The following is a 211,723-nucleotide window of genomic DNA, read 5'->3' as shown; positions in this document are numbered from 1 at the left end:
GGGCGCCGCCGGCCAGCGCTGCATGGCGATCTCGGTGGCGGTGCTGGTGGGCGAGGCCAGGGAATGGATCCCGGAGCTGAAAGACGCCATGGCCCGGGTGCGGCCCGGCGCCTGGGACGATCCCGACGCCGGCTACGGCCCGCTGATCAGCAAAGCGGCCCGGGAGCGGGTGCTGCGGCTGATCGCCGGGGGCCAGGCCGAGGGGGCCGAGTGCCTGCTCGACGGCAGCCACTGCACGGTGGACGGCTACCCCCACGGCAACTGGGTGGGGCCCACCCTGTTCCGTGGCGTGACTCCTGAGATGGCGCTCTACCGGGAGGAGATCTTCGGCCCGGTGCTGTTGCTGATGGAGGCGGATAGCCTGGACCAGGCCATCAATCTGGTTAACGCCAACCCCTACGGCAATGGCACCTCCATCTTCACCGCCTCGGGTGCGGCGGCGCGCAAGTACCAGCACGAGATCAAGGTGGGCCAGGTGGGCATCAACGTGCCCATACCGGTGCCGCTGCCCTTTTTCTCCTTCACCGGCTGGCGCCGCTCCTTCTACGGCGACCTGCACGCCTACGGCAAGCAGGCGGTGCGTTTTTACACCGAAACCAAGACCATCACCGCCCGCTGGTTCGAGGACGAGGCGGTGGCCGGACCCAATATGTCGATTCATCTGAAATAAAGGCTATCAGCTATCAGCTATCAGCTATCAGGGCAGTGGGGGGGCTGGATGGAAGCAGAGAGTGAGGGAAAACCGTTAATCTCTGGCAGCTTCCAGCTTCCAGCCTTTAGCCGCGACCGGAGGGAGCTTGCATGGACTTTGAACTGAGCGACGAACAGCGGGCCTTTGCGGCCCTGGCCGATGACTTTGCCCGCAACGAGCTGGAGCCTCATGCCGCCGATTGGGACCGGGACCACCACTTCCCGGTCGAGACCTTGCACAAGGCGGGCGGGCTGGGGCTCTGCGCCCTCTATACCCCCGAGTCCGCCGGCGGCCTGGGGCTGAGCCGGCTCGACGCCAGCATCATCTTCGAGCGCCTGGCCATGGGCTGCACCTCCACCACCGCTTTCCTCACCATCCACAACATGGTGACCTGGATGGTGGCGAGCGCCGGCAGTGAAGAGACCTGGGCGCGCTGGGGCGAGGGGCTGGTCAGTGGACGGCTGCTCGGTTCCTACTGCCTGACCGAGCCCAACGCCGGCTCCGACGCCGCCTCCCTCAGGACCAGCGCCCGCCGCGACGGCGACCAGTATGAACTGAACGGCAGCAAGATGTTCATCTCCGGCGCCGGCAGCACCCAGGTGCTGGTGGTGATGGCCCGCACCGGCGGCGAGGGCGCGGGCGGCATCTCCGCCTTCGCCCTGGACGCCGACAGCCCCGGCATCGTCTACGGCCGGCCCGAGGACAAGATGGGCTGGAACAGCCAGCCCACCCGCACCGTCACCTTCGAGCGGGTGCGGGTGCCCGCCGGCCAGCGGCTGGGGGCGGAGGGCGAGGGCTTCAAGCTGGCGATGAAGGGGCTGGACGGAGGCCGTATCAATATCGCCAGCTGCTCGGTGGGCACCGCCCAGCAGGCGCTCAACAAGGCGCGCCAGTACCTGCAGGAGCGCAGCCAGTTCGGCCGCAAGCTGGCCGAGTTCCAGGCGCTGCAGTTCAGCATCGCCGACATGGCCACCGAGCTGGTGGCGGCGCGCCAGCTGGTGCGGCTGGCGGCGAGCCGACTCGATGCGGGCCATCCGGACGCCACCACCTACTGCGCCATGGCCAAGCGCTTTGCCACCGATGCCGGCTTCAAGGTGTGCGATCAGGCGCTGCAGCTGTACGGCGGCTACGGCTATATCCGCGAATACCCGCTCGAGCGTTACCTGAGGGATACCCGGGTGCACCGCATCCTGGAGGGCACCAACGAGATCATGCGGCTGCTGATCGCCCGTCGGGTACTGGCGGAAGGCAGCGGGGAGCTGTGATGGGTTCGCATAGGGAGCTTGAGTTGATGTCAGTACCTGTGTGCCAGTTCGGTGATGCCGTCCGTGAGATGGGCGGAGGAGACCAAAGGGGGCCGCTACGCCGACACGCTACAAGCACGTCCATGTGGGCTCGGACATGCCATCCCTGGCATGTCACGGTCGGCTCCTCGGTCCCCTTTGTTCTCCTTTTGGGCATGGGCGGCGTCTGTGTCATAGCTGTTCCCGGCGCTCTATCACCACTGGCCATAGTCATAGAGAGGTGCCCCCATGACCACCGCTATTCGTTTTGAACAACAAGGCCATACCGCCATCCTGACCATGGACAACCCGCCCGCCAATACCTGGACGGCGGCAAGCCTCTCGGCCCTGGCCGAGCGGGTGGCGCAACTGAACGCCGACCGGGAGATCTGGAGCCTGGTGCTGACCGGGGCGGGGGACAGGTTCTTTTCCGCCGGGGCCGATCTCAAGCTGTTCGCCGACGGCGACCGGGCGGTGGCGCGGGAGATGGCGCGGCGCTTCGGCGAGGCCTTCGAGGCCCTGAGCCGGTTTCGCGGCCTGTCCATCGCCGCCATCGACGGCTACGCCATGGGCGGCGGCCTGGAGGCGGCCCTGGCCTGCGATCTGCGCGTGGCCGGCCGGCAGGCGGTGATGGCCCTGCCCGAGGCCAAGGTGGGGTTGCTGCCCTGCGCCGGCGGCACCCAGAACCTGACCTGGCTGGTGGGCGAGGGCTGGGCCAAGCGCCTTATCCTCTGCGGCGAGCGGCTGGATGCCGAGCGGGCCCTGGCCATCGGCCTGGTGGAGGAGGTGGTGCCGCCAGGGCAGGCCCTCAACCGGGCCCTGGAGCTGGCCCGCCAGGCGGAGCAGCAGAGCCCCTCGTCGCTGGCCGCCTGCAAGCGGCTGATCCAGTCGGCCCGCAGCCGGCCCCTGGCGCAGGGCTATATCCGGGAGCGGGAGGAGTTTGTGGATTTGTTCGACACCGAGGATCAGCGGGAAGGGGTCAACGCCTTCCTGGAAAAACGCCCGCCCCAATGGCGCAACCGCTAAGGAGAGCCCATGAGCCTGATAGTCGAAGAGCATGCCACGGGCGGCGGCCGGCGTATCGGCCGGCTGGTGCTCGACAACGCGCGCAGCCTCAACGCCCTGAGCCTGGAGATGATAGAAGGGATGCTGCCCCAGCTGGCCGCCTGGCGGCAGGATGAGGGGCTGGTGGCGGTGCTGCTCGAAGGCGCCGGTGACCGGGCCTTCTGCGCCGGCGGCGACGTGGTGGGGCTGTACCGGGCCATCACCTCGGCCCGGGAGGCTGGCCCCCTCGATGAGCTGGGCATGGGGCCTATCCCTGAGCCGGCGGCGCGTTTTTTCGAGCGGGAATACCGGCTGGATTACTTGCTGCATGACTACCCCAAGCCGGTGATCTGCTGGGGCGGCGGCATCGTCATGGGCGGCGGCCTGGGGCTGTTCAGCGCCAGCCGGCAGCGCATCGTCACCGAAAGCAGCCGGCTGGCGATGCCGGAGGTGACCATCGCCCTCTATCCGGACGTGGGCGGCAGCTGGTTCCTCAACCGCCTGCCGCCGGGGCTGGGGGAGTTCATCGCCCTCACCGGCTGCCAGTTGAACGCCAACGACAGCCTCTGGCTGGGGCTGGCCAGCAGGGCCATCGCCGCGAGCCAGCGGGCCGAGTGGCTGCCCCGTCTGCAGGAAGTGGCCGACTGGCGGGATCCCGCCGTGGCCGTCGGCCGGGTGCTGCGGCAATTGGAAGCGGCGTCGCTTGAGGTGTTCGCCGAGCAGCCCTCGCCCCTGCGGGAACACCAGGACGGCATCCGCCGGCTGATGGACCGGGAGCGCCTGACGGACAGGGTGGCGGCCATCCTCGACGCGGATTTCGACTCTCCCTGGTTCGAGCGGGCCCGGCAGGGCCTGGCGGCGGGCAGTCCGCTGGCCATCCGGGTGATAGACGAACAACTGCGCCGCTGCCGGCATTGCTCCCTGGCCGAGGTATTCCGCCGGGAGCTGGCGCTGTCGGTGCAGCTGTGCCGGTATCGGGAGTTCGCCGAAGGAGTGCGGGCCCGGCTTATCGACAAGGACAACCACCCCGACTGGAGCTTCGGGACCCTGGAGCAGGTGGACGAGGCGCTGCTGGCCGCCCTGTTCACCCCGCCCTGGCCCCGGAGCCCATTGCAGGATCTGTAACGGAGGCAAGCACCATGGCAACCATCGCATTTATCGGTTTAGGCAATATGGGCGGCCCCATGGCCGCCAACCTGGTCAAGGCCGGGCACAGGGTTCAGGTGTTCGATCTGCAGCCCGAGGCGGTCAGCCGGGCCGCCGGCACCGGCTGCATCCCGGAAACCAGCGCCACCGAGGTGGTCAAGCACGCCCAGGTGGTGATCTCCATGCTGCAGAGTGGCCGCCAGGTGGAAGGGCTCTATATGACGGGCCCGGAGCCCCTGTTCGAGCGGATGGCGCCGGGCACCCTGGTGATCGATTGCTCCACCATAGATGCGGCCACCGCCAAGGCCACGGCCCAGCGGGCCACGGCCCATGGCCTGGACTTTATCGATGCCCCCGTGTCCGGCGGTGTGGCCGGGGCCCAGGCCGGCACCCTCACCTTTATCGTCGGCGGCAGCGGGGATCAGTTTGTCCGGGCCGAGCCGGTGCTGCGCCAGATAGGCAAGAACGTGTTCCACGCCGGTCCCCATGGCGCCGGCCAGATGGCCAAGGCCTGCAATAACATGCTGCTGGCGGTGCTGATGGCGGGTACCTGCGAGGCGCTCAACATGGGCATCAACAACGGCCTGGATCCCAAGGTGCTGTCGGAGATCATCAAGCAGAGTTCGGGCAGCAACTGGGCGCTGCAGCTCTACAACCCGGTGCCGGGGGTGATGGAAAATGTGCCCGCCGCCCGCGGCTACCGGGGCGGCTTCCAGGTCAACCTGATGTGTAAGGATCTGAATATCGCCATGGAGCTCAGCCGGGACAGCGGTTCGCCGGTGCCCATGGGGGCCGCCGCCAAGGCCCTGTTCAACCTGCATCAGGTGGCGGGTCATGGCGAACTCGACTTCTCCAGCCTGTTTCGGATGTTCCGGCAAGGGGGCGAATAGCCATGGATATCAGGGGCAAGGTGGTGGTGATCACCGGCGCCGGCCGGGGCCTGGGGCAGGCCATGGCCCGGCAGCTGGCACGCCAGGGCGCCAGTCTGGCGCTGCTCGACAACAACGAACCGGATCTGGCCAAAAGCGGCGAAATGGTGGCCGCCACCGGGGCCCGGGTGGCGGTGCACCTGTGTGATATCGCCGACGAGCGACAGGTGGCGGACAGCTTCGGCCACATAGTACGGGAGCTGGGCGGGCTGGATGTGCTGGTCAACAACGCCGGCCTGATGCGCGACGCCTTGCTGATCAAGCTTGTGGAGGGCAAGCCTGCCGGCAGGATGAGCCTGCAGCAGTGGCAGCAGGTGGTGGACGTCAACCTCACCGGCACCTTCCTGTGCGGCCGGGAGGCGGCGGCCATCATGGCCGAGCGGGGCCGGGGCGGCCTTATCGTCAATATCTCCTCGGTGGCCCGGGCCGGCAACCGGGGCCAGAGCAACTACTCGGCCACCAAGGCCGGGGTGGCGGCCCTGGTGGTGTGCTGGGCCGGCGAACTCAGCCGCTACGGCATCCGGGTGGCGGGCATCGCCCCCGGGGTGATCGCCACCGCCATGACCGCCCAGATGAAGCCCGAGGCGATGGAGCGCATCACCCGCGATATTCCCCTGGGGCGCCTGGCGCAGGTGGAAGAGCTGGTGCACAGCCTGCAGTACATCATCGAGAACGACTACTTCCATGGCCGCATGCTGGAAATGGACGGCGGCCTGCGGCTGTAGGACTAAAGTCTAGCTTGTCTGAATGCCCGCACGGGGGTAAGGTTTTTTGCAACGCACAGCAACGGACGTGCCTGCCTGCGTTAACAGAGCGAACAATAAAACGATAATAATCACTGCCATATCCCTGAACGCACTGGTTCCCTTCGGTCATGGAATCACTGCCTTCAGGGTTTTTTTATGGCTACATATTGGGGTAGTTGGGACCACTTCCCCCTTCCGGTGGCACCCAGCGGATATTCTGGGCCGGATCCTTGATGTCGCAGGTTTTGCAGTGCACACAGTTGGCGGCATTGATCTGGAAACGGGACTCACCTTCCTGCTCCACCACCTCGTAGACCCCCGCCGGGCAATAGCGCTGGGCCGGCTCCTGGTAGCGGGGCAGGTTGTCCCGCAGCGGGATCTCCGGATCCAGCAGCTGCAGGTGGCAGGGCTGGTCCTCGTCGTGGCCGGTGTTGGCCAGGTAGACCGACGACAGCCTGTCGAAGGAGAGTTGGCCGTCCGGTTTCGGGTAGTCCGGCTTGCGGCTCTTCGCCGCCGGGGCCAGGGTGGCGTGATCCGGCGTTCTGTCGTGCAGGGTGAAGGGCAGCCGGCCCCCCAGCCCGTTGTGGTTGAGGGTGTTGAAGGCGCCGCCCAGCCAGGGTCCCAGCCTGTGCAGGGCGGGCACGAAGTTGCGGCTTTGGTGCAGTTCCTGGTGCAGCCAGGACGAGCGCAAGGCGTTGTCGAAGGCGGTGAGGCTATTGCCGCCCTGGTCCCCCGCCGCCAGGGCCTGCACCACCGTCTCGGCGGCCAGCATGCCGGATTTCATGGCGGTATGGATGCCCTTGATCTTGGCGCCGTTGAGGGTGCCGGCATCGCAGCCTAGCAGCAGGGCGCCGGGCATCGTCATGCGCGGCAAGGAGTTCAGGCCGCCCTTGGTGATGGCCCGGGCGCCGTAGGCCAGCCGCTTGCCGTCGTACAGGTGACGGGCCAGCAGCGGGTGGTGCTTGAGCCGCTGGAATTCGTCGAAAGGACTGAGATGGGGGTTGCGGTAGTTGAGATCCACGATAAGCCCCACCGCCGCCTGGCCGTCGTCGCCGTGGTAGAGGAAGAAGCCGCCGCCGCTGTCTTCCTCGAGCGGCCAGCCGGCACCGTGCAGCACCAGGCCCGGCCGGTGGCGTTCGGGGGCGAGCTGCCACAGCTCCTTGATGCCGATGGCGTAGTGCTGGGGATCCCGGCCCTGGTCCAGGCCGAAGCGGGCGATCAGCTCCTTGCCGATATGGCCGCGGCAGCCCTCGGCGAACAAGGTATAGCGGGCGCGCAGTTCCAGGCCCGGCACGTGATTGGCCTTGGGGCTACCGTCCGCCGCCAGTCCCATATCGCCGGTGAGCACTCCGGTCACCCGGCCCTGGTCGTCGTAGAGGGGCGCCTGGGCGGCGAAGCCGGGAAAGACGGCCACCCCCAGTTGCTCGGCCTGGGTGGCCAGCCAGCGGCACAGGTTGCCGAGGCTTATTATGTAGTTGCCCTCGTTGTGCAGGGGGGAGGGCACCAGGGCGGGAGGCAGCTCCAGGCCGCCCCGCTCGCTGCTCAGCATATAGAAGCGATCCTCGGTAACCGGGGTATGTACCGGGGCGCCCCGCGCCCGCCAGTCGGGAAACAGCTCGTCCAGGGCCCGGGTCTCCAGCAGGGCGCCGGAGAGGATATGGGCGCCCACCTCGGCGCCCTTTTCCACCAGGCAAACGTTCAAGGACAAATTCCGGGACGCCGCCTCCTGCATCAGCCGGCAGGCGGCGCTCAGGCCGGCCGGGCCGGCGCCCACTATGACCACGTCAAATTCCATCGACTCCCTTTCCATATTCCGGCTCCGAACCTGGGCACATGGCTAAAGTATTGTATTGGTTGCGGTATTTAACAAACTCCCGGGCGGCAGGATCGGCGGGGATGGATTAGTATTAACTCGAATCCCACAGAGCCGGGGGCGGGCATGAAGGTACTGGTCACGATAAAGCGGGTGATTGACTACCACGTCAAGGTCAGGGTCAAGGCGGATCAGAGCGAGGTGGATCTGGCCAACGTCAAGATGGCGGCCAACCCCTTCTGCGACATCGCGGTGGAAGAGGCGGTGCGCATGAAGGAAAAGGGCTGGGTGTCGGAAATCGTCGCCGTCTCCGTCGGCCCCGCCGCGGCCCAGGAGCAACTGCGGGCGGCGCTGGCGCTGGGGGCGGACCGGGCGGTGCTGGTGCAGAGCGCCGAGGTCGCCGAGCCGCTCACCGTGGCCAGGCTGCTGGCCGCCTTGTGCGAGCGGGAGCAGCCCGGGCTGGTGCTGCTCGGCAAGCAGTCCATCGATACCGACAACAACCAGGTGGGGCAGATGCTGGCGGCGCTCAAGGGCTGGCCCCAGGGCACCTTCGCCTCGCGCATCGAGCTCGAAGGCGACGAGCTCCTGGTCACCCGGGAGGTGGACGGCGGCCTGCAGACCCTGGCGCTGGCCCTGCCGGCGGTGGTGACCACGGATCTCCGGCTCAACGAGCCGCGCTATGCCTCCCTGCCCAATATCATGAAGGCCAAACAGAAACCCCTGGAGACCCTGACCCCGGACGACCTCGGGATCACGCCCAGGGCCCATTCCCGGGTGCTCAGGGTGACGCCGCCGCCGGTGCGCAAGGCCGGCATCAAGGTGGCCGATGTGGCCGAGCTGGTGGACAAGCTCAAGCACGAGGCGAAGGTGATCTGATGACGACTCTGGTGATAGCGGAACACGACAACGAGTCCCTGAAGCCGGCTACCCTGCATGTACTGGGGGCCGCCACCCGGCTGGGGACGGACATCGAGCTGCTGGTGATGGGCAAGGGCTGCCGGGCGGTGGCCGAGGCCGCCGCCCGTCTCGGAGTACGCAAGGTGTTGCTGGCGGAGCACGCCGGCCATGAGCACCAGTTGGCGGAGGCGGGTGCGGCCCAGGTGGCGGCCCTGGCGGGCGGCTACTGCCACCTGCTGGCGCCGGCCACCACCTTCGGCAAGAACCTGATGCCGAGGGTGGCGGCCCTGCTCGACCTGGGCATGGTGTCCGAGGTGATCGCCATCGAGGCGCCGGATACCTTCGTCCGACCCATCTATGCGGGCAACGCCATCGCCACCGTGCAGTCCCTCGATGCCATCAAGGTGCTGACGGTGCGCGCCATCGCCTTCGAGGCGGTCATGCCGGGCGAGCAGGCGGCACCGATAGAGGTGCTGGCGCCCGTCGCCGGCCCGGCTGGCAGCCGGTTCCTGGGCGAGGAACTGAGCCCGAGCGAGCGGCCCGAGCTCACCTCGGCGCGGGTGGTGATCTCCGGCGGCCGGGGCCTGGGCTCGAAGGACAACTTCGCCTTGCTGGAACGGCTGGCGGACCGGCTGGGCGCCGCCGTCGGCGCCAGCCGGGCGGCGGTGGACGCGGGCTTTGCCGCCAACGACATGCAGGTGGGCCAGACCGGCAAGATAGTGGCGCCCGAACTCTATATCGCCGTGGGCCTGTCCGGCGCCATCCAGCACCTGGCGGGGATGAAGGACTCCAGGGTGATAGTGGCCATCAACAAGGATGCGGAGGCGCCCATCTTCCAGGTGGCGGATTACGGCCTGGTGGCGGACTTGTTCGATGTGCTGCCCGAGCTGGAAAGGCAACTGGCGCCAGGATCGTAAACAGGTTCTTAGAGCCTGTTCAAAGTCGTTGCGCAGCTTGTCTGTAACGACTCGGCAAAGAGGCAATCCTTGTCGCCTCTTTCAAGCTCCGCCTTGGCCTGATAGTGGTATCAGAAAGCGATACCGCGTTTGGCCGAGTACAGCAGATCGCAAACAGGCTCTCGGGTGAATGTCGTTTTATCTGATCTGCATCAAGCTTTGGGTGTTACATTTTGTTGTAATAAAACTACATAAAACGTTATAGTGCCGTTCAGTCTTCCGCCGGCAGCAGGTTCGAATGCGGAACAGGACGGCTTTAAGCGCCTTAGCCCGGACATTGTTTCATTGTCGTTATCGGGCATCTTGCGTATACTATGACCCCGTCTTGAATTCCACATTTCATTCGTTCCCTAGCTTTCTTCAGGTTCAGCATGACGACTAAATATATTTTTGTTACTGGTGGGGTAGTGTCCTCCTTGGGTAAAGGCATTGCGGCCGGCTCCCTGGCGGCCATCCTCGAGGCTCGCGGTCTTAATGTGACCATTATGAAGCTGGATCCCTATATCAACGTGGATCCGGGAACCATGAGCCCGACCCAGCACGGTGAAGTTTTCGTGACTGACGACGGTGCCGAAACCGACCTGGACCTCGGCCATTACGAGCGTTTCATCCGTACCAAGATGACCCGCCGCAACAATTTCACCACCGGTCGTATCTATGCGGACGTGCTGCGTAAGGAACGGCGCGGCGACTACCTGGGCGCGACCATACAGGTGATCCCCCATATCACCAACGCCATCAAGGACAGGGTGATTGCCGGCGCCGAAGGGCATCAGGTGGCCATTGTGGAAGTCGGCGGCACCGTGGGCGATATCGAATCGTTGCCGTTCCTCGAGGCGCTGCGTCAGCTGGCGGTGGAAGTGGGCCGGGAAAATACCCTCTTCATGCACCTGACCCTGGTGCCCTATATGGCGGCCGCCGGCGAGGTGAAGACCAAGCCGACCCAGCATTCGGTCAAGGAGCTGCTGTCTATCGGCATCCAGCCCGATATCCTGATCTGCCGCAGCGACCGGGCCATTCCGCCCAACGAGCGCGCCAAGATTGCCCTGTTCTGCAATGTGTCCGAAAAGGCCGTGATTTCCCTGAAAGACGTGGACTCCATCTACAAGATCCCGGCGTTGCTGCGTTCCCAGGGGCTGGATGAGCTGGTGGTCCGCCGCTTTGCCCTGGATTGTCCGCCCTCGGATCTGTCCGAATGGGAACAGGTGATTTACGAAGAAGCCAATCCGGTGGGGGAAGTAACCATTGGTATGGTGGGCAAGTACGTCGAGCTGCCCGATGCCTACAAGTCGGTCAACGAGGCACTCAAGCACGGCGGCCTGAAGAACCGGCTCACCGTCAACATCAAGTACATCGACTCCCAGGATCTGGAAAGCAAGGGCCTGGGGTTGCTCGAGGGGTTGGACGCCATCCTGGTGCCCGGCGGCTTCGGCGAGCGTGGGGTCGAGGGCAAGATCATGGCGGCCCGCTATGCCCGGGAGCACCGCGTGCCCTACCTCGGCATCTGTTTGGGGATGCAGGTGGCACTGATCGAATACGCCCGCAACGTGGCCGGCCTGGAAGGCGCCCACTCCACCGAGTTCGACAAGCAAAGCCCCTACCCGGTAGTGGGGCTGATCACCGAATGGGTGGATGAAGAAGGCAAGGTGGAAGTACGTGACGAACAGTCGGATCTGGGCGGCACCATGCGCCTGGGGGCCCAGCTGTGCCACCTGGAACCGGGTTCCAAGGTGCATGCCCTGTATGGCTCCGATACCATCTACGAGCGTCACCGCCACCGTTATGAAGTCAACAACCGGCTGCTGCCCAAGATTGAAGCGGCGGGCCTGAAAGTGACCGGCCGTTCCGCCGACAAGAAACTGGTGGAGATCATCGAGAACCCGGATCACCCCTGGTTCGTGGCGGCCCAGTTCCACCCCGAGTTCACCTCCACGCCCCGCGACGGCCACGGCCTGTTCGCCGGTTTTGTGAAGGCGGCGGGCCAACACCAGCAGGGTGAACTGGAATAACCTGATCCTACGGCTGAGCCACCTGGCTTGGCCGTATTTTTATAGTGCTTTGTTTCGTTTTACTTTTTAACTCAAGAGGAAAGAGAGAATGGCAAAGATTGTTAAAGTGATCGGTCGCGAAATCATCGACTCCCGCGGTAACCCCACAGTTGAAGCCGACGTCTACCTGGAAGGTGGTTTCATGGGCCGCGCCGCGGCGCCGTCCGGTGCCTCCACCGGCTCCCGCGAAGCGCTGGAACTGCGTGACGGCGACAAGTCCCGCTTCCTGGGCAAAGGGGTACAGGTTGCCGTGGCCAACATCAACGACAAGATCGCCGCCGCCCTCGCCGGCAAGGACGCCACCCAGCAGGCCGAGATCGACCAGATCATGATCGACCTGGACGGCACCGAGAACAAGGCCAGCCTGGGCGCCAACGCCATCCTGGCCGTGTCCCTGGCCACCGCCAAGGCCGCCGCCGCCGCCAAGGGCCTGCCCCTGTACGCCTGGATTGCCGAGCTGAACGGCACCGCCGGCCAGTTCTCCATGCCGCTGCCGATGATGAACATCATCAACGGCGGTGAGCATGCCGACAACAACGTCGACATCCAGGAGTTCATGATCCAGCCGGTCGGCGCCAAGAACATCAAGGAAGCCCTGCGCATCGGCGCCGAGGTGTTCCACAACCTGGCCAAGGTGCTGAAGGCCAAGGGCCTGTCCACCGCCGTGGGTGACGAGGGTGGTTTCGCTCCCGATCTGGAGTCCAACGCCGCCGCCCTGGCCGCCATCAAGGAAGCCGTGGAGCAAGCCGGTTACGTGCTGGGCCAGGACGTGACCCTGGCCATGGACTGTGCCGCTTCCGAGTTCTTCGACAAGGAAAAGGGCAACTACAACCTGAAGGGCGAAGGCAAGGTGTTCTCTTCCCAGGAATTCACCCATTACCTGGAAGAGCTGACCAAGCAGTACCCGATCGTCTCCATCGAAGACGGCCTGGACGAGTCCGACTGGGATGGCTTCGCCTACCAGACCAAGGTGCTGGGCGACAAGATCCAGCTGGTGGGTGACGATCTGTTCGTGACCAACACCAAGATCCTGAAAGAAGGCATCGACAAGGGCATCGCCAACTCCATCCTGATCAAGTTCAACCAGATCGGTTCCCTGACCGAGACCCTGAACGCCATCAAGATGGCCAAGGACGCCGGCTACACCGCCGTCATCTCCCACCGCTCCGGCGAGACCGAAGACGCCACCATCGCCGACCTGGCGGTAGGCACCTGTGCCGGTCAGATCAAGACCGGCTCCATGAGCCGCTCCGACCGTATCGCCAAGTACAACCAGCTGATCCGTATCGAGGAAGAGCTGGGTGCCAAGGCCCCCTACCGCGGTCTGGCCGAGGTGAAAGGCCAGGCCTGAGCCCTGACGTTCATCCTGTCGTGATATCGAAACCCCGCATCAGCGGGGTTTCTTTTGTTCGGCGCATGAATATGGGAAACTAGCGCGCAACTTAGGAGGATGGATGCGCACCCTGACGCTGATACTGCTCGCCCTGCTGGGCGCCTTGCAGCACCACCTTTGGTGGGGAAAGAACGGCCTGGCCGAATATAACGAAGCCAGGGCCAACGTGGCCCGTCAACTGGAAGATAACGAGCAGCTGGTGGCGCGCAATGGCCTGCTCTACCGGGAGATCGAAGATCTCAACAACGGCCTGGCCGCGGTGGAAGAACTGGCGCGCAATGATCTGGGCATGATCAAGCCGGGAGAAACCTTCTACCGGCTGTTGCCGGCACAAGATACGCCACAACCATGAAGCCGCCGTCATCCTTTACCGCGGTCGTACCGGCGGCCGGGGTCGGCAAGCGCATGGCCGCGGGCCTGCCCAAACAGTATCTGCCGCTGCTCGGCAGTACCGTGCTGGAACATACCCTGAACCGCCTGCTGGAACATCCCGCCATAGGGCGAGTCATTGTTGCCACGGCGGAGCATGACCATTGGTTTCCGGCCCTGGCCATCGCCCGGGATCCCCGGGTGTTGCGGGTGAACGGTGGCAAGGAAAGGGCCGACTCGGTGCTCAACGCCCTGGCCCGGGTCGAGACCGACTGGGTGCTGGTACATGACGCGGCCCGGCCTTGTCTGCACCCGGCTGATCTGGAGGCGGTGTTGGCGGCGGGGCGGCAGCATGAAGGCGCCATACTGGCGTGCCGGGTGCGGGACAGCATGAAACGGGGGGATGGCCATGGGGCCATCAGCGGCAGTGTGTCCAGGGATGAACTCTGGCATGCGCTTACCCCCCAGTGTTTTGCCACCCGTCCGTTGCGGGAGGCGTTGGCCGCCGCCCTGGCCGCCGGTTGCGACATTACCGACGAAGCCTCGGCCATGGAATGGGCCGGCTTCCGTCCCCGCCTGGTCGAGGGACGGGCCGACAATATCAAGATCACCCGGCCGGAAGACCTGGGACTGGCGGGCTTTTTTCTGCAGCAGATGATAGAGAGCGAACAATGATGCGAATCGGGCACGGTTTCGACGTGCATAAATTCGGTGGCGAAGGCCCTTGTATCCTGGCCGGGGTAGCGGTGCCCTACCAGCAGGGTCTGCTGGCCCATTCCGACGGTGACGTTATCCTGCACGCCCTGAGCGATGCCCTGCTCGGGGCTATTGGTGCCGGTGATATCGGCCGGCACTTTCCGGATACCGATGCCGCCTTCGCCGGCATCGACAGCCGCATCCTGCTGCGCGACGTGTTCAACCGGGTCAGGCAGGCCGGCTTTGTGCTCGGCAACGCCGATATTACCGTACTGGCCCAGGCGCCCAAGCTGGCGCCTTTTATCGATGCCATGGTCGCCAATATTGCTGCCGACCTGCAGGCTGACACTACCCTGATTAACGTCAAGGCCACGACCACCGAACAGCTCGGTTTCGTCGGCCGTAAAGAGGGCATCGCGGCCGAAGCCGTGGTGTTACTGGTAAAACGATGAGCAACAACTGGCATTATCTGCACGGACAACCGCAGTTCCATGGCCGCCTGAAGGCGGTGCCCGAAGATTTTATTGTACGCGAGGATCTGGGCTTTGAACCCGGCGGCGAGGGCGAGCATATCCTGCTGCATGTACGCAAACGGGGTCAGAATACCCAGTGGGTGGCGCGCGAGCTGGCCCGGTTGGCCGGGGTCGCGCAACGGGATGTGACCTGGGCCGGGCTGAAGGATCGCCATGCGGTGACCGAGCAATGGTTCGGGGTCCATCTGCCGGGCAAGGAGATGCCCGATTTTTCGCCGCTGGAGAACGACGATGTCCAGATCCTGGCCATCGCCCGGCACCATAAAAAGCTGAAAACCGGTGCCCTCAAGGGCAACTGGTTTGAACTCAGGATCAGCGGGCTGGAAGGCGAAGGCGAGCTGGACGCCCGCCTGGCCGCCATCGCCGCTCGGGGGGTGCCCAACTACTATGGCGACCAGCGCTTCGGCCGGGATTTCGGTAACCTGGAACAGGCCAGGGCCATGTTCGCCGGCCGGCGCATCAAGGATCGCAACAAGCGTTCGCTGTTCCTGTCCTCGGCGCGCAGCTACCTGTTCAACCTGGCGGCCAGTCATCGTCTGGCGCAAGGGCTGGGCGAGCAGTTGCTGGACGGCGACTGCGTGATGCTGGCCGGCAGCCAGTCTTTCTTTACCCTGGGCGAAGGCAACCCCCTGGATGAGGCGATGCAGGTGCGTTTTGCCGAGGGTGATATCCGCCTGAGTGCGCCCCTGTGGGGGCGTGGCCGGCTGCCGAGCCAGGGGGGGGCGGCCGAGTTGGAACAGGCCGCGTTGACGGGGCAGGAAGCGCTGTGCGCCGGGCTCGAGGCCAACGGCCTCAAGCAGGAGCGGCGGGCGCTGCTGCTCAAGCCGGAACAGCTGCAATGGCAGCGGCAGGGCGACGCCCTGCGGCTGTCGTTCTGGCTGCCGGCGGGCAGTTATGCCACCAGCCTGGTGCGTGAATTGATCAAGGACAGCGGAAGCCATGAAGATACTGGTGAGTAACGATGACGGGGTCAATGCCCTGGGGATCCGGACCCTGAGCCGGGTACTGGCGGAATTTGCCGAAGTGGTGACGGTGGCACCGGATCGCAATCGCAGTGGGGCCAGCCACTCGCTGACCCTGGAGGTGCCGCTGCGGGCCGACAAACTCGACGATACCGGCTTCTATTCGGTCAAGGGCACCCCGACCGACTGTGTGCACTGGGCGGTGAACAGCCTGCTGGATCCGGACCCGGACATGGTGGTGGCCGGCATCAACCACGGCGCCAACCTGGGCGACGACGTGCTCTATTCCGGCACAGTGGCGGCGGCCACCGAAGGTCGCCACCTGGGGCTGCCGGCGGTGGCGGTGTCCTTGTGCGGTGACCGCCACTTCGACACCGCCGCCCACTACGCTGCCCTGTTGGTGCAGGGGGTGCTGCGGGCCCCCTTGTCGGCCAACCAGATCCTCAACGTCAACATACCCGACTTGCCCCTGGCAGAGATTCAGGGTATCAAAGTGACTCGTTTGGGAAATCGGCACAGATCCGAGGCGGTGCTGAAGGAATTCGATCCCCGAGGCCGGCCCATTTACTGGATAGGACCTCCCGGCGCCAAGCAGGATGCGGGCGAAGGCACCGATTTCGATGCGGTGGAGCGGGGCTTCGTCTCCATTACCCCGCTGACCATCGACATGACGGCTTACAGCCAGATGGCGGCGTTGGCCAGTTGGATCAAAGAAGTGGAGTAACGGGTGCTAACGTTAGCGGGACAACAACTCTATCGTTTGCTGCAGCAGCAGGGTATCAAGGATGAACGGGTATTGCGGGCCGTGGCCTGTCTGCCCCGGGCCCAGTTTGTCGACGAGGCCATGGCGCATAAAGCCTGGGAAAACAGTGCCCTGCCCATCGGTTTTGGCCAGACCATCTCCCAACCCTATATAGTGGCACGGATGACCGAAGTGCTGCTGGCCCAGCAGCCCCGGCGGGTACTGGAAATCGGTACCGGCTCCGGCTTCCAGACCGCGGTGCTGGCGCAACTGGTCGAGCAGGTGTTTACCATAGAGCGGATCAAGGCCTTGCAATACCAGGCCCGACGCCGGTTGCAGCGGCTCGATTTGCACAATGTGTCCACCAAGCATGGTGATGGTTGGCAGGGCTGGGCCAGCAAGGCCCCTTTCGATGCCATTCTGGTCACGGCGGCGGCCGAAGAAACGCCACAGGCCTTGCTGTCGCAACTGGCCGATGGCGGCTGCATGGTGATTCCGGTTGGCGAACATCAGCAGTCACTGTGGCGCTACGAGCGCCGGGGCGACAGTTTCTCGCGTACCGAGCTGGGGTCGGTACGCTTCGTTCCTTTAGTGAAGGGTGATGTTGAGTGAAGATATTCTCGCGGTTGTATCGACAAGTGATGATGTGGGCGGTACACCGGCATGCGCCGCTGTACTTGTCCATGACCAGTTTCGTCGAGTCTATTTTCTGGCCGGTACCGGTAGACGTGATGCTGGCGCCCATGGCCCTGGCCAAACCGGAACGGGCCTGGCGTTATGCCGCCATGGCCACGGTGTTTTCGGTGCTGGGGGCGGCCTTCGGTTACCTGCTGGGCTATGCCCTGTGGGAACCCCTGGTAGAGCCTTTTATCAACACCATGGGCTACCAGGACAAGATGCAGGTCGCTCAGCAGTGGTTCAGCGAGTGGGGAGTCTGGGTTATTTTTATCGCCAGTTTTACGCCCATTCCCTATAAGGTCTTTACCGTGACGGCCGGCCTGCTACAGATGGCGTTTCTGCCTTTCCTGCTGATCTCCCTGGTGGGACGGGGCTTGCGCTTTTTCCTGGTTTCGGGATTGATGGTATGGGGCGGGGTTCGCATGGAGCGCAAGCTTATCCAGTACATCGATATCCTCGGCTGGATATGCATAGCGGCGGCCGTGGTGGCCTATTTGTTGCTGAGAAACTGATGCGGAGGCGGAGCGGCTCTATTCGGCTGTTGTGTGTCAACCTGGCGTTGCTGGCCCTGTTGACCGCCTGCTCCGCCTCCCGCCCGGCCCCCGTGACGGGGGTTGGAGTCCGTGCCCAGGTACAGGCCGACGGTCGTACCCATAGGGTGGTGCGGGGCGATACCCTCTACTCCATCGCCTGGCAGGCGGGCACCGATGTGCCGACCCTGGCCCGCCACAATGGGATTCAGCCGCCTTATCATATCTTTCCCGGACAGGTATTGCGGCTGGATGTGCCCGGTGGTGTTCGCGCGTTTTATCGTGTGCGTCGGGGGGATACCCTTAACGCCATCGCTCGTCAAACCGGCCATTCGGTGGCGGATCTGGCCACCCTGAATAACCTCAAGCCGCCTTATCGTATTTACGTGGGGCAGCAGCTGACCCTGCGCCCCACCCAGGACCCGCCCGTGACGGTGCAAACCACGCTACCCACGTCACCCACGCCCGTGTTGCCTCGAACCCAGGAGACTCGCCCGACTTCCGTCACCACGGCCGGTGCCGGCGCAAAAACGGCTGGTACGAGCACTCCGTCAAAAGCAGCGAAGCCTCTTGCACCCGCGCAAGGAAAAGCATACGCTGAACCCAAAGTACAAAAAAACACCGCTGTCAATACCGCTGTCGCCTGGCAATGGCCGGCTCAGGGACCCGTTATTTCCGGGTTCTCGCTGGCAGAAACCGGCAACAAAGGCATTGATATCCGGGGCAGCAGGGGCCAGGCCATCAAGGCGGCCGCTGCGGGTAAGGTAGTTTACGCAGGGAATGCGCTACGTGGTTACGGCAATCTGATCATCATCAAACACAATGATGATTATTTGTCCGCCTATGCTCACAACGAAGTGCTCCGGGTCAAGGAGCAGGAAGCGGTGAGTGCAGGTCAGCACATAGCGGATATGGGTAGCAGTGACACCTCTGATGTTCGGTTGCATTTCGAAATCCGGTATCAGGGGACATCGGTCGATCCGATGCGATATCTGCCGAAGCGATAGACTCCGGGAGTTGGGTAGTACCCGGATTTAGGGAGAACTGCCATGAGCCATAGCAAAGAAGTGGTCCACGACGAAGACGTGGATTTTGATGCCGATGTTGAACTGGAGGCGATCGCGGCCAGCGATGACCAGGAGAGTATTCAGGAAGAAGAAATCCTCAACGTCCCCAGCCAACGTACTCTAGATGTGACCCAGCTGTATCTGGGGGAAATCGGATTTTCTCCGCTGCTCACCGCAGAGGAAGAAGTCCACTATGCCCGGCGCGCCCTGCGCGGCGATTTGGCCGCCCGCAAGCGGATGATCGAGTCCAACCTGCGGCTGGTGGTCAAGATTTCCCGCCGTTACAACAACCGGGGCCTGGCCCTGTTGGATCTGATTGAAGAGGGCAACCTCGGCCTTATCCGGGCGGTGGAGAAATTCGACCCCGAACGGGGGTTCCGTTTTTCCACCTACGCCACCTGGTGGATCCGCCAGACCATAGAGCGGGCCATCATGAACCAGACCCGCACCATCCGCCTGCCTATCCATGTGGTCAAAGAACTCAATGTCTACCTGCGCACCGCCCGGGAACTGGCGCACCGGTTGGATCATGAGCCCACCGCCGAGGAAATCGCCGATGCCCTCGACAAGCCGGTGGAAGACGTGTCCCGCATGCTCAAGCTGAACGAGAAAATCAGTTCGGTCGATACGCCTATCGGCGGTGACGGCGACAAGGCGCTGCTGGATGTGATCACCGACGAGCGCGACACGGATCCGGAGACCGAAACCCAGGAAGACGACATGCGCCTGAGCCTGGTGCATTGGCTGGAAGAGCTCAATCCCAAGCAACGGGAAGTGCTGGCCCGACGCTTCGGCCTGCTCGGCTACGAAGCCTCGACCCTGGAAGACGTGGGCCGGGAAATCGGCCTGACCCGGGAACGGGTACGGCAAATTCAGGTGGAAGCCCTGCGCCGGCTGAAGGAAATCCTCACCCAGCAGGGCTTGTCCATCGACACCCTGTTCCATAGCGACTGATAAACCACCAAGGCATCACCTCAAAGAAACGGCGGCAGAAACCTTGTTTCTGCCGCTGTTTCTTTATGCGTTTGACGCCTTGCGCCGCGCCTGCTTCAGCTGGTATAGCCGCTCCAGGGCCTGGCGCGGGCTCAGCTCGTCCGGCTGCAATTCGTCGAGCAGTGTCAGGGCCGGATCCGGCTCGGCATCGAACAGGGGCAGAGAGGGCTGGGCTTGTCCGGAAGGCTCGGCCTTGCCTGCCGGTGATTGATGGCTTTGCTCCAGCTCGGCCAGCTTCTGCTTGGCCAGCACCAGCACCGGCTTGGGCACCCCGGCCAGGGCGGCCACCTGCAGGCCGTAGGAGCGGCTGGCGGCGCCTTCCTGTACCGCATGCATAAAGGCGATGCTGTCCTGGTGCTCCACCGCATCCAGATGCACATTGGCGACACCGGGCCAGAGTCCGGCCAGCTCGGTCAGTTCGAAGTAATGGGTGGCGAACAGGGTATAGGCATGCAGCCGGTTGGCCAGCGCGTCGGCGCAGGCCCAGGCCAGGGCCAGGCCGTCATAGGTGCTGGTGCCGCGGCCGATCTCGTCCATCAGTACCAGGCTGTGGCGGCTGGCATTGTTGAGGATATTGGCCGTCTCGGTCATCTCCACCATAAAGGTGGAACGCCCCGAAGCCAGGTCGTCGGAGGCGCCGATGCGGGTGAAGATGCGGTCCACCCGCCCGATGCGGGCCCGTTGTGCCGGCACGAAGGAGCCCATGCAGGCCATCAGCACGATCAGTGCCGTTTGCCGCATATAGGTGGATTTTCCGCCCATGTTAGGGCCTGTTATCACCAGCATCTTGCGGTGTTCCGAGAGGCTGAGCGGGTTGGCGATAAAGGGCTCGTTCATCACCTGTTCCACCACCGGATGGCGTCCTTCCTCTATGTCGATGATCTCGTCATCGGTCAGGGTGGGGCGGCAGTAATTCAGGCTGTCGGCCCGTTCGGCCAGGTTGGCGAATACATCGGCCCGGGCCAACGCCGATGCGCTCTGTTGCAGCGGCCCCAACTGCTCCAGCAGCCGGTCGAGCAGGGCTTCATAGAGTTTCTTTTCCAGTGCCAGCCCCTTGCTCTGGGCATTGAGCACCTTGTCCTCGTACTCCTTGAGTTCGGGGATGATGTAGCGTTCATTGTTCTTCAGGGTCTGCCGGCGCACATAGTACACCGGCACCAGGTGGGCGCTGGCGCGGCTGACTTCGATATAGAAACCGTGCACCCTGTTGTAGGCCACCTTGAGGGTATGGATGCCGGTGGCGGCCTTTTCCCGGGCTTCCAGCTCTTCCAGGTAGCGGTGGGCGCCGGCGGCCAGCTCCCGCAGTTCGTCCAGCTCGGGGCTGAAACCGTCGCGGATCACACCGCCGTCGCGGATCACCACCGGCGGGTTGTCGACCACGGCCTGCTCCAGCAGTTCGGCCAGTTCCGGAAATTGACCTATGTGTTCGGCCAGGGGATCCAGGCAGGAGGGAGAGACCTCGCTCAGCACCGCCTGGATGTCGGGCAAGGCCTGCAGGGCGGCACGCAGCCGGCTCAGGTCCCGGGGGCGAGCCGAACGCAGGGCCAGGCGAGCCAGCACTCGCTCCAGATCGCCCACCTGTCGCAGCGGCGGGCGCAGCATTTCATGGCGCCCCTGCGCCATCAGGATGGCGATGAGGTCCTGGCGTTGGTGCAGTTCGCTGATATGGCGGCTGGGCTGGTGGATCCAGCGTTTCAGCAGGCGGCTGCCCATGGGCGTCGCGGTATTGTCCAGCACTTCCGCCAGGGTATTTTCCACCGAGCCCGACAGGTTCAGGGTCAGCTCCAGGTTGCGGCGGGTGGCGGCGTCCATGATCACCATGTCCTGACTGCGCTCGAGGCGGATGCCGTTGATATGGGGCAGGGCGGTGCGCTGGGTATCTTTCACGTACTGCAGCAGGCAGCCGGCGGCACAGAGCGCGGTGGCGGACTGTTCCACCCCGAAGCCGATCAGATCCCGGGTGCCGAACTGCTGGCACAGCAGGTGGCGGGCGGTGCCCAGGTCGAACTCCCATTCCGGCCGGCGCCTTAGCCCCTTGCGCTGTTCGATAAGATGAAACCAGCCGAAACCTTCCGGATAAAGCAGCTCGGCGGGCTGGGTGCGCTGCAGTTCGGCCACCAGCGCCTCTTCTTCCTTGAACTGGTTGATCACGAAGCGGCCGGTACTGACGTCGACGATACCGAAACCGAATTGCTGGCCGTCGTGATATACCGCCGCCACGCAGTTGTCCTGGCGTTCGTTCAGCAGGGCCTCGTCGGACAGGGTCCCGGGGGTGACGATGCGTACCACCTGCCGTTCCACCGGCCCCTTGCTGGTGGCCGGATCCCCGATTTGTTCACAGATGGCCACCGATTCGCCCATTTGCACCAGCCGGGCCAGATAGTTCTCCGCTGCGTGGTAGGGCACGCCCGCCATGGGAATGGGGGTGCCGGCCGACTGGCCGCGTTTGGTCAGGGAGATGTCCAGCAGCCGGGAGGCTTTCTTGGCATCGTCATAAAACAGCTCATAAAAATCCCCCATGCGGTAGAACAGCAGTATGTCCGGATGCTGGGCCTTGAGGGCGAGATATTGCTGCATCATGGGGGTGTGTGGGGTCTTGTCTTGATTCATAAGCTAAATCAATACCTTATATTTTTATGAGACGTTTTTTGGTGCCCTGGTCGGGCGATGGGCATTGGCGCTGCCGGCCCGGGTCGGCATAATAACAGCATATTGGCCGAAGCACATGACCGGGGAGGCGGCTTTGCGGAGCGGAATACTGGCCCAACAATTGGGTGAAACCCTGTTGAGTCGGGGACTGATGATGACGACGGCCGAGTCCTGTACCGGTGGTGGCATCGCCTATGCCATTACCGATGTGGCCGGCAGTTCGGCCTGGTTCGACCGGGGTTTCGTCACTTACTCCAATGCGGCCAAGAGCGAAATGCTGGGCGTGGATCCGGCACTGATCGCGCAGCATGGCGCCGTCAGCGAGGCCGTGGTGGAAGCCATGGCCAAAGGCGCCTGCGCCGCCGCCGGGGTCGCGCTCGGGGTCGCGGTCAGCGGTGTGGCCGGTCCGGATGGCGGCACCCCGGAAAAGCCGGTGGGCACCGTCTGGCTGGCTTGTTATCTGGCGCCTGCCGACCGCCTGAGCTGTCGCCGGCTGCAGCTCGAGGGTGATCGCATCGCCGTACGGCAGCAGACCGTCGCCGCCGCTTTGGCGGATTGCCTGGCGCTGTTGGCGGCAACCCGGACTTGATACTGTACGAATAACCAGTATACTCAACCCTATATCTCAAGACGCAGTTAGCTTACTTCAGCGGAGCACCACATGGATCAGAACAAAGAAAAAGCCTTGGCCGCCGCCCTGGGCCAGATTGAAAAGCAGTTTGGCAAAGGTTCCATCATGCGGTTGGGCGACAACAAGGCTTTGAATGTCGAAGCCATTTCCACCGGCTCCCTGTCGCTGGACATCGCCCTCGGCATCGGCGGCCTGCCCACCGGCCGTATCGTCGAGATCTATGGTCCCGAGTCCTCCGGTAAGACCACCCTCACCCTGCAGGTGATCGCCGAGGCCCAGCGCCAGGGCAAGGTCTGTGCCTTCGTGGACGCCGAGCACGCGCTGGATCCGGTTTATGCCGGCAAGCTGGGGGTGAACGTCGACGATCTGCTGGTATCCCAGCCGGATACCGGTGAGCAGGCGCTGGAGATCTGCGACATGCTGGTCCGCTCCGGTGCCGTTGATGTCATCATCGTCGACTCGGTGGCGGCCCTGACTCCCCGCGCCGAAATCGAAGGCGAAATGGGCGACTCCCACGTCGGCCTGCAGGCCAGGTTGATGTCCCAGGCCTTGCGCAAGTTGACCGGCAATATCAAGAGTGCCAACTGCCTGTGTATCTTCATCAACCAGATCCGGATGAAAATCGGCGTCATGTTCGGCAGCCCGGAAACCACCACCGGGGGCAACGCGCTCAAGTTCTATGCCTCGGTGCGCCTCGATATCCGTCGCATCGGCGCGATCAAGGAAGGTGACGAGGTGGTCGGCAACGAAACCCGGGTCAAGGTGGTGAAGAACAAGGTGGCGCCTCCCTTCAAGCAGGCCGAGTTCCAGATTATGTACGGAGCCGGCATTTCCAAGGAAGGGGAGCTGATCGAGTTGGGTGTCAAGCACAAGCTGATTGAAAAATCCGGTGCCTGGTACAGCTACAAGGGCGACAAGATAGGCCAGGGCAAGGCGAATTCCATCAAATTCCTGCTGGAGAACAAGTCGATCTCCGGCGAAATCGAACAGCAACTCCGTCAGTTGCTTTTGACTCCGGCCGCCAAGGAAGACAAGGGCGACAAGGATTATGAAACCGTCGCCGAGCTGGACGGCCCGGACGGCAGCAGCGACGAGTTTTAACCGACAGGCCGGGATATTCCCGGCCTTTGTTTTAGCAGAGTACCATGGAATCCAACCTTACCCCGCAACAGCTATGGGACTGTGCCCTGCGACTGTTGTCCCGCCGGGAGCACAGTCGACGGGAGCTGGCGCAAAAGCTGCGGCAGCGCCAGTTTGAGGCCGGGCTGATCGAACAGGCGCTGGATCGCCTGGAACAGCAACACTGGCTGGCGGATGGCCGCTTTGCTACCGTGCAGGTGCGCCAGCATATCCTTAAAAAGCATGGACCCATGCGAATTCGTGCTGAGCTGCAGCGCAAGGGTATCGCCCAAGCCGATATAGAGCAGGCGCTGGCGGCGGAAGCGCCCGACTGGTTTGCACTGGCAGAGTGCTGCTACCGGGCCAGGTTTACCCCCAGCAGGCGGCTGGACATCAAGGAAAGAGCCCGGCGTATACGTTACCTGCAGGGGCGGGGTTTTGCTCCCGAGCATATCCGTCATGCCCTGGAGGCCGATCCGGAGTAGCAGTTTCTTCCCCTCGGTGACAAGGCGCGTTTTACATTGGCCCGGATACCTTTTAAATTATCCGGGTTAACGCCTATGAACCCCAGCAATAGAACAGGATTTTCCATGCAGATGACCACATCGGAGTTACGCACCGCGTTTCTCGAGTATTTCCGCCAGCAGGGCCACCAGGTGGTGGCGTCCAGCTCGTTGGTGCCCCACAACGATCCCACCCTGCTGTTCACCAATGCCGGTATGAACCAGTTCAAAGACCTGTTCCTGGGGCTCGAACAACGGGCTTACAACAGGGCGGTCAGCTCCCAGCGTTGCGTGCGAGCCGGCGGCAAGCACAACGACCTGGAAAATGTGGGTTATACCGCGCGTCACCATACCTTCTTCGAAATGCTGGGCAACTTCAGTTTTGGTGACTATTTCAAGCAGGACGCCATTCGTTTTGCCTGGGAGTTCCTGACCACAGTGGTCAAGCTGCCGACGGACAAGCTGTGGGTGACCGTCTACGCCACCGACGACGAGGCGTTCGATATCTGGTCCAAGGACATGGGCGTGCCCGTCGAACGCATCGTTCGCATCGGTGACAACAAGGGAGCCCAGTACGCGTCCGATAACTTCTGGACCATGGGCGATACCGGCCCCTGCGGTCCCTGCACCGAGATTTTCTATGATCACGGCCCCGAGATCTGGGGCGGCCCTCCCGGCAGCCCGGAAGAAGACGGCGATCGTTATATCGAGATCTGGAACCTGGTGTTCATGCAGTTCAACCGGCATGCGGACGGCACCATGGAACCCTTGCCCAAACCGTCGGTGGATACCGGCATGGGCCTGGAGCGTATCGCCACCATCTTGCAGGGCGTGCATTCCAACTACGAGATCGACCTGTTCCAGGCGCTGATCAGGGCGGCCGCCAAGGCGGTGGGCACCGAGGATCTCGACAACAAGTCCCTGCGGGTGATCGCCGACCATATCCGTTCCTGCTCCTTCCTGATCGCCGACGGCGTCATGCCGTCCAACGAAGGGCGGGGCTATGTGCTGCGCCGTATCATCCGCCGTGCCGTGCGCCATGGCCGTAAGCTGGGCGCCGAGCAGGCCTTCTTCTACACCCTGGTCGGGGCCCTGTGCGAGCAGATGTCCGACGCCTACCCCGAACTCAACAGCCAGCGCGCCATTATCGAAAAGGTGCTGCGACTGGAAGAGGCCCAGTTCGCCCGCACCCTGGATCGGGGTCTGCAGCTGCTGGAAGACGCCATTGCCGAGCTGGGCGATGGCAAGGTGTTGCCCGGTGAGGTGGTGTTCAAGCTGTACGACACCTACGGTTTCCCGGCGGATCTGACCGCCGACGTGCTGCGGGATCGCGACCTTAGTATCGATGAAGCCGGTTTCGAGACCCTGATGCAGCAGCAACGGGAACGGGCCAAGGAAGCCTCCAACTTCGGGGTGGACTATTCCAGGGTGATCAGGGTGGACGGCCAGACCGACTTCACCGGTTACCAGCACCTGGCCGAACCGGCCCGGGTGACAGCCCTGTTCAAGGACGGCGAACCGGTGCCGGCCCTGATCGCCGGCGAGGAAGCCGCCGTGGTGCTGGACAAGACCCCCTTCTACGCCGAGTCCGGCGGCCAGGTGGGGGACAGTGGCGTGATCAAGATGGACGACGGCCTGTTCGTGGTCAAGGACACCCAGAAAGCCGGTAACGGCATACTGCACCTGGGCTACCTGGAACTGGGCACCCTGGAAGTGGATGAAGAAGTCACCGCCGCCGTCGACAGCTATCGTCGCCAGGCCACCGCCCTGAACCACTCGGTCACCCACCTGATGCATGCCTGCCTGCGCAAGCTGCTGGGCGAGCACGTCATCCAGAAAGGCTCCCTGGTGGGGCCGGACCGGCTGCGCTTCGATTTCTCCCACCTGGAAGCGATGACGCCCCAGGAGATCCGGGAGGTCGAGGACATGGTCAACAAGGAGATCCGGGCCAACCATGCGGTGTCTACCGAGCTGATGGATCTGGACGCGGCCAAGGGCGCGGGCGCCATGGCCCTGTTCGGCGAGAAATACGATGACGAGGTGCGGGTGGTGACCATGGGGGAGGTGTCCACCGAGCTGTGTGGCGGTACCCATGTGCGGCGCACCGGCGACATCGGCCTGTTCAAGATCCTGTCGGAAAGCGGCATCGCCGCCGGTATTCGTCGCATCGAGGCGGTCACCGGTGATGCGGCCCTGGCCTATCTGCACCAGCTGGATCATGAAATTGCTCAAGCCGCCAGCCTGGTCAAGGGTGATCTGTTCTCGGTGTCGGCGAAGGTTCGGCAGATGCTGGATCGCAGCCGCCAGCTCGAGAAGGAAATAGAACAGCTCAAAGCCAAGCTGACTGCCCATGCGGGGGCTTCCCTGCTGGAGCAGGTCATCGAGGTAAACGGCACCAAGGTGCTGGTGGCCAACCTTGAGGGGATCGATGCCAAGTCCCTGCGCGGCTCCCTGGACGACCTCAAGGTCAAGCTGCAGTCCGGCGTGGTGGTGCTGGCCACCGTGGCCGACGGCAAAGTCAGCCTGATTGCCGGGGTCACCAAGGATCTGACCGACAGGGTCAAGGCCGGCGAGCTGGTCAACCTGGTGGCCCAGCAGGTGGGCGGCAAGGGCGGTGGCCGGCCGGACATGGCCCAGGCCGGTGGTACCGAGCCGGCACAGCTGCCGGCGGCCCTGGCTTCGGTCACGCCCTGGTTGACAGAGCGGCTATAATTTTTAGGCAGCAATGAGATAGCGCTGTTGAAACTTAAAGAGGCCTGTCGATGACAGGCCTCTTGATTTAGGGATAAAGCTACCCCATCTGTAAGGAGGGGAAAGGCTAGGTTTTTTAGCACCTTTATCGGATAATAAATAACATTTTTAACTATTACACAGAATAGACAGGAGCTGGCAGATGCTGATTTTGACTCGTAGAGTAGGGGAAACCCTGATGATTGGTGATGAAGTCACCGTGACCGTGCTGGGTGTAAAAGGCAATCAGGTGCGTATCGGCGTTAATGCGCCGAAAGAAGTCTCTGTACACCGCGAAGAGATTTACATGCGTATACAGGCCGAGAAAGGGACCGGTCAGGACAGCCAGTACTAATCGATTTGGGGCGTTTTTTGTTCGCATTGCCTTCTTTTAACTCATTGTGTTTAAAGAATGTTCGAACAAAAAACTGGGTTGGAAAAAGTGTTTGACTTATTTTGGCCCGGCGTTAATATACGCCCCGCAAACACGGTGAGGTGGCCGAGAGGCTGAAGGCGCTCCCCTGCTAAGGGAGTATGCGGCTTATACCCGCATCGAGGGTTCGAATCCCTCCTTCACCGCCATTTACGCATCCGTAGCTCAGCTGGATAGAGTACTCGGCTACGAACCGAGCGGTCGGAGGTTCGAATCCTCCCGGATGCGCCATATTAGCAAGTCAGTCAGTTTTTAGATAAGCATCCGTAGCTCAGCTGGATAGAGTACTCGGCTACGAACCGAGCGGTCGGAGGTTCGAATCCTCCCGGATGCGCCATCTAAATACCAGGTTTTAAAAATTGCATCCGTAGCTCAGCTGGATAGAGTACTCGGCTACGAACCGAGCGGTCGGAGGTTCGAATCCTCCCGGATGCGCCACTATCGAAGAACCGGCCCAGTGCCGGTTTTTTTGTGTCCGAACATTTATCCCTTCTTGTACCTGCATTGTTGATATCTCGTTGCTTTTCTGTATACAAATCACCTTTTTACCGAAAATTATGAATATTTATTCTTATTTTTTGGCTTTAAATGTGTAAGTTGCGACTTGACTCGTATTTTTTTTGTAATATTTACAACATTTTTTAAAATGTAACATTGCCAAGGCATCCTCAAGCTGGGTATGCTCTTGGCCGGATAGTAGACAGCAAGGAGTATGCTGATGGAACACGTCTCTTCTCAACTGCTTGATGCCGCCAGCCTGATGGGCCTGGGGATGGCGTTTGTGTTCGCCTTCCTCTCGCTTACCATTTTGGCCATCAAGGTATTGTCGCTGGTGGCCGCCGAGCCGGCACCCTCGCCGGCCGGTGTCACGGCCACACCGACGGCCCCGGGCCTGAGCCCGCAGAAAATGGCAGCGATCAGCGCCGCCATTACCCAATACAAAAACAATAAGAAAGGCTGAGCCTGGCTCAGAGATGGACTAACTCGAAACGGAACTTAACGGAGCTTCGTCATATGACTAAACCACTTGCCATCACCGATGTGGTACTGCGTGATGCCCACCAATCCATCCTGGCCACCCGGTTGCGCCTGGAAGACATGCTGCCCATCGCCGAAAAGCTGGACGACATCGGCTACTGGTCCCTGGAGACCTGGGGCGGCGCCACTTTTGATGCCTGTATCCGTTACCTGGGTGAGGATCCCTGGGAACGCCTGCGTGCCCTGAAAAAGGCCATGCCGAAAACCAGGCAGCAAATGCTGCTGCGCGGCCAGAACCTGCTGGGCTACCGCCACTATGCCGACGATCTGGTGTACAAGTTCGTCGAGCGGGCGCGTAGCAACGGTATGGACGTGTTCCGTATCTTCGATGCCATGAACGACGTGCGCAACCTGGAAACCGCCATCAAGGCGACCGTGGCGGTAGAAGGCCATGCCCAGGGCACCATCTCCTACACCACCTCGCCGGTACATACCCTGGAGATGTGGGTCGATATGGCGAAGAAGCTGGAAGACATGGGCTGTCACTCCATCTGTATCAAGGACATGTCCGGCCTGCTCAAGCCTTATGAAGCCGAGAAACTGATCAAGAGCATCAAGGCCGCGGTCAAACTGCCGTTGGCACTGCACTGCCATGCCACCACCGGCCTGAGTCTGCCGACCCACATGAAGGCCATCGATGCCGGCATCGATATGCTGGATACGGCTATCTCCTCCATGAGCATGACCTACGGCCATTCCCCCACCGAGACCCTGGTGGCCATGGTGGAAGGCACCGAACGGGATACCGGCCTGGATCTGACCAAGCTGGAAGAGATTGCCGCCTATTTCCGCGATGTACGCAAGAAATACGCCCAGTTCGAAGGCAGCCTCAAGGGGGTGGATTCCCGCATCCTGCTGGCCCAGGTACCCGGCGGCATGCTCACCAACATGGAGAGCCAGCTGAAAGAGCAGGGCGCGGCCGACAAGATGGACGAAGTGCTGAAAGAGATCCCGCGGGTGCGGGAAGACCTGGGCTTCATCCCCCTGGTGACCCCTACCTCCCAGATCGTGGGCACCCAGGCGGTGATCAACGTGCTCACCGGCGAGCGCTACAAGAGCATCACCAAGGAAACCGCCGGTGTGCTCAAGGGCGAGTACGGTGCGGCCCCGGCGCCGGTCAATGCCGAGCTGCAGAAACGGGTGCTGGATGGCGCCGAGCCCATTACCTGCCGCCCCGCGGATCTGCTGAGCGACGAGCTGGACAAGCTGACCGGCGAGTTCACCGAACTGGTCAAGACCGAGCAACTGCGGGTCGCCACCGAGGTGGTGGACGACGTGCTCACCTACGCCCTGTTCCCGCAGATCGGTCTCAAATTCATCCGTAACCGCGACAACCCCGCCGCTTTCGAGCCGGCCCCCGGCACCGAGCCGGAGCCGATCGCTGCCCCTGCAGCCGCCAAGGCCGCCACTGGCGCGCCCGAAGTCTACGCGGTCAAGGTGGACGGCCAGGTATTCGAGGTGGAAGTGGGCCCGGCAGGCAGCATCAGCGCCGTGCGTGCAAACGGTGCTGCGGCGCCCGTTGCGGCAGCGGCCCCCGCAGCGGCGGCGGGTAGTGGCGAGCCGGTGCCCGCCCCCCTGGCCGGCAACATCTTCAAGGTGGTGGCCAAGAAGGGTGCCCAGGTGGCCGAAGGCGAACTGCTGATGATCATGGAAGCCATGAAGATGGAAACCGAGGTGCGTGCCGCCCGGGCCGGCCAGATCGTGGATGTGCTGGTCAAGGAAGGGGACGCGGTATCCGTGGGCGACCCCCTGGTCAGCCTGGCCTAAGGAGCGGTGATGGAGTCTTTACTAACCCTGTGGCAGGAAACCGGCCTGGCCAATTTCCACTGGAAACAGCTGGTGATGATAACGGTCTGTCTGGGCCTGGTGTATCTCGCCATCGCCAGGGGCTTCGAGCCCCTGCTGTTGCTGCCCATCGGCTTCGGCGGCGTGCTGGCCAACATCCCCAACGCGGGCATGGCCGAGCCGGGGGGCCTGCTGTACTACGTGTACGAGGTGGGTATCGGCAGCGGCATCTTCCCTCTGCTGATCTTCATGGGCGTGGGCGCCATGACCGACTTCGGTGCATTGATCGCCAACCCCAAGACCCTGTTGCTGGGGGCGGCGGCCCAGTTCGGTATCTTCGCCACCCTGTTCGGTGCCATTGCCCTGAACTTCCTGCCCGGGTTCAATTTCACCCTGGCGGATGCCTCGGCCATCGCCATCATCGGGGGGGCTGATGGGCCCACCGCCATCTTCCTGGCCTCCAAGCTGGCCCCGGATCTGCTCGGTGCCATCGCCGTGGCGGCTTATTCCTATATGGCGCTGGTACCCATCATACAGCCGCCGATCATGAAGCTGCTGACCACCAAGGCCGAGCGTGCGATCAAGATGGAGCAGCTGCGCCACGTGAGCAAACGGGAGAAGGTCTTGTTTCCGCTGATGGTGCTGGCCCTGACCATACTGTTCCTGCCGTCGGCGGCGCCGCTGATCGGTATGTTCTGCCTGGGCAACCTGATGAAGGAGTCCGGGGTGGTGGACCGGTTGTCCAAGACCGCCCAGAACGAGCTTATCAACATCGTCACCATCTTCCTGGGGTTGGCGGTGGGCTCCAAGCTGTCGGCGGAGCAGTTCCTGACCCTGGATACCCTGGGCATACTCGGCCTGGGGGCCGTGGCCTTCGCCATCGGCACCGCCGGTGGCGTGCTGATGGCCAAGCTGATGTGCAAGCTGACCGGCGGCAAGGTCAACCCCCTGATCGGGGCGGCCGGGGTGTCGGCGGTGCCGATGGCGGCCCGGGTGGTCAACAAGGTGGGTCTGGAGGCCAACAACCAGAACTTCCTGCTGATGCATGCCATGGGCCCCAACGTGGCCGGGGTTATCGGCTCGGCGGTGGCCGCCGGTGTGCTGCTGGCCCTGGTTGGCTGAGTCGAACGCTTATCCTGAATAGACAAGGCGCCTGCGGGCGCCTTTTGCATTATGGGCCTGGCGACGGGGCCGGCTGCCGGCGGTAGGGCCGGGGGCGGTATTGTTGCAGCCAGTGCTCGAACGCCCCGGCGGCCATGGGACGGGCGATGCCGAAGCCCTGGCCCCGGGCGCAGCCCAGGGCGAGCAGCATGTCGCCGTGCGCCACCGACTCCACGCCTTCCGCCACCACCTCGCGTTCGAAGGCCCGCGCCAGGCCGATGATGGCCTGCACTATGGCCCTGTCCTCGGGGTTGTCCAGCATGTCGATGACGAAGCTCTTGTCTATCTTCAGCACATCGGCCGGCAACTGCTTCAGGTAGGTGAGGGAGGAATAGCCGGTACCGAAGTCGTCCAGGGCGATGCGCAGCCCCAGCCGATGGCAGCGGTGGATGATGGCGGTGATCTGCTCCAGGTTGCTGATCGCCGCGGTTTCGAGAATTTCCAGCTCCAGCCGGGCCGCCACCGTTCCGCTGTCGCCCTCCAGCAGCCGCTCCAGGTAAGGCACGAAATCGGGATCCTGCAACTGGCAGGGGGAGATATTGACGCTGAGGCGGAAGTCGGTGCCCTGCCGTTGCCAGCGGCGGAGCTGGCCGACGGCTTCCGCCAGTACCCAGTTGCCCAGCCGGATGTCGAGCGGGGTATTCTCAATCTGGGGCAGGAATTGCGGCGGGGTAAGCAGCCGGCCGTCCGGCTGCTGCCAGCGCAGCAAGGCTTCGGCCCCGATCACATGGCCGCTGTGCAGCTCGATTTTGGGCTGGTAGTGCAGCAGGAAGCGGCCTTCGGCCAGGGATTGCGCCACCTCTTGCTGCCGCTGCCGGCGCAGCCGGTCCTGGCGCTCGAGTTCGCCGTCGAAGCGACAGTAGCGGTTGCGGCCGGCCTGCTTGGCCCGGTACATGGCCTGATCGGCCTGGCGGATCAGGCCGTCGGCATCTTCGCCGTCTTCCGGATACAGCACGACGCCGATGCTGGCGGACAGCTGGGCCCGCTGCTCCGCCAGCGGGAAGGGGTCGCAGAGCAGTTGCAGCACCCGTTCGATGGCTGGCTGCCAGCCCCGGCACTCGTCCAGCTCGAGCAGCAGGATGAATTCGTCGCCGCCGAGCCGTGCCAGGCTGTCCCGGCCGGACAACTGCTGCCTGAGCCGTTCGGCCACCATTACCAGCAGGCGATCGCCGGCGGCATGGCCGAACCTGTCGTTGATCGGTTTGAAGCCGTCCAGATCCAGGTAACAGATGGCCAGCCATCGATGGCGCCGGTGCACGTCGGCCATGGCCTGGTCCATGAGCAGGCGCAACCGGGTGCGATTGGGCAGGCCGGTCAGGCTGTCGTAGTGGGCCAGGTGCTCCAGGGCCTGCTGCTGCTCTCGCAACTGGGTCACGTCGGAAGAGATGGCGACATAATGGCTGGCGGTACCGGCGGCCGACAGCACGACGGAGACGGTGACCTGCTCGGTATAGCGACTGCCGTCCCTGCGCCTGTTGTCGATTTCTCCTCGCCAGTAGCCGTTCCTCTTCAGCTGCGGCCAGAGAGCCGTATAAAGACTCTCCGCCGCCGGTTGCAGGCTGTCGGGGTGGCGGCCCAGCACTTCCTGCCTGGGATAGCCGGTCAGGTGGGTGAAAGCGTCGTTGGTGTCCAGGATGCGGAAATCGGCATCGGTGATCATGATGGCCTCCCGGGCATGGGCGAAGACGCTGGCAGAGAGCCGCAGGCGTTCTTCGTCCTGCTTGCGGGGGGTGATGTCGGCCAGCATGCCGGCCATGCGGGTCGGCCGCTGCCGGTTGTCCCGGTTGAACAGGCTGCCCTTGGCCATGATCCAGCGCCATTGCCGGAGCGGACGGCGCAGGCGGAACTCGCAGTAGAAGGTGGGCTGGCCGGCGTCCAGGTGCTGCTCCAGGGCGCTCGTCAGCCGGCGCCGGTCATCCGGATGGACCAGCTGGTACAACTGGCCCAGGCTGAGGATCCGGCGCCGTTCCTGCCAGGGCAGGCGCAGCTGCAGGCGATCCTGCAGCAGATCCCACTCCCAGGTACCCTGATCGGCGCCGCTGACCGCCAGCTCCAGGTGCTGTCGGCTGGTGGTCAGCTCGTTGAGCAGCACGGTGATCACCATGGTGATCACCGACAGGGTTGCCATGTAGCTCCACAGCATCAGCAGGTTCTGGTGGGGGCTGCCCAGGCTGAAGCCACCCAGGCCATCCAGGGTGCCGATGGCGGCGATGACCGAGACCAGGAGGGCCGCCAGGGAGGCGGGGCCCAGGCCAGCGCGAATGGCGATCCAGCTGAGCAGCAGGAAAGGGAGGAACAGCAGGGGGGAGGCGGTCAGGGGCAGGGCTATCCGGCGCTCGGAAAAGAACAGCAGGAAGGCCAGGGCCAGCAGCAGGGACAGCAGGACGCCGGTTTCCAGCAGGCGCCAGCCTTTCAGGGCCGGCAGGTCGCGGCGCCAGGAGAAGGTGAGCAGGGGCACGGCGACGATCAGGGTGCCGATGGCATCGCCCAGCCACCAGTACAGCCAGCCATTGAGCCAGCGCTCGGCGGGGAGCTTGCCGGCCAGCCAGAGATGGCCGGCCCCGTTCAGGGCGGTCAGCGAGCTGGTCGCCACCACGGCGATCGCCAGGAAGGCCAGCAGATCCTGGCGCCGGTCCAGGCGGCAGTGCATCCCGCAGCGGTGCAGCAGCCGGCTCCCCAGCCAGGGGAAGAAGGTGTTGCCGCAGGCGATGCCAACGGCCATGGGGGCGGACAGATCGGCCAGGAAGTTGACGGCGAAGGCGCCCAGCCAGAGCCCGGGGCACAGCCGTGGCCCCCAGTGCAACAGCGCGGCGAAGGCCAGCCCCGCCGGCGCCCAGATCAGGCTGATGTGGGTGCCGGCAAAGGGGTGGCTGAGGCAGAGGAAGCCGAGGCCGGCATAGCCGCCGGCCAGCAGCAGGTTCTGAACGGCCGCCTGGCCGGTGGTGAGCGAAGAGCAGGATGCAGACACGGAATAGCCACAACATGATGTTTACAGTCTGGCTACACAGTAATTTATTTTCACATAAAGATAAATGGCGATTTATTCGACGCCGACAACATGGATCGAAAAGGGCCGCTTTTGGCGGCCCTTCGGGGGTGTTATCTGGTCACTCAGTCCTGGTCTTCCAGACCGACCACCAGCCAGGGGGCGTTGGCCTGGGTAAGGTCGCGCTCCAGGTGCCAGATTTCGCGGATATCCTGTTCCACGCCTTCCTGGCTGTCCCGGTAGCGGCCGCTGAACTTGATACTGACCTGGGCCAGGCCGGCGCTGTGATCCGCCCGTACCAGCTCGGCATCGACAAACATCACTTCGGTGTACTGATCGCCGTTCAGCCTGGCGCGCTCCTGGCTCAGTTCGGCGAACAGCTCGGGGGAGACATATTCGCGGATTTTATCCAGATCGTTCTGGTTCCAGGCCTGTTGCAGGGTGCGGTAGTGCTCGCGGGCACCCTGCAGGAAAGCCTGCATCTCGAAGCCCGGGGGCAGGTTGAAGGGCACCTCGCTGGCGGCAAAGCCGGAAGCGGAGCCGGCACTGGCCACAGGTGCCGGTTGCGGTGCTTCAAACTGTTGCGGGCCGTTGTAGGCCGGGCGGGGCGCCGGTGCCTTGCTCTGGCGCAGCATGCGGAAAATCATGATGGCGGCGAAGGCCAGGCCCGCGATCAGCAGGAAATCCATGAACTGGAAGCCTTCGAAGGCACCGGAACCCAGCAGCCAGGCGAACAGGCCGCCGGCCAGCAGGCCGCCGAGCAGACCGCCCATCAGGCCGGATTTCTTGGGCTGTTGCTGCTGGCTCTGGTTGGTGGCGTTGCGGTTGACGTTTTGCTGGGCCGGCTGGCTGGGGGCGGTTTGGAACGATTTACCGGCCGAGCGGCTACCGCCGCCGAGCTTGCGGGCTTCGGCGTCGAAGGCGGTGGCGGTGAGGCCGACCGCGAAGATCAGGGTAAACAGGGTCAGAAGTTTACGCATACAGGGTTTCCTTGGGTTACAGACAAGCCACATCCTAAAGCAGGGACATGTTATGTCAACTGGTGATTATGGCAGCAGCTCGGCTTTGCAGGGCGGCACGCCGTGATATCCCTTGCGGCACGGGGGGCGCTCCGGCCTCCGGACGCTTGCCGCCGCTCCCTGTCCTGCCCGATTCCGGTTTCGCTCGGGACCGGCTTCGGCGGGGCGGCCGCGGCTCGGCGTCAAGGGGCTTTCGGAGCCCACCGAAAATCCCGATAATGGCCTTTTGGCAAACCGAGAGAATACCGATGACCGAAAAGACCGTCGCCAAGACCGACAAGGCCGTGGCCCAGCTCAAGATGCCGCCCCATTCCTTTGAAGCGGAGCAATCCGTGCTGGGCGGCCTGCTGCTGGACAACAACGCCTGGGATCGGGTGGCGGAAAAGGTGTCGGAGCCGGACTTCTACAGCCGGCCGCACCGGTTGATCTTCCAGGCCATGCAGCGGCTGAGCCGGGTCGGCCAGCCCATCGATCTCATTACGGTACAGGAAGAGCTGGAGCGGCACGAAGCGCTGGAGACGGTGGGCGGCTTCTCCTACCTGGTGGAGATCGCCAAGAACACCCCCAGCGCCGCCAATATCGGCGCCTATGCGGATATAGTGCGCGAGCGGGCCGTGGTGCGGGAAATGATCGCCGTGGCCAACGAGATTGCCGAGGCCGGCTTCGATCCCCAGGGGCGCAGCTCCGCCGATCTGCTGGACCTGGCAGAAACCAAGGTATTCAAGATTGCCGAGAGCCGCACTAATGCCAACGACGGCCCCCAGCCGCTGCGGGTGCTGCTCGAGAAGACCATAGATCGCATCGAAGATCTCTATAAAAATCCTCATCAGGGCATCACCGGGGTGTCCAGCGGATACACGGATCTGGATAAAAAAACTGCCGGACTGCAGTCTTCGGACCTGATTATAGTGGCGGCCCGACCTTCCATGGGCAAAACGACTTTTGCAATGAATCTTTGCGAGCACGCTGCACTAACAAATGATAAACCAGTGCTCATTTTCTCCTTGGAGATGCCTTCAGAGCAGATTATTATGCGGATGCTTGCCTCCCTGGGGCGTATCGATCAGACCCGCATACGCACCGGGCAGCTGGATGATGAAGACTGGGCCAGATTGTCCTCGACCATGGGCATGCTGCTGGAAAAAGGGCAGCTCTATATCGACGACTCCTCCGGCCTGACGCCGACCGAAGTTCGCTCCCGCGCCCGCCGGGTGGCGCGCGAACACGGCGGCATCAGCATGATCATGGTGGATTACCTGCAACTGATGACGGTGCCCAGCCTGTCCGACAACCGGACCCTCGAAATCGCCGAGATTTCCCGCTCGCTCAAGGCCCTGGCCAAGGAGCTGCAGGTGCCGGTGGTGGCCCTGTCCCAGCTCAACCGCAGCCTGGAGCAGCGCGCCGACAAGCGGCCGGTGAACTCGGATCTGCGGGAGTCGGGCTCCATCGAGCAGGACGCCGACCTTATCATGTTTATCTACCGGGACGAGGTCTACCACGACGACAGCCCGGACAAGGGCATCGCGGAAATCATCATCGGCAAGCAGCGTAACGGACCCATAGGCAAGGTGCGGCTGACGTTCCAGGGGCAGTTTTCCCGCTTCGACAACTACGCCGGACCGGATTTCGATGATGATTATTAAGGAGCAAAGATGGATGCAAGAGGGGCCGTGGCCCGCATCAATCTGGAGGCGGTCAGGCACAATCTGCGGGTAGCCAAACAGCTGGCCCCGGGTGCCAGGGCCATCGCCGTGGTCAAGGCCAATGCCTACGGCCATGGCGACCTGACGGTGGCCGCCGCCCTCAAGGACGAGGCCGAGCTGTTCGCGGTGGCCCGCTTCGAGGAAGCGCAAAAGCTGCGGGCCGGCGGTATCCGCCAGCCGATACTGCTGCTGGAGGGCTTTTTCAACGTTGCCCAGCTGGCATACGCGGCCCGGCACGACTTTCACATCTGCATTCACCAGTTCGCCCAGCTCGAGGCGCTGGAGCGCACCCCCCTGGCCTCGCCGGTCACCGTCTGGGTGAAGATAGACTCGGGCATGCACCGGGTGGGCTTCGCCCCCGAGCAGGCCGACGAGGTGTTTGCCCGCCTGGCGCAGGTGGCCGCCGTGGTGCAGCCGGTCAATGCCATGACCCACTTCGCCCGGGCCGACGAGCCGGAGCAGCGCGCCGTGACCCTGGCCCAGATCGCCTGCTTCCGGCAGGTGACCAAGGGCCGGGTGAAGGCCACCGCCCTGTGCAACTCCGCCGGCGTCATCGCCTTTCCCGAGGCCCATGCCGACTATATCCGCCCGGGCATCATGCTGTACGGCATTACCCCCTTCGGCGACCGGCAGGGCAGCGACGTCGGCCTGCGTCCGGCGATGGACTTCACCACCAGCCTGATCGCGGTGCGCGAGCACAAGGCCGGCGAGCCGGTGGGCTATGCCGGCTCCTGGGTCAGCCCCAGGGATACCCGCATCGGGGTCATCGCGGTGGGCTACGGCGACGGCTACCCGCGCATGGCGCCTCCCGGCACCCCGGTGCTGGTGAACGGCCGGCGGGTGCCCCTGGCGGGCCGGGTGTCCATGGACATGGCCACCATCGATCTGGGGCCGGACGCCACCGACAAGGTGGGCGACGAGGTACTGCTGTGGGGCGAGGGCCTGGCGGCGGAAGAGGTGGCCCGCCATGTGGGCACCATCGCCTACGAGCTGGTCACCCGCATGACCGCCCGGCCCAGGCTGGAATATATCGGTTGATAATGGACGGCCAGCCCATGCCTGTGGCACAGACGACGTTGTCATCAAGCTGAGACAAGGCCGGTCCCGCAAGGGACCGGCCTTGTCGTTTATCGTGCGCTCAGCACCGCCATCCGTCCCCGGCGGCGGAACCAGGCCAGCAGCGCCAGGGCGGGGATGTTCATCAGTATGCCGTAGAGCAGGGCCAGCATCGCCAGGGCGTCCGAGCCGAGCTGGGTGTAGGCCACCAGTATGGCGGTGGCGCCGTTCTGGATGCCCACCTCGAACGCCAGGCTGCGGCAGCTCGCCTCCGGGCATTTGGCCAGGCGGGCGGCCAGGTAGCCGCAGGCCAGGGCCAGAGTGCACAACAGCAGCATGGCCAGGGCCGCGGTGCTGAACAGGGAGGGCAGTTGCTTGAGGTTGCGCGCCACCAGCGCCAGCAGCACCAGCATAAATAAAAAGCTCACCCCCTGCTTCAGCCTCGGTTGGTGGCGCTCCACCCAGGCCCGGCGGCGCTGTCGGATACCCATGCCGACCAGCACCGGCACTATGCAGATCAGCGCCAGCTGGGCCATGGTGCTGCCCAGGGGCAGGGCCAGCTCACTGCCGTCCTGGCCCAGCCAGTGCAGTTGGGTGGCCACCGCCAGCGGCATCCAGAAAGGCGCCAGCAGGCCGACGAAGGCGGTGAGGCTGACCGACAGGGCGGTGTCGCCCTCGGCCAGGAAGCTGAACAGGTTGGAGGTGGCGCCGCCGGGGGCGGCGGCCACCAGGATGACGGCGGCGGCGATAAGCGGCGGTAGCGCCAGGGCCCAGATCAGCAGCCAGGCCAGCAGCGGCAGCAGCAGCCATTGCATCCCCAGGCCCAGCAGCAGCGGGGTCGGCATGCGCAACAGGCGGGTGAAGTGGCGGGGTTCCAGGGTCATGCCCATCACCAGCGTCATCAAGGCCAGCATCAAGGGCAGGAACAGGGTGGTCAGCAGCTCGGCCATGGTGGGTACCCGGAAATAAAGAATGGGGGGATACTACCATAGTGGTATCCCCCCATGCTGATCCCGATCAGCTTTCCGGGCCGCGGCGGTGGATGACTTCTCCCTCTGCCGGGTTCCATTTCAGGTAATACCAGGGGTCTTCGGCCCGCCAGCTGGGAAAGGTGATTTCAATCTGGTTGTCCTCGTACCTGTACAGCGAGGTATTCAGCTTCACCTCGCTCAACAACAGGACGGCGATCAGCAGGACCAACAACCATTTGAACAATGTTCCCATGATCCATCCTTGAACGGGCCAGGATGCACCTAACTATATCAGCAGTTGGGCGTTTCTGCCCGGCATGAGCGGCAGCGGCCATGGGCCTCGATGGACTGGCTGGTGATGGCGAAGCCGTGCAACTCGGCCTGTTGCTTGAACGCCTGGTTGATGGCTTCGTCGTGCAGCTCGATCACCAGGCCGCAATGATTGCAGATCAGCAACTGCATGGGATGGTGCTCGGCGAAGTGATCGCAGAACAGGAAGGCGTTGAGCGATTCCACCTTGTGCACGAAGCCCTGGGACAGTAGAAAATCCAGGGCCCGGTAAACGGTGGGGGGCTTGGCGCTGGGCTCCAGCTCCTTGAGCCGATCCAGCAGTTCATAGGCGCTGACTGCGCCCTTGTGTTCGGCCATCAGGGTAAACACATGGCGGCGGGTGGGGGTAAAGCGGACCCCGCGTTGCTCGCATAAACGTTCGGCTTGCTCCAACTGGCGTTGCACGGTCATATAAAACGGATATCCTGAAGTTCTTTGCGGGCATATTAGCACAGGCACAGCCGCCTTGGCTGCGACCGAGCGCAAAGTCAGCGAGGAGCCATATGACCGGGGATCTGTTCAAACGTCTCTACGCCGCCCTGTCGCCGGAGCCCAATCCGGCGTTGAGCCCGGCCTTCCGGGCCCGCCAGGCGCAGTTGCCCACTCTCTGGCTGCTGGGCAAGACGGGGGCGGGCAAGTCTTCCCTGATCCGGGCCCTGACCGGCGATAGCAAGGTCGAGGTCGGCAACGGCTTTCGCCCCTGCACCCGCACCGCCGCCGGCTACGACTTCCCCGCCGCCCGGCCGGTGCTGCGTTTCCTCGACACCCGTGGCCTGGGCGAGGCGGGTTACGATCCGGCGGAGGATATCCGTGCCTGCCAGGACCGCAGCCATGCCCTGCTGGTGCTGGTGCGCGCCGACGATCCTGAGCAGGGCGGCCTGCTCAAGGCGCTGGTGGACATCCGCCGCCAGGGGGGGATAGCGCAAGTGCTGGCGGTGCACACCGGCCTGGGGCTGGTGGGCGATCCCCGCCAGCGCGGGCAGGCGCTGGCCCGGCATCAGCAACAGCTGGAGCAGGCCTGGGGGCAGCCTCTGGCCCGGGCCGAGCTGGATTTGCCGCCGGCGGGCGAGGCGCAGGGCCTGGACGCCTTGCTGGCGCAACTGGCCGACTTGCTGCCCATAGCGCGGCAACTGCTCGACCACAGCCGGCACCGGGATCGGGAGCAGCACAACTTCGCCCTGCTGCGCCGGGAGCTGCTCTGGTACGCGGGGGCCGCCGGTGCCTGCGATGCCCTGCCGGCGGTGGGCCTGGTGGCGGTGCCCGGCATCCAGGGCAAGCTGCTGCACAGCCTGGCCGCCCATTACGGCCTGGAGTGGGACAGGCGGCGCTTCGCCGAGTTCGCCGCCGCCCTGGGCGGCGGCTTCGCGCTCCATTACCTGTCCCGCCTGGGCGCGCGCCAACTGGTCAAGTTTATTCCCCTTTACGGCCAGACCCTGGGTGCGGCCACCGCCGCCGCCATGAGTTTCGCCACCACCTACGCCCTGGGCCGGGCCGCCTGCAAATACCTCTATCACCTGAGCCGGGGGGAAGAGGTCGTGGCCGGCGACATCAGGGCCAGCTTCGAGCAGGCGCTGCACGACATCAGGAGCACCGCAGAACATGAAACCCATCGCCGATAACCTCCGGCTGCTGCGCCGACGGCTGCCCGCCTTCCCTCTGGTACTGCTGCTCGGCGGTGCCCTGCCGGTGCTGTTGCTCAGCCTGCTGGGCGCGCTCTACCTGTTCGAGCGCGGTGCCTGGGGCTGGTTCTTGCTGTTGCTGCTGCTGGCCTGCCTGCCGTTGCCCTGGCTGCGCCGACGGCAGGCCCCGGCCATCCCGGATTGGCAGCCGGAGCCGGACGGCCAGTGGTCGGCCTTCGAGCGGGAGATCTGGCAGCGGGCCCTGGCGACGGGGCGGGAGCGGCTGGCCCGGGAGCCGGAGTGGGCTCGGCTGCGGGAACACAGCCTGGCCCTGTTCCGTCAGGTGGCGGCCGATTACCACCCCGGGGGCCGGGAAGCCGAGCTGGCCTTCACCCTGCCCGAGCTGCTGCTGCTGACCGAGGAGGTGAGCCGGCGCTATCGCCGTTTCCTGCTGGAACATGTGCCCTATGTGGAGCAGTTGCGGCTGGACCGACTGCATGGCCTTTACCGGCAGCGGGACCGGCTGCGCGCCGCCAAGCGCTGGTACGACGCCTATCGCTGGTTGCGGCTGCTGACCCCCGAGGGCTGGGTGGCGGCGGGCCGGGATCGGATACTGGGCGAGTTGTTCGAGGGCATGAGCGAGCAGCTGCAACTGCAGCTCAAGCAGGCCCTGCTGGCGGAGGTGGCGGCGGTGGCCATCGATCTCTACGGCGGGCGCTTCCGGCTGGCGCAGCGGGAGCTGCCGCCGGATCCCCGCCTGGCGGAAGACCAACAGGATCTGGCACCAGACCCGGCCCCGCTGCGGGTGCTGCTGGTGGGCCAGCCCAACGCGGGCAAGTCGTCCCTGATCAACGCCCTGCTCGGACGCACGGTGGCGGAGGTGAGCGCCCTGCCCAGCACCGAGCGCAAGCGGGTGTACCGCTATCAACTGGAGGGGATTCCTCTGCTGCACCTGGTCGACACCCCCGGCATCGCCACCCCGGAGGCGGCCGAAGACTGGCTGGTGCGGCAGATGGCGGACAGCGATCTGGTGCTCTGGCTGCTGAAGGCCAACCAGTCGGCCCGGCAGGCGGATCTGTCCCTGAAGCAGGCGTTCGACGCCTACCTAGCCCGGCCCGAGCAGCGTGGCCGTCGGGCGCCGCCCCTGCTGGCCCTGGTCAACCAGGTGGAGCTGCTGCCCCCGGTCTCGGCCCCGCCCGGGGACCCGGCCAAGATCGCGACCATCCGGGAGGCGCTGGACTACAACCGCACGCTGTTGGGTGCCGACCAGGCCCTGGCCCTGAGCCTGGCGCCGGGACAACCGCAGCAAGGGCTGGAGGAACTGCTCGAACGGCTGGCCGCCGCCCACGACGACGCCATCCAGACCCAGCTCGCCCGCCGCCGGCAAGGGGCCCAAAGTCCGGCGCTCAAGGCACAGCTGGCCCGGCTGCGCCGCCTGGGCCGGCAGATGTGGGGCCTGTACCGGGACGGCTGAGGCCTCCCCATGGGGGCGGTTTTGGGGTATACTCCGCCGCTTGATTTTTGTACTGACGACCGGTGCCCATGACGCAAGACTCCCCGACCCGAACCTCCTCCTTCGCCAGCGGCCGCTTCTCCGTCGCCCCCATGCTCGATGGGGCGGATTTTTAAATAAGCTATTGTTTTTATTGTGGTGATAAATTCCTTGGGATACTTATGGATCACCAAGGGTCTGACTAAACGCACTTTCTGGCACCTGCCACCGCTATACTCTCCACCCGTTCCCGGGCTTCCTACCGCAGGCTGAGCCGGGTGTTTGATATACCTACCCACAGCCAAAAGCATTCTACTTGGCATCTTTCGGCAAAAGCCCGGTTTGGCAGGGCGCGAAAAAGCCTTGTATCGCCTGATGCATCAGTGATCGCGTAGCGGACTTGTCCCGGCCTGCAGTTTCGCGGGGTCTTCATGGGCTCCGCCCATACCCGCCAGGGCGGAGCCCTGGACCCTCACATTGAATCCAGGGTTTGGTAGCCGGCAATATCACGTCGAGCTGAAGGGGCCCTCGGTGATCCCAGAGCATTAATTCCAGCCTGGCTCAGTAGCGGCCGGGGCTCTATGCTGCACACCGGGGCTCTTCTTCCATTCGGCGGCCTGTAACGTCATAATGCAAAAGCTTCATACGATGCCAATCGACTGGCAGAGAGCAACCTCAATAGGGACGAGGAGAGGCAAGGTCGCCCGCAAGACCCGGGCGGTAGCGTGCCCATTGCAGGAAATTATGCTGATTTCGTTTGTTTAAAGGCCTCTTACAGCACTGTTCGCATACACTATATAATTTACTTTTCTCGGCTGGGATACTTAGATTGTCGCAGTCTGATACGCATATACAACCAAAAGTTTGATTAAACCATTAATTATCAAGTCGTGGTCTCCAGTGGAATCGCTGACGATCACTGTTTAGCCTAGCGTTATAGATTGGAGGGGAAGTGGAAAAACCAACAATTTTCTTTAGTCACTCATCTGCGGATAAGGACTATATTTCATACTTACACAAAAAGGTATCAGCAACCACAGCAAAAACGGTTGAAATATTTCAATCTAGCGATGGTCAAAGTATCCCTTTTGGTAATAACTGGGTTCATAAGATTGAAGAAAATTTACACAAGGCAAAGGTGATGTTTGTATTTGTTTCACCGACTTCACTTTCTTCAAGTTGGATCTATTTTGAATCGGGGTTTGCTTATTCTAGGGGGGTTAAGGTTATTCCCATTGGTATTAAAGGTGTGGATGTGGGTGGTTTAAGGCCACCGCTAAACTTACTGCAAGGGTTTAATATTAATTCAGAAAATGGAATGAATAATATTATAACGGTGCTAAACCGTGAGTTTGGATGCGAATATTCCGAGTCCTATACTGAATATGACTTTGTGGAATTGTCAGGCTTTGATGAAACCATATCTTCAGAAGAGTCAAAGTTAATAGAGAAAGTGGATTACATAAGCTTCACTTTTCCGGAGAGGTTTTCTAAGACGAATGAGCCAGGTAAAACAGTTTCTATTTGCGATGAACCATTGCGTGTAATTTCCAATAGGTTAAATGAGTTAGGGATTCAGGCTGGCTTTGGTGGAGAGCGAACTCTTTATTCTCATGGTTTAATTGCTACGCACTCAAGTCGTGAAGATATCGGAATAAGAATAAAAATCGATCCTTTTATATTATCCAACTATAGTGAATTTTTAAATATTATCTCTGATGACCTTTATGGAAAGGGTAACCTTGTTAAAATTTGGTGTAACCTCGTTCTTAATGATGATGTATCAATGGAAACGGCTGATTTTAAAGTTTCTTCGAGACTATATAAAGTTGGGGTCGGGCAATCAATCCTTAATGGGGGCTACTTTAGATATGAAGATGTTGATTTCACTGTTCAGCCTAAAGAAGCTGGGAAAATTAGCTATAGAGAAGTAATTGATGAAAATGTCAGGGTTATTTTTGATCAGGGTGGCTTTAGTGTAAATGCGATAGTTAGATTGATTTCTATGCTGATTGACTCGCAGGTTATTGAATGAAGATGAATTGATAACAAAGAGTTTGAGAGTGACTTCCAATGCTCGGTACTTTCAGTTCAAGGTTGGGTTTCGTGTTTATGGTGTAATTTTTTAGGTTAGGTGGTGGAGTCTATTACACACTTTATACGGTGTTGTATTTTAATTTTATACGTGTCATAGGAATATGGTTGCATGGAAAGAAATAGTTACAAATATATCCAAATGAATACAAGTACCTATTTGCTGAAAGCATGCGATGAAGTTGCTCTTCAAATAAGGAAAAAAGCAAAATTTTCAGGTGAAGGATATCCTGATTATATTTTTACTGAAAAGTATTCAGATATAAAGTTAAGCCCTGTGCTCATAGGTCTTAACTTAATCTATATTAATCAATTGGCTGCTGTTCTTGAAGGGTCGTTACGAGCACTTCTTTGCGAGGTTATGCAGATTGATGCAGGTAGAATTGGCGAGCTATCAATATCTAGAAAGGTTGAAGATGATTATACTGCAATATGTCGAGCATATTCAATTACTGCTAAGTATAGAGATGATGTTGAGTTTAAAGGTGGATGGGATAATTTAAAGAGGCAGTATAAAGAAGTCTTTGGGAAAAACATTGATTCAGTTTTAGATAAAGAGAAATCGTCAGGGTTGAACTCAATTTTCACTTTAAGAAATGTCGCTGCTCATGGTACGTCAATCGTTACTCCAAAAGAAAAGCTGGAGGATGGAGGTGAATCTGATTATCTATTCAAATGGCAACGTAAACTTCAAGGTTTAAGCATATATATAAAAAAAGAATTTGATCTTGAATTGTTAGATGCTTTGCAACATCCAAGTTTATCTTATCACTTTACTGAATTAGTGAAAGAGTTTGTTAAAGGATTTAGAGGTTCATCTAAACTACCAACGAACTCTCAAGTGCTGTTTAATAATATAGAGAACTATAGCTTTGGGTACCGAAATAATTTTGAATCATCCATGGTTGGATGAAAACTAATTAAAGGTATCTAAAAAGCCCAATGTTGGCATTTTAGTTCAATATGCCAGGGTAAAGACATCACAAGGATAGTATCAAGATCGTAGTCATTTTCTGGCGGTGGCCAGCCGTCACGAACTGGAAGAACACACGCTTTAACTTCTTTTGCCGGGGCATTGTGTGTCCCGGCCTTGCCAGCGTCATACTGTGGCCCTCACTTTTCTATATTTTGCAGTAGTATAGCTCGAACGTGTGACATGTCACCTTGACCGCCTGATGATCCTGGGGCCGTTCGGTTTGACCTCCATAACAGGTGGTAACTCTTTTTTCAGTTGCTCCACCAACTCTTCCCGTTCTGCCGGGGCCATGCTGCTGATCAGCCTGAACACCTTGCTATCCTTAATGGGTAACTGAGAGGGTGCCAGTTCGTGTTTGTACCCCACGGATTCAACCCAGCGGTGCCCACACAGAACCTCGCTGCAACTGATATAAAGCTCGGCGTAATCGGCGGAAATCCGGTGGTTTTTCGTGACGGTAGCCTTTGCCCCACAGGCGCGGCAGGTAAAGCGCATATTGCCCCCTAATAATTTCAAAAGTGAAATTTTCCAGCCCGTCATAAAAACGGGCCAACCCCTTTCCCTGCCTCGGTTTCTGTCATGTTTATTGTTGGCCAGATAAAACACTGGCAGGCGTACTTTCGCCACGTAAACGGCCGGAGAGGCAGAGCCGGCGCGGCTTTGCGATCCTTGCCGGATCCAGCGCGCCCCCGCCGTAATTTCATTTTTCTTCAAAAAAGATCATTCGTTGAAATTCCGCTTTCCCGGCCAGAACCCCAGTCACGGCGCGGCTTGGCGGGGTGTATTGCACACCCGCAGAATTTCATATTTTTTATGACGTAAAGAGCGAAGGCGGGCGCGGAGGAGCGCGGTTTCCGTGGCGTGTTCGTTTACGTCGTGGCTGCCTCCTGGTGGCCCTCTCCGCCATCACTGCAGCCCGGCCGCCACCAGTGGGTTCATCTTCACGGCGTCCTCGAGGTGGTCGGGGGCGAAGTGGGCATAGCGCATGGTCATGTTGATGGTGGAGTGGCCCAGTATCTTCTGCAGCACCAGGATATTGCCGCCGTTCATCATGAAGTGGCTGGCAAAGGTGTGGCGCAGAACGTGGGTGCACTGGCCCTCGGGCAAGGTGATCTCCGCCTTGTCCAGGGCCACCTCGAACGCCCGGTAGCAGTCGCCGAACAGCCGGCCCCTTCGCCTGGGGAGCTGGGCGAACAGCTCCCGGCTGATCGGAATGGTGCGGTTCTTGTTGCTCTTGGTGCGGGTGAAGGTGACCCGGTGCGGGGAGATCTGGGACTGCTGCAGCTTCTCGACCTCTGACCAACGGGCACCGGTGGCCAGGCACAGCTTGACCACCAGCAGCAGATCCGGGTTGCTGCTCTCGGCACAGCTACACAGCAGGCGCTTGAGCTCAACCTCGTACAGGAACGCCAGCTCACTTTCAGCGACCTTGAAGGCCCGCACGCCGTCCAGCGGGTTGTCTTCCTGCCATTCCCCCAGGCGTTTCAGCTCATTGAATACCGCCCTCAGGTAGGAGTGCTCACGGTTGACGGTGGTCGGGCTGACCCCTTTCCCTTCCTGCTGGGTTGCACGAAGGTTAGGCTGTTGCCCGGAAAGCCTGGCTTCGCGGTAGGCGGCAAAATCCCGGGCGGTGAAATCGGTGGCCACCGGATTCCCCAGGGCCTCGCACAAGTTGAGCAGTTTGGTCCTTCGCCGCTCGCCATCGCTCAGGCTTTGCCCGTGCAGGTTAAACCAGGTCTCCACCAGATCCAGCAAACGGCGATTGTCGCCATCATTCTGCCCGTCATCCATCCATGGCCGTTCTTGGTTTGGTTCCAGCAGAAACCGCTCGAAGGCCATGGCCTCGCTTTTAGTGGTGAACTGGCGGCGCACCCGCCGGCCGGCTCTTCCTTCTGGAAACACTTGAGCCAGCCACTTGCCGGTGGGCAATTTACGTACGCTCATAGCTCCCCCCAGCCTTGGAAAGAGGCGACGAACCCGGACAGCATGATCAGATACTGATCTTGGCGGAATGACACCGGGGCTTCCCGGTATTCCTTGTCCAACTGGTTGTCGAGGGCCTGCATGGCCTTGGTGGTATCCGGGGCGGCCTCTATGTATTCATCGAGCGGCAGATCGCCAGCCAGCACGGCCATAGCCTGGTGGTTCAGCCGGTGTTGCTGCAGCTGCTCCAGATCCCGGTCTTCCGCCCATCCTTTCCTGCCGTTCTTCGCCGGCGACCGGCCAAACTGGGGGCGGTGGCGGGACTGGTAAAGCCGGCCGTCACGGATCCAGTGATAGAGGCCATCCACTACGACTACGGCGCCGGCCTCCATCCTGCCCCGGTCCACGGCGTCGAGCCCGGCGCCGGCCAGTTCGACGGCCAGGGACGGGAGTTCTATCCGCCCCGTACAGTTATTGTCAGAGCTCCAAGGGGCGCGGCTGCCGCCGCTTAAGGGCAACTCGCTGCGCTCGCCACAGCCCCGCGCCGGTGACTTCTTGACCACGGCCCAACCATCCAGGCGGGTCCGCATAGAGCAGCCCCCGGCCGACGTTACGCCGACCAGGCGCCGCAGATCCTCGCCGTATTTGCTGGCACAGGGTGTAACCAGGTGAGCCAGCTTGATCGGCCTGTCCTGCCTGGGCAGTGAGACCCCTCCCATGGAGCCGATAAACTCCGCCCAGTTGCCGGCGTCGGCGGCGACCCTGGCCGGCTCAATCAGCGGATCCTTGACCGCCTCCCGCAGCCTCCGCAGCTCCCGCCAAACCGTCACGGACGGGCCGCCGATCTGCTGGAACTGACGAATGCCCCACAGGCTGGCCCAGGCGGCCACGTTGGTGGCGGTTTCGTTGGCCTGGGCCTCGGCCTCGTAGTCGTCCCCCACCCGGTGGCCATCGATATTCTTGGCGATGTACTTGGCAATGTAGCCCGTGGCGCTGCCATACGCCGGATCGATGGCCAGCACGTCGAACCGGGCCGAACGGTGGTTCTTGATCTCGTCCTGGTCGTGCTCGCAGGCGTAGCGGCCGAGAATGTCCCGCAACTGGTCGCGTTGTGCCGGCTCGACGAAAAACAGCATATGCCAGTGCGGTGTGCCGTCGTGGTGCGGCTCCACTACCCGGAAGCCGTACACGGTAATGCCTGCCCGGGCCATGGCAGCGCGGGCCTTAGCCCACTGCCGGCACAGGTAGGCCTGGGCGTCTCGCGGGCTGGTACCGCGGTAACGCTTATTGCGGACCGAACGGCCGCGGTCTTCCTTTACGGTGTTCCAGGCATGGAACCGGCTGGGCGTGGTCCAGGTGTAGAACTCGGCGGCGTGGCCCTGCTCCCAGGCCAGATCCTCGAAGCCCCGCATTCTCACCATCAGTTCCACCCGGCGAATCTCCGGGTTGGAGACGCTGGCGGCGTGGGCCTCGGCCAGCGACAGCTCCAGCCCCTTATCCTCGTTGACCACCAGCATATCGGCCAGCCAGCGGGCCTGGGCGACCTTGTTGGAACGGTAATCCATAAAGGCCCGGTGCGATACATAGGGGCTGACGCCCCGGCGCACGTCGCCGGCCATGATGGCCACCAGTTCCCGGTGCCGCTGGTAGGCGCGGCGGATCTGCCGCAACCACCAGTCTTCATCCTGCAGCCGGGCCACGGCACTGGCGGCATGGTCCAGGTGTTTGTCGGTCACTTCGCCGCTCAGGTCGGGCAGCACCGGGGAAAAGCCCCACTGGCGGGCCGGCGCCATGGCGGCCGCCAGGAGTTCGGCGGCCGGCTGGGGAACGGTAAAGCCCTGGGTCAGGTGGCTGACGATGGCGTTAACCTGGGTGGCCCATTCGCGGGCCACTGCTTCACGCCGTGCCTCTTCGTTGATGCGCCGGATCGGCACCGGGAAGCGGTCTTGCTGCGCCTGGGCGGTGTCGGCCGCCATCCGCAGCCACAGGTTTGCCGACTTCGCTTGGTACTGCTGCCGGCGGCGTTGGTACTCGCCGAACAGCTTGCCGGCGGTGACCTGCTCCAGCCGGGCCAGCTTGCGATCGATAAACGTCAGATCTTCCGGGCCGGTGGGGCCGGCAAACAGTGCCTTGTTCACTTTGACCCCGGCGATATAGTCGGGGATAGCGATGCAAGGGGCGCGGCGGGCCAGGGTAGGAGCCAGCTCAGTGCTCACGGGACCCCCTTAGCTTCTTCAAGCCTTCCTCAAGGTCGATCCGGTTGTTTTCGTCCAGCTTCTGGGCCATGGTCTTGCCCACTTCGTGGATCAGGTAGCCCAGGCCCCGCAAGGTCTTTTCCGACATGCCGGCGGCCGGGTCCAGGCTGGAGAGCAGATCGCCCAGGGCGGTTACGCCCAGGGCCAGGCTATGGACGCTTTCTTCGTTCTCGGCGATGCGCTGCTTGGTGGGGTTGGTCATGCTGTTTTACCCCCAACGCTAAGACGCTGCATCCGCTCGGCGGCGGCCTGTCGCTGAGCGTCTATGTACTCGGCCAGGTCGACCAGGTGGATCAGATAGGGGGATTTTTGGGAGGCGCGAAAGGCCGGTACGGGGAGCTGGCCGGCGGTGGCTTTGGCCTTGGCCGTTTGTGGCGCCATGCCGAAATAGAGATCGGACACGTCATCCAGGCGCACGGCGGTAACGCTGCCATAGGTAGCCATTAACAGGAACAGGGTGGGGGAGAATACCTGGCTCATGCGGCACCCCCTTTACGGGCCGGGGTACGGCTCAGAAAGATCAGGCGCGGGCCGGCCAGATGGGCGCGGGCCTCGGCTTCGGTACGACCGAAGGCGGAAACGATACGGATACGGGAAAGCTCGGCCAGTTTACGGCCGGGAGATGCGATCAGGAATTGATAGATCATCTTGGGGAGTCCTTTGTGTTTTGGCACAAAGGCGGTTCGGGCAGCCGCAAGACGAAGGGCACAAAGGAACCCTTGCTGGAGGCTTTGCAGTCGAGCTGCTTGGCTCCCGAACCCCTCCTCCAGAGCTGTTGCAGCGTAGCCGCCCATGGGGGCCGCTAACTTGGAATGAGGGATGGTGCATTGTCCTTTGTGTCTTTCTGCCTGCGGGTGTCTAATCCGCCTGCTGTTTTGTTGCTGGGTGTCTAGGCCAGCAACTGGGATGATACGCAGCCCGACCAGGAAGTGCAACAGGGCGGTTTTTTCAGCAGGGGCTTTACACGCAGGATCGGTGATTGCATAATCATCAGTGTTCTTGCCAAGGTGGTTTATAAACGACACGTTATTTGCCTCTGGTTTGAATATGCAGTAATGAGATTCCATTGGCGTGGGTGATCTCAGTCAAAGCCGGGCCCTCTGCCCGGCTTTTGCTTTTACTGGGTGCGGTTCATCATCTTGAGCTTGTGGCGGCCTGCAGGACTGCCCAGCAGGTTGATTTCTTCGTGGCTTAAAGAGGCCGGCTGAAAGCCTTGGAACACCACTTCTTCGGCACCAGGCAGCAAGACCACGTCGCTGATAGCGCTACTCCTGGAGAGTTCCGACAGGGTAGCGATGATGAATCGCTCCATCCCTGACTCGAAAAAACTACGCTCGATGCTTTCAAACACGTTGTTTCCAAGGATCTTTTTTCCCACCTTGATAAAACCCGCCGCCGGTTTCAGGGCTTCGGCCAGTCCGGTCTGAATAGTTCGCATCGCCTCGCTCTTAAGCCATTCCATATAGAGGGAATTGAAGCTGTCGCGGGCGCTTTTGGTGGCCAGGTAGGCGTCGGCCAGTTGGGATTTGAGATACCCGATTTTGTTATCGATGGCGGTCACCCTGTCATCTAGGATCAGTAGGGCGGCTCTTAGCTGGCCGGTTTCCTTCAGTGTTTTGCTGTCACCGTATATCAGACTATCTGCGTCAGCAGAAAGCAGGGTGTTGACCCGCTGTTCCTTCTCTCCCCGTTCTTGGAGTAGCTTGTTTCTTAATTCGCCCAGGGAAATAATTTCTTTGTCCAGTTCGACCTGTAATTGTTTCGTTTTTCTGAAATTTTCCAGAGCCAAATTAATAGCGTCGTTCATGGTGTTATCCTTTTGCTGTGTTCTTCTTCATGTTCTGCTTTTCCACACCCCAGCCGTAATTAATTCCCTTTAATACCTTGCGAATTATCTTTATTCGCCTGGTCTCGTTCGCGGCCAAGGAAAGGCCGTGCCGGTAAATTTATCTCCCAGCTCCGTTTTGCCTTTTCCCTCTAAGTAGGCTTGAGGTGATCCCGCTGGTGGAAGCCGGCAGTACCGGCCGCCCTGCGTTATGGTGTTGCCCTTATGTCAGGTAGAAGCCCCGCGCCTGGTCGGCGGCGTGATATAGCTTCCGCTCCATTTCCATCTGGCTCTTGGCAATGCGCTTCACTTCATCGATCAGCTTCTGGAGTTCATCAGGGCCGACCTGCTTGGCCTGGGAGAACCGCAAGGGCTCTGATTTCGCTATCATCCTCTGGCCATGGCTGAACTGCATATGGGTGGTGCCGGTGCTGGCCGGCTGGTTGGTCACGCCCAGGCCTATCAGGTAGTGCTTGCCGGTGCCGGCAAAGTCGGGCCAGGGCTCGATGCTGCAGAACTGATACTGTCCCATGGAGTTGAGCAGCTGCAGCTGGCGGCTTGGCTTGAGCACGGCGAACAGCTTGGTTTTCCCAGCCACCTTTTCGGCTTTCAAGGCAATGACATGGCCCATGGCATCCTCGGTGCGCTTATGGTCCGGCCATATTATGGCGGTGTAAAAATCCGGGTTATAGGCGCTGGCCATTTCGTTCAACCATTGGGCTGAAATATGGCGGTTGTCCACGGTATCGCCTTCGGTGGCAATACATATCCAGCCGGTGCGAATGCTTGAATCTGACATTATTGGTTTCCTGTAGTTGGTCGTTGCTGCCTGTCTCCACACCGCCTCATCGACCCATCGGATCACACCAGGTAAAAGCCGCCGGCATTGAATCCAAGCTCTGAAAACAGCGCCTGCTGCTTTCTTTCCAGGCGTTCAACAGCGGCTATCAAACTTTGTCCCGGACTGTCCGGATAGTTTCTGAACAGTTCCGCCGCCCGCCTCAGCTCGGTGATTTCCTGTTTAAGCTCGGCTACCTGGCGTTCTACTTGTTCGTTCACACTGGTATGGAAGGTCACGCTTTCACCTCTTCAGGCCTGCAGCCGGTTTTGCAGCTATGAAGAAACGCTTCAACGTCTTCACGCTTGAACTTGAGTTCTCGTCCAACCCGGTAGCAAACCAGACCGGGCTTTTTATTGCGCACCCACTTACTCAAAGTAACGGCATGCACGTTCAGAATTTTTGCAGCCTCATTGGTGTTTAACATCTGCATTTTCACCCCCCTTTCGGATGCTTTCTTTGTTCTTGTATCGCCTGCATTTTCCTTTAATCGCTTGCGGCGGCAACCTCCCGAGTTCTGCAAAATTCCGATCTTTCAAAGCCCGGAATGTCTCGGAACTTTTTACAGCTTACTGTGTGGATGGACAGTATCAACCCCATGAAATAGGGTGCATATACGGTCACCCTTCAAATAAATAGTGTGTTTAAGTCTTGATTTTTAGATATGACAAACCATGGCATTACATGTCATTTATTGGCATAAATAAGGACCCATACGCCGACTCTCTACCATGAGAAAAACTCATGCGAATTTTTTCTGTTAAGAGAGAAACTTGGTCTTTTCTCACTCATTTATCTGGTGTTGGGCTGACCGGGAGAGGTCAGTTCAGGCGGTAAGAGCGATACCTGCAGTGGCCAAAAGGCGGAGAGGCGCTACTACCAGCCAACTGGTATGCCTACAGATTGCCTGATACAACAGATGCTAATGAAAGAGCCGGAAGGGAGATGGTGGGCCCCATCTTTGCTGTCTCCTGTTTTTGATTTCGTGTGTATTCGTGTGTATATTGATGGCACTTGATTAGGAGGTTCTATGACGTCAGGCGACCTGATCAAGGAATTGAAGGCTGCCGGCTGCGAACTCAAACGGCAGGGGAAGGGGAGCCACGAGATCTGGTATTCGCCAATCACGGGCAAAACGTTTCCAGTCCCCCACCCGAAGAAATCGTTGCCGGTCGGAACCATCAAGTCCATTAAGAAAGCGGCGGGGATCTAATCCCCCCGCTCCTTGGGCCTGACACGGATTTAGCGGAGGTGCTTATGTTGTTTTCAGTCGGTGTTGAATATCCGTCGCATGACGGGGAGGCGCTCGGCCTGGTGGTGCCTGCGCTCTGCAATGATGATTATGCCTGCTTCAGCGCTGCCGACAGTGAAGAACAGGTGAAGTCCATGGCCACCGAGGCGATTGCCATGGTGATCGAGGAAATGGTCAGTAATGGGGCTGGCATCGATAGCATCAAGGATCTGGGCCCGCGCCACTATCGACAGCTGGAGGACTATAACCACTGCGATGGCTGGTTGCTGCTGGACGTGGATCTGACCGAGTTTATGGGCAAGCCCAAGCGTATCAACGTCAGCCTGCCGGACGGCCTGATTCAGCTGATTGACTCTCGGGTGAAGGCTTCACAGGGACAATACCGGGACCGTAGCCACTTCCTGGCCGTGGCCAGTCGCCACGAACTGGAAGAGCGCAGCATCTGACAAACACCAAGTCCCTGTTGATTCCCACTAGGTAGGGGCTCAGTTCTTGAGGAGTCACATCCAATCCAGGTAGATGTGTATTCCCCATTCCTCTACCAATTTATCGAACTGTTGTTGTGCCTCTTCCCAAGAGTTGAAAGGGCCAGCAACGGCGTTACATCCTACGAATGCCCAGACCCGTTCATCTTCTATTTCATCCCGCTCTCGGGGATTTTGGTGTTCTCCTGACGTACCGTTTGACCTTGCCAGTTTTCAACTCCTGGCTGGCTGCGATGGCATCCTTGATAAAGCTGAAGGGGAGGTCGGGGTTATCTTCGGTAGTCCTGCCAATGGCCACCCAATGTCGGATCTGCTCTGACACTGTGCGGTTTTCAGTGGCAGCATGAGCTTTCACATTGGACAGAAATGCATCCCCAAACCTTACCGACTGGCTCATAGCACTATTCCCAACTGTTGACCCTGCCCCAGCATACCCCAGTTTCGGTGTTCTTTCCTGATCTGCCCAGTGTGACCGGTCACAGCGCCAAGCTTTCGGTTTGCTTGGTGTGCCAGCAGCGGAGCTTGTGGTAGCGATGCCCTCGATATACCGGCGCCGGCACAAGATCGGGGACTTTGTGCTGTTCAACTGATGAAGGCTCTGGCACCGGACACACAACAGGATCTACTGAAAGCACTGGACGCGGTAAGCGCCCTTTTTTATTCCTGCACCTTCATCTTGGCATGAAGCCGCCCCGGGAATAGCTCCGTGTACACCTGCCAGAGCAGGTTCAGGCTTCTGTGACCGGTCACTTGCGCCACCTCTTCGATCCCGAATCCGGCTTCAAACAAGCGGCTTGCTCCCTCTCGGCGCAAGTCGTGGTAACGCAGATCCTCTATACCCAAGTCGTTGCGTACCCGCTGGAATGCGGCGGTGACGCTGCGGGAGTTGTAGGGGAAGATCAGATCGCCATCCCTGGGCTGTCGCTGCACTATGCTCCAGGCTTCGCCCAGCAGCGGCACCCACATATGGTTGCCGGCTTTCTTCCTGGGATCCTTGCGGTTGCGGACCATGACGGCACGGGCTTCGTCATCGATGTCGTCCCAACGTATGCCGCACACTTCGCTGATCCGCATGCAGCTTAATACCGAAAAATCCAGGATATCGGTCAGCGGGATCTTGCTGCCCCGGTGGTTCATACGCTTGGCCAGGCCCTCGCGCAACCTGTCGATCTCGTCGCTGGTCGGCCGCCGGCTACGCCGTTCCGAGCGCCCAATCAGGCCCATGCTGTGCAGTACGGGGATCACCTCGCGGATCACCTCGTCGTTGACCGGTATCCCAAACACCGGCTTGGCGGACGTGTAGACCGATTTCAGGTAGCTGATGTCCTGGGCGACGGTTTGCGGCTTGGCGCCGGCGGCGTTGCGGTCGCGGCAGTGGTTGATGATGGCCATGGTGGTCAGCTTGTCGGCCTGCAGCTTCGATATATCGCTGTCGGCCAGCAGGTCGAGCACATAGCCCTTGGTGCGGCCGATCTTCTTGGCAATGTCCGGGTCTTGCTGATACATGGCGATCAGCTCCCGAATGGTCGGCACCTCCGGCGCCTGCCCGGGGATCCCCTGGGTCTCGATATGGGACACCATCGCCTTGCCCCAGGTGCGGGCATCGGTCAATTTCCCGAAGGTACGGGACTCCTGATACACTATCGCCTTATCTTTTTTGACGCGCACTATGCAGCGGTAACGTATGACGCCCGCCGCCGTTTTGCGCTTTTCCACTGTAAAACTGGCCATGCTCCCTCCATTGGATATCCCATATGCGTGGGATACTCAGTGGGATACCGTAGCCTGAAAAACATTAGAGAACAATGTGAAATGACCGAGATTGTAAGAGATTCAAATTCAAGGAAAAACCAGAGCGAAGCCGCTACGGCTGGCGGTTTCAGCTCTGGCAGGTTTTCTGTTGCCCCCATGCTGGACTGGACCGACCGCCACTGCCGCTATTTCCACCGGCTGATGAGCCGCCACGCCCAGCTCTATACCGAGATGGTCACCACCGGCGCCATACTGCACGGCAAGGGCGACTACCTGGCGTTCAGCCCCGAGGAGCAGCCCCTGGTGCTGCAGCTGGGTGGCAGCGATCCGGCGGCCCTGGCCCAGTGCGCCGTGCTGGCCGAGCAGCGCGGCTACGATGAGCTCAACCTCAACGTGGGCTGCCCCTCGGATCGGGTGCAGAACGGCATGTTCGGTGCCTGCCTGATGGCGGAGCCGGCCCTGGTGGCCGAGTGCGTGGCGGCGATGAAGGCCGAGGTGGCCATACCGGTGACGGTAAAGACCCGTATCGGCATCGACGAGCAGGACAGCTACGCCTTTCTCTGCACCCTGGTGGAACGGCTGATCGAGGCGGGCACCGACAGCCTGATAGTGCATGCGCGCAAGGCCTGGCTGAAGGGGCTGAGCCCGCGGGAAAACCGGGAGATCCCCCCCCTCGACTACGAGCGGGTCTACCGGCTCAAGCGGGATTACCCGGGCCTGACCATCGCCATCAATGGCGGCATCAAGAGCTTGGACGAGGCCAGGGGGCACCTCCAGCACCTGGACGGCGTCATGCTCGGCCGCGAGGTGTACCAGAATCCCTATCTGCTGGCGCAGGTGGACGCGGCCCTGTTCAACGACGGGCACGAGGTGCCCGGACGCCATCAGGTGATCCGCAATCTCTTGCCCTACATCGAACGGGAGCTGGGCCGGGGCACCTATCTCGGCAACATCACCCGCCATACCCTGGGCATTTTCCAGGGGCTGCCGGGCGCCCGGGCCTGGCGCCGCCACCTGAGCGAGAACGCCCACAAAGTCGGCGCCGGCGTCGAGGTGGTGGAGGCGGCCCTGGCCAAGGTACCGGAGGCCGTGCTCGACTATAGTTAAGGCATCCTCAGCCAACAAAGGAGCCAAGCCCATGGGAAGCCACGCCTTGACCATAGAGTTTCCTGAATACGTGGACAAGATAGCCGAGCTGAAACAGCTGGATGCCGACTTCGCGCGGATGGCGAACGAGTATCACAAGCTGGATCACCAGATAGCGGGGCTGGAGTCCCGGGACATGCCGGTGTCGGACCAGCATTTCGAAGAGCTGAAGATGCAGCGCCTGCAACTGAAGGACCAAATCTATAAGCGTCTGCTGAACGGCCAGGGGTAAACGAAAGCGGAAAGGTGCCGGTGCAGGCTTCTTTCCGCTTTTTAATAGATTTAACCTATCAATTTGATGTTCGTAAACTGTTTCAATAATCAAATCTTTGGCGGCATACTGGTCTACAAATGAGACACAACTCCAGATGAGGACGACAGTATGCTGCACGACAAGACCGGACAGAGAGTCCCCCAGGTGACCTTTCGCACCCGCCAGGGCGAGCAGTGGCAGGACGTCACCAGCGACGATATCTTCAATGGCAGGACTGTGGTGGTGTTTTCCCTGCCCGGCGCCTTCACCCCGACCTGTTCCGCCACCCACCTGCCGCGTTACAACGAGCTGGCGCCGGTGTTGTTCGAGAATGGGGTGGACGACATCGTCTGCATCAGTGTCAACGACACCTTCGTGATGAACGCCTGGCTCAAGGAGCAGGAAGCGGAACACATCCGGGTGATCCCGGACGGCAACGGCGAATTCACCGAGGGTATGGGCATGCTGGTGGACAAGCAGGAGCTGGGCTTCGGCCAGCGTTCCTGGCGTTACTCCATGCTGGTGAAAGACGGCATTATCGCCAAGATGTTCATCGAGCCGAACAAGCCGGGGGATCCCTTCGAAGTGTCCGATGCCGATACCATGCTGGCCCATATCAATCCTCTGGCGGCCAAACCCTCGGCCATTACCCTGTTCAGCAAGCCGGGCTGCCCCTTCTGTGCCCGGGCCAAGCAGATGCTGCTCGACCAGGGCCTGCGCTATGAAGAAGTGATCCTGGGTCAGGACGCCACCAGCATCAGCCTGAAAGCGGTATCGGGCCGCAGTACTGTGCCGCAGATCTTTATCGACGGTCGCCATATCGGCGGCAGCGACGAACTGGCGGAGTATCTGGCGTAACAGCATGGGCCGGTGAGGGAAGGGGCGCAAGCCCCTTTTTCTTTCTGGGCTCGCTGCAGCGGACCTTCCTATTTGTCACCTAATCGGTGACTATTGGCCTCAAAAGCGAAGAAAGAACGGTGAAAGCGTGAATTTAAGGGATCTCGAATATCTGGTGGCCCTGGCGGAGGAACGGCATTTTCGCAAGGCGGCGGAGAAATGCTTCGTCAGCCAGCCCACCCTGAGCGGCCAGTTGCGCAAGCTGGAGGATGAACTGGGGGTGTTGCTGATGGAGCGTACCTCCCGCAAGGTACTCTTTACTCCGGCGGGAGAGGCCATTACCGCCCAGGCCCGGCGGGTGCTGGCGGCCACCAAGGAACTCAGGGACATCGCCCGTACCTTTACCGAACCCATGTCGGGTGAGCTGCATATCGGTCTTATCCCGACGGTGGGGCCCTACCTGCTGCCCCATATCATTCCGGCGCTCAAGCAGCACTTCCCCGAACTGCATATCTACTTATACGAAGCCCAGACCCAGGTATTGCTGAAACAGCTGGCCGACGGCGAGCTGGATTGCCTGATCCTGGCTCAGTTGGACAATATGGACAGCTTCGGTGCCCTGCCGCTGTATGAAGAGTCGCTGCTGCTGGCGTTGCCGGCGGAGCATGCCTGGGCCGGGCGTGAGCGGATCAGCCTGGAAGAGCTGAAAGGTGAAAAACTGCTGATGCTGGAAGACGGCCATTGCCTGCGGGATCAAGCCATGGGGTTTTGCTTCGCCGCCGGCATCGGCGAGGATACCCACTTCCAGGCCACCAGCCTGGAAACCCTGCGCAACATGGTGGCGGCGGGCTCGGGCCTGACCCTGATCCCCCGGCTCGCCATCGGCCTCCATAACGGCAGCCTGGGCATCAGCTACCTGCCGGTGACGGATCCCGAGCCCAGCCGTACCATAGCCCTGCTGTATCGTATCCATTCGGTGCGCCGGCCCTGCTTCAATGAGATGGCCAAGGTGATCGGCAAGTTGGTCAAGGAGCGGCTGTAGGCGGGCATCAAAAAGGGGCCGGAGGAAAACTCCAGCCCCTTTGCTGTTCGCGCCGTGGATGGTTCAGAACAGCTCGTCGGTAATGCTGGTGCCGCCGAACTGCTGGCTGTTGCCGGCCCGGCCATAGCGCCTGGGCTCGGTGCCCTGCACGAAGTACTCCGCCACCCCCTGGCCATCGGTACGCAGGCCGCTGCCGCTGTCGATGGTCACGGTCACCAGGTTTTCCGGCATCCGGCGTGGCTGCTCCGGGTAATCCTTGAGTGCGACCTTCATATAGTCTATCCAGATAGGCAGGGCGGCACTGCCGCCGAACTCGCCCCCTGTCACCTGATCCGCACCCAGGTTGGGGTTGTGGGCGGTTCGTCCCAGGGGGCGGCCGAAGTCGTCGAAGCCGACCCAGGCGGTGGCCACCCGGGCGGGGGCATAACCGGAGAACCAGGCGTCACGGGAGTCGTTGGTGGTGCCGGTCTTGCCGGCGATGTCCTTGCGTTCCAGTGCCCGGCCGGCGCGCCAGCCGGTGCCGTTCCAGCGGCGACCGTCGCTCACACCACCCCAGATGGCGGAGTTCAGGGCCTCGGTGATCAGGAAGGCGTTTTCCGCGCTGATCACCTGCTGAGTCACCGGTTGTGCCTGGTACAGTACCTGGCCCTGGGCATCTTCGATGCGTTCCACCACGAAGGGGGTGATCTTGTGGCCGCCGTTGGCGAAGGTGGCGTAACCGGTCACCATCTCCAGCGGGGTGGCGGAAGGGGAACCCAGCGCCAGGCTCTCGGTGGCCGGAATGCTGGCGGTATTGAAGCCGAAGTCGTTCAGCCGCTGCATGGTTGCCGGGATACCGGTGTCGCGCAGCAGGCGGATGGAGACCACGTTCTTGGACCGGGCCAGGGCCTCGCGCACCCGGATGGGGCCGTCGTAGACGTTGGGAGAGTTGCGCGGCCGCCAGGAGCTGCCGCTGCCGGCATCCCAGTGGTTGATGGGGGCGTCGTTGACCATGCTGGCCAGGGTGAAGCCGTTGTCCAGGGCGGCGGAGTAGACGAAGGGCTTGATGTTGGAGCCCATCTGTCGCGCCGCCTGCTCGGAGCGGTTGAACTTGTTGAGGGTGAAGTTGAAGCCACCGACCAGGGCGGTGACGGCACCGCTGGCGGGCTCGAGCGCCACCAGGGCGCCGTTGATTTCCGGCAACTGAGCCAGCAGCCAACCTTCGCCCTGGGGACGTACCCAGATTTGCTCGCCGGTCTTGAGGATGTCCCCGGCCTGGCGCGGGGCATTGCCCTGGCGGCTGTCGGAAATATAACGACGAGCCCATTTGAGGCTATCCCAGTCGAGCCGGACTTCGCCCTTGCCCTTGATGAGCAGGGTGGCGCCGCGCTCGGCCACGGCGGTGACCACGGCAGGCTCCAGCGGCCAGTAGGAGGGCTGTTCGTCGAGATGCTGCAGGATCTGGTCGGCACTCCAGGGGCTGCCTTGCCACAAGGTGGCTTCGGGGCCGCGATAACCATGGCGCAGGTCATAAGCCAGTAGCCCGTTGATCAGGGCGGCGTTGGCGGCACGCTGTTCGTCGGCCTGTACCGTGGTGTAGACGCTCAGCCCTTGGGTGTAGGCTTCCGCTCCGAACATCGAAAGCGCAAACTGGTGGGCCATTTCCGCCAGATAGGGGGCGCTGAGGGTGATTTCGGCACCGTGATAACGGGCCGCCACCGGGCTGGCCATGGCGTCATCATACTCTGAACGGCTGATCTTGCCGGTTTCCAGCATCCGGCCCAGCACTATGGCCCGCCGCTCTGCGGCGCGGCGGGGGTTGCTGATCGGGTTGAGTACCGAAGGGGCCTGGGGCAGGCCGGCGATCATCGCCATTTCCGCCAGGCTCAGTTCATTGACGTTTTTGCCGTAATACACCTGGGCCGCGGCGGCAACGCCATGGGAGCGATGCCCCAGCGGGATCTTGTTGAGATACAGCTCGAGGATTTCGTCCTTGGTCAGCAGGGTTTCGATATGCAGGGCGAGGAAAATCTCCTTGACCTTGCGGATCACGGTCTTTTCCCGGCTGAGGAAAAAGTTACGGGCGACCTGCTGGGTGATGGTGCTGGCGCCCTGGCGTTTTTCGCCTGTGCTCAGCCAGACTATCGCCGCCCGGCTGATGCCGATGGGGTCTATGCCCGGGTGCTCGTAGAAACGGGCATCCTCGGTGGCCAGGAAGGCATCGATCAGCAGCGGTGGCATCTCGGCGACGGAAATGGGGGTACGCCGCTGTTCACCGTATTGGGAAATAAGCTCGCCGTCCTGGCTGAAGACGCGCATGGGGGTTTCCAGGCGTACGTCCTTGAGAGTGGAAACATCCGGCAGTTCCGTTTTGACCTGCTGATACAGCACAAAGATCGCGGTCAGGCCGCACAGAATCAGAAAAACACCGAATAAAAACAGGCGAGTGAGCCATTTGAGCATGGAGTGATAACCCGATAAATCATTTTTTAACCAACAGCGTCCAAGTATATCCTGTGTCGGCGGTGTTGTTCGAGCGCTTTATTTTTGTACCGCAATAATTTCATCGCCCTGACAGAGTCCGTCTATCCTTACCCAAACCAATAAAAACAAGAGCACGGATACCTATGCTGAGCTTTAGCCGCGGCAGGCGTTTCCCATGGTTGGTAGGAATAGATTTCGGAACCAGCAGCATTAAGGCGGTGGCCTTAAGAGGAACGCCGGGCCACTATTCGCTCGACGCCGTGGCCAGTATTCCCACCCCCAAGAGCAGTATTATCGATCACCAGCTACTGGATGTGGGCCAGGTGGTGATGGCGCTGCGGCAGTTGCGGCGTCAGCTCCATTGCCGTTGTGACCACGCCGCCACCGCCGTGACCGGCAACAGTGTCATTACCAAGATGATACTGGTTCCCCGCAACCTGTCGGCGGAAGAGCTGGAAAATCAGGTGCTGCTCGAGGCCGAGCAGCACATTCCTTATCCGCTGGATGAAATCAGCCTGGATTATGAAAGCCTGGGCATCAATGCCCACCATCCGGAGCGGGAAAATATCCTGCTCAGCGCCGCCCGCACCGAAAGCATCAGCACCCGGTTGAGCGCCTTGCAGCAGGCGGGGTGGCATACCAGGGTGGTGGATATCGGCGTGCATGCCCTGGCCCGGGCGGTCAATGCCTGCCTGGCGGCAGACAATACCCATGCCGGTATGCTGTCGCTGGTGGATATCGGTGCCGAATGCCTGACCTTTGCAGTGATTGAAGAGGGAGAAGTGATCCACAGCCGGCTGCAGCACTTCGGCGGTGCCCAGTTGACCCGGGAATTGTGCAAATTGACCGACATGGCGGAAGACAGCGTCGAGCAGGCGAAGATCGATGGCACCCTTCCCCCGGCTCTGAGACAGGATACCGAGCAGCAGTATATCACGGCGGTACTCCAGCATGTCCGTCGTAACGTGCAGTTGTTCTGCAGCAGTTCGGGTAACAAGCCGCCCGCCGCCTTGTTTCTCAGCGGCGGTGGCAGTCTGCTGCCGGAACTGGCCCCGGTACTCGAACAGGAGTTGAGCATTCCCGTGCTGCAACCGGATTTTGGCCGCTTGTTCGAACAGGGGCCGAGGGAGGGCACCGATGCCGCCTACATGACGGCGCTGGGACTGGCATTGCGGGGAGGGACCCCATGTCCAATATAAACCTGCTGCCCTGGCGGGACGGGGTCCGGGCCGGGCAGCAGAAGCAGTTTCTGGCCTGGCTGGGAGGGGCTGCACTGGCCACGTTGGCGGCGATGCTGGTGATCAACCTGTGGGTGCATCAGCACATCGCCCGCCAGCAGGAGCGTAATCAGCTGCTGCAGACCGAAACGGCCCGGCTCGACCTGGTGCTGGGCGAAATCCGCCATATCCAGGAGCAGCGGGCTCGGTTGATGGAGCTGATGCTGCTGATCGACAGTTTCCAGCAGCGGCGCAATTTTTCGGTGCGGCTGTTCAATCAGTTGCCCGAACTGGTGCCGCCCGGTGTGTACCTGAGCTCCGTCAATGTGGCCGATAACAGGGTCGATGTGGTGGGCAAGGCCGAAGCTTACGCCCGGGTGGCCGCCATGATCCGCCATATAGAAGGCAGCGGCTGGCTGATGGAGCCCAGGATCAGCTCCATTTTCGCCAGCGATGCCGAACCTGTCGCACTCAGTCAGTTTTCCATGCTGTTCAGGGTCAATGAAACCATAGCGGGAGCGATGCGATGAACTGGCAACAGCTCGAGGAGCTGGATTTCGATAATATCGGCCAGTGGCCCAAGTCCGCCAAAATCGTCGCCATTGCCCTGGTGTGTGTCCTGCTGGCCGCTGTCGTCGGCTACCTCTTTATCAAGGACAGCCTGGCACAGCTGGACAGAACCCAGGCCGAGGAAGTGCGGCTGAGGATGGCTTTTGAGGACATGGCCCGGCAGGCGGCGGGGCTGGGCGAATACCAGGAACAGCTGGCCGAGCTGCAGATCCTGCTGGAAAATCAGTTGCGCAAATTGCCCAACAACCTGGAGATTGCCGGCCTGCTGGACGATATCAGTTTTATTGCCACCAACAACGGCCTGCAGCTGGAACGTATCAACTGGGAAGCGGAAAAGCCCAACCAGTTTTCCACCGAGTTGCCGATGCGTATCATCGTCAGTGGCGAGTATCACCAGTTGGGGCACTTTGTCGCCGACGTCGCCGCCCTGCCCCGTATTGTCATTATCGACAGCTTCAGCCTGTCCCGTACCGGCGACGACCAACTGAACATGAGCATGCTGGCCAAGACCTACAAGTACAGCAGGCCGGTGGCGCCATGAGAGGGCTCTGCTGGCTGGGGATGTTGCTGGCCTTGACCGCCTGTATCGAAGGCAGCGACTTGCAGCCGTATGTCGCCGAGGTGAAGGCCCGGCCGGCCACGCCGCCCGAACCTTTGCCCGAGATGAACGAATATGTGCCCGAAGCGTACCGGCCAGGCGCGGAACGCAGCCCTTTTGCCGAGCCCCGGCCGGAAAGCCTCGCCTCGCCCGCCTCGGTGAGTGTTGCCTGTGCCCAGCCGGAGATCCGGGCCTCCCGATCGGCACTGGAACAATACTCGCTCGACAACCTGTCGCTGCGGGGCACCTTGGGGGATGGCCGGGGCCTGTGGGCATTGGTTCTTACCCAGGACGGCGTGGCGCACCGGGTCGGCATGGGACAGCGCATGGGGCTCTATCACGGCGAGGTGATCGGCATTACCGACAGCGACCTGCTCCTGAAAGAATACATTCCCGACGAAAAAGGCTGTTGGGAACCCCGGAAAACCCGATTGACGTTATCCAGGACACAATAATAACAGCGGCGGGAGTGCGTTATGGCAATGGGGATGGCAGTGAAGCTGATGCCTTGGCTAGCGTTCAGCCTGGTACTGACTGGGCAGGGGCGGGCCGCCGTCAGCCTGGAGAGCATCAGGGTCAATCCGCTGACGGGGGATCAACTGGTACTCGAGCTGGAGTTCGATGGCCCGCCGCCGGCGATTACCGAGATCATGCGCCACCAGCCGGATCGTCTGGTCCTGCAAATTCCGGGCGGCGATTCCGCATTGCAGGAAAACCTGATCCCGATTGAGCGCCAGGGGATCAACGCGGTGGACGTACGCCGCGTCGGCGCCAACCTGGAAGTGGCGTTGGGCATGGACAGGATACAGCCCTACCGGCTGCAGGCCGAGGGTCGTCGTCTGCAACTGCTGCTGGGGGCGGGCGTCAGCGGTACCGGCAGCGACGGGGCTACCTTGCCGTCGGGCGCCACCAACGCCATCACCGGCATCGATTTTCGTCGTGGCCGCGATGGCCAGGGCCTGGTGCTGGTTAATCTGGACAGAGCTTCGGCTGCCGTGGACATGCAGGTTAGTGGCCAGCGGCTGTTCGCCAAGTTCCTCAATACCCATATCGCCGATGCCTTGCTGCAGGTGCTGGACGTCAATGACTTCGCCACCGTCGTCAGCCGCATCGGCAGTACCCGGGAGGCCGGCCACAGCCTGCTGACGGTCGAGACCTCCGGCGCCTTCGACTATCGCTATGATCAGTCCGAGCGGCTGTTCGTACTGGAAGTCGCCAGGCCGGCTGCAGCGGCTCCCAGCGATGCGCGACAGCCATACGGCGGTAAGCCTATTTCCATGAACTTCCAGGATATTCCGGTGCGGAGCGTGCTGCAGCTGATCGCCGACTTCAACAATTTCAATCTGGTCACCAGCGACGCGGTGCAGGGCAATATCACCCTGCGCCTGGACGGCGTACCCTGGGAGCAGGCGCTGGACACCATATTGCAGGTTCGTGGCCTCGACAAGCGGCTGGATGGCAATATCCTGCTGGTGGCGCCGGCGGCCGAGCTGGCGCGGCAGGAGCAACAGCAGCTGGAGAATCGCCAGGCCAAGGAAGTGCTGGCACCGCTGGTCACCGAGTTGCTGCAAGTGAGTTATGCCAAGGCGGTAGAGGTGGTGGCCCTGCTGACCAACGAAAGCACCCGCCTGCTCACCGAACGGGGTGCCATCGCGGTGGACGACAGGACCAATACCCTGGTGATCCGGGATACCCGGGAAAGCATCGACCATATTCGCCGTATGCTGGAGCTGTTGGATGTTCCCATCAAGCAGGTGGTGATCGAGGCCCGCATGGTGACCATCGATGACGGTTTCGAAGAGGCTTTCGGGGTGCGCTGGGGCTACAGCAACGACAGCAGCGGGGGCAGCAACCGGCAAAGGGTCAGCGGAACCCTGGAGGGGGTCCGCGCCGGTGACAACGATACCTCCCTCAACGTCAATCTGCCGGTGGCCGGCGCGGCGGGCAGTATCGCCTTCCAGATCGCCAAGCTGGGCGGCGGCCGTATTCTCGATCTGGAACTGTCGGCGCTGGAGCGGGAAAACCGGGCCGAGATCATCGCCAGCCCCAGGGTCACCACCTCCAATCAACGGCCGGCCCTGATCGAGCAGGGCACCCAGATCCCCTTCTCCAGCTCCAGCGACGGCGGTACCGAGGTGCAGTTCAGGAACGCGGTGCTCAGCCTTATGGTCACACCACAGATCACCCCGGACAACAGGGTGGTGCTCGATTTGACCGTCACCCAGGACACCATAGGCGAGCGCATTCCCCAGGCCACCGGAGGGGAGGCGGTAGCCATCAATACCCAGTCGATCACCACCCAGGTGCTGGTCAACGATGGCGAAACCCTGGTACTGGGGGGGATTTTCCAGCAGAACATCAGCCGCAACGTAACCAAGGTGCCGGTACTGGGGGATATTCCGGTCGTCGGGAATCTGTTCAAGACCATCCGGGACAACAACAGCAAGCGCGAGTTGATTATCTTCGTCACCCCCCGTATCGTGCACGACAGTATCTGAGTACATGCCGGCCCATGGCATGGGCGGCTTGAAGAACGACAGGAAAATGATGGGCTTGCGCGCAAGGCAACGGGATGTCGATATCATCGCTGTGCGGGTATCTTTGACTCCTTGAGCGGCGTTACCCTTGCCAGCGACCGACGCAGTTGCGATAATCCGGCGTCCTATTTCAGAAAGTTAAGGTTAGGTTCATCGTCGACCCTGCGGTGTTCGTGGGGCGCATTTGTTTGTGAGAATTTCGTGTAACATGGCTGAGAAACGCAATATCTTCCTAGTGGGGCCTATGGGTGCGGGCAAGAGCACCATCGGCAAATACCTGGCACAGCAACTGCATATGGATTTCTACGACTCCGATCATGAGATTGAGCGTCGAACCGGTGCCGATATCAGCTGGGTGTTTGATGTAGAAGGCGAAGAAGGCTTCCGCCAACGCGAAGAAAAGGTGATTAACGACCTGAGCGAGCTGCAGGGCATTGTACTGGCCACAGGTGGCGGCTCGGTCAAGAGTAAAGAAAGTCGCAACCGGTTGTCGGCCAGGGGCATCGTGGTCTACCTGGAAACGCCGGTGGAAAAGCAGCTGGCCCGGGTGCAGAAAGACAAGCGGCGTCCGCTGCTGCAAACCGAAGAGCCGCCCCAGGAAGTACTGGAACGGCTGGCAACCGAGCGCAACGAACTGTATCTGGAAATTGCCGACTATGTGGTGCGCACCGACGAACAGAGTGCCAAGCTGGTCGCCAATCAGATTGCCGAATTGATCGGCCTGTAAGGGGCAGGAGATCCATGGAAAGGTTAACCGTCAACCTGGGGGAGCGCAGCTACCCCATCATCATCGCCGAAGGGGCCCTGACCCAGGCTACGCTGCTGCGTGATGCCGTCAAGGGCAAGAAAGTACTGGTGGTCACCAATGAGGTGGTTGCCCCCCTTTATCTCGAGGCGCTGGTATCGTTGCTGGCTCCTCTGCAGGTGGACAGCCTGGTCCTGCCCGATGGTGAGCAGTACAAGACGCTGGACACTTTCAACGAGGTGATGAGCAAGCTGCTGGCGGCCAACCATGGCCGGGATACCACCCTGATCGCCCTGGGGGGCGGCGTGGTCGGCGACCTGACCGGTTTTGCCGCCGCCTGTTATCAGCGCGGCGTGCCTTTTATCCAGGTTCCCACCACCCTGCTGGCCCAGGTCGATTCTTCCGTCGGCGGTAAAACGGCGGTCAACCATCCCCTGGGCAAGAACATGATCGGGGCTTTCTATCAGCCAGAACTGGTGCTGATCGATACCCTGTGCCTGCAAACCCTGCCCGAGCGCGAGTTTGCCGCCGGCCTGGCCGAGGTGATCAAATACGGTATCATCTGGGATGCGGCCTTTTTCGCCTGGCTGGAGCAGAATATCCAGCGCCTGCAGCGGCTGGAGGCGGATGCCCTGGCCTACGCCATTCGCCGTTGCTGTGAAATCAAGGCGGAGATGGTGGCCACGGATGAGCGGGAACACGGGGTGCGGGCCTTGCTCAACCTCGGCCATACCTTCGGCCATGCCATTGAAGCGGAAATGGGCTACGGCAACTGGCTGCACGGTGAGGCCGTGGCGGCCGGCACCATGCAGGCCTGCCTGACCGCCCAGCTGCGTGGTGAGATGAGCGCGGCCGAGGTCGCCCGGGTGGAAGCCCTGCTGATCAAGGCGCATCTGCCGATCCAGGGCCCTGCCGAGATGGGCATCGCTCATTACCTGCCGCATATGCTGCGGGACAAGAAGGTACTGGCCGGCAAGCTGCGCCTGGTGTTGCCGCTCGGCATCGGCCGGGCCCAGGTGGTGGATGACGTGACCGAACAGCAGCTGGCCCGGGTGGTGGTGCCGGAACGGACGCCGTGACCATCCAGGTTCCTTTCTCCTCTCAGCAGCAGCTGCTGGCGCGGCTGCTGCACCTTTCCCGTCTCGATACCGATTTTATCCTGCTGACCGGACCCGAAGGCGCCGGTAAATCCTACCTGGCCCAGCGGCTGGCCGATGAAACCGAATTGCTGTTGCCGCTCGTCCTCGATGCCGAGGAGTTTGAGACCAATGCCGGCTTCCGGGAGGCCCTGCTCGGCAGCTGGTTTCCCGGTGGTATTTTCGATGCCGATGATCATCTGCAGGATTCGATACAACGGCTGCTGCCGGCCAGCCCCGGCAAGCGGCTGCTGATCGTCGATAATGCCGAGTGGCTGACGGAGATCCTGCTGCTGGAGCTGGTGCAGTTGTATCGGGAACTGCCGGCACCGCTGCGGCCCTTTATGGTCTTGCTGGGGGCGGTCAACTGGGCCGGCCAGGCTCGGCAGCAGCTCGGCGGCTCTGCCGGCGGCAAGATCCTGGAAGTGGAAGTGCCGCCACTGACGGAAGAAGATAAACAAGATTTATGGCAAGCTCTGGGGTATAAAAAGATACCTGAAGCATCACACGATATCCGTTATCCCGGTGATGTGATTGGCATGATGGAGCCGCAGATGAGAAAAAACGGTTATCAGCAGCTGTTGGAACAAAAAACGATCAAGATACTGCTTACCGCCCTGATATTGGTGCTGCTGCTGATCGTGATCGTCAGCCTGTTGGGGGGCGAGCGTGACGATGCGGCTCCCGCATTGAGCCCGCCCTTTGAGCAGGAAGCCGTGCCCAGCACCCCCATCAGCCTGGCCCCCGAACCACCGGAGCCGGGGGTATCTGCCGTTGATGGCGAGGGCCGGGTCCTGGTGCGCGAGTGGCCGGCCGAACCGCTGCCCGATACTCCCGATATCAGTACCAAGGTGGCACAAACCCCGGATGACAGCGACAAAGAGCGGGTGGTCATCGCCGATGAGGTGGTCAGCCGCCTGATGCAGCGAGGCCAGGGGGACGATAGCCCATCGGCGACGGCTGCGCCACAGACGGCGGCACCGGCTGCGCCACAGACGGCGGCACCGGCTGCGCCACAAGCGGCGGCACCGGCTGCGCCACAAGCGGCGGCACCGGCTCCCGTTGCCGTTTCCGGGTTGAGCCCGCTGTCGGTGTTGATGCAAAAGCCCGCTTCCCGCTACACCCTGCAACTGATGGCCGGACGCGACCGTGCGGTGCTGGAACGGCTGGTGGCCCGGCATCCCCTGACACCGGTCTGGGTGTATCCGCGTACCATCAACGACCAGCCCTGGTTTGTGCTGGTATACGGTGATTTCGAGGTACCCGAGCAGGCGAGGCGGGCCATCGCCGGCCTGCCCGCCGAGTTGCAGGCGGCCAAACCCTGGCCCAAGCCCTTCGGGCAGGTGCAAAAAGAAGTCAAACCATAGTCATGGCATCGGCTTGCGGTTACAATGCGCGCCCTCTGAGCGGTGCGGCAATGACGACGACTATGACTAAAACTCGGGCATTCCTGAAATGGGCCGGCGGCAAATACGGCCTGGTAGAGAGCATCAACCGCCGCCTGCCGGAAGGCCGGGTATTGGTTGAACCCTTCGTCGGCGCCGGCTCGGTGTTCCTTAACTCCGAATTCGATGCCTACCTGCTGGCCGACATCAATGCCGATCTGATCAACCTCTATCAGTTGCTCAAGACCCGCCCGGATGCCTTTATTCGCGACGCTGCCGGTCTCTTTACCGCCGCCAATAACGACAGGAACGCCTATTACGGCTTTCGCACCGACTTTAATCGGGAGCAGGATGCCTACCGGCGTGCCCTGCTGTTTTTATACCTGAATCGCCATGGCTACAACGGCCTGTGCCGCTACAACCAGAAGGGCGGCTTCAACGTGCCTTTCGGCGCCTATAAAAAACCCTATTTTCCCGAGCGAGAGCTGTGGTTCTTTGCCGAAAAGGCGCAAAAGGCCACCTTCGTGTGCCAGAGCTACAAAGAAGTGTTTGCCACGGCCCGGGAGGATCAGGTGTTCTATTGCGATCCGCCCTATGCGCCCTTGTCTTCCACCGCCAGTTTCACCACCTATGCGGCCAACGGTTTTACCCTGGACGATCAGGCCATACTGGCCCGGCTGGCCCGGGAGACCGCGGCCTTAGGCGTACCTGTCTTGATCAGCAACCACGACATTCCCCTGACCCGGGAGCTGTACCGGGACGCGGAGCTGGATGTGGTGGCGGTCAAGCGCACCATCAGCCGCCATGGCCACAACCGCAAGAAGGTCGACGAATTGCTGGCGCTCTTTACTCCCGGCGCAAGCGAGGCGTGAGGGGGATAGGGCGTTGCGTTTATAGTGGCGACGGCACATGCTGTTCGCCTCACGCCAGCACCAGCCGTACCACCAGTACCAGCAGCAGGACAAAACCCAGTATGGCAAGGGCGCCGGCGCCGATATAGGGCCAGGGGCTGCCCTGGAACTGCTGCTGCCGATTCTTTTCCGACTGTACCCCGAACAGGGCGGCCACCACCGCCTGCAGCCTGTGTTTCCAGCCCATAACTCACCTTTTTCGCCAACTTCAGCCAAGCATAGACGCCTCGCTAGAGAATCACCGGACGCTGGGGTAGAATTGGGACGTTTTTTGCGCTTAAGGGAACCCCGATGAAAGACTACCTGATTGCCCCCTCCATACTGTCCGCCGATTTTGCCCGCCTGGGCGAAGACGTGACCCGGGTACTGGAGGCGGGAGCCGACGTGGTGCACTTTGATGTGATGGACAATCACTATGTGCCCAACCTGACCATAGGCCCCATGGTCTGCAAGGCCCTGCGCGACTACGGCATTCAGGCTCCCATCGACGTGCATCTGATGGTCAAGCCGGTGGACAGCCTGGTGCCCGAGTTCGCCAAGGCTGGGGCCTCCATCATCACCTTCCACCCGGAAGCCTCCGAGCACATCGATCGCACCCTGGGGCTGATCAAGGAGCAGGGCTGTCAGGCCGGCCTGGTATTCAACCCCTCGACGCCGCTCAGCCACCTGGACTACGTGATGGACAAGGTGGACGTGATCCTGCTGATGTCGGTCAACCCCGGTTTCGGTGGCCAGTCCTTTATCTCCGCCACCCTCGACAAGCTGCGCCAGGCCCGTCGTCGCATCGACGAGAGCGGCCGCCACATCCGCCTGGAGATCGATGGCGGCGTCAAGGTCGACAACATCCGTGATATCGCCGAGGCCGGTGCCGACATGTTCGTGGCCGGCTCCGCCATCTTCGGCCAGCCCGACTACAAGACGGTGATCGACCAGATGCGCAGCGAACTGGCCAGAGCCCATGGCTGATTTCGACCTGATCCAGTTCGATCTGGACGGCACCCTGATCGACAGCGTGCCCCAGCTGCAGTTGGCGGTGAACCAGATGCTGGCGCAGCTGGGCCATGCCCCCGCCGCCGAACCGGCGGTGCGCCACTGGGTGGGCAACGGCGCCGACATGCTGGTACGCCGGGCCCTGACCGCCGCCCTCGGCGCCGAACCCGACGCCGGGGCGCAGCAGGCGGCGCGCGCCGCCTTCGACGCGGCCTATGACAAGGTGGCCGACCAGGGCTTGGTGTTCTACCCCGGGGTGCTCGACACCCTGGCGGCGTTGCGCCGGGCGGGCAAGCGGCTGGCCATCGTCACCAACAAGCCCTATCGTTTCGTCCCCGCCATACTGGCGGCCTCGGGGCTGAGCGAGCAGTTCGAGCTGGTGCTGGGCGGCGACAGCCTGCCGGAGAAGAAGCCGAGCCCCGCGCCCCTGCTGCACGTATGCCGCACCCTGGACATGGACCCGGCCCGCACCCTGATGGTGGGTGATTCCGAAAACGACGTGCTGGCGGCCCAGGCGGCCGGCATGGCGGTGGTGGGCCTGACCTACGGTTACAACTACGGCCGGGATATCGCGGACAGCGGCCCCGACTGGGTGTTGAGCGACTTTGCCGCCCTCGCCGACCTATTGCTAACAGATTGACAGAGAACAGATGACCATGGCTAAACCGATAGTACTCAGCGGTGCCCAGCCTTCGGGCCAGTTGACCATAGGCAACTACATGGGCGCCCTGCGCCAGTGGGTGAAGATGCAGCAGGACTACGACTGCCTGTACTGCATCGTCGACATGCACGCCATCACGGTGCGCCAAGAGCCCCAGGCCCTGCGTTCCGCCTGCCTGGATGCGGCCGCCCTCTACCTGGCCATCGGCCTGGATCCGGAGCAGAGCACCATCTTCATCCAGTCCCACGTGCCGGAGCACGCGGAGCTGGGCTGGATCCTCAACTGCTACACCCAGTTCGGCGAACTGTCGCGCATGACCCAGTTCAAGGACAAGTCCAGCCGCTACGCCGAAAACATCAACGCCGGCCTGTTCACCTACCCGGTGCTGATGGCGGCCGATATCCTGCTGTACCAGGCCAACCAGGTGCCGGTGGGCCATGATCAGAAGCAGCACCTGGAGCTGACCCGGGATATCGCCTACCGCTTCAACCAGCTCTACGGCGAGGTGTTCACCGTGCCCGAGCCCTTTATCCCGGAAGAGGGCGCCCGCATCATGAGCCTGCAGGAGCCCACCAAGAAGATGTCCAAGTCGGACGACAACAGCAACAACTTCATCGGCCTGCTGGAAGATCCCAAGAGCATCGCCAAGAAGCTGAAGCGGGCGGTCACCGATTCGGAAGATCCGCCCGTGGTGCGTTTCGACCAGCAGCAGAAACCCGGCGTGTCCAACCTGCTGACCCTGATGTCCGGTGCCAGCGGCCGCGCCATTCCCGAGCTGGAACAGCACTTCGAAGGCAAGATGTACGGCCACCTCAAGACCGAAACCGCCGAGGCGGTGCTGGCCATGCTGGAGCCCATCCAGCGTCGCTTTCACGAGTTGCGGGAAGACGAGACCGAGCTCAGGAAGGTACTGACCATGGGGGCCGACAAGGCCCGGGTGAAGGCTGTACAGACCCTGGAAAAGGTATATGATGTAATCGGCTTCGTTCCGAAAAGCCGTTGACTGAGAAGGAGCCATATTGGCTCCTTTTTCGATTTTGCCTGATTGGATTTACTCCCACCTATGACCGAGCAACAACCTCTTGATCGGGAACTGACCGACAAGCTGTACTGGCTGCGTAAATTCCGCATGGCCAAGAACGAAAAGACCCTGGAACTGATGGTATCCAAGGCGGTGGATGATCATCATCAGTACGCCGCCGTGATCGCCGCCATCTATCTGGCCGAATGCCAGCGCGAGCGGGAAATGGCCCAGGGGCGTTTTCTCCAACAGTAGCCGCCGCCATATCCGGGGTGGCAGAGTAAGCGGTTACTCTTACTACACCTCTTGTCACAGCCTGACGCAGCGTTGTTCCCGGTGCTGTTGCTATCGTCCATTCCGATCCATGCTTAGATTATCCTCTCCACTCCGGAGTGTCGGCGACCACAGGAGGATCGGGTATGAACGGTTCTGTATTAAGGCGCGGTGCCTTGCTGCTGCCCCTGCTGGGGGTCTTCGCTCTGGGGGCGGCGGTACCCGAGGCCCAGGCCCGCTGGGATGATCACCGCTATGAGCGGCATGCCAAGCACTATAAGCACCACCCCCACAAGCATATGAAGCAGCGTCAGCACTATTACCGCCATGCGCCGAAACAACGGGTAGTGGTGGTGGAGCGGCATCATTACCACCGGCCGCCGGCTTACTACGCGGTGCCCGGCCCCGGCACCCATATTTCGGTGAGCCTGCCCCTGGGCACCATAGTGTCCTCCCTGCCCGGCGGCTTTATCAGCTTCAGCTATAGCGACGGGCCCTATTACTACCATGGCGGCAATTACTTCCGTCCTTACGATCGGGGCTACCGGGTTGTCTCCGCACCGCCCGGGCACAGATGGTAACGGTTTTTGCAGTGGCATTTATGAACAAGGCCGGGTAACCGGCCTTGTTGTCAGGTATGCGGGTGCTACAGCATCACCATAGTGGAGCCGCTGATGACAGTGTCACCTTGCTTATTGGTAGGTAGGGTCGGGATCTTTACCGAAAAGAATTCCAATATGGGAATAATGGCTCGGTCCGAGTCAGGCCCATCCTTGTTATATTTTCGCTGCAGACAGATGTGTACAAGCAGGCGTGTTTCTCCTGCAACATCGCTTTTGCTCCAGTGGCCATAGCTGGGATGTCCTGAGCCGGCAGGCAAGAGCTGCCAGTTTCCCTCCTGCGGCGCTGCACAGTTTCCATCTCGCCAGCTGGCGGGAAGAAAGGAAAAGTTATCCACTGTGATACCTATCTGCTCATTGATTTTTGCTATATAGGTTGTCTCTTCCTGTGCCGGATCCACCTTTAGAATGGCTCGGCCGGCATCGGCCGAGATTTGCTGGAAAACAATGCCCAGCAGCAGGGGCAGGCTATAGGCCAGTATGGCGTAGACCAAGGTAAAAAAAATTAGAAACAGGGCCGCAAACTCGATGGCCACGGCTCCCTTCTCTTTTTTTTGTAAGGAATGTCTCATGCTTTATTCCTTTTTTAATTTATCAGTATGGGAGGAGCTCCACAGCTTATGGAATGCAGCACTACATCCGTGGTGGAGAGATCTATACCGAGACCTTCAAGTATTGAACTCAGCACATTTCCTACCAGATCAAGCAATGGCGAAACCAGCGACGAGATCAAGGGAGTTATAATGTCTGATAATGCATTGAGTAATGCGCTAAGGACTCCGGTGAGTAGGCATCCTAACCCTAGTATTCCACACTCTTCTTTCAACATGTTTCTATCGTAATTCTCTGGTGATGAGAATAGATTCAATACCTCGTTTAGTAAGTTTTTTATGGTGGCGCCAAAATAGAGATTGTTGCTCTGGGTGTAATCACTTTCTCCTTCCTGTAGAGTTAATCTTTCCGAAGAAGCATGGCTAATGTCCAGAGTTATGCTGTCAGTAATACTTATGCTGCCAGTTAATTTCGATAATATAGGTGGCTTTATCTTTATTAGGGTTTCATCTTGTATAATTCCTTTATCTTCACAGCTTTCACTGGTGGACCACAGATTGTAATTATCAAACTTGCCTATGCAGATTCCGCCGATTTTACTATCGACCTCTATGGTTGCAGTAGGGGTGGGAGCAGAGCAGTTGATCGCCTTCAGGGTGCCAGTGGCGCTCACAAGATCAATTGCAATAGGGAGTTTGACCCTTATTCCAAGCAAAGTATCAAGAGCGTCTCCGGTGTTCACATCAGCAAATAACCGGATCTGAGAATTGCGGGCCTTGGTGCCAACGGGACCTATGCCGATGGAAGGTGGCTCCACAATGCCGGCCTGAAGTTTAATCAAACCAAGTAAGTTGACTCCCTTTACATATTCAGGTTCAAACTCGGAAAGATTGGCCGATCCATCATAGCCCAGCAAGAGTCCTCGTTTTTGTGTGCCAATAGCCAGACTTGTCGTTATCAAGTCTATCAGGTTTATCTGCGCATCCAGGGCGGAACCGATGGCTCCCTGACCTGCAGCCAGAGCTATAACTCCCGGGTTACTACTGCAGTCATTTTCATCATTGCTTTCAGTAAGACAAAACAGGTTCAGAGTGATCTGTTCCAGTTGTGCCGATGATCCCAATAGCTCGAGGATATTTACACTCAACGCTACGACTTCATTTTGCTTGACGACATCGGCGGAAAGCTGGAGTGCTTCTATCATTTTAAGGAGTGATACATTCGTTTCTTCTAGTTCAACTAAGCCTGTCGGAGATAGGGCTCTTAGTTGATTGATGGAAAGTTCGACGCCCAACTCCTTTAATAACCCTGATGGAGTCACCGAGGCACTTGCTAATCCCTCAGAGTTTAAAACGGATAGATGGTCGACGTTTAAACCAACACTCTTCAACAGAATGCCAAGCAGCCTACTATTGTCGAGGCGTAGCAGCTCTGCTCCTACACTAAAAACAGCGGTCGCTTCACTTTCTTGCATGGCAATGGCTTGAGCTTTGAGTGTGGTGGTTGCCGAGATGTTATTATTGAATAGACTGCCTGCCCGAAAAATAAGACTAGTGGGCACTTCGTTAAACAGCGTGACCTGAGTTGCCAGGCCCTCGGTTCCCTCTTCATCGACAACTCTTATTCCATTTTCATTTTTAATATCCACACATTTAATAGAGGCTTTATCTGTGTCAATGGTTTTGTCATTGTGACTAACATTGAGCTTGGCATAGCTATCCGCCTTACCAGGCTTTTCTCCACAATAGGTATAGCCATCAGGATCCGAGCTCATCCTGGCTACGGCTTCCAGCGCCGCCGTATCGGCCAGTTTTTGCAGCTTGCGCTGCTCCATATAGAGGCGGCCGGTATCCAGCACTAGCATCAGGCAGCCCAGGGCCATCATCAGGGTGCCGGCCGCCAGTATACTGAAGGCGCCGCGCTGCCGGGACAAAGGGAAGGTCAACATATCAAAGCTCCTGAATAATGGGATCAGCGTATCCGCAACCTGGCTTCGCCCCTGATTTCTTCGGGCAACTGGGGGATCTGCCAGCCGAGCAGGGAGAGGGCCGGCATGATGCTGGCAGGTGTGGCGTGGCGCACACAGGCACTCCATTCACTACCGTCACCAGATACTTTCAAAAAGCCGCCGGAGTAATCGCCGCAGCTGTTGGCCCAACCGGGGGGCAGCCAAGAGTCGTTGATCACCTGCATGGCTTTTTGCTCGGCATTCACTTTGATGGCGGCTATCCGGGGATCTTCGCTGTCCGCCTGGTAGTGATAGATATTGGGCGTACCCACCGCCTGGCGCACGGCCTCGGCGGAGAGCTGCTGGTAGGCGGCGGCCAGCATCAGTGGTATGGCATAGCTGATCAAGCCATAGAACAGCACGAACATCAGCACAAAAATAAAGGCAAACTCGATGCTGGCAGCACCGGTTTGTGTTTTTTTTCTGTTAGATATGTCATTTTTTTGACGCATTCCCTTGCTCCGTTTTTATATTATTGCTCTATCCCATTATATGGAGATGAACATCATCAGGCTATTCCGTAATGCTGTTATTTTCCTTTGTGCTCGATAATTATAGTTAATTGTGATTAGTTGGTTGGTGTATTTTTTTTGTTTTCTGTGGTTTGAATAGAACAGATTAATACCAAGGTTAGAATTGCCGTATTCACATTCGCTGTATTTAATGAAATGGGTGGCATCTTAATCGTGTGCTCAGTATTTGTAGCGACAATCCAACGACTAACAAAATACGGGAATGAGAGATGAAAAATACCAAAGAACGCTCAGCAACCAGGTACATTACCGCACTGGCATTAATTCTTTCATTGGGAGTCATGACCGGCTGTGCCGGTAATCTGGAAACCGATTTGGCCAGCAATACCGCTAATCCTAGTAATCCGGGTAACGGAGATAACGGCTCCGACGATGGTAATGGCTCCGGCGATGGCGACGGCGGTGATAACGGCTCCGGCGATGGCGACGGTGGCGATAACGGCTCCGGCGGCGATAATGGCTCCGGCGGTGGCAACGGTAACGGTAACGGCTCCGGCGGTGATAACGGTTCAGGTGGCGGCAATGGCTCCAATGGTGGCGCTATCGCCAGCGTACAAGAGTTGAGTACCGAGCTTGCCGGTGACAGCGCACTGAGCCCGGTGTCCGATCTGTCCGACAATCTGCTTAATGGGGAGTCGGGGGGGCTTTCGCCGGTAACCGGCGTGGTTGACGGTTTGACCGGCTCGTCCGGTTCACTGGCGCCCGCAGGAGCCGTCTTCGGCGGCCTTATCGGTACCGGAGGCACCCTGTCCCCGGTGGTGGGGCTGGTCAATGACGGGCTTACCGAAGGTGCCGTGGGTACCGGCTCGGTGACGGACTCGCAAGGTGCCGTGGCTCAGCTGGCGGGTACCCAAGGCGGCCTGGCGCCGGTAAACGACCTGGTCGCCTCTCTGGCGGATCCGCAAGACGGCTTGCTGTCTCCGGTGACCGGGCAGCTGGACCGCCTGACCGGCACCGGCGGAGTGCTTGAGCCGGTTGGCCTGCTGACCAATGGCCTGCTGAGCGAAAACGGCACCCTGGATCCGGTAGTGGGGAAGTTAAATAAAATTCTGGGCAATCCAGCCCTGGCACCTGTCACCTACAGTGTTGGTGGTGTGATGGAGAAAGGGAACGGCATTGTCACCGGCCTGACCACCAAACTGGCGTCCGGCAGCATGGGCACCGGCAGCATCACCCATACCCAGGGCGCTGTCTCCAACCTGGTAGGGGGCACGGTGCTGGCACCGGTAAACAGCCTAACCGATACCCTGCTTGGACCCCAGGAGGGGCTGCTGATCCCCATTACCACCACAGTTGAAGGGCTTACCGCGACCGGCGGTGCTTTGCAGCCGGTGGGCGAGCTGACCAACGGCCTGATTGGTGAACAAGGTGCTGTTACCCCAGCGGTGCTTATCGTAAACGACCTGCTGGATGGTGGCCTGCCGGGCGGCAGCGAAGGCGGCGGCCTGCTGGGTAAGGTGACCGGCACCGTGGATGGCCTGAGCGGTGGTCTGCCGGGCGGCAGCGAAGGCGGCGGCCTGCTGGGTAAGGCGACCGGCATGGTGGATGGCCTGAGCGGTGGCTTGCCGGGCGGCAGCGAAGGCGGCGGCCTGCTGGGTAAGGCGACCGGCATGGTGGATGGCCTGAGCGGTGGCTTGCCGGGCGGCAGCGAAGGCGGTGGCCTGCTGGGTAAGGATACCGGCACAGTGGACGGCCTGACCGGTGGCCTGGCAGACGGCGGCGGCCTGGTAGGGGGGCTGCTCGGCGGCAAGAAAAAGTAATGATTATCATCTCAAGATAATCGGTATTGTTGAGTGATTATCTGGCGGCTCTTGGATTATCCGGGGCCGCATTTTTATTGGTTTGACGGTATCGCTAGCCGCTTGAACAATTGCCCGCCCTATGCGAAGGCTTGCTTGCAAAAAGCGAGGGGGATCTTAATAATGGTTCCATTATTGCCTCGGTCAGGAGGCTTCATATCCAGGAGTTTGATTTAATGAGAGCCTTTTCTCGCTGGCTGATCCCGGGGGCGGCATTGTTGCCCCTTGTTCAGGCCATGGCCGAGGTGCCGGTTTATCTTAACAGTAATAATGTGGATAACGTGTTACCCAGCCAGAACCTGCCGGCGGATAGCTATCAACCCGCAACAGCCCAGACCTCCTTACCGACCGCGGGGCAGACCCAGAGCCTGCCGTCCGACACCTTGATCCAGCTGGATAATGTGCTGATCGAGGGGGGAACCGTGTATCCCTTCGACGAGATAGCGGCTCCCTTTTCGGCCCTGATCGGGCAGCAGGTCACCCTGAAACAACTGGTGGACATTACCGGAAGAATTACCCAGCGCTATAAAGACGATGGCTATGCGTTGTCTTACGCCTTTATTCCGGCGCAAAACCTGAGTTTTGGCCAGGTGCGCATCGTACTGGTCGAAGGTTATGTGGCGGATCACGAACTCCGTGGCGAGGTAGGGGCCGTGGCCAAACGCATCAGGCAATTTGCGGCCCATATCGTGAATGAAAGGCCCCTGCGCCAGGAAACCTTTGAGCGCTACACCGCCCTGATGGCCCAGTTGCCGGGCGTCAAGGTCAAGGCCACGGTGCCGCCGCCCACCACCACCGATGGTGCCGTCACCCTGCTTACGGAGGCCAGCCGCCAGGCGGTAACTGTGACCTCCGGCCTGGAGCTGGACTCCCAGGACGATGCCAAACTGTTGTTGTCCGCCGGGGCGAATTCGCACACCGCGGCGGGGGAGCAGGTCAAGGTGACCACCATGCTGCCGCCCGGCGATGACAGGGAGCGCTATGCCCGCATCGACTACAGCCAGTTTGTGGGCGACCAGGGCACCAAGCTCGTTGCCTTTGCTTCCGCCTATCGCAGCGAAAAGCAGGATCTGGAGAATATCAACCCCGAGGGCCCCCCCGTGCTGGCCCGGCAGGAGCGTAAAAACGACAGGGTATCGGTCGGGGTCACCCATCCCATCAAGCTGACGGCCAAGGAATCGCTGACCGCCGGTGCCCGTCTCTATGCGGTGAACGACGAGCGTCTGTTTAAAGTGCGGGAGTCGGAGTTGGTGCTGCCGTCCGATGAGGCCGAAATCAACAGCCAGGTCCGGGCTGTCGCCCTGGAAGGGGAGTGGAGACAGGCCGAACAAGACCAGCTGCGTATCCTGAGCGGCGGCCTCTATCAGGGCCTGGATATTCTGGGCGCCAACAGCGAGATCCGGCAGCTGAACGGCAGCCTGAGCGACTATAAGGACGTGGATTTTCTGCGTTTCCGCATCAGCGGCATGCAGACCAACCTGTTCGCGGATCGCTGGCAGAGCCTGCTGTCCGGTGCCTTTTACTGGTCGGGCGACGATTTGCCCAGCAGCGAGCAGGTGGCCTTCGGCGGCCGCAGCTTTGGTCGGGGCTATCCTTCCGACCAGGCCGAGGGGGACAAGGGCTGGGGCCTGGGCTATGAGCTGGGCTACCGCTTCTATCCGCAGGAACGCTGGCTGCGGCTGGTGCAACCCTACGGGGCCCTGGATACCGCCCGGGCTTCTTATAACGGCAGCGGGCCGGATGCGGAGCTGGGCTCTTATGCCCTGGGGGTGCGTTTTAGCGACCAGCGCCATTACCACCTGACCCTGGAAGCGGCCAAACCCTTTGGCGACAGGGCTATCGATAGCCTAAACCGGGATCCCCGGTTTAGATTTAATATTAGTTACAATCTTTAATTCTGATTGAGATAAAGTTTAGTTTTCCCACCTGAACGCTAAAAAGCCCTCTTTTTATAGAGGGCTTTGTTATTGTATAATTTAAAGTTTTAAGGTGTTGTCGGTGTTGTTGCTGTGTCAAGATTAGTCTTTATGCTTGAGAAAAAACCTGCCAATTCTTTTCCTATATCACTTACGGAGGCGATAATACCTACCGCAATCAAGCCGGCGATAATGCCATATTCAATCGCCGAAGCACCATCTTCCCGCTGCAGAAAATGACTTATTTTCATTTGAAGGTAAACATATCCTTTGACGATGGTGTTGTTCATTTTCGTTCCCTCGTTATTATTAGGTTTACTGCTCCATTAGAGGTTAGCCCATTCTAGGTAAGAGTAAATATAGACAAAGTATTAATGCTGTCAACCGCCGGGCATTCACCGGCAAGGGCCGGGGGTGGCCGATGAAAAAAAGCAGAAAAAAAAGGGAAGCAGCTGTTTTTAATCATTTTCTCGGTTAGACTTTCATAGTCGCCGGTTTATTTATAAAAAATCATGGCTTAAATTTTAAAACTGGTCTACGGGTGTTTTGCGGTGCCGGGCGCAACTAAAACCATCGAGCACCGGCGGCCAGGCCCGATGAATGGCAGATGGAACGCCGTTATTCCGATAACAATAAAACAACAAGGAGTGCAGGGATGAACAGTCGACTGACCCTGGGGCTGGCCGGCGTGCTGCTGGCGGGGGCCCTGGTCGCCGGGTATCAGGGGATCAAGCTGAGTCGTCAAATGTCTGCCAGCGAGCCGCCGGTGGCCGGCCCGGCTGCGCCCTTGCCGGCCGCGGAGCCGGCCATGCCCCTGCAGCAGCAACTGGTGCAGCGGGTGGATGAAGAGCAGCGCAGCCCGGTGGTGGTGCTGGCGAGGCCGCTGCAGCCCTTCGAGGTCATTACCGCCGAACACCTGGCGGTGGAGCAACTAAAGATAGTCCCCCCCGACACCTTTTCCGGGCCCGACGCGGTGATAGGGCGTCATGCATGGCAGGCACTGCCGGCCGGTATCATGCTCAACCAGTCGTTGTTCAAGGCCGGCGGCCCCCTTGCCCGGCTGATCGGCGAGCAGGAGCGCGCCCTGGCCATTGCCGTGGACGAGGTGGTGGGCGGCGGCGGCTTTATCAGCCCCGGCGATTATGTCGACGTGCTGCTGTACCTGAAAGAGACCGATAAAAATACCGACCAAAGCGCCCAGGTGGTGGTGCCGGCGTTGCGGGTGCTGAGCTTCGGCGAGGCGCTGGCGGTCACCGCCAGCGGCGAGCCGGCGCTCTACCCCCAGGGCGACGACCACAACAGCGGCCGGCGGAGCCAGCGCCAGGCCAGCACGGCGGTGTTGGCGGTGCCCGCCCCCCTGCTTACCCGCTTTATGCTGGCCTCCCAGGTGGGCACCCTGCGGCTGGCGGTGCGCAGTGCCGACGAACAGCGCCTGGCCGGCTATTATCGTGACGGACTCAAGGACACGGAAATCAAGGAAATGGAGCGGCAACTGTTTCAGTTCGAGAAACTGGCCCTGCGCCAGGCCCGGCCCCCGGCCCAACCCTCGGCCCAACCCGGCGTGGTCAGCCGTGCCCCCAGCGTAACCATTTATCGTGGTCCGGATGTTTCCCGGCAGACTCCTTAAACAGGCATATACATCATGACAAAAGCGTTTTCCTCTTCGTTGTTGTCGCCGCTGGCGGTGCTGGCGGTGCTGTCCCTGGGGTGGTCTGCCGGCGCCAGCGCCAATAGCTGCGCGGCATTGCCGCCGGTGCCCGAGATAGTGGAAGTCAACCAGGGCATGCAACAGGAGCTGCGCCTGCCGGTGCCCATTTCCCGCCTGGCGGTAGGGGACCCGGCGGTGGCCGACGTCAAGCTCACCGATCGCAGTGGCGTGCTGCTCAGTGGCGTGGGCAGCGGCGTGACCAACCTCAATATCTGGACCCGCTGCTCCACGCTGCCACGCCAGAGCATGGTGTTCGTAAAGGGCCTGGCCTCTCAGGCGCTGGCGCCCGACGCGCGGCCGGCCGATGGCGGGGCGGCCCTGCCCAGCCAGGTGCAAACCGATATCCGCTTCGTGGAGGTCAACCGGAGCAAGCTGAAGGATGTGGGGGTGTCGCTGTTCGGCAAGCGCGGCAGCTTCCTGTTTGGGGCGCCGGGTAACACCACCGGCAGCATAGGGCTCGGCGGCCTGGTGCCGGACGGCAGCGCCACTCCGGTTCCGCTGTCGGGCAGCGGCTTCAATATCGCCTGGGGCGGCGGCAGCCGGGAGGTGCTGGGGGTGATCAATGCCCTGGAAAACAGCAACTTCGCCTATACCCTGGCCAACCCCAGCCTGGTGTCGCTCAGCGGCCAGAGCGCCAGTTTCCTGGCCGGGGGCGAGTTCCCGGTTCCCGTGCCCAGCAGCGGCAGCGATTCGGTCTCCATCGAATACAAGGAATTCGGGGTGAGGCTGACCCTGACGCCGACCGTGGTCGATGAACGCCGTATCCTGCTCAAGGTGGCCCCGGAGGTGAGCGAGCTGAATTTTAATTCCGGGGTGTCCATTGCCGGTACCATGGTGCCTTTGCTGAACGTGCGCCGCACCGATACCAGCGTGGCCCTGGCCAGCGGTGAAAGCTTTGTGATCAGCGGGCTGATGAGCGCCCGCAATTACGCCGATGTCGATAAACTGCCGGGGCTGGGGGATATTCCGGTGCTGGGCGGCTTTTTCCGTTCATCCCGGATCGAGCGGGAAGAAAAAGAACTGCTGATGATAGTCACGCCGCACTTGGTGCGGCCCTTGGCGGCCGAAGCCCGCTTGCCCGAGCTGCCCGGTGAGCGGCTGCGTCGTTACAATCCGAACGCCTTCGAGCTGCTGTTTATGGAGAATGGCGACTTCGATGCCTTCAGCGGGCTTTCCAGATAAGGGGAATAATCGTGGAGCAGACTTTTCTTGTGTACTCCTCCAATCAGGAGGATGTGGAGTGGCTGCAGTCTACCTTACTGCCTTATCAGGTGCTGGCGGTCAATGAACGACTGGATGAAATTCTCGGGCTTATCGATATCACCGAGGCCAGCCTGATCTTTGTGGGGCTGGACTCGGATAGCATGACCAGCCAGTGCGGCCTGATCGAAGGCCTGCTCGAAGCCCGCCCGTTGCTGACCGTGGTGGGGCTGGGTGATGGCCTGGACAACCAGCTGGTGATCAATGCCATGCGCGCCGGTGCCCGTGATTTTATCGTGTACGGCATGCGCAGCAGCGAAGTGCTGGGGCTGGTACGCCGCCTTACGCAACGGGTGCCGGTGCTGCCGGTGCAGAAAAGCGGGAATTGCCAGACCCTGTTGTACGGGGTGCAGCCGGATCCGGATGCCGCCCTGGTGAGTGCCCATATGGCGCAGCAATTACAGCAAAAGGGAAAGCGGGTGTTGCTGCTGGATCTCGGCCGGCCGACCGGAGAAAGCCTGGAGGTCCTGGGCGTCAAGCCGAGCTTTACCTTCGGGGATGCGCTGCGCAACCTGCGACGGCTGGATGGCAACCTGATTGACAGCGCCTTCTGCCACCATGGCAGCGGGCTCAGCGTATTGGCATTGGGGGAGGAGGATCCGACCTTTAACCAGGTGCCCTCGACCGAGTTGTATCTGCTCAAGGGCGCATTGAGCCAGCACTTCGATCATGTGGTGATCAACCTGGTGGGCCAGTCCGACTGTGAGCAGCTGCGCACCCTGGTGAATCACTGTCAGCAGCTCTACTGGTATGTGGATCAGAGCGTGTCCTGCTGCAAGCGCAACCTGCATGTGCTCAATCGCTGGCGTGAAAGCGGTATACGGCTGGAGCATGCGGGCTTGGTTGTCGATCGCTATATCAAGCAGGTGGCGCCCGATGCCGACACCCTGGCCACCACCTTTCAGCTGCCCCTGCTGGCCAGCCTGCCCGCCAGTCTGCCGGCCAGGCTGAAAGTGAAGAATACGGGAAAAACCCTGCTTGAAATGGATGCACGTGAGCCCTTGAACAAGGCAATCGGGCAACTGGCCCGGCATATTGTCAAAACCAGCGGCACCGGCGAAAGCCGGAATTGGCTGCAGCGTTTGGTGGGGGCGGTGTCATGACGCATGATCCCTTGTTCGGCCACAACGGCAACAGAACCCTTCACGCCCCGCTGCTGAAGGGGGCCTTGCACCGCTACATTATCGATGCGATGGAAGAGCAGCCCGACAACCTGCTGGACAGCAGCCGGCATCTGCTGGCCCAGTTTGTCAACGGCAAGGTGGGGGAATATGCCAAAGGGCGCCAGATCCCATTGTCTCGTTACGAGCAGGATAAACTGACCGAGGAACTGGTGGATGAACTGGTGGGCTTTGGCCCGCTGGAAACGCTGCTGCGGGACCCGTCGGTGACGGAAATTTTGGTCAATGGTCCGCAGCGTATCTTTATCGAACGCAAGGGGGTATTGCAGCACAGCGACTTGCGCTTTATCGACGATGCCCATCTGTTGCGCGTCATCCAACGTATTTTGGCCCCGGTTGGCCGCCGTTTGGATGAATCATCACCCATGGTGGATGCGCGCATGCCGGATGGCAGCCGGATCAATGCGGTCATACCGCCGGTCGCCATCGACGGGCCGGCCTTGTCGGTGCGCAAGTTTCGCAAGGACATGCTGAAAAGTGCCGATCTGCTGGCATCCGGCTCGCTGGACAAGGCTATGCTGGAGTTCCTGGAGCTGGCGGTCAGCCGGCGCTGCAATATCCTGGTGAGCGGAGGGACCGGAACCGGCAAAACCACCATGCTGAACATGCTCAGCCAGGTGATTTCTCCGGCCGAGCGCATAGTGACCATTGAGGATACCGCCGAGTTGCAGCTTAAGCATGACCATGTGGTGCGTCTGGAGACGAGGCCGCCCAACGCCGATGGCTATGGCGAGGTCGCGGCGCGGGACTTGGTACGCAATGCCCTGCGCATGAGGCCGGATCGTATCATTCTGGGGGAGATCCGCGGCGTGGAGGTGCTGGACGTTCTGATGGCCATGAACACGGGCCATGACGGTTCCATGACGACGTTGCACGCCAACAATGCCCAGGATGCCTTGCTGCGCCTGGAGAGTCTGGTCGGCATGTCTGGCCTCCAGGTGGCGGAGCGCACCTTGCGGCAGACGGTTTGCTCGGCCATCGACGTGGTCATTCAGTTGATCCGTCTGGCCGATGGCCGACGCTGTATCAGCGAGATCCTGGAGGTGGTCGCATTGCGTGATAACCAATATGTCACCAATACCCTGTTTAAATTACAGCGCGATGGCGCCCATACCTTTGTACGGGAGGCCGTCAATCCGGGTGGTGAAAAGTTGCTGAATATCCTTTAAGCCGAACCTGGCTGAAGAATACCTGGGCGAATCAGGGAGGAGAAAGGTATGGAGATACCGCTGCTGCTGGGCTTGTTGGCTCTGGTGCTGTTGCTCCTGTCGTTCGTGATGTTCCGCAAGGCGCGTTTGAAGGCGAATGCGGAATCCGTTGCCGAGCGGTTGATGGCGGGGAGGAGGGGGGAGCAGACATCACTGGGGATGCTTGATAAATCCCTGTTGAAAGCCGATTTGCAGTTATCCGGGATATCTTTGATGGTGTTGGGCTTCCTCTTCATCGGCTGCATCTTGTTATTGTATGTCGGCTGGGGCGCTGGTATGGCCCTGGGAGGCGGTGGGGGGCTGCTGTTGCTTGGCCGGGGTTATATGGCCTGGCGGTTCCGGCGACGGGTCGTCAAGATGGTCGCCCAGTTGCCGGCCATGCTGGATCATATGATTCGGAGCCTGAAGTCGGGGCGGACACTGGGGGAAGCGCTCTCGCTGGCGGCGGCGGCAACGCCGGATCCCTTGCGCCACGCCCTGGGCCGGAGCCAGCGGTTCATCGAGCGGGGGGGGAGCCTGGAGGAAGCGATGGAAGACTTTGCCGAGTTCTATGCTCAGTCGGAGTTTCGCCTGCTGGCGTTGGCTATCCGGGTCAACCAGAAATACGGTGGCAACGCCACCGAGGTATTAGGCAATTTGATTTCCTTGATCCAGGAACGGGACAAGGCCAGCCGGCAGCTGAAAGCCATGACGGGGGAAACCCGGGTCAGTGCCCTGGTGCTGGGCGGGCTGCCCGTGACCCTGGCGGCTTATATATTTATCTCCAGCCCGGATTTTTTAATGGGCTTATGGCAGGACCCTTCCGGCAAGCTGATATTGCTCACCGCTTTTGCCTTCCAGGTATTCGGTTCTTTGGCCCTGTGGCGGATGCTGAGGAGTATTTGATATGAATGCTTTTATTATCAGCGCATTGTTGCAATTAGCCTTGGCCGTTTTGTTATTGGTGATACTTTATCAAGCCCAGCAGCAACGACGTTCTGTTCATCATCGGCTGGGCAAGTCGGCGGCCGTTGATAAGGAGCGGTTATTGCATGAATTCGGCCGCAGCCGGCTGGGAAAAAAAGGCCTGAGCCTCGATGTTGAAACCATGAAATTACTGGATCAGTTGGGGTGGCGAAAAAACAGCCGGAAGGCGTTGTTTGTTGCTATTCAGTTCGGATTACCGGTGGTTTTAGTGGTATTGTTGCAGCTGATTGGCCTGGTGCTCGAGGGAGAGGCCGGCGTATCCTGGCTTGCCATGCTCTTTGTCTTTGGGATTGGATATATCGTCCCCAAAAGGGTGTTGGCCAGTGCGGTAAAGAAACGCAAGCAGCGGCTGGTCGTGGAAATTGAGTCGGCATTGCCGTTGCTGCGGATCCTGTTTGAAGTGGGTATGGTGGTGGAACAGGCGTTACGGATCCTGGCCGTTGAAGGCCGACAGATCCTGCCCGAGTTGTCCGCTGAATTGCGCTTGCTGTTGCAACGGGTGGATGCCGGCCTTGATTTGCAGGGGGAGCTGCACCGTACCGCGCAGTTGGTGGATGTGGATGAAGTGAGCGATTGTTTCGTGGTGCTGGAGCAGCTTTCCCGCCAGGGCAGTGGAGCCATGGCGTCGTTGCAGGCCATGAAAGAGTTGCTGAGCGAGCGCCGCGTCACCGCGTTGCAGGAAAAGATATCCAAGATGTCTGCCAAGATGTCTATTGTCATGGTGGGTTTTTTATTTCCGGCATTGATGATTGTTTTAGCGGGCCCGGGGTTTATTGCCATTATCAGGGCGTTTGGAGAAATGGGATGAAGCGAGTAACTGGATTGGTGTTGGCTGCCAGTGTGTTGAGTGGCTGTGTATCCACATCGGCCTATAAATCGAATGAGGGTGCGTCACCCTACCTCATTAAACAGGCACAGGCCAAACCTCAATCCTGCGAACCACTGACCAAGGAACAAGAGCTGGTTTTCAGCTTGTCGAAGGAAATGATGGCTGCAAAGCGTTTGCACGCCGCCTTGGCCAACCTGGAGCGTTTGCCGGCCTATCTGCCCGAGGCGCGTTTGGGCAAGGCCCAGGTGTTGCGCTTGCTGGGGCGCCCAGAGGCCGAAGGCCTCTATCAGAGCCTGCTGGAGAGTTGCCTGGTGGCGGAAGGACACCATGGCCTGGCTCAGATGGCGGTGCTGAAAAAGGACAATGATAAGGCCTTGCAACATCTGCAGCAGGCAATTGGTTTTGAACCCACCAACGAAGCCATGCGCAATGATATGGGGGTGGTTTATATGAATCAGCGGCAACTGGATGAGGCCCGTTTTGAATTCTTGACCGCTATCGAGCTTAACGAGGGCGAGCAAAGGGCGTTGCGCAATTTGCTGATACTGATGCTGTATCAGGATAACTTTGATGGGGCGGCAAAGCTGGCATCCCGTTATCAAGTGAGCACCAGCCACTATCAGGCGGCGCTGAGTCGGGCGCAGATGATGAAGCAAGAGGACGGTGATGGTGCTGCCAGCGCAGTTGCCAGCCGGGCGGCTCCGGTTCCTGCTGCCGTGACATCGCCCGTGATGGCTCAGCCAAGACGGGCCGAGTCCCTGACCGAGGAGGTGATCGCCCAGCCGGTACCGCCGACCGAGCAGCGTGTCGTTCGCGCCGTTATCGCCCCCGACAAGGAAACCCAGGCGGGGGAAACTGTACCTGCACAAGGCGTTAGCCGTGTTCAAGGGGTGCAGAGAATACAGGCGGCATCTCAGCCGATAGTACCTATTACCGTCCGGTAGTGCATGCCTCTTAATCGGGGCAGTGAACGGACTCCCTTTGTTGAAAACTTGATTCATTTAACTGGTGAAGATATGGGCATAAAATCCAACGTTTTGGGCGTGGCTCTGTCGGTTCTGGCTGCGGGGGTCGGTGCGAATACTCATTCGGATCGTATCGGGGCATTCGGTGATGGTGCCCGCTCGCAAACCGAACGCTGGTTACAGCTGCAGCGAGAAGGAAATGCCGGATCCACACAGCCACAGGCGGCTACGCCTGCCGAACGAGAGCTGGCCAGTCAGCGCTGGCTGGACAGTTACAAACATTCCATCCCCGCGTTTTTCGAGCAGGGTGTGGAAGGGAGCGTTGGAAAATAGCAATATTGACTACTGCCTGGAGAGCGAAAGTGCTAGCTGGGTGCGATTACGCATTTTGGTGAGACGGAGTATCTGGGATACATATAGTTTAACCGTGTTCTCACTGATCTCTAAATCGATGGCTATCTGATAGTTGGTCATCCCTTTACCTATCAACAGTGCGACAGCTTGTTGGCGGGGAGATAGTTTATCCAGTAGTTCCTGACTGGCAGCAGAAGAGCCGGCTACTTCAGGCTCGGCGAGCATGGCATTATTCTGTAACAACGATACATCCTGTTTAATGCTGTCCATAAAGTCAGAGAGTTGATGCAGTTTTGTATTTATTTTTTCCATAAACAAACTGCTGGTTTCCTGTTGGATGCTGTTTTTCAGTTTTTCTACACCCTTTAAAACTTCTCCCATGTCCAGCGGCTTTGAATAATAGTCGGAGATGCCTGCCCTTAAGGCGCTGATCACATCTTCTTTCTCGGAACGCCCGGTGAATAATACGGACTTCAACGGACGTTGTTCTTCGGCAGCCAGGTTCAGCAGAATTTTAAGTAGTTCCAGTCCATTTTTCCCCGGCATGTGTAGGTCACTGAGTACAATGCAAATATCCTTGTGTTGTTCAAACAGCAGGGTGGCGTTTTCGGCATCGTGACAGGAGATACACTCGAAATCATGATCGGTGAAAAATTCGGATAGCTCTTCCGTGATCAGAGGTTCATCATCAACTATCAATATGGTGTTGAACTGCATCTTATCCATGGAATCGTCCATTTACTTAATTTGGTATTATGCTTTTCAGTATAGCTCTTTATTGATATATATAAAGTACTTCAGCTCCTAAGTTGGGTGAGGTCCAAGGTCTATTTTAGAATGCTTGTTTTGTTTTTACGCTTTATTGAATGGAATCCTTATGGTGAACAATGCCCCATTGTCAGCGTTTTCCGCTGTTAATGACCCCTTCATCTGTTCGATAATACCAAAGCTGACCGGTAAACCAAGCCCCGTGCCCTGGCCGGCAGGTTTGGTTGTGAAAAAAGATTCAAAAATATGTTTCAGGTGATGTTCGGGTATGCCACCACCATTGTCTTCTACCTGAATAAGCAGTTGATTTTCTGCTGTATGCACGACTATGTTGATCAGGCCAGAAAGATTATCATCCAACTCTTGCCGTTGTGCGATAGCGTCTCTTGCATTGACCAATAAGTTAATCAATACTTGCTCAAGTTGATCCTGATGCCCAAGTATCATTGGAGAGGGTTGACTGGAAACATGAATTTCTATGTTGTTTTTTATTAAAGTATCCCGGGTAAGGGAGAGGGCTCCATCTATTGCATGCTGAGGATCAAAAAGAGTCATCTCCAGAGCCGAACGACGGCCGAAAAATCTAAGGTGCTCTATTATTTTTGCACTTCTTATGATTTGATCTTCTATTCTGTTTAATTTCGACTTGATATAATCTTTGTTACATCCATCATTATTTATTTTCCTCAGTAGATTGGTTAAAGATATCCTCATTACGTTGAGAGGCTGGTTCATTTCATGTGCCAAGGTCGTGGCCATTTCACCTATAATCGCCATTTTTGCACTTTGGTACATTTCCAGCCTGGCGTTGTATACTTCAGTATTGTCACGACCAACGGCTTGTACTTCACTGAGCTTTCCGTGTTCATCAAAGACCCCTCGTTCTGCCCATACCACCCATATCGGTTCTCTGTTAGGCAAATGGAGGCATATCTCGGTGTTAATGATAGGCGTCTCTGAAGAAAGAGACGCTATGCGTTGGCGGAAAGCAGAAAGTTGTTCTTCTGACAGGAATTGTTTAAGATTGACGGTTGCTTCATTAAGAGAGTCGATACTCAAGTACGAAAGAAATAGATTGTTGGCAAAGGTGAGTTCGAGTTCGGTATTGTATCTACAAATGATGGCTGGTGAGTCCTCTACCAAGATGCGATATCTCTCCTCACTCTGGTACAGTTTTTCACCGGTAACAGTCGCATCGGTAACATCTATATACAGGCCAACTACTTCCTGAGGTTTTCCCAATTGATCATAGAGCAACTTGGCCTCATCCATAAACCAGTGGTAGCTTCCCTCGGCATCTATGAGGCGATAGTTGCAACTGACGACTCCATTTTTCAGTAACACCTTGTTTTTTTTATAAAATATATCCTTGTCATCCGGGTGGATACATTTTAAAAGTAGCTCACCGTTAAATTGCTCAGGATCCCATCCTAATAAGGTGTTAAGGCTGTTGCTGAAGAATACGTTTTCCAATGCACCATCATGATATTTTTGAAAATAAATGATGGCCGGCGCGTTGGCTATCAGTGAACGTATGCGTTCATTTGCTGCTGTTGCTTCCTGTTCATGATGTTGAATTTTATTTATATCAAGCAAGCTGCCGATGATACAGCCCGGGAGGCTAAAGGCATGAGGGGTGAAACTAAATTGAAACCATTGCGTGGAATCTTGTATTTTCAGCCTAATGCTTTGTTGAAATGATATTCCTCTTGTAGATGCATCACTCAACCGCTCTCTGAATTCATCCCGATCTGCAGGGTTAATAAGCTGAAAAAGGTCGTTGCGCGTACAATATTCAATTATTCCCAGTTTTTTTTGCATTTGCTCTGAAAATTGGAATGTGTCTCTGTTCGCGTCATACTCCCACCAGAAAACACCCTGCGACTGTGAGATGCAGTGATAGCGCGCTTTTTCATAATGGTAGTGGATTTCACTTATTTTAATGATTACCGAAGATAACAAGGTGTTAGCTATGCTTGCCCAGTCTTTTTCATTGACAAACTCAGTTTTACTTATGGGTGTTAATGTGGAGACTAACAGCCAGGCATCTACGCCATGTTGCCCGTGATATGGAATGGCGATGGTTTTGGATGTACCATTGTATACTGTTTCTTTAGGTATGGTTATCGGTTTTCCATTGTTTTTGTTATCAAGTAACTCGGACAAGGCTCTATTGTCTTGGTACAAAAAATAAGAGTTTGAATGGAAGGCTTGTTGATAGGGTTTCCATTGCCCATTATTATCTCTTGTCAGAACGGCTATACCAGGTAGCTGTAATAGTTCGGTGAGCTCGAACAAGCCATCTGACAATATCTTTGGCAGACTACCTGGGGAGCTGTTTGTTATTTTTTGAGCAGTGCACATAGCGTTGTTGAATAACTTAATCTTTAACTCTTTCTCATTGTTAAGCGTCACCAGTTTCGTATTATCAATGAGTATCAATTTCCAGCCTGTGTCCATTTTGTGCAGGCTTCCGTGCGTGTGGAGCAGATCTTTGCTCTTGGTCCTGAAACTGAAAGAAAGATGTTGGCCTTGCCATTGGCGAGGTTGTCGGTCTATCAAGGGTGTGGCAAGCAGTTCACTGAAATGTTGACAAGGTGCTGGTAACAAGGAGCTGAGTGTGCCATACATATTTAAAATATGACACTCATCATCCAAATGAAAAATGACACCAGGATGTGTGTGTTCTACATCCATGTCGGCCATTATGGCAGGCTTGTTCTTGCTAGTGAATAACCAGTTCTTCAAGATTAGTCCTTATATCAATAGCCAGGATGAAAACAAAAATCCGATGAATATAAAAGGAGCGTAGGGCGGGTCCTTTATATACTCCGGAGATAAATGGTTGACATTTTTTCTGATCAAGGCCGGTACTAATTGCCATATTTTATTGATGCTCAGGGCCCAGGCAAGCATGACCAGGCTGGCCAAGGCGAGGGTCCATAACAGATGCATCGGATCGGTGGCGAGGGACAGGGCCAACAGCATTTTTACGTCACCAGCCCCCAGCCTGCCCGTTAAATATCCCGGCAAGGTAATAAGCAGGGCGCAAATAACAGCGATGGCGGCTTGCATGGGGGACGCACCGATAAAGGTCGAGCCATCGACAAAAAGCCTGGCGAGCGCAATGGCGCAGACAGAAAGCGTCAGATAATTTGAAATTTTTTTCTGGTTTGCATCCTGCAGGGCACACAGACAGGCCCATAGCGCCAAAACGGGATAAACCATCATCCTGCTCCGCATCGCGATAACTTCCAATATAATGGCAGCAAATCCACAAAGGGTCCATTAGGCACCGCCAGTCGGCATTCCCTCAACGGCGTCTAAAATCCCCGCCCTTGCCAGAAAAGGCTTGGCCGGCGTCTTATTGCAAATCAGTTTCCTAAATAGCTGTTCCGAATAGTAGATCACTGTCGGCAGCGACTGGGTTCCGCTAAGCAGACCCTCCGCGCCAGGGATGGCGCGGCGGAGCCCCCAGGGATAGGTTCATGGCGTGTCTGCGTGCGGGGCCCGGTCGATGTAGCACTATTAGGATCAGTTATTTAGTCGTGCTCTTCTTCGGGCATCGTCCGGCTGTCCAGGGTGATCAGATGGTTCAGGAACATCTGGAAGAGATCGGCCTGGGAGCCCAGGTTGAGCTTGGCGTAGGCGCGCTTGCGGTGGTTCTTGACGGTGCCTTCGCCGATGCCCAGCCGCTCGCCGATTTCCCGGGAGCGGTGGCCGAGCAGCACCAGGCGCAGTATTTCCCGCTCGCGTCTGGTCAGCAGCCCGTCGCCCAGGCTGGCGAAGGCGAGCTCGATCCGCCCTTTCACGTCGTCCTGCCCCGGCGGTGCCGCCGACAGTTCGCCGGTGAGGGCGCCCCAGTGCTGCAGGCACAGGTTCTGGATCAGGGGCTCGAGCCGGTGCAGGGCGGCCAGTTGCTCCTGATCCGGGGCGGGCCGCCGGCCCAGCCGGCCGAGGGAAAACACCACAGTCACCTCGTCGTTGACCCGGCTGATGATGCCCACCTCGTCGCGCCAGCCGGTGTTCTGGTAGAAGCCCCGGTAATAATCGCTTTTGGTGAAGAAACGGGGAAACAGCTCGGACAGCAGGTAGACCCCCGGCGCCACGCCCGCCTGCACCGCCTGGTAGAAGGGGTCTTCCCGGTAGGCTTGGTGCAGGTAGTGCTCAAACAGCACCTGGCGCTGCTCGGTGAGGGAGTCGTAGAGATAGATGGGTTTGTGGCTCTGGCTGTAGCCCAGCACCAGGGCGCAGTCGAAGGGCAGCGCGGCCTTGATAAAGGCCACCAGGGCCCGGGGAAAGGCCGGGGTGCGGATGGCGGCCACCGCATCGGTCAGGGCGGGCAGCCAGGGCGGGGCGGGCTCCAAGTTCATACTCCGTGAGGGCAGGGATCAAGCCACAGCCTAGCAGGATTTTCCGCGCGAAAGGAGAGGGCCGGGAGCCGGGCTCCCGGCTCGGTCAGCGGGCCAGCTCGGGCAGGTCGCGAAACAGCGCCAGCGCCTCCGGGTTGGCCAGGGCGCCGATGTTTTTCACCGGCTCCCCGTGCACCAGGTTGCGCACCGCCAGCTCCACCGTCTTGCCCGACTTGGTCCTGGGGATATCGGCCACCGCCAGGATTTTGGCCGGTACATGGCGGGGGGTGCACTGGCGGCGGATCCGGTCGCGGATGGCGTGTTCCAGCTCCTCGGTCAGCGCTTCACCCGGGGCCATCTTCACGAACAACACCACCCGCACGTCGTTCTGCCAGTGCTGGCCGATCACCACCGAATCCTGGATCTGCTCGAACTGGCTGACCTGGCGGTAGATCTCGGCGGTGCCGATGCGCACTCCGCCCGGGTTGAGCACGGTGTCGGAGCGGCCGTAGAACAGCATGCCGCCGTGCTCGGTCAGCTCGACGAAATCCCCGTGGTGCCAGACCCCGGGCCAGGTGGCCCAGTAGGCGGCGTGGTAGCGGCTGCCGTCTTCGTCGTCCCAGAACCCCAGCGGCCGGTTGGGGAAGCTGTTGCGGCACACCAGCTCGCCCCGCCGGCCGACCAGGGGGTGGCCCTGGTCGTCGAACACCCGCACGTCCAGCCCCAGGCCGGGGCCCTGGCATTCGCCCCGGTACACCGGGCTGATGGGGTTGCCGAGCACGAAGCAACCGCAGATATCGGTGCCGCCGGAGATGGAAGCCAGCTGCAGATCCGCCTTGATATGGCGGTAGACGTAGTCGAACTGCTCCGGCGCCAGGGTGGAGCCGGTGGAGCAGAGGGTGCGCAGGGCGCCGAGATCGTGGCTGTCGGCCGGGTGGATATGCTGCTTCTCCAGCGCCTCCAGGTACTTGGCGGAGGTGCCGAACAGGGTGACCCCCTCCCGCTCGCTCCAGTCCCACAGCACGTGGCCGTCGGGGGCGAAGGGGGAGCCCTCATACAGCAGCAGGGTGGCGCCGCTGGCCAGGGCGGACACCAGCCAGTTCCACATCATCCAGCCGCAGGTGGTGAAGTAGAGCACCCGGTCGCCGGCGCGGATGTCCGAGTGCAGCTGGTGCTCCTTGAGGTGATTGAGCAGCATGCCGCCGGCGCCGTGGACGATGCACTTGGGCTGGCCGGTGGTGCCGGAGGAGTAGAGCACGTAGAGCGGCGCGTTGAAGGGCATGGGGGTATAGCGCGGCGGCTGGCCCCGGTGGCGTTCAAGCAGCTCGGGCCAGTGCAAGGCGCCGTCGTCCGGGCCCAGCTGGTGCCGGCCGATATAGGGGATCTGCACCCAGTGGCGCACGCTGTCCAGCGCCGCCACTATGTCCCTGGCCTTGGCGCTGGTGTCGTGCAGCTTGCCGTTGTAGCGGTAGCCGTCGGCGCTGAACAGCACCTTGGGCCGGGTCTGACCGAAGCGGTCGATCACGCTGTCGACCCCGAAGTCCGGCGAGGTGGAGGTCCAGACCGCACCCAGGGCGGCGGTGGCCAGCATGGCGATCGCCGTCTCCGGCAGGTTGGGCAGGTAGCCGGCCACCACGTCGCCGGGGCCTATGCCTTCGGCCTCGAGCCAGGCACGCAGGGCCGCCACCTGGGCTTCCAGCTCGGCCCAGCTTAGCCGCAGGTGTCCCTGGCCTTCGGCCTGGAACAGTATGGCGTCTTCCCGGGCGAAGGCGTGGGCCTGGGCCAGCAGGTTTTCGGCGAAGTTGAGTCTGGCCTCGGGAAACCACAGATCCTGCTCGGGGTTTTGGCCCCGTTGCAGCAATACTTCTCCCTTGTGGCCGATCACGCCGGCGAAGTCCCACAACCGGCTCCAGAAGGCCTCGGCGTTGCGCACCGACCAGGCGTGCAGGGCGGCGAAGTCGTCGATGGCCAGACCCTGCTCCCGGTTCAAGTCGTCGATAAAGCGCCAGAGCCGGCTCTGCTCGATGCGGGCAGGGGCGGGGCGCCAGAGGGGCTGATGATCGGTATTCATCTAGGCCTCCTGATGATGGTCGGGATGGGCGGCGGCGAAAGCCTCCAGCCGCTGGCAGGCTGCCTCTATGGCCACCAGTCGCGGGTAGGGCGCGAGATCCAGGCCGAAGCGGCGGGCGTTGTAGAGCTGGGGCACCAGGCAGATATCCGCCAGGCCAGGACGCTCGCCGCAGCAAAACGCGGAGCTTTCGCCGGCCAGTTGCCGCTCCAGGGCGGCCAGGCCCTGTTTCAGCCAGTGGTGATACCAGGCCAGCTTCTGCTGTTCATCGATGCCGAATTCGCCCACCAGGTATTGCAGTACCCGCAGGTTGTTGAGCGGGTGGATGTCGCAGGCCACCTGCAGGGCCAGGGCGCGGGCCCGGGCGCGTGCCAAGGCCCCGGCCGGCAGCAGGGCCGGCTCGGGAAAGCGCTCGTCCAGGTATTCGATGATGGCCAGGGACTGGCCGATAAGCCCCTCGCCGGTATCCAGGCTGGGCACCAGGCCGGTGGGGTTGAGGGCACGGTAGTCCTCGCCGCGCTGCTGGCCTTCCAGCAGGTTGACGGGGATGGCTTCGAAGTTTACCCCTTTCAGATTCAGCGCTATCCGCACCCGGTAGGCGGCGGAGGAGCGGGGATAGTCATAGAGCTTCATGTTTTACCACCCGCTGATCGATGGCGCCGAAGATGGAATGGCCGTCCTCGTCCAGCATCTCGATGCGTACCCGGTCGCCGAACTTCATAAAGGGGGTTTTGGCCTCGCCCTGGTCGATGATCTCCAGCATGCGCCGCTCCGCCAGGCAGCAGGAGCCGGTGCTGCGATCCACATTGGAGACGGTGCCCGAGCCGATGATGGCGCCGGCGCAGAGTGCCCGGTTGAAGCTGACGTGGGCCACCAGCTGGGCGAAGTCGAAGGTCATGTCGGTACCGGCGTCGGGCTCGCCGAACAGTTCGTCGTTGAGGTGCACCCGCAGCCGGCGGTGGACCTTGTGCTCCCGCCAGTGGTCGCCCAGCTCGTCCGGGGTTACCGCCACCGGCGAGAAGGAGGAGGCGGGCTTGGACTGGAAGAAGCCGAAGCCCTTGGCCAGCTCGTGGGGGATCAGGTTGCGCAGGGAAACGTCGTTGACCAGCATCAGCAGCCTGATATGGTCGCCGGCCCGCTCGGCGGGGGTGCCCATGGGCACGTCGTCGGTGATCACCGCCACCTCGCCCTCGAAGTCGATGCCCCAGGCCTCGTCCGCCAGGCGGATGTCCTCGCGCGGGCCGATAAAACCGTCGGACACGCCCTGGTACATCAGCGGATCCGTCCAGAAGCTGGCCGGCATCTCGGCGCCGCGGGCCTTGCGCACCAGCTCCACGTGGTTGACGTAGGCGCTGCCGTCGGCCCACTGGTAGGCCCGGGGCAGGGGCGAGGCGCAGGCGGCCTGGTCGAAGGGGAAGCTGTCGGCGCAGGCGCCCTCGTTCAACTGCCGGTACAGGGCCTGCAGCCTGGGTTCGGCCTCGGCCCAGTTGTCCAGCGCCGCCTGCAGGCTGGGGGCGATGGCCCCGGCCTGCACCGCCCGGCTCAGATCCCGGGACACCACGATCAACTGGCCGTCGCGGCCCTGTTTGAGAGAGGCTAGTTTCACAATAATCTCCTTAACTTCAATTTGTTGGCAAAGTTGTCTGAATACTTCGAAGAAGTCGGCCAAAGGGCCCGCTCCGCCGACACGCTGTAAATACCTCCTTGTACGCTCGCACATGCCATCCATGGCATGTGACGGTCGGCGGAGCGGCTCCCTTTGGCCTCCTTTCGGGCATTTGTGTTGCCTGCTCAAACCACTCTGCAAGTCTGTCAGTAGCTTGTGTAAGATGTCTTCCAGCTTCCAGCTTCCAGCTTCCAGCTTCCAGCTTCCCGCTTCCCGCTTCCCGCTTCCCGCTTCCCGCTTCCCGCTTCCCGCTTCCCGCTTCCCGCTTCCCGCTTCCCGCTTCCCGCTTCCCGCTTCCCGCTTCCAGCTTCCAGCTTCCCGCTTCCAGCTTCCAGCTTCCAGCTTCCAGCTTCCAGCTTCCAGCTAGCAGCCCTTCACCTGCCAGGAATTCACATAATCCGGGTTTTCCACCCCCTCGGGCAGTTCGGCCACGTCCAGCGGCAGCCGGGTGTCGATCATCACCGCCACCTCGTCGGTCTCGGTGCGGGCGTGCTTGGCGCCGGCGGCGAAGGCCTTGGGGTGGGGGCCATGGGTGAAGCCGCAGGGGTGCAGGGTGATCATGCCCGCCTCTATGTTGTCCCGGCTGAAGAAGTTGCCCTTGTGGTAGAAGATGACCTCGTCGTAGTCGTCGTTGTTGTGGTAGAAGGGCACCTTGAGCGCGCCCGGATCCGACTCTATGGGCCGGGGCACGAAGGTGCAGATCACGAAGCCGTCGGCGACGAAGGTGGTGTGGGCCGAGGGGGGCAGGTGGTAGCGGTGGCTCATCAGCGGGCGGATGTCGCGCCAGTTGAGCCGGAACACGGTGAGATCGCCCTTCCAGCCTCGGGCGTCCAGCGGGTTGAAGGGAAAGGTGATGCGGTTCATCTGCTCCCGGGCCTTGAGCAAGACCTGCCATTCGCCGGGCCGGGCGGCCTGGGCCCTGAAGGCGTCGTCGATGCGCGGGTATTCCAGCACCGCCGGGTCGAAGATGGCGTGGGCGCCCACCAGGCCGCGTTCGGCGTTCAGGTAGGAGCCGTTGCTGGCCTCTATCATCAGCAGGGTCACCGGCTCCTCGATCTCCAGCCGCCAGGTGGTGGAGCGGGGCAGGATCAGGTAGTCGCCATCGTGAAAGGCCAGCCGGCCGTAGTCGCAGTAGAGCCAGCCCCGACCCTGGTGCACGAACAGGCACTCGTCGCCGTCGCCGTTGCGCACCAGGTGATCCATGGAGTGCTCGCTCTTCCAGAGCCGCACCTTGACGTTGGCGTTGTGCAGCAGGGGGGCGGCATCCCAGGGGCTCTGGCCCGGCGGCGTCAGCCGGTTGGTGTCGAAGGCGCGGGGCCGCAGGGGGCCTTCCCAGGCGCTCCAGCCGGTGGGGGCGTGCTCATGGTACATATGGGTGGCCGGGCCGAAGAAGCCCTCCTTGCCGATTTCCCGCTCGAAGGTGCCCGCCGGCATGTCGCAGTGGGCCTGGCGCGAGGTGTCGCCCTCGCGGATGGGGAATTGGAACCAGTGACGCATTTGCCTGCTCTCCCTGAAATGATTTGGTTGCATTTGTTACTAATATCCATGGCTGCAATGGATATTTCAAGTGCCATTGTTAAAATATAGTAAATTAAGTGGGGTTTTTTCGGGGCGGTTCGCTTTTCGCTACGTGTTTCCGGCAGAAAATAGTTACACTGTTTTCATTTTCCGGCCCTAGACCGAAGGATGTGGCGTGGTACAGAAGAAAACACATTTCGTACTGGACGATTTCGTCCCCTACAAGCTGGTGCTGACCGCCGAACGGGTCGGCAGCCGGCTGGCCGAGCTGTATTCCAGGGAGTTCGGCATCAGCCGGCCCGAGTGGCGGTTGCTGGCCGCCATCGGCTACCGGGAGCAGGTGATCGCCCGGGATCTGTCGGCCATCAGCAGCATGGACAAGGTCAAGGTATCCCGCGGCCTGCAGGGGCTGGAGGACAAGGGGCTGATACAGCGCACCCCCATGCCGGAGGATCAGCGCGCCGCCCTGGTCAGGCTGACGCCGGAAGGGCAGGAGCTGTACCAGCGCATGGTGCCCCGGGTGCTGGAATGGGAAGCGAACCTGATCGACTGCCTGTCGGCGTCCGAATACCGGGATCTGGTCAACGGCCTGGATCGGCTGCTCAGGCGGCTGGACGAGTTGTAGCCCCGGCTGCCTTATACTTGGGGGAGCGCCCGTCACCGGAGGTCTCCCCATGCCCGCCACCGATCGCCCCGTCCTCGACCAGCGGCTGCTCGACGCCCTGGTGCATGGCCTGGCCGGCAGCTCGGGCCAGGCCTTTTTCGAGCAGCTGGTGCGGCAACTGGCGCTGATGCTCGGGGTCAAGGGCGCCTGGGTCACCGAGTGGCGGCCGGCCCGCCGCCGGCTGCGGGCGCTGGCGTTCTGGTTCGACGACCACTATATCGAGGACTACGAATACGACATCGGCGGCACCCCCTGCGAGCCGGTGATCAACCGCTGCGAGCCGACCCTGGTGGCGGAGCGGGTGATCGAACTCTATCCCCGGGACCCGGATCTGCCGGCCCTGGGCGCGGTCAGTTACCTGGGCCAGCCCCTGCAGGACGCCAACGGGGTGGTGCTCGGCCACCTGGCGGTGCTGGACGACAAGCCCCTGGCGGCCAGCGCCGCCCTGCTCTCGGTGTTCCGGCTGTTCACCGCCCGGGCCTCGGCCGAGCTGGCCCGGCTGTGGCGGGATCAGGCCCTGGCCGAGCGGGAGGCCCGGCTGCGCACCCTGGCCGCAGAGGCCCGCCAGCTGCGGGAGGACATCGCACTGTTGCAGGGCGAGACGGAGATCCTGGGCGAAAGCCCGCCCATGCGCCGGATGCGGGAGGAGCTGCGGCGGGTGGCGGGGCTCGACACCACAGTGCTCGTCAGCGGCGAAACCGGCACCGGTAAGGAGCTGGTGGCCAGCGCCCTCCATCGCCAGAGCGGGCGGGCCGGCATGCCCTTTATCCGGGTCAACTGCGCCGCCATCGCCCTGGGGCTGCAGGAGAGTGAATTCTTCGGCCATGAGAAGGGCGCCTTCACCGGCGCCCTGCAGCGCCGGGACGGCCGTTTCAAGCTGGCCGACGGCGGCACCCTGTTCCTCGACGAGGTGGGGGAGATGCCGCCGGATCTGCAGGCCAAGCTGCTGCGGGTGCTGCAGGAGGGAGAGTTCGAGCGGGTGGGCGGCGGCCGCACCGAAAAGGTGGACGTGCGCCTGATCGCCGCCACCCACCGGGATCTGGCGGCCATGGTGGCGGAGGGAAGCTTTCGCCAGGATCTCTGGTACCGGCTCAACGTCTTCCCGCTGCGGGTGCCGCCCCTGCGGCAGCGGGGCGACGATATCCTGCTGCTGGCCCGGGCCCTGCTGGCACGCTTCGCCCGCCGCCATGGCCTGCCCCTGCCGGAACTGACCGAGCAGGACGAGCGCCGCCTGCGCGCCTACCCCTGGCCGGGCAATGTACGCGAGCTGGAAAACGTGCTGGAGCGGGCGCTGATCATCAGCCCGGACGGTCGCCGGCTGGCCCTGGAGCGGGCCCTGCCCGAGGCGTCGCCACCACCTTTGCCCATGGAACCGGACGAAGCCGTCATCCTCACCGCGGCGGAGCTGGCGGCGCTGGAAAAGGCCAACCTGGAGCGGGCCCTGGCCCACTGCCAGGGCAGGATTGCCGGCCCCGACGGCGCCGCCGCCCTGCTCGGCCTGCATCCCAATACCCTGAGTTCCCGCCTCAAGGCCATCGGCCTGCGCTGATGTCCCCCCGATCTCGTGCCGGCAGCCCCGAATTATCGTGAAACACGAGATATCGGGACTTCCGTTGTGCCAGGGGTAAATAACAACCAATTGATTATAAAGTGAATTTTTCACCATCAACGGCTGGCACGGGGCTTGCGACAGTGAAAGCGAGGCGAACGCCATCGCCCAACCTGTGTAACCGAGGAGAAATGCCATGAACACCCACAGCCAGATGATCAACGGTCTCGACAAGGACCAGATGATGACCACCATCGCCGCCATCCAGCAGCAGCCGGGCCTGGCCCGCTTCCAGTTCCGGGCCCGCAACCGCTGGGTCAGCGGCGGTGAGAACCGCTCCAGCATCCAGGGCTTTTACGGTGCCGGCCAGGAGGACGATTCCCGTACCCAGCCCTTCCACTTCACCAACGGTGAGCCGCCGGTGTTGCTGGGGGCCAACGAGGGCGCCAACCCGGTGGAATACCTGCTGCATGCCCTGGCCGGCTGCGTGACCACCACCCTGGTGCTGCACGCGGCCGCCCGCGGCATCCGTATTCGCGCCCTGTCCACCGAACTGGAAGGGGATATCGATCTGCACGGCCTGCTCGGCCTGGACGACGGCATCCCCGCCGGCTACGAGCAGATCACCATCCGCATGAAGGTGGACGCCGACTGCAGCGACCGGGAGCTGGAGGACCTGATGGGCTATGCCCGCCAGCATTCGCCGGTGTGCAACACCCTCTGCCGGCCGGTGCCGGTCAGGCTGGAACGGGTCGCCTGACCCAGGCGGCCGGGCCCTGTCCGGCCCGGCCGCCACCCTCCTTGTGATATATCAAAGGCTTGTCATTACTATACTGCTAGAGTGGCTACAATGAATTGTGCACTGCAGCAAGAGGTAAGTGATGAGCCGAGGAACCACGGAAAACATCCCCCCTTCTTCCCCCCGCTGGCATAGCCAGCCGGGCGAGGCGGTGGCGGCCGGGCTGGACAGCCCCGAGCAGGGTCTGAGCCGGGCCGAGGCCGAAACCCGGCTGCACCGTTTCGGGCCCAATCAACTGCCCGGGGTGGCGCCCACGCCCTGGTGGCGCCGGTTGCTGCGCCAGTTCCACAACCTGCTGATCTACGTGTTGCTGGGCGCCGCCGTGCTGGCGGCGCTGATGCAGCACTGGGTCGACACCGGCGTGATACTGGCGGTGGTGCTGGTCAACGGTGTCATCGGCTATATCCAGGAGGGGCGGGCCGAGCAGGCGCTGCAGGCCATCCGCGCCATGCTGTCGGCCAAGGCCACGGTGATCCGCGATGGCGAGCGGCGGCGCATCGACGCCAGCGAGCTGGTGCCGGGCGACCGGGTCTGGCTGGCCGCCGGCGACAAGGTGCCGGCGGATGTCCGCCTGCTGCAAGCCAGCCGGTTGCAGGCCCAGGAGGCGGCCCTGACCGGCGAGTCGGTGCCGGTGTCCAAGGATGAGGCGCCGGTGGCGGAAGACGCCGACCTGGGGGACAGGCGCGGCATGCTCTATTCCGGCACCCTGATCACCCAGGGCCAGGGCATGGGGGTAGTGGTGGCCACCGGGGTGCGCACCGAACTCGGCAAGATCAACCGGCTGCTGGCGACGGTGGAGGAGCTGACCACGCCCCTGATCCGACAGATGGCCGGCTTCGCCAAGACCCTGACCCTGGTGATACTGAGCCTGGCGGTGCTGGTGTTCGTGCTCGGCCTGCTGCGGGGCCAGGATCCCCAGATGCTGTTTATGGCGGTGGTCAGCCTGGCGGTGGCCGCCATTCCCGAAGGCCTGCCCACTATCCTCACCGTGGCCCTGGCCATCGGCGTGACCCGCATGGCCCGGCGCCGGGCCATCATCCGTCGCTTGCCGGCGGTAGAAACCCTGGGGGCGGTGTCGGTGATCTGCTCCGACAAGACCGGCACCCTGACCCGCAACGAGATGATGGTGGCCAGCCTGACCCTGCCCGACGCCCGCTACCGGGTGGAGGGCAGCGGCTATGCGCCCGAGGGCGAGCTGCACCGGCTCGACGGTGTCGAACTTGCTTCCTCTGCCCTGGCTCCCCTGCTGCAGGCCTGCGTGCTGTGTAACGACAGTCGCCTGCTACAGGGTGGGCAGGGCTGGCAGGTGGAGGGGGATCCCATGGAGGGCGCCCTGCTGACCCTGGCACTCAAGGGGGGGCTGGAGCCGGCCGAACAGCAGCAGCGTTATCCACGCAGTGGCGAGATCCCCTTCGACTCCCGCTACAAATACATGGCCAGCCGCCACCGCCGGGAGGACGGTACCACTTTCCTGGTGGTGAAGGGGGCGCCGGACGTGCTGCTGACGCTATGCCGGGAAGAGCACGGCGGCCAGCCCCTGGATCAGGGCCGCTGGCAGCGGGAAATGGAAGAGATCGCCGCCGGCGGCCAGCGGGTGCTGGGGTTCGCCGCCCGGGCGCTGGCGGCCGACGAAGCCGAGGGCGAACTGCGGCACGAGCAACTGGAGCAGGGCCTGCAATTGCTGGGGTGGGTGGGGCTGATGGATCCGCCCCGGGACGAGGCGATAGCGGCGGTGGCCGAATGCCACCATGCGGGCATCCAGGTCAAGATGATCACCGGCGATCACGGCATCACCGCCGCGGCCATCGCCGCCCGGTTGGGGCTGCACAACAATGACGAGGCGCTGACCGGACGGGAGCTGGAGCAACTGAGCGACGCCGAGCTGTGCGAGCGGGTGGCGGAGGTGAATGTGTTCGCCCGTACCACGCCGGAGCACAAGCTGCGGCTGGTGCGGGCGCTGCAGGAGCGGGGCGCCGTGGTGGCCATGACCGGCGACGGCGTCAACGATGCCCCGGCGCTCAAGCGGGCCGACGTGGGGGTGGCCATGGGCCAGGGCGGCACCGAGGCGGCCAAGGAAGCCAGCGAGATGGTGCTGACCGACGACAACTTCGCCACCATCACCCGGGCGGTACACGAGGGGCGCACCGTGTACGACAACCTGAAAAAGGCCATCGTCTTCCTGCTGCCGGTCAACGGGGGGGAGTCCCTGTCCATCATACTGGCCCTGCTGCTGGCGCTGACCTTGCCGATAGAGCCGCTGCAGATCCTCTGGGTGAACATGGTCAGCTCCATTGGCCTGGCGATGGCCCTGGCCTTCGAAGCCAGCGAGCCCGGGGTGATGCGCCGTCCGCCCCGGGACCCTTGCGCCCCCATACTGTCCCGCTTCCTGATATGGCGCATACTGCTGGTGTCGATTCTGTTCACCATCGGCATCTTCGGGGTGTTCCAGTGGTCCCTGGCCGCCGGCCACGAGGTCGGTTACGCCCGCACCCTGGCGGTGAACACCCTGGTGGCCATGGAGGTCTGGTACCTGTTCAGCGTGCGTCACCTGTACAGCGAAAGCCCGGCCTGGACGGGATGGCGCAGCCTGCGGCCGGCCCTGCTGGCGGTGAGCGTGGTGCTGGCGTTGCAACTCTTCTTCACCTACACGCCCATCATGCAGTTCTGGTTCGGCACCCGGCCCCTGTCGGCGGGCCATGTGCTGCTGACCATAGGGATCGGCCTGGCGGTCTTCCTGGTGCTGGCGCTGGAAAAGCGACTGATCAAGATGGAGGCAAAATGAAACTGCTGACCCTGGTGCGTCATGCCAAGTCGAGCTGGGACGATGCCTCCCTGGCCGACCTCGACCGTCCCCTGGGTGAACGGGGCCGCAAGGATCTGCCGCTGATGGCACCTTTCGCCGCGACCCGGTTACCGCCGGTGGATCTGCTGCTGTGCAGTCCGGCGCGGCGGACCCGGGACACGGCCCGGGCCTTCGCCGCCGCCCTCGGCTATCCCGCGAGCGGCATGGCATTGGACGCCGGGCTCTACGAGGCGTCCGGCGCCAGCCTGCTGAGGCTGCTGCAACGCCAGCCGGCGTCGGTCGGCCACCTGCTGCTGGTGGGCCATATGCCCGGCCTGGGCGAGCTGAGCCGGATGCTGTGCGGCGGGCCGGACGACAAGTTTCCCACCTGCGCCGTGCTGCATATGGGGCTGAAGATCCACGGCTGGAGCGAGTTGCAGGCGGGCTGCGGCGAGCTGCTGTGGTACCGGACTCCGAAGCGGCTGGGCTGAGCTACACTTAGCCTCCGAACGGGCCAGGCCCGCACAGGGAGCCACACCCATGGGGTTTGAACTGGATCTGCGACAGTCCCTGGATCAGAGCCTGCGCGCCAATGCCGGCGACCTGCTGGAGCAGGCCGCCGCCGGCTTGCTGGGGGAACTCGAGCCGGACGAGGCGGTGCACGAGGCGCGCAAGAGCATCAAGAAGCTGCGCGCCCTGATGCGCCTGATCGAACTGCCCCTGGGGCGCCGGTTCCGTCCCTGCGATCGCTATTTCCGTGATATCGCCCGCAGCCTCGCGCCCCTGCGCGATGCACTGGTGCAGCGCCAGCTTCTGGAGCAGCTGGGGCGGCAACAGCCGGAACTGGCCGAGCTGACCGGCCGGCTATTGCCCCGGCTGCCGGCGGCCAGGGTGAAAAAGCCGGGCAAGATCCTCCGGCAGGCGGCGACGGCCCTGCTGGATGGCCGGGCGCGGCTGTCCCGCTGGCCGCCGTTCGAGCCGCGTTTTCGTACCCTGGGGGGGGGCTTTCGTACCGTCTACCAGCAGGCCCGGGAGCCGGCCTGGCAACTGCGCGGAGAGGAGCCGGCCGAGCCCTGGCACCAGTGGCGCAAGTGGGTGAAATACCATGGCTACCAGCTGCGGCTGCTACAGCCCCTGGCCCCGGACTGGCTGCAGCCCAGGGCACTGCAACTCAAGGAGCTGGGGGAATGGCTGGGCGATGAGCACGATCTGGGGGTGCTGGCCGCCTTGCAACTGCGCCATGCCCCGGAGCTGACGGGAGGGGCTGTGATGGCCGTTATCGGCGAGCGGCGCGCCCGGCTGCGCCGGCAGGCCCTGCAGGGGGGGCGGGCGCTGTTCGCCGACGAGCCCGGGGAGCTGAGCCAGCGCCTCAAGCGACACTGGCGGCGGGACTAACTCAGTCCAGGGGCAGCACTATGGCGGTCAGCTTCCAACCCAGGCCGCGGCGGCTCAGGATGAACTCGGCCTGCTTGCCGCTGTCGTCGGTCATGGTGACCACGAAATGGTTGAGCGAGCGGTAGCCCATGGCGGCGTCGGAAAAGGGTTTTCGGCGCTCGGGCCCGGGCTTGCCGGTGTCGTTTCCGTTGCCGGCGGGCGGCGGCTCGCTGCGGGGAATGCCCGGTGCCGGCGTTTCGCCCCGCATCAACTGCTCTATGCCGGCCGGGGTCACATAGGTATCCACCAGGCCGTCCACCACCACGTTGGCGAAGGCGGCGCCCAGGGCGGCCAGGGGATTCTGCCGGATGTCGTCGCCCAGCTCGCGCAGCATGCGCGCGTTCAACTGATCCTTCAGGCTCTGGCGCACGCTGTCGAATTCCACGTGCTCGGCCAGGGCCCGGCCGTCGCGGTTGTCGGCCGCCTCGCGGATCTGGTAGACGGTGATCCAGGGGGCGGCCACGCCGTAGCCGAGGGCCAGCACGGCGGCCAGGACAAAAACAAGCTTCAGGGTGCGCATGGGGAAAGACTCCGATAGGGGCGAGACGCCAAGGCTGCCGCTAATTGCCGCCGCTGGCAAGAGCAAAAACTGACGGAGATCAAGGACTCCCCCGCTTTCCGGCGCAACATAACCGGAGCGTGGGTCCATACTTAGGGCTGACCGCAATCACCGAAGGAGAACACCTCATGTTGGAAGCACACGGCATGGCCGTCGAGATGCAAAAGCAGGACGAGCACACCCTGTATCTGACCATCAAGATCTACGGAGACATCGCCTACGACGACTTCAGGGAGATGGAGCAGCAACTGGAGCAGACCCTGGCCACCATGGATAGCCCCAGGATCAAGGCGCTGGTGGACATGATCGACTTCAGCGGCTGGGAAGCCAAGGCGTTATGGGAAGATATCCAGTTTACCCGCAAGCACGGCGACGACTTCAGCAAGCTGGCGATAGTGGGGGTGGATCTCAAGGAAAAGCTGATGGCCATGGTGGTCGACTGGTTCATGTTGAGCAGCCAGGTGCAATACTTCGAGAGCCTGGATGAGGCCAGGACCTGGCTGGATCAGGAAGAGCCCTGAACGACTTCTTTCGTCGTGGCCGGGGCCACCGGGTTCCGGTCGGCACGGTTGCCGTTAGCGGAAGCGCTTGAGTTCTGGCTAAGAGCTGTCAGAATTCTTGCCCGTCGTTGTTCCTTAATCAGGGTTTCTTAAAGATGCGCTTTTACAAAACCGGTCTGTCGCTGCTGGCAGCCATGGTGCTTACCGCCTGTTCTTCCAACACCGCCAAGCAGGGCACGCCGCCCGCCGGTATCGAACTGGTGCGCGGCCCCACCCAAATCGCCGGCGGCAACGCCCGTGGCCCCGAAGACATCACGGTGCGTACGCCCCACTTCACCTTCGCCATTTCTTCGGCCAGCCAGGGCGGCCTGGTGGATCTGGCCCTGGTGGAAAACGGCGTCTTCGGCAAGGATCGTATCGAATCCCTCGACTTCGTGCCCGGTGACGGGGAACTCAGCCTGGAAGCGCTTACCATCACCGAGCACAGCCCGGAGCGGCTGGTGATCGAGCTGAAGCGTCAGTGGAACGGTCATACCCTGCTGAGCCGCTACGAGGTCAGCCGCGACTATCCGGGCATCAAGCTCAGCACCCAGCTGCAGGGCCCGGTCAAGGACACCCTGTTCGCCGGCTATCGCCTGCAGCGCAACGAGCCGGCCCAGGCGGGCCCCAGCTACAACGAGGTGTCGCGCATGGTGCAGAATCACTGGACCGCGGCCCAGCCCCAGAACCATTTGGGCGAGCTGTACGAAACCGACGATCTGCGTCGCTCGCGCCAGCCGGGGCAAGCCGGCGAGTTCAGTGCCTGGCTGAGCGCCGGCTCCCTCGGCAGCCTGCTGTCCGACAAGGAGATGTACACCATCGCCAGTGACCAGGCCAGCCTGGGACTGTTCGAGCTGAACCCAGCGGCCAGCAACTTCGACTCCTACCTGGCGGTGATGCGCCAGCGCTGGGACAGGGGCGAACGGGTTTACCTGAGCGCCAGCCCATTGCTGAAGGACGGCCGCCAGAAGAGTGCCAAGCTCTACGCCTATACTCCCAAGGGACGGCTCAGCGCCGACTTCGCCACCGCCGCCGCCAAGGGCCACAGCTTTCTGAGCTTCGGCCCCGAGATCTACCCGGTGACCACCAATTTCGGCGGTGTGGCCGCCCCCTACAGCGAAACCCAGGTGGAGTTCCGCTCCGAAGTGGGCCTGGCCAAGGCCGAAGTCTGGCTGGACGGCAAGCAGGTGGCCGGCTGGAACATCAATGGTGCCAAGTGGTTCCGTACCGGCGTGCCTGTGCCCCCCAACCGCACCTGGATGCAATGGATAGTGGAAGACAAACAGGGCAACCGCGCCTACTCCAATCCCATCTGGGTCAAGTAGGGCGCCAATACCGTTCAGAAGGGGCCTGCGGGCCCCTTTTCTATGGGTGCGGACAACGAAGTCGGGTTTTCGGGCTATGTTGAAAGGGTGGGGAATAACAGGGGCCGCCGGGCCGGGAGCCGTTAAGATGGAAAGCTTTTATGTCAGCCATACCCTGGCCTGCACCGATGCCGAGGCGGTGGCCGCCGCCCTGCAAGGGCGCAACGCCTTCGTCACCCCGGCTCACAAGGGCTCGGTGGTGGTGCTGGACGAAGAGGCCGAGGCCCAGGAGCCGGAGGTGGTGCTGGCGCTCGGCTGCCGGCTGTCGAGCGAACTGGATGTACCGGTGCTGGTGGCACTCAATCACGACGACGACATCCTGCTGCTGGCCCTGTGCCAACGGGGCTGGGTGGTGGACCAGTACAACTCGGCGCCCGAGCTGTTCGAACCGGACCCGGATGCCGAGCCCATAGGTCCCCAGGGCGGCAACGCCGACCGGCTGGCCGAGGCTTTCGGCAGCCCCCATGCGGGCGAAATCGAACGCATACTGCGCCACCCCTCGGGAGAAACCGGCTATCTGTTCGCCTACGAACGGCACTTCGAATTGGTAAAGGCCCTGGGCATTTCCGAATATGGGGTCAATACCGGCTACAAGTACCTGGCCGCCGGAGAATATCCCGCCGGGCTGGAGGCGGGCCAATTGATCCGGGTCCGGGCCGAAGGCAGTCAATACAATGAGAATGATTCGCTTTAATATGGCTGGCTGATCCGGTAGGCTAGCGCCTTTCTTCGTTTCCTGTTCGGAGCCTGTTCATGTCCAGCTCGTCCAGCTTCCAGGCGCTGTGGCGCCTGTTACGCTATGCCCGGGGCTATCGCCGCCGCATCATCGCCGCCACTTCCTGCTCCATCCTCAACAAACTGTTCGATATCGCGCCCGAGATCCTGATCGGCATCGCCATCGACGTGGTGGTCAACCAGGAGCAGAGTTTCGTGGCCCGGCTCGGCTTCGTCACCCCCAAGGAGCAGATCCTGATGCTGGGGGTGCTCACCTTCGTGATCTGGGCCGGCGAGTCGCTGTTCGAGTACCTCTACCAGATCCTGTGGCGCAACCTGGCCCAGCGGCTGCAGTCGGATCTGCGCCAGGACGCCTACGAACACGTGCAGCGGCTGGATATGGGCTTTTTCGAGTCCAAAAGCTCGGGCCAGCTGGTGTCCATCATGAACGACGACGTCAACCAGCTGGAGCGCTTCCTCGACGGCGGCGCCAACAGCCTGATCCAGGTATTCGTCACCGTGGTGGCGGTGGGTGCCGTGTTCCTGGTGCTGTCGCCGCAAATCGCCCTGCTGGCCTTCACCCCCATCCCCATCATCATCTGGGGCGCCTTCTACTTCCAGCGCAAGGCGGGCCCGGTGTACGCCGAGGTGCGCGAGAGGGTGGGCGATCTGGCCGGACGGCTGTCCAACAACCTGGGCGGCATCGCCACCATCAAGAGCTTCACCGCCGAGGCCCGCGAGGCCGAGCGGCTGCGCCAGAGCAGCGAGGCCTATGTGGAGGCCAACCGCAAGGCCATCCGCATCAGTTCGGCCTTTATCCCCATCATCCGCATGGCGATACTGGTGGGCTTTCTGGCCACCTTTATCCTCGGCGGCCTCAAGACCCTGGACGGCTCGCTCAACGTGGGTGCCTACGGGGTGCTGGTGTTCCTCACCCAGCGGCTGTTGTGGCCGCTCACCGGCCTGGCCCAGGTGATCGACCTGTTCGAGCGGGCCATGGCCAGTACCCGCCGCATCCTGGATCTGCTGGGCACCCCGGTGCGGGTACAGGACGGCGGCGAGCCGCTGGCCGCGGCGGTCAAGGGGGAAGTGCGTTTCGAGGGCCTGGGCTTTCATTACCCCTCGAGCCGGGTGGGGGTGAACGACATCGAGCTGACCGTGCCCGCCGGCACCACCCTGGCGCTGGTGGGGGCCACCGGCTCCGGCAAGTCTACCCTGATCAAATTGCTGCTGCGCTTCTACCAGCCGGACCGGGGTGCCATCTACCTGGACGGCCAACCGATAGAGCGGCTGGAGATGCAGGCCCTGCGCCGCAATATCGGCCTGGTCAGCCAGGAGGTGTTCCTGTTCGAGGGCAGCATCCGCGACAACATCGCCTACGGCCGGCCCGAGGCGAGCGAGGAAGAAGTGATCGCCGCCGCCCGGGTGGCGGAGGCCTGGGAATTTATCGAGCGGTTGCCGCAAGGGCTGGATACCCCGGTGGGCGAGCGGGGCGTGCGGCTGTCCGGCGGCCAGCGCCAGCGGCTGTCCCTGGCCCGGGCCCTGCTCAAGGAGCCGCCGGTGCTGATCCTGGACGAGGCCACCAGCGCGGTGGACAACGAGACCGAGGCCGCCATCCAGCGTTCCTTGCGCAAAATCGCCCATGGCCGCACCGTGATCATGATAGCCCACCGGCTGTCCACCATAGTCCATGCCGACAACATAGTGGTGATAGACCAGGGCCGTATCGCCGAGCAGGGCCGCCACGCCGAACTGCTGGCCAGGGACGGCCTCTACGCCGCCCAGTGGCGGGTTCAGACCGGCGAGATGGAGGAGGCGCCGGCAGCGGTGTTTGCCTGAGCTCTGCCATGGCGGCGGCCGGTCAAGCCGCCGCCGGCTCACCCCAGGGCGGTGTCCAGCAGCATCATCAGCACAAAACCGAGCATCAGGCCGTTGGTGGCCCACAGCTCGTGGCCCTGACGGTGGGACTCGGGGATCAGCTCGTGGCTGATCACGAACAGCATGGCGCCCGCCGACAGTGCCAGCCCCCAGGGCAGCAGCAGGGGGGAGCCGACCAGCACAGAGGCGCCCAGCATGGCCATCACCGGCTCCACCAGCCCGGACAGCATGCCCACCGCCAGCGCGAATCGGCGCCGGTAGCCGAGCGCCAGCAGCGCCATGGCCACCACGAAACCTTCGGGGATATCCTGGATGGCGATACCGGTGGCCAGGGCGCTGGCCGCCACCCCGTCGCCCCCGGCGAAGGCGGCGCCGATGGCCAGCCCTTCGGGAATGTTGTGCAGCGCTATCGCCAGCACGAACAGCCAGCCGCGTTTGAGCCGTTCCGAGCCGACCCCGTCCGAGCCCTTGATAAAGTGCTCGTGGGGCACGCAGCGCTCCAGTACCAGCATGACGGCACCGCCCAGCAGCACCGCCAGGGCCACGGTACCGGCGGCATGCCAGTTGCCGGCGCCCTGGCTTTCCAGCACGTCCAGCGCCGGGACTATCAGCGAGAAGATGCTGGCGGCCAGCATGACGCCGGCGCCGAAGCCGAGTACGCCGTCGAGCAGGCGACCGGCCAGGCGGCGGGAAAACAGCGCGGGCAGGGTGCCCGCCGCGGTGGCGCCGGCGGCGATCAGCCCGGCGAAGAAGGCCTGGCGTACCAGGGGTTGCTGGTGCATCACTTCCACCCAGTGCAGTACCACCAGCCCGGCGCCGGCCAGCACCAGGGCGATACCAAGCCAAGTGCGCGGCCGCCATCCGCCGCCCAGCGGCGCGCTCCGGGGCCTGACGGCGGGGGCGTTCATGGCAGCGTCTCGTAGCGGCGGCCGACCTCGGCCCAGTTCACCACCCGGAAGAAGGCGGCGATATAGTCGGGCCGCTTGTTCTGGTACTTCAGGTAATAGGCGTGCTCCCACACATCCAGCCCCAGTATGGGGGTGAGCCCGTCCATCAGCGGGCTGTCCTGGTTGGCGCTGCTGGTCACCGCCAGCCGGCCGTCCGCGTCCGCCACCAGCCAGGCCCAGCCGCTGCCGAAACGGCTTACCGCCGCCTGTATGAACTGTTGCTTGAACGCCTCGACGCCGCCGAAGTCGCAGAGCAGGGCCTCGGCCAGTCGGCCGGCCGGCTCGCCGCCGCCGTCGGGGGACATCACCCGCCAGAACAGGGAGTGGTTGGCGTGGCCGCCCCCGTGGTTGCGTACCGCCGGCTGCAGGGCCGACGGCAGGGCGGTGATCTCGCCCAACAGCCGTTCCAGCGGCCAGTCGGCATAGGGGGTACCCTCGACGGCGGCATTCAGGCCATTGACATAGGTCTGGTGGTGGCGACCGTGGTGGATTTCCATGGTCATGGCATCCAGGTGGGGCTCGAGGGCGTCGTAGGGATAGGGCAGGGCGGGAAGTTGGAACGTCATGGATATCTCCTTTTAAATGTAAATCATTTTTATTTGCATTTAATGAAAAGGCAAGTCATATTTCTCGCATCGACATAGATGACGGGGAAGATGATGGACGTGCTGGAACAGTGGAAAAGCTGGATCATCCAGGCCAATCGGGCTTTTGCCTACGATCAGTTCGAACTGGCCTGCAACTGTTACCAGCAGGCGCTGACGCTGCTGGCCGAGCACTGGCCAGAGGCCGGGCGGCATGGGCCCACGGCCGGCGAGCTCGATAGCGAGTCCTTGATCGTCTGCCTGTCGATCAGCGTGCAGAACCTGGCCGAGACCTATGCCCGGCAGGGGCGTCGGCGCCGCTGCCGGGGGCTGCTGAAGCGCACCCTGCGCCAGTTTTCACAATGGCAGCAGCGACAGCCGTTGCCGATGGAGGTGGATGCGGCGCTGCTGCGGGAGCGCAGCCGGCTGTGGCGGGAGCTGTGCCGGCTGGAACAGATACCGGCCTCGCCGGGCCATTACTCGATTGAGTGCCACACCGCGAGGCTACACTAAAAGGGTGTAACCCAACCGGAGACGGGCGGATGAAACTTCTTTTCCTGTTATTGGGCCTGCTGCTGGCCTTGGGGCCACGGGCGGAGGCGGCGGCGCCCGAGCCCGCCGCCGTCCGTGAGTGGCCGGTGCCCTGGGCCGGCACCCGGCCGCGGGATCCCTATGTGGATCCGGCCGGGCGGGTCTGGTTCTGCGGCCAGGCGGGCAACTACCTGGCGGTATTCGACCCCGCCACCGAACAGTTCCGGCGCATCGAGCTGGAGCAAGGCACCCATCCCCACAACCTGGTGGTGGACCAGGCGGGGCTGGTCTGGTATGCGGGCAACCGCAACGCCCGCATCGGCCGGCTGGATCCGCAGAGCGGGGAGATCACCATCTTCCCCATGCCCGATCCTGAGGTGCGCGATCCCCACACCCTGGAGCCGGATGGCCGGGGCGGGATCTGGTTTACCGCCCAGGGCAGCAACAGGGTGGGCCGGCTGGACATGGCCAGCGGCGACATTGCGCTGGTGAGGGTGCCGACCCCCAATGCCCGCCCCTACGGCATCAAGCTGGACGGCCAGGGCCGGCCCTGGGTGGCCCTGTTCGGCACCAACAAGCTGGCCTGGATCGAGCCGCAGACGCTGGCACTGACCGAAGTGATCCTGCCCCGGGAGCAGGCCCGGGTGCGCCGGCTGGAAATCGCCGCCAACGGCGATGTCTGGTACCTGGACTTCGCCGGCGGCATGATCGGCCGTTACCGGCCCGCGCAGGGCGGGTTCGACGAATGGCCCATTCCCACCGCGGGACGGGCCCAGCCCTACGGCTCCGGCATGGACCAACGCGGACGGCTCTGGCTGGTGGACGTGGGTTCCCGTCCGGTGCGGCTGCTGGGCTTCGATACCGCCGAGGAGCGCTTCCTGCCGGCGGTACCCATCCCCAGCGAGGGCGGTGCGGTACGCCACATGTACTACCATGCCGAGAGCGACAGCCTCTGGTTCGGCACCGATGCCAATACCCTGGGCCAGGCCCGGCTGGCGCCCTAGCACCCCTAGTCGTCATCGACAAGCCGGGCCTGCTCCAGGCCCGGTTTTTTCTGCCCGCTGAAGCCGGTGGCCTGGATCCTCGTCCTCCCAGTTTTTGGGCTCCTTATGGAACTCTTGCCGACAGGGCTACACTAAGAAGGCGTTTTCCGTGGGAGAGAGGTGCACATGAAGATCCTGTATCCATTGCTGGGATTGTGGCTGGTGCTGGCCGTCGAGGCGCAGGAAGTCCCCGTATCGTCACCCCATATCCAGGAATGGCAGGTACCCTGGGCCGGAACCCGCCCCCGGGATCCTTTCGTGGCGCCGGATGGACGGGTCTGGTTCAGCGGCCAGCTCGGCAATTACCTGGCGGTGTTCGCGCCCGATACCGACACCTTCGAGCGGGTCGAGCTGGAATCGGGCACCTACCCCAATGGCGTGGCGGTGGATGACGCGGGCATGGTCTGGTATGCCGGCAACCGCAATGCCCGCCTCGGCCGGCTGGATCCCGCGAGCGGGGAGATAGTCACCTTTCCCATCCGTAACCCGGCCGTGCGCGATCCCCACACCCTGGCGCTGGGCGGAGGGGGCAAGCTCTGGTTTACCGCACCCGAAAGCAACCGGGTAGGCCGGCTGGACAGGGGCAACGGCGACCTGGAGCTGATACGGGTGCCCACCTCCAACGCCCGGCCCTACGATATCAAGCTGGACGGCCAGGGGCGGCCCTGGGTGGCCCTGTTCGGCACCAACAAACTGGCCTGGATCGACCCCGATACCCTGGCGCTGACCGAGGTGGCCCTGCCCCGGCCCCGGGCCAGGCCGCGGCGGCTGGAAGTGGCCGGCAACGGCGATGTCTGGTACCTGGATTTCGCCAACGGCATCGTCGGCCGTTATCGGCCGTCGTCGGGGAGCTTCGACGAGTGGCCAATCCCTGGCGAAGGACGGGCCCGGCCCTACGGCTCGGCACTGGACGGCGAGGGCAGGCTCTGGCTGGCGGATCAGGGGGGCAGGGCGATGCGGTTGCTGAGTTTCGATACCCAAGGCGAGCGTTTCCTGCATGATCTGGCGTTGCCCAGCCCCAGTGGCGCCGTGCGCCACCTGCATTACCACGCGGCCAGCGACAGCCTCTGGTTCGCCACCGACGCCAATACCCTGGGCCAGATCCGGCTGTCGCCCTAGCGCACGGATAAGTTTAAAACGCATCAGCGCGATGCTTCTTGGCGCCCGGGTGGCCGCCTGCGCTCCAGCTCTGGCGCCCGTTTTGTTATCCTGCGCCCAACTTCCCCAGCAAAATGAAACCGGTTTCTGTAACCGGTTTCATTTTGCTGTTAGTATGGTCCCGACATCGGCCGGTTGCGACAACGGAGCCGGCCGGCCCGGACCATTCCAAGCGAGGAACCCAGCATGACGGCATTTCCCAAGCAATTCCTGTGGGGCGCGGCCAGCGCCGCCTACCAGGTGGAGGGCGCCCACGACGCCGACGGCAAGGGGCCGTCCATCTGGGATGTCTACGCCCACCTGCCCGGCACCACCCATGAAGGCACCAATGGCGACCTGGCGGCGGATCACTATCACCGCTTCAAGGAAGACGTGGCGCTGATGGCGGAGCAGGGACTGACCAGCTATCGCTTCTCCATCGCCTGGACCCGGCTGCTCCCGCAGGGGCGGGGCGCCGTCAACCCGGCGGGCGTGGCCTTCTACCATGCCTTGATCGACGAGCTGCTCCGCCACGGCATCAAGCCGATGATCACCCTCTACCACTGGGATCTGCCCCAGGCACTGCAGGATCTCGGCGGCTGGGAGTCCCGAGAGACGGTGGACGCCTTCGCCGACTACGCCGAGCTGTGCTACCGGGAGTTCGGTGCCAAGGCCGAGCTGTGGGCCACCTTCAACGAGACCGTGGTCTTTATCGGCATGGGCTATATCACCGGCGCCCACCCGCCCGGGGTGCGCGACCCGGCCCGGGCGCTGCAGGCCTGTCACCATGTGTTCCTGGCCCACGCCCGGGCGGTGCAGCGTTTCCGTGAGCTGAAATGCGAAGGGCGGGTGCGTGCCGATGCGGTCATCGGTTTCGTCAACGTACTGCAGCCCCATGCCCCGGCGAGCGACAGGCCCGAAGACATCGCCGCCCGGGAGCTGGCCGACGGCTGCTTCACCCATTGGTTTTACGATCCCGTGCTCAGGGGCGAGTATCCCGCCGCGCTGCTGCACTGGGCCCAGGAGGCGCTCGGCGCACCGCTGTTCGCTCCGGGCGACGCCGAGCTGCTCAAGGCCAATATCTGCGACTTTATCGGGGTCAACTACTACAAGCGGGAACTGGTGGCCGCCAACCCGGACGTGGACAACACCCGCATCAATACCAGCGGCGAAAAGGGGTCGGGCCGGGAGTTCGGCTTCCGGGGGCTGTTCAAGTTCGTGCGCAACCCAAGCGGCGAATACACCGACTGGGACTGGGAAATCTACCCCAAGGGCCTGACCGAGGGCATACTGCAACTGAAAGCACGCTACGGTAACCTGCCGGTCTACATCACCGAAAACGGCCTGGGCGCCAAGGATCCCATCATCGACGGCGAAGTGGTGGACGACGCCCGCATCGACTACCTGGCCCGCCACCTGAAGGCGGCGGCGGAGGCCATCGCCGCCGGCGCCGACGTGCGCGGCTACTACCCCTGGTCCTTCACCGATCTGCTGAGCTGGCTCAACGGCTACCAGAAGCAATACGGTTTCGTCTACATCGACCGGGACCACCACCTGGCCCGGCAGCGCAAGAAGAGCTTCTTCTGGTACCAGGAGGTGATAAGATCCCACGGCAGCCTCATTAAGACCTGACGCCCTGGTGCCGGTTTCCCCTTACCCTTTTCCGATAACAGCAATGGCCACCATAACCGATGTATGCAAACTGGCCGGGGTTTCCAAGGCCACGGTCTCAAGGGTGCTGAACGGCACCGCCCAGGTGAAGGAGTCCACCCGCCGCGCGGTGTTCGACGCCATCGACCAGCTCGGCTACCGGCCCAACAGCCTGGCCCGGGCCCTGGCCCATAACAGCGCCAACAGCCTGGGGCTGGTGGTGTCCGACTTCGAGGGCGCCTACTTCGGCACCCTGCTCAAGCAGGCGGCCCTGAGCGCCGAGCAGCACGGCAAGCAGCTGATCGTGACCGACGGCCACGACGACCCGGAGCGTGAACGGGACGCGGTGCACCTGCTGGCCGACCGGCGTTGCGACGCCATAGTGCTGTACAGCCGCTTTATGTCCGAGGCGCAGCTCGCCGAGCTCAAGGCCGGGCTCGCCATTCCGCTGGTGCTGATCAACCGGGAACTGCCACCGGCACTGGGGCCCAGCGTCTGCTTCGAGCAGGCCGGCGCCGCCCGGCTGATGATGGACCACCTGGTAGGCCTGGGTCACCGCCGCATCGCCTGCATCACCACCCCCATCCGGGCCCCCACCGGCCAGGCCCGGCTCGAGGGCTACCGGGCCGCGCTTGGGGCCCACGGCATCGCCGTTGATCCGCGCCTGATCGAGCACGGCGACAGCCACCTGGAAGGCGGTTACCTGGCCTGCCGGCGCCTGCTCGAGCGGGGGGCCAAGTTCAGCGCCCTGTTCGCCTTCAACGACGACATGGCGGTGGGGGCGCTGCGGGCGCTGCACGAGGCCGGCATCCGGGTGCCGCAGCAGCTGTCGGTGGCCGGTTTCGACAACGAGCCCATGTCGGCCTACAGCCAGCCGCCGCTCACCACGGTGGAGCTGCCGATCCAGGCCATGACCCGGCACGCCATGCAATTGGCGCTGGAGCTGGCCGAAGGCCGCCCGGCACCGGCGCCGGTGCGCTTCCGCGGGCGGCTGATCCTGCGGGGATCGGTGACGGCGCCGAACACCAGTGATTAAACCAGCAACGAGGAGCACAGCATGATTGAAGCGGTTATTTTCGATATGGACGGGGTCATCGTCGACTCCGAGCCCCTGTGGCTGCAGGCCAAGCAGGAAGCGGGGGCCCGTTTCGGCTTTACCGTCACCGAGGAAGACGGCGCCCAGACCGTGGGCCTGCGCATCGACGAGATCAGCCAGCGCTGGGTGCGCACCAAGGGGCTGGATCCGGCCTGTGCCGATGCCCTGACCGAGGCCATGATCGAGCAGGTGATCGCCCAGGTGCGGCAGCTGGACGAACCCATGGCCGGGGTGCGCGACACCCTGGGTCGGCTGGCTCGCTCCCCGCTCAAGGTCGGGCTGGCCTCTTCCTCGCCGCTGCGGCTGATCGACGCCGTACTCGAGCGCTTCGGGCTGGCCGGCCACTTCCAGGTGCGGGTCTCCGCCGAACACCTGCCGCTGGGCAAGCCCCATCCCCAGGTCTACCTGGAAGCGGCCGCTGCCCTGGCTGTGCTGCCCCAGCACTGCCTGGCCATCGAGGATTCGGTCAATGGCGTCATCGCCGCCAAGGCCGCCCAGATGACGGCGCTGTGCGTGCCCGAGCCGGCCCTGTACCGGGATCAACGCTTCGGCATCGCCGATCTCAAGCTGGCCTCCCTGGCCGATTTCGACTGCCCCCAGCTGCGTCGCCTGCTGGGGCTGTGAGGGCGGAAGCCGGGCAGCCGGTGTCCTGCCCTGGGCCGTTCGGCGCCAGGACTGGCGCCGGATGAACCGCGTTAAAAATAACATCTGTTCTTATTACCACTACGTTACCCAAATAAAATCAGTGACTTAGGTGTTATTTAAATTTGAAAAGGGGAGCGGGCACGTCTATCATTGCCGACGGAATCCAAGGGGAGAAGAGCATGAAAGGCGATCAGAAAGTCATCGAGTACCTGAATCAGGTACTGAGCATAGAACTCACCTCCATCAATCAGTATTTCCTGCATGCCCGCATGTTCAAGAACTGGGGCCTGCACGAGCTGGACGAGCGCGAGTACAAAAAATCCATCAAGGACATGAAACAGGCCGACAAGCTGATCGAGCGCATCCTGTTCCTCGAGGGCCTGCCCAACCTGCAGCACCTGAACCGCCTGTATATCGGTGAGAGCACCGAAGAGATGCTGCGCTGCGATCTGCGGCAGGTGGAGGAGCAACTAGTGGTGCTGAAGGAAGCCATCGCCTACTGCGAGTCGGTGCAGGACTATGTGTCCCGGGAACTGTTCACCGAGATCGAGGAGTACGAAGAAGGCCACCTGGACTGGATCGATACCCAGCTCGGCCTTATCGCCAAGGTCGGCATCGAAAACTACCAACAGTCGCAAATGTAAGGGGAACCCCGGATGAAAGGTAACAGCAAGATTATCGCGGCGCTGAACGAGCTGCTGGCCGGCGAGCTGAGCGCCATGGATCAGTATTTTATCCATTCCCGCATGTACGACGACTGGGGCCTGAAGAAGCTGTTCGAACGTATCGACCACGAATTCGAGGACGAGAAGGGCCACGCCGCCAAGCTGATCGAGCGCATCCTGTTCCTGGAAGGCACCCCCGACATGGTGACCCGGGCGCCGCTCAATATCGGCAAGGACGTGCCCGCCATGCTCCAGAGCGATCTCAACCTGGAATACAAGGTGATCGAGGATCTGCGCAAGGTCATGGCCCTGTGCGAGCAGGAGCGGGACTACCAGAGCCGCGACATGCTGCTGCAACTGCTGGAAGACACCGAGCACGACCACACCCACTGGCTGGAGCAGCAACTGGGCCTTATCGACAGGATTGGCCTGCCCAACTACCTGCAATCCCAGATGGGCTGAGCCGGCCCTTCATTACCCACGGCCCGGCAGGGCCGTGGGTTCCCCGTTCTGGCAAATCCCATCCCTGCGACTACTTTTGGTGCACCCGTCTGCTATTATGGGCGGTTGATGTTCACCCGGGCGCAAGGCCCGTCCATCCGCGGGGATATGGCATGAATCGATCGATATTTTCACTGAACCAGGCCCGTTACGGCGGCTTCTGGCGGCGCCTGTTCGCCTATCTGATCGATGTGCTGCTGATGGCCCTGCCCATCGGGCTGCTGCTGTCCTGGCTGCTCGACCCCTCCCTGGCCGATCCGGGCGAGGTCGATTTTCAGCGGGCCGAGTCGCTCTACGGCCTGGTGTTCTGGTGGCTCTATTTCGCCCTGTTGCAGTCTTCACCCTGGCAGGCCACCCTCGGCAAGAAACTGCTCGGCATGAAGGTGACCGATGCCCAGGGCCGACGGCTGTCCTTTGTTCGGGCCTCGGTGCGCTATCTCGCCTCCCTGCTGTCCGGTGCCCTGCTGATGCTGGGTTTCCTGATGATTCCCTTCAATCGCAAAAAACGTGGCCTGCATGACTTTATCGCCGGTACCCAGGTGATCCGCAACCGCTAACGGCCGCCCAGCAAGGAGCCGAGCAGGCCCCGGGCGATGCGCCGGCCCAACTGGCTGCCGATGCTGCGCAGGGTGCTCTTGGCCACGCTTTCCAGCAGCGAATCCCGATTGCCGGCGCGGCTCTTGCCCGTGGGCTCGGGTTTTTCCGCCGGCTGCTGCGCCAGGCGGCGTTCCAGCATCTCGAAGGCTGAATCCCGATCCAGCACCTGGTCGTAGCGCCCGGCCAGGGGCGACTGCGTGAGCCGGGCCTGGCGCTCTTCCGCCGTCAGGGGCCCGATACGGGACTCGGGCGGGCATATCAGGGTGATCTCCACCGGGGTGGGGGCGCCTCTTTCATCCAGCACCGACACCAGTGCCTCGCCCACCCCCAGGGTGGTGATGGCGGCCTGGGTATCGAAGGCCGGATTGGCCCTGAAGGTGCGCGCGGCGGCCCTGACCGCCTGCTCGTCCCGCGGGGTGAAGGCGCGCAGGGCGTGCTGGATCCGGTTGCCGAGCTGGCCCAGCACGGTGTCGGGGATGTCCAGCGGACTCTGGGTGATGAAATAGACCCCCACCCCCTTGGAGCGGATCAAGCGCACCAGCTGCTCTATTTTTTCCAGCAGCGGCCTGGGAGCCGCGTTGAACAGCAGATGGGCCTCGTCGAAGAAGAACACCAGTACCGGCTGGGGCGGATCGCCCAGCTCCGGCAGCGTCTCGAACAGCTCGCCGAGCAGCCAGAGCAGGAAGCTGGCATAGAGCCGGGGGCTCTGCATCAGCCGGGTGGCGTCGAGGATGCTGACCACCCCCTGGCCGGAAAAATCCCTTTGCATCAGATCCCGCAGGTTGAGTGAGGGCTCGCCGAAGAAGTGGCCGGTGCCGTCCTGCTCCAATACCAGCAGCCGGCGCTGGATGGCTCCCAGGCTGCTGGCGGGCAGGTTGCCGTAGCGCCCGCCCAGGGCCTTGGCGTTGTCCGCCACCCAGCCGAGCAGGGCGCGCAAGTCCTTGAGATCGAGCAGCAGCAGGCCCTCGTCGTCGGCGATGCGGAAACAGGCGTAGAGCAGGCCGCTCTGGGTGTCGTTGAGCTCCAGTATATGGGCCAGCAGCAGGGGGCCCAGCTCGGAGATGGTGGCCCGCACCGGATGGCCGCGGGTGGCGAACATGTCCCAGAACAGGGTGGGGCAGGGCCGGGGCTGGTAGTCCTCCACCCCCAGCCGGGCCAGCCGCTCGGCAATCTTGCCGCCGGGGTCGGCGGGAGCGGCCAGGCCGGACAAGTCGCCCTTGACGTCGGCCAGGAACACCGGGGTGCCGGCGCGGGAGAAGCTTTCCGCCAGCCGCTGCAGGGTAACGGTCTTGCCGGTGCCGGTGGCGCCGGTGACAAGCCCATGGCGGTTGGCCATGGGGAGCAACAGCGGCACCTTGTTTCGCGCGGGGCTGCTGCCAAGGTAAAGAGAGGTCGGGTTCATGGGACGGCTCCGGTTGCAGATGGAAACAAACAAAGCGTAGTTGATGATTTTTAGCCGGTCCCAAACCATACTTCCGTTCTATGGCCTTGTAATGTAAGGAATGATCACATGGATGTGTTTTCTCCGGCCAAGGCGCTGGCCCTGTTCGGCGCCGTTTGGATGGGTTCGGCTTCTCCTCTGTATGCTCAGCTCACGCCGCCCGGTGCCCAAACCGCAGTGGCGATCCCCGACGGCAGGCTGCAGGCCATGACGGGGAGCTACCGCAATGTGCTGAGTGCCGGCGAGGTTGCCGAACTGGTCACGGCGGCGGAATTGTCCCAGGCGCAGTTCAGGGCGGCATTTCATCGCATCGTCGGCGCCGATCCCGCCAGGGCCCTGTCCGCCTATATGGAAACCCTTGGACTGGTGCCAGCGGAGTACTCCCGGTTGCTGGCGGGCGAGACCCTCACGCTTGCCCGGGGAGCCGCTGCTTCTCCTGCCGAGGCCCAGGGGGGGGCGGGGTTGGGCTGGGGGAGCCTGGCCCTGGCGACGGGAGGGGTGGGCGCGGTGGCGCTCGCCTTGGGGGGCGGTGGCGGTGGCGAGACCGCTGCCTCCGGTGGCATGCAGCCACAGGATCCCGCCCCGGCTCCCGAACAGGCCGAGCCCACGCCGACGGTCGTCTATGATCCCAATGCCGAATACCCGCTGACCGATGAGCACCGTTTTACCGGAGGCTATGATATCTCCAGGGGCCATGTGCCCCACGGCATGGGCCTTTCCGGGGCCGGCAGCCGGATAGCGGTGCTGGACACGGGGATCAATGCCGGCCACGAGGCCTTTCGGCAGGCGAACATCGTCGGGGTGTACAACGCTCCCCTGGACAGCACGGCGCTTGCCGATGTGGATGATCAGGATGGTCATGGTACCCATGTGGCCGGCATATTGGCTTCGGACCGGGATGACTACAGGGGCATAGGTTATGCCTATGGTGCCGACTACTACATAGTGCGATTGAGCCATGACGATGGCAACCTGGCCAGCGATGATGCCACCCTAACCCGCGCCTTCGCCTACGGGCGTAACCAGGGCGTCGACTACTTCAACAACAGTTGGGGAGTGACCGAAACCATCGCCGAAGGCGGCTGGACCCGGAGCCTGCTGGAGGCGAGCTATCCCGCTTGGCTGGGGGAGCTGAAGCAGGGGGCGGCGAACGACCGTGTCTATATTTGGGCCGCCGGCAACGGTGGCGCCGGCCAGCCCAGTATGGTGGCGGCCATGCCGCAACTGGTGCCCGAGCTGGCCGCCGCCTGGGTGGCGGTGGCGAATGTGGATCCACAGACCGGCTTGCTGCTCGGCAGCTCCAACCGTTGCGGCCAGGCGGCCGACTGGTGCATCTCTGCCCCGGGCACGGAGATCACCTCGGCCGATGCCAGGGGCGGCGATACCTACAGCATTGGCACCGGCACTTCCCAGGCGGTACCGGCGGTCACCGGCGGCCTGGCCCTGGTCAAGCAGCAGTTTCCCATGCTCAGTAACCAGCAAACGGTAGAGCGCCTCTTTCTCACCGCCAACAAGGCCGGCTCCTATGCCGACAGCGCCAGCTATGGCCAGGGGCTGATGGATCTGGAGCGGGCCATGCAGCCCCTGGGCGGCACCGCCCTGCTGACGGACTCGGGCACTACCTACCCCACCGCCACGACCAACCTGAGCCTGGGCAGCGCCTTCGGTGATGGCGGCGAACGGCTCGGCTCGCTCAACACCATGGTGGTCGATAGCCAGGGGGCGGGCTTTGACGCTCAATTGGCCTCCTACCAGCAACCGGCACCCTCTTCCTATGATGCCGGCCTGTCTTACCGGCAACTGTCGGCCCGGCCGCCGGAGACCCTGCGTCTGGACGGGCGGACGCTGAGCTACGGACCATCCTCCGTGCCCGGCAGGCCCGGTTTGGCCCTGCTCGGATGGCAGCATGGCCTGGGCGAGACCACAGTCGGCTACGCCGAGCGTCCGGAGGCGCTGGAGCTGTGGCCGCTGGGCGGGCAGAGCCAGCAGGAGCTGCTGTTGACGGCGCCTTACTGGGTCAACGGCACCACAGCACCGCAGCAGAGGCTGTCCCTGGTACGCCAGCAGCTCCCGTTAGGACGGCACTGGCAACTGGCTGCCCAGGCCATCGATGCCGGCGATACCCTGGGAGCCGGTCTGAGCCTTAACCGTGCCTGGGACTCGCCCTATTGGCTGGCCCTGGAGTTGGGGGCCACCCGCACCCGGGGAGAGGGGCTGTTCGATACCGCCTCCCGGGGGGCGCTGGCGTTGGGAGAGCAGCATCATAGCCGTTTTGCCGGGATAAAAGGGGAGCTGAGGCTGGAGCGGTTCAGCCTGCGCCATGCTATCTATGGGGGTCTGTCCCAGGTGGCGGGAGCGGGTCTTATCCAGGAGATGGGGGAGGTGGTCAGCAGTCAGTGGAGCCTTAGCGGCCAGTATGACGGGCCGTTTCACCGGCTGGGGCTGAACATCCATCAGCCGTTGCGGGTGGAGCGGGCCGAGGCCCGGCTTCGCCTGGCCGATCATTATGCGGACGGTGCCTACCAGTTTCGTGATGCCCGGGTGTCCCTTGCCCCTTCGGGGCGGCAGATCAACTATGAGCTGTTCTACCATCCCGGCGGGTTGCCGCTGGATAGCCGTTTCTCGTTGTTGATGATGACGGAGCCGGGGCACCATCGCCAGGCAGGCAACGAATATGCCCTGATGATAAGCGCTCACTATCCTTTCTGAACCGCGGCCGGACGATTCCCGAGCCTGAGCTCGGGAGTCGGAGGCGGGGGTTCCAGGCGCCGTGGAGCCGGTAACTCAGTCCAGGGTGTCCAGGCTCTTCTGGTAGTTGTCGAAGGTCTGGGTCACGGAGGCGGCGGGGGCGCCGGTCAGCTTGCTCACCGCGACGATGGCGATGGAGGCGAGAATAAAGCCGGGGACGATTTCATAGATATCGAAGATACCGCCGTTAAGCTGCTTCCACACCACCACGGTAATGCCGCCCACCAGCACGCCGGCCAGGGCGCCGTTGCGGTTCATGTCGCGCCAGTACAGGCTGAACAGCAGGGCGGGGCCGAAGGCGGCGCCGAAGCCGGCCCAGGCGTAGGACACCAGGCCCAGCACTGTGCTGTCGGGGTTGAAGGCCAGCATCAGGGCGACCACCGACAGGGCGATCACCGCGAAACGGCCCACGTTGACGATGCTCTCGGAGCTGGCGCTGGGGTTGAACACCTGCTTGTAGAAGTCTTCCGCCAGGGCGGAGGAGGACACCAGCAGCTGGGAGTCGGCGGTACTCATGATGGCGGCGAGGATGGCGGCCAGCAGGATGCCGGCGATCACCGGATGGAACATGGCGTTGACCAGTACCATAAAGATGGTTTCCGCATCGGCCAGCTCGCCGCCCATGTGGCTCTGCACATACAGCAGGCCGACCATGCCGACCATCAGGGCGCCGGCCATGGACAGGAAGCTCCAGGTGACGGCGATGCGGCGGGCGGTGGCGATGTCCTTGTTGCTGCGGGTGGCATTGAAGCGCGCCAGTATATGGGGCTGGCCGAAGTAGCCCAGGCCCCAGGCCGCCAGGGAGATGATGGCGATGGCGGACAGGGGTTCGCCCTTCACATCGTTCCACAGGGTCAGCAGCTCGGGGTTGAGGTTGTGCAGATCGGTATTCAGCTGGCCGAAGCCCCCTTCCATGGCGGCGATGGGCACGATCAGCAGGGCGGCGGCCATCAGCAGGCCCTGCACCAGATCGGTCCAGGATACGGCCAGGAAGCCGCCGAACAGGGTATAGGACACGATGCAGAGGGTGCCGACGATGACCGCCACGCTGTAGTCCAGGCCGAACACGGTTTCGAACAGCTTGCCGCCGGCCACCAGGCCGGAGCTGGTGTAGAACAGGAAGAACAGCAGGATGAACAGGGCGGAAATGGTCTGCAGCAGCTTGGACTTGTCTTCGAAGCGGCGGGCCAGGTATTCGGGAATGGTGATGGCGTTATTCACTTCCAGGGTGTAGGTACGCAACCGCTTGGCGCAGAACAGCCAGTTGGCCCAGGTACCCAGCAGCAGGCCGCCGGCCAGCCAGAAGGACTCGATGCCGGCGGCATAGGCATAGCCGGGCAGGCCCAGCAGCAGCCAGCCGCTCATGTCGGAGGCGCCGGCGGAAATGGCGGACGGCCAGGGACCCAGGGAGCGACCACCGAGAAAGTAGTCGGCCGAGTTGGCGGTGCGCTTATAGGCGTAATAGCCGATGGCCATCATGCCGATAAGGTAAACGATAAAGGTGCCGGTGATGGCATAGTTGGATTCAATCATTCCCTGTTCCTCCAGGATGGATTCCTGTTTGTTCTGTTACGTCGCAGTGTGGGATTGGCCACGGGGCTGGGCCACCATGGTTAAGCTTTTGTTACTTAACAAGGATAGTAGGGAGAACTATCGTCAGGGTCTTTTGCTTTTCTGCGTTATTTTTTAGGAAAACTCCGCCGCTGCGAGAAGGGTGATCAACGGTGCAGTTTGCGGTAACGGGAAGGGGAGAGGTCGAAGCGGCTCGAAAATACCTGGGTAAAGAGGCTCTGGCTGGAAAAACCGCAGTGCTGGGCGATATAGGCCAGGCTGTGCTGGCTGTACGCCAGCATCTTTTTGGCCTCGGCCAGGCGTTTCTCCAGCACGTACTGGTAGGGGGACAGCCCGGTCTGCTCCTTGAACAGCAGGTGGAACTGGCTTTCGCCCAGGAAGGCGCAACCGGCCAGCTGGGCCACGGTGATTTTGCGGCCCAGGTGCTGGGCGATGTAGCCGTCGATCACCTCCAGGTTCAGGCGCTTGGTTCGGGACTGCAGGCGCGGAAAGGCCATGTGCCGGTGCAGGGCGCACATCAGGGTATGGGCGCAGGACTGGCCGAGCAGGTGATCGTCCGGGTTGCTTTGCATCTCGTGGCTGAGCACCGACACCAGTTGCTGGGCCTGGGGGTGCAATTGAAAATAACGGGGCTTTTCGAACAGGTGCGACAGGCGTTCGTGCTGGCCGGGTACCACGGGAAGCGGGTTGAGCGACAGGTTGACCACCAGTATGGTATTGCTGCCCAGGCCGCCGAAGGCGTGGTCCTGCTCCGACGACACCAGGCAGCCCTGGCCCGGCCCCATCAGGCTGCCGTTGCCGCCGATATCGAACTCGGTCTGGCCGTTCAGGCCTATCACTATCTGGTTGTAGTGATGCTGGTGATGGGCCATTTCCGTGGGCAATGCCATGATTTCAAAGGGCTTAAAAGCAGGCATGGGACTTTCCTTCGCGGTTGGGGCAAGGGCTGAACATAAAGACGCCAATTGTACACCCGAAGCCGCCCGGGCTCCATGGTGCCGGCGGTGGTTCGGCCGGACCACGGCGCCATTGGCGTGATGGTCCGTTGAAACGGACCCTACAACAAACCCCGTGGATCCGGGGCCGGCCGTAGGGTCGAATTTATTCGACCAAACCCCGGCTCCGGGGGTGGAATGGTCCATTAAAATGGACCCTACGGCAGGCCCAAAAACGACACATGCCCGGCATTACCCCAGCCTTTCCACCAGAAAATCCACCAGCAGCCGTACCTTGGGGGAGAGATGACGGTTATGGGGGTAGACCACCCAGACCCCGTCGTCCGGCAGCCGGTACTGGTCCAGCAGGCTAACAAGCCGACCCTGGCCGAGCTCGTCCTGCACATAATAGTCCGGCAGTTGCACTATACCGAGGCCCTTGAGTGCCGCGTCCTTCAGCGCCAGCCCCGAATTGCAGTGCCAGCCGCTGCCGAGCCTGAACGGACGTGGCTTGCCGTCTTCCACGAAGCGCCAGTGCTCCACCGTGCCCGCCAGGCATCTGTGCCGGCTCAGATCGGCCAGGGTGGCGGGGGTGCCGTGCCCGGCGAGATAAGCGGGGGAGGCGCACAGATACTGGGTGCGCCGGGCCAGCTTGCGGCACATCAGGGAGGAGGAGTCCAGGGTGCCGAGGCGGATGGCCAGATCGAAGCCTTCCTGCACCAGATCCACCGTCTGGTTGGTGAGCACCATATCCAGCTCCAGTGCCGGGTGCTGCAGCAGGAAGTCGTTGACCAGCGGCGCCAGGAAACGCTCGCCGTAATAAACGGGCGCCGTGATGCGCAGCCTGCCCACCGGCCTGCCTTCCATGGCGCTGACCATGCGCTCGGCTTCGGCCAGCTCGTCCAGCACTTTGCGGGTATGGCGGTAGTAGAGCTGGCCGACCTCGGTGAGCCGCAGCTTGCGGGTGGTGCGATACAGCAGCTTGGCGCCCAGCCGGTCTTCCAGCTGGCTGATGCGCCGGCTGACATGGGCCACCGACACTTCCAGCCGGCGGGCGGCGGCGGTGAAACTTTCGGTTTCCACCACGCTGATAAATTCGTTGATACCGTCCCAAGTGGTCATTATTACTCAGCTGTAAAAATCATTTGTCCCGAGCGCCATTATCGCGGCTCCGCGATGTAATACAATCAGGAAAGTTTTTGCGCGTTCTCGCGCTCCGTCGTCATGCCCGCGTCCCGTCGTCATTCCCGCGAAGGCGGGAAGCCATGATGTCGGCGCAGTGCCGTGGAATGGGCCCCAGGGGCAAGGCACTGCTTTTGTAGGGTCGAATTTATTCGACCGGCTGTGGCGCCGGAGCCGTCCCCGTGCCAGCGGGCAACCACCAATATGTCAAAAGGAGCCAAGCATGGAAATGATCAAAACTCGCGCCGCCGTGGCCTGGGAGGCGGGCAAGCCGCTCAGCATCGAAGAAGTGGATCTGATGCCGCCCCAGAAGGGCGAGGTGCTGGTGCGCATCGTCGCTACCGGCGTCTGCCACACCGATGCCTATACCCTGTCCGGCGATGATTCGGAAGGGGTGTTCCCGTCCATCCTCGGCCATGAGGGCGCCGGCATAGTGGAAGCGGTGGGTGAGGGGGTCACCAGCCTGGCCGTGGGCGACCACGTGATCCCGCTTTATACCGCCGAGTGCGGCGTGTGCAAGTATTGCAAGTCCGGCAAGACCAACCTGTGCCAGGCGGTGCGCGCCACCCAGGGCAAGGGCCTGATGCCCGACGGCACCACCCGTTTCTTCAAGGACGGCCAGCCCATCTACCACTACATGGGCTGCTCCACCTTCTCCGAATATACCGTGGTGCCGGAGATCTCCCTGGCCAAGATCAGCAAGGAGGCGCCGCTGGAAAAGGTGTGCCTGCTGGGCTGCGGCGTGACCACCGGCATGGGCGCGGTGAAGAACACCGCCAAGGTGCAGCCGGGTGACACCGTCGCCGTGTTCGGCCTGGGCGGCATCGGCCTGGCGGTGATCATCGGCGCGGTGCAGGCCAAGGCCGGGCGCATCATCGCCATCGACATCAACGAGGACAAGTTTGAAATCGCCAGGAAGCTGGGTGCCACCGACTGCGTCAACCCCAGCAAGTTCGACCGGCCGATCCAGGACGTGATAGTGGACATGACCGACGGCGGCGTGGACTTCTCCTTCGAGTGCATCGGCAACGTCAAGGTGATGCGCTCGGCCCTGGAGTGTTGCCACAAGGGCTGGGGCGAGTCGGTGATCATCGGCGTGGCCCCGGCGGGCGCCGAGATCTCCACCCGGCCCTTCCAACTGGTGACCGGCCGGGTCTGGCGCGGCAGCGCCTTCGGCGGCGTGAAGGGACGCTCCCAGCTGCCCGGCATAGTGGAGCAGTACCTGAACGGCGAGTTCGAACTGGACACCTTCATCACTCACACCATGGGCCTGGACGACATCAACCACGCCTTCGACCTGATGCACGAAGGCAAGTCCATCCGTTCGGTGATCCTGTACAACAAATAAACAGCTTTAAGCCTTAAGCTATCAGCTGTAAGCAGCCCGACGTCGCCTGTAAACCCGTGTCACTCCGGCGAAGGCCGGAGTCCATGTAACAGGCGGCTAGTGATACTGCAGGCACCATGCTGTGCCTTCAGCCTTCGGTGTTTGTCTTACAGCTGAAAGCTGACAGCTTACAGCTACCCGAAGGGGGAGCTATGAAACTGCTACAAGAGCAAAAATGCTTCGGCGGCCGCCAAATCCGCTACCAGCATGATTCCCAAAGCCTCAACTGCAGCATGCAGTTTTCCGTGTTCCTGCCGCCCCAGGCGCAGCTGGGGCCGGTGCCGGCGCTGTACTGGCTTTCCGGCCTCACCTGCACCGACGAGAATTTCTCCACCAAGGCCGGCGCCCAGCGGGTGGCCGCAGAGCTTGGGCTGGCGCTGATCATCCCCGACACCAGCCCGCGCGGCGAAGGGGTGCCGGACGACGACAACGGCGCCTACGATCTGGGCCTGGGTGCCGGTTTTTATGTGAACGCCACTGAAGCGCCCTGGCGCCGGCACTACCGCATGTACGACTATGTGCTGAGCGAGCTGCCGGCACTGGTGGAGGCCGAGCTGCCGCTCGACGGCCGCCGCGCCATCAGTGGCCATTCCATGGGCGGCCACGGCGCCCTGGTGCTGGCCCTGCGCCACCCGGAGCGGTTCGTGTCGGTATCCGCCTTCGCGCCCATCTCCAACCCGAGCGACTGTCCCTGGGGGCGGAAGGCCTTCACCGCCTATCTGGGCGAGGACAAGGCCGCCTGGGCGCAATACGACGCCAGCCTGCTGCTCAGGGAAAAAGGCTGCCCGCTGCCCATGCTGGTGGACCAGGGCGAGGCCGACAGCTTCCTCGCCGAACAGCTCAGGCCCGAGGCGCTGCAAACCGCCGCCGAAGAGAGCGGTGCCGAACTGATCCTGCGGTTGCAACCGGGCTACGACCACAGCTATTACTTCATTTCCAGCTTTATCGAAGAGCACCTGCGCTTCCACGCCCGTTATCTGTGCCGCTGACCCAAAGCATAATCCGTACCCATCTGGACATGATGGGTACCCCTTCCGCCAGTTTTAGGCACAAACCCCGCCAAAAAGCATGAACCCGAGCCGAGCCTCGGCATACTATGCATCCACGGTCATTTATTCATCTAGTTAGAAACCGATAGTAGACTACACCACAAAGATGAGAATGATTGTCTGTTGTTGTTTAGTGTATGATTTGTATGGTGTTTTTAACAAATTTCGAAGTTGGCGGTTTATTGAAACCCTCAATTTTAGTAGACTGCGACGTTATTTCGCTGGATGCGTCAGGATTTATCGCAAAAAGGTGAGCCGGATATCCAAACAGATGTGCTGTGAGATACGGCTCCTAATGGTTGGTACACAACACAGCAGACAGCCGTTCTGCACAGGCCGTGGGGGAATGGCCCGATGTAACCCTACGGGCGGTAGCGTGTCCGAAGCAATATTTTTTCTAACCACTTCAGAAGAATAAATCAGATGAGAAAACAAGAATACCCGCAAGATACCCAGTACTCACAACCTTTGCCTTATCCTCCTTATCTATACTGTAATAATGAAATATCTCTGGTAGACCTTGCAAAAATACTGGTTAAACGTCGTAACTGGATGTTTATGACTTTTGTTGTGGTCTTTTTTGCCTCCTTGCTTATGGCTTGGTTAAAACAACCACATTCTGTTGATGGCAGTAAGGTCGAGTTCACTACCCTTATAGCTGTGGGGTATAAAACGCCAACAGTATTTTTAGAACCGTTAAATAGCATCAAAACTCAGTTGGAGTCGGCGTTTATACCTATTGCATCTGAGGGTAAGTCTTTTGATAGTAGAGTTGAGATGGAAAGTAGACGTAATGTTAGTGAGGATGGTAGTAATATTGTTAAACTAATCACCATTGCGGACCGGGAGCAAAGAGAACAGGTTGCTGCCTATCACAATCAAATTGTTAGTCCATTGCTGGAACGTCACAATCAATTGATTTATGCTCTTAAAGAGCAATTATTAATGTCGCCTGATAGCATTCAAAGTGCTGAAACTATTCATTTTTTGGGTTCATCCGTGGCTGCCCTCACTCAACCTTTACCTGCCTCTCCTCCTAATAACAAAAGCTGGCTGATAGTGACTCTGGGAGTTATTTTTGGCGGCATTCTGGCCGTAATAGTAGCGTTTTTACGCGAGTTTGCCAGCAAAGTGTGTGACAGCCTTGATAAAGAGACATAAAGAACACTGTTTCTATTTCTTGACTAAAAAAGTCAAGTGGTCGCTGGCAGAGTCAAATAACTTCGAAATATGATTGTTGTCAATCAACATCCGGACGATTTTAAATGTGAGGGGTGTTGAGTCATTGGTCGAAGCTTATCTGGATGTAGATCAAGAAAACTTTCATATGGATTGTTAGCTTAGTCATTAAGTGTTTTTTGTTTCTTGGCTGGGTATTTTTTAGTTTGAGGTTTGTAGTGCTCCTAAAAATAAAAGCATTGATAAAGAAAATACCGCTCTCAGTTTTCATTTACAGGCTCCTATCAAGGTCTCTGCATGAGTGTAGAAAAAGAATCAAGCTAAGAGAGCTTAAAAGAAAGGAGGGGCATGATTTCTATGGGAACTCCGACTCTAACATAATAGTGAGTTTGACAAGCTTTCCAGCAAGGATAGAGGATGTCTGGATTACAGTAGAAACAATATTTCAGCAGGACTATAAACCATGGAAAGTTGTTCTGGTCCTTTCTGAAAGCGAGTTTTCGGGGAGGGTGTTACCTGATAGTATTGGTAAGCAAGTAAAGCGGGGGCTAGAAATAATTTGGACAGATAGAAATACCAGGAGTTACAAAAAATTATTGCCAGTCAGAGAAGCTTACCCGGATGCATATATCGTAACAGTTGATGACGATATTATTTATGAGCCTTGGCGGTTGTCTGGTCTTATGGCTGCAGCAAAAGATAACCCTGATACTGTTATAGGTTATCGCGGGTGGGAAATTCTCTTGAAAAATGGAGAGATAATGCCTTATGCGTTGTGGTCTCCTGCTGGTAAGTCCACTCCAAGAAATAGAACGTTATTAACTGGAGTAGGCGGTGTTTTATATCCCCCGCATATTTTAAATGATGATATGCTTTTTGATGTTGATTCTGCATTGGAGTTGGCACCCACGGCAGATGATATTTGGTTTTGGGCTGTGGCACGTTGCTCGGGAGTACCTGTTTTTTGCCTTGGGCATGAGGGGCATATGCAGATACATCATGATGACTGTGGTAACTCGTTAAGCATAGTGAATGTTATCGGTGGCAGAAATGAAGTACAGCTCGATGCTGTTGTCAAAAAGTATGAGCTGATGGATCTTTTGAATTGATGGTTTTTTATATAGATGAGATAAAGCTAGATGCTGACAGCTAAGAGTTTATACAAAGCCATCGCGAAAAGTATGCTTGGCCGTTATGCCGTCTATGCAGTAAATCTGCTTTCAATGATGGTGCTGGCTCGGTTATTCACACCGGAAACCTTTGGTACTGTGGCTGCGGTCATGGTATTTTTTCTCTTCTTTCAGCTAATGGCAGAAGCAGGGTTGGGGCCTGCTATCATTAATCTAGATAGCCTGTCTCCGGGTGATCGTGATGGCCTTTTTGGTTTTACGCTCACTGTTGGATTGGTGCTGGCGGCAGTGTTTGCTGCGTTGGCGCCGGTATTTTTATTGTTTTATCAGCTCTTTCGGGTTGATGAAGTCGTGCCCTACATAGCTCTAAGTCTGTTTTTTTTTGCGGCAAGTATTGTGCCCAATGCCTTGCTATTGCGAGAGCAAGCATTTTTCCGAATCGCTAATGCCGGCCTGTCTGCTGAACTGGTGAGTACCGCTGTCAGCATAGCACTAGCGAAACTTATTGATCCATTGCATGCACTGGCAACCAAGGGAGCCGTCAGTGCAGCAACACTCTTCCTTATTAGTTGGTATTTCTCTGGTAAAACAGAATTTGGTCGTCCACTGCCAGGAAAAAAATTCTCCGCTATCAAGCCGTTGCTCGGTTTCTCTGGTTATCAGTTTGGCTTTAACTTTATCAACTACTTTTCTCGTAACTTGGATAATATTCTTATCGGGAAGTACATGGGAGCCGGTATGCTGGGGATTTACGATAAATCCTACCAGTTAATGAAATACCCGCTTATGCTACTTACTTTTGCTATGACACCCGCAATTCAACCTGTAATACGGAAGCACGCCGGTGATCATGAAAAAATTGCAGCGCTCCACAATGACTTTTCCTTTAAACTTTCTTTGCTTGGTGCCCTGGCAGGGTTGAGCATGTTCTTGCTGGCAGATTGGATAGTATTAATTGCTTTGGGTGACCAATGGCTGGAGGTTATTCCAGTTATTAGAATTTTGTCTATCGCAGTCCCAGTACAGGTAGTTCTATCGACTAGTGGCAGTTTCTTTCAGGCAATGAATAGGGCTGATTTACTCTTTCTTAGTGGCTCTTTGTCTGCAGTTTTCATGGTCAGTGCAATAGTAATTGGTGTCTTGCAACGAGATGTTGAATTGCTGTGTTGGTTCCTGGTTGTTGCGTTTCATATTAATTTTGTTCAGTCTTATTACTATATGTACCGAAAAGTATTTAAATCACCTTTGTGTGGTTATATGGCTAGAATGTTACCTGCTGGGGTGGTCGTGGCCGGGATGATTGGGTATTCAGTAGTATTTTCCACTTATTAACCAAGCTCTCAAGTAGGTTCACTTTTATCAATGTAAGATGTTGCTGAGTTTAAATGTGGCCTGAATGCAAGTATGGTTAATAGCTAACTACGCATATGTATTGGATATGGTTGTGTTTTAAGTGGTGGTTTTTAATTGTGGGTGATGCCAAGGACGTAATGATTTTTTGAGTTTCAATGAATTATGGGCAACTCTTTTTTTGTTCGAGGGGACTTGGTTTGATACGTCAGTTTAGCAAAAGAGATATCCGATATTTTTTTTTAGATTTGTTTGCCAGTCTATTGGTTTTCCTTGGCTTGTTTATATCAACAGGTGCGATAGACCTTATCAAAGACGGTGGTGCAAGACCTGAAGGGTATAGCTATGCGGTGCCATATAGTGGTGTCCTTGACTATTTTTCAATGCTATGGGCACTTTTTTCTTTTTTGTTGCTTTTTTCTTATGTTTTATTTTTTAACTTTAAAGTTTTCCGGCTTCGTGCATCGGTAATCTTTTTGTTTGTTTTTTCTGTCTTTTCTTTGGCTTGGTCCATATCACCGTTGGATACATTTAAAAATATTATTGCCATTATCTCTTTTTTTATTATAGCCAGCTTTCATATCATCTTATTAGGTAAGAGGGAGGCGATATATAGAGTGGGAGATATTATGTTCTTGATGTGTGCGTTCTGCTATATCTATGTTTTTTTATTTCCTAACTATGGGATCTCTGTTGGTCGACATGAAGGATCATGGCAGGGGATTTTCCCTCATAAAAACATGCTTGGTTTATTTGGTGTGGTCTCTTTTTTACTGGTTTCGTTTAAGCCGAGCAAGCATGTGTTAATAAAATTCCTCAAATTGTTATTCATATCCGCTCTGGTTTTGTTCAGTCGCTCTTACACATCATTAGGAGTGCTACTGGCTATATCGATTATATGGGTTCTTTTTGTTTTTGTTCCATATAATTTCAGAGTTGTGGTTTCCCATTTTGTCGTAATCTCGGTTTTTTTTCTAGGGTTCTTCTCTGTCTTTATTTCAGTTTTTAATGTTAACTTGGAGTTCTTTGGTAAAGATACAACGTTCTCCAGCAGGAATCTTATTTGGCATTATACCATAAACTGGATAATGGATAGTCCAGTTTATGGATATGGGCTTGCAGTTTTTCATTCTTTATCTGAATCCGATGGTGAAGAAATTGCTAGCTTTGTTGGTGGTATTATTAGCTCGACCCATAATGGCTTCTTGGATGCGTTCTATAGCCTTGGCGTGTTCGGTTTTTTTTTATCAATATATATGATTTTTGAATCATATTCTCGAGATGAAAATGTCAAGCTTCTAGGTATGCTCCCTGTTTTTTTTGCTATTGCGTTCATTATGCTTAATACATTTGAGTCTAATCTGTTTTCATTCAATTTTATGATTTTCATTCTATTTTATTTTCTTTCTTGTTCTTCTGTAACTTATGGCTCCATGTCAAGATCTTATCGTGGGTAATCTAATGTCCAACCGTATGCTTTGTATTCATCAGGGGGCTGAGCTATATGGCTCTGATAGAAGTTTTTTGGCTGCAGTTGAAGCGTTGTCAGGGGCGAAAAAAAATGTGGACGTAATTCTTCCTTGCGATGGGGAATTGGCCAGAAAATTGGTAGAGCTTGATAGGGTAAGTATTTCTTTTTACAAAAAAGGAGTTCTAAGGCGGCGTGAGTTGATGCGGCCATTTAAATTTATGTTCGATTGCTTAAGTGGCTTTTGGTTCTACACTCGACTCTTTCGTAACTATCCTGTTGTTTACATCAATACAGTGGTCATGTTTTCAGCCTTGCTCGCGGCCACATTATATCGCTTCTCATCAAGGCGGATGATCTGCCATGTAAGAGAAATACCTACAGGATTACAATTGATAATGTTCCGTGCTCTTTTGTCTGCGTCCGGCGCTGAACTAGTCTTTAACTCCAATGCAACCAGGTCTGCATTTAATTTGCCTGGTGCAGTAATTTACAACGGTGTTGAAGAGTATGATGATGGAGGATGCCATAAAAGTAATTCCACTGAGACTGGAAGAGTCGCTCAAAATGTTAATTTACTAATAATTGGGCGAGTCAACGAATGGAAAGGGCAGTCTTTTTTTATTGAGTCATTGGCTCAGTTATCCTGTGAATTGAAAGAATGCTTCAGTGTCAGGGTTGTTGGTAGTCCATTTCAAGGGTATGAATACTTGCTGGATAATTTGAAGTCCCTGATAGAAAAAAATGGATTGGAGAAAATTGTTTCTCTGTATCCATTCTGTTCTGATACAGAAGTACATTACCAGTGGGCTGATTACGTTATTGTACCTTCTACAAAGCCGGAGCCTTTTGGGAGGGTGGCGATTGAGGCCTTCTCTTTCAGGAAACCGGTAATCGCGGCTGCTCATGGTGGACTATTGGAAATCATTGATAATACCGTTAATGGTTTCTTGTTTTCTCCGAATGAAACGAGTTCTCTCAAGTCCACTCTTTCTAGTCTACCAACGCTATGCCAAAATCAATACGAAGAAATGAGCAGCATGGCTTACAGTAAGTTCAAAGAATGTTTCTCTGTTGATAGTTATCGAAATAATATAGTTTCTCTTTTTAATGGCTGAGCTTAAAGCTCTGGATCTACATGCAATGAAGTCTCTTTATATCTTAGGAATTCGTGGCGTTCCAGCTCAACACGGTGGCTTTGAAACATTTGCCGAGAAGCTCTCTTTGTACCTTGTCGGAAAAGGCTGGCAGGTAACTGTTTATTGCCAGGAGGAAGGGAGTGGAGATGTCTATGAAAGTGACTGGCAAGGGGTGCACCGTATCCATATCCCTGTTTGCCGTGGTGGTGCCGCAGGCACCGTCATTTTTGACTGGAAAGCAACACGGGATGCTTTATCTCGAGATGGGCTGTTTCTGACGCTTGGTTACAACACCGCCTGCTTCAACCTGATGCAGCGACTTAAGGGGCAAACCAATGTCATCAATATGGACGGTATTGAATGGCGCCGGGATAAATGGGGCCCTGTCGCTAAAACCTGGTTCTGGCTGAATGAGCGGGCGGGATGCTGGATCGGCAACCACCTCGTGGCCGATCACCCCAAAATCAAGGATCATCTGGCCACCCGGGTCCGTAGGGACAAGATCACCATGATCCCTTACGGGGGCGATGAAGTGGCCGCCGCCGAGGCCAGCCTGCTGGCACCTTATGGGGTAGAACCCCGTCAGTTCTCGGTTATCATTGCCCGCCCGGAGCCCGAGAATTCCTTTCTGGAAATGGTCAGAGCCTTCAGCCTGAAACATCGGAACCATAAACTGGTCGTCCTGGGCAATTTTTCACCGGACACCAACGCCTTCCATCGCGAGGTGATGAAGGCGGCCAGCGACGAGGTGATATTTCCCGGTGCCATCTACGAAACAGCTACAGTCCAGGCCCTGCGCTTCTTCGCTCGTTTTTATCTGCATGGCCATCGGGTGGGCGGTACCAACCCTTCCCTGGTCGAGGCACTGGGTGCCGGCTGCGCCGTGATTGCCCACGACAATCATTTCAATCGCTGGGTGGCGGGTCCGGACGCGGCCTACTTCAAGGACGAAGCCGCCTGTGCCGAATGGCTCGATCAAATCCTGGCGGACGACACGGCCATAGAGCGGATGAAGTACGCCAGCCTTGTTCGCTTCAAGGAGCGCTTTACCTGGAATCAGGTGTTGAAAGAGTATGAAGAACTCCTGCTACAGTGGTATCCCTCTAACTGAACCGGATTATTATGACTCATAGAATTCTTGTCACCGGTGGCGCCGGTTTTATCGGCTCGGCCGTCATTCGTCACCTGATTGCCAACAGCACCTGTGAGGTAGCCAATGTCGACAAGCTTACCTATGCCGGCAATCTGGAATCGGTGTCTGCCGTATCCGGATCGGCTCGCTACCGTTTTTATCACGCCGATATCTGTAATGCCGCCTTGATGGATGAAATTTTTGCCGACTTCAAGCCCGTGGCGGTGATGCATCTGGCGGCGGAAAGTCATGTCGACCGTTCCATCGACGGGCCTGCGGACTTTATCAATACCAACATCGTCGGTACCTATACCCTGCTGGAAGCCGCCCGACGTTACTGGAGCCGGTTGCCGGAGCCTGAAAGGAACGCTTTTCGTTTCCACCACATCTCCACGGACGAGGTATTCGGTGATCTCGAGGGTACCGACGATCTCTTTACCGAAACCACGCCTTATGCGCCCAGCTCTCCTTATTCGGCGTCCAAGGCCAGTTCCGATCATCTGGTGCGGGCCTGGCAGCGTACCTATGGTCTGCCGACCCTGATCACCAACTGTTCCAACAACTACGGGCCCTACCATTTTCCGGAAAAACTGATCCCGCACATGATTTTGAATGCGCTGGCCGCTAAGCCGTTGCCGGTATATGGCAATGGCTCCCAGATTCGGGATTGGCTCTATGTGGAGGATCATGCGCGCGCCCTGGTCGAGGTGGTGCTCAAGGGTAAAGTAGGAGAAACCTACAACATAGGTGGACATAACGAGAAGACCAATCTCGAGGTGGTGCATACCCTCTGCGATTTGCTGGAAGAGCTGGCGGCCGACAAGCCGGCCGGCGTGGCCCGCTACCGGGATCTGATCACCTTTGTGGCCGACAGGCCCGGCCATGATCTCCGTTATGCTATCGACGCCTCCAAAATCGAACGGGAACTGGGCTGGACACCGCAGGAAACCTTCGAGAGCGGTATTCGCAAAACCGTCCAATGGTATCTGGAAAACCGGGAATGGTGGCAGCGGGTGCTGAGCGGCAGCTACCGCCTGGGACGATTGGGGGAAACATCGTGAAGGGCATTATTCTCGCCGGTGGCTCCGGAACCCGGTTGCATCCCATCACCCGGGGCGTTTCCAAGCAACTGCTGCCCGTTTACGACAAACCCATGATCTATTACCCGCTATCGGTGTTGATGCTGGCCGGTATCCGGGAGGTGCTGGTCATATCGACGCCGGAGGATCTGCCCAATTTCTGCAAGCTGCTGGGAGATGGCTCCGATTTCGGCATCCGGCTCAGCTATGCGGAACAGCCATCTCCCGACGGCCTGGCTCAGGCCTTCCTGATCGGGGAAGAATTTATCGGCGACAGCAAGGTGTGCCTGATCCTGGGTGACAATATTTTTTACGGCTATGGCTTCAGCGCCATGCTGCACGAGGCCACGCAGCGTGAGCGGGGGGCCACCGTCTTCGGTTACCATGTTTCTGATCCCGAACGCTTTGGGGTGGTGGAGTTTGACCGGGCCGGCAAGGCGGTTTCCATCGAGGAAAAGCCGGAAAGACCCAAGTCCAATTATGCGGTTACCGGTTTGTATTTCTATGATAACGACGTGGTCGACATCGCCAAACGCATCCGGCCCTCGGCACGTGGCGAGCTGGAAATTACCGACGTGAACAATGCCTATCTGCAGCGGGGCGATCTGCATGTCAGCCGGCTGGGACGGGGCTTCGCCTGGCTGGATACCGGAACCCACGATTCCCTGATGGAAGCCAGCCATTTCATTCATACCATCGAGGCCCGGCAGGGGCTGAAAGTCGCCTGCCTGGAAGAAATTGCCTATCGCCAGGGATGGCTGAGCAGCAGCAGACTGCAGGAGCAGGCTGAAAGCCTGGCCAAAACCGGTTATGGCCAGTATCTGCTGCGCCTGCTCACCCATGAGGAGGTCAAATGAAAGTGATTGAAACGGTGCTTCCTGGAGTGCTGATTATCGAGCCGAAGGTGTTTGGCGATCATCGCGGTTTTTTTGTCGAAACCTTCCAATGCGAGCGCTATCGCGAGGTGGGCATCTCGCAGCCCTTTGTGCAGGACAACCATTCCCGCTCCCAGCGGGGCGTATTGCGTGGATTGCACTTTCAGCGTACCCGGCCGCAGGGCAAGCTGGTGCGGGTCAGCCGTGGGGCGGTTTACGACGTAGCGGTGGATATCGACCCGGCTTCTCCCACCTGCGGCCAGTACGTGGGGGTGGAGCTGAATGAGGAAAACCAGCGCCAGTTATGGGTTCCGCCCGGCTATGCCCATGGCTTTTGTGTATTGAGCGATATCGCCGACTTTCAGTACAAGTGCACCGACTACTATTTTCCCGACGACGAGGGCGGCCTGCTCTGGAACGATCCCACGGTCGCCATCGACTGGCCCATCGCACAGCCCCTGCTGTCCGCCAAGGATCAGCAAAACCCGACATTAACGCAGTTGTTGGATGAGGCATGAGCAATATGCGAGTACTGGTGATTGGCGCTTACGGGCAGGTCGGCAGCGAGCTGATGTCCTCGGTTCCCGCCGGGTTGGACGTCAGGGGGCTGGGCTCCGCCGAGCTCGATATTTCAAACGCAGGGCAACTGGAGGCGGTAATAACAGAGGTCAATCCTGCCTTTATCGTCAATGCGGCGGCCTATACCGCGGTGGACAAGGCGGAGAGCGAATCGGAGCGGGCCTGGCAAGTCAACGCCCTGGGGGTGAAAAGCCTGGCGCAGGCCGCCGCCCGGCAAAACATTCCGGTGCTGCATATTTCCACCGATTATGTGTTTTCGGGCAATGCCCGCCACCCTTACAAGGAGTCCGACACGACCGGCCCCAATGGGGTCTATGGTGCCAGCAAGCTGGCCGGTGAATTGTTGCTGTCCGCCTACTGTGCCAGGCACATCATCTTGCGTACCAGCTGGGTCTTTGGCACACACGGCAACAATTTTGTCAAAACCATGATCCGGCTAGGGCAGGAACGGGACAAGCTGGGCGTGGTGGCGGATCAATTCGGCGGGCCAACCGCCGCCGCCGCCATCGCCAGGGCCATCTGGACGCTGGTTGGGCAGTACCAACAACAGGGGGAACTTGCCTGGGGAACCTACCATTTCAGCGGTGCCCCGGCCTGCAGCTGGCATGAGTTCGCCACCGAGATCTTTGCGCAGGCGGAGAGGCTCGAATTGATCAAGTCGTCGCCATCACTCGAAGCCATTGCTACCAGCCAGTATCCTACGCCCGCTCGGCGGCCTTCCTGGTCGGTACTGGATGGTGAAAAACTGAATACAACTTTCGGTGTGGCACCGCCAGACTGGCGGGACGAGCTGGTCATGGTCCTTCAACAGCTGCAGTCGATGAAGAGATAATTCCGAGAGCCTGTGTATGTCTAAAACGATTAGTGGTTTGACGGAGCGCTACCCCGCTCAGTTAGTGGTACCCGTGGTAGATCTGCTGTCCGTGGCCGCCGGCAGCATGCTGGCGCACTGGTTGCGTTTTGACCATTGGCAGATGAACGATCGTTACCTTTTGGCCACGGCAGTGATGGCCTTGCTGGTTGTCCTGCTGAACTCGCTGTTGGGCGGGTACAGTCGCTGGCGCATTACCAGTATTCACTCTCTGCTTATTCGGCTGGCGTTGGTGTTGCTTGCCGTTGCCATATTGGCCACTTCCATCATTTATTTTTCGCATTCGGCGGAACGCTACTCCCGTCTCTGGATTGGAACCTCCCTGCTGCTGTCTTTCGTCTTTGCAGGCGGGGCTCGGGCCTTGGCACAACTGGGGTTGCGCCGGGCTCGCATAAAGGGATGGTCCCAGCGCTCGGTATTCCTGGTGGGGCCCGGACGAAATGTGCTGAAGGTGGGCGAGGGGATGCGTGCCTCGCCGGCGGAAGGATATTGCCTCGCCGGAGTGCTCCGCTTCGAGCAGAGCCTGAATGAATCGCAACTGACCGCCTTGGCCAACAGGGTGGCGGAGAGTGGGGCCAAAGAGGTGTGGATCTGCGTGCCCATGGAGATGGGCGAAGTGGTTCGCACCATCTTCTACACATTGCGAAATCATACGGTGGAACTGCGTTTTATACCCGAATTCAAGGATATGCAGCTGCTCAACCACAGGATCAGTGAAGTGGCCGGCCATTACGCCATCGATATGAGTGTGACGCCCATGAGTGGCATGGCGCCTGTTATCAAGCGGCTGGAGGATCTGCTTATAGCGGGGGGCATCAGCCTGCTGATCTTGCCCATCTGTCTGGCCATCGCCATCGCCATCAAGCTGACGTCACCGGGCCCCGTGCTGTTCAAACAGTACCGGACCGGCGTCAACGGGAGAAGAGTCAAGGTATACAAGTTCCGCTCCATGCAGGTGCATGAAGAGCGGGGGGGGAAGGTGACCCAGGCGACCAAGGGCGACGCGCGTGTTACTCCGTTGGGGGCCTTTTTGCGCCGGACTTCGCTGGATGAGTTGCCGCAGTTTCTGAATGTACTGCAGGGGCGTATGTCGATTGTCGGGCCTCGTCCCCATGCCCTTGCCCACAACGAATATTATAAAGACATCGTGGAATCCTACATGCGGCGGCACAAGGTCAAACCGGGGATCACCGGTTGGGCTCAGGTCAACGGCCTACGAGGTGAAACGGACACCCTGGATAAGATGGAAAAACGGGTGGATCATGACCTGTGGTATATTGACAACTGGTCGGTATGGCTGGACCTGAAGATCATACTGCTAACTGTTTTCAAGGGGTTTATCGACAAGAATGCATACTAATACCATCATGCCATATGCAGAGGTCCAACACCTTTCCCTGGCCAGGCGATACAGCAGCCTGGCTGTTTTTTTAATGGGTGCCCTGGCTCTGATTGTGCCCAGTGGTTACAGCTATGGCCCTATCTTGTTGTTGCTGGGCAGCTTCACCCTGTTGTGGAAAAGGCCGGAACTGCGATTGCAAAAGGCAGACAAGGCACTCATGCTGGTGCTGATGCTGTATAGCCTGTTTTTTATGCTGCATCTGTGGCTGGAAGGGGCAGAAAGTAGCGCCTTCGACCGGCCCAGCCGCTTTATGTTTGCGGTGCCGGTGCTGCTGTTCGTATGGGCTTATCCCCCCCGACAGGCTTTCATCTGGGCCGGACTGGTAGTCGGCTCGCTGCTGACGGCGTCCTGGGCCTTATGGCAATCCTTGGTGCTAAACATAGAGCGTGCCACCGGCTACACCTATGTGATCCAGTTTGGCAACATCAGCATGCTGATGGGCATTTTCTGCCTGGCCGGATTGGGATGGGCGGTGGTGCAGCCGGATTCTCGCCGGTGGATGGCCTTGTTGCTGCTGGGTGCTATAGCCGGCGCTCTGGGCTCCCTGCTCTCTGGCAGCCGGGGAGGCTGGATTGGATTGCCGGTTGTGTTCTGGGTTCTTTATCGGGCATATGGTCAAGACCTGGGCCGCCGGCTGAGCATGCTGGCGCTGGCTACGTTACTGGCCCTGGGCACTTTGGCCTATGTTGTGCCTCAAACCGGGGTTCAGGAAAGGGTGGCGCAGGCCTTTACCGATATTGACTTGTACCAGCAAGGGGAAAAGTTGACTTCGCTTGGCGCCCGTTTTGATATGTGGCAGGGAGCTATGCAACTGATTGCCGAAAAACCGCTGACCGGCTGGGGTTGGCATGGATATCATGAAGGGATGCAGGCCTTGGCGGAGCGGGGCGAAGTCACCCCGTTTGCGGTGGAGCAACATGCCCATAACGAATATCTGGATAGCTTTGCCCGCAGGGGCGTCGTTGGTTTCTTGTTGCTGCTGGCGCTCTATCTGGTTCCGCTGCGCCTGTTTGCCAAGCGCATGAGGGCGCCGGATATGGAGCTGCGTGCTCTGGCTACCGCCGGTGCCCTGTTGCCGGTGGCCTTTATGGATTTCGGCCTGTCCCAGGTATTCCTGGGGCACAACAGCGGAGTCATGGTCTATGCCTTCTGGCTGGCGGTGCTGTGGGGCGCCATGAGAGCCAGGGAGCAGGGGCGAAGTTAACTTCACCTTCTACTCTTTAACGCAAACACACAAAGGGCAGCACCAATATATTGGTGCTGCCCTTTGTTTTTGCGCTTCTACACCCGGCCATGAACCGTCCGTGGATGGGGGACCTCGTCGACGACGAGGCTCCTGTATGGGAGTGTATTCGGTGTCCGCCATCGGCGCTGGGCTGCCCGAAGTACCGATTTGCATTCCTACGCGGAGCGAGGGAACACCTCACGACCAGGGCTCAGGCCATGGTTTCCGGGGGCAGCGGCTGGCGCGGCTTTTTGTTGCGCCAGGCGCGCCAGCCCAGGAAGCCCGCGCCCAGGGCCAGGGCGTAGCCTGCTTCCAACCCGAGCGAGAGCAGCACGCCCAGGCAGAGCAGGCTGGCCAGGGCCGCCAGGGCGCGCCAGGGGCCGGTGAGCAGCTTTACCGCCGCCACCATGGCGAGCAGGTAGACCAGGATGAAATTGCCGTTGGCGTAGCGGATCAGGGTATCCAACGGCAGCCGGAACAGCCAGGCGGCCAGGGTGCAGAGGGCGCACACGCCGATCACCCAGGCCAGGGCGCGCAACGGCGCGCCGTTACGGTTGAGGCGGGCGAGGCTCGCGGGCAGCTTGCCCTCGTCCGCCAGGCTCCATAGCAGCCGGGCGAAGCCCTGGATATAGATATTGATGCTGGCGAAACAGGCCAGGTAGCCCACCAGGGCCGCCGCCCGGCGCCCGCCCTCGCCGAACAGCCCGGCCATCAGGGTGGGAATGGAGGTGGTGTTGGCCAGCTCGTTGCCGAATACCCCGAAGCGGATCACCGCCAGGGCGCAGGCCAGGTACACCAGCCCCGCCAGCAGCACCCCGAACAGCAGCGCCAGGGGAAAATCCCGCCGGGGATTTTTGAATTCTTCCCCCATATGGGTAAAGGCTTCCAGCCCCACGAAGCACCAGAACATCACCCCCAGGGCAGCGGGCAGCAGGCCCCATTGCACCTGGGCGAGGGGGGGCAGGGCGGGCGGTGCCGCCAGCAGGCCGCCCGCCCACCAGATGGCCAGCAACAGCACTACTATGGCCAGGGCGATCAGCACCTGTACCAGGCCGGAGGCCCGGGTCTTTCGGCTGCCGAGCAACAGGATAAGTCCCAGGGTGCCGAGCTGCACCAGCAGATCGCCGCCGGCGGAAAGGTCGAACAGGGCGTGCCAGAAGCCGGCGGTCAGGGTCAGGGCGGCGGGAAGGCCGACCGGCAGCACCGCCAGGAACAGGAAGGCGGCCAGTTTTTCCATGGGCGCGCCCAGGCCCCGGCCGATCAGGTGCGGCGCACCGCCGGCATGGGGAAAGCACTGACCCAGGCGGGCGAAGCTGAAGGCCACCGGCAGCACCAGCAGCATCAACCCCAGCCAGGCCCATAACGAGTCCTCCCCGGCGATGCTGGCGGCCACCGCCGGCACCACGAAGATGCCGGTGCCGAGCAATGAGGTGGCCATCATGCCGGTGCCGTAGGCCAGCCCCAGTTCCTTGTTCAAACGTGCCATTTTGTTTCGATTCCGAGCCTGATAATTCTGATATATTACCGCCCACGCATCAGTTTCCGACGCTGCAAAACGCCGTTTGCCGGCGGCAGTTCGTCGCTTTGTACCGCCGTTTCGCCGGCGGGTGGGAGAAAAGGCTTCGGGTGGACAAATTCGATCAACAGATAGTAGCCCTGCTGGCCGGCAATGCCCGCATGGCGGTGGCGAGCATCGCCCGGGAAGTCAGTCTGTCCCGCTCGGCGGTGTCCGAGCGCATCCGCCAGCTGGAAGAGCGGGGCATCATCCGCGGTTACCACGCCCGTATCGGTGGCGACGGCGGCGCGGTGCGCGCCTATTTCGAGCTGCATTATCATGTGCACCGCTGCGAGCAGTACGCCGCCCTGCTGCGTACCATTCCCGAGGTGAAGCTGTGTTATGCCATCAGCGGCGAAACCGACATGCTGGTGTATGTGGAGGCGGCTTCCATGGCCCGGCTGGACGAGGTGCGCGGCCAGATCGAAAACATGCCCAATATCAAAACGGTGAAAACCCATATGATACTGTCCGAGCTTATCAACAACCTGGGGTGAGCATGCAGATCTTCAAGGCCCACTGGCTGGCCCCCTGGTTCAACCATCCCTTCCTGGCCACCGAGCTGACGGCGGACGGCCTGGTGCTGCATCTCAAGCGCGAGCGCCACGGGCTCGGCTGGCATGAGCTGAGCGCCCCGCCCCGGCTGGAGGAGGCCCGCCGCCTGTACCGGTTGCACCTGCGCTGCCACCAGGGCGACATCGAACTGGGCTGGCTGCCGAAGGCGGTGGCCGAGCCCCTGGCCGAAGCGGTGACCCTGGGCTGGTATCGGTATCATGCCGGGCGGGTCCAACCCCTGGCCGAGCAATGCCTGGCGGCGCTGGAGCAGGGCTACCTGCGCCATTCCCGCTGGCGGCAGCTGAAGGCGCTGGTGGCCGGGGAGCCGGTGGAGTGGTCCGCCTTCCCGCCGCCCGAGACCCTGGACGACAGGGCCCGGGCGGCGTTCGAACTGGTGGCCACGGTGCAGGCGGCGGACGAAGCCTGGCGGGAGCGCTGCTGCCAGGACTATTGCGAGCAGGCCCTGGCCGAGCACGGCGCCCTGTTCGACGGCCTGGAGTCCCATCCGCTTACCCCGGCCCAGCGCCTGGCCTGCGTGGTGGATGAAGACCACAACCTGGTACTGGCCGGGGCCGGTTGCGGCAAGACCAGCGTGATGGCGGCGCGGGCCGCCTTTCTGCTGGCATCCCGCCAGGCCCGGGCCGACGAGCTGCTGTTGCTGGCCTTCGGCAACGAGGCGGCGGCGGAAATGGCCGAGCGGCTGGCGCGCCGGCCCGAGACCACTCCGGTCAAGGTCAGCACCTTCCACGCCCTGGGGTTGATGATACTGTCCCGGGTGGAGGGGCGCACTCCGCCCCTGAGCGAGCTGGCCCAGAGCGAGAAGTCCCGTCACGGCGCCTTCGCCGCCTGGCTGGAACAACTCGGACAGGAGGACGAAGCCTACGGCGAGCGGCTGCTCGACTGGCTGCGCCGCCACCGCTTCCAGGTCATTCCCCGCCCCGACTTCGGCCGGCTGGCGCGGGAATGGTCGCCGCTGGTGGCGGCGCTCAAGCTCTATGGCGAGCCGGATCCCTTCGAGCTGACCCCGGATCAGGCCGAGCAACTGGCCCTGGTGCGGCCGCTGCTGCACCGCTACCAGGCGCAGCTGCGCGAGCGGGATGAAATCGATTTCGACGACATGATCGAAAAGGCCGCCGATTATGTGCGCCTGGGCCGGTTCGAGGTGCCCTGGCGCCATATCCTGGTGGACGAGTTCCAGGATATTTCCGCGCCCCGGGCCGCGTTGCTGCAGGCTCTGCGCGATGCGGCCCCCGGGCTGTCCCTGTTCTGCGTGGGGGATGACTGGCAGGCCATCTACCGCTTCAGCGGCGCCGACGTGTCGCTGACCACCCGCTTCGGCGAGCATTTCGGCGCCAGCCGGGTCACTACCCTGGCTCAGACTTTCCGTTTCAACAACCGCATCGAGCAGGTGGCCAGCCGCTTCGTCACCCGCAATCCCGGCCAGTTGCCGAAGACACTGGCTACCCACAGGCGCAGCGAGGGGCCCTGCGTGCACGTGCTGCCGGTGGATCACGACAGCCAGATGGACGCGGTGACCCGGCTGCTGGGGCAGATCGCGGCCCAGCGGCCGGAGGCCTCCGTCTACCTGCTGGCCCGCTTCCGCTTCAGCCTGCCGGACGAGTCCCAGCTGGCGGGCTGGCGCCGGCGTTTTCCCGACCTGCGGCTGGAGGCCCAGACCCTGCACGGTGCCAAGGGCAAGGAGGCGGACTGCGTGATCCTGCTGGGGCTGACCCGGGGCAAGTACGGTTTCCCGCCCGACAAGAACGGGCCTGGCCTGCTGGATCTGCTGCTGCCGGACGAAGAAGAGTTTCCTCACGCCGAAGAGCGCCGGCTGTTCTACGTGGGGCTGACCCGGGCCCGGGATCAGGTGTTCCTGCTGGCCGATCGGCAGATCCCCTCGGTGTTCATCAAGGAGCTGCTGGAAGGCGGTTACCCCGGCGTCAGCCGTTGGAGCTGAAGGATCACAAGGGACTGGAGCCGGTCGGATGGTTTTGTTAATCTTCTTTACATGAAAGTTTATGCATTCCGGGAGGGAAAGTGCCCAGTATCAAGCGAAGGGAAATCCAGCGTATCGTCGGTATCATTTCCCGCGCCATCCTGGAACAGCGGCTGGCGCCGGGCACCCGGCTGGTGGAAACCCGGTTGTCCGAGGCGCTCGCCGCCAACCGCAACCATGTGCGTGCCGCCCTGCTGGAACTCAGCCATCAGGGGCTGGTGGCCATCGCCGCCAACCGGGGCGCCACCGTGGCCTGTCCCAGCCAGCAGGAGGCGGCCGAGGTGTTCGCCATGCGCCGCATCCTGGAAGAAGAGGCGGTGGCCCTGGCCGCCCGCGGAGAGCGGCGGGGCGAGCTGGCGCCGCTCCGTGCCCTGATAGAAGAAGAACGGCAGGCAGTCGAGGAGGACCGGCGGCCGGCGGCGGTGGACTGTGCCGCCCGTTTCCATATCGAGCTGGCCAGGCTCGGCGGCAACCGCCTGCTGGTGGAGGTGCTGGAGCGGATGGTCGCCAAGACCTCGCTTATCGTCAGCATGTACCAGAAAGACAGAAACGCCCACCACTGCCACTGTGAAGAGCACGGCAAGCTGCTGGATCTGGTAGCGGCGGGGGAGGCCGAGGCCGCCGCCCTGTCCATGCGCCGCCATCTGGAACACCTGGAAGCCAGCCTGGAGCTGGCCGAAGAAGAAGAGCAGAGCCTGGATCTGGCGGCGCTCTTCGCCGAACTGCAAGCCGAGGCCTAAGCCTCTCCCCGCTGACCACCCCCTTATTCCCCTCTCGGGCCACCCCGCACCCTCTGCGGCGGGGCCGGTGCCCTGGCCGGTACAGGTCAGATAAATATTCTGCTTTTTTGAATAATATAAAAGCAAGATTTCGTCGTGTTCCCATTTAGTGCTTTATTACTCGTTAACCTTGGTGTAACGTTTTCTTCGGGATTAATTGCTAGCAATTAAGTTTTCTTGTTGATAGCAACCTGTTTGGATGATTTCACTTAGGGAAAAATAATGACCATAAAACCTCTTATCTGGGGCGGCGCCCTGGGAGTACTGACCACGACCTTGCCGGTGCTGGCCGACACCCAGTTCAACGGCGATATTATCCAGGGCAAGCCGGTGATCACCCGGCTGGATGTGGACTCCCTCGAGCCGGGCAAACAGTACGAGTTCTACTTCCGGGTGGCGGGCCAGAACAACGCCGGCCAGCACTACTACCTGCCGGTGAGCGTGCTGAAAGGGGAAGAACCGGGCAAGAAAGTGATGCTGGTGGCCGGGGTGCACGCCAACGAGATGAACCCCTATCTCACGGTGCATAAGGTCAAGGAGCGGCTCGCCGGAGAGGCGCTGAAGGGCACCGTCACCATAGTGCATCAGTTCAACATTCCCGGGCTTATCGCCAATGTGCGCGAATTCGTGCCCTCGGGGCCGGTCAAGGTCAATGAGAACCTCAACCGCCAGGCCAACACCGAAGACACCCGCACCTCGGGCCAGCAATATTCCCACAGCATCTGGAACGATCTGCTCAAGCACAATGCGGACTATGCCATCGACATGCATACCGCCAACCCCACCACCTTCCCGTTGTTCGCCTATACCGACTACAGCATTCCGGCGGTGAAGGAGATGACCCGGCTGTTCGGGGTGGACGTGACCTTCAGCAGCCAGAGCCAGACCACGGTGGACGGCGCCTACAACGGCATAGGGGTGCCGGCCTTTACCCTGGAGATCGGCGCAAGGGATGTGTACGAGCCCGAACTGGTGGAGCGGGCGGTGGACGGTACCCTCAACTTCCTGCGCCATATCCAATTGATCGAAGGCGAAGTGGTACAGCCCGAGCTGCCGGTGGAAACCGAGCACTGGGAAGACGTGCGCGCCGAGTTCGGCGGTTTCGTGGTGCCCAAAGTGCAACTGCTGGACAAGGTGAAGAAGGGCGAGCTGATGTTCGTGCAGTACGACGCCTTCGGCCAGGAGGTGAAGCAGTACCACAGCCCGGCCGACGGGGTGGTGGTGCAGATCATCCAGAACCCCATGGCGGAAAGCGGCAGCCAGCTCGGCAGCCTGGTGTACTAGCGCACCGAACAGTTTAAAATTAAACCAATCGGCTGCTTGTCTGTTGCAACCTAGAGAAGAGGCAACAGGGCCACCTCCACCGACACGCTTCCAGAACTGACACTCGCCCTTTCAGTCTGCTGCGAACATTCACTGGATGTTCGATCAGCCTGAAACGGCTCGTCACGGCGAGGCAAGCTTGCCCCCTGTGTCGCTCGGCACCTGCCATCCCTGTCACCTCTTTGCAAGCCCCGGCGCCGCTTGATGGTGGTCCGGCAGACGACTGCGGGATGAAGGGGAGGACCAAGGGTGGCAGCGAAGCCGGCCCTCCGCGCCAGGGAGGATTCACGGCGTATTGTCTATGGCCGGCTCAGCGGAAAGCTGGGCGGGAAGATCTCCGCCAGTGGCGGATGGCGGTGGCAGCGCTCCGGGTAGCTGGTCATGAACTTCTCGAACTGGCGCTGGGCCTGGTGATGCAGTGCCTGCACATCCAGCCCGGACTTGACCAGCTGGCCGTCCCACACCACTTTGTCGCCGTTGACGATCACCCCCTTGATATCCCGGCCGTTGCCGTTGATCACCATGGTGGTGACGGGGTCGAAACACTGGCCGCTGTGGATGCGGTCGAAGTCGAACACCATGATGTCGGCCTTGGCTCCCGGGCAGAGCCGGCCGATATCCTCCCGCCCCAGGGCCCGGGCGCCGCCCAGGGTGGCCATGTTGTAGTAGTCCGCCGCCGAGGCCTCGGTGATATCGCCGCTCTGCACCCGGCTCAGGATGGCGCCGATATGCATGTTCTGGATCATGTCGGGCGGATAGGTGTCGGTGCCCAGGCTGATATTGATGCCGGCCTCGCGGAAGCGGCGCACACCGCTGAAGTACTTGGCGTGGCGGCCGGAGACGATGGGGCAGATCACGGCGCTGGCGCCGCTCTGGCCGAGCAGGGCCAGCTCCCTGTCTATCTTCTCCGGAGTGGGCTCCTTGCCGCCCAGCAACTGCAGGTGGGGCAGCAGCAGGCGCCGGTCGAGCAGCTCGTGCTCGGCCATCAGCTCGATGGAAGAGCGGCCGCCGTGCAGCCGGTGCACCATCTCCAGCTCGAATTCGCCCTGGCAACTGTGCAGCCGGGTGGGGCAGTCCAGCCCGCGCATGGCCAGGGCAGTCTGGCGCAGGAGTTCGGGGGTGCAGCCCTCTATCCGGTCCGGCGCCAGCATGCCCCTGATGGTGTCTCCGTGGCGGCCCTGCAGCTCTTCCACATAGCGCACCGCCTGCTCCAGTCCCTGCAACCCCCGTTGTTCGTCGAAACGCATGTCGAGGCTGCCGTCCGGGTTGACCACGCCGTAGCCCGACATATAGGCCGGCCCCAGGTAGGCGCGCACGCCCAGGCTCTCGGCGATGTCGGCGGCGCGGCGGAACTCGTCGGCGGTTTCGGCCCACTCCCGGTACAGGATGGAAGTGATGGGAGCTATGGTGGTGATGCCGTTCAGCAGCAACTGGCTGAAGGCGTAACGCTTGTTGAAGTCGAGCTCGGCGTCGCTGTAGGTCTCGCGTCGCTGCCAGTCGCTGGCGGGCAGCCGACCCTTCTGCCAGCCCGGCTGGTGATCGAAGGCCAGTACGGTGGAGTCCAGGTCGGCCACCGCGTCCAGGTCGATAAAGCCGGGGCCGAGCAGGGCATTGCCCATGTCCTGGGTCTCGTCGACCCGGCCCTGGTAGCCGTGGCCGACGAACAGCACGGTGTCGCCGCGGTAGACCAGCTCGCCCTGCTCGTAGATATGGTGGCCGCCGTCCTTGAAGCCGATGACGTAGCGGGCGGTCATTTTGATGGTTTTCATGGGGTTAAACTCCGTCGGTATAGGTGAAATGGGTGTCAGAACAGGCATTCGCCCCGGTCGGCGACCAGCCGGCCGGCCTTGAACACGGTGCGCTCCCGCGGCGGCTCGGCGATCACCTCGGCGACCGCCTGTCCTGCCAGCAGTACCAGATCCGCCTGGCAGCCCACTTCCAGGCCGTAGTCCTTCAGCCCCATCACCTCGGCGCCGCCCCGGGTGATGGCGTGCAGCGCCTGAGCCAGCTCCCGGTCCTGGCGCCAGCGGTATTTCAGCCCCATCAGCATGGCCCGCTGCAGCATGTCGCCGTTGCCGTAGGGGCTCCAGGTGTCGCGGATGCCGTCGTTGCCGGCGGTGACCCTGACCCCGGCGGCGCGCAGTTTTTCATAGGGCGGCACCTGGCGGTTGGCGGGGGCCGTGGTGGCGATGGCGATGTCCGCCTCGACCAGCCCGGCGATCAGCCGATCCTGGTAGCCGGGATCCACCTCGCCCAGGCAGAAGGCGTGGCTGATGGTAACCCGGCCCGCCATGCCCAGGGCGCGGGTGCGCTCTATCATCAGCTCCACCGAGAAGGCGCCCAGCTCCCCCGGCTCGTGCAGGTGCAGATCCACCCCCTTGCCGTATTTGGCGGCGAGATCGAACACGGCATCGAGATGGGCCACCGGGTTGCGCTCGACGCTGGACGGATCTATGCCGCCCACATAATCGGCGCCCAGTTTGACCGCTTCCTCCATCAATGCCCGGGTGCCGGGCCGGCCCAGCAGGCCGCTCTGGGGGAAGCAGACCGTCTCTATGTAAATCTGTTCGGCCAGGGCGTCCCGGGTGGCCAGCACCCCTTCCATATGGCGCAGGCCGATTTCCGTGTCCACGTCGATATGGGTGCGGATATGGGTGGTGCCCAGGCGAATCGCCTGGCGGGCGATGCGCTCGGACTGGCACCGGCTGTCGAACGCCTGTTCACGCCGGAAGCGGCGCTCGTTATCGATGATGGCGGGCAACTCCCGGGGCACTTCGTTGACATACCAGTCCATGCCCCACAGGGATTTGTCGATATGGGCGTGGCCGTCGATAAAGCCGGGCAGGGCCAGGCGGTGGCCGCCTTCGACCACTTGGGCACCGGGCGGCGGCGTGATATGGAGGTCGATACGGCCGATGCGGCCCTGCTCGATCAGCAAGTCCCGGCTTTGCTGTTGGCCGTTGAGGCGTACCTGCCGGATGAGGGTGGTCGTCATGGTTGCTCCCTGTTGGTCCTATCGAAGGCGGACCTCTTGTGTTTGAGTGAGGGCAGCGGTTCGCTGTCCGGGACTGGACTCATCTTACCGAGTGGTAACTTTGTGTTTTTTGATTGATATCACAGTGTGTCAAAATTGTTAGCAATTCTATGTTGATTTGTTAATTGATGCAAAGTTAATGTATAGACAAAGTCCGGTGTGGCCAGTGCGCCCCCCGGACCGCCAGGCCGGCCAAGCCGGTGTTTTTCACTCACAGGGAAGGTAGTAGATGATGAAACTCAAGACGGTAGCAGCCTGCCTGATGGCGGCTTCGTGCAGCCTGATGGCACAACAGGCCCAGGCGGAAAAGGTCGTGCGCTGGGCCCAGCAGTCGGATATCCCCACCCTGGACCCTTATGCCTTCGCCTCGACCCCGGCCCTGGCGTTCCAGAACCACATCTATGAAGGCCTGGTGCAATGGAACGAGCAGCTGGAGATGGAAGGGGCCCTGGCCACCCGCTGGGAGCAACGGGACGACACCACCCTGCGCTTTTATCTGCGCGAAGGGGTCCGCTTCCACAACGGCAACGACTTCAATGCCGACGACGTGGTCGCCTCCATCGCTCGGGTCACCCACCCGGACTCCGGCATCCGCGGCAACGCCTCTTCCATCAAGGAGGCGGTGAAGGTGGACGACCATACCGTCGATATCCGGCTGAACTCCAAATCCCCCATCGCCCTCAACGAGCTGAGCGGCATCCTGATGATGGACAAGGAATGGATGGAAGAGCACCGGGCGCTGGAGCCCACCAGCATGAGCAAGGGTACCGAAGGCCATGCCACCAACAACACCAACGGCACCGGCCCCTTCCGGCTGGAAAGCCGCCGGCGTGACGCCGAAATGGTGTTGGTGAAGCATGATGGCTGGTGGAACGGCGCTCAGGCGCAACACAATATCGATCGTATCATCTACAAGCCGGTGTCATCCGACGCCACCCGCCTGGCCGGCATCCTGGCCGGGGAGTTCGATCTGGTGAGCGACGTCCCCCTGCAGGACCTGCCCCGGCTGGAGAAGGAAAAGCGCGTGGAGGTCATGGTCCGGCCCTCGCTGCGGGTGATCTTCCTGTCCCTGAACATGGCCGATGAGCTGAACGCGGGCAATGTGGACGGCAAGAACCCGCTCCAGGACCGGCGGGTGCGGGAGGCCATGCACATGGCGATCGACCGGGAGGCGATAGTGCAGAAGATCATGCGCGGCATGACCGACGTCGCCAACACCTTCGTGGCCCCGGCCATCGCCGGCTTCGACGCCGAACGCGGGGTCGAACTCGGCTATGATCCCGAACGGGCCAAGGCACTGCTGGCCGAGGCCGGCTATCCGAAGGGCTTCAAGCTGGCCTTCGACTGCGAGCAGGGCTACTACCTCAATGCGGAGCAATGGTGCCAGGCGGTGCAGCGCTACTGGGCGCGCATCGGCATCGACAGCAGCCTCAACGTGCATCCGCGCAGCGTCTATTCCCAGATCCGCGACAACGGCCGTACCGACGTGGCGGTGCTGGGGTGGGCCAACCTGCCCCTGTACGATGCCTACAGCATCAACCAGCAACTGCTCCACTCCCGGGACGGCGGCATCTACGGCGCCTTCAATATCCCCCGCTTCAAGAACGACACCATAGACCGGCTGATCGAGCAGTCCAACACCGAGCTGGATCAGCAGGTCCGGGCCGACCTCATGGGCGAGGTGCTGGCGCTGGCCCAGCAGGAGCTGCCTTTCCTGCCCCTGCACTTCGAGCCGGTGGCCTGGGCGACTTCCGACAAGCTGTCGATCACCCAGAACCCGGACAACGTGGTACGGCTCTGGTACGCCAGCCTGAACTAGGACAAGGGGGCCCGTGGGCCCTCGTTTCCCATCAAAGGAGTGAACTATGTTGGCTTTTATTATCCAGCGCCTGATCCAGGCCTGCGGGCTGATGCTGTCGGTGGCCTTGATCGCCTTCGTGATGTTCCAGTTCGTCGGCGATCCGGTCGACAATATGCTGCCCGATAGCGCCACCCCGCTGGAGCGGGAAGAGCTGCGGGCAAAGCTGGGTCTTAACGACTCCGTCATTACCCAGTACGCCCGCTTCGTGGGCAACATCGCCCAGGGCGATTTCGGCATTTCCTACTACAACAAGATGGAAGTGCTCAACCTGATCACCGAGCGGCTGCCCGCCACCCTGGAGCTGGTGTTCGTCGCCGTGATCATCTCCCTGGCGGTGGGATTGCCGGCGGGGGTTTGGGTGTCGCTGTCGCGCAACAAGTGGCTCACCAGCCTGGTGCAGACCATTTCCCTGGTAGGGGTGTCGCTGCCCAGCTTTATCGCCGGCATCGTCCTTATCATCATCTTCTCCGTCTGGCTGGGCTGGCTGCCGTCCCACGGCCGGGGCGAGGTGATGGATCTCGGCTGGTGGAGCACCGGGCTGTTCAGCAAGTCGGGCTGGGCCTCCATCATACTGCCGGCCCTGTCCCTGGCGCTGTTCATGATCACCATGATCATGCGCCTGGTGCGCAGCGAGATGAAGGAGGTGCTGCGCACCGACTACATCAAGTTCGCCAAGGCCCGCGGCATCCGCCAGCGCAGCATCAACTACGGCCATGCCCTGCGCAACTCCCTGCTGCCGGTGATCACCATCATCGGGTTGCAGATCGGGGGGCTGATCGCCTTCGCCGTGGTCACCGAGACGGTGTTCCAGTGGCCGGGCATGGGGCTGTTGTTTATCCAGGCGGTGAACTATGTGGATATACCGGTGATCTCCGCTTATTTGGTGTTCATCTCCCTGATCTTCATCTGCATCAATACCCTGGTCGACATCCTCTACCGGGTGATAGATCCGCGCATGAAATCCAGCAACCATTAAGGACGAGGTAACCCATGGCTATCAATACCAAGGTGGCCCTGACCGGTCAGGGCAAATCCCGGTCAGGCGGACTGGCGGGCCTGCGCCAGGGCTGGCTGGCCTTTATGGACAGCGATCTGTGCTACAACTTCCGCACTTCCCGGCTGACGGTGGTGGCCACGGCGGTGCTGGCGCTGCTGCTGTTCGCCGGCATCTGCGCGCCTTTGCTGTCCCACTACAACCCCTTCGACATGGCTGCCTTCGATCTGATGGACTCGGAGCTGCCCCCGGCCTGGGTAGAAAGTGGCGAGGCCCGCTTCTGGCTGGGCACCGACATCCAGGGGCGGGACGTCTACTCGCTGATCCTCTACGGCCTGCGGGTGTCCCTGATCGTCGGCTTTATCAGCGTGATTGGCGCCATGACCCTGGGTGTGACCCTGGGGGTGATCAGCGGCTACTTCGGTGGCCTGGTCGATGCCTTTATCATGCGCATGGCGGATGCCATGCTGAGCTTTCCCACCATCATGTTCGCCCTGCTGGTGAGCGGCGCGGCCCGGGGCCTGCTGCCCCAGGAGATGCATGACCAGATGGCGGTGTACATCATCGTCATCTCCATCACCCTCACCGGCTGGATGCAATACGCCCGTACCGTGCGCGGCTGCACCCTGCTGGAGGGCCACAAGGAATACGTGCAGGCCGCCAAGGTCATGGGCAGCAGCAACAGCCGCATCATGTTCCTGCACATACTGCCGAACGTGCTGAGCCCGGTGCTGGTGCTGGCCACCCTGCACCTGGCGCTGGCGGTGCTCACCGAGGCCACCCTGTCCTTCCTCGGGGTGGGCATGCCGCCCAACCAGCCGTCCCTCGGCACCCTGATCAACGAGGGCAACAAGTACCTGTTCTCCGGCCAGTGGTGGGTGGTGGTATTCCCCTCCCTGGTGCTGGTAGTGCTGGCACTGTCGGTCAACCTGGTGGGCGACTGGCTGCGCGATGCTCTCAACCCCAAGCTGCGTTAAGGAGCACAACATGGCGAATGGAAGCAACAACAGTGGCGAGGTGGTGCTGCAGGTCGAGGATCTGTGCATCGAGTTCAGCCACCGCAAGGGCAACCTCAAGGCGATACAGCAGGTGTCCTTCGAGATGCGGGCGGGCGAAATCCTCGGGGTAGTGGGGGAATCGGGGGCCGGCAAGTCCCTCACCGGCTCGGCCATCACCGGCCTGCTCGAGCCGCCGGGACGGATCGCCTCGGGGCAGATCCGCCTCCATGGCCAGCGTATCGACGACTTGGACGAGGAGGAGCGCCGGCTGCTGCGCGGCAAGGAGATCGGGGCCATCTTCCAGGATCCCCTGACCAGCCTGAACCCGGTGATGACGGTGGGCAAACAGCTGATCGAGACCATCCAGACCCACCTGCCCCTGTCCTACCAGGCGGCGCGGGACAAGGCGCTGAAGCTGATGCAGGAAGTGGGCATACCGGCGGCGGAGCAGCGTATCGATCAGTATCCGCACCAGTTTTCCGGCGGCATGCGCCAGCGCATAGTGATCGCCCTGGCGCTGTGCGTCGAGCCCAAGGTTATCATCGCCGACGAGCCGACCACGGCCCTGGACGTGTCGGTGCAGGCCCAGGTGCTGCAGCTGCTCCGGCGGCTGTGCAAGCAGCACCAGGCCTCGGTGATGCTGGTGACCCACGATATGGGGGTGATCGCCGAGATCTGCGATCGGGTGGCGGTGATGTACGCCGGCCGGCTGGTGGAGATAGGCCCGGTCGAGGCGGTGCTCAAGGCGCCGAGCCATCCCTACACGGTGGGGCTGATGGCGTCGATCCCGCGTATCGGCGTGCGCGAGCCCCGCTTGTCCCAGATCCCCGGTGCCATGCCCCGGCTCAATGCCATACCCCCGGGCTGCGCCTTCAATCCCCGCTGCCCGCACAGCGGGGCCGAATGCCGGCAGCAGTCGCCGGTGCTGGAAAGGGTGGGGGACTCCCGGGTCGCCTGTTTGAAAGTAAAGCAAGAGGAGCTGGCATGATGAGCGAGATGATCACCGGGGCCGAGCTGGTAGAGGTACGCAACCTGCATATCAAGTTCGATATTTCCAGGCCCTTTATCCATCGCCTGCTGAACCGGGCGGAAAAAACCTATGTGCACGCGGTGCGCGGCATCGACTTCCAGATCCGCAAGGGCGAAACCTTCAGCCTGGTGGGGGAGTCCGGCTGCGGCAAGTCGACGGTGGCCCGGCTGCTGTCGGGCCTGTACCGGCCGACCGAGGGCGACATCAGCTACCAGGGCACCCGGCTTGATACGGCCAGCCGCGAGCAGCGCCAGTATATCCGCCGCCGCTGCCAGATGATCTTCCAGGATCCCTTCGCCAGCCTCAATCCGCGCTGGAAGGTGGAGCGCATCGTGGCCGAACCGCTGGTGCTGTTCGGCATGATCGACAGCCGGGAGCAAGGCCGGCGCCGGGTGGGGCAGCTGCTGGAACAGGTGGGGCTGGCGGCTTCGGACATGGACAAGTTCCCCCACGAGTTTTCCGGCGGCCAGCGTCAGCGCATCTCCATCGCCCGGGCCCTGGCCGGCGAGCCCGAGTTTTTGATCTGCGACGAACCCACCTCGGCCCTGGACGTGTCGGTGCAGGCCCAGGTGCTCAACCTGATGAAGGATCTGCAGCAGGAGCTGGGCCTGACCTACCTCTTTATCAGCCACGACATGTCGGTGGTGTCCCATTTCTCCGACCGGGTCGGCATCATGTACCTGGGCCGGCTGGTGGAGGTGGGCACGGTGGAGGAGGTATTCAACCGGCCCCGCCATCCCTATACCCGCATGCTGATGGACGCCATTCCCAGCATGGAGGTGATCCACAAGGAGCGGACCCCGGTCACCGGCGAGGTGCCCAACCCGATTTCTCCTCCTTCGGGTTGCGCCTTCCACCCGCGCTGCCGCTTCGCCACCGAGCAGTGCAGGCAGGCCGCCCCGGCGGCGCGGGAGTTCAGCGCCACCCAGCAGGTGGCCTGCCACCACCCCCTCAGCCTGGGCTGAGCCGGAACCCCGGCTGGTGAAGCGGTCGATTGAAATCGGCCCTGCGGCTTGTGGCCGCCGGGCCGGCTTTATTTCGAGCCTGTCAGCCCAGCGGCAGCACTGTGGTGTGCTTGAGCTTGTCGAGCAGGATATTGGAGCGGATATTGGACACCGTCTTCAGGTTGAGCAGCTGGTGCATCATAAAGTCGGACAGGCTCTTGAGATCGGTGGCCACCACCTTCAGCATGTAGTCGGCGTCGCCGGTGACGCTCCAGCATTCCAGCACCTGGGGAAAGTGCTGGATGGCCTGGTGGAATTCGTCGGCGATGCGCTCGCCGTGCTTGCCCAGGGTCACGCTGATCAGCGCGGTCACGTGCAGCCCCACCTTCTCCGGGTCCACCTGGGCCACGTATTTTTGCACCACCCCCAGCTCTTCCAGCTTCTGCCGCCGGCGCTGGCACTGGGACGGGGAGAGGTGAATGAGTTCCGACAGCTCCACGTTGCTCAGCCGGCCATTCTCCTGCAGCGCCTGCAGCAGGCGGGCGTCCTGGCGGTCCAGTTCGATTTCATGCGCCTTTCTCACGGTTATCCCTTCTTTGATGCAACATTCACGCAAAAAGCTAAACTTTAATGTAACAAGTTGCAAACAAAATGTGCCGACCTTGCCGTATTCTGTCTCCATTGCGTTGAAGCATAAACCAATGGAACCAAGGCGATTAAGGAGAACAATCATGATGTCTGAAACACTATCACCGGAAAAAAACTCTCTGTGGCATAACCCCCTGGGTACCGATGGCTTCGAGTTCGTGGAGTATGCCTCCAGCGAGCCGGAACAACTGGCCCGCCTGTTCGAGCGGCTGGGCTTCGTCGCCATCGCCCGCCACCGCAGCAAGAAGGTGACCCTCTACCGCCAGGGTGACATCAACTTTATCCTCAACGCCGAGCCCAACAGCCGGGCCGAACAGTTCTCTCGCCTCCACGGCCCCTGCGCCAACGCCATGGCGTTCCGGGTCCAGGACGCGGCCCAGGCCATCAGGCAGCTGGCCGCCAACGGCGCCAAGGTGGTGGAGTCCGGCGCCGGTCCCATGGAGCTGCAGATCCCGGCCATCGAAGGCATCGGCGGCTCCCTTATCTACCTGGTGGACCGCTACGGCGAGCAGAGCATCTACGACGTGGACTTCCGCCCCATACCGGGCGTGGACCAGCACCCCGAGGGCGTGGGCCTGACCTACATCGACCACCTCACCCACAATGTGGCCATGGGCAACATGAACCTCTGGGCCGGTTTCTACGAGAAGCACTTCAACTTCCGCGAGATCCGCTACTTCGATATCGAGGGCAAGCTCACCGGGCTCAAGTCCCGGGCCATGACCAGCCCCTGCGGCAAGATCCGCATCCCGATCAACGAGTCATCCGACGAGAAGAGCCAGATCGAGGAATTCCTGCACCAGTACAAGGGCGAGGGCATCCAGCATATCGCTCTGGGCACCGACGACATCTATCGCACGGTGGAAACTTTACGTGACGGCGGCATGACCTTCATGACCACCCCCGACACCTACTACGAGAAGCTGGATGCCCGCCTGCCCGGCCATGGCGAGGATCTGGCCCGGCTGCAAAGGGATCATATCCTGATGGACGGGGCGCCCACCCAGGGCCAGGGGCTGCTGCTGCAGATCTTCACCGACACAGTGATCGGCCCCATCTTCTTCGAAATCATCCAGCGCAAGGGCAACGAAGGCTTCGGCGAGGGCAATTTCCAGGCCTTGTTCGAGTCTATCGAGGAGGATCAAATCCGCCGTGGCGTGCTCAAGGCCGACTGATCCGGCCCCGGCTCCCGCATTTTTGGAGGGAGCCATGATTTAATCTCTAATTTTTTACCACAGCCATTTTTTCAATCGGGAAGATGGTGGCAAAATAGCAGGACATACTGTCAGTCATACTTTACACCTTTAGCTGGGGTGGCTGACGTTGTCCTAAACAGCTAAAGGAGGAGAAGCTGTGTCTGTGGTGGCAACCAATGTTCAGGGTAAAGAGAGCGCCGGCGTGACCCCGGCCCTGTGGTCCAGCCGTTTCGTGTTCATCATGGCGGCGGTGGGCTCGGCGGTGGGCCTCGGCAATATCTGGAAGTTCCCCTATATCACCGGCCAGAACGGCGGCGGTGCCTTCGTGCTGGTGTATCTGATCTGCATCGCCCTGATCGGCATCCCCATCATGATGTCGGAAGTCATGCTGGGCCGGCGCGGCGGCAAGAGCCCCATCGGCACCATGGGCGCGGTGGCGGCGGCCGAAGGGCGCAGCCGGGGCTGGGCCGGCATCGGCATCATGGCCACCCTGGCGGCCTTCCTGATCCTCTCCTTCTACAGCGTCATCGCCGGCTGGACCATGCCCTATATCGTGGAGGCGGCCAAGGGCGGCTTTGCCGGCATAGGGGCGGACGGCTCCGGCGCCATGTTCGGCGGCCTGCTGGCCTCGCCGGGCCAACTGCTGCTGTGGCACACGGTGTTCATGGGGCTGACGGTGCTGGTGTCCGCCGGCGGCGTCAAGCACGGCCTGGAGCGGGCGGTGTCCTGGCTGATGCCGGCGCTGTTCGTGCTGCTGCTGATCCTGGTGGGCTACGCCATGACCACCGGCCACTTCGGCGAGGCGCTGGTGTTCCTGTTCCGGCCCGACTTCTCCAGCCTGACCGCCGAGTCCATACTGGTGGCCCTGGGCCATGCCTTCTTCACCCTGAGCCTGGCCAGCGGCGCCATGATGGCCTACGGCGCCTACCTGAAGAAGGACGTGTCCATCGCCCGTACCTCCTTCACCGTGGCCATCATGGATGTGTGCGTGGCCCTGCTGGCGGGGCTGGCCATCTTCCCGGTGGTATTCGCCCACGGCCTGCAGCCGGGCGAGGGCCCGGGGCTTATCTTCGTGACCCTGCCGGTGGCCTTCGGCCAGATGCCGGGCGGCGGCTTCTTCGCCACCCTGTTCTTCGTGCTGCTGCTGTTCGCGGCCTGGACCTCCTCCATCTCCATGCTGGAATCCCTGGTGCGCTTCCTCGAAGAGAAGGGCGTGGGCCGGGTCAAGGCGGCGGTGGGCGGCGGCCTGGCGGCCTGGCTGGTGGGCATCACCACAGTGCTGTCGCTGAACCTGTGGTCCGATTTCGCGCCCCTGGCCATGTTCGAACGCTTCGAGGGCAAGACCCTGTTCGACATCTACGACTACCTCACCGCCAACATCATGATGCCGCTCGGCGCCCTGCTGACCGCCATCTTCGTGGGCTGGGTGATGAAGCCGGAACACTCGGCGGCCGAGCTGGGCGGCCAGTGGCACGCCCTCTGGTATGCGGTGGTGCGCTACGTCACCCCCATCGGCGTGCTGGTGATCTTCTACTTCAACCTGTTCTGACCTTGCGGGCGCCGTTGCGGCGGCGCCCTCTTCACTTCCTCCCTGATACGTATTAATGGCCTTTGCGGGTCAGGGAGCCCTATTGCCTGTGACACGGAGTAATCAACGGATGAAAGCACTTCTTACCCAATTCGAGCGGAAAAACCCGGAAATCGTGTTCGAGTGGCACGACAGCGAGACCGAGGCCAAGGGCTGGGTGGTGATCAACTCCCTGCGCGGCGGGGCGGCCGGTGGCGGCACCCGCATGCGCAAGGGGCTGGATCGCCACGAGGTGGAGTCCCTGGCCAAGACCATGGAAGTGAAGTTCGCGGTGTCGGGCCCGGCCATCGGCGGCGCCAAGTCGGGCATCGACTTCGATCCGGCCGACCCGCGCCGGGACGGGGTGCTGACGCGCTGGTTCCAGGCGGTGGCGCCGCTGCTGAAAAGCTATTACGGCACCGGCGGCGATCTCAACGTGTGCGAGGTGAAGGACGTGGTGCCGCTGACCGAGCGCCACGGCATCTGGCATCCCCAGGAAGGGGTGGTCAACGGCCACTTCAAGCCCTCGGTGAGCGAGCAGATCCAGAAGCTGGGCCAGCTGCGCCTGGGGGTGGCCAAGGTGGTGGAAGACGGCCGCTACAGCCCGGCGCCTGCGCGCAAGTACAAGGTGGCGGATCTTATCACCGGCTGGGGCCTGGCCGAGTCGGTACGCCATTACTACGGCATCTGGGGCGGGCAACTTGCCGGCAAGCGGGTCATGGTGCAGGGTTTCGGCAACGTGGGAGCGGCGGCGGCCTGTTACCTGGCCCAGGAAGGGGCCCGTATCGTCGGCATCATGGATGCTTCCGGCGGGGTGATAGCACCGGAAGGGCTCGGCGTCGAGCAACTGAAGGCGCTCTATCTTGGCCGCCAGGGCAACCGGCTGGCGGGCCCCGGGGTGGTGAGTTTCGAACAGGCCCAGGCCGCCTTCTGGCAGCTCGAGGCCGAGGTGTTCCTGCCTTGCGCCGCCTCCCGCCTGGTCAGCGCCGAGCACCTGGCGGCCCTGGCGGACAACGGCGTGGAGCTGATCGCCTGCGGCGCCAACGTGCCTTTTCAGGATCAGGAGATCTTCTACGGCCCCGTCTACCAGCAGGCGGACGAACGGCTTAGCGTTATCCCGGATTTTATCGGCAACTGCGGCATGGCCCGGGCCTTCGCCTTCCTGATGGAAACCGAGCAGGAGATCGCCGACGAGGCCATCTTCCGGGATGTGTCCGAACGCATCCGCGGCGCCCTGCAACGGGTGCACAACCACAGCAGCCGCACCACCGGCATCGCCGCCACCGCCCTGGAGCTGACCCTGAAGGAGCTGATGGGGGAGTAGTCAGCAATACATCAAGCATTCAGGCTGTTGGCCAAGTTTCTTCTTTCTCTGTTGTCACTCCCGCGAAGGCGGGAGTCCAGTGCACTATGCCATGGATCTCCGCCTTCGCGGAGATGACGACAGTTAAACTGCATCGATAAAGAGAAATATCCGGCGAAAAACAGAGGGTATACTTTGTCAACAAGCTTCCCGCTTCCCGTATCCAGCTTCCAGCTTCCAGCTTACAACCCGTACCGCTCTATCTTTTTCAGCAGGCCCTGGCGCGACAGCCCCAGGGCCTGGGCGGCGTGGGTGCGGTTGTTGTCGTGGCGGGCCAGGGCCTCGGTGATCAGCGCTATCTCCAGGGCCCGCACCTGGGCCTCCAGGCTGTCGCCGGCGGCGGCCGGGGCGGGGCCGGGTTTGGCGTCCGGATAGAGCAGGGCGATGTCCTCCAGGCGGATGACGCCGCCCCGGGCGATGGCGGCCACGCTGTCCAGCGCGCTTTTCAGCTCGCGCACATTGCCCGGCCAGCGGCGGTGGATAAACCAGTTGAAGGCTTCGGTGTCCGGGTGCAGCGGCGGCTGGCCCCGGGCCTGCAGCTCGAGGAAGTGGCTGACCAGCAGCGGAATGTCCTCCGGGCGCTCGTCCAGGGGCCGGGTCTCTATGGTCACCCCCTTGATGCGGTAGTAGAGATCCTCGCGGAACTCGCCCCTTTTCACCTTTTCCGGCAGGTCCGCGTTGGTGGCGGAGATCACCCGCACGTCTATGGTTTCCAGGCTGCGCCCGCCCACCGGGTAGTAGCTGCCCTCCTGCAGTACCCGCAACAGCTTGACCTGCATCGCCAGCGGCATCTCGCCGATCTCGTCGAGGAAGAGGGTGCCGCCGTCGGCCAGCTTGAGCAGGCCGTCCCGGGCCTTGTCGGCGCCGGTGAAGGCGCCTCTGGTGTGGCCGAACAGCTCGCTTTCGAGCAGTTCGGCGGGAATGGCGCCGCAGTGCACCGAAATAAAGGGCCCCCGGGCGCGCTGGCTGAGCTCGTGGATGGCGCGGGAGATCACCTCCTTGCCGGTGCCCGAGGGGCCGGTCACCAGCACCCGCACGTCGGTGGGGGCGATGCGTTGCACCAGGGCGCGGATGTTCTCCATGGAAGGGGAGGCGCCGATCAGGCCGGCCAGCGGCGGCTGGCGGCTTTGCTTCAGGCTGTTCAGCTCGCGCACCAGCTGGTGCTTGGTCAGGGCCCGGCGTACCACCACCGCCAGCATGTCCGGGTCTATGGGCTTGGCCAGAAAGTCCCAGGCGCCCTGGCGCAGGGCCTCCAGCGCCAGCTCCCGTTCGCCGTGGCCGGTGAGGATGATCACCGGCCGGTCGATGAACTGGGGCAGGGCCGCCAGGGTGTGGTGGGGATCGAAATGGGGCGGCAGGGACAGGTCGAGCAGGATGAGATCGGCATCGAAGCGCTGCAGCTTGCCGCGCAGCTCGTTGAGATCGGCGCCGGTTTCCAGCTGGTAGCCCTCGGTCTCCAGCCACTGGGCGCAGAGGGTGCGAAAGGCGGGTTCGTCGTCGACCAGCAGGATGCGCGGGATCATGAGCGCTTCTCCTCGGGAAAATACAGTTCGAAGGTCACCGGCCAGCCCAGATCCTGGCGGTGGCGGATATGGCCGCCGTGGGCCTCCATGATGCGGTGGACGATGGCCAGGCCCAGGCCGCTGCCGCCGCTGCGCTTGCCGACGAAGGGGCGGAACAGCCGCTCGCCCAGTTCGGCATCGATCATGGGGCCGTTGTTGTGCACCCGCACCTGCCCGGGCCTGTCCCCCGCCTCGATGCGGATAAGCCCGCCGGGCCTGTTGCGCACGAAGGCCAGGGCGTTGTCCACCAGGTTCACCACCACCTGCTGCAGCCGGTAGGGGTCGGCCCACAGCCGGTAGTCGGCCGGCAGCCGGTGCTCGAAGGCGGTGCCCTGCCAGTCGAACTGGGGCCTGAGGCTGTCGAGCAGGGAGGCGAGGGGAATGGCCTGGCACTGCACCTGGATGCGGCCGGAATAGGCCAGCATGTCCGAGATCAGCCGGTCGGCGCGCTTCAGCTGGGACTGGATCATCTCCTTGCGGTTGGCTTCCAGGCCGGCGGTGGCCATGGAGATGATGTTGAGCGGGTTGCGCAGCTCGTGGGCCATGGCCGCCGACAGTCCGCCCAGCTCCACCAGGTGCTGCTCCGACAGCCGCCGGCGCTCGGCTTCCGCCAGCTGCAGGGAGCGCTCCAGCAGGCCGCAGCGGGTGGCCAGCAGGGAAGCGAACACCTCCGCCGCCAGGCGCAGGCCCGGGGTCACATCCTCGAAGCCCTGCAGCCGGGTTTGCCAGCCCTGGGGCTGGTGCCGGCACAGTATGCAGGGGCCGGCGGGCAGGGAGGGCGCGGGCTCGTCTTCCGGTGCAAGCTGAATGACCACCGGCTGGCCCATCTGGCGCGAAATCAGCCCCGCCGCCGCCGTGGTGAGTCCGTGCCAGCTGCTGGCCTCGCCCAGGCGCCGCTGCCAGGTGGCGAGCAGCTGCTCGTCGAGCCGGCTGCCCGGGTAGATCAGCCGCTCCACCAGCTTGCTCACCGGCTGGTACAGGGCCAGGGCCAGCATCAGCAGCAGCATGGAATAGAGCCACAGCTGCCACTTGGGCACATTGGCCAGGGCCTGCATGCCGAACTGGCCGGCCATGGCGCTGAGCAGGGCGATAAGCCCCATCACCAGCGCCGTCATCAGGGTCCACAGCAGGGCCCGGTTGGCCCAGGCGTTGACTTCCAGCATCTGGTAGCGCACCACGCCGTAGACCAGCAGCACCACGTAGCTGGGCAGCAGCAGCATGGGCCAGGGGTACCAGTAAAGGCCGAGGGAGGGGAAGATAAAGCTGGTGGCCAGCAGCAGCCCCCAGGCGCCGGCGGCGAACATGGCGGCGATGGAGCGGCGGCGGTTGCCGCTGTGGATGCGCAGGCCCCACAGCAGCAGGGCGTGGGCCAGCACCCCGATGACGATGGTGTAGGCGATGTTGAACCAGCCGATGCCCTGGAACACGAAGTAGTGGGCGAAGGCACCGAAGGCGATGACGCCGCCCCCCTCCAGCCAGAGGCTGGCCAGCATTACCACCAGGGCGGCCAGGTAGAGCAGGCCCCGGCCGCGGGCCAGGCGATCGAGCCAGGGGCGGCGGCCCGCGCCCTGGTTGACGAAGCCGATGGCGAAGTCGAGGAAGAAGGTGGGCATCAGCGGGTTGGCCAGGATCAGGGCGACGCCGAGCCGCTCCCAGCCGTGGAACACCGCCACGTGGCCGGCGCACCAGAGCGCCATCATCACGCCGAAGCCCGCCAGCGCCTTCATGCTGCGCCGGCGGCGGGCGCGCCAGTACAGCCAGGCGGACACCAGCAGGGCGCAGCCGCTGGTGAGGATCATCATCAGTTCGAAGGCGACATCCGGCGACATCGGCGGGCTCCCGGGTGTAAATAAGGTTTACAGCTGACAGGGCGAAGACTGTAAACCTTGTTGTCGGTTCGGGCAAGTTTTTGCCGCTTTTTTGATCCAGCACAAGGCAACTCAAGGTGTTGGGCGTGCTGGCACGGTTTCTGCTTTATGGGAGTATCAACCCAGCGAGTGAGCAACAATAATGAACATGACCGCCTTACTGATTGAATTCTCTGCTATTTTTATCGTTCTGCTGTTAGCGACCCTGCCGGCCGCCGTCAATCGTTACCGTCGTTAAGGAGGACTCATGGAGCTCGATTCCGCCCTGCTGTCGCGCATTCAGTTCGCGTTCACGGTCAGCTTCCACATCATCTTCCCGGCCATCACCATCGGCCTGGCCACCGCCATCGCCATCTGGGAAGGGCTCTGGCTGAAGACCCGCAACCCCATCTACTTCCAGCTGGCCAAGTTCTGGATCAAGCCCTTCGCCATCACCTTCGGCATGGGGGTGGTCAGCGGCATAGTGCTGTCCTACGAGTTCGGCACCAACTTCTCCGAGTTCTCCGCCATCACCGGTCCGGTGCTGGGCCCGCTGATGGCCTACGAGGTGCTCACCGCCTTCTTCCTGGAGGCGGGCTTCCTCGGCGTCATGCTGTTCGGCTGGCAGCGGGTGAGCGAGCGGCTGCACTTCTTCGCCACCTGCGTGGTGGCGGTGGGCACCTGGATTTCCGCCTTCTGGATCATAGTGGCCAACTCCTGGATGCAGACCCCGGCCGGCTATGAGATTGTGGACGGCCGCTTCGAGGTGGCCAGCTGGCTGGAGGTGGTGTTCAACCCCTCCATGCCCTACCGGCTGGTGCATATGCTGCTGGCGGCCATGCTGACCGCCACCTTCGTGATCGGCGGCGTCAGCGCCTGGTACCTGCGGCAGGGCCGCGAGCAGGCCTTCGCCCGCAAGGGGCTGTCGATGGCGCTGTGGGCGGCGCTGATCCTGGCGCCGGTGCAGGCGCTGGTAGGCGATTTCCACGGCCTCAACGTCAAGGAGCACCAGCCCATCAAGCTGGCGGCCATGGAGGGCATCTGGCCCGAGCGGGAGGCCGGCGCACCGCTGCTGCTGTTCGCGGTGCCGGACATGGAAAACGAGACCAACCGCTTCGAAATCGGCATTCCCAAGCTGGCGTCGCTCATCCTCACCCACGAGTGGGACGGGGAACTGCAGGGGCTCAAGTCGGTGCCCGCCGACCAGCGGCCCCACGTGCCCCTGGTGTTCTATTCGTTCCGGCTGATGGTGGGCCTGGGCGTGCTGATGATAGGCGCCGCCCTCTGGGGCCTCTGGCTGCGCCGCGGGGGCCGGCTCTATGAACACAGGCCCTTCCTGCGGCTGATGAACCTGATGATCCCCTCGGGGGTGCTGGCCACCCTGGCCGGCTGGTACGTGGTGGAAATCGGCCGCCAGCCCTGGCTGGTGCAGGGGCTGGTGCGCACCATGGAGGTGGTGTCGCCGCTGCCGGCGGAGCGGGTGCTGTTCTCGCTCACCCTGTTCGTACTGACCTACAGCCTGCTGTTCTGCGTTTATCTGTATTTCATGGCCAAGCTGGTGCGCAAGGGGCCGCCGGACATGGCGCACCTGGAACAGCACCTGATCGGCGTCAATGCCCCCGGCTACGCCCTGGCCTGGGTGAAACAACTGAAACACGACAAGGCGGAGGCATAAGATGGATCTGGCATTGTTCTACTACCTGCTGCTGGGCTTTGCGGTACTGATGTACGTGGTGCTCGACGGCTTCGATCTCGGCCTCGGCATCCTCTATCCCTGGTTCAAGAGCGAGGCGGAGCGGGATCATATGATGCGCTCCATCTCCCACGTGTGGGACGGCAACGAAACCTGGCTGGTGTTCGGCGGCGTGGTGCTGTTCGCCGCCTTTCCCGCCGCCTACGCGGGCATACTGGCGACCCTGTACACGCCCATCATCATCATGCTGATCGGGCTTATCTTCCGGGGCGTGGCCTTCGAGTACCGCTTCAAGTCGCACCGTTCCAAACCCTGGTGGGATCTGTCCTTCTTCCTCGGCTCCACCGTCGCCACCTTCTGCCAAGGCGCCATCCTCGGCGCCGTGGTGCAGGGGGTGGAGGCCGGCCCCGGCGAGCTGGGCGCCCTGGAATGGCTGTCGCCCTTCAGCATCTTCACCGGCTTCGCACTGATGGTGGCCTATGCCCTGCTGGCCTGCTGCTACCTGGTGATGAAGAGCCGGGGCGACATCATGGCCCGCGCCGCCCATCTCGGCCGCCAACTGGTACTGGCGATCATGGCGATACTGGTGGTGGTGAGCCTGTGGACCCTGCTGGCCAATACCGAGGTGCGCACACGCTGGCTCGACGGCCTCAACTTCCTTTGGCTTTCGCCCCTGCCGCTGCTGAGCGCCCTGTTCGGCTGGCTGCTGTACCGGGATCTGGACGGCCAACCCCACGAGACCCGGCCCTTCTGGCTGGCGGTGGGGCTGTTCCTCCTGGGCTTTATCGGCCTGGTGGTGGGGCTTTTCCCCTATCTTATCCCGCACCAGATGACCCTGTGGGATGCCCGGGCGCCGGATTCCAGCCTGCTGTTCCTGCTGCCGGGGATCTTTATCTTCCTGCCGCTGATCTGCGCCTATACCCTGTGGGGCTACCGCATCTTCTCCGGCAAGGTCGAGGATTTCGAGGAGGGCTATTGATGAAGGGCAAGAACAGCTGGCTGTGGTTCGCCGGCCTCTACCTGGGTGGGGTGCTGGTCGTCACCCTGCTGGGCGCCCTGATCCGGTTGCTGGCCGGCGGGCTCTGGTAACCCTCAGCCGGGCAGACGGCGGCGCAGCCACAGGCCGGCCAGGATGCCGGCCGGACAGCACAGCAGGAACACCCAGCCCGAGAGGGCCCCGGCCATCACCCCCGACAGCAGGGTGCCCACGGTACAGCCCAGGGCGACCATGGCGCCCCATCCCATCAGCAGGCCGCCCGCCAGGCAGCGCACCACCTCGCCCGGGGCGGGCCGGCGCGGGCGCCAGTCGCCGGCGACCAGGGCCGAGGCCAGGGAGGCGCCCACCAGCCCCAGTACGAAGAGGCCGTTGTCGGAAAGCAGGTGCTCCTTGACCACAGTTATGCAGCCGGAAAAGCCGTCCAGCCCCTCCAGCCTGCCGGGCAGCAGCCCCAGGCCGTCGGCGCCGGTGCGCGCCAGGCTGCCGAGCTCGGCGGTCACCCCCAGGGGGGCGACCCTGAAGTAGGCCATCACCCCTATCATGCCCACCAGTATGCCGCCCACATAGGTGGGCCAGCGCCGGCCGAACAGCAGGCCGTGCAGCGACCCGGCGGGGGGCGGCCCGGACTCGGCCGGCGGCCGGTGGGCCCGCACCAGGGCGAGGGCGAGGGTGGCGAGCAGCAACAGCTGGAGTAGCAGGGCACCGCCGTAGCCGAGGCGGGCGGGCAGCCAGATCACCGGCGCCTCCTGCATGACCCTCAGGTAGAGGGGATTCCAGCTGAGAAAACCGAGGACGAAGCCGCCCAGGGCCCCGAGCAGGGCGAAGGGGGCGGCGAGGGAGCCTTCGCCCAGCCGGTAGAGGTGGGCGCTGAGGCAGGAGCCGGACAGGGCCATGCCGATGCCGAAGGTGAAGGCGCCGGCGGCCAGCACCCAGCTCACCGGGCCTATATGGGCTCCCGGCGGCAGGCGGCCTAGGGTGGGGTCGAGCAGGAAGGCGCCGAACAGCACCTGGTAGCCCAGGCTGCCCACCGCCAGGGCCACCACCAGCCCGAGCAGGCCCCGGGCGTCCCGGCGCTCGACGAAATCGCGGCTGATGCAGAAAAAGCAGAAGCGGGAGCGTTGCAACACCAGCCCGAACAGGGCGCCGGCAAGCAGGGAAAAGGCCAGGTTGTTGCCGGTGGTGGAGCCGTCGGCGAGAGCACGGCCGGCCAGCAACAGGGCGAGCAGCACCAGCAGGGCCAGGGCAATGGCCGGGCGTCGGGCCGGAGCAGGGGCGGGCATGGCTCTTATACCAGAGGACGGCGGCAAGGGACCCTTGCCGCCGTCGCTTGTCAGGTGCCGCCCCAGACGGTGCCCGCGGGGTTGGCGATGGGCACGCCCACGCTGTTGCCGTATTCGGTCCAGGAGCCGTCGTAGTTGCGCACCTCGTAACCGAGCAGCTTGCTCAGGGCGAACCAGGTGTGGCTGGAGCGCTCGCCGATCCGGCAATAGACGATGACGGGTTTGCTGCCGTCCACGCCGACGCCCTGGTAGAGCGCGCGCAGCTCTTCAACCGGCTTGAAGGTGCCGTCCGCGGCCACGGCGCTGCTCCAGGGCACATTCACCGCCCCGGGAATGTGGCCGGCCCGTACCGCCAGCTCCTGCACCCCGGCCGGGGCGAAGATCTTGCCGTTGTACTCGTCGGCGGAGCGGATATCGATCAGGGCGGTATCGGTACGGCCTTCCGCCACCGCCAGCACGTCGGCCAGGTGGGCGCGCAGGGCATCATTGCGCTCGGCGAGGCTGATGTTGCCGGGCGGATACTGGCTCGGGCGCACGTCCAGCGGGCGTCCTTCCGCTTCCCACTTGTCGCGGCCACCGTCGAGCAGTTTGACCGAGGGCACCCGGTAAACATCGAAGATCCAGGCGCCCCAGGCGGCAAACCAGTTGTTGCTGTCGCCGTAGAGCACCAGGGTGGTGCCTTCGGAGATGCCGGCCTTGCGCAGCAGGGCCTGGAAGTTGTCCCGGGAGGCGATGTCCCGCTTCACCGGATCGACCAGCTCGGTGTGCCAGTGAAGATTGACCGCGCCCGGGATATGGCCGCGTTCGAACTTGCCGGGCACCACGCTGACTTCGAGCACGCGCAGATCCTCATTTTTCAGGTTTTGTTCCAGCCAGTCGGTACTGACCAGGAAGTCGCTGTTCGCCTGGCCGGTGCCAACCAGGAATAGACTGCCGACCGCGGCCAGGGCCAGCCGCATCACTCGTTGCCATTTCATCGCATTATCCTTTTTATTTACCATGAGATCATGGCCTGCCCCGGGTGGCCGGGGCAGGTCGCCGAGTGGTTGTTTTTTAATCATAGAAGATGGGGCGGCTGGCCGTCCGGCTTCCGGCTTCCGCCGCCGTTACACCAGCCAGAAGCCGGCGGCGAGCAGCGCCGCCAGGGTGATGGCGCCACCGATCAGCGCGTAGGGCAACTGGGTCAGGGCGTGATCCATGGTGTCGCAGCCGGCGCCCTGGGCGGACAGCACGGTGGAGTCGCTGAAGAAGCAGGCGTGGCTGCCGAAGGCCGAGGCCGAGAGCAGGGCGCCCACCACCAGCGGCATGGGCACGTTCATGGCCTGGGCCAGGGGCACCACTATGGGCAGGGAGATCACGAACACCCCCCAACTGGAGGCGGTGCTGAACACCACCAGTGCCATCACCAGGAACACCACCGCGGGCAGCAGGGCCGGGGTGAGGATGGGGGTGACGGAGTCGATGATGTATTGGGTCATGCCCAGCTGGTCGTTGACTTCCTTCAGGACGAAGCCGGCGCAGACGGTGGCGATGGGATACAGCATCACCTTGAAGCCGTCCAGGGTGGCGTCCACCTGCTGCTGGAACGACAGCAGCCGCTGCACCGAATAGAGCAGCATGGTGAAGCCCAGGGCTACCAGCACCCCTTTCAGCAGATCGATCTCGTACCAGGCGCTGGCGAGCACCAGCACCAGCATGGGTAGCAGGAAGTTGCCCAGGCCGAGCCAGGCGGGAGTATTCCGGCTCGGTTGGGCTTCTTCCTGGTCTTCCCAGCCGGTCGGCACCGGCTGGCCGGCCCGGGCGCGGGCTTCCGCCTTTTTCATGGCGCCCAGGTCCGGCAACCGGTTGGCGGCCACCAGCACCACCACCAGCAGGGCGGCCCAGCCGTAGAGCATATAGGGAATGCTCTGGATATAAAGGGACATGCCCCGGCCGCCGTCGGCGGCGCCGGAATCCTCCAGCAGGGAGGCGAAGAACACCGCCCAGGTGGAGATTGGCACCAGTATGCAGATGGGCGCGGCGGTGGAGTCCACTATGTAGGCCAGCTTTTCCCGGGAGATTTTGTAGGTATCGGTGATCTTCTTCATGGAGGAAGACACGGCGAGGGAGTTGAGGTAGTCGTCGATAAAGACCACCAGCCCCAGGCCGACGGTGCCGAACATGGCGCCGCGGGGGGATTTGATCAGCCGGGTCATAAAGCTGCCGAAGCTGTGCACGCCGCCGCCCCGGGCCAGCAGGTTGATAAGCCCGCCCATCATGCCGCACACCAGGATCAGCCAGGCGATGGTCTCGTCCATCATCACCGCCAGGGTCACGTCCGCCAGCGGGCCGACCAGATCGCCCGGATCCAGCAGCAGCAGGCCGAGCAGGGCGCCCGCCAGCAGGGATTCCACCGTCTTGCGGGTGAGCACCGCCATGGTGATCACCAGGGCGGCCGGCAGCAGGCTGAGCGCGCCGTAGTCGCTGCCGGCCTCGTGGTTGAAGCCGAGCCAGGCAAAGCCCAGCGCCGCCACCAGGGCCACCGCCATTCCACGCCACAGCGGCGGCCATTTTTCGGCGGGTTCGAGTACCAGGGTATCATCTCGTTGCATCGGTCTTGTCCTTGGTCGAGGGGCCGGCGATGGCGCCGGTCATGTCCCTATGGTTGTTCGCGGCAAGCCCGGGGCCGGCCGCACCGGCTCCGGCGGCAAAGGGCCCTTTGGGGCCGGTTGCCACCGGAAAAACGTGATAGTTCGCTCAGGCGTTTTTAAGCATCCACTCCAGTTCGATATCGGAGATGCGCCGCTCGAACTCCAGCAGCTCGTCGTTCTTGCAGATGCGGTACACCTCGATGAACTCCTCCCCCAGGTAGCGCTTGAGCGGCTGGCTTTCGGCCAGCACCTGCAGCGCCTCGCTCTGGCGGGTGGGGAAGGGCAGCCCTTCCTGCTCCAGGCCGTTGCCCACCACCGGCGCCGGCAGCGGCAGGGTGTTGTCCAGGCCGTGCAGCAGGCCGGCGAGAATGGCCGCCACCACCAGGTAGGGATTGGCGTCGGCCCCGGCCACCCGGTACTCGATGCGGCGGGCGTCGTCGTCGCCGCAGGGGATGCGCAGGGCCACCGTCCTGTTGTTGTGGCCCCAGGAAGCCTGGGTGGGCACGTACATGCCGGGCTGGAAGCGACGGAAAGAGTTCATGTTGGGGGCCAGCAGCGCCATGCTGTCGGGCATCAGATCCAGCATGCCGGACAGGGCCAGGTGCAGCAGGGCCGAGTCTTCGCCGTCGGCGTCGGCGAACAGGTTGTCGCCCTGGTCGTCGACCACGCTGATGTGCACGTGCAGGCCGCTGCCCGCATGCTCCTCGTAGGGTTTGGCCATAAAGGTGGCGTCCATCTCGTGCTGCTCCGCCACCAGCTTGATCAGCCGCTTCAGCGCCAGGGCCTGGTCGCAGGCGGCGAGCACGTCGTCGGTATGGTTGAGGTTGATCTCGAACTGGCCCGGCGCCGCCTCGGCCACGGCACCGTCGGCGGGCAGCCCCTGCTGGATGGCCAGGTTGTCGATATCGGCCAGGATCTCGGAGAAGTTGTTGAGGTTGTCCACCGAATATACCTGGCTGTAGGTGTCCCGCTTCTGGGTGAGCGGCGAGCAGGGCGGCTGCAGCCGGCCGCTGTCATCCCTATCCCGGTCCACCAGGTAGAACTCCAGCTCCAGCGCCACCACCGGCCGCAGGCCCCGGGCCTTGACCTTTTCCCACACCCGGGCCAGCACGTTGCGCGGCTCGAGCGGGAAGGGCTGCTCGTCCTCGGTGACCATGGTCAGCAGCAGCTGGGCCACGGTCTCCGGATCGCAGGCCGAGGGCACTAGGGTATCGGCAATGGGGAAGCAGGGCAGGTCCGGCTCGCCGATGTCCTGGCCGATGCCGGTTTCCTCCACCACGTTGCCGCGAAAGTCCATGGCGAACACCGAGCCCGGGAAGAAGCAGCCCGCTTCCAGCTTGTCCAGGGCGCTCACCGGCAGCCGCTTGCCACGGAAGATACCGTTGAGATCGGTGAGCAGCACGTCCACATACTGGGTGTCGGGATAGCGGGCCAGGTAGTCCGCCACCTCTTGTTCAAACTGGCTCTGTTCAGGGGCCGCTACCGGGGCCAAGGGTTCTAACATTTCTGCTTGCATGATTGCACCGCCATGTGACCGTTAAAAATACTTACCATGAGAAACATAAGTTCGTTTATTTTGTTTTGCAAGTGTTAAATATTATTGAGCGTTAAATTAACGTGTGCTAGATTTTAATCATATATTTGACATATATCGCCCTTTATGGGTTTTATGTTCAGAATATAGAGCATGAACGAGGGGGAATGGATGGTGCATATATTTAACAAGCCTGTGGTCGGCATCATCATGTGCCGGCAGATGCTGGGGCCGCATCCGGCGATGACGCTGCAGGAGAAATACCTCAACGCCGTGCAGGCCGCCGGTCTGCTGCCCTTTCCCCTGGCCCAGGGGCTGGGCGACGACGAGCAGGGCCTGGAGCAGGCCCTGGCCATGCTCGACGGCCTGCTGCTCACCGGCAGCTACAGCAACATGGAGCCCCATCACTACGGCGAAAGCGGGGAAGAGCCGCTCAACGATCCGGGGCGGGATCGCCTGAGCCTGCGGCTTATCACCGCCGCCCGGCAACGCCAACTGCCCCTGTTCGGCATCTGCCGCGGCTTCCAGGAGATGGTGGTGGCCAGCGGCGGCACCCTGCACCGGCGCCTGCACGACACCGGCCTGTTCGACGAACACCGGGAAGACAAGCAGCAGCCCCTGGCCCAGCAGTACGCCCCGGCCCACGACATCCTTCCCGAAGCGGGGGGGCTGCTGGCCCGGCTGGCCGGCCCCGGCCGCCAGCCGGTGAATTCCCTGCATATGCAGGGGGTGAAGGCGCTGGGCGCGGCGGCGCGGGTCGAGGCCCGGGCGCCGGACGGCCTGGTCGAGGCCATCAGCCTGATTGATCAGCCCTTCGCCCTGGGGGTGCAGTGGCATCCGGAGTGGCTGAGCCGGGACAACGCCCTGTCCCGCGCCCTGTTCGACGGCTTTGCCGCTGCCTGCCGTCACTACCGGGCATGCAAGGAGGAAGGATGAGCGAAGCGCGCAATACCGACCTGGCCCCGGGCAGCCGGCTGGCGGCTATCCGCCAGCGGCTGGGCCTGAGCCAGCGCAAGGTAGCGGAGCTGTCCGGCCTGACCCATGGCGCCATCTGTACCATAGAGCAGGACAAGGTCAGCCCGGCGGTGAGCAGCCTGCAGAAGCTGCTCAAGGTGTACGGCATGTCGCTGTCGGAGTTTTTCGCCGAGCCGGTGCCCGCCAAGCGCAACAAGGTGGTGATCGAGCCCGAGGAACTGCTCGAGATCGGCAGCCGGGGGGTGTCCTTCAAGCTGGTGCACAACGGCAACCGCAAGCGGACCCTGGGCTTGCTGATCGAAACCTACGCTCCCGGCGCCAGCACCGGGGGCCACCTCAAGCACCAGGGAGAAGAGGTCGGCACCGTGCTCGAAGGGGAGATAGAGCTGACGGTGGACGGCGAATGCCACCGGCTCAGGGCCGGGCAGAGCTACGTCATCGACACCGGCCTGCCCCATACTTTTACCAATGTTTCGGAGCGGGAGTGCCGCATCATCAGCGCGCACACCCCACCCAATCTGTAAGGAACGCGGAGAACATCATGGATTACAAAGACAAGGCCCATTGGCAGGCCAGGGCGGCACAACTGCGCATCGAATCCCGGCTCTTTATCGCCGGCGAATACCGGGAGGCGGAAGGGGGCGAGCGCTTCGGCGTGATCAACCCGGCCACCGACCGGATCCTGGTCGAGGCCAGCCGGGCCCAGGAGCGGGACGTCAACACGGCGGTGGCGGTGGCCCGCACCAGCTTCGAATCCGGCGTCTGGGCCGAGGCGGCGCCGGCCGAGCGCAAGCGGGTGCTGCTGCGCCTGGCCGAATTGATGGAGCAACACCGGGAAGAGCTGGCACTACTCGAAACCCTGGACACCGGCAAGCCGATCCGCCACAGCCTGCGGGATGACATCCCCGGCGCCACCCGCGCCATCCGGTGGTATGCCGAGGCGGTGGACAAGGTGTACGGCGAAATCGCCCCCACCGGGCCCGAGGCGCTGGCGCTGATCAGCCGCGAGCCCATCGGGGTGGTGGCGGCCATAGTGCCCTGGAACTTCCCGCTGCTGCTGGCCTGCTGGAAGCTGGGGCCGGCGCTGGCGGCGGGCAATTCCGTGATCCTCAAGCCCTCCGAAAAGTCGCCGCTCAGCGCCATCCGCCTCGCCGCCCTGGCCAGGGAGGCGGGCCTGCCCGACGGGGTGCTCAACGTGCTGCCCGGTCTCGGCCACGAGGCGGGCAAGGCCCTGGCCCTGCACCAGGACGTGGATTGCCTCACCTTCACCGGCTCCACCGGGGTGGGCCGGCTGCTGATGGAATACGCCGGCCGCTCCAACATGAAGCGGGTGTGGCTGGAGGCGGGCGGCAAGAGCGCCAACCTGGTGTTCGCCGACTGCCCGGATCTGGCCAAGGCGGCCCGGGCCTCCGCCGCCGGCATCTTCTACAACCAGGGCCAGGTGTGCATCGCCGGTACCCGGCTGCTGGTGGAGGCGAGCATCAAGGACGCCTTCCTGGCCGAGCTGAAAAAGGCCGCCGCCGAGTTCGAGCCGAAGGATCCGCTGGATCCCGAGTCCACCATGGGCACCCTGATCGACAGCGACCACCATGGCAGCGTCTGCCGCTATATCGCCGAGGGGTTGGAAGAAGGGGCCGTGCTCGGCCTGGACGGCCGGGAGCAGGCGGGCAACTTTATGGGGCCGACGGTGCTGGAGCAGGTGAGCCCGCACATGACGGTGGCCAAGGAGGAAATCTTCGGTCCGGTGCTGGCGGTGACCAGCTTCGACAGCGAGGAAGACGCGGTGCGGCTGGCCAACGACAGCAAGTACGGCCTGGGGGCCGGGGTCTGGACCTCGGATCTGGGCCGGGCCCACCGGCTGGCGCGCAAGCTCAGGGCCGGCTCGGTGTTTATCAACAACTACAACGACGGCGACATGACGGTGCCCTTCGGCGGCGTCAAGCAGAGCGGCAACGGCCGGGACAAGTCCCTGCACGCCCTGGAAAAATTCACCGAACTCAAGACCACCTGGCTGGCACTGGATTAAGGGAGAGGTTTTAAATGGAACATGTAAACAGCTACTACGCCGCCTCGGCCAACCGGCACGAGCCCTGGCCGCAACTGACCGAAGACATCCGCTGCGACGTCTGCGTGGTGGGCGGCGGCTACACCGGCCTCTCTACCGCCCTCTTCCTCGTCGAGGCGGGCTTCGACGTGGTGCTGCTGGAGGCCAGCCGCATCGGCTTCGGCGCCAGCGGCCGCAACGGCGGCCAGATAGTCAACTCCTACAGCCGGGACATCGACGTGATCGAGGCCCGTTACGGCCAGGACACCGCCCGCATGCTGGGCAGCATGATGTTCGAGGGCGGCGACATCATCCGCAGCCGCATCGAGCAGTACGGCATCGACTGCGACTTCCGCCCCGGCGGCATCTTCGCCGCCCTCAATTCGCGCCAGCTGCATGAGCTGGAAAACCAGAAGGCCAACTGGGAGCGCTACGGCCACCGGCAGCTGGAGCTGCTGGACGCAGAGCAGGTACGCCGGGAGATCGATACCGAGGCCTACGTGGGCGCCCTGCTCGATCAGCGGGGCGGCCATATCCACCCGCTCAACCTGGCCCTGGGCGAAGCCGAAGCCATCCGCAAGCTGGGCGGGCGTATCTTCGAGCAATCGGCGGTGACCCATATCCAGTATGGGGATCCGGCGGTGGCCAAAACGGCGGGCGGCAGCGTAACCGCCAATTTCCTGGTGCTGGCCGGCAACGCCTACCTCGGCAACCTGGAGCCCAAGCTGGCGGCCAAGGCCATGCCCTGCGGCACCCAGATAGTGACTACAGAGCCCCTGAGCGAGGAGCAGGCGGCGAGCCTGATCCCCCGCCACTACTGTGTGGAGGACTGCAATTACCTGCTGGATTATTACCGCCTCACCGGTGACAACCGGCTGTTGTACGGCGGCGGCGTGGTCTACGGCGCCCGGGATCCGGACGATATCGAACGCCTGGTCATGCCCAAGCTGCTGAAGACCTTCCCCCAGCTGAAGGGGGTGAAGGTAGACTACCGCTGGAGCGGCAATTTCCTGCTGACCCTGTCGCGCCTGCCCCAGTTCGGACGGCTGGAACCGAATGTCTACTATATGCAGGGCTACAGCGGCCACGGCGTGACCTGCACCCACCTGGCGGGACGGCTGCTGTCGGAGGTGCTCAAGGGTCAGGCCGAACGCTTCGACGCCTTCGCCCGCCTGCCGCACCTGCCCTTCTTCGGCGGCCGCCGCTTCCAGGTGCCCTTTACCGCCATGGGCGCCGTCTACTACAGCCTGCGCGACAAGCTGGGGGTGTGACCGGAGCCGGAAGCCTTGAGCCGGAAGCCGGAAGTGGGAAGCAAAGGTTACCTTTAATGATGGTCACCTCCGCGCAGGCGGAGGTCCACTTGGCGTGCTGCTCCTGTCCATTCAATGGACCATCCCACCCACGGCGCCGGGGTTTGGTCGATAAATTCGACCCTACGGCCGCCAGTTACGCCGGGCCTGTTGTCGGGTTCACTTCAGTGGACCCTCCCACCCACGGCGCCGGGGTTTGGTCGAATAAATTCGACCCTACGGCCGCCAGTTACGCCGGGCCTGTTGTGGGGTTCACTTCAGTGGACCCTCCCACCCACGGCGCCGGGGTTCGGTCGAATAAATTCGACCCTACGGCCGCCGGCTACGCCGGGCCTGTTGTAGGGTCCACTTCAGTGGACCTCCCACCCACGGCGCCGGGTTTGGGTCAGGGAGTGGGCCTTTCCGCCAAAAGCGGGTATAGTGTTAGAGTTATTACTCAATTCATGGTCGCAGCCGGGATGCGCCTGCCCTGAGCCGGGACGGCTTTTTCTTATCCTATGAGGCTATATATGAATCGACTGACTTCCCTGGCATTGGTGTCGTCCCTGTCCCTGGTTGCCCTGAGCGGTTGCGCCGAACTGGGCAACCAGCCGCAACAGGCCCTGACCGGCACCGAGTGGCAGGTGCGGGATCTGAACGGCATGGACGTGACCGGCGAGCTGCCCGGCAGCATCGGCCAGGCCGTCGGCACCCTCAACTTCGGCGACGATGGCCGGCTTTATGGCCGTGCCTTCTGCAACGGTTTCCATGGCGGCTACCGGCTCCAGGGCGACAAACTCGAGACCACCGGCATGGCCAGCACCATGATGATGTGCACGCCGGCGCAGATGGAGCGGGAGCAGGCCATGCTGGATATCCTCGGCAACGGCCAGCGTATCGAGTTCAATCCGGCTGGCGAGCTGGTGATCCATGCCAAGGACGGCCGCACCCTGACCGCCCGGTAAATATCAAAAGGAGTCGGGGTCAATTTTAAAAATTGACCCCGACTCCTACTCCTTTATTCTCTTCCAGCTTCCAGCTTCCAGCTTCCAGCTTCCAGCTTCCAGCTTCCAGCTTCCAGCTTCCAGCTTCCAGCTTCCAGCTTCCAGCTTCCAGCTTCCAGCTTCCAGCTTCCAGCTTCCAGCTTCCAGCTTCCAGCTTCCAGCTTCCAGCTTCCAGCTTCCAGCTTCCAGCTTCCAGCTTCCAGCTTCCGGCTTTCAGCCTGCCAGCAGGGTATCGGTCCTGGCGGCCATGATAAAATCGTTGCGGTGCAGGCCGTGGATGGCGTGGGTCCACCAGGTGACGGTGACCTTGCCCCATTCCAGGGTGATGGTGGGGTGGTGGAACTCGCTCTCGGCCAGCTCCGCCACCTTGTCGGCGAAGGCCCAGGCCAGCTTGAAGTTCTTGAATTTGTATTCCCGCTCCAGCTGCAGCACCCCGTCCCGCGCCAACGGCGTCCAGTCGGGAAGGTCCTTCATCAGGGCCGCCAGCTCGTCGTCGCTGACCCTGGGGGCATCGGCACGGCAGGCTTCGCAGTGTTGTTGGGCAAGTGCGGTCATGTTCACTCCTTTAACTGGCTTGTTGTTGTTTGGGGGGAAAGGTGGGGGCGAACAGCCCCAGGGCCTTGGCTTCGTTTACCTTGGCCATGATGTCCATCTCGGCGATATGGAACAGCTCGTCGATGGAGTCGATCACGTAATAAATGGGCTGCATGATGTCGATGCGATAGGGGGTGCGCAGCACATCCAGGATGTCGAAGGGGCGGAACTCCGGCACCGGGGACTCGAAGGCATAGCGGGTCTCGCCGGGGGAGGAAAGGATGCCGCCGCCGTAGATGCGCCGCCCGGTCGGGGTGTTGAGCAGGCCGAACTCCACGGTAAACCAGTACAGCCGGGCCAGGAAGCCCCTTTCCTGGGGGCTGGCCTCCCGCCCCAGCTGGCCGTAGGCATGGGTAAAGCGGGCGAAGGCCGGATTGGTCAGCAGGGCGCAGTGGCCGAAGATCTCGTGGAAGATGTCCGGCTCCTGCAGGTAGTCCAGCTCCTGCCGGCTGCGGATAAAGGTGGCCACCGGAAAGCGTTTGCTGGCCAGCAGCGCGAAGAAGCGGTCGAAGGAGATCAGCGCCGGCACCCGGCTCACCTGCCAGCCGGTGGCGGGCTCCAGTATCCGGTTGATGTCGTCGAGCTGGGGGATGCGATCCCGGGGCAGATCCAGCCGGACCAGGCCGTCCATGTATTCGTCGCAGGCGCGGCCGGCCACGCAGGCCAGCTGGCGTTCGATCAGGGTCTGCCAGATGGCGTTTTCTTCGGCACTGTAGCGGATGATGCCGTCCGGCCCCGGCTCCCGGGCCACATATTGGGTCGCTTTCATCTTGCTCCCTCCTCTAAGCGGTTTGGCCTTCTAATCTAGAGAGCCCGCTCATTATTTAGAAGCGGCGGTCCGGCCTTGGGTTCAGTGCGGCTGTAACAATAAGTTTACATCAACCGGCCACATCCGCCCCGGCCAGCCGCACCTGGAACACCTGGGCCAGGTAGGCCAGGTAGCCGGCGTCCTCGCACATGGCCTTGCCCGGGCTGTCGGACAGCTTGGCCACCGGCTGGCCGTTGCAGGCGGTCATCTTGATCACTATGTTGAGCGGCACCGGATCCGTCACGTCGTTGGTCAGGTGGGTGCCGATGCCGAAGGCCATGGCGCAGTCGTCCTGGAAGCGGTGGTGGATTTCCAGCGCCCGCGCCATGGTCAGGCTGTCGCTGTACACCAGGGTCTTGCCGCGCGGATCTATCTTCATACGGCGGTAGTGGGCCAGGGCTTTTTCGGTCCAGGCGATGGGATCGCCCGAGTCCTGGCGCAGGCCGTCGAACAGCTTGGCGAAGTAGAGATCGAAGTCGCGCAGAAAGGCGTCCATGCCCACCACGTCGGTCAGGGCATAGCCCAGCCGGCCGCGATATTCGTGCACCCAGGCTTCCAGCGCCGCCTTCTGGCTGTCGATAAGCCGCGGCCCCAGGGCCTGGAAGGCCTGCAGGAACTCATGGGCCATGGTGCCCACCGGCCTCAGCCCCAGGCGGCGGGCCAGATCCAGGTTGCTGGTGCCGGCAAACTGCACCGGCAATTGGCGGGCGAGGCCGGTCACCACCTCTTCCTGCCAGCGGCGGGAGAAGCGGCGGCGGGTGCCAAAGTCGGAGAAACGGAAGCTGGCGGGCGCCGCGGCCGCCAGGGTTATCTTGTGCCGCAGCCGCTCCCGGGCCTGGTGCCAGTCGGGGTTTGGGTAGTGCCGGCGGCAGTAGACTTCGCAGATGATGGCCAAGAGCGGCACCTCGAACAGTATGGTGTGCAGCCAGGGCCCCCTGATCCACAGCTCGAGCCGGCCCTGCTCGCAGCCGAGCTCGATAAAGCGCCGATCCAGCCGGAACAGGCGGAGGAAGTGGATAAAGTCGGGCTTGATGTAGTCGAGCCCGGCCAGATAGTCGAGCTCGTCCTCGCCGAGCCGGAGCCGGCACAGGTGATCGATCTCGGCGTCTATCTCGTCGAGGCAGCCGCTGAAGTCGATGCCCCGGGTGCGGCAGCGAAAGCGGTACTCCACCGGCGCCGCCGGGTGCTGGTGCAGTACCGCCTGCATCATGGTGTACTTGTACAGATCGGTGTCGAGCAGGGAGCGGATCACGGGCTCAGCCATCGGCCTGCTCCAACTGGCCGGCATCGTGCACGAAATGGGCGCCCAGCTGGATCATCTCGGCGATGGTGTGGCGGCTGCTTTCGTCGGCCACGCCACGGATGGCGGAGCGGTTGACCACCACGGTGAAACCGGCGGCCAGCAGCTGCAATACCGTTCTGTGCACGCAGTAGTCGGTGGCCAGGCCCCCCACCAGTACTGTGCTCACCTGGTTGCTGCGCAGGAACTCGATAAGGCCGGTGCTCTGGCGCTCGGCCAGGTCGTGGTAGCAGGCGCCGTAGGGGTGCATGTCCGGCTCCACCCCCTTCCACACGAAGAAATCGTAGTCGGCGGGGTGGGGCAGGCCGGCCAGCAGCTCGAAGCCCTTGGTGCCGGGCACCGCGTGGCGGGGCCAGCGGATGTCCATGTGGTCGGCACCTGCTATCGGGGTAAAGGGGGGATGCTGCTCGTTGGCGAGCCAGAGGGCATGGGGCGAGTGGGCGTCCTTGGTGCCGAGGCGGTAGCCGGCGAAGGTGGCCTGGCGATTCAGCTCGTCGGCAATCTCGTCACCGCCGGCCACCGGCAGCTCGTCCGGGCAGACCGGGGTAAAGGTGTACTGGGCGTCTACGTCCAGGCTGGCGACACTATGTTTGGCGGGTAATTTCATGGGCCACCTCCTAAGGTTAAGTATGGGCTCCTGGTTCTTGCGTTGCGTTGTATTAATATTGTTTTGATTGAGTCTAGGGGGGATTTGGTTCAGTATCGCCCCATTCGGGGGCTCTCCCCCATTATCAGCCAAAGGTGAACAAGATGAGCGACAGCCACCAGCAAAACTACCAGCGTTTTATCGATGAAGTGAAAGCCAACCGGGTGATGTGGGGGCTGCGCTTCGGTGATGAATGGGTGGTGTGCGATTCCTCCGAGTTTGAAGATACCGAGGTGATGCCGGTGTGGTCTACCGAGGCCGAAGCCAAGGTGCAGTGCGTGGACGAGTGGGCCGACTACGAGCCCTTCGAGATCACCCTGGCCGAGTTTCTGGAGATCTGGGTAGAAGACCTGTCCGAAGACGGCGTGCGCATCGGCCCCAACTGGGACGAGGAGCTGGACGGTATCGAGCTCGACGTGCTGGAGCTGGTCAAGGCCCTGGCCTGAGGGCCTTTATTCTCTTCCGTGAAAAGGGCCCTATTCGGGCCCTTTTCTTTTTCCTGCCGGTCATCCCTGGCCGGTCTTGTGGTAGATCCGCTCGGGCCGGCCCCGGCTGCCGTAGTGCAGGCTGATCTGCAGCCGTTCTTCCGATTCCAGGTATTCCAGGTAGCGGCGGGCCGTGGTGCGGCTCATGGCCAGCCGCTGGGCCACGGCGTCGGCGGAGAAACCCTGCTCCGGGGCCTGTTCGAACAACTGCAGCACCTGGCGCAGGGTGAGGGCGTCGATGCCCTTGGGGGTGTTGCGCTGGGCCTCGCCACCCGGGCGGCTTCTGCCCAGCATCTGGTCGAGGGTGCCCTGATCCAGGCTGGCCGGCTGGCGCAGCCGGGCGTGGAAGGCGCGCAGATCGGCCAGGCTCTGCTGGATGCGGGCCAGGCGCAGGGGTTTGATGATGTAGTCGAATACCCCGGTGTTGAGCGCCCGCTGCACCGTGGCCACGTCGTCGGCGGCGGTGATCATGATGATGCCGGCGTCCAGTCCGGCGCGGCGCTGCTCTTCGATCCAGTCCAGGCCGGAGCCGTCGGGCAGGGACAGGTCCACCAGCAGCAGCTCGGGGCTGCCCGCCGTCAGCATCAGCCGGGCTTCGGCCAGGGTGTCGGCCCGGCCCAGCACCCGGAAGCCGGGGGTGGCGCCGACCACCTCCTGCAGGATGCGGCCGACTCTGGGGTCGTCCTCGACGATCAGGGTGACGATGGGGTCCATGGGGTGTCGCTGAGTCCGCTCTTGTCGATATAGATACCGAACAGGGTAAAGCCTTCCGCCGTCCGGCGCCATTCCAGGGTGCCGCCCAGGCGGGCGACGGTTTCCTTCACCAGGTAGAGGCCTACCCCGTGATCGCCGCCCCGGCCGGTAACGCCGTAGTCGAACAACTGGTCGGCGATGGCGTCGTCCACCCCGGCGCCGCTGTCTTCCACCTCGATGATCAGGTGCTTGCCGAAGTCGCTCAGGGACAGCAGCACCCGGGGCGCGCGCTGGTCGCGGTTGGCCCAGGCGGCGCTCATGCCGTTGTCGAGCAGGTTGCCCACCAGGGTGATGAGGGCGGCGGACAGCCCGGCGCCGTATTCGGCCAGGCAGCTGTCCGGGTCCAGTTCGAATGCTACCCCCAGCTCCCGGGCCCGGCTGAACTTGCCGAGGACAAGGCCGGCCAGCGGCTTGTCGGCGATGGTGCGCAGCAGTTCCTGTAGCAGGTTCTGGTAGTCGTCCTTTTCCCGCTGGATCATCTCCACCGCCTCGCTCAGGTGGCCCAGTTGCAGCAGCCCGGACAGGCTGTTGAGCTTGTTGGCGTATTCGTGGGTCTGCATGCGCAGCAGTTCGGCGTACTGCTGCAGATGGGTCAGTTGATGGGAGAGATCCGAGGCCGCCTCCGGCCGGCTGAAACTCAGCAGCCGGCCGACCGTCTTGTGCTGGCGCCGTATGGGCAGCCACTGGCCCTGGTAGGCCTGCCCCTGCACCTGGAAACGCACCAGGCCATCGGCGGCGGCCTGCTCCAGGGACGGGGCCAGTTCGGGCCGCAACTCCGCCAGCGGGCGGCCCAGGGCCTGCTGCCGGTGCAGCAGCGGCAGGCGCAACTGGTAGAAGGCGGCGCTGTTGAGGCTGGTGATCCGTCCCTCCCTATCCAGGGCCACTATGCCTTCGGCGATGCTTTCCAGCACCAGCTCCTGCTGGGCGAAGCGGCGGGCGATGTATTCCGGCTCCAGATCGAGCAGGGTGCGGCGCAGCCGGCGCAACAGCAGGCCGCCGAGCAGGCCGCCGAGCAGCAGTATGGCGCCGATGGCGGCGGCCATCAGTCCTATCTGGGCCCGGTAGAGGCGGGTGATCTGGCCCTGGAGAAAGCCCACGGCCACGGCGCCGAGCGGGGGGCCGCCGGCCTCGCTAACGGGGGCGAAGCAACGGACGGAAGGGCCCAGGCTGCCCTGCCAGCGGGAGCAGTGCCGGCGGCCCTGGCTGAGGGTCGGCCAGAGATCCTCGCCCTGAAAGGGCTCGCCTATCTGGGCGGGCACCGGGTGGCTCAGCCGCCGGCCCTGGCGGTCGGTTACCACTATGTAGGCGGCGCCGGTCTGCTCCCGCAGCCGCTCCATCCGTTCGGCCAGCCCGGCCGGCTCGCCGCGCAGGGCCCGTGCCACCTCGGGATCCTCGGCCAGCACCAGGGCCAGGGCCTGGCCCTTGTCGGCCAGGCTGGACTCCACCTGCTGGCGCAGCAGGGCCGCCAGCAGGACGCCCAGGGCCAGCACCAGCAGCAGGGAAAACAGCAGGGCCAGGGCGACGAACTGGTGGCGCAGCTTCATGGCGGAGATGCCTCTGTCTCGGCTAAAGGCGACAGTGTAACGCTTCCATGGCCACGACGTCCTCAGGCCCAGAGGGAAATGATCAGGGTCGCCAGGATCAGCATAAAGGCGCCGCCCAGGCGGGACGAGATCTGGGCGAAGGGCATCAGCTCCATGCGGCGGGCGGCGGACAGCACCGCCACGTCGCCGGTGCCGCCCATGTTGGCCATGCACAGGCTGCCGGTGATCGCCGCCTCTATCGGGTAGAAGCCGACCAGGCGGCCCACCAGGGCGGCGCCGAGGGCGCTGCCGACCACGGTCACGGTCACCAGCAGCAGGTAACTGAAAGAGAGCGCGTCCAGCAGGGCGTTGATGTCGGTATAGGCGATGCCGATACCCACCAGCAACGGGCCGGTCAGGTTGGTGACCACGAACTGATACCAACTGGCGGCGGCCTCCTCATAGGCGCGCGGCAGCACGCCGGCGACCTTGATCAGGGCCACCGCCAGTATCATCAGCGCGAAGGGGTGCATGGGGATGACCAGGCTCAGCAGGGAGCCGAGCACGAACATGCTCAGGCTGATAAAGAGGCCGATGCCGAGGGTTTCCATGGCGGGGGCGGCGTTCTTGTCCGGCTGGGGGGCGTTGGCTTCATGCACCATCAGCCGGCCGTTGCCGGTGAGCGAGGGGTAGCGGTTGCCCAGGCGGTGCAGCAGGCCGCCGAGCACTATGGCCAGGGTGTTGGCGATGACCACCGCCGGCACCATGCGCGACAGCAGTTCGGTGCTGCTCATCTGCATGGGGGCGGACAGGATCTCCACCAGGGGCACGGCGCCGGCGCCCATGCCGCCGCCCATGATCGGCAGGCCGATCAGCAACACCGCGCTCTTGAAACCGTCGCCGAGCAGCATGCCCACCAGGCCGACGGCGACGAAGGCGGTGATCACGCCCCCCAGTATCACCGGCAGGTAGCGCATGGCGGCGTTTTTCAGCAGGGCCCGGCTCATGCCGAACACCGAGCCGGTGACCAGGCTGGCGATAAAGAAGTTGAGAAAGCCGCCTTCCTGCATAAAGTCGCTGATGACCAGGCCGGCCTGCTCCGGCAGCAACTGGTACTGGAACAGGGCGGCGGAGCCGAAGATGGTGATGATGGTGCCGCCGCCCAGGTATTCGCGCACCGGGTGGATGCGTTCGCCGACTTCGTTGAGCAGCACGGCCAGCACATACATCAGGGCCAGGGCGCCGACCATGCCGAGCGGCAGGCTGCCGTGCCAGCCAGAGAACAGCACGAAGCAGGCCAGGGCGAGGAAGAGCACGGCCGGCATGCCGCCGAGTTGCGGCCAGGCCTGCCAGGCAGGAGTTGCGGTGTTGAGTTTCTTCACTGAAGTCGTCTCCGGTTACAGATTGCGACCGTGCAATCGAGGCCGGCGACTGTACCCAAAATCCCTTGTTAACGCCTTGGCAACACCCGCAAGGTGAAATAAAAACATTTAGAACTTAAAGAACACGGGGTCAGCCCAGGGCGGATCTCGGCTCTTCGAAGCGGGGGAGTTCCCGCTCGCCGATCACCACCCGGTTGCGGCCGTCCTGTTTGGCCTGGTACAGGGCCTTGTCGGCCAGCATCAGCAATTCGGTTTCCTGCCCGAGTTCGGCGGCGGGCAGCAGGGCGGCGCCGATGCTGACGGTAAAGCGCATGGGCGGACCCGGCTCGGCCTGGGGCAGGAGCAGCCTGGCCACCTCCTGCCGGATGTGTTCGCACAGCCGGGTCAGTTGCTGCCGGTTGAGATCGGTGAGGATCAGCGCGAATTCCTCGCCGCCGTAGCGGGCGGCCAGTTCACCGCTGCGCTGGCCGTAGCCTTTCAGGATACGGGCCAGGGCCTTCAGGCACTCGTCGCCGTGCAGGTGGCCGAAGCCGTCGTTGAGCTGCTTGAAATGGTCGATGTCCAGCATCAGCAGGGCCAGGGTGCCGTTGTGCCGGCGGACCCGGTTGAGCGCTTCCCGCAGGGCCTGATCGAAGTGGCGGCGGTTGGCCAGGCCGGTCAGGCCGTCCTGCTGCGACAACTGGTGCAGTTCGTCGTTGGCCTGCCACAGCTTTCGGGTCATGGCGGAATAGTCTTCCACCGCCCGGCAAATGGTGGCCAGTTCACTGAACAGCACGGGCGGCAGGCGGACGTGATCATCCTGATCCTGTTCGATGGCGCGCAGGGCTTGCACCGAGGCCTGCAACGGCTTCAGGATAAAATGCTGCAAAGCGCCGAACAGCATCAGTGAGATCAGGGTGACGACGCCGATCAGCAGATAGGTATAGCGGGTCACGGCCTGGGCGTCCCGGCTGATATCGCCGGCCAGCTGCTGGATCCTGAGGGCCGCATCCGTGGTCAGGTAATTGGCTATCTGCTGCAGTTGCTGCTGCCCCGTGGCCAACTGTTCATCCGCCCGTTCGTTGAGCGCAGACACCTCCTGCAGCCGAAGGGAGAGCTTATCGAGCCATTGCCAATGTTGGGCGCTACCCTCGGTGTCCGGCAGTTGCTGCCTCAGCTTATCCAGGGCAACTTCCAGCCGCGGCCAGCGAATGTCCGTCAGCGAACCCGAGGCCAGCTCGGTATTGAAAGAGTGCAGCGCCTGCGCCAGCCGGGCGGAGGAGGCGCTCTGCTCCGGTGCTTCCGATACGGCAAGCCGATGGAGCAGCCCGTGGACCTGCCCCATGTGCTCCCGCTGCTGGTTCCGGATATTGATAAGCTGCTTTATGTTGTCCAGGGCGTCGGCGGTGGCGGCAGACAGGGACGATTGATCTTCCAGCATAAAACTCTGGATCAGCACCTGGGCCTGCAGCCGGGCCCGGCGTTCCATATTGCTGTTCTGGGCCCAGTAGACGGTGTTGAGGTAACTGCTGATCTTCTCGATTTTCAGGGCATGCCGCTGGTTGTTGAGGATCTCCGGCATATGCTGCTCACGGGTTTGGCCCGAGCCGTGACTGATGCCGGACAGCAGCGGCACCACCAGCCAGGTGATCACGGCCATAAACAGCAACAGGGCGCAGACCACCAGGGAAAGGGTGGTGGACAGGCTGGGGTGGAATCCTTGGGATCTCGACATCACCGCTCGGCTGCCTCCTTGTGTGCCTCAATATACGCTGAACGGAATATATCGGCGGTTGATATGGTCATAGCTGCCGTTGAGGCGGATGGTGGTAATGGCCTGGTTGATCCGCTCGAGCAGTTCCTGCCTGCCCTTGGCCACCGCGATGCGCGCTTCCGCCTGCAATATCCCGTCGGCCAGGGGTTCGCCCACATAGTCGAAGGGCGAGCCTGCCGGGCTTTGCAGGAAGTTCAGCAGGTTGATGCTGTCGGACAGCACCAGATCCACCTTGCCCTCTACCAGCCTGGCCAGGGCTTCCTCCTGGTTGGGAGCCAGCATGATATGGCTGTTGCGATAACGACGTTGCAAAAAATCGGCCTGGATGGTGCCGACGCCGGTAGCGATGCGCTGGTTGTTCAGGGTGTCCGGTGCGGCGTCGTCGTAGGTATTGGCCAGACCGACAAACATCGAATGGGTGCGGTAGTAATAGTCGGAGAAATCGGCCCGTTCCGCACGGGCGGGCGTTTTGGCCATGCTCGCCACCACCAGGTCAAACCGGCCCTGCTCCAGGCCGTCGAGCAGCCGATCCCACTCCTCGGCGACCAGTTCGCATTCGGCCGCCATGGCCTGGCACAGGGCCAGGGCGATGTCCACGTCGAAGCCCGTGAGCCGGCCCTGCTCGTCATGGTAGTTGAAGGGGGGGTAGGCGCCTTCGGTGGCCACCACCAGGCGGTCGGCCAGGACGGGGAAAGCCACGGCAAGGGCAAGCCAGCACCACGCCAGCAGGGGTAAAGCGAGCTTCCTCATAACGGGCATCCATGCGAGTCTGGAAGAGGCCTATATTGCCATCAAATCACGGCCCCGAACACCACTAGCTGCATGCCGGCCGGCCGAGCCCGAGAGGACCGGCGCTTCTGCGTGCGGTATTCGCTCCGTATAGCGGTATTTGGCGCAGTTATTTGGCTTATTACCGGCGTAATTATGGTTCCGGAACAAAGGCACCGGAATAATGAGGTTATTCAGGTAAATTTCAAACAAGACCGCCATGGATTATCCCTTATTGGATATTTCCGGGAATATTTTCTACTTTTATCCATTCGACGGCGGGAAAGTGGCAGTCGATGTTTTTTTGGCCGTCTTTCCATCCTTCCTGCCGATATCGACAAAAATTACGGATCCGGGCCGGAATGAAATAGTTATTCCGTGCTGTCCGGCATCAAGCCTGGTGCCCTGCAAAAAAAATATTAATTTTTCATGTGAAGACTGACACTTATCTTTTTTTTGTGCTAATTGTTAATACGCACTTTGATTGGTCGTTGCCACCGTCTCTGACGGCCTGACTTAAAAATAAAAAATATTTCAAGGATGATTTTAGGGAGTACCTCACTGCCACACCTATTTCTTTAATATTTATCCGGCACGCTATTGCCATCGCCAATTCCATGGCCTTGGCACGGGTTTTCCGTAGCTGATGGCGGATGCCCCGGCTTAATTAATACGCCACCGTTTTTGTTTTTACCGGCTTTATCGCCGGCCGGCCCTTGCGCGCCTTATTGGCGGCGGGCGAGGGGAAAGCATGTCCAGGAGGCATAGATGAAAAACACTGAAGACATAGCGCAGGGGGAGCCGCGCCTGATCGGCCTGGCACCCGTCCTGGTGGCGGTGACGGCCAGCGTGCCGTTGCTGTGGCTCACCGACTTTTCCACCCCCGCCCTGCTGGTGTCCGTGCTCCTGTGTCTGGCATCGGCCGGCCTGGGCCACTATTGCATGCTCAGCCTGGCCAGGCGGGCCGCCGCCCGGGCCGAGGCGGTGGCGCCTCCTCCTCCCCAGGAGCCGGCCGATGGCCCGGCCCTGGCCCAGGCGGTGCTGCCCATACTGGGGCGCCATATCGAGACCGCCCGCGGCCAGACCGAAGAGGCCATCGCCGAACTGACCGGCCAGTTTTCTTCCTTGGTCCAGCGGCTCACCCTGTTGGTGGGCACCTCCGGCGACTCCATCACCCGGGGCGAAGAAGACATGAAGGCGGTAACCCATTCCAGCGAGCAGGCCCTGGCGGAGATAGTGGCTTCCCTGCGCGGCGCCCAGCAGCGGCACAGGGCCATGCTCGACGAGGTGCGGGTGCTGACCGGTTACACCGAGGAACTGCAGCGAATGGCGACCGAGGTGGACGCCATCGCCGGCCAGACCAACCTGCTGGCGCTGAACGCCGCCATAGAAGCGGCCCGGGCGGGGGATGCCGGCCGGGGCTTCGCGGTGGTGGCCGACGAGGTGCGCAGCCTGTCCATCCGTTCCAGCGCCACCAGCAAGAGCATGGCCGACAAGGTCAACGTCATCAACCAGGCCATCCTCGACACCTTCAGCGACAGCGAACAGGCCGGCGTCGCGGACGACAGGGAGCTGGAGCAGGCGGAGACCGCCCTGCGCAGGCTGCTGACCCAGTTCGACGGCACCGCCGAGGGCCTGACCCGGGCGGTTGACAGCACCCGCAGCGAGGGGGAAGGGGTAAGGAACGAGATCGAGCAGATGCTGGTGTCGCTGCAGTTCCAGGACAGAACCAGCCAGATACTGCGCCAGGTGTGCGACAACCTGGAGGAATTCGGGCGGACCCTGATGCAGGCGGGGGAGCCCATCGACGTGGATGCCTGGCTGGCGCGCATGACCCGGAGCTACGCCACGCTGGAGCAGCACCTCAACCATCAGGGCCAGGCCGCCGGGCGCCAGGGTCAGTCGGATATTACCTTCTTCTAGGGGAGTACACTCATGGCCAAGACCATCATGATCGTCGACGACTCCGCCTCCTTGCGGCAGGTGGTCAGCATCGCCCTCAAGGGGGCCGGTTACGACACCATCGAAGCCTGTGACGGCCGGGACGCCCTGTCCAAGCTTAACGGCGGCAAGGTGCACCTCATCATCAGCGACGTCAACATGCCCAATATGGACGGCATCAGCTTCCTGAAGGAAGTCAAGCGCCACCCCGGCTACAAGTTCACCCCGGTGATCATGCTCACCACCGAGTCCCAGGCGGAGAAAAAGGCCGAGGGGCAGGCGGCGGGGGCCAAGGCCTGGGTGGTCAAGCCGTTCCAGCCCCAGCAGATGCTGGCGGCGGTGTCCAAGCTGATCATGCCCTAAGGAGGAGAGCAGATGCAGTTAATGGCCGAAACCCGGGAACAGGGAGTGCTGTTACGGCTGGAGGGGGAGCTGACCATCTACACCGCCGCCGCCCTCAAGTCGCAGCTGGCGCCCTATTTGGCCGGCCCGCAACGAGTGGAGATGGACCTGGCGGGAGTCAGCGAACTGGACAGTGCCGGCTTGCAACTGCTGCTGCTGGCCAAACGGGAGCTCGACCGCCAGGGCGGCGCCCTGGCCCTGCTCTGGCACAGCCAGGCGGTACTGGAGGTGCTGGAGCTGTGCCGGCTGAACACCCACTTCGGCGATCCCCAGTGGCTGCCGGCGGGTCCGGCCGCCTGAGACCTTATGGCAAGGAAAAGGAATACCAGATGAGCATTAACCTTGATCAGGTGCTGCACACCTTTATCGACGAGGCCAGGGAGCTGCTGCAAGAGATGGAGAGCGGCCTGCTGGGGCTGGAACAGGAGGCCGGGGCCGAGGTGCTGGACGCCATCTTCCGCGCCGCCCACACCATCAAGGGCTCGGCCGGCCTGTTCGGTCTCGACCCCATCGTCGACTTTACCCACGTGGTGGAGGATGTGCTGGACCGGCTGCGGGAGGGCAAGCTGGCCGGCAACGCCGAGCTGGTGACGCTGTTGCTGGCCGGGCGGGATCATATCGAGCAACTGGTGGACGGGGTGGCGCGGGGCGAACCGGCGGACGCCGACACCCTGGAACGGGGCCAGGCCCTGTTGGCACGGTTGCAGGCCTTTCGCGGCGGCGCTCCGGCGCCGGTGGCGGCGGACGGGCCGGTTTCCCGCCAGCCCCCTGAGGAAGGGAGCGAGGCGGCGGTGAACCTCTGGCACCTGTCCCTGCGCTTCGGCCCCGAGGTGCTGCGCAACGGCATGGATCCCCTGTCTTTCCTGCGTTACCTGGGCACCATGGGGCGCATCCTCTCGTTGACCACCCTGACCGACATCATGCCGGCGGCGGCGGAGATGGATCCGGAGTCCTGTTACCTGGGGTTCGAGCTCGACTTCCAGTCGGAGGCGGACAAGGCGGCCATCGCCGAGGTGTTCGACTTCGTCCGCGACGACTGCGAGCTGCAGATACTGCCGCACCACGGCAAGGTGTCCGAATATATCGCGCTGATCCGGTCGCTGCCGGAGGACGACGCCCTGCTGGGGGAGATACTGGTGGCGAGCGGAGCCCTGACCCGGCAGGAGCTGGAGCAGGGGCTGGCGGAGCAGGCCGCCACCGAGGCGGCGCCGGCCCCCCGGCTGGGGGAAGTGCTGGTGGGGCAGCAGGCGGTGGCGCCGGTGCTGGTGCAGGCCGCCCTGGAGAAGCAGAGCCAGGTCCGGGAGCAGAAGAAAAAGGAAAGCCGCTACATCCGAGTCCAGGCCGACAAGCTGGACGAACTGATCAACCTGGTGGGCGAGCTGGTGATCGCCGGCGCCGGGGTCAAGCTGCTGGCCCAGCGCGCCCAGAACACCGCCCTGCAGGAGGCGACCTCGCTGGTGTCCGAACTGATGGAGGAGATCCGCGACGGTGCCCTGCGCCTGCGCATGGTGCCGATCGGCGATACCTTCAACCGTTTCCAGCGGGTGGTGCACGATGTCAGCCAGGAGCTGGGTAAGGACATCACCCTGCACATCAGCGGCGCCGACACCGAGCTGGACAAGACGGTGATCGAGAAGATAGGCGATCCCCTGATGCACCTGCTGCGCAACGCCATGGACCATGGCATAGAAATGCCGGCGGCGCGGCAGGCGGCGGGCAAGCCGGCCACCGGCAACCTCCGGCTCAATGCCTTCCACGACGCCGGCAGCATCGTCATCGAGATCGCCGACGACGGGGCCGGCCTCGACCGGGAGCGCATCCTGCAGAAAGCCATGGAGCGGGAACTGGTCCCGCCGGGGACCAGCCTGAGCGAGCAGGACATCTACCAGCTTATCTTCGAGCCCGGCTTTTCCACCGCCGACACGGTGACCAACCTGTCGGGCCGGGGCGTGGGCATGGACGTGGTCCGCCGCAACATACTGGCGTTGCGGGGGCGCATCGATCTGGACAGCCGGCCCGGCCAGGGCACCCGTATCCGTATCCGCCTGCCGCTGACCCTGGCCATCATCGACGGCTTCCTGGTGGGGGTGGGCGGCGAGCGCTACGTGGTGCCGCTGGACACGGTGCAGGAGTGCCTCGAGCTGACCGAGGCGGATCGCCGGCTGGCCCGGAAACACAGCTACCTCAACCTGCGCGGCGAGGTGTTGCCGCTGATCAAGCTCGGGGATCACTTCGGCCTGGCGGCGGCGAACGGCCGGCGCGAGAACGTGGTGGTGGTGCAGTGCGCCGGGCAGAAGGCGGGGCTGGTGGTGGACGAACTGCTGGGGGAGCACCAGACGGTGATCAAGCCCCTGGGCAAGCTGTTCAGCGCCCTGCGGGGCATCGGCGGCTCGACCATACTGGGCGACGGCTCAGTGGCCCTGATCCTGGACGTATCGACCTTTGTGCAAGCCATGATTTCCCGGGAGGGGCGGGCCCTGTCCGCCTAAACGCCGGCGCGGAATAAATCCGTCAGTAACCACCTTAAGGAGAGCACCATGTTTAAAGGAATGAGAGTCGCCACCAAGCTGGCCCTGGGGTTCGGCCTGGTCGTCGCCATGCTGTTGCTGGTGTCCCTGGTCGGCATCAGCCGGATGCAGCAGCTCAACCAGGCCCAGCAGCTGATCGTCGATGATCTCTGGCCCAAGACCAAGCGGGCCAATGACGTGATCGACGATTCCAACGGCATCGCCATCGCCTTGCGCAACATGATGCTGACCCAGGACCCGCGGGATCGGCAGCAGCAACAGGCGTTGATCCTGGATCTCCGGCGGGAGATCGCCGCCGAGCTCGAGTGGCTGCAGCAGCGAGTCCATTCCGAGCGGGGAGTGGCGCTGCTGCGCCAGATCAACGAACAGCGGCAGCACTATATCGCCGGCCAGGAACGCCTGCTGGCCCTGATCGCACAGGACAACCCGGATGCGGCCCAGCGCTACCTGCAGAACGAACTGCGCCCCGTGCTCCGTACCTACCAGGACAGCGTGGTCGCCCTGATCGACTACCAGGGCGATCTGCTCGAGGCCTCCGGCCGCGAAGCCCACCAGACCTACGAGCAGGCCCGGCTGCTGATGCTGCTGTCCGCGGGCGCCGCGCTGCTGGTCGCGCTGCTGGCCGGCTGGCTGATCACCCGCAACCTGCTGCGCCAGCTGGGCGGCGAGCCGGATTATGCCGCCGCCGTCGCCGGCCGGGTCGCCCAGGGGGATCTGTCGGTAGACATCGCCCTGCGCCGGGGCGACAGCGACAGCCTGCTGGCCGTCCTGAAGGCCATGGTGGAGAAGCTGTCCCTGATCATCGGCGAGGTGCGCACCGCCTCCGACAACCTGGCCAGCGCCTCCGAGGAGGTGAGTGCCACCGCCCAGTCCATGAGCCAGGGGGCCAGCGAGCAGGCGGCGGGGGTGGAAGAGACCAGTGCCTCCATCGAGCAGATGAGCGCCAGCATCAACCAGAACACCGACAACGCCCGGGTCACCGACGGCATGGCCAGCAAGGCGGCGCGGGAAGCGGCCGAGGGCGGCGAGGCGGTGCAGCAGACGGTGGCGGCGATGAAGCAGATAGCCCAGCGCATCGGCATCATCGACGACATCGCCTACCAGACCAACCTGCTGGCGCTGAACGCGGCCATAGAGGCGGCGCGGGCCGGGGAGCACGGCAAGGGCTTCGCGGTGGTGGCGACCGAGGTGCGCAAGCTGGCGGAGCGCAGCCAGGTGGCGGCCCAGGAAATCGGTGAGCTGTCCGACAGCAGCGTGGCCCTGGCGGAGAAGGCGGGGCGGTTGCTGGAAGAGATGGTGCCGGCCATCGACAAGACCTCGGATCTGGTGCAGGAGATCAGCGCGGCCTCGAGCGAACAGGCCACGGGGGCGGCGCAGATCAACACCGCCATGAGCCAGCTGAGCCAGGTGACCCAGCAGAGCGCCTCCAGCAGCGAAGAGCTGGCGGCGACGGCGGAGGAGATGAGCAGCCAGGCGGAGCAGCTGCAGCAGGCGATGAGCTTCTTCACCCTGGTCGCCGGGGCCGCCGTAAAACGGGAGAGCCGGGCGGCCACCGGCAAGGGCAAAACGGCCAGGCAGCCCCAGCCGGAGCCTGAGCTGGGCGAGGGTGAACTGGAACCCGGCTTCACCCGCTTCTAGGCACGGGCCGGGCGCCCCGGCGCCCGGCATCAGGGAATACAGTGGCAGGGCCCGGGGCGGGTCCTGCTGCAGGAGGAAAAGCAATGAATGCATTAGTGGCGACAGAGCCCAAGGTTGGCGTCGAGGCCCAGTACCTGACCTTTGTGTTGGGAGGCGAGATGTTCGCCATGGACATCCTCGGCATCAAGGAGATCATCGAGTACGGCACCCTGACCACGGTGCCCATGATGCCGGCCTTCGTGCGCGGCGTCATCAACCTGCGGGGGGCCGTGGTGCCGGTGGTGGATCTGGCGGTGCGCTTCGGCCGGCCGTCCACCCCGGTCAACAAGCGCAGCTGCATCGTCATCCTCGAAGTCCATGGCGAGGAGGGGGTGCAGGATATCGGCGTGCTGGTGGACGCGGTGTCGGCGGTGCTCAGCATAGCAGCGGCCGACATCGAGCCGGCCCCGAGCTTCGGGGCCGGCATCCGGGCGGATTTTATCGGCGGCATGGCCAAGGTGGACGGCCGCTTCGTGATAGTGCTCAGCGTTGAGCGGGTGCTGTCGGTGGAGGAGATGGCGCAGCTGTCCCAGGCCGGCGACGGCAAGGCCCTGGCCAGGGAGGGAGAATTCGCCCAGTAATCACCAACATGGCTCGGCACTGCCATTACCCAAACCAATAACAATAATGGCGGGGGTTCTTCCCGCTTCCGGAGGGCGCTGCCCGGCACGGCATAACGCCGTGACCGGAAAGCAGCGCGTCGTCCCGGCGGAGAGCCCCGGCGGCATCAAGGAAATCTTATGTTTCAATTACGGATAAAAACCCTGTTCATGGGCCTGACCATCACTTCGCTCGGCATGCTGCTGCTGACCCTGGCGGCGGTCAACCGCTATCAGGCGGCGGTGGAACAGGTGGCCGAGGCCAAGGATCGGCAATACCAGTCCTACCTGCTGGCCGATGAGCTGCGGCAAAGTTCGGACGATCTGACCCGCCTGGCCCGGACCTATGTGGTCACCGGCGACAGCCGCTTCGAGCAGCAGTACTGGCAGGTGGTGGCCATCCGCAACGGCGAGCAACCCAGGCCGGAGGCCTACCACCGGATTTACTGGGACTTCGTGGCGGCGGGAGACGCCAAGCCCCGGCCGGACACCCCGGCGGTGCCGCTCGCCGAGCTGATGCGCCGGGCCGGCTTCACCGAGCAGGAATTCGCCCTGCTGGCCGACGCCAACGCCAAGTCCGCCGCCCTGGTGGAGACGGAGGCGGTGGCCATGCAGGCGGTGCAGGATTATGCCAGCGGCGCCCTCGGGGCGGTGAGCCCAGAGCAGGCCCGGCGGATGCTGCACGATGCGGCCTACCACCGGGAAAAGGCCAATATCCAGGGTTCCATCGACGACTTCTTCGTGCTGATGGAAAACCGCACCGCCACCCTGGTGGCGACGGCCCTGGCCGACAAGGACAAGGCCTTTTCCTGGGTGCTGGCCAGCATGGCCGGTACCTTGCTGGTACTGGGGCTGGTGCTCTGGTTCGTGTACCGCCGCCTGGCCGCTTCCCTGGCGGTGGCGGTGCAGGCGGCCGAGCGGCTGGCGGAGGGGGATCTGAGCCAGCCCATCCGGATCCGCTCCCGGGACGAGGTGGGCCTGCTGCTGGCGGCCATGGGCCAGATGCAGGACCGGCTGACCCGGATCATCGGCGAGGTGCGCGGCGCCGCCGACAACCTGGCCAGCGCCTCCGAGGAGGTGAGCGCCACCGCCCAGTCCATGAGCCAGGCGGCCAGCGAACAGGCGGCGGGGGTGGAAGAGACCGGCGCCTCCATCGAGCAGATGAGTGCCAGCATCAACCAGAACACCGACAACGCCCGGGTGACCGACGGCATGGCCAGCAAGGCGGCGCGGGAGGCGGCCGAGGGCGGCGAGGCGGTGCAGCAGACGGTGGCGGCGATGAAGCAGATAGCCCAGCGCATCGGCATCATCGACGACATCGCCTACCAGACCAACCTGCTGGCGCTGAACGCGGCCATAGAGGCGGCGCGGGCCGGGGAGCACGGCAAGGGCTTCGCGGTGGTGGCGAGCGAGGTGCGCAAGCTGGCGGAGCGCAGCCAGGTGGCGGCCCGGGAAATCGGTGAGCTGTCCGACGGCAGCGTGGCCCTGGCGGAAAAGGCGGGGCGGCTGCTGGAGGAGATGGTGCCGGCCATCGGCAAGACCTCGGATCTGGTGCAGGAGATCAGCGCGGCCTCGAGCGAACAGGCCTCGGGGGCGGCGCAGATCAACACCGCCATGGGCCAGTTGAGCCAGGTGACCCAGCAGAATGCGGCCAGCAGCGAGGAGCTGGCGGCGACGGCGGAGGAGATGAGCAGCCAGGCGGAGCAGCTGCAGCAGGCGATGGGCTTCTTCACCCTGGCCGCCGCCACCGGTACGCCGGCGCCGGCCGGGCTAAGGGCGGGCGCCTTCGATGACAAGGCGGAGCCCGGTTATGTTTGAGCCCGGATCCCCGGGCCGAGGGAGCTTGACCCATGCAGATACCGTCGTTGCAGGATGAGGAGTTCCAGCTGTTCCGGCGCTGGCTGTACCGCAGCGCCGGGATCAACCTGTCCCCGGGCAAGAAGGCGCTGGTGGCGGGGCGGCTGGGCAAGCGGCTGCGCCACCATGGCCTGGGCAGCTACGGCGACTACTTCCGCCTGATCATGGCGGAGCGGGGCGGGGGCGAGCTGCAGACGGCGCTGGATCTGCTGACCACCAACGAAACCTATTTCTTCCGGGAGCCCCGGCACTTCGACTTTCTGCGGCAACAGGTGCTGCCCGCGCTCGGCAGGGGCCGCCCGGTCCGGCTGTGGAGCGCGGCCTGCTCGTCCGGGGAAGAGCCCTACAGCCTGGCCATGACCCTGGCCGAGTCGCTGGGGGCCGGGCCCTGGGAGCTCGTCGCCTCCGACATCAGCAGCCGGGTGCTGGCGCAGGCCGGACGCGGCCAATATCCCCTGAGCCGGGCGGAACACATCGACACCCGCCTGCTGCACAAATACTGCCTGAAAGGGGTGGGGGAGCAGGAGGGCAGTTTCCTGGTTGAGCGGCGGCTGCGGCAGCGGATCCGCTTTATGCAGATCAACCTCAACCAGCGCCTGCCCGAGATCGGCGATTTCGATGTTATCTTCCTGCGCAACGTGATGATCTACTTCGATCTCGACACCAAGCGCCAGGTGGTGGAGCGGATCCTGCCCCGGCTGAGGCCGGGCGGCTATTTTATCGTCAGCCATTCGGAGAGCCTGAACGGGGTGTCCGAGGCGCTCCGGCTGGTGCAGCCGTCCATCTACCGCAAGCCATGACACCGGGCGAGGTCGAGGAGGTGTTACTGCAGCCCGGCCAGTTCCATTTCGGCGGCCCGGCCACCCGCATCCGCACCCTGCTCGGCTCCTGCGTCGCCATGGTGTTGTGGCACCCCCGCCGACGGATTGGGGGCATGTGCCACTACCTGCTGCCGGGCCGGGGCGGGAGCCGGCCCGACGGCCGTTACGGCGAGGACGCCATGGCCCTGTTCCGGGCGGCGGCCCGGCAGCACGGCACCGGGCTGGAGGAGTATCAGTGCAAGCTGTTCGGCGGTGGCAACATGTTCGGCGCGCCGGTGCCCGCCCGCCTCGACGTGGCCCGGCAGAACGTGGCGGCGGCCCTCCGGCTGGTGCGCGAGCACCGCCTGCGGCTGGTGGCCCAGAACCTGGGCCAGAGCGGCCACCGCAAGGTGGTGTTCGAGGTGTGGAGCGGGGTGGTCTGGGTCAGCCACAGTCCCCTGAAGGGAGCGGAGGAACAAGGATAAAATGAAAAAAATCAAGGTATTGCTGGTAGACGACTCGGCGGTGATGCGTCAGGTGCTGGTGGCGCTGCTGGAGCGGGAGCCGGACATGCAGGTGCTGGGCACGGCCTCGGATCCGCTCTTCGCCCTGGACAAGATGGCGCGGGACTGGCCCGACGTGATAGTGCTGGATGTGGAGATGCCGCGCATGGACGGCATCACCTTCCTGAAGAAGATCATGGCCGAGCGGCCCACCCCGGTGGTGATCTGCTCGTCCCTGACCGAGCAGGGGGCCGAAACCACGCTGCAGGCCCTGGCCGCCGGCGCCGTGGAGATCATCACCAAGCCCAGGGTGGGGCTGAAGCAGTTTCTGCAGGATTCGTCCGCCGCCCTGGTCGGGGCGGTGCGCGCCGCGGCCCAGGCCAGGGTCGGCCGGCTGACGGCGCGCGCGCCCTTGCCGGTGCCGCCCAGGCTGGGGGCGGATGCCATGGCGGAGCCGCCGGGCAGCCAGGCCATGGTGCAGACCACGGAGCGCATTGTGGCCATCGGCACCTCCACCGGCGGCACCCAGGCCCTGGAGCGGGTGCTGACGGCGCTGCCCCGGGTGTGCCCGGGGCTGGTGATAGTGCAGCACATGCCGGAGAAGTTCACCGCCTCGTTCGCCGCCCGCCTGAACCAGCTGTGCCGGCTGGAGGTGCGGGAAGCCCGCCACCAGGACAGGGTGCTGCCGGGGCTGGCGCTGATCGCCCCCGGCGGCCGGCACATGCAGCTCAGGCGCAGCGGCGCCTACTACCAGGTGGAGGTGCTGGACGGGCCACCGGTGAACCGGCACAAGCCCTCGGTGGACGTGCTGTTTCGCTCGGTGGCCAAGTTTGCCGGTAAAAACGCCACCGGCATCATCATGACCGGCATGGGCGACGATGGCGCCCGGGGACTGAAGGAAATGGCCCGGGCCGGGGCCGAGACCCTGGCCCAGGACGAGGCCTCCTGCGTGGTGTTCGGCATGCCCAAGGAGGCCATCGCCCTGGGGGCGGTGGAGCGGGTGGTGTCGCTCGAGCGGATACCGGCGGAGATCATGCGCCACGCGGCCCGGCGCTAGGGGCCAGCCTTGTCCGGCGGCGGGCGCTGTGGCTTAATGCCCTTCCGTTTCGCAAACCCCGGCCCGTTATGACCCTTTCCCCCTACGCCGCCTACCTCGCCGCCCTGGACGCGGGCTTTAAGGACGATGCCGCCCAGCGCCGGGCCGCCGAATGGCTGGAGCAGTGCCAGCGCCGGCTGCATGCCGGCGAGCGGGATATGGGCGGCGTTTACCTGTGGGGGCCGGTGGGGCGGGGCAAGACCTGGCTGATGGACCTGTTCCATCGCGGCCTGTCGGTGCCGGCCAAGCGCCTGCACTTCCATCACTTTATGCGCTGGGTGCACCGGCGGCTGTTCCAGCTCACCGGCACCGAGGATCCGCTGGCGCAACTGGCGGCGGAGCTGGCCGCCGAGGTGAGGGTACTGTGCCTGGACGAGCTGTTCGTGAGCGACATCGGCGACGCCATGCTGCTCGGCCGCCTGCTGCAACAACTGTTCGCCGAGGGCCTGGTGCTGGTGACCACCTCCAACCAGCCGCCCGAGGGGCTCTACGCCGACGGCTTTAACCGGGATCGCTTCCTGCCGGCGGTGGCGGCCATGGCCGAGCGGATGCGGGTGGTGGCGGTGGACGGCGGCGAGGATCACCGGCTGCACCCGGGGGCGCCCCGGCAACGCTACTGGGTGAATGAGCCCCAGGCCCTGGCGACCCTGTTCGCCGAGCTGGCGCCGGCGGGCGGCGGCAGTGAGCCCTTGCCGCTGGGCCACCGGCAGATAGCGGTGCAGGGGCGGAGCGAGTCCGTGCTCTGGTGCCGCTATGCCGACCTGTGCGAACAGCCGCTGGCGGCGCCGGACTTTATCGAGCTGTGCGACCGCTTTAACCATATCCTGCTGGGCGGGGTGCCCCGCCTGAGCGGCGGCCGGCGGCAAGGCGCCATCGCCCGCGGCACCGAGGACGGCGCGACCCAGGTCGCCGCCGGCGAGCGCCAACTGCCGCCCCTGTCCCGCCAGGACGACGGCGCGCGCCGCTTTATCGCCCTGGTGGACGAGTGCTACGACAGGGGCATACCGCTCTGGCTGGAGGCCGAAGTGCCGCCGGACGAGCTCTACCGGGACGGCGCCCTGGCCTTTCCCTTCCGCCGCACCCTGAGCCGGCTGCGGGAAATGCAACTGGCCCGGTTCGGCGGCTAAGGCCGATGTAGTAGCGCACCTTGATGTCCTTGGCCGGTTGGCCGCCCATGGCATCGATGGTCACCAGGCAGCCACGAATACTCAGCAACTCCAGCAGTTCGGGAATGGCGGTGATCTCATTGGATTTGGCATCGGTTTTTACCTGGCCCAGTACCACCTGATTGGCGGCGCAGAACGCCGATACCATGTGGATGGCACCTTGCCGGCGGCCCTTGTCGTAGCTGCGCCGCAGGGTTTTGCCGTCGATGGCAATCACTTCGCCTGCGGTGGCCACGTGGCACTCTTTCATCCAGGCGGCAAAGCGCTTTTGCAACTGCGTGGCCGAGAGCATGCCCATCACCCGGGCGATGGTATCGTGCACCGGCACCCCGTTCTCGAAGTCGCCATACTGGCGCAGCCAGTCGAGGTGATCGATGCCGAAATCCTCGATTTCCTCCCACCCTTCGGCGCCGCCAATGACAGCCACGATGGTGAGGAAAAGGATGTCCGAGAGCTTGTGCTCCACCTTCCATTGCTGGCGCGGGTCACTGATGATGGAGAGGTGCTGCAAGAAGCCGAGTCCGTTCATGGCGATCGGCTTCTTGCAGCACTTATCCTTATTTATTGGGCGACATAGTAAATACGGGATGGTCACGGAGCATGGACGTCAGTTCGGTGGTTGGAAGTGGTCGCGAGAAGACGTAACCCTGCACATAATCGCATCCGCTGGATCTAAGGGCGGCGAGTTGCTGCTCGCATTCGACTCCTTCGGCGACCACCGTCATTCCAAGGCTATGTGCCAACTGTATCGTCGCATCCACTATAGCGGCACCGTTGTTCTGAGTGTGCATTTCCTGAACGAAGGAGCGGTCGATCTTGATGGTGTCGAACGGAAAACGGTGCAGGTAAGCCAGGCTCGAGTAGCCGGTCCCGAAGTCATCCAGCGACAGCTTCAAGCCAAGCGCTTTCAGGGCTTTAAGCGTGCGCGCGGCGTATTCAGCATCGTCCATTAAAATGCTCTCGGTCAACTCCAGGGTCAATGAGCCCGGTTCGACGTCGGCTTGACGCAGAAGCTCGTCAACTTGCGGAATGAGATCCTGCTGATGCAGTTGCCGGGCAGAGAGGTTGACGCTCACATGCTCTATCGGCAGGCCCTGGTCGCGCAGACGCTTTATTTCTCCGAGCGCGCTCCGCAATGCCCAGATGCCCAGTGGGAGGATCAAGCCCGTTTTCTCCGCGATCGGTATGAATCGAGCGGGGGAAATCATGCCGCGGTCAGGCCGCAGCCAGCGCATCAAGGCCTCGGCCCCGACGATGGCTCCCGTGCGGAGATCCACTTGCGGCTGGTAATGCAGCGAAAGCTCATCGCGCTTGATCGCACCACGCAGTGCGGACTCCAGCTCGAGCCACTCGGCGTCCTGCAACACGGTTTCCAGTGAGTAAAAGTGGGCGATATTCCCCCCCCGGTTTCTCGCGGCGTTTAGGGCGCTAAATGCGTTCTTGAGCAACTGGTCCTCATTTACGCTCGAATCGGCACGAGCCACGCCGCCGATGCTGCACGTCAAATACACCTCGCGTCCGGCAATCATCACCGGCTGCTCGAAGGCGTCCGCGATGCGCTGTGCTTCGCCAACGATACGGGAAATGTCCGCGTGGTTGCCGCAGAGGATAAAGCCGAATTCATCACTGCCGAGGCGGGCCAGTGTGTCCGAAGTGCGCGCGCAACCAGCCAGCCGGTTTGCGGCGGCTTTCAGTACTTCGTCGCCACTGCCATGGCCCAGGGTGTTGTTGATGAGACCGAAACGATCCAGGTCAACGAGCAAGACCGCGAGCCGTTCGCCGGAGCCATTGGCATAATCAACCGCCTGGCGCAGGCGCTCACCGAACAGGTTGCGATTCGGAAGCCCGGTAAGATCGTCATGGCTGGCCAGGTACAGGACACGCTGCTCCGCCGCTTTGCCCTCGCTCACATCGCGGGCCGACGGAATCAGGTACTCGACCCTGCCGTCGGACCCATAAAGGGGCTCGAGGGAAAAATCCATCGTCAGTACGCGGCCATGCCGGTCCTGAACAAGGACGTCGAATCGGGAAGCGATCCCGTCGGCTGCGTCCTTGATTGCCAATCGCAACCGACGCGTGGCGATGTCGGAGAACCTCCACCATGGCGTCGCCTCGAAAGGCTTGCAGAGCACCTCATCCAACGTCGCGCCGATTGCGTCGAGGGCTGCTCGATTCGCGTGGACCACGTTCCCCTCGACGGTGATCAGACCGACGAAGATCGACGGACTCAAGCGGTCCATTACCTCTTTGAGCCGGAGTGCATCCGGCGGCTGAACGTTGTCAGCCGGGGACGATTGGGGGGCCTGCTCGGTCGTCTCCAATACCTCATGGCGCGGTGTAGTTTGCGTCATACAAATTCCAAGGTTGATCAAGTTACGGGGTTCCGGGGGCCTCCCGGGGCTTCTGGGAGTTAGATTGGGGCCTAGGGAGAAAATTCAAGTGCCCAAGTTTTCGCCACCCGTGCCTGCTGTGCCGCCCAACGCTCCGGTTAAGCGGCGGGCCGTGCAACGGACCGTCTGCTGCAGCCGGTTGTTAGAGCACAAGGCTCAACGCGTCTCCTTGACGAGGCGGTCATCACGTTCGCGCAGCAGCCAGTAGACCACACCGAGCACAAGGGTTGCTCCAGCCAGCGCTGCAATGGTGCTCGCGGCGGTGGTGCTGGTATCGAGAATGACGAACTTGCGACTCAACGCAATGAGCGCGATGAGCACAACGGTCTTGACCTGGATGATGCTCGAGCGCCGAAAGGCAACGAGAATAATCGAATGTTTGAATTCCATGGCGATGAGCAGCGTCATGATCATGCCAAAGAGCGTCTGAAAGACGTCATGTTCGAGTGGATCTAGCGTGCCGCTGAGCAATAGCGGAACGATGCGGATGACCAGCTGCAGGAGCGCCAGGACGATGACCGATGCGACCACGAGACTCAGAACGATTGCAACAACCTGCTCGAAGCGCTCGTAAACGGACATGATCGACCAATACTTACGTGTTTCCGCAAAGAAACTTCGCGGCACGTGGTGTTTGTTGTCCATTTGTCGCTCCGTTTTTGGGTTGCTGCCTAACATTATAATACTGCGCATGCGCATATACATCAGGGCAAGATTACGAAACCCCCAGTCCTGCCAAGACGTGCGACAGGTAGGCGTTGTTGCGGCTGGCCCGCTTTTGCTTGCGTTTCATGCCGGCCTTGAAACTGGTGTCTGCCTTCAACGCATTGAAGGCGATATGCCGGATAGTGGCCATATTCTCACCAGCCTGTTCACGACGCTTATTCCTAACATAAGGGCACTCGTCTTCCCGCATGCACCATCCAGTTGCCAGTGCAGTTGGGATTCTATCGATCAGTGGGAACGGCTCGCGTCCAGCAGCGCCTTGGCCGACAGCTTGGCCGCCCACTTCCCGCATGGCCGCCACTATCCCTAAGGTTTTCAGCTCCGGCCATTCAAACACCAGGTCACCCAGGATGGACAAGTCGTCCACCGCCAGGCTCAGCCGGGTTTCCTTGCGGCCATGGCCGCTTTCCTGCGTGCTGTAGCTGCACCGCAGGGTTTTACCGTCGATGGCAGATCGCTCCCGGATTTACAGATAACCCCATACCTGCTGGCGAAAAGTCATTGTCGAGAAACGGTGAAGCTAATGGCGCTGAAAGGCCAGTAACAGCATCAATTAAATTTTCGAAATTTGCTTGGGTGAAATTTAAATAACTGTTCCGAATAGTAGATCACTACCGGCATCGGCTGGGTTCCGCTAAGCAGATGGTTTCCGCGACATCGGCGCGGTGGAGCCCCCAGGGGGCGAGCTTGCTCGCCGTGACGAGCGATTTCGGCCTGACCGAGCATCCAGTGAATGCTCGCAGCAGATCGAAGCCGCGAGTGTCACATCTCACGGCGTGTCTGCGTGCGGAACCCAGTCGATGTAGCACTCTTAGGATCAGTTATTTAAAGCAGAAGCCGGGTGAGGTTGGACACCGGGTGGATAGATGCGAGAATACGGCTTTCTCGTGCGTGCCGTTGCGGCCTCGGGTCTGGGTGTCAAATGAAATTGCGGCCGGTAAAGCGATGAGTGACTGTTTTTATTCTTTTTAAATCAAATAGATAAGTTAAATATGCTGTTGATGATCGATAATCGACATTACAGTCCGGTGGAGTCCATTGTGGTCTCGAAGTAAATCTATAAACCACTTATTATCAGTATATTAGCTCCATTTATGGATTTTGGTGTCTATTGCTATCCATGAAAATTGCGGGTATCGTTGCGGGTATCGAAATCAGGATACCCGCACCATGCCACTGACCGATGCCAAAGTTCGCAACACCAAGCCTTCCGAGAGACCCCAAAAGCTGGCCGATGGACAGGGCCTGTACCTAGAGGTGCGCCCTACGGGATCCAAGCTGTGGCGGTATCGTTACCGTATTGCCGGCAAGGAGAATATCTTTGCCATTGGCGAGTACCCCACCATGAGTCTGGCTGGCGCGCGCACCGAGCATGACAAGGCGAGGGCACTGGTCAAACAGGGAATCCACCCGGCCCATCACAGACAAGCCGAGCGGCTGGTTAACCGGACGGCAAATGCCAATACTTTTGAGGCGCTGGCGCGAGAGTGGATAGACAAGAAAGCCCCTGGCTGGACCCCATACTACCTGCGTCAAGTTGAGCGTTTCTTGGCGGCTGATGTTTTCCCTCACATAGGGAAGCTACCCATCCGCAATGTAACGGCGGCCCATCTGCTGGAAATCATTCGGCGTGTGGAGGCGCGGGGAGCGGAAACGGTGGCCCTGCTGATCCGGCAGTGGTCGTCCGCCATCTTTCGCTATGCGGTTGCCACCCTGCGGGCTGACCACGATCCTGCCGCCGCCCTGAAAGGCGCCATTCACCGGCCCAAGGTAGAGCACCGAAAGCCACTGACCCGCGAGCAGATTGTTCAGTTCATCAAGGCGCTGGATGAATATGGTGGCTACAGAGCCACAGTCATCGCCCTGCGGCTGATGTTGCTGACTTTTGTGCGAACCGTGGAGCTGCGTAAAGCCGAGTGGCACGAGTTTGATCTGGAGCGGGCAGAGTGGCGGATCCCTGCTGAAAAAATGAAGATGCGTCAGCCCCACATAGTGCCGCTTTCCCGCCAGGCGATTGAGTTGCTTCAGGAGCTGCATACCTTCACCGGTGGCCGCGCGCTGCTATTTCCCAACCTCAGGAACCCGAATACCTGTATGACTTCAACAACCCTGAACAGGGCCCTTGAGCGTATGGGGTTCAGTGGTAAGGGGAGCATTGGTTTTTCGGCCCACGGCTTCCGTGCCACGGCTTCCACCCTGCTGAATGAAATGGGTTACCGCTCGGATGTCATTGAGCGTCAACTGGCCCATACCGAGCGCAACAAGGTCAGGGCCAGTTACAACCAGGCCCAGTACCTGGACGAGCGTAAAGTCATGATGCAGGTATGGGCCGATCTGATTGATGAGCTGACGAAATAGTCATCAGATGGTCAGGTGGAAGCCACAGGGGGGAAGCCCGTTGTTCCTGCATCTTGGCCGTTAGCGCACAATGGGCAAAACCCGCACCGGCGGGCGGGCTTTGCTGTCCGCGTCGAGAAGCGGTTGTCAGGCGTGGCCCTGGTCATGCTTGATCATGTCGGCGGCTTTTTCGCCGATCATGATGGACGGCGCATTGGTGTTACCGGAGACAATCAGCGGCATGATGGAGGCATCGGCCACCCTTAGCCCCCGAATGCCGTGCACTCTCAGCCGGCTGTCGACCACAGCCATGTCATCCTGGCCCATCTTGCAGGTACTGGTGGGATGGTAAATGGTCTGACTGAAGCGCCGGGCCGCCTCCAGAAGCTCTTCATCGGTCTGGTACTGGCGCCCGGGCACATATTCGTCGGTGATTACCGGCCGGAGCGCGTCGGCCTCGGCGATGCGCCGGGCTACCTTGATGGCATCCACCGCCACCCGGCAGTCCTCCTCGGTAGACAGGTAATTGGGCTGAATGGATGGATACTGGTGTGGATCGGCGCTGCGAATACGGATCCGTCCCCGGCTGTGGGGGCGTAGCTGGCATACCGACGCGGTAAAGGCCGAGAAGGGGTGGACGCCGTCACCGGGCTTGTCGGCGCTTAGGGGCTGCATGTGGAACTGAATATCGGGCCTGTCCAGTTCATCCCGGGAGCGGGTGAACACATAGACCTGGCTGGCGGCCAGGGTCAGCGGGCCGGTGCGGGACAACACATACTGCATGCCGACGCCCATCTTCTTCAAGGGGTGATTGACCTCGTCGTTCAGGGTTCTGCAGCGGGTCTTGAACACCAGGCGGATCTGCAGGTGATCCTGCAGGTTTTCTCCCACGCCGGGCAGGGTATGCAGGCACTCGACTCCGACTGAAGCGAGGTGCCCAGGGTCGCCAATGCCGGAGCACTGCAGGATCTGAGGTGAGCCAATGGCGCCGGCGCTGAGTACCACCTCCCGGGTGGCCCGGGCCAGCAGCCGCTTGCCCTTGTGTTCAAACTCGATGCCGGTGGCCTGCTGGCCTTCCAGCAGAATGCGTCGGGTATGAGCATGGGTCAGCAGGGTCAGGTTGGGACGCTGGAGCGCTGGGCGCAAAAAAGCCTTGGCACTGCTACAACGCAGTCCCTTGTGTGCGGTTTGCTGAAAGTAGCCTACCCCTTCCTGGCGCTCGCCATTGCAGTCCGGGTTGGCGGGAATGCCTGTCTGCTGGGCGGCCTCGATAAAGCGTTCGGCAATTTCCCGCCGCAGCCGCAGGTCGGACACCTTTAGAGGGCCATCGACCCCGTGATAGGCGTCTTCTCCTCTGGACTGGCACTCGGATT

At 62.0% G+C, this 211,723-nt stretch carries 190 protein-coding genes, 4 tRNA genes and 4 pseudogenes (1 of these 198 running past the window's edge); 134 read left to right on the top strand and 64 right to left on the bottom strand.

What is annotated here, in order from left to right:
- The 6 genes from JKV55_RS04960 to JKV55_RS04935 all read left to right on the top strand — a co-directional run.
- The coding region (locus tag JKV55_RS04960; RefSeq protein WP_202082765.1) for an aldehyde dehydrogenase family protein at positions 1 to 670 on the top strand (670 nt) is incomplete at its 5' end.
- A gap of 131 nt (positions 671 to 801) precedes the next feature.
- Positions 802 to 1,956 (top strand): acyl-CoA dehydrogenase family protein, encoded by a 1,155-nt coding sequence (locus JKV55_RS04955; RefSeq protein WP_202082763.1) that lies wholly within the window; start codon positions 802 to 804, stop codon positions 1,954 to 1,956.
- A gap of 267 nt (positions 1,957 to 2,223) precedes the next feature.
- Complete coding sequence (locus JKV55_RS04950; protein WP_202082761.1) at positions 2,224 to 3,000, top strand: enoyl-CoA hydratase; 777 nt, start codon at positions 2,224 to 2,226, stop codon at positions 2,998 to 3,000.
- Positions 3,001 to 3,009: 9 nt separating this feature from the next.
- Entirely contained in the window at positions 3,010 to 4,143 is a 1,134-nt protein-coding gene (locus tag JKV55_RS04945) for an enoyl-CoA hydratase/isomerase family protein (protein ID WP_202082759.1), read from the top strand.
- 14 nt (positions 4,144 to 4,157) lie between these two features.
- Positions 4,158 to 5,054 (top strand): 3-hydroxyisobutyrate dehydrogenase, encoded by an 897-nt coding sequence (mmsB, locus tag JKV55_RS04940; RefSeq protein WP_202082757.1) that lies wholly within the window; start codon positions 4,158 to 4,160, stop codon positions 5,052 to 5,054.
- A gap of 2 nt (positions 5,055 to 5,056) precedes the next feature.
- Positions 5,057 to 5,818 carry an SDR family NAD(P)-dependent oxidoreductase gene (locus tag JKV55_RS04935; protein ID WP_202082755.1) on the top strand — a complete coding sequence of 254 codons (762 nt, stop codon included), beginning with the start codon at positions 5,057 to 5,059 and terminating at the stop codon, positions 5,816 to 5,818.
- Positions 5,819 to 5,999: 181 nt separating this feature from the next.
- Here the strand turns inward: JKV55_RS04935 and JKV55_RS04930 are convergent, their stop codons facing one another.
- Positions 6,000 to 7,649, bottom strand: a complete 1,650-nt coding sequence (locus JKV55_RS04930; protein ID WP_202082753.1) for an electron transfer flavoprotein-ubiquinone oxidoreductase — start codon at positions 7,647 to 7,649, stop codon at positions 6,000 to 6,002.
- Positions 7,650 to 7,778: 129 nt separating this feature from the next.
- Here JKV55_RS04930 and JKV55_RS04925 point away from each other — a divergent pair, with 129 nt between their 5' ends.
- The 13 genes from JKV55_RS04925 (at position 7,779) to rpoS (ending at position 19,477) form a co-directional block, all read left to right on the top strand.
- A complete protein-coding gene (locus JKV55_RS04925; protein ID WP_202082751.1) occupies positions 7,779 to 8,528 on the top strand; it encodes an electron transfer flavoprotein subunit beta/FixA family protein in 750 nt (249 codons plus the stop codon).
- The gene (locus JKV55_RS04920; RefSeq protein ID WP_202082749.1) at positions 8,528 to 9,466 is read left to right on the top strand and encodes an electron transfer flavoprotein subunit alpha/FixB family protein; all 939 of its coding nucleotides are present in this window, start codon (positions 8,528 to 8,530) and stop codon (positions 9,464 to 9,466) included. The genes JKV55_RS04925 and JKV55_RS04920 overlap by 1 nt, the downstream gene beginning before the upstream one ends.
- Before the next feature lie 410 nt (positions 9,467 to 9,876).
- Positions 9,877 to 11,514 (top strand): glutamine hydrolyzing CTP synthase, encoded by a 1,638-nt coding sequence (gene pyrG / locus JKV55_RS04915; protein WP_202082747.1) that lies wholly within the window; start codon positions 9,877 to 9,879, stop codon positions 11,512 to 11,514.
- Between the two features lie 88 nt (positions 11,515 to 11,602).
- Entirely contained in the window at positions 11,603 to 12,904 is a 1,302-nt protein-coding gene (eno, locus tag JKV55_RS04910) for a phosphopyruvate hydratase (RefSeq protein WP_202082745.1), read from the top strand.
- Positions 12,905 to 13,007: 103 nt separating this feature from the next.
- Positions 13,008 to 13,298, top strand: a complete 291-nt coding sequence (gene ftsB, locus JKV55_RS04905) for a cell division protein FtsB (RefSeq protein WP_202082743.1) — start codon at positions 13,008 to 13,010, stop codon at positions 13,296 to 13,298.
- On the top strand, positions 13,295 to 13,990 hold the full coding sequence (ispD, locus tag JKV55_RS04900) for a 2-C-methyl-D-erythritol 4-phosphate cytidylyltransferase (RefSeq protein ID WP_202082741.1): 696 nt from the start codon (positions 13,295 to 13,297) through the stop codon (positions 13,988 to 13,990). The genes ftsB and ispD overlap by 4 nt, the downstream gene beginning before the upstream one ends.
- Positions 13,987 to 14,463, top strand: coding sequence for a 2-C-methyl-D-erythritol 2,4-cyclodiphosphate synthase (gene ispF, locus JKV55_RS04895; protein ID WP_202082739.1), 477 nt, complete (start codon positions 13,987 to 13,989; stop codon positions 14,461 to 14,463). Before ispD ends, ispF begins: the two co-directional genes overlap by 4 nt.
- On the top strand, positions 14,460 to 15,503 hold the full coding sequence (gene truD / locus JKV55_RS04890; RefSeq protein WP_202082737.1) for a tRNA pseudouridine(13) synthase TruD: 1,044 nt from the start codon (positions 14,460 to 14,462) through the stop codon (positions 15,501 to 15,503). The genes ispF and truD overlap by 4 nt, the downstream gene beginning before the upstream one ends.
- Positions 15,484 to 16,230: a 5'/3'-nucleotidase SurE gene (gene surE, locus JKV55_RS04885; protein WP_202082735.1), complete on the top strand. Its 747-nt coding sequence runs from the start codon at positions 15,484 to 15,486 to the stop codon at positions 16,228 to 16,230. Before truD ends, surE begins: the two co-directional genes overlap by 20 nt.
- A gap of 3 nt (positions 16,231 to 16,233) precedes the next feature.
- Positions 16,234 to 16,860, top strand: a complete 627-nt coding sequence (locus JKV55_RS04880; protein ID WP_202082734.1) for a protein-L-isoaspartate(D-aspartate) O-methyltransferase — start codon at positions 16,234 to 16,236, stop codon at positions 16,858 to 16,860.
- Complete coding sequence (locus JKV55_RS04875; protein WP_202082732.1) at positions 16,857 to 17,438, top strand: YqaA family protein; 582 nt, start codon at positions 16,857 to 16,859, stop codon at positions 17,436 to 17,438. Before JKV55_RS04880 ends, JKV55_RS04875 begins: the two co-directional genes overlap by 4 nt.
- Positions 17,439 to 17,635: 197 nt before the next feature.
- Positions 17,636 to 18,463: a peptidoglycan DD-metalloendopeptidase family protein gene (locus tag JKV55_RS04870; RefSeq protein ID WP_439654897.1), complete on the top strand. Its 828-nt coding sequence runs from the start codon at positions 17,636 to 17,638 to the stop codon at positions 18,461 to 18,463.
- Between the two features lie 42 nt (positions 18,464 to 18,505).
- Complete coding sequence (rpoS, locus tag JKV55_RS04865; protein ID WP_202082730.1) at positions 18,506 to 19,477, top strand: RNA polymerase sigma factor RpoS; 972 nt, start codon at positions 18,506 to 18,508, stop codon at positions 19,475 to 19,477.
- Positions 19,478 to 19,540: 63 nt separating this feature from the next.
- On the opposite strand, the gene mutS is transcribed toward rpoS, so the two are convergent.
- Positions 19,541 to 22,126 carry a DNA mismatch repair protein MutS gene (gene mutS / locus JKV55_RS04860; RefSeq protein WP_237332665.1) on the bottom strand — a complete coding sequence of 862 codons (2,586 nt, stop codon included), beginning with the start codon at positions 22,124 to 22,126 and terminating at the stop codon, positions 19,541 to 19,543.
- Positions 22,127 to 22,259: 133 nt separating this feature from the next.
- On the opposite strand from mutS, the gene JKV55_RS04855 reads away from it, so the two are divergent.
- From JKV55_RS04855 to JKV55_RS04800, 12 genes are all read left to right on the top strand, one after another.
- A complete protein-coding gene (locus tag JKV55_RS04855) occupies positions 22,260 to 22,754 on the top strand; it encodes a CinA family protein (protein ID WP_439654896.1) in 495 nt (164 codons plus the stop codon).
- Positions 22,755 to 22,826: 72 nt separating this feature from the next.
- On the top strand, positions 22,827 to 23,897 hold the full coding sequence (recA, locus tag JKV55_RS04850) for a recombinase RecA (protein ID WP_202082726.1): 1,071 nt from the start codon (positions 22,827 to 22,829) through the stop codon (positions 23,895 to 23,897).
- 44 nt (positions 23,898 to 23,941) lie between these two features.
- Positions 23,942 to 24,400 carry a regulatory protein RecX gene (locus JKV55_RS04845; protein ID WP_202082724.1) on the top strand — a complete coding sequence of 153 codons (459 nt, stop codon included), beginning with the start codon at positions 23,942 to 23,944 and terminating at the stop codon, positions 24,398 to 24,400.
- A 105-nt stretch (positions 24,401 to 24,505) separates the two neighbouring features.
- A complete protein-coding gene (gene alaS / locus JKV55_RS04840) occupies positions 24,506 to 27,130 on the top strand; it encodes an alanine--tRNA ligase (protein WP_202082722.1) in 2,625 nt (874 codons plus the stop codon).
- A gap of 181 nt (positions 27,131 to 27,311) precedes the next feature.
- Complete coding sequence (csrA, locus tag JKV55_RS04835) at positions 27,312 to 27,503, top strand: carbon storage regulator CsrA (protein ID WP_094040499.1); 192 nt, start codon at positions 27,312 to 27,314, stop codon at positions 27,501 to 27,503.
- 134 nt (positions 27,504 to 27,637) lie between these two features.
- Positions 27,638 to 27,730, top strand: a tRNA-Ser gene (locus JKV55_RS04830).
- Between the two features lie 5 nt (positions 27,731 to 27,735).
- Positions 27,736 to 27,812, top strand: a tRNA-Arg gene (locus JKV55_RS04825).
- 29 nt (positions 27,813 to 27,841) lie between these two features.
- A tRNA-Arg gene (locus JKV55_RS04820) sits at positions 27,842 to 27,918 on the top strand.
- Positions 27,919 to 27,942: 24 nt separating this feature from the next.
- Positions 27,943 to 28,019, top strand: a tRNA-Arg gene (locus JKV55_RS04815).
- Positions 28,020 to 28,293: 274 nt separating this feature from the next.
- Entirely contained in the window at positions 28,294 to 28,542 is a 249-nt protein-coding gene (locus JKV55_RS04810) for an OadG family protein (protein WP_202082720.1), read from the top strand.
- Positions 28,543 to 28,595: 53 nt separating this feature from the next.
- The gene (gene oadA / locus JKV55_RS04805; RefSeq protein ID WP_202082718.1) at positions 28,596 to 30,386 is read left to right on the top strand and encodes a sodium-extruding oxaloacetate decarboxylase subunit alpha; all 1,791 of its coding nucleotides are present in this window, start codon (positions 28,596 to 28,598) and stop codon (positions 30,384 to 30,386) included.
- A 9-nt stretch (positions 30,387 to 30,395) separates the two neighbouring features.
- The gene (locus JKV55_RS04800; RefSeq protein WP_202082716.1) at positions 30,396 to 31,526 is read left to right on the top strand and encodes a sodium ion-translocating decarboxylase subunit beta; all 1,131 of its coding nucleotides are present in this window, start codon (positions 30,396 to 30,398) and stop codon (positions 31,524 to 31,526) included.
- 49 nt (positions 31,527 to 31,575) lie between these two features.
- Here JKV55_RS04800 and JKV55_RS04795 read toward each other — a convergent pair whose 3' ends face one another.
- Both JKV55_RS04795 and JKV55_RS04790 read right to left on the bottom strand, forming a co-directional pair.
- Positions 31,576 to 34,533, bottom strand: a complete 2,958-nt coding sequence (locus JKV55_RS04795; RefSeq protein ID WP_202082714.1) for a bifunctional diguanylate cyclase/phosphodiesterase — start codon at positions 34,531 to 34,533, stop codon at positions 31,576 to 31,578.
- A gap of 143 nt (positions 34,534 to 34,676) precedes the next feature.
- Positions 34,677 to 35,531, bottom strand: a complete 855-nt coding sequence (locus JKV55_RS04790) for a Tim44 domain-containing protein (protein WP_202082712.1) — start codon at positions 35,529 to 35,531, stop codon at positions 34,677 to 34,679.
- Positions 35,532 to 35,818: 287 nt separating this feature from the next.
- On the opposite strand from JKV55_RS04790, the gene dnaB reads away from it, so the two are divergent.
- Positions 35,819 to 37,213: a replicative DNA helicase gene (gene dnaB, locus JKV55_RS04785; RefSeq protein ID WP_202082710.1), complete on the top strand. Its 1,395-nt coding sequence runs from the start codon at positions 35,819 to 35,821 to the stop codon at positions 37,211 to 37,213.
- A gap of 9 nt (positions 37,214 to 37,222) precedes the next feature.
- On the top strand, positions 37,223 to 38,311 hold the full coding sequence (alr, locus tag JKV55_RS04780) for an alanine racemase (protein WP_202082708.1): 1,089 nt from the start codon (positions 37,223 to 37,225) through the stop codon (positions 38,309 to 38,311).
- 89 nt (positions 38,312 to 38,400) lie between these two features.
- On the opposite strand, the gene JKV55_RS04775 is transcribed toward alr, so the two are convergent.
- The 3 genes from JKV55_RS04775 to zur form a co-directional block, all read right to left on the bottom strand.
- Positions 38,401 to 39,279 carry a bile acid:sodium symporter family protein gene (locus JKV55_RS04775; protein ID WP_202082706.1) on the bottom strand — a complete coding sequence of 293 codons (879 nt, stop codon included), beginning with the start codon at positions 39,277 to 39,279 and terminating at the stop codon, positions 38,401 to 38,403.
- Between the two features lie 67 nt (positions 39,280 to 39,346).
- The gene (locus JKV55_RS04770) at positions 39,347 to 39,553 is read right to left on the bottom strand and encodes a hypothetical protein (RefSeq protein WP_202082704.1); all 207 of its coding nucleotides are present in this window, start codon (positions 39,551 to 39,553) and stop codon (positions 39,347 to 39,349) included.
- A gap of 38 nt (positions 39,554 to 39,591) precedes the next feature.
- Positions 39,592 to 40,041 (bottom strand): zinc uptake transcriptional repressor Zur, encoded by a 450-nt coding sequence (zur, locus tag JKV55_RS04765; protein ID WP_202082702.1) that lies wholly within the window; start codon positions 40,039 to 40,041, stop codon positions 39,592 to 39,594.
- 92 nt (positions 40,042 to 40,133) lie between these two features.
- On the opposite strand from zur, the gene JKV55_RS04760 reads away from it, so the two are divergent.
- The 4 genes from JKV55_RS04760 to JKV55_RS04745 all read left to right on the top strand — a co-directional run bounded on the left by JKV55_RS04760 (position 40,134) and on the right by JKV55_RS04745 (position 45,748).
- Positions 40,134 to 41,249: a YcjF family protein gene (locus JKV55_RS04760; RefSeq protein ID WP_202082700.1), complete on the top strand. Its 1,116-nt coding sequence runs from the start codon at positions 40,134 to 40,136 to the stop codon at positions 41,247 to 41,249.
- On the top strand, positions 41,230 to 42,723 hold the full coding sequence (locus JKV55_RS04755) for a GTPase family protein (protein WP_202082698.1): 1,494 nt from the start codon (positions 41,230 to 41,232) through the stop codon (positions 42,721 to 42,723). The genes JKV55_RS04760 and JKV55_RS04755 overlap by 20 nt, the downstream gene beginning before the upstream one ends.
- Positions 42,724 to 43,693: 970 nt before the next feature.
- The gene (locus JKV55_RS04750) at positions 43,694 to 44,776 is read left to right on the top strand and encodes a toll/interleukin-1 receptor domain-containing protein (protein ID WP_202082696.1); all 1,083 of its coding nucleotides are present in this window, start codon (positions 43,694 to 43,696) and stop codon (positions 44,774 to 44,776) included.
- 171 nt (positions 44,777 to 44,947) lie between these two features.
- Positions 44,948 to 45,748: a hypothetical protein gene (locus tag JKV55_RS04745; RefSeq protein ID WP_202082695.1), complete on the top strand. Its 801-nt coding sequence runs from the start codon at positions 44,948 to 44,950 to the stop codon at positions 45,746 to 45,748.
- 246 nt (positions 45,749 to 45,994) lie between these two features.
- Here the strand turns inward: JKV55_RS04745 and JKV55_RS04740 are convergent, their stop codons facing one another.
- From JKV55_RS04740 to JKV55_RS04695, 10 genes are all read right to left on the bottom strand, one after another.
- Positions 45,995 to 46,525 carry an ogr/Delta-like zinc finger family protein gene (locus tag JKV55_RS04740; protein ID WP_202082693.1) on the bottom strand — a complete coding sequence of 177 codons (531 nt, stop codon included), beginning with the start codon at positions 46,523 to 46,525 and terminating at the stop codon, positions 45,995 to 45,997.
- Positions 46,526 to 46,717: 192 nt separating this feature from the next.
- Positions 46,718 to 47,755, bottom strand: a complete 1,038-nt coding sequence (locus tag JKV55_RS04735) for a site-specific integrase (protein ID WP_202082691.1) — start codon at positions 47,753 to 47,755, stop codon at positions 46,718 to 46,720.
- Positions 47,752 to 49,950, bottom strand: a complete 2,199-nt coding sequence (locus JKV55_RS04730; RefSeq protein ID WP_202082689.1) for a replication endonuclease — start codon at positions 49,948 to 49,950, stop codon at positions 47,752 to 47,754. The genes JKV55_RS04735 and JKV55_RS04730 overlap by 4 nt, the downstream gene beginning before the upstream one ends.
- Positions 49,940 to 50,191: a hypothetical protein gene (locus JKV55_RS04725; protein ID WP_202082687.1), complete on the bottom strand. Its 252-nt coding sequence runs from the start codon at positions 50,189 to 50,191 to the stop codon at positions 49,940 to 49,942. Before JKV55_RS04725 ends, JKV55_RS04730 begins: the two co-directional genes overlap by 11 nt.
- Positions 50,188 to 50,469, bottom strand: coding sequence for a pyocin activator PrtN family protein (locus tag JKV55_RS04720; protein WP_202082685.1), 282 nt, complete (start codon positions 50,467 to 50,469; stop codon positions 50,188 to 50,190). Before JKV55_RS04720 ends, JKV55_RS04725 begins: the two co-directional genes overlap by 4 nt.
- Positions 50,466 to 50,636: a hypothetical protein gene (locus tag JKV55_RS04715; RefSeq protein ID WP_202082683.1), complete on the bottom strand. Its 171-nt coding sequence runs from the start codon at positions 50,634 to 50,636 to the stop codon at positions 50,466 to 50,468. The genes JKV55_RS04720 and JKV55_RS04715 overlap by 4 nt, the downstream gene beginning before the upstream one ends.
- A 470-nt stretch (positions 50,637 to 51,106) precedes the next feature.
- Positions 51,107 to 51,796, bottom strand: a complete 690-nt coding sequence (locus JKV55_RS04710; RefSeq protein WP_202082681.1) for a hypothetical protein — start codon at positions 51,794 to 51,796, stop codon at positions 51,107 to 51,109.
- A gap of 241 nt (positions 51,797 to 52,037) precedes the next feature.
- Positions 52,038 to 52,613 carry a GPO family capsid scaffolding protein gene (locus tag JKV55_RS04705; protein WP_237332664.1) on the bottom strand — a complete coding sequence of 192 codons (576 nt, stop codon included), beginning with the start codon at positions 52,611 to 52,613 and terminating at the stop codon, positions 52,038 to 52,040.
- A gap of 62 nt (positions 52,614 to 52,675) precedes the next feature.
- Positions 52,676 to 52,891, bottom strand: a complete 216-nt coding sequence (locus tag JKV55_RS04700; protein WP_202082679.1) for a hypothetical protein — start codon at positions 52,889 to 52,891, stop codon at positions 52,676 to 52,678.
- A complete protein-coding gene (locus JKV55_RS04695; protein WP_202082677.1) occupies positions 52,888 to 53,085 on the bottom strand; it encodes a helix-turn-helix domain-containing protein in 198 nt (65 codons plus the stop codon). Before JKV55_RS04695 ends, JKV55_RS04700 begins: the two co-directional genes overlap by 4 nt.
- Before the next feature lie 597 nt (positions 53,086 to 53,682).
- On the opposite strand from JKV55_RS04695, the gene JKV55_RS04690 reads away from it, so the two are divergent.
- On the top strand, positions 53,683 to 53,865 hold the full coding sequence (locus tag JKV55_RS04690) for a type II toxin-antitoxin system HicA family toxin (RefSeq protein ID WP_096779883.1): 183 nt from the start codon (positions 53,683 to 53,685) through the stop codon (positions 53,863 to 53,865).
- Between the two features lie 44 nt (positions 53,866 to 53,909).
- Positions 53,910 to 54,350, top strand: coding sequence for a type II toxin-antitoxin system HicB family antitoxin (locus JKV55_RS04685; protein ID WP_202082675.1), 441 nt, complete (start codon positions 53,910 to 53,912; stop codon positions 54,348 to 54,350).
- A 193-nt stretch (positions 54,351 to 54,543) separates the two neighbouring features.
- On the opposite strand, the gene JKV55_RS04680 is transcribed toward JKV55_RS04685, so the two are convergent.
- Both JKV55_RS04680 and JKV55_RS04675 read right to left on the bottom strand, forming a co-directional pair.
- On the bottom strand, positions 54,544 to 54,786 hold the full coding sequence (locus tag JKV55_RS04680) for a TA system antitoxin ParD family protein (RefSeq protein ID WP_202082673.1): 243 nt from the start codon (positions 54,784 to 54,786) through the stop codon (positions 54,544 to 54,546).
- Positions 54,787 to 55,046: 260 nt separating this feature from the next.
- On the bottom strand, positions 55,047 to 56,120 hold the full coding sequence (locus JKV55_RS04675) for a tyrosine-type recombinase/integrase (protein WP_237332663.1): 1,074 nt from the start codon (positions 56,118 to 56,120) through the stop codon (positions 55,047 to 55,049).
- An 81-nt stretch (positions 56,121 to 56,201) separates the two neighbouring features.
- Between JKV55_RS04675 and dusA the strand changes: the two genes are divergently transcribed.
- The 4 genes from dusA to oxyR all read left to right on the top strand — a co-directional run bounded on the left by dusA (position 56,202) and on the right by oxyR (position 59,419).
- Entirely contained in the window at positions 56,202 to 57,248 is a 1,047-nt protein-coding gene (dusA, locus tag JKV55_RS04670) for a tRNA dihydrouridine(20/20a) synthase DusA (protein WP_202082671.1), read from the top strand.
- 31 nt (positions 57,249 to 57,279) lie between these two features.
- A complete protein-coding gene (locus JKV55_RS04665) occupies positions 57,280 to 57,519 on the top strand; it encodes an HP1242/YdcH family protein (RefSeq protein WP_202082669.1) in 240 nt (79 codons plus the stop codon).
- A 150-nt stretch (positions 57,520 to 57,669) separates the two neighbouring features.
- A complete protein-coding gene (locus JKV55_RS04660) occupies positions 57,670 to 58,398 on the top strand; it encodes a glutathione peroxidase (protein WP_202082667.1) in 729 nt (242 codons plus the stop codon).
- Positions 58,399 to 58,525: 127 nt separating this feature from the next.
- Entirely contained in the window at positions 58,526 to 59,419 is an 894-nt protein-coding gene (gene oxyR / locus JKV55_RS04655) for a DNA-binding transcriptional regulator OxyR (protein ID WP_202082665.1), read from the top strand.
- 63 nt (positions 59,420 to 59,482) lie between these two features.
- On the opposite strand, the gene JKV55_RS04650 is transcribed toward oxyR, so the two are convergent.
- Positions 59,483 to 61,861: a penicillin-binding protein 1A gene (locus JKV55_RS04650; protein ID WP_202082663.1), complete on the bottom strand. Its 2,379-nt coding sequence runs from the start codon at positions 61,859 to 61,861 to the stop codon at positions 59,483 to 59,485.
- A 164-nt stretch (positions 61,862 to 62,025) separates the two neighbouring features.
- Here JKV55_RS04650 and pilM point away from each other — a divergent pair, with 164 nt between their 5' ends.
- The 9 genes from pilM to JKV55_RS04605 all read left to right on the top strand — a co-directional run bounded on the left by pilM (position 62,026) and on the right by JKV55_RS04605 (position 70,942).
- Positions 62,026 to 63,081: a type IV pilus assembly protein PilM gene (gene pilM / locus JKV55_RS04645; RefSeq protein ID WP_202082661.1), complete on the top strand. Its 1,056-nt coding sequence runs from the start codon at positions 62,026 to 62,028 to the stop codon at positions 63,079 to 63,081.
- Entirely contained in the window at positions 63,069 to 63,629 is a 561-nt protein-coding gene (locus JKV55_RS04640; RefSeq protein ID WP_202082659.1) for a PilN domain-containing protein, read from the top strand. Before pilM ends, JKV55_RS04640 begins: the two co-directional genes overlap by 13 nt.
- Entirely contained in the window at positions 63,626 to 64,210 is a 585-nt protein-coding gene (locus JKV55_RS04635; RefSeq protein ID WP_202082657.1) for a type IV pilus inner membrane component PilO, read from the top strand. Before JKV55_RS04640 ends, JKV55_RS04635 begins: the two co-directional genes overlap by 4 nt.
- Positions 64,207 to 64,722 (top strand): pilus assembly protein PilP, encoded by a 516-nt coding sequence (locus tag JKV55_RS04630; protein WP_202082655.1) that lies wholly within the window; start codon positions 64,207 to 64,209, stop codon positions 64,720 to 64,722. Before JKV55_RS04635 ends, JKV55_RS04630 begins: the two co-directional genes overlap by 4 nt.
- Before the next feature lie 33 nt (positions 64,723 to 64,755).
- Positions 64,756 to 66,765, top strand: a complete 2,010-nt coding sequence (locus tag JKV55_RS04625; protein WP_439654895.1) for a type IV pilus secretin PilQ — start codon at positions 64,756 to 64,758, stop codon at positions 66,763 to 66,765.
- A gap of 247 nt (positions 66,766 to 67,012) precedes the next feature.
- Positions 67,013 to 67,531, top strand: coding sequence for a shikimate kinase AroK (aroK, locus tag JKV55_RS04620; protein WP_202082653.1), 519 nt, complete (start codon positions 67,013 to 67,015; stop codon positions 67,529 to 67,531).
- Positions 67,532 to 67,545: 14 nt separating this feature from the next.
- Positions 67,546 to 68,628 (top strand): 3-dehydroquinate synthase, encoded by a 1,083-nt coding sequence (gene aroB / locus JKV55_RS04615; protein WP_202082651.1) that lies wholly within the window; start codon positions 67,546 to 67,548, stop codon positions 68,626 to 68,628.
- Positions 68,625 to 70,052: an AAA family ATPase gene (locus tag JKV55_RS04610; RefSeq protein ID WP_202082649.1), complete on the top strand. Its 1,428-nt coding sequence runs from the start codon at positions 68,625 to 68,627 to the stop codon at positions 70,050 to 70,052. Before aroB ends, JKV55_RS04610 begins: the two co-directional genes overlap by 4 nt.
- 62 nt (positions 70,053 to 70,114) lie before the next feature.
- Positions 70,115 to 70,942, top strand: coding sequence for a Dam family site-specific DNA-(adenine-N6)-methyltransferase (locus JKV55_RS04605; RefSeq protein ID WP_202082647.1), 828 nt, complete (start codon positions 70,115 to 70,117; stop codon positions 70,940 to 70,942).
- 49 nt (positions 70,943 to 70,991) lie between these two features.
- Here the strand turns inward: JKV55_RS04605 and JKV55_RS04600 are convergent, their stop codons facing one another.
- The gene (locus tag JKV55_RS04600; RefSeq protein ID WP_202082645.1) at positions 70,992 to 71,168 is read right to left on the bottom strand and encodes a DUF2970 domain-containing protein; all 177 of its coding nucleotides are present in this window, start codon (positions 71,166 to 71,168) and stop codon (positions 70,992 to 70,994) included.
- A 104-nt stretch (positions 71,169 to 71,272) separates the two neighbouring features.
- On the opposite strand from JKV55_RS04600, the gene rpe reads away from it, so the two are divergent.
- The 5 genes from rpe (at position 71,273) to JKV55_RS04575 (ending at position 74,507) form a co-directional block, all read left to right on the top strand.
- Positions 71,273 to 71,947, top strand: coding sequence for a ribulose-phosphate 3-epimerase (rpe, locus tag JKV55_RS04595; protein WP_202082643.1), 675 nt, complete (start codon positions 71,273 to 71,275; stop codon positions 71,945 to 71,947).
- On the top strand, positions 71,940 to 72,611 hold the full coding sequence (locus JKV55_RS04590; RefSeq protein ID WP_202082641.1) for a phosphoglycolate phosphatase: 672 nt from the start codon (positions 71,940 to 71,942) through the stop codon (positions 72,609 to 72,611). Before rpe ends, JKV55_RS04590 begins: the two co-directional genes overlap by 8 nt.
- Before the next feature lie 16 nt (positions 72,612 to 72,627).
- Positions 72,628 to 73,635 (top strand): tryptophan--tRNA ligase, encoded by a 1,008-nt coding sequence (gene trpS, locus JKV55_RS04585; protein ID WP_202082781.1) that lies wholly within the window; start codon positions 72,628 to 72,630, stop codon positions 73,633 to 73,635.
- 60 nt (positions 73,636 to 73,695) lie between these two features.
- Positions 73,696 to 73,908 carry a hypothetical protein gene (locus JKV55_RS04580; protein WP_202082639.1) on the top strand — a complete coding sequence of 71 codons (213 nt, stop codon included), beginning with the start codon at positions 73,696 to 73,698 and terminating at the stop codon, positions 73,906 to 73,908.
- 164 nt (positions 73,909 to 74,072) lie between these two features.
- Positions 74,073 to 74,507 carry a DUF6515 family protein gene (locus JKV55_RS04575; RefSeq protein ID WP_202082637.1) on the top strand — a complete coding sequence of 145 codons (435 nt, stop codon included), beginning with the start codon at positions 74,073 to 74,075 and terminating at the stop codon, positions 74,505 to 74,507.
- Between the two features lie 65 nt (positions 74,508 to 74,572).
- On the opposite strand, the gene JKV55_RS04570 is transcribed toward JKV55_RS04575, so the two are convergent.
- The 3 genes from JKV55_RS04570 to JKV55_RS04560 are packed head-to-tail and all read right to left on the bottom strand — an operon-like array spanning position 74,573 to position 77,558.
- A complete protein-coding gene (locus tag JKV55_RS04570; RefSeq protein WP_202082635.1) occupies positions 74,573 to 75,118 on the bottom strand; it encodes a TadE/TadG family type IV pilus assembly protein in 546 nt (181 codons plus the stop codon).
- 14 nt (positions 75,119 to 75,132) lie between these two features.
- A complete protein-coding gene (locus JKV55_RS04565; protein ID WP_202082633.1) occupies positions 75,133 to 77,046 on the bottom strand; it encodes a pilus assembly protein TadG-related protein in 1,914 nt (637 codons plus the stop codon).
- 23 nt (positions 77,047 to 77,069) lie between these two features.
- Positions 77,070 to 77,558 (bottom strand): TadE family protein, encoded by a 489-nt coding sequence (locus JKV55_RS04560; RefSeq protein ID WP_202082631.1) that lies wholly within the window; start codon positions 77,556 to 77,558, stop codon positions 77,070 to 77,072.
- Positions 77,559 to 77,848: 290 nt separating this feature from the next.
- On the opposite strand from JKV55_RS04560, the gene JKV55_RS20085 reads away from it, so the two are divergent.
- On the top strand, positions 77,849 to 79,399 hold the full coding sequence (locus tag JKV55_RS20085) for a hypothetical protein (RefSeq protein ID WP_202082629.1): 1,551 nt from the start codon (positions 77,849 to 77,851) through the stop codon (positions 79,397 to 79,399).
- A gap of 215 nt (positions 79,400 to 79,614) precedes the next feature.
- Positions 79,615 to 81,333, top strand: a complete 1,719-nt coding sequence (locus JKV55_RS04550) for a ShlB/FhaC/HecB family hemolysin secretion/activation protein (RefSeq protein WP_202082627.1) — start codon at positions 79,615 to 79,617, stop codon at positions 81,331 to 81,333.
- A gap of 89 nt (positions 81,334 to 81,422) precedes the next feature.
- Here the strand turns inward: JKV55_RS04550 and JKV55_RS04545 are convergent, their stop codons facing one another.
- Positions 81,423 to 81,644, bottom strand: coding sequence for a Flp family type IVb pilin (locus tag JKV55_RS04545; protein WP_202082625.1), 222 nt, complete (start codon positions 81,642 to 81,644; stop codon positions 81,423 to 81,425).
- Positions 81,645 to 82,009: 365 nt separating this feature from the next.
- Between JKV55_RS04545 and cpaB the strand changes: the two genes are divergently transcribed.
- The 8 genes from cpaB to JKV55_RS04505 are packed head-to-tail and all read left to right on the top strand — an operon-like array spanning position 82,010 to position 89,804.
- On the top strand, positions 82,010 to 82,981 hold the full coding sequence (gene cpaB / locus JKV55_RS04540) for a Flp pilus assembly protein CpaB (RefSeq protein ID WP_202082623.1): 972 nt from the start codon (positions 82,010 to 82,012) through the stop codon (positions 82,979 to 82,981).
- Between the two features lie 15 nt (positions 82,982 to 82,996).
- Positions 82,997 to 84,244 carry a type II and III secretion system protein family protein gene (locus tag JKV55_RS04535; protein ID WP_202082621.1) on the top strand — a complete coding sequence of 416 codons (1,248 nt, stop codon included), beginning with the start codon at positions 82,997 to 82,999 and terminating at the stop codon, positions 84,242 to 84,244.
- 11 nt (positions 84,245 to 84,255) lie between these two features.
- Complete coding sequence (locus tag JKV55_RS04530) at positions 84,256 to 85,425, top strand: CpaE/TadZ family protein (protein WP_202082619.1); 1,170 nt, start codon at positions 84,256 to 84,258, stop codon at positions 85,423 to 85,425.
- Complete coding sequence (locus JKV55_RS04525) at positions 85,422 to 86,672, top strand: TadA family conjugal transfer-associated ATPase (protein ID WP_202082617.1); 1,251 nt, start codon at positions 85,422 to 85,424, stop codon at positions 86,670 to 86,672. Before JKV55_RS04530 ends, JKV55_RS04525 begins: the two co-directional genes overlap by 4 nt.
- A 48-nt stretch (positions 86,673 to 86,720) precedes the next feature.
- Complete coding sequence (locus JKV55_RS04520) at positions 86,721 to 87,596, top strand: type II secretion system F family protein (RefSeq protein WP_202082614.1); 876 nt, start codon at positions 86,721 to 86,723, stop codon at positions 87,594 to 87,596.
- Between the two features lies 1 nt (position 87,597).
- The gene (locus tag JKV55_RS04515; protein WP_202082612.1) at positions 87,598 to 88,485 is read left to right on the top strand and encodes a type II secretion system F family protein; all 888 of its coding nucleotides are present in this window, start codon (positions 87,598 to 87,600) and stop codon (positions 88,483 to 88,485) included.
- A complete protein-coding gene (locus JKV55_RS04510; protein ID WP_202082610.1) occupies positions 88,482 to 89,450 on the top strand; it encodes a tetratricopeptide repeat protein in 969 nt (322 codons plus the stop codon). Before JKV55_RS04515 ends, JKV55_RS04510 begins: the two co-directional genes overlap by 4 nt.
- 3 nt (positions 89,451 to 89,453) lie before the next feature.
- Positions 89,454 to 89,804: a DUF3613 domain-containing protein gene (locus JKV55_RS04505; protein ID WP_202082608.1), complete on the top strand. Its 351-nt coding sequence runs from the start codon at positions 89,454 to 89,456 to the stop codon at positions 89,802 to 89,804.
- 9 nt (positions 89,805 to 89,813) lie between these two features.
- Here JKV55_RS04505 and JKV55_RS04500 read toward each other — a convergent pair whose 3' ends face one another.
- From JKV55_RS04500 to JKV55_RS04465, 8 genes are all read right to left on the bottom strand, one after another.
- Positions 89,814 to 90,551, bottom strand: coding sequence for a response regulator (locus tag JKV55_RS04500; protein ID WP_202082606.1), 738 nt, complete (start codon positions 90,549 to 90,551; stop codon positions 89,814 to 89,816).
- A 126-nt stretch (positions 90,552 to 90,677) separates the two neighbouring features.
- A complete protein-coding gene (locus JKV55_RS04495; RefSeq protein ID WP_202082604.1) occupies positions 90,678 to 93,341 on the bottom strand; it encodes a PAS domain-containing protein in 2,664 nt (887 codons plus the stop codon).
- A 9-nt stretch (positions 93,342 to 93,350) separates the two neighbouring features.
- A complete protein-coding gene (locus tag JKV55_RS04490) occupies positions 93,351 to 93,824 on the bottom strand; it encodes a prepilin peptidase (protein WP_202082603.1) in 474 nt (157 codons plus the stop codon).
- A 311-nt stretch (positions 93,825 to 94,135) separates the two neighbouring features.
- Positions 94,136 to 94,966 (bottom strand): helix-turn-helix transcriptional regulator, encoded by an 831-nt coding sequence (locus JKV55_RS04485; protein WP_202082601.1) that lies wholly within the window; start codon positions 94,964 to 94,966, stop codon positions 94,136 to 94,138.
- Positions 94,967 to 95,051: 85 nt separating this feature from the next.
- On the bottom strand, positions 95,052 to 97,016 hold the full coding sequence (locus tag JKV55_RS04480; RefSeq protein ID WP_202082599.1) for an acetoacetate--CoA ligase: 1,965 nt from the start codon (positions 97,014 to 97,016) through the stop codon (positions 95,052 to 95,054).
- Positions 97,017 to 97,646, bottom strand: a complete 630-nt coding sequence (gene maiA / locus JKV55_RS04475; protein WP_202082597.1) for a maleylacetoacetate isomerase — start codon at positions 97,644 to 97,646, stop codon at positions 97,017 to 97,019.
- Entirely contained in the window at positions 97,633 to 98,619 is a 987-nt protein-coding gene (locus JKV55_RS04470; protein WP_202082595.1) for a fumarylacetoacetate hydrolase family protein, read from the bottom strand. The genes maiA and JKV55_RS04470 overlap by 14 nt, the downstream gene beginning before the upstream one ends.
- Positions 98,620 to 99,042: 423 nt before the next feature.
- Positions 99,043 to 100,176, bottom strand: coding sequence for a homogentisate 1,2-dioxygenase (locus JKV55_RS04465; protein ID WP_202082593.1), 1,134 nt, complete (start codon positions 100,174 to 100,176; stop codon positions 99,043 to 99,045).
- 196 nt (positions 100,177 to 100,372) lie between these two features.
- On the opposite strand from JKV55_RS04465, the gene JKV55_RS04460 reads away from it, so the two are divergent.
- The 6 genes from JKV55_RS04460 (at position 100,373) to JKV55_RS04435 (ending at position 107,386) form a co-directional block, all read left to right on the top strand.
- Complete coding sequence (locus JKV55_RS04460) at positions 100,373 to 100,822, top strand: MarR family winged helix-turn-helix transcriptional regulator (RefSeq protein WP_202082591.1); 450 nt, start codon at positions 100,373 to 100,375, stop codon at positions 100,820 to 100,822.
- A 49-nt stretch (positions 100,823 to 100,871) separates the two neighbouring features.
- The gene (locus JKV55_RS04455; protein ID WP_202082589.1) at positions 100,872 to 102,410 is read left to right on the top strand and encodes a sigma-54 interaction domain-containing protein; all 1,539 of its coding nucleotides are present in this window, start codon (positions 100,872 to 100,874) and stop codon (positions 102,408 to 102,410) included.
- Positions 102,411 to 102,606: 196 nt separating this feature from the next.
- Positions 102,607 to 103,170, top strand: a complete 564-nt coding sequence (locus tag JKV55_RS04450) for an OsmC family protein (RefSeq protein ID WP_202082587.1) — start codon at positions 102,607 to 102,609, stop codon at positions 103,168 to 103,170.
- Positions 103,171 to 103,291: 121 nt separating this feature from the next.
- Positions 103,292 to 105,991 (top strand): cation-translocating P-type ATPase, encoded by a 2,700-nt coding sequence (locus JKV55_RS04445; protein WP_202082585.1) that lies wholly within the window; start codon positions 103,292 to 103,294, stop codon positions 105,989 to 105,991.
- Positions 105,988 to 106,482 (top strand): SixA phosphatase family protein, encoded by a 495-nt coding sequence (locus JKV55_RS04440; protein WP_202082583.1) that lies wholly within the window; start codon positions 105,988 to 105,990, stop codon positions 106,480 to 106,482. The genes JKV55_RS04445 and JKV55_RS04440 overlap by 4 nt, the downstream gene beginning before the upstream one ends.
- Before the next feature lie 49 nt (positions 106,483 to 106,531).
- Entirely contained in the window at positions 106,532 to 107,386 is an 855-nt protein-coding gene (locus JKV55_RS04435; RefSeq protein WP_202082581.1) for a CHAD domain-containing protein, read from the top strand.
- A gap of 1 nt (position 107,387) precedes the next feature.
- Here the strand turns inward: JKV55_RS04435 and JKV55_RS04430 are convergent, their stop codons facing one another.
- On the bottom strand, positions 107,388 to 107,945 hold the full coding sequence (locus JKV55_RS04430) for a DUF2939 domain-containing protein (protein WP_202082579.1): 558 nt from the start codon (positions 107,943 to 107,945) through the stop codon (positions 107,388 to 107,390).
- A gap of 167 nt (positions 107,946 to 108,112) precedes the next feature.
- Here JKV55_RS04430 and JKV55_RS04425 point away from each other — a divergent pair, with 167 nt between their 5' ends.
- The 4 genes from JKV55_RS04425 to JKV55_RS04410 all read left to right on the top strand — a co-directional run bounded on the left by JKV55_RS04425 (position 108,113) and on the right by JKV55_RS04410 (position 112,440).
- The gene (locus tag JKV55_RS04425) at positions 108,113 to 108,505 is read left to right on the top strand and encodes a SpoIIAA family protein (protein WP_202082577.1); all 393 of its coding nucleotides are present in this window, start codon (positions 108,113 to 108,115) and stop codon (positions 108,503 to 108,505) included.
- A 134-nt stretch (positions 108,506 to 108,639) separates the two neighbouring features.
- A complete protein-coding gene (locus JKV55_RS04420; protein ID WP_202082575.1) occupies positions 108,640 to 109,848 on the top strand; it encodes a CehA/McbA family metallohydrolase domain-containing protein in 1,209 nt (402 codons plus the stop codon).
- Between the two features lie 127 nt (positions 109,849 to 109,975).
- A complete protein-coding gene (locus JKV55_RS04415; protein WP_202082573.1) occupies positions 109,976 to 110,581 on the top strand; it encodes a hypothetical protein in 606 nt (201 codons plus the stop codon).
- 59 nt (positions 110,582 to 110,640) lie between these two features.
- Positions 110,641 to 112,440 carry an ABC transporter ATP-binding protein gene (locus tag JKV55_RS04410; protein ID WP_202082571.1) on the top strand — a complete coding sequence of 600 codons (1,800 nt, stop codon included), beginning with the start codon at positions 110,641 to 110,643 and terminating at the stop codon, positions 112,438 to 112,440.
- A gap of 38 nt (positions 112,441 to 112,478) precedes the next feature.
- Here the strand turns inward: JKV55_RS04410 and JKV55_RS04405 are convergent, their stop codons facing one another.
- Both JKV55_RS04405 and JKV55_RS04400 read right to left on the bottom strand, forming a co-directional pair.
- Positions 112,479 to 113,387 (bottom strand): ZIP family metal transporter, encoded by a 909-nt coding sequence (locus JKV55_RS04405; RefSeq protein WP_202082569.1) that lies wholly within the window; start codon positions 113,385 to 113,387, stop codon positions 112,479 to 112,481.
- On the bottom strand, positions 113,384 to 113,992 hold the full coding sequence (locus JKV55_RS04400; protein ID WP_202082567.1) for a superoxide dismutase: 609 nt from the start codon (positions 113,990 to 113,992) through the stop codon (positions 113,384 to 113,386). The genes JKV55_RS04405 and JKV55_RS04400 overlap by 4 nt, the downstream gene beginning before the upstream one ends.
- A gap of 90 nt (positions 113,993 to 114,082) precedes the next feature.
- Between JKV55_RS04400 and JKV55_RS04395 the strand changes: the two genes are divergently transcribed.
- From JKV55_RS04395 to JKV55_RS04355, 9 genes are all read left to right on the top strand, one after another.
- Positions 114,083 to 114,523, top strand: coding sequence for a DUF2753 family protein (locus JKV55_RS04395; protein WP_202082566.1), 441 nt, complete (start codon positions 114,083 to 114,085; stop codon positions 114,521 to 114,523).
- Positions 114,524 to 114,552: 29 nt separating this feature from the next.
- A complete protein-coding gene (locus tag JKV55_RS04390; protein WP_202082565.1) occupies positions 114,553 to 115,545 on the top strand; it encodes a Vgb family protein in 993 nt (330 codons plus the stop codon).
- Positions 115,546 to 115,710: 165 nt separating this feature from the next.
- On the top strand, positions 115,711 to 116,703 hold the full coding sequence (locus JKV55_RS04385) for a Vgb family protein (RefSeq protein ID WP_202082564.1): 993 nt from the start codon (positions 115,711 to 115,713) through the stop codon (positions 116,701 to 116,703).
- 225 nt (positions 116,704 to 116,928) lie between these two features.
- Positions 116,929 to 118,353: a GH1 family beta-glucosidase gene (locus JKV55_RS04380; RefSeq protein ID WP_202082563.1), complete on the top strand. Its 1,425-nt coding sequence runs from the start codon at positions 116,929 to 116,931 to the stop codon at positions 118,351 to 118,353.
- 43 nt (positions 118,354 to 118,396) lie between these two features.
- Complete coding sequence (locus tag JKV55_RS04375; protein WP_202082562.1) at positions 118,397 to 119,407, top strand: LacI family DNA-binding transcriptional regulator; 1,011 nt, start codon at positions 118,397 to 118,399, stop codon at positions 119,405 to 119,407.
- 21 nt (positions 119,408 to 119,428) lie between these two features.
- Complete coding sequence (gene hxpB, locus JKV55_RS04370; protein ID WP_202082561.1) at positions 119,429 to 120,091, top strand: hexitol phosphatase HxpB; 663 nt, start codon at positions 119,429 to 119,431, stop codon at positions 120,089 to 120,091.
- A 200-nt stretch (positions 120,092 to 120,291) separates the two neighbouring features.
- Positions 120,292 to 120,756, top strand: a complete 465-nt coding sequence (gene bfr, locus JKV55_RS04365; protein WP_202082560.1) for a bacterioferritin — start codon at positions 120,292 to 120,294, stop codon at positions 120,754 to 120,756.
- Positions 120,757 to 120,768: 12 nt separating this feature from the next.
- On the top strand, positions 120,769 to 121,239 hold the full coding sequence (gene bfr, locus JKV55_RS04360; RefSeq protein ID WP_202082559.1) for a bacterioferritin: 471 nt from the start codon (positions 120,769 to 120,771) through the stop codon (positions 121,237 to 121,239).
- Positions 121,240 to 121,391: 152 nt separating this feature from the next.
- Positions 121,392 to 121,835, top strand: coding sequence for an RDD family protein (locus JKV55_RS04355; RefSeq protein WP_202082558.1), 444 nt, complete (start codon positions 121,392 to 121,394; stop codon positions 121,833 to 121,835).
- Here the strand turns inward: JKV55_RS04355 and JKV55_RS04350 are convergent.
- Positions 121,832 to 123,277, bottom strand: coding sequence for a helicase HerA-like domain-containing protein (locus JKV55_RS04350; protein ID WP_202082557.1), 1,446 nt, complete (start codon positions 123,275 to 123,277; stop codon positions 121,832 to 121,834). The genes JKV55_RS04355 and JKV55_RS04350 overlap by 4 nt on opposite strands.
- A gap of 108 nt (positions 123,278 to 123,385) precedes the next feature.
- Here JKV55_RS04350 and JKV55_RS04345 point away from each other — a divergent pair, with 108 nt between their 5' ends.
- A complete protein-coding gene (locus JKV55_RS04345; protein WP_202082556.1) occupies positions 123,386 to 126,025 on the top strand; it encodes a S8 family peptidase in 2,640 nt (879 codons plus the stop codon).
- A 75-nt stretch (positions 126,026 to 126,100) separates the two neighbouring features.
- On the opposite strand, the gene putP is transcribed toward JKV55_RS04345, so the two are convergent.
- The 3 genes from putP to JKV55_RS04330 all read right to left on the bottom strand — a co-directional run bounded on the left by putP (position 126,101) and on the right by JKV55_RS04330 (position 129,693).
- A complete protein-coding gene (gene putP / locus JKV55_RS04340) occupies positions 126,101 to 127,597 on the bottom strand; it encodes a sodium/proline symporter PutP (RefSeq protein WP_202082555.1) in 1,497 nt (498 codons plus the stop codon).
- Positions 127,598 to 127,782: 185 nt separating this feature from the next.
- On the bottom strand, positions 127,783 to 128,553 hold the full coding sequence (locus JKV55_RS04335; RefSeq protein WP_202082553.1) for a helix-turn-helix domain-containing protein: 771 nt from the start codon (positions 128,551 to 128,553) through the stop codon (positions 127,783 to 127,785).
- A gap of 270 nt (positions 128,554 to 128,823) precedes the next feature.
- Positions 128,824 to 129,693: a LysR family transcriptional regulator gene (locus tag JKV55_RS04330; RefSeq protein ID WP_202082551.1), complete on the bottom strand. Its 870-nt coding sequence runs from the start codon at positions 129,691 to 129,693 to the stop codon at positions 128,824 to 128,826.
- Positions 129,694 to 129,976: 283 nt separating this feature from the next.
- Between JKV55_RS04330 and JKV55_RS04325 the strand changes: the two genes are divergently transcribed.
- The 14 genes from JKV55_RS04325 to JKV55_RS04260 all read left to right on the top strand — a co-directional run bounded on the left by JKV55_RS04325 (position 129,977) and on the right by JKV55_RS04260 (position 145,597).
- Positions 129,977 to 131,101, top strand: a complete 1,125-nt coding sequence (locus tag JKV55_RS04325; RefSeq protein WP_439654894.1) for an S-(hydroxymethyl)glutathione dehydrogenase/class III alcohol dehydrogenase — start codon at positions 129,977 to 129,979, stop codon at positions 131,099 to 131,101.
- A 191-nt stretch (positions 131,102 to 131,292) separates the two neighbouring features.
- A complete protein-coding gene (gene fghA, locus JKV55_RS04320; RefSeq protein ID WP_202082549.1) occupies positions 131,293 to 132,129 on the top strand; it encodes an S-formylglutathione hydrolase in 837 nt (278 codons plus the stop codon).
- 483 nt (positions 132,130 to 132,612) lie between these two features.
- The gene (locus JKV55_RS04315) at positions 132,613 to 133,350 is read left to right on the top strand and encodes a GumC domain-containing protein (protein ID WP_202082547.1); all 738 of its coding nucleotides are present in this window, start codon (positions 132,613 to 132,615) and stop codon (positions 133,348 to 133,350) included.
- Positions 133,351 to 133,586: 236 nt separating this feature from the next.
- A complete protein-coding gene (locus JKV55_RS04310; RefSeq protein WP_202082545.1) occupies positions 133,587 to 134,477 on the top strand; it encodes a glycosyltransferase family A protein in 891 nt (296 codons plus the stop codon).
- Between the two features lie 30 nt (positions 134,478 to 134,507).
- Positions 134,508 to 135,830: an oligosaccharide flippase family protein gene (locus JKV55_RS04305; protein ID WP_202082544.1), complete on the top strand. Its 1,323-nt coding sequence runs from the start codon at positions 134,508 to 134,510 to the stop codon at positions 135,828 to 135,830.
- A 218-nt stretch (positions 135,831 to 136,048) separates the two neighbouring features.
- On the top strand, positions 136,049 to 137,305 hold the full coding sequence (locus tag JKV55_RS04300; protein WP_202082542.1) for an O-antigen ligase family protein: 1,257 nt from the start codon (positions 136,049 to 136,051) through the stop codon (positions 137,303 to 137,305).
- Positions 137,306 to 137,309: 4 nt separating this feature from the next.
- Positions 137,310 to 138,434 carry a glycosyltransferase family 4 protein gene (locus JKV55_RS04295; protein WP_202082540.1) on the top strand — a complete coding sequence of 375 codons (1,125 nt, stop codon included), beginning with the start codon at positions 137,310 to 137,312 and terminating at the stop codon, positions 138,432 to 138,434.
- Positions 138,435 to 138,459: 25 nt separating this feature from the next.
- Positions 138,460 to 139,566, top strand: a complete 1,107-nt coding sequence (locus tag JKV55_RS04290; protein ID WP_202082538.1) for a DUF1972 domain-containing protein — start codon at positions 138,460 to 138,462, stop codon at positions 139,564 to 139,566.
- A gap of 11 nt (positions 139,567 to 139,577) precedes the next feature.
- Positions 139,578 to 140,648 carry a dTDP-glucose 4,6-dehydratase gene (rfbB, locus tag JKV55_RS04285; protein WP_202082536.1) on the top strand — a complete coding sequence of 357 codons (1,071 nt, stop codon included), beginning with the start codon at positions 139,578 to 139,580 and terminating at the stop codon, positions 140,646 to 140,648.
- Positions 140,645 to 141,523, top strand: coding sequence for a glucose-1-phosphate thymidylyltransferase RfbA (gene rfbA / locus JKV55_RS04280; RefSeq protein WP_202082534.1), 879 nt, complete (start codon positions 140,645 to 140,647; stop codon positions 141,521 to 141,523). The genes rfbB and rfbA overlap by 4 nt, the downstream gene beginning before the upstream one ends.
- Positions 141,520 to 142,059 carry a dTDP-4-dehydrorhamnose 3,5-epimerase gene (gene rfbC / locus JKV55_RS04275; RefSeq protein ID WP_202082532.1) on the top strand — a complete coding sequence of 180 codons (540 nt, stop codon included), beginning with the start codon at positions 141,520 to 141,522 and terminating at the stop codon, positions 142,057 to 142,059. Before rfbA ends, rfbC begins: the two co-directional genes overlap by 4 nt.
- Entirely contained in the window at positions 142,056 to 142,952 is an 897-nt protein-coding gene (gene rfbD / locus JKV55_RS04270; protein WP_202082530.1) for a dTDP-4-dehydrorhamnose reductase, read from the top strand. The genes rfbC and rfbD overlap by 4 nt, the downstream gene beginning before the upstream one ends.
- Positions 142,953 to 142,968: 16 nt before the next feature.
- On the top strand, positions 142,969 to 144,351 hold the full coding sequence (locus tag JKV55_RS04265) for an undecaprenyl-phosphate glucose phosphotransferase (protein ID WP_202082528.1): 1,383 nt from the start codon (positions 142,969 to 142,971) through the stop codon (positions 144,349 to 144,351).
- Between the two features lie 73 nt (positions 144,352 to 144,424).
- The gene (locus JKV55_RS04260; protein WP_237332661.1) at positions 144,425 to 145,597 is read left to right on the top strand and encodes an O-antigen ligase family protein; all 1,173 of its coding nucleotides are present in this window, start codon (positions 144,425 to 144,427) and stop codon (positions 145,595 to 145,597) included.
- A gap of 232 nt (positions 145,598 to 145,829) precedes the next feature.
- Here JKV55_RS04260 and yjeH read toward each other — a convergent pair whose 3' ends face one another.
- Positions 145,830 to 147,104, bottom strand: a complete 1,275-nt coding sequence (gene yjeH / locus JKV55_RS04255) for an L-methionine/branched-chain amino acid transporter (protein ID WP_202082524.1) — start codon at positions 147,102 to 147,104, stop codon at positions 145,830 to 145,832.
- 140 nt (positions 147,105 to 147,244) lie between these two features.
- On the opposite strand from yjeH, the gene JKV55_RS20080 reads away from it, so the two are divergent.
- The 4 genes from JKV55_RS20080 (at position 147,245) to JKV55_RS04235 (ending at position 151,787) form a co-directional block, all read left to right on the top strand.
- Positions 147,245 to 147,670 (top strand): Lrp/AsnC family transcriptional regulator, encoded by a 426-nt coding sequence (locus tag JKV55_RS20080; protein WP_202082522.1) that lies wholly within the window; start codon positions 147,245 to 147,247, stop codon positions 147,668 to 147,670.
- A 2-nt stretch (positions 147,671 to 147,672) separates the two neighbouring features.
- Positions 147,673 to 149,685, top strand: coding sequence for a UvrD-helicase domain-containing protein (locus JKV55_RS04245; protein ID WP_202082520.1), 2,013 nt, complete (start codon positions 147,673 to 147,675; stop codon positions 149,683 to 149,685).
- An 80-nt stretch (positions 149,686 to 149,765) separates the two neighbouring features.
- On the top strand, positions 149,766 to 150,464 hold the full coding sequence (locus JKV55_RS20215; protein ID WP_202082518.1) for a GntR family transcriptional regulator: 699 nt from the start codon (positions 149,766 to 149,768) through the stop codon (positions 150,462 to 150,464).
- 261 nt (positions 150,465 to 150,725) lie between these two features.
- Positions 150,726 to 151,787: a succinylglutamate desuccinylase/aspartoacylase family protein gene (locus JKV55_RS04235; protein ID WP_202082516.1), complete on the top strand. Its 1,062-nt coding sequence runs from the start codon at positions 150,726 to 150,728 to the stop codon at positions 151,785 to 151,787.
- A 338-nt stretch (positions 151,788 to 152,125) separates the two neighbouring features.
- On the opposite strand, the gene JKV55_RS04230 is transcribed toward JKV55_RS04235, so the two are convergent.
- Both JKV55_RS04230 and JKV55_RS04225 read right to left on the bottom strand, forming a co-directional pair.
- Entirely contained in the window at positions 152,126 to 153,595 is a 1,470-nt protein-coding gene (locus tag JKV55_RS04230) for a chlorohydrolase family protein (protein ID WP_202082514.1), read from the bottom strand.
- A 35-nt stretch (positions 153,596 to 153,630) separates the two neighbouring features.
- Positions 153,631 to 154,821, bottom strand: coding sequence for an amidohydrolase family protein (locus JKV55_RS04225; protein WP_202082513.1), 1,191 nt, complete (start codon positions 154,819 to 154,821; stop codon positions 153,631 to 153,633).
- Positions 154,822 to 155,089: 268 nt separating this feature from the next.
- On the opposite strand from JKV55_RS04225, the gene JKV55_RS04220 reads away from it, so the two are divergent.
- The 5 genes from JKV55_RS04220 to JKV55_RS04200 all read left to right on the top strand — a co-directional run bounded on the left by JKV55_RS04220 (position 155,090) and on the right by JKV55_RS04200 (position 160,708).
- Positions 155,090 to 156,679, top strand: coding sequence for an ABC transporter substrate-binding protein (locus JKV55_RS04220; RefSeq protein ID WP_202082511.1), 1,590 nt, complete (start codon positions 155,090 to 155,092; stop codon positions 156,677 to 156,679).
- A gap of 46 nt (positions 156,680 to 156,725) precedes the next feature.
- On the top strand, positions 156,726 to 157,697 hold the full coding sequence (locus JKV55_RS04215; protein ID WP_202082509.1) for an ABC transporter permease: 972 nt from the start codon (positions 156,726 to 156,728) through the stop codon (positions 157,695 to 157,697).
- Positions 157,698 to 157,801: 104 nt separating this feature from the next.
- Positions 157,802 to 158,692 carry an ABC transporter permease gene (locus tag JKV55_RS04210; RefSeq protein ID WP_237332668.1) on the top strand — a complete coding sequence of 297 codons (891 nt, stop codon included), beginning with the start codon at positions 157,802 to 157,804 and terminating at the stop codon, positions 158,690 to 158,692.
- Between the two features lie 10 nt (positions 158,693 to 158,702).
- Positions 158,703 to 159,701 carry an ABC transporter ATP-binding protein gene (locus JKV55_RS04205; protein WP_202082504.1) on the top strand — a complete coding sequence of 333 codons (999 nt, stop codon included), beginning with the start codon at positions 158,703 to 158,705 and terminating at the stop codon, positions 159,699 to 159,701.
- Positions 159,698 to 160,708: an ABC transporter ATP-binding protein gene (locus tag JKV55_RS04200; RefSeq protein WP_237332660.1), complete on the top strand. Its 1,011-nt coding sequence runs from the start codon at positions 159,698 to 159,700 to the stop codon at positions 160,706 to 160,708. Before JKV55_RS04205 ends, JKV55_RS04200 begins: the two co-directional genes overlap by 4 nt.
- An 82-nt stretch (positions 160,709 to 160,790) precedes the next feature.
- Here the strand turns inward: JKV55_RS04200 and JKV55_RS04195 are convergent, their stop codons facing one another.
- The gene (locus JKV55_RS04195) at positions 160,791 to 161,270 is read right to left on the bottom strand and encodes an Lrp/AsnC family transcriptional regulator (RefSeq protein ID WP_198401745.1); all 480 of its coding nucleotides are present in this window, start codon (positions 161,268 to 161,270) and stop codon (positions 160,791 to 160,793) included.
- A gap of 148 nt (positions 161,271 to 161,418) precedes the next feature.
- Between JKV55_RS04195 and hppD the strand changes: the two genes are divergently transcribed.
- The 3 genes from hppD to JKV55_RS04180 all read left to right on the top strand — a co-directional run bounded on the left by hppD (position 161,419) and on the right by JKV55_RS04180 (position 165,422).
- The gene (hppD, locus tag JKV55_RS04190; RefSeq protein WP_439654893.1) at positions 161,419 to 162,510 is read left to right on the top strand and encodes a 4-hydroxyphenylpyruvate dioxygenase; all 1,092 of its coding nucleotides are present in this window, start codon (positions 161,419 to 161,421) and stop codon (positions 162,508 to 162,510) included.
- A gap of 178 nt (positions 162,511 to 162,688) precedes the next feature.
- A complete protein-coding gene (locus JKV55_RS04185; protein ID WP_369409618.1) occupies positions 162,689 to 164,080 on the top strand; it encodes a sodium-dependent transporter in 1,392 nt (463 codons plus the stop codon).
- A 109-nt stretch (positions 164,081 to 164,189) separates the two neighbouring features.
- Positions 164,190 to 165,422 carry a Glu/Leu/Phe/Val dehydrogenase dimerization domain-containing protein gene (locus JKV55_RS04180; protein WP_202082502.1) on the top strand — a complete coding sequence of 411 codons (1,233 nt, stop codon included), beginning with the start codon at positions 164,190 to 164,192 and terminating at the stop codon, positions 165,420 to 165,422.
- 221 nt (positions 165,423 to 165,643) lie between these two features.
- Here the strand turns inward: JKV55_RS04180 and JKV55_RS04175 are convergent, their stop codons facing one another.
- The gene (locus JKV55_RS04175) at positions 165,644 to 166,984 is read right to left on the bottom strand and encodes a sigma-54-dependent transcriptional regulator (RefSeq protein ID WP_202082500.1); all 1,341 of its coding nucleotides are present in this window, start codon (positions 166,982 to 166,984) and stop codon (positions 165,644 to 165,646) included.
- Positions 166,981 to 168,852: a sensor histidine kinase gene (locus JKV55_RS04170; protein WP_202082498.1), complete on the bottom strand. Its 1,872-nt coding sequence runs from the start codon at positions 168,850 to 168,852 to the stop codon at positions 166,981 to 166,983. Before JKV55_RS04170 ends, JKV55_RS04175 begins: the two co-directional genes overlap by 4 nt.
- A 286-nt stretch (positions 168,853 to 169,138) precedes the next feature.
- Between JKV55_RS04170 and JKV55_RS04165 the strand changes: the two genes are divergently transcribed.
- Together JKV55_RS04165 and cydB are read left to right on the top strand one after the other, a co-directional pair.
- Positions 169,139 to 170,545, top strand: coding sequence for a cytochrome ubiquinol oxidase subunit I (locus JKV55_RS04165; RefSeq protein ID WP_202082496.1), 1,407 nt, complete (start codon positions 169,139 to 169,141; stop codon positions 170,543 to 170,545).
- 1 nt (position 170,546) lies between these two features.
- Positions 170,547 to 171,542 (top strand): cytochrome d ubiquinol oxidase subunit II, encoded by a 996-nt coding sequence (gene cydB, locus JKV55_RS04160; protein ID WP_202082494.1) that lies wholly within the window; start codon positions 170,547 to 170,549, stop codon positions 171,540 to 171,542.
- 113 nt (positions 171,543 to 171,655) lie between these two features.
- Here cydB and JKV55_RS04155 read toward each other — a convergent pair whose 3' ends face one another.
- The 4 genes from JKV55_RS04155 to JKV55_RS04140 all read right to left on the bottom strand — a co-directional run bounded on the left by JKV55_RS04155 (position 171,656) and on the right by JKV55_RS04140 (position 176,974).
- A complete protein-coding gene (locus tag JKV55_RS04155; protein WP_202082492.1) occupies positions 171,656 to 172,840 on the bottom strand; it encodes a YeeE/YedE family protein in 1,185 nt (394 codons plus the stop codon).
- A 50-nt stretch (positions 172,841 to 172,890) separates the two neighbouring features.
- Entirely contained in the window at positions 172,891 to 173,817 is a 927-nt protein-coding gene (locus JKV55_RS04150; protein ID WP_202082490.1) for a sulfurtransferase, read from the bottom strand.
- 129 nt (positions 173,818 to 173,946) lie between these two features.
- A complete protein-coding gene (locus JKV55_RS04145; protein WP_202082487.1) occupies positions 173,947 to 175,431 on the bottom strand; it encodes a Na+/H+ antiporter NhaC family protein in 1,485 nt (494 codons plus the stop codon).
- A 145-nt stretch (positions 175,432 to 175,576) separates the two neighbouring features.
- A complete protein-coding gene (locus JKV55_RS04140; RefSeq protein WP_237332658.1) occupies positions 175,577 to 176,974 on the bottom strand; it encodes a glutamine synthetase family protein in 1,398 nt (465 codons plus the stop codon).
- 201 nt (positions 176,975 to 177,175) lie between these two features.
- Between JKV55_RS04140 and puuD the strand changes: the two genes are divergently transcribed.
- The 5 genes from puuD to JKV55_RS04115 all read left to right on the top strand — a co-directional run bounded on the left by puuD (position 177,176) and on the right by JKV55_RS04115 (position 182,277).
- On the top strand, positions 177,176 to 177,940 hold the full coding sequence (gene puuD / locus JKV55_RS04135) for a gamma-glutamyl-gamma-aminobutyrate hydrolase (RefSeq protein ID WP_202082484.1): 765 nt from the start codon (positions 177,176 to 177,178) through the stop codon (positions 177,938 to 177,940).
- Positions 177,937 to 178,503 carry an HTH-type transcriptional regulator PuuR gene (puuR, locus tag JKV55_RS04130; protein WP_202082483.1) on the top strand — a complete coding sequence of 189 codons (567 nt, stop codon included), beginning with the start codon at positions 177,937 to 177,939 and terminating at the stop codon, positions 178,501 to 178,503. The genes puuD and puuR overlap by 4 nt, the downstream gene beginning before the upstream one ends.
- 17 nt (positions 178,504 to 178,520) lie before the next feature.
- Positions 178,521 to 180,005, top strand: a complete 1,485-nt coding sequence (gene puuC / locus JKV55_RS04125; RefSeq protein ID WP_202082482.1) for an aldehyde dehydrogenase PuuC — start codon at positions 178,521 to 178,523, stop codon at positions 180,003 to 180,005.
- Positions 180,006 to 180,019: 14 nt separating this feature from the next.
- Positions 180,020 to 181,294 carry an NAD(P)/FAD-dependent oxidoreductase gene (locus tag JKV55_RS04120; protein ID WP_202082481.1) on the top strand — a complete coding sequence of 425 codons (1,275 nt, stop codon included), beginning with the start codon at positions 180,020 to 180,022 and terminating at the stop codon, positions 181,292 to 181,294.
- A gap of 548 nt (positions 181,295 to 181,842) precedes the next feature.
- Positions 181,843 to 182,277 carry an META domain-containing protein gene (locus JKV55_RS04115; RefSeq protein WP_202082480.1) on the top strand — a complete coding sequence of 145 codons (435 nt, stop codon included), beginning with the start codon at positions 181,843 to 181,845 and terminating at the stop codon, positions 182,275 to 182,277.
- A 252-nt stretch (positions 182,278 to 182,529) separates the two neighbouring features.
- Here JKV55_RS04115 and JKV55_RS04110 read toward each other — a convergent pair whose 3' ends face one another.
- The 4 genes from JKV55_RS04110 to JKV55_RS04095 form a co-directional block, all read right to left on the bottom strand.
- On the bottom strand, positions 182,530 to 182,871 hold the full coding sequence (locus JKV55_RS04110; protein ID WP_202082479.1) for a 4a-hydroxytetrahydrobiopterin dehydratase: 342 nt from the start codon (positions 182,869 to 182,871) through the stop codon (positions 182,530 to 182,532).
- A gap of 10 nt (positions 182,872 to 182,881) precedes the next feature.
- On the bottom strand, positions 182,882 to 183,679 hold the full coding sequence (phhA, locus tag JKV55_RS04105) for a phenylalanine 4-monooxygenase (RefSeq protein ID WP_202082478.1): 798 nt from the start codon (positions 183,677 to 183,679) through the stop codon (positions 182,882 to 182,884).
- Positions 183,680 to 183,788: 109 nt separating this feature from the next.
- Positions 183,789 to 184,982 carry a nicotinate phosphoribosyltransferase gene (gene pncB, locus JKV55_RS04100; protein WP_202082477.1) on the bottom strand — a complete coding sequence of 398 codons (1,194 nt, stop codon included), beginning with the start codon at positions 184,980 to 184,982 and terminating at the stop codon, positions 183,789 to 183,791.
- Positions 184,975 to 185,625 (bottom strand): isochorismatase family protein, encoded by a 651-nt coding sequence (locus tag JKV55_RS04095; RefSeq protein ID WP_202082476.1) that lies wholly within the window; start codon positions 185,623 to 185,625, stop codon positions 184,975 to 184,977. Before JKV55_RS04095 ends, pncB begins: the two co-directional genes overlap by 8 nt.
- A 143-nt stretch (positions 185,626 to 185,768) precedes the next feature.
- On the opposite strand from JKV55_RS04095, the gene JKV55_RS04090 reads away from it, so the two are divergent.
- On the top strand, positions 185,769 to 186,110 hold the full coding sequence (locus JKV55_RS04090) for a DUF2750 domain-containing protein (RefSeq protein WP_202082475.1): 342 nt from the start codon (positions 185,769 to 185,771) through the stop codon (positions 186,108 to 186,110).
- A gap of 60 nt (positions 186,111 to 186,170) precedes the next feature.
- Here the strand turns inward: JKV55_RS04090 and JKV55_RS04085 are convergent, their stop codons facing one another.
- The 5 genes from JKV55_RS04085 to JKV55_RS04065 form a co-directional block, all read right to left on the bottom strand.
- Complete coding sequence (locus JKV55_RS04085; RefSeq protein ID WP_202082474.1) at positions 186,171 to 186,863, bottom strand: response regulator; 693 nt, start codon at positions 186,861 to 186,863, stop codon at positions 186,171 to 186,173.
- Complete coding sequence (locus JKV55_RS04080; protein WP_202082473.1) at positions 186,842 to 188,446, bottom strand: sensor histidine kinase; 1,605 nt, start codon at positions 188,444 to 188,446, stop codon at positions 186,842 to 186,844. The genes JKV55_RS04085 and JKV55_RS04080 overlap by 22 nt, the downstream gene beginning before the upstream one ends.
- 62 nt (positions 188,447 to 188,508) lie before the next feature.
- Positions 188,509 to 189,750, bottom strand: coding sequence for a 2-hydroxycarboxylate transporter family protein (locus tag JKV55_RS04075; RefSeq protein WP_202082771.1), 1,242 nt, complete (start codon positions 189,748 to 189,750; stop codon positions 188,509 to 188,511).
- A gap of 187 nt (positions 189,751 to 189,937) precedes the next feature.
- On the bottom strand, positions 189,938 to 191,521 hold the full coding sequence (locus JKV55_RS04070; protein WP_202082472.1) for a GGDEF domain-containing protein: 1,584 nt from the start codon (positions 191,519 to 191,521) through the stop codon (positions 189,938 to 189,940).
- Positions 191,522 to 191,548: 27 nt separating this feature from the next.
- The gene (locus JKV55_RS04065) at positions 191,549 to 192,310 is read right to left on the bottom strand and encodes a transporter substrate-binding domain-containing protein (RefSeq protein ID WP_202082471.1); all 762 of its coding nucleotides are present in this window, start codon (positions 192,308 to 192,310) and stop codon (positions 191,549 to 191,551) included.
- 786 nt (positions 192,311 to 193,096) lie between these two features.
- On the opposite strand from JKV55_RS04065, the gene JKV55_RS04060 reads away from it, so the two are divergent.
- From JKV55_RS04060 to zapE, 12 genes and pseudogenes are all read left to right on the top strand, one after another.
- Complete coding sequence (locus JKV55_RS04060; RefSeq protein WP_202082470.1) at positions 193,097 to 194,251, top strand: methyl-accepting chemotaxis protein; 1,155 nt, start codon at positions 193,097 to 193,099, stop codon at positions 194,249 to 194,251.
- 12 nt (positions 194,252 to 194,263) lie between these two features.
- Positions 194,264 to 194,632, top strand: coding sequence for a response regulator (locus tag JKV55_RS04055; protein ID WP_094038244.1), 369 nt, complete (start codon positions 194,264 to 194,266; stop codon positions 194,630 to 194,632).
- 12 nt (positions 194,633 to 194,644) lie between these two features.
- Entirely contained in the window at positions 194,645 to 194,971 is a 327-nt protein-coding gene (locus JKV55_RS04050) for an STAS domain-containing protein (protein WP_202082469.1), read from the top strand.
- Positions 194,972 to 195,000: 29 nt separating this feature from the next.
- Positions 195,001 to 197,160 (top strand): chemotaxis protein CheA, encoded by a 2,160-nt coding sequence (locus tag JKV55_RS04045; RefSeq protein WP_202082468.1) that lies wholly within the window; start codon positions 195,001 to 195,003, stop codon positions 197,158 to 197,160.
- A gap of 48 nt (positions 197,161 to 197,208) precedes the next feature.
- A pseudogene (locus tag JKV55_RS19895) lies at positions 197,209 to 197,745 on the top strand (MCP four helix bundle domain-containing protein); the annotation flags it as partial.
- Positions 197,746 to 197,997: 252 nt separating this feature from the next.
- Positions 197,998 to 198,837, top strand: a pseudogene (locus JKV55_RS19890) (methyl-accepting chemotaxis protein); the annotation flags it as partial.
- 83 nt (positions 198,838 to 198,920) lie between these two features.
- On the top strand, positions 198,921 to 199,457 hold the full coding sequence (locus JKV55_RS04035) for a chemotaxis protein CheW (RefSeq protein ID WP_202082466.1): 537 nt from the start codon (positions 198,921 to 198,923) through the stop codon (positions 199,455 to 199,457).
- 159 nt (positions 199,458 to 199,616) lie between these two features.
- Positions 199,617 to 201,293 carry a methyl-accepting chemotaxis protein gene (locus JKV55_RS20210; protein ID WP_202082465.1) on the top strand — a complete coding sequence of 559 codons (1,677 nt, stop codon included), beginning with the start codon at positions 199,617 to 199,619 and terminating at the stop codon, positions 201,291 to 201,293.
- Between the two features lie 32 nt (positions 201,294 to 201,325).
- Positions 201,326 to 202,132, top strand: coding sequence for a CheR family methyltransferase (locus JKV55_RS04025; RefSeq protein WP_202082464.1), 807 nt, complete (start codon positions 201,326 to 201,328; stop codon positions 202,130 to 202,132).
- A gap of 20 nt (positions 202,133 to 202,152) precedes the next feature.
- Positions 202,153 to 202,617 (top strand): chemotaxis protein CheD, encoded by a 465-nt coding sequence (locus tag JKV55_RS04020; RefSeq protein ID WP_202082463.1) that lies wholly within the window; start codon positions 202,153 to 202,155, stop codon positions 202,615 to 202,617.
- 1 nt (position 202,618) lies between these two features.
- Positions 202,619 to 203,692, top strand: coding sequence for a protein-glutamate methylesterase/protein-glutamine glutaminase (locus JKV55_RS04015; protein WP_202082462.1), 1,074 nt, complete (start codon positions 202,619 to 202,621; stop codon positions 203,690 to 203,692).
- Between the two features lie 68 nt (positions 203,693 to 203,760).
- Complete coding sequence (gene zapE / locus JKV55_RS04010) at positions 203,761 to 204,858, top strand: cell division protein ZapE (protein WP_202082461.1); 1,098 nt, start codon at positions 203,761 to 203,763, stop codon at positions 204,856 to 204,858.
- A 37-nt stretch (positions 204,859 to 204,895) separates the two neighbouring features.
- Here the strand turns inward: zapE and JKV55_RS04005 are convergent.
- The 4 genes and pseudogenes from JKV55_RS04005 to JKV55_RS03990 form a co-directional block, all read right to left on the bottom strand.
- A pseudogene (locus JKV55_RS04005) lies at positions 204,896 to 205,426 on the bottom strand (ISAs1 family transposase); the annotation flags it as partial.
- A gap of 28 nt (positions 205,427 to 205,454) precedes the next feature.
- A complete protein-coding gene (locus JKV55_RS04000) occupies positions 205,455 to 207,248 on the bottom strand; it encodes a putative bifunctional diguanylate cyclase/phosphodiesterase (RefSeq protein ID WP_202082460.1) in 1,794 nt (597 codons plus the stop codon).
- A gap of 195 nt (positions 207,249 to 207,443) precedes the next feature.
- Positions 207,444 to 207,932 (bottom strand): phosphate-starvation-inducible PsiE family protein, encoded by a 489-nt coding sequence (locus JKV55_RS03995; RefSeq protein WP_237332657.1) that lies wholly within the window; start codon positions 207,930 to 207,932, stop codon positions 207,444 to 207,446.
- A 70-nt stretch (positions 207,933 to 208,002) separates the two neighbouring features.
- A pseudogene (locus JKV55_RS03990) lies at positions 208,003 to 208,437 on the bottom strand (ISAs1 family transposase); the annotation flags it as partial.
- 746 nt (positions 208,438 to 209,183) lie between these two features.
- On the opposite strand from JKV55_RS03990, the gene JKV55_RS03985 reads away from it, so the two are divergent.
- Positions 209,184 to 210,371, top strand: coding sequence for a tyrosine-type recombinase/integrase (locus tag JKV55_RS03985; protein ID WP_202082458.1), 1,188 nt, complete (start codon positions 209,184 to 209,186; stop codon positions 210,369 to 210,371).
- A gap of 126 nt (positions 210,372 to 210,497) precedes the next feature.
- Here JKV55_RS03985 and JKV55_RS03980 read toward each other — a convergent pair whose 3' ends face one another.
- Positions 210,498 to 211,723, bottom strand: partial view of a GMC family oxidoreductase gene (locus JKV55_RS03980; protein ID WP_202082457.1) — the 3' portion only. 397 nt of this gene lie beyond the right edge of the window; 1,226 of the gene's 1,623 nt are visible here — the last part of the coding sequence; its start codon lies off the right edge, out of view — the gene reads right to left on this strand; its stop codon occupies positions 210,498 to 210,500.

Origin of the sequence: Zobellella iuensis (genome assembly GCF_016746085.1) — a bacterium.
Classification (GTDB): domain Bacteria; phylum Pseudomonadota; class Gammaproteobacteria; order Enterobacterales; family Aeromonadaceae; genus Oceanimonas; species Oceanimonas iuensis.
Note: the sequence above shows the minus strand (reverse complement) of the source record. Positions and strands in the feature narration are given on the sequence as shown.

Excerpts from the sequence above, each read along its gene's own strand:
- mmsB (WP_202082757.1), top strand. The coding sequence starts at position 4,158 with ATGGCAACCATCGCATTTATCGGTTTAGGCAATATGGGCGGCCCCATG.
- JKV55_RS04950 (WP_202082761.1), top strand. The coding sequence starts at position 2,224 with ATGACCACCGCTATTCGTTTTGAACAACAAGGCCATACCGCCATCCTG.
- JKV55_RS04295 (WP_202082540.1), top strand. The coding sequence starts at position 137,310 with ATGTCCAACCGTATGCTTTGTATTCATCAGGGGGCTGAGCTATATGGC.
- JKV55_RS04505 (WP_202082608.1), top strand. The coding sequence starts at position 89,454 with ATGCCTCTTAATCGGGGCAGTGAACGGACTCCCTTTGTTGAAAACTTG.
- JKV55_RS04375 (WP_202082562.1), top strand. The coding sequence starts at position 118,397 with ATGGCCACCATAACCGATGTATGCAAACTGGCCGGGGTTTCCAAGGCC.
- JKV55_RS04405 (WP_202082569.1), bottom strand. The coding sequence starts at position 113,387 with ATGAACGCCCCCGCCGTCAGGCCCCGGAGCGCGCCGCTGGGCGGCGGA.
- JKV55_RS04085 (WP_202082474.1), bottom strand. The coding sequence starts at position 186,863 with ATGGACCCCATCGTCACCCTGATCGTCGAGGACGACCCCAGAGTCGGC.
- JKV55_RS04415 (WP_202082573.1), top strand. The coding sequence starts at position 109,976 with ATGGAAAGCTTTTATGTCAGCCATACCCTGGCCTGCACCGATGCCGAG.
- JKV55_RS04695 (WP_202082677.1), bottom strand. The coding sequence starts at position 53,085 with ATGCAGATGTTAAACACCAATGAGGCTGCAAAAATTCTGAACGTGCAT.
- aroB (WP_202082651.1), top strand. The coding sequence starts at position 67,546 with ATGGAAAGGTTAACCGTCAACCTGGGGGAGCGCAGCTACCCCATCATC.
- JKV55_RS04245 (WP_202082520.1), top strand. The coding sequence starts at position 147,673 with ATGCAGATCTTCAAGGCCCACTGGCTGGCCCCCTGGTTCAACCATCCC.
- JKV55_RS04845 (WP_202082724.1), top strand. The coding sequence starts at position 23,942 with ATGGAATCCAACCTTACCCCGCAACAGCTATGGGACTGTGCCCTGCGA.
- JKV55_RS04290 (WP_202082538.1), top strand. The coding sequence starts at position 138,460 with ATGAAGTCTCTTTATATCTTAGGAATTCGTGGCGTTCCAGCTCAACAC.
- JKV55_RS20085 (WP_202082629.1), top strand. The coding sequence starts at position 77,849 with ATGAAAAATACCAAAGAACGCTCAGCAACCAGGTACATTACCGCACTG.
- JKV55_RS04525 (WP_202082617.1), top strand. The coding sequence starts at position 85,422 with ATGACGCATGATCCCTTGTTCGGCCACAACGGCAACAGAACCCTTCAC.
- JKV55_RS04665 (WP_202082669.1), top strand. The coding sequence starts at position 57,280 with ATGGGAAGCCACGCCTTGACCATAGAGTTTCCTGAATACGTGGACAAG.
- JKV55_RS04305 (WP_202082544.1), top strand. The coding sequence starts at position 134,508 with ATGCTGACAGCTAAGAGTTTATACAAAGCCATCGCGAAAAGTATGCTT.
- JKV55_RS04535 (WP_202082621.1), top strand. The coding sequence starts at position 82,997 with ATGACAAAAGCGTTTTCCTCTTCGTTGTTGTCGCCGCTGGCGGTGCTG.
- JKV55_RS04140 (WP_237332658.1), bottom strand. The coding sequence starts at position 176,974 with ATGTTAGAACCCTTGGCCCCGGTAGCGGCCCCTGAACAGAGCCAGTTT.
- JKV55_RS04390 (WP_202082565.1), top strand. The coding sequence starts at position 114,553 with ATGAAACTTCTTTTCCTGTTATTGGGCCTGCTGCTGGCCTTGGGGCCA.
- JKV55_RS04690 (WP_096779883.1), top strand. The coding sequence starts at position 53,683 with ATGACGTCAGGCGACCTGATCAAGGAATTGAAGGCTGCCGGCTGCGAA.
- JKV55_RS04775 (WP_202082706.1), bottom strand. The coding sequence starts at position 39,279 with ATGGCCGAGCTGCTGACCACCCTGTTCCTGCCCTTGATGCTGGCCTTG.
- JKV55_RS04580 (WP_202082639.1), top strand. The coding sequence starts at position 73,696 with ATGACCGAGCAACAACCTCTTGATCGGGAACTGACCGACAAGCTGTAC.
- JKV55_RS04430 (WP_202082579.1), bottom strand. The coding sequence starts at position 107,945 with ATGCGCACCCTGAAGCTTGTTTTTGTCCTGGCCGCCGTGCTGGCCCTC.
- rpe (WP_202082643.1), top strand. The coding sequence starts at position 71,273 with ATGAAAGACTACCTGATTGCCCCCTCCATACTGTCCGCCGATTTTGCC.
- JKV55_RS04575 (WP_202082637.1), top strand. The coding sequence starts at position 74,073 with ATGAACGGTTCTGTATTAAGGCGCGGTGCCTTGCTGCTGCCCCTGCTG.
- JKV55_RS04325 (WP_439654894.1), top strand. The coding sequence starts at position 129,977 with ATGGAAATGATCAAAACTCGCGCCGCCGTGGCCTGGGAGGCGGGCAAG.
- puuC (WP_202082482.1), top strand. The coding sequence starts at position 178,521 with ATGGATTACAAAGACAAGGCCCATTGGCAGGCCAGGGCGGCACAACTG.
- bfr (WP_202082560.1), top strand. The coding sequence starts at position 120,292 with ATGAAAGGCGATCAGAAAGTCATCGAGTACCTGAATCAGGTACTGAGC.
- ftsB (WP_202082743.1), top strand. The coding sequence starts at position 13,008 with ATGCGCACCCTGACGCTGATACTGCTCGCCCTGCTGGGCGCCTTGCAG.
- pyrG (WP_202082747.1), top strand. The coding sequence starts at position 9,877 with ATGACGACTAAATATATTTTTGTTACTGGTGGGGTAGTGTCCTCCTTG.
- JKV55_RS04380 (WP_202082563.1), top strand. The coding sequence starts at position 116,929 with ATGACGGCATTTCCCAAGCAATTCCTGTGGGGCGCGGCCAGCGCCGCC.
- bfr (WP_202082559.1), top strand. The coding sequence starts at position 120,769 with ATGAAAGGTAACAGCAAGATTATCGCGGCGCTGAACGAGCTGCTGGCC.
- JKV55_RS04315 (WP_202082547.1), top strand. The coding sequence starts at position 132,613 with ATGAGAAAACAAGAATACCCGCAAGATACCCAGTACTCACAACCTTTG.
- JKV55_RS04410 (WP_202082571.1), top strand. The coding sequence starts at position 110,641 with ATGTCCAGCTCGTCCAGCTTCCAGGCGCTGTGGCGCCTGTTACGCTAT.
- JKV55_RS04175 (WP_202082500.1), bottom strand. The coding sequence starts at position 166,984 with ATGATCCCGCGCATCCTGCTGGTCGACGACGAACCCGCCTTTCGCACC.
- JKV55_RS04930 (WP_202082753.1), bottom strand. The coding sequence starts at position 7,649 with ATGGAAAGGGAGTCGATGGAATTTGACGTGGTCATAGTGGGCGCCGGC.
- rfbD (WP_202082530.1), top strand. The coding sequence starts at position 142,056 with ATGAGCAATATGCGAGTACTGGTGATTGGCGCTTACGGGCAGGTCGGC.
- hxpB (WP_202082561.1), top strand. The coding sequence starts at position 119,429 with ATGATTGAAGCGGTTATTTTCGATATGGACGGGGTCATCGTCGACTCC.
- JKV55_RS04050 (WP_202082469.1), top strand. The coding sequence starts at position 194,645 with ATGCAGTTAATGGCCGAAACCCGGGAACAGGGAGTGCTGTTACGGCTG.
- JKV55_RS04510 (WP_202082610.1), top strand. The coding sequence starts at position 88,482 with ATGAAGCGAGTAACTGGATTGGTGTTGGCTGCCAGTGTGTTGAGTGGC.
- JKV55_RS04800 (WP_202082716.1), top strand. The coding sequence starts at position 30,396 with ATGGAGTCTTTACTAACCCTGTGGCAGGAAACCGGCCTGGCCAATTTC.
- JKV55_RS04385 (WP_202082564.1), top strand. The coding sequence starts at position 115,711 with ATGAAGATCCTGTATCCATTGCTGGGATTGTGGCTGGTGCTGGCCGTC.
- JKV55_RS04545 (WP_202082625.1), bottom strand. The coding sequence starts at position 81,644 with ATGAACAACACCATCGTCAAAGGATATGTTTACCTTCAAATGAAAATA.
- pilM (WP_202082661.1), top strand. The coding sequence starts at position 62,026 with ATGCTGAGCTTTAGCCGCGGCAGGCGTTTCCCATGGTTGGTAGGAATA.
- JKV55_RS04920 (WP_202082749.1), top strand. The coding sequence starts at position 8,528 with ATGACGACTCTGGTGATAGCGGAACACGACAACGAGTCCCTGAAGCCG.
- JKV55_RS04110 (WP_202082479.1), bottom strand. The coding sequence starts at position 182,871 with ATGACCGCACTTGCCCAACAACACTGCGAAGCCTGCCGTGCCGATGCC.
- puuR (WP_202082483.1), top strand. The coding sequence starts at position 177,937 with ATGAGCGAAGCGCGCAATACCGACCTGGCCCCGGGCAGCCGGCTGGCG.
- JKV55_RS04265 (WP_202082528.1), top strand. The coding sequence starts at position 142,969 with ATGTCTAAAACGATTAGTGGTTTGACGGAGCGCTACCCCGCTCAGTTA.
- JKV55_RS04070 (WP_202082472.1), bottom strand. The coding sequence starts at position 191,521 with ATGTCGAGATCCCAAGGATTCCACCCCAGCCTGTCCACCACCCTTTCC.
- JKV55_RS04600 (WP_202082645.1), bottom strand. The coding sequence starts at position 71,168 with ATGGGCTGGAAACACAGGCTGCAGGCGGTGGTGGCCGCCCTGTTCGGG.
- JKV55_RS04090 (WP_202082475.1), top strand. The coding sequence starts at position 185,769 with ATGAGCGACAGCCACCAGCAAAACTACCAGCGTTTTATCGATGAAGTG.
- JKV55_RS04675 (WP_237332663.1), bottom strand. The coding sequence starts at position 56,120 with ATGGCCAGTTTTACAGTGGAAAAGCGCAAAACGGCGGCGGGCGTCATA.
- JKV55_RS04790 (WP_202082712.1), bottom strand. The coding sequence starts at position 35,531 with ATGCGTAAACTTCTGACCCTGTTTACCCTGATCTTCGCGGTCGGCCTC.
- JKV55_RS04155 (WP_202082492.1), bottom strand. The coding sequence starts at position 172,840 with ATGCCCGCCCCTGCTCCGGCCCGACGCCCGGCCATTGCCCTGGCCCTG.
- JKV55_RS04455 (WP_202082589.1), top strand. The coding sequence starts at position 100,872 with ATGCCCGCCACCGATCGCCCCGTCCTCGACCAGCGGCTGCTCGACGCC.
- JKV55_RS04605 (WP_202082647.1), top strand. The coding sequence starts at position 70,115 with ATGACTAAAACTCGGGCATTCCTGAAATGGGCCGGCGGCAAATACGGC.
- JKV55_RS04145 (WP_202082487.1), bottom strand. The coding sequence starts at position 175,431 with ATGCAACGAGATGATACCCTGGTACTCGAACCCGCCGAAAAATGGCCG.
- JKV55_RS04770 (WP_202082704.1), bottom strand. The coding sequence starts at position 39,553 with ATGGGAACATTGTTCAAATGGTTGTTGGTCCTGCTGATCGCCGTCCTG.
- JKV55_RS04200 (WP_237332660.1), top strand. The coding sequence starts at position 159,698 with ATGATGAGCGAGATGATCACCGGGGCCGAGCTGGTAGAGGTACGCAAC.
- putP (WP_202082555.1), bottom strand. The coding sequence starts at position 127,597 with ATGATTGAATCCAACTATGCCATCACCGGCACCTTTATCGTTTACCTT.
- zur (WP_202082702.1), bottom strand. The coding sequence starts at position 40,041 with ATGACCGTGCAACGCCAGTTGGAGCAAGCCGAACGTTTATGCGAGCAA.
- JKV55_RS04095 (WP_202082476.1), bottom strand. The coding sequence starts at position 185,625 with ATGAAATTACCCGCCAAACATAGTGTCGCCAGCCTGGACGTAGACGCC.
- JKV55_RS04445 (WP_202082585.1), top strand. The coding sequence starts at position 103,292 with ATGAGCCGAGGAACCACGGAAAACATCCCCCCTTCTTCCCCCCGCTGG.
- JKV55_RS04355 (WP_202082558.1), top strand. The coding sequence starts at position 121,392 with ATGAATCGATCGATATTTTCACTGAACCAGGCCCGTTACGGCGGCTTC.
- JKV55_RS04465 (WP_202082593.1), bottom strand. The coding sequence starts at position 100,176 with ATGCGTCACTGGTTCCAATTCCCCATCCGCGAGGGCGACACCTCGCGC.
- JKV55_RS04925 (WP_202082751.1), top strand. The coding sequence starts at position 7,779 with ATGAAGGTACTGGTCACGATAAAGCGGGTGATTGACTACCACGTCAAG.
- JKV55_RS04055 (WP_094038244.1), top strand. The coding sequence starts at position 194,264 with ATGGCCAAGACCATCATGATCGTCGACGACTCCGCCTCCTTGCGGCAG.
- eno (WP_202082745.1), top strand. The coding sequence starts at position 11,603 with ATGGCAAAGATTGTTAAAGTGATCGGTCGCGAAATCATCGACTCCCGC.
- cpaB (WP_202082623.1), top strand. The coding sequence starts at position 82,010 with ATGAACAGTCGACTGACCCTGGGGCTGGCCGGCGTGCTGCTGGCGGGG.
- JKV55_RS04935 (WP_202082755.1), top strand. The coding sequence starts at position 5,057 with ATGGATATCAGGGGCAAGGTGGTGGTGATCACCGGCGCCGGCCGGGGC.
- JKV55_RS04685 (WP_202082675.1), top strand. The coding sequence starts at position 53,910 with ATGTTGTTTTCAGTCGGTGTTGAATATCCGTCGCATGACGGGGAGGCG.
- ispF (WP_202082739.1), top strand. The coding sequence starts at position 13,987 with ATGATGCGAATCGGGCACGGTTTCGACGTGCATAAATTCGGTGGCGAA.
- JKV55_RS04710 (WP_202082681.1), bottom strand. The coding sequence starts at position 51,796 with ATGAACGACGCTATTAATTTGGCTCTGGAAAATTTCAGAAAAACGAAA.
- JKV55_RS04480 (WP_202082599.1), bottom strand. The coding sequence starts at position 97,016 with ATGAATACCGATCATCAGCCCCTCTGGCGCCCCGCCCCTGCCCGCATC.
- surE (WP_202082735.1), top strand. The coding sequence starts at position 15,484 with ATGAAGATACTGGTGAGTAACGATGACGGGGTCAATGCCCTGGGGATC.
- JKV55_RS04745 (WP_202082695.1), top strand. The coding sequence starts at position 44,948 with ATGGAAAGAAATAGTTACAAATATATCCAAATGAATACAAGTACCTAT.
- fghA (WP_202082549.1), top strand. The coding sequence starts at position 131,293 with ATGAAACTGCTACAAGAGCAAAAATGCTTCGGCGGCCGCCAAATCCGC.
- JKV55_RS04425 (WP_202082577.1), top strand. The coding sequence starts at position 108,113 with ATGTTGGAAGCACACGGCATGGCCGTCGAGATGCAAAAGCAGGACGAG.
- JKV55_RS04630 (WP_202082655.1), top strand. The coding sequence starts at position 64,207 with ATGAGAGGGCTCTGCTGGCTGGGGATGTTGCTGGCCTTGACCGCCTGT.
- JKV55_RS04590 (WP_202082641.1), top strand. The coding sequence starts at position 71,940 with ATGGCTGATTTCGACCTGATCCAGTTCGATCTGGACGGCACCCTGATC.
- ispD (WP_202082741.1), top strand. The coding sequence starts at position 13,295 with ATGAAGCCGCCGTCATCCTTTACCGCGGTCGTACCGGCGGCCGGGGTC.
- JKV55_RS04640 (WP_202082659.1), top strand. The coding sequence starts at position 63,069 with ATGTCCAATATAAACCTGCTGCCCTGGCGGGACGGGGTCCGGGCCGGG.
- maiA (WP_202082597.1), bottom strand. The coding sequence starts at position 97,646 with ATGAAGCTCTATGACTATCCCCGCTCCTCCGCCGCCTACCGGGTGCGG.
- rfbB (WP_202082536.1), top strand. The coding sequence starts at position 139,578 with ATGACTCATAGAATTCTTGTCACCGGTGGCGCCGGTTTTATCGGCTCG.
- JKV55_RS04235 (WP_202082516.1), top strand. The coding sequence starts at position 150,726 with ATGACCATAAAACCTCTTATCTGGGGCGGCGCCCTGGGAGTACTGACC.
- recA (WP_202082726.1), top strand. The coding sequence starts at position 22,827 with ATGGATCAGAACAAAGAAAAAGCCTTGGCCGCCGCCCTGGGCCAGATT.
- JKV55_RS04500 (WP_202082606.1), bottom strand. The coding sequence starts at position 90,551 with ATGGATAAGATGCAGTTCAACACCATATTGATAGTTGATGATGAACCT.
- yjeH (WP_202082524.1), bottom strand. The coding sequence starts at position 147,104 with ATGGCACGTTTGAACAAGGAACTGGGGCTGGCCTACGGCACCGGCATG.
- JKV55_RS04075 (WP_202082771.1), bottom strand. The coding sequence starts at position 189,750 with ATGCCGGCCGTGCTCTTCCTCGCCCTGGCCTGCTTCGTGCTGTTCTCT.
- JKV55_RS04680 (WP_202082673.1), bottom strand. The coding sequence starts at position 54,786 with ATGAGCCAGTCGGTAAGGTTTGGGGATGCATTTCTGTCCAATGTGAAA.
- JKV55_RS04035 (WP_202082466.1), top strand. The coding sequence starts at position 198,921 with ATGAATGCATTAGTGGCGACAGAGCCCAAGGTTGGCGTCGAGGCCCAG.
- JKV55_RS04440 (WP_202082583.1), top strand. The coding sequence starts at position 105,988 with ATGAAACTGCTGACCCTGGTGCGTCATGCCAAGTCGAGCTGGGACGAT.
- JKV55_RS04565 (WP_202082633.1), bottom strand. The coding sequence starts at position 77,046 with ATGTTGACCTTCCCTTTGTCCCGGCAGCGCGGCGCCTTCAGTATACTG.
- oadA (WP_202082718.1), top strand. The coding sequence starts at position 28,596 with ATGACTAAACCACTTGCCATCACCGATGTGGTACTGCGTGATGCCCAC.
- JKV55_RS04625 (WP_439654895.1), top strand. The coding sequence starts at position 64,756 with ATGGCAGTGAAGCTGATGCCTTGGCTAGCGTTCAGCCTGGTACTGACT.
- alr (WP_202082708.1), top strand. The coding sequence starts at position 37,223 with ATGGATGCAAGAGGGGCCGTGGCCCGCATCAATCTGGAGGCGGTCAGG.
- JKV55_RS04180 (WP_202082502.1), top strand. The coding sequence starts at position 164,190 with ATGAAAGCACTTCTTACCCAATTCGAGCGGAAAAACCCGGAAATCGTG.
- JKV55_RS04705 (WP_237332664.1), bottom strand. The coding sequence starts at position 52,613 with ATGTCAGATTCAAGCATTCGCACCGGCTGGATATGTATTGCCACCGAA.
- JKV55_RS04490 (WP_202082603.1), bottom strand. The coding sequence starts at position 93,824 with ATGATGGTTTATCCCGTTTTGGCGCTATGGGCCTGTCTGTGTGCCCTG.
- cydB (WP_202082494.1), top strand. The coding sequence starts at position 170,547 with ATGGATCTGGCATTGTTCTACTACCTGCTGCTGGGCTTTGCGGTACTG.
- JKV55_RS04065 (WP_202082471.1), bottom strand. The coding sequence starts at position 192,310 with ATGAGGAAGCTCGCTTTACCCCTGCTGGCGTGGTGCTGGCTTGCCCTT.
- JKV55_RS04760 (WP_202082700.1), top strand. The coding sequence starts at position 40,134 with ATGACCGGGGATCTGTTCAAACGTCTCTACGCCGCCCTGTCGCCGGAG.
- trpS (WP_202082781.1), top strand. The coding sequence starts at position 72,628 with ATGGCTAAACCGATAGTACTCAGCGGTGCCCAGCCTTCGGGCCAGTTG.
- JKV55_RS04560 (WP_202082631.1), bottom strand. The coding sequence starts at position 77,558 with ATGCGTCAAAAAAATGACATATCTAACAGAAAAAAAACACAAACCGGT.
- JKV55_RS04755 (WP_202082698.1), top strand. The coding sequence starts at position 41,230 with ATGAAACCCATCGCCGATAACCTCCGGCTGCTGCGCCGACGGCTGCCC.
- JKV55_RS03995 (WP_237332657.1), bottom strand. The coding sequence starts at position 207,932 with ATGGACAACAAACACCACGTGCCGCGAAGTTTCTTTGCGGAAACACGT.
- JKV55_RS04660 (WP_202082667.1), top strand. The coding sequence starts at position 57,670 with ATGCTGCACGACAAGACCGGACAGAGAGTCCCCCAGGTGACCTTTCGC.
- JKV55_RS04515 (WP_202082612.1), top strand. The coding sequence starts at position 87,598 with ATGAATGCTTTTATTATCAGCGCATTGTTGCAATTAGCCTTGGCCGTT.
- JKV55_RS04170 (WP_202082498.1), bottom strand. The coding sequence starts at position 168,852 with ATGTCGCCGGATGTCGCCTTCGAACTGATGATGATCCTCACCAGCGGC.
- truD (WP_202082737.1), top strand. The coding sequence starts at position 14,460 with ATGAGCAACAACTGGCATTATCTGCACGGACAACCGCAGTTCCATGGC.
- JKV55_RS04345 (WP_202082556.1), top strand. The coding sequence starts at position 123,386 with ATGGATGTGTTTTCTCCGGCCAAGGCGCTGGCCCTGTTCGGCGCCGTT.
- JKV55_RS04485 (WP_202082601.1), bottom strand. The coding sequence starts at position 94,966 with ATGAACTTGGAGCCCGCCCCGCCCTGGCTGCCCGCCCTGACCGATGCG.
- JKV55_RS04725 (WP_202082687.1), bottom strand. The coding sequence starts at position 50,191 with ATGACCAACCCCACCAAGCAGCGCATCGCCGAGAACGAAGAAAGCGTC.
- JKV55_RS04435 (WP_202082581.1), top strand. The coding sequence starts at position 106,532 with ATGGGGTTTGAACTGGATCTGCGACAGTCCCTGGATCAGAGCCTGCGC.
- pncB (WP_202082477.1), bottom strand. The coding sequence starts at position 184,982 with ATGGCTGAGCCCGTGATCCGCTCCCTGCTCGACACCGATCTGTACAAG.
- JKV55_RS04945 (WP_202082759.1), top strand. The coding sequence starts at position 3,010 with ATGAGCCTGATAGTCGAAGAGCATGCCACGGGCGGCGGCCGGCGTATC.
- JKV55_RS04335 (WP_202082553.1), bottom strand. The coding sequence starts at position 128,553 with ATGCCTGCTTTTAAGCCCTTTGAAATCATGGCATTGCCCACGGAAATG.
- JKV55_RS04550 (WP_202082627.1), top strand. The coding sequence starts at position 79,615 with ATGAGAGCCTTTTCTCGCTGGCTGATCCCGGGGGCGGCATTGTTGCCC.
- JKV55_RS04395 (WP_202082566.1), top strand. The coding sequence starts at position 114,083 with ATGATGGACGTGCTGGAACAGTGGAAAAGCTGGATCATCCAGGCCAAT.
- JKV55_RS04220 (WP_202082511.1), top strand. The coding sequence starts at position 155,090 with ATGATGAAACTCAAGACGGTAGCAGCCTGCCTGATGGCGGCTTCGTGC.
- JKV55_RS04045 (WP_202082468.1), top strand. The coding sequence starts at position 195,001 with ATGAGCATTAACCTTGATCAGGTGCTGCACACCTTTATCGACGAGGCC.
- JKV55_RS04225 (WP_202082513.1), bottom strand. The coding sequence starts at position 154,821 with ATGACGACCACCCTCATCCGGCAGGTACGCCTCAACGGCCAACAGCAA.
- JKV55_RS04715 (WP_202082683.1), bottom strand. The coding sequence starts at position 50,636 with ATGATCTATCAATTCCTGATCGCATCTCCCGGCCGTAAACTGGCCGAG.
- JKV55_RS04450 (WP_202082587.1), top strand. The coding sequence starts at position 102,607 with ATGAACACCCACAGCCAGATGATCAACGGTCTCGACAAGGACCAGATG.
- JKV55_RS04000 (WP_202082460.1), bottom strand. The coding sequence starts at position 207,248 with ATGACGCAAACTACACCGCGCCATGAGGTATTGGAGACGACCGAGCAG.
- JKV55_RS04400 (WP_202082567.1), bottom strand. The coding sequence starts at position 113,992 with ATGACGTTCCAACTTCCCGCCCTGCCCTATCCCTACGACGCCCTCGAG.
- JKV55_RS20210 (WP_202082465.1), top strand. The coding sequence starts at position 199,617 with ATGTTTCAATTACGGATAAAAACCCTGTTCATGGGCCTGACCATCACT.
- JKV55_RS04330 (WP_202082551.1), bottom strand. The coding sequence starts at position 129,693 with ATGACCACTTGGGACGGTATCAACGAATTTATCAGCGTGGTGGAAACC.
- JKV55_RS04570 (WP_202082635.1), bottom strand. The coding sequence starts at position 75,118 with ATGAGACATTCCTTACAAAAAAAAGAGAAGGGAGCCGTGGCCATCGAG.
- JKV55_RS04205 (WP_202082504.1), top strand. The coding sequence starts at position 158,703 with ATGGCGAATGGAAGCAACAACAGTGGCGAGGTGGTGCTGCAGGTCGAG.
- rpoS (WP_202082730.1), top strand. The coding sequence starts at position 18,506 with ATGAGCCATAGCAAAGAAGTGGTCCACGACGAAGACGTGGATTTTGAT.
- JKV55_RS04150 (WP_202082490.1), bottom strand. The coding sequence starts at position 173,817 with ATGAAATGGCAACGAGTGATGCGGCTGGCCCTGGCCGCGGTCGGCAGT.
- JKV55_RS04115 (WP_202082480.1), top strand. The coding sequence starts at position 181,843 with ATGAATCGACTGACTTCCCTGGCATTGGTGTCGTCCCTGTCCCTGGTT.
- JKV55_RS04420 (WP_202082575.1), top strand. The coding sequence starts at position 108,640 with ATGCGCTTTTACAAAACCGGTCTGTCGCTGCTGGCAGCCATGGTGCTT.
- JKV55_RS04025 (WP_202082464.1), top strand. The coding sequence starts at position 201,326 with ATGCAGATACCGTCGTTGCAGGATGAGGAGTTCCAGCTGTTCCGGCGC.
- JKV55_RS04520 (WP_202082614.1), top strand. The coding sequence starts at position 86,721 with ATGGAGATACCGCTGCTGCTGGGCTTGTTGGCTCTGGTGCTGTTGCTC.
- JKV55_RS04015 (WP_202082462.1), top strand. The coding sequence starts at position 202,619 with ATGAAAAAAATCAAGGTATTGCTGGTAGACGACTCGGCGGTGATGCGT.
- JKV55_RS04210 (WP_237332668.1), top strand. The coding sequence starts at position 157,802 with ATGGACAGCGATCTGTGCTACAACTTCCGCACTTCCCGGCTGACGGTG.
- puuD (WP_202082484.1), top strand. The coding sequence starts at position 177,176 with ATGGTGCATATATTTAACAAGCCTGTGGTCGGCATCATCATGTGCCGG.
- hppD (WP_439654893.1), top strand. The coding sequence starts at position 161,419 with ATGATGTCTGAAACACTATCACCGGAAAAAAACTCTCTGTGGCATAAC.
- JKV55_RS04350 (WP_202082557.1), bottom strand. The coding sequence starts at position 123,277 with ATGAACCCGACCTCTCTTTACCTTGGCAGCAGCCCCGCGCGAAACAAG.
- JKV55_RS04810 (WP_202082720.1), top strand. The coding sequence starts at position 28,294 with ATGCTGATGGAACACGTCTCTTCTCAACTGCTTGATGCCGCCAGCCTG.
- zapE (WP_202082461.1), top strand. The coding sequence starts at position 203,761 with ATGACCCTTTCCCCCTACGCCGCCTACCTCGCCGCCCTGGACGCGGGC.
- rfbC (WP_202082532.1), top strand. The coding sequence starts at position 141,520 with ATGAAAGTGATTGAAACGGTGCTTCCTGGAGTGCTGATTATCGAGCCG.
- JKV55_RS04080 (WP_202082473.1), bottom strand. The coding sequence starts at position 188,446 with ATGAAGCTGCGCCACCAGTTCGTCGCCCTGGCCCTGCTGTTTTCCCTG.
- alaS (WP_202082722.1), top strand. The coding sequence starts at position 24,506 with ATGCAGATGACCACATCGGAGTTACGCACCGCGTTTCTCGAGTATTTC.
- JKV55_RS04735 (WP_202082691.1), bottom strand. The coding sequence starts at position 47,755 with ATGAGCGTACGTAAATTGCCCACCGGCAAGTGGCTGGCTCAAGTGTTT.
- dusA (WP_202082671.1), top strand. The coding sequence starts at position 56,202 with ATGACCGAGATTGTAAGAGATTCAAATTCAAGGAAAAACCAGAGCGAA.
- mutS (WP_237332665.1), bottom strand. The coding sequence starts at position 22,126 with ATGAATCAAGACAAGACCCCACACACCCCCATGATGCAGCAATATCTC.
- JKV55_RS04650 (WP_202082663.1), bottom strand. The coding sequence starts at position 61,861 with ATGCTCAAATGGCTCACTCGCCTGTTTTTATTCGGTGTTTTTCTGATT.
- JKV55_RS04955 (WP_202082763.1), top strand. The coding sequence starts at position 802 with ATGGACTTTGAACTGAGCGACGAACAGCGGGCCTTTGCGGCCCTGGCC.
- JKV55_RS04215 (WP_202082509.1), top strand. The coding sequence starts at position 156,726 with ATGTTGGCTTTTATTATCCAGCGCCTGATCCAGGCCTGCGGGCTGATG.
- JKV55_RS03985 (WP_202082458.1), top strand. The coding sequence starts at position 209,184 with ATGCCACTGACCGATGCCAAAGTTCGCAACACCAAGCCTTCCGAGAGA.
- JKV55_RS04635 (WP_202082657.1), top strand. The coding sequence starts at position 63,626 with ATGAACTGGCAACAGCTCGAGGAGCTGGATTTCGATAATATCGGCCAG.
- JKV55_RS04060 (WP_202082470.1), top strand. The coding sequence starts at position 193,097 with ATGAAAAACACTGAAGACATAGCGCAGGGGGAGCCGCGCCTGATCGGC.
- csrA (WP_094040499.1), top strand. The coding sequence starts at position 27,312 with ATGCTGATTTTGACTCGTAGAGTAGGGGAAACCCTGATGATTGGTGAT.
- JKV55_RS04120 (WP_202082481.1), top strand. The coding sequence starts at position 180,020 with ATGGAACATGTAAACAGCTACTACGCCGCCTCGGCCAACCGGCACGAG.
- aroK (WP_202082653.1), top strand. The coding sequence starts at position 67,013 with ATGGCTGAGAAACGCAATATCTTCCTAGTGGGGCCTATGGGTGCGGGC.
- JKV55_RS04260 (WP_237332661.1), top strand. The coding sequence starts at position 144,425 with ATGGGTGCCCTGGCTCTGATTGTGCCCAGTGGTTACAGCTATGGCCCT.
- JKV55_RS04230 (WP_202082514.1), bottom strand. The coding sequence starts at position 153,595 with ATGAAAACCATCAAAATGACCGCCCGCTACGTCATCGGCTTCAAGGAC.
- JKV55_RS04720 (WP_202082685.1), bottom strand. The coding sequence starts at position 50,469 with ATGAGCCAGGTATTCTCCCCCACCCTGTTCCTGTTAATGGCTACCTAT.
- JKV55_RS04165 (WP_202082496.1), top strand. The coding sequence starts at position 169,139 with ATGGAGCTCGATTCCGCCCTGCTGTCGCGCATTCAGTTCGCGTTCACG.
- phhA (WP_202082478.1), bottom strand. The coding sequence starts at position 183,679 with ATGAAAGCGACCCAATATGTGGCCCGGGAGCCGGGGCCGGACGGCATC.
- dnaB (WP_202082710.1), top strand. The coding sequence starts at position 35,819 with ATGACCGAAAAGACCGTCGCCAAGACCGACAAGGCCGTGGCCCAGCTC.